Genomic DNA, 230686 nt, shown 5'->3' on the forward strand with positions numbered 1-230686 from the left:
CATAGGCGTATCGTTCCTCTTGGAAGTTCTGGCAGGCTTGATCACCCGCCACGATACGCCGCCTTCTCAAACCCCGTCACCCAGTTTCCCGCATAGCTCTTGAAGACGTGCAGGATCACGCAACGAAATGGCTCTGGACTTACAACAACGAAAGACCAAACATGGGGATCGGCGGAATGACCCCGATACAGAAACTGACAGCAGCATAGATTCTACTGATACGCCCCTCTAAAAATGGGGGGATTACCCCACAAGAAACCGGATCCGCTTCGTAAACCTTCATGCATGCCCGTCCGAACGGCTATGCTTCTATTGATTTGTCTTGATCCATAAGATACGTACCACTCGCATTTCGCTACGCTCCCAGGGCAGCTTGTAGATCGTGGCCAGCCAGTTCGAAAGTGAGGCCCATGTTGGATTCTCCGATAATCCTGTTCTGTTCCGAACGTTCGGGCAGCAATCTGATCTCCAAGATTTTCGACGCGCACCCCGAGATTTGCGCACCAGGTGCAAGCCATCTTTTCAAAGTCATGAGCGAATGCGCCTGCAAGTTTCCCGTGGGCAGCGCTGGCTTACGGGAAGCTGTCGTTGATCTGTTTTATGCGAAGATCAGTCATTGGTCGCTGGACGATTTGCCGCGAAGCGAGGTCGTCAGCATGTTTGAAGGTTTCGAGAGGGCAGATCAAATGATCGCTGCGCTCTATGATGCAGAGACCAAAATGTCTAAGAAGCGCAGTGCGTTCATCAAGGAACATTCGGCATTTCGCTATCTGCATATGCTGTTTGGACAAAGCGTGTCTCCCAGAATTCTTTTCATGGTCAGGGATCCGCGCGACATGGCATTGTCCTGGAAACAGGGCCCGGCTATGCGGGGTGGCGTTCTGCGGGCGACCGATCGTTGGGTATATGATCAGGCTGGATACCTTGAGGCCCTGCCGCCTATTATGGCGCGAATGCCCGTAGGTTTTCTGAGATATGAAGACCTGCTGATCTCACCAGAGGCCGAGTGCACAAGGGTTTGCGGTGAACTGCAAATACCGTTTGATCCGGCGATGATCGAGTTCCAGACACACAGCAAGAGTGCCAAGGCAAATGCCAAACGATCCGCAATGTGGTCGAATATCGACAAGCCACTTATCGCTGACAATTCGCAGAAGTTCCTGAAGGGGCTAAGCAATGATGAGATCGCCTATGTCGAAGCCGTTGCCGGCCCGCTCATGAAGACATTCGGCTATGAACCTGTTCGAAAAGGCCAGGCACCTTTTGGAAGTTGTGAGACGCTCGATGAGCTCAGGGCGAAGCTCGCCCAGAGTGAACCGCATGAAAAACCGGCATATCAAACTCTCCCCTCGGAAGAGCGCGCGCGCCTGGAGGCCTGGTCAAGCCTTTACAAGAGAATGTCCTCTTTAACACCCGTGCCTGTGGAAAAACTGCGCACCGCAAATCAATGAGCCCTCTCGGCGGTGAAACTCAACGTAAGGCGGTTGCGATCATGCAACCTTATCTGTTTCCTTACATTGGGTATTTTCAACTGGCTCACAGCGTTGACGAATTCTGGCTGCTCGATACGGTCAATTACGTTCAGCATGGCTGGATGAACCGAAACAAGGTGCTCGTGAACGGCAAAGACTACCTTTTTACGATACCGGTCAACAAACACCCGCGTATCTGCCCTATCTCGGAAAAAGTGTACGCGGATCAGGCGCCGAAAGCGCTCGAAAAACTCGAAAAGACGCTTCGCGCCAGCTACGCCAAGGCACCCCATCTGGACCGCGCGGTACACCTTGTGGAGACTGTGCGGGGCAGACTATCCGAGAAGGCGCATGCGGCAGATTTCACCGACACGACCGAACTTGCGCTAAGGCTGACCTTCGACGCCATCGGTTTGCATAGGCCGATTCATCGTGTGTCTTCGTTGGATATTCCGGGTGATCTGAAGGGCGAAGCGCGTATCATCGCCGCATGCCAGCAGTTGGGCGCTGCGCGATATGTGAACATGGCGGGTGGCAAGGAACTCTATGATCCAGCGGCCTTTTCGGCAAAGGGTATCGAACTTCGATTCCTTGAACCGTCACTGGTTCCCTATTTTCAAGGCCAACAAGACTTTGCCCCCGGCCTGAGCATACTCGACGCGGTTGCGTGGGTCGATCCGGCGGACATGCCAGAGCTTTATCGCCGATACAGCTTGTCATAAGCGACAAGGCGCGCCCGGCCTGCCAAGAACAGCGCCCCAAATCTCTCGCCCCGTGCGCGCGCAGGCCCTTCACAGCGGGAACATGCAGCGGTGGCCGCGGTCGTCTTCGATGTACCAGTCGGGCTCCTGTGTCTTGCACGCATCGCGCGCCCAGGGGCAGCGCGGGTGAAAATCGCAGCCCGACGGTCGGTTGACCGGGCTTGGCACCTCGCCTGAAAGCGTCACGCGCTCACCGCGCGCATCGGGGTCGGGCTCGGGGTTGGCGCAAAGCAGCGCCTTTGTATAGGGGTGGCGGGGGTGTTCGAAGATGCGCGCCGTCGGCCCTTCCTCGACGAAGCGGCCAAGATACATGATCGCCATGCGGTCGGTCACATGGCGCACAAGGTTGAGGTTATGGGTGATCACCAGGATCGCGACCCCCGTGCGCTGCTGCACCTCGTTGAGCAGGTTCAGAACCTCGCCCTGCACCGACATGTCGAGCCCCGCCGTCGGCTCATCGGCGATCAGCAGGCGGGGATCAAGCGCCAGCGCGCGCGCCACGCCGACCCGGCGCGCCTGACCGCCCGACAGCTGATGCGGGTAGCGCGCGGCGTATTCGCACGGCAGCCCGACAAGGCCCAGCAGGCGCTCGGCCTCGTCGCGATCCGCCTTCCGCCCGTGGATGCGCAAGGGCTCGGTGATCAGCGACTTGACCGTCAGGCGCGGCGAGAGCGACCCGACAGGGTCCTGCCACATCATCGACATTTCGCGCCGCAGCCTGGCCCAGTCGCGCGCCGAAGCCGACGCGACCTCCTCGCCGTCAAAGACGATACTGCCCGAAGCGGGCGCCTTGAGGCCGATCAGAGTGCGCGCGATCGTGGATTTTCCCGACCCGCTTTCGCCCACCAGGCCCAGCGTCTGCCCCGCCTCGATCGAAAAGGACACGCCGCTCACGGCCTCGAAATCATGTGTCTCGCCGCGCAGCGCGGCACGCAGCCGCCCCTGCCGGGCATAGCGCACACGCAGGTCTGTCACTTCAAGAAGGCTCATGCCGCGCCCTCCTCGGGATCGGCAAGGTGGCAACGGATTTGCTGGCCTTCGGCGGCGCCCGCGTAAAGCGGCGGATGCTCGCGCTCGCAGCGCGCCCAGCCATGCGGGCAACGGGCGCGATAGGCGCAGCCGGGGGGCGGCTGGCGCAGGTCCGGCAAGGTGCCGGGGATCGTGGGCAGGTTGCGGGTGGCCTCCTTGATGCGGGCCGGGTCGCAATCGAACAATGCCTGCGTATAGGGGTGCCGGGGCGTGTGAAAGATCGCCCGCGCGCCGCCATATTCCACCACCTCGCCCGCATACATCACCGCCACCTCGTCACATAATTCAGCCACCGTGCCCAGATGGTGCGACACGAACAGAACAGAACAGCCGAACTTGCGCTGAAGATCGCGCAGCAGGCTGACGATCTGCATTTCCAGCGTCGCATCCAGCGCCGTTGTCGGTTCGTCGGCGATCAGAAGGTCCGGCTGTGTCAGCAAGGCCATCGCGATGCAGACCCTCTGGCGCATCCCGCCCGAAAGCTGGTGCGGATAGACATCCAGCTTGGCGGGCGCATCGGGGATCTGCACCTGTTCCAGAAATTCGATGGCGCGTGCGCGCTTGGCGGCGCGGCCCGTCTTGTCGCGATACTGGATGTCCAGCATCTGCTGGCCGATTGTCGTCACCGGGTTGAGCGCCGTCATCGGGTCCTGAAAGATCATCGCGATGCGCCGGCCGCGCAGGTCGCGCCAGGCGGCAGGGCCAAGCCGGGTCAGATCCTGATCGCCCATCCGGATCGCGCCGCCAGCCACGCGGGCATTCTCGGCCAGAAGCCCGATCAGCGAATAGGCCAACGTGGACTTGCCGCAGCCGGATTCGCCCACCAGCCCCAGCACCTTGCCCCTTGGCACCTCCAGATCGATGTCGCGCAGCGCATGGACGGTGCCGCGTCCGGTGTCGAAATCCACCGACAGCCCCTCGATGGAAACCAGTGTATCGCTGGCGGCGCCGGACACATCGGATGCGGCGGCGTTGAGCGCAGTGGGAACCATCAGCGGGCCTTTCTGAGCTTGGGGTCAAAGATGTCGCGCAGGGCTTCGCCCATGAAGGTGAACCCCAAAGTCACAAGGATGATCGGGATCGATCCGCCGATGACCGGCCAGGGCGAGTTGCGGATGAAATTGTAGCCGTCATTCAGGATGACGCCCCATGATGGCGTCGGCGGGCGCACGCCCATCCCCAGAAAGCTGAGGCCGGCCTCGGTCGCGATCACCAGCGGCACATCCATCGACGCCAGGATCAGAAGCGGCCCCAGCACGTTGGGCAGGACATGAATGGCCAGCAAGCGCGGCATGCCCACACCCATGGCGCGCTCGGCCAGGATGAATTCGGCATTCTTGAGCGCCATGGTCTGGGTGCGCACGATGCGCGCATAGATCGGCACCGAGGTGATCGCCACCACCAGAACCACGGTGAACAGGCTCGGCCCGATGATCGTGACCACGGCAAGGCCGAACACGATGACGGGAAAGGAACGCAGCGCATCGAACAACAGCAACAGAACATTGTCGAGCCAGCGCGGCCCCAGCCCCGCGATCAGCCCCAGCGCCAGCCCCACGCTCAGCGCCGATGCAAGCGAGGCCATCGCCACCAGCATCGCAATACGCCCGCCCGCGATCACCCGGCTGAAGATGTCGCGCCCGATATTGTCTGTTCCCAGCCAGTGCTCGGCCGAGGGCGGCGCCATGCGCGGCCCCACCATGATCGCCACCGGATCATAAGGCGCGATCCAGGGCGCCAGCACCGCCGAACCGACGATCAGCGCGACCAGCACGAAGCCGATCACGCCCGTCCGGTTGCCCGACAGCACCCGCAATGTGCGCGCCAGTGCCGTGGGTTCGGGCAGCGGGGCCCGGGATGTGACTGTGGGTGTCGTGTCGCTCATCTTAAAGCTCCTCGCGCTGGCGCGGATCAAGAAGCGCGATCACCAGGTCCGAGATCAGCGTCGCCAGCACGATGATGCCGGTTGTCACCAGCACCGCGCCAAGGACGATCGGGTAATTGCGCTCATTGACCGCCTGGACGATCAGCGCGCCGATACCCGGGCGCGCAAAGATCACTTCGACAAAGACCGCAGCCGAAAAGAGATGCGCCACCCCAGTCCCGATCAGCGTCACCGCCGGCAGCACGGCGATCTTCAGAATATGCGAACGCGTGATGCGCCGCTCGGACAGGCCGAAGGCGCGCGCCATGCGCACATGCGGCTGACCCATGATCTCAAGCATCGAGGCGCGCACCATCCGCGCCACGTAGCCGACCCAGCTGACGCCGATAGCGAATGCGGGCAGGATCAGGTGGGTGATCGAATTCACAAACCCCTCGCCCGCCCCGATCGCGGGCAGCCAGCGCAGCCAGACCGCGAAGACCAGCACCGAATAGAGCGCCATCACGAAAGCCGGGATCGAAATGGTGCCGACCGAAACGATCCCCGACAGCGTGTCGAACCAGGTATTGCGGCGCAGTGCCGAATAGGCGCCAAGCACGATTCCCAGCGCCGCCGACCACATGATCGCGACCGTGATCAGGATCAGCGTATAGGGAAGCTGTTCAAGCACGATCCGCGACACGGCGCGGCCCGTGAAGACGTCATGGCCAAGATCGCCGCGAAAGATATTGCCGAAGAACGTTACCAGCTGCACCAGCAAAGGGCGATCCAGCCCCATCGCCTCGCGGGTCCGTTCAATCAGTTCGGGTGTCGCCCGGGGACCAAGGACCAGAACGGCCGGGTCTCCGGGCACCACATGCAGCATCAGTTTCAGGATCGAGACCGCGACCATGACGATCACGACCGACAGGACAAGCCTTTGCGCGGTGTAAAATAGCACGGGTCGCGGTCTCCTTTACGTCGCTTCGGGTTCAGGTTTCGCCGTCGAAACCGATGAACAGCGGGCGGCCATCCGGGCGCAGCGCCGGTTCCAGACCCTCGCGATACATGACCGGCGTCCCTTCATGGGTGATGAACTTGTAGGCGCCGGTCTCCTCCATCAGCTCCTGCATCTTGCGATACATCTCGGCGCGCTTGTCGCCATCGCTCTCGCTCAGCGCCCGCTGGTGCAGCTTGTCGAACGCCTCGTTCGAGAACCGCTCCCAGTTCCAGATGCCGACCTGGTCGCTGACGAACCAGCTTGTCGCGTAATAGGGGTCGGGCAGCATCGAGAAACGGTTGAGCACAAGCTGCATGTCCTTCCAGCGATCGCCCTCGCTTTCCATCCCCAGCGTCCAGAACGAGCCGGAATCCTGTACGTTGATCTGAACCTCGATACCGATCTGCGACAGCTGCGCCTGGATCACCTCGGCCATGGTCTTCCAGACCGTGGCATTCAGCGCGTCGATCGTGATCGGCTCGGCGGGCGGTCCGCCTGCGGCCTCAAGGAACGCGCGCGCCTTGTCCAGATCGCCCGCGACCGGCACCAACGGGGTCTCGCGATGGCCCGGCAAGCCCGGCGCGATCATGCCGGTGGCCGGTTCGGCCTCGCCGAAATAGGCCGCGTCGATGATCTGCTCCGCATTGATGGCGTGCTGGATCGCCTTGCGCAGGTTCTCGTCCTTAAGCACCGGATTGTCGAGATTCATCCCCAGCCAGACATAATAGAGCGAGGGGTATTCCTCGATCACGGTATCCTTCGGCTCGTTGCCGCGATACTGCGCCAGCGACGACAGCGTGATCTCGGTAAAGTCCAGATCGCCCGCCTCATAGGCGCGCTCGGCGGTCTTGGTGTCGTCCATCGGCAGGATGCGGATCTCGTCGAACCCCGGCGCCTCGCCTTTCCAGTCCGGGTTGCGGACCAGGTGGACATACTGGTTGGGTTTCCAGGCCTCAAGGATATAGGGGCCGGAAAACGCCGGTGGCTCCATCCCGAAATTTCCGCCGGATTCAGTGGCTTCCATCACCGCCTTTTTCGACACGATATGGCCGGTGCCGTAGGGCAGCGTAATGGTCCAGAGCGGCTGGAATGGCTCCTTGAGGACGATCACGCCTTCGTAGGTGTCGGTCACCTCCACATGATCCAGCGGGCCCCAGTCGCTCTTGACCGGGCTGTCATGCTCCAGCACCCGCTCGAACGAGAATTTCACGTCCTCGGCGGTCATTTCGCCGTACCCGCCGGTGAACATGAGACCCTTCTTGAGCTTGAAGCGGATATGGGTGTCGTCGACCTGCTCGATCTCTTCGGCGGCTTCCAGTTCCCAATCCCATTCGCGCCCCGGCACATAGCGCACCAGCTTGGAATAGATGCAGTTCATTACGTCGACATTATAGCCGTTCTGGTAAAAGCCCGGATCGAGCGCGTCGATATCGGCGTAGGAGCTGACGCGCAGCACCTTGCCCGATTGTGCCCAGATCCGCGAGCCAAGCGGCATGGTCGCGGCGGCAAGCCCGGTGGCCGTGGCGCCTTTCAGAAACGCCCGGCGGCCGAAGCCGGCTGGATTGGCTGTCTTGATGTCGGTCATTTGGTTTATCTCCCTGACAGGGCCGTCATGCGGCCATTATGAATTTGCAGGATGGCCCCGTTAATCGGGGCGTAGTTCATGTTGAGCGCCCGATGCCTTTGAAGCAATTTCGCATCGGGCGCGAAAAGACGCTGATTTTGCGTCATTCTGCGAATAAGGCTGGGTGATTACGCAAGATCCCTCGGGATTTCGCAATCCCAGCTTTCCTCATGGGCGATCGTGTCGCCTTCGCGCGCCACCAGCTTCGCCTTGACGATGAAATGGGTCGCCGTTGCCGTCACTTCGGTTTCCGTGCGGCTGCTCATCCGCCAGTCGCCGCGCGACATGTCCAGATCCCACACCACATGCCCCCGGAACGAGCGCCAGTCGGTGCCGCTGAAGGAGTAGGTCTCGACCCCGCAGCCGCCGGTTTCCATGCCGCTATCCTTGATGCGCAGGCGGCCTTCATCATCGGTGATGGTCACGCGCGTCTCGCCGCTGGCAAGGTTCTCGGTCACGACCCAATCGGCCTTGGCGGGTGCCAGCCGATCCATCTCGGCGGGCGCGCCGCCCTTTGGGGGGCCAAACTCACGCGGCGCGGGATCGTCCGACGGCTGGCGCAGCGGCAGCACAAGGCGGCTTGCGGCGGTATCCAGCGACAGCGTCACCGGCTCGGGCGCGGGCCAGGCGATGGGGAAATAGCTGGTCGAGACCGACAGCCGCAAGCGATGCCCCGCGCGAAATGTCTGCGCGACATGCTTGAAGGGCACGGTCGCCTTATAGACCTCGCCGGGGACCAGCGCCTCGGGGGTTTCATGACTGTCGCGATGCGTAAGGTTAAGGAGTCCGTAGCTCACGCGCGTGGCCGCGCCATCGGGTGCCACATCCACCAGCCGCGCGGCAACCTGCGCCACGGGCTGGTCCACTGAAAAGCTCAGCTCCAGGTTGGCATCGCCCGCGATCTCAAGCGGCGCCTCCAGCGGCGCGGTCTGGAACACCAGGCTTCCGGCATCGTCGCGGCGCTGATCGACCGGCTGATCGCCCGGCTTGGCGTAAGAGCACCACTTGCCCCCAGCAAGCCCGGTGCCCAGCGGCGAGCGGATCGACAGACTGCCATCCTGCGCGCCACCCTGCCCCAGCGTACCGTCAGCACCCAGTGCAAAGGGGCTGCGCGCGACATTTGGCGAGGGCCATGACGGCTCCTCGATCCAGCGCCCCTCACGATGGGCATAGTAACTTGCGGGTTCGGCGTGGTCCTGCATGTAAAGGCGCAGTTGCGGCTCGTCCATTATGCCGGTCTCGATGCCCTTCAGCCACTGATCCCACCAGCGCAGCTCTTCGGCCGCCCAGTCGATCGCCGGACCGGGCACACCGATATGGGGATATTTATGCGACCACGGGCCGACCAGCCCCTTCTTGGGGCCTTTCAGGCTTTCCATCAGCCGGAACACCGTGCGGCAATAGCCATCCGCCCAGCCCGAAACGGCATAGACCGGCACCTCGATGCGGGAGATATCCTCGCAGACCGAGCCATGTTTCCAGAACGCATCGCGGCGCTGATGCTCCAGCCATTTCCTGAGCCACAGCCCCGACCCCCGCAGCCGCTCCAGCCACATCTCGCGCCACTTGTCGCCCACCAGATCGGGATCGGGCGGCAGCGTGTTGATCGCGAACATGTTGGACGCCCAGGATATCTGGTCGATCACCATGGTACCGCCCATGTAATGCACGTCATCGGCATAGCGGTCATCGGTCGAGGCGATCGACACCACCGCCTTCAGCGCCGGGGGCTGAAGTGCGGCGATCTGCAAGCCGTTGAACCCGCCCCAGGAAATGCCGACCATGCCGACATTGCCATCGCACCAGTCCTGCGCGGCGATCCATGCGATCACGTCGCAGCCATCCTGAAGCTCCTGGGCGGTGTATTCGTCTTCCATCAGCCCTTCGGATTCACCGGTGCCGCGCAGATCGACGCGGACATAGGCATAGCCATGCGCGGCGATATGCGGCGCGCGCACCGCATCGCGGGCCAGCGTGCCGTCGCCCTTGCGATAGGGCAGGTATTCCAGGATCGCGGGCACGGGCGTGCCATCGGCGGGGCGCCAGATGCGCGCCGCCAGAACGCAGCCGTCAGGCAACGTGATCTCCACATGCCGCGCCTCGGTGACCTCGTGAAGGTTGGTGCGAACCTGATCCATGCAAGCATATCCTCTGTCAGTGGCTGGGCGCAGCCTGACACGGGGCGGGCCTGCGTCACAACTTCGCGCACCGTCGCAGGTTGACTTTCAAACTGCGTCAAGTAGCGTAAGGGCATGGTATCAGATCCCCTTCCCGACAACCTCTCCTACGCCTGCAGCCTGTTTCCCTCGATCGCGCATGTCTGTCGCCGGATCGGAATCAATCGCCAGCAATTCAACAAGTATCTCGCCGGGTCTGTGCGCCCCTCGCGCCACAACATGCGCAGGATCTGCGACTTCTTCGGCGTGACCGAGGCCGAGCTTCTGGCCGAGACGCCGCGCTTTGCCGAACTCATATCCTTGCGCCGCCGCGCCGGAACCGAACAGGATCACTCGCCCCTCGGCCCGACCCTGATGCGGCTCAACCAGTTCTCGACACCGCTCGACCGCTATTGCGGAGCGTATTTCAGATACTTCTTCTCCTACAGCAATCCCGGACGGATCATCCGCTCATTCGCGCTTCTGACGCGGCGCGACGGCTATTACCTGTGGAAGAATATCGAGCGCGAACGGACCGCGCCGGGCCGCGCCAGCGACGTGTTCAAATACGAGGGCGTGGCGTTCTATCTTGGCGAGCGCATCAATGTGGTCGAAAACGAATGCCTGCTCTCCTCTTCGATCACCCAGATGATGCTTTATCCCTCCTATGCCGCGGGGATCGATTATCTGCTGGGCATCCAGACCGGCGGGCCGCTCAAGCGCGGGCGCAAACCCGCCGCCTCGCGGGTGCTGCTCGACTATCTCGGGCAGAACATCGATTCACGCCGCGCGCTCAGGCAATGCGGCCTGTTCAACCCCGAGGATCTCGACCCTCGGATCGTCGATCTCGTGCGCAACGAGATGCCACCCGGCGCCACCGTCTTCGAGGTCGAACAGCTTTAGCGCCCCGCGCCGTCAGATCGCCCGCGCCAGCCGCAACCCGTCATAGACCGCCGCATGGATGTTACGCGATGCCACCGCGTCGCCGATGCGAAACAGCGTGAAAGCGCCATCCGGGTTGCGCGTCACTTCCTGCCTGTCTCCCGACAGAAACGCCGCCCGGTCCAGCTCACCAAGGTTGCGCGACATGGGCTTGAGGTCGAAATGAAGGTCATCCAGCGGGATCGTGCCGTTGTTCACCACCACCTGATCGACCTCGCGCGTCATCCGCGCCGTGCTGAAATCGCTGCACAGATCTGCCAGCAGACGGTTGCCCTCGCGCCGCACCCCCTGAAGCCGCCATGTCACCGTGAAGGTCACGTCGCGCCCCTGCATTTCGCGCAGGAACGGCGTCAGGGTCATCGGCATGACCTCCGAGGACAGCGCGCGGTCAGGGCTGACGATCTCAAGGCGCGCGCCGCTTCGGGCGATGGCCTCGGCCGCCTGAAGCCCGGCCCCGTCGCCCGCATTGTCAAACAGCAGCACGTTGCGCCCGGGCGCCACGTCACCCGACAGGATATCCCAGCCCGAAACCGGCAGGTCCTGCCCGTCACGCAAGGGCACGTCATGCGGCAGCCCGCCCGTGGCGACAATCACCAGATCCGCGCCCGCGCCGGTCACTGTCCCAGGCTCGGCCATGCTGTTGAAATGGAACCGCACACCCATGCGCTCGCATTCCGCCATGCGCCAGCCGATGATCGACATCATCTCGCGCCGACGCTCGGATTGTGCCATCAGCCGCACCTGCCCGCCGGGATCATTGGCGGCCTCGTGCAATTCGACAGCGTGGCCGCGCTCCGCCGCGACCCGCGCCGCCTCAAGCCCGCCCGGCCCGGTGCCGATGACCAGCACCCGGCGCTTGACCTGCGCACGTGCGATCTGATGCGGCTGGTGCAACTCCCGCCCGGTCGAGGGGTTGTGGATGCAAAGCGCCTCGGCCCCCTGAAACCGCCGGTCCAGGCAGAAATTCGCGCCCACGCAGGGGCGGATACGGTCTTCCTGCCCGGCCTTGATCCGGCGCACGATATCGGGGTCGGCCAGATGCGCGCGGGTCATGCCGATCATATCCACCATTCCGGTGGCGACAGCATGGCGCGCGGTGGCCACATCGGGCACCTTGGCGGCATGCAGCACCGGCACGCCGGTCGCCTCGCGCAGCCGCGCCGCCGCCTGAAGATGCGGCGCGTTGCGCATGCCCTGCACCGGAATCATGTCGGTCAGCCCGGCATCGGTGTCGATATGTCCGCGCGTGACGTTGAGGAAATCCACCAGCCCGCTTTCCTTCAGCCGACGCGAAATCTCGAATCCCTCGCCCTCGTCCACGCCCTCGGCGCACATCTCGTCACCGGCATAGCGCAGCCCCAGCAGGAAATCCTTGCCCACGCGCGCGCGCGCAGCCGAAAGAACCTCCATCGCCAGCCGCATCCGGTTCTCCAACGATCCGCCATAAGGCGCCTCCAGCGTGTTGGAGCGCGGCGACCAGAACTGATCCAGCAGATGCCCGGTGGCCAGGAACTCGGCCCCATCCAACCCCGCATCCCGCATCCGCTCGGCGGCCAGCGCATAATCCTCGATGATGCGGGCGATGTCCCAGTCCTCGGCCTGCTTGGCGGCGTGGCGATGCGCGACCTCGCGCTCGTGGCTCGCCGACAGGGTCGGCAGCCAGTCCCCCCTGTCCCAGCGCGAGCGCCGCCCGTGATGGGTAAGCTGGATCATCACCGCGCAGCCCTCTTCGTGGCATTCCTCAGCAAGGCGGCGCATCCAGGGGACGATCTCGTCGCGATAGGCCTGCACACCTCCGCCCGAGGGCGCGGAGTCCGGCGCGACCGAGGCCGAGCCCATCGTCATCGTCAGCCCCACGCCGCCGCGCGCGCGCGCCACATGATAGGCGCGGTAACGATCCTTGGGCAGTCCGTCATCGGCATAGCCAGGTTCATGCCCGGTGATCAGAAGGCGATTCTTCAGCTTGAGCGGACCAAGCTGGCAGGATTGCAACAGGGGATCACGACGCATCGGGCGGAAACTCCTTTCCGGGGCTGAAATCTGGACATCCGGAACCATGACGGCATCTTGTGAGGGACCGCATGCTGGGCGATCCTGACAGGGAAACGGGCGCATATGCTGTGGTATGGGGGCGCGAAACCGCAGAAAAAACCGTGGCGGATGGTCGATACTGCACAGAGAACGCGATTTTCACCTTCGGAGTCCTCGGCGCAGGGCCGTTCCCGCGGGCAACATGGATGAGCGAAAACATGGCAAAGCAAACCGGCGAATCGACGTCCGGGACAGAAGCTGCGCAAGGGGTGGATACCACCTCCGGCGACAGCTTCCGCGTCGACAAGTTCACTGCCACCGCGCACCGGATCGGTCCCACCGACCGCGCCTTGCTGCATGAGCTGACGGTCGGCGTGTTCTGGCCGCATCGCTGGCGCGACCTCGATGTGTTCATCTCCCTGGGCGAAGGCTATCTGGCCGTCGACGAGATCGGTCGTGCTATGGGTTCGGCCATGTGCTTCAAGGCGGGCGGGGATTTCGCGATGCTGGGCATGATGGTGACGGCGCCACGTCTTCAGACCATGGGCACCGGGCGCTGGCTGTTGCGCCGGGTGATGGACGATTGTCCGGGCTGCGACATGCGCCTCAGCGCCACGCGCCAGGGCTACAGGCTTTACAAGGATGCCGGGTTCATCACCCTTGGCACGATCTGGCAGCATCAGGGCGTGACGCGGCCCATTCACCTGCCCGATCCGGTCGCGGGGGTTTCGCTGCGCGCGCTCGAACCGGACGATGGCGTGGCCATCCGCCAGCTCGACACACAGGCCTACGGCGCCGAGCGCACGCGCACCATCGACTGCATGCTCGATCTGTCCGACGGTGTGGTCGCCCAGGTCGCGGGCCAGATCCGTGGCTTCGCATTGCGCCGCCGCTTTGGCCGGGGCTGGGTGATCGGCCCGCTGGTCGCCGAGGACGAAGGCACCGCCATGATGCTGGCCGCCGAGTTGATCCAGCGCAGCGAAGGCGAATTCGTCCGGCTCGACACGCCGGTGGAAGGCGAGGCCTTCGGTGCCTTTCTCGCGGCGGCGGGAATGGGCGCCTATGACACCGTGACCGAGATGTATATGGGCGAACAGCGCCGCCCGCTCAACGGCACGCGCATGTTCGCCCTTGCGGCGCATTCACTGGGCTGAAACGGCCCGCCCGCTCTGCGCGCCGCAGCGTCAGGACAGCCGGTCCTTCATCGCGAACCAAATGCCCACCAGCGGCAGGAACCAAGGCCGGCCCGAATAACCCGGCACCCTTGGCCAATCGAGTCCCTCAAGCGGGTTGCTTTCAGGTTTGCCCATGGCCATGTCGGCCAGCGCCGCGCCGATCAGCGTCGACATCTGCGCGCCATGCCCCGAATACCCCATGCCGTAGATCATCCCGTTCATCTCGCCCGCGCGCGGGAATCGGTCCTTTGTCATGCCGACCAGCCCGCCCCAGCAATAGTCGATATCGACCCCGGCCAGATGCGGGAAAATCCGTGCCATCCCGTCGCGAAGGATCGCGCCCGATTTCGCATCCGAGCGCTGGTCACAATCCGCCGAGAACCGCGCGCGCCCGCCGAAAATCACCCGCCGGTCCGGTGACAGGCGGAAATAATTGCCGATATTCATCGAGGTGACGCAGGTCCGATCCCCCGGCAGCGTCGCCGCCACCTCGTCGTCGCTCAAAACGCGCGTCGCCACGATGAACGACCCGACCGAGATGATCCGCTTTCGAAACATTTGCAGCGGGGCGCCCTTGACCGCTCCGGCATAGGCGCCGGTCGCGGCGATCACCCGCTCGGCCGCCAAGGTGCCGCGCGGGGTCACCAGACGCCACATCCCGTCCCGCTTCGTCCGCCCGGTGACCGGCGCGTCCTCCCAGATCAGCGCACCTGCGCGACGCGTGGCATCGGCCAGACCACTCACATAGCGCCCCATATGCATCATTGCCGATTTCGGTTGCAGGATCGCGCCGTGAAAGGCTTCCGCGCCGACCTCGCCGCGCAGATCCGCCTTCTGCAGCCAGCGCGCCTCGGGATCGACCTCACGCGCGATCAGCGCACAGTTCTGGCGCAGCCCCTCGACATGGCTTGGCTTTGACGCCAGCTTGAGCTTGCCCGAGCGGCGAAAATCACAGGCGATGCGCTCTTCGGCGATGGTCTCCTCGATCATGTCGATCGACCGGTCATAGGCCTTGTAAAGCGCATGGGCGCGCGTCGCCCCGAGATGCGCCTTGGCCGATGCGTAATCATGCGCAATCCCATTGTTGAGATGCCCGCCATTGCGCCCCGATCCGCCAGCCCCCACATGCTCGGCCTCCAGCAGCGCCACCGACAGCCCCTCGCGCGCCAGGCGGCGTGCCGCCGTCAGCCCGGTGAAACCGCCGCCGATCACCGCCACGTCAAAGCGCCCCTCGACCGGACCGGCCTGGCCGCCCGCGAAGCTTTCGGAAGTATCGAACCAGTAGGATGCGTAAGCCGTCATATGTCCCTGCCTCAGAGGCCCACCAGCCCCGGAAGACCCGAAATATCGGGGATTTCGCGGTAGCCGTAATAGGGGTTGGCCGGTTCATGACCGCGGTTGACCCAGGCCTTGTGCGTGATCCCCAGATCATGCGCCGTCATCAGATCATAGCGAAAGCTCGATGAAACATGCAGCACATCCTCAGGCCCACAGCCCAGACTGTCGAACATGTGCTCAAAGGCGCGCATCTGCGGCTTGTAGGCCTGCGCGTCCTCGGCGGTGAAGACATGCGCAATCGGCGCGCCGAGGCTGGCGATATTTTGCGGAATCTGACTGTTCATGGCATTGGTCAGCGCCACCAGCGGGATCTTTTCGGCGATCCGCGAAAGCCCCTCGGGCACATCCGCATGCGGTCCCCAGGTAGGCACGCGCTCATAGATATCGGTGGCGATATCGGGGTCGAAATCCACGCCATTGCGCTTGCAGGTCCGCTCAAGCGCGTTATGAACCACATCGGCGTAAGGTTTCCACGCACCCAGCACCTCATCCAGCCGATAGGCCGAGAAATCCTTGATGAACATGTCCATCGCCTCGGGCGACAGACTGTCAGCATAATGATCGCGTGCCGCCCCGGCCATGTCGTAAAAGATCATCGTGCCGTGGCAGTCGAAGGTAATGAATTTCGGGGTGAAGGTCATGGGCGTCTCCAAAGCGTCTGCGTTGCCGTCATCCTCGCGCCTTCCGGGCGGAATGGATTGCCGCGTTTCAGGTGCAAGCCGCAGAAAATGGCGTTGCGGGGCCGGGGCGCGGCAAATGGTGCCGTTCACCCTGCACCGGTAAGCAGCCCTTTCCTTGCCTGCCGGTGCATGATCGGCGAGACAGTATTTTTTGCAATCAAGGGACGCGCCGCATCGTGACACAGCCCATGACACCACAGGCAATGCTGGCCCGGCTGGTCGGCTTCGACAGCGTCGTCGGCCGCCCCAACCTCGCCCTGATGAACGAGATCGCCGATTGGCTGGACGGCAACGGCATACCCTGCCGCCTGCTGACCGGGCCAGAAGGCGACCGCGTCAATCTTTTCGCGACCATCGGCGATTCCGCCCTGCCAGGCTATATCCTCTCGGGCCATGTCGATGTGGTGCCCGCCACCGAACCCGAATGGCGGGCCGATCCATTTCTCCTGCGCGACTGCGATGACCGCCTGATCGGGCGCGGCGCCTGCGACATGAAAGGCTTAGTGGCGGCGGTGCTGACGGCCGCGCCTGACCTTGCGGCGATGTCCCTTGCCACGCCGATTCATATCGCCCTGTCCTATGACGAGGAGGCAGGCTGCAAGGGCGTGCCCCACATGATCGCCGCGCTGCCCGATCTTTGCGCGCCGCCGCTTGGTTGTATCGTCGGCGAACCCACCGGCCTTGCGCCGGTTCTGGCACACAAGGGCAAGGCGGCGCTGGAACTCTGCGCGACCGGCGTGCCAGGGCACAGTTCGCGCCCCGATCTCGGGCATAACGCGATCCACGCGCTTTTGCCCGCCCTTGTCGCCGCCACAACGCAAGCCGCCACCCTGCAAGCCAGCGGGCCGCGCGATGCACGTTTCGCGCCGCCCTGGTCCAGCCTGCAGATCGGCACCATCGAGGGTGGACAGGCGCTCAACATCATCCCCGAACATGCCACCGCCCGCATCGAGGCCCGCGCCATCGCCGGAACCGATCCCGAAAGCCTGCTGGCCCCGGTCCTCGCCGCAGCCGAGGCGCATGGCGTCGCCGCACATTGGCTCTCGAGCTACCCGCCCCTCGCGCTTGATCGCGACCATCCCCTTGTCGGCCTGACCCAGCGCATATCGGGACAAGAGGCCCTTGCCGCCGTCAGTTTCGGCACCGAGGCGGGGCTCTTCCAGCAGGCCGGAATCCCGTCGGTCATCTGCGGTCCGGGCGACATCGCACGCGCTCACCGCCCCGAGGAATACCTGACACGGAACGAACTGAGCGCCTGTTATCGCATGGTTCTGGCGCTCGGGCAGGCCTGCGCGCCATAGGCGCGGCATTTTCTGCGGCAGGTGCGGCGCGCGACAAGGAAACCTGCCGCGCCACGCGCGCTTGTGGCGCAACATGCCGGTCGGCGCACCCTAGCCTGATGGCAGGAACACGACCAACACGAGCAACCATATGAGCGACTCCCCCACCTTCACCGCACCCGGCCAGAATCTGGTGATCCGGCCTTTCACAACGGCCCATCTTCCCGGCGCGCTGTTGCTCTCGCAACAGGTGGGCTGGCCGCACCGGCTCGAGGACTGGGCGCTCAACCTCGCTCTGTCTCAAGGCGTCGTGGCGCTTGACGGCGCGCGCGTGGCGGGCACGACCCTCTGCACGCGCTTTGGCGACGTGGCCCTGCTCAACATGATCATCGTCGATGGCGCGATGCGCGGGCGCGGGCTGGGGCGGATGCTAATGGCGGCGGCGATGGAGCTTGCCGCGGGCTGTGAAATGCGCCTCATCGCCACGCCCGAGGGCCAACCGCTTTATGAAAAGCTGGGCTTTCACCCTACCGGCCAGATCCTCCAGCATCAGGGCATCTCGCAAGGCGGCGCACCCGCGCTGCCGGTGCGCGAAGGCCGCGCGCAGGATGTCACGGAACTGGCGCGCATGGACCTCGCCGCAACCGGGCTCGAACGCAGCGACATGATCGCCCGGATCGCCGGAACCGGCACGGTGCTGCGCGCCGATCACGGCTTTGCCCTGCTGCGCGCATTCGGGCGCGGTCATGTGCTTGGCCCCGTGGTCGCGTGCGATACCGCCACCGCCCGCGCGCTCATCGACGCGGGCGCGCGGCGCATGGCGGGGCGCTTCCTGCGCATCGACCTGCCCGAGGGCGCGGGCCTCTCGGATCACGTCACCCGCCTCGGCCTTGCCCATGCGGGCAGCGGCACCGCGATGATCCGCCCGCCCTGCGGCCCCGCCGCCGGCGGGGATTTCACCACTTTCGCGCTTGCCTCGCAGGCGCTTGGCTAACCGTGACGGAGACTCACATGCTTACCAATTCGCTGGTCGAACTCGATCGCCGCCACCTGGTTCATCCGGTGTCCTCATTTCAGGGCCACGAGGCGCGCGGTGTGCGCGTGCTGCGCCATGCCAAAGGCGCCACCGTGACGGATGACGAGGGGCGCGACCTCATCGACGGCTTCGCCGGGCTCTGGTGCGTCAATGCGGGCTATGGCCACGAATCCGTGGTCGAGGCCGCCGCCACGCAGATGCGCGAACTGCCCTATGCCACCGGCTATTTCGACCTTGGCGCCGAGGCCCCGATAAGGCTGGCCGCCGAACTGGCCGACCGCGCGCCGGGCGATCTCGATCATACCTATTTCTGCCTTGGCGGCTCGGACGCCGTCGACAGCACGATCCGCTTCATCCGCTATTTCTGGCACGCGCAGGGCAAACCCGAACGCGATCAGTTCATCTCGGTCGAACAGGGCTATCACGGCTCGGCCTCTGGCGGCGCGGGGCTGACAGCGCTGCCGGTGTTTCATACGGGCTTCGGCCTGCCCTATGACTGGCAGCACAAGATTCCGTCGCACTACGCCTATCGCAACCCGATCGGCAGCGACGACGCGGCGATTATCTCTGAGTCCGTCGCCGCCCTTCGCGCCAAGATCGAATACCTCGGCCCCGAACGCGTCGCGGCATTCTACGTCGAGCCGATCCAGGGCTCGGGCGGGGTGCTGGTGCCGCCCAAGGGCTGGATCAAGGCAATGCGCGATGTCTGCACCGAATACGGCGTGCTGTTCGTCGCTGACGAGGTGATCACCGGCTTCGGGCGCACCGGCCCCCTGTTCGCCTGCGAAGAGGAAGACATCGTGCCCGACCTCATGACCCTCGCCAAGGGGCTGACATCCGGCTACGTGCCGATGGGTGCCGTGATGATGCGCGACCATGTCTACCAGACCATCGCCCGGGGCGCGGGCGCAAAGGCGGTGGGGCATGGCTTCACCTATTCGGCGCATCCCGTCTCGGCCGCCGTGGCGCTCGAGGTGCTGAAACTCTATGAAGGCGGGCTTCTTGAAAATGGCCGCCGCCAGGGCGAGCGTCTGCTCAAGGGGCTGGCCGGTCTGGCCGATCACCCGCTGGTCGGGGATGTGCGCGGCCGCGGCATGCTGGCGGCAGTGGAACTGGTGACCGACAAGGCGCGCAAAACCCCCCTGCCCGCCGCTCTGGACCCGGCAACACGGCTCTTTGACCGCGCCTGGAACGAGGGGCTGATCATCCGCGCCTTCGCGCAGGGCGTGTTCGGCTATGCCCCGCCGCTCTGCTGTACCGATGACGAGATCGACCAGATCGTTGCGCGCACCCGACGGGTGCTGGACCTGACCCTCGACGATCCCGAGATCCGCGCGGCGATGGCGCAATGAAGCTGCTCTTGCTCTCCACCCCCGAGCGCGCCCGCGCCTGGCAACCGCTTTTCGACGCGGCGGGCGAAACCCTGGTCGTGGGCGAGGACGCGGTGACCGATCCCGCCGAAATCACCCATATCGCCTGCTGGATGCCGCCCGCCGATCCGGGCCGCTATCCAAACCTGCGCGCCGTGATCAGCACCGGCGCCGGGGTCGATCAGATGCCCGCCCTGCCCCCCGGCGTCGCCCTCACCCGCACGATCGCGCCGGGGATCGACGAACTGGTGCGCGACTGGGTGGTGATGGCGACGCTGATGCTCCATCGCGACATGCCGCGCTATCTTGAACAGGCCACGCAGGGCGACTGGCGCGCCCATCCGATCCGCGCCGCCGCCAGCGCGCGGGTCGGCATCATGGGCATCGGCCGCATCGGGCGCGCCGCGGCCTCGACCCTGTCCGCGCTTGGCTTCGATGTGGCAGGCTGGAGCCGCTCGGGCGAGCCCGTCGACGGCATCGCGATCCATGGCCAGTCCGACCTGCCCGCCTTCCTTGCGCGCAGCGATCTGCTGATCTGCCTACTACCGCTCACCGGGGAAACCCGCGGTATCCTGGACGACAGGCTTTTCGTCGGCCTCCCCGAAAATGCCGCCCTCATCCATGCCGGGCGCGGCGCACAGCTTGACATGAACGCACTCGGCCGGGCGCTCGATAGCGGGCGGCTGCGCGCGGCGATGCTCGATGTGACCGACCCCGAACCCCTGCCGCAGGACCATTGGGCGTGGCGCGATCCGCGGGTCATCATCACCCCGCATGTGGCCGCGCAGACCGATGCGACCGAAGGCGCGCGCCACGCTCTCGCGGTGATCGAGGCCAGCCGCACAGGCGTGCCGCTCCCAGGTTTCATTGACCGTGCACGGGGCTATTAGGCCGGATCGGGCAGCGGCATTTCCCGCCGCGCCACCCGGCAAAACGAAAGAATCTGCCGCTGCGCCAGCAGATTTCGACGCCACGCCCTTCGCCCCTTGGGCAAGGCTGGATGAAACCGGGCGACGGCCCTCCCGCGCAGCACGCGGGTCGACCAAGGAAAGCAATGTCACCATGACGACAGACACGATGACACGATGACACGATGACACGACCGCTGACCGCATTCACCCACATCAGTTTCGACGTGGTCGGCACGCTGATCGATTTCGAGGGCGCCATTACCGGCGTGCTGGACGACATCGCCCGCGAGGCCGGTGTGACGCTTGACGGCGAAGCCGCGCTGTCGGTCTATCGCGAGGCGCGCCATGATCCCGAAGCCGGGCTTTTCCCCGACGATCTGGGCCGCTGCTACGGGCGCATCGCCGCGGAATTCGGCCTGCCCGACAGTGACGCGCTGCGCGCCCGCGTGGTCGAGGCGGTGGGCGACGCAGCGCCCTTTCCCGACAGCGCCGCGGCGCTGGCGCGGCTGGCCGGGCGCTACAGGCTGATCGCCATGACCAATGCGCGCCGCTGGGCCTTCGAGCGGTTTTCGCAAAAGCTGGGGCAGCCCTTCTGGGCCGCCTTCACCACCGACGACACCGGCACGGAAAAACCGGATCCGGCGTTCTTTCACGCGGTATTCGCCCATGTCGAGGCCAATGGCGGCGCACGGGGCGCGATCCTTCATGCCGCGCAAAGCCAGCACCATGACATCGGCGTGTCGCGCAAGCTGGGCATGACCAATGCCTGGATCGAACGCCGCCACGGACAGTCCGGTTACGGCGGCACCCTCACGCCAGAATCCTTCACCGAACCCGATTACCACTTCCACTCGCTCGCGGAACTGGCCGATGCCACCGAAGATGCAGCGCAAAGCTAGCCCTTTATCCTCCCCGGCCCGAAACGGCGCAAAGAACCGGATGGGGCCATAACCAACCCGCAAACCAAAACAGCAACAGGGAACAAATCAATGACCAACAAGACACCCACCAACTGGACCCGGCGCGACGACGCCATGGTCGAAGACGCAATCCGCCGCGGGGCGACCCGCCGCGACCTTCTCAAGATGCTGATGAGCTCGGGCGTCGCGCTCGGTGCTGGCGGCAGCCTCCTCATGCAGGCCGGTCAGGCCGTCGCCGCCACCCCCAAGACGGGCGGCCACATGAAGGCGGCCGGCTGGTCGTCATCCACCGCCGACACGCTGGACCCGGCCAAGGCGACGCTCTCCACCGATTACACGCGCTGCTGCGCGCTCTATAACCGCCTGACCTTCCTCAACGAGGCCGGCGAGGTCGAGATGGAACTGGCCGAGTCGATCGAGTCGGGCGACGCCCAGACCTGGCAGGTCAAGCTGCGCCCGGGCGTCTCGTTCCACGACGGCAAGCCCTTCACCTCGGCTGACGTGGTGTTCTCGCTCAACCGCCATCTCGACCCTGCGGTCGGCTCCAAGGTGAACTCGATCGCCAAGCAGATGACCGAGGTCGCCGCAGAAGACGACATGACCGTGCGCATCGTGCTGGCCGAACCCAATGCCGACCTGCCCACGATCCTGTCGCTCCATCACTTCCTGATCGTTGCCGACGGCACCACCGATTTCTCAAAGGGCATCGGCACCGGCGCCTTCATGCTCGAGGAATTCGATCCCGGCGTGCGCTCCATCGCCGTGCGCAACCCGAACTATTTCAAGGATGAAGGCCCCTATCTCGACAGCTTCGAGTATTTCGCCATCCCCGACAACAACGCCCGTGTCAACGCGCTGCTGTCGGGTGACATTCAACTGGCCGCCGCGGTCAACGCGCGCTCGCTCCGGATGGTCGAAGGGCAATCGCAGGTCGAAACCCTGATCACCACCGCAGGAAACTATACCAACCTCAATATCCGGCTGGATCTGGACCCGGGTGCCAAGGCAGGCTTCATCGAAGGGATGCGCCACCTGGTCAACCGCGAGCAGATCCAGAAATCCGTGCTGCGCGGGCTTGCCGAGATCGGCAACGACCAGCCCGTTTCGCCGATCAACCGCTACCACAACAGCGAGCTGCAACCGCGTGACTTCGATCCCGAACGCGCCCGCGCCCTGTTCGAGAAAGCCGGGCTTCTGGGCGAGTCCGTCCCGATCGTCGCCTCCGAGGCGGCTACCGCCTCGATCGACATGGCCACCGTCGTGCAACAGGCCGGTGCCGAGATCGGCATGACCTTCGACGTGCAGCGCGTGCCGTCGGATGGCTACTGGTCGAACTACTGGCTCAAGGCGCCGGTGCATTTCGGCAATATCAACCCGCGCCCGACGCCGGACATCCTGTTCTCGCTGCTCTACAGCTCGGATGCGCCCTGGAACGAAAGCCAGTTCAAGTCCGAGAAGTTCGACTCCATGCTGGTCGAGGCCCGCGGCACGCTCGACGAGTCGCTGCGTACCGATATCTACTGGGAGATGCAGGAGATGGTCGCCAATGACGCGGGCACGCTCATCCCGACCTACATCTCGAATGTCGATGCGATGTCGACAACGCTCAAGGGGATGCGCCCCAACCCGCTGGGCGGGCAGATGGGCTATGCCTTTGCCGAATACATCTGGCTCGACGCCTGATCTTTCGCACGCGAAGCGCCCGCGCGTGGTAACATGCGCGGGCAATTTTCATTCCTGAACAGCGAGGCGCTCCATGCTCAGGTCCCCCACGACATGGTTTCTTGTCGGGCAACGGCTCGGGATCGCGTTCATTACGCTTATCATCGTTTCATTCGCCGTCTTTTTCGCAACCGAACTCCTGCCCGGCGATGTCGCGCAGATCCTCCTGGGTCAGGCCGCCACGCCCGAGGCCGTTGCCGGCCTGCGCGAGGCCATGGGGCTGGACGAGCCTGCGATTCAACGCTTCATCGGCTGGCTGACCGGGTTGGCGCAGGGCGAAATGGGGCGCTCATATGTCAACAATATCGATGTCGCCGACCTTCTGGGCGGCCGGTTGCAGAATTCCCTGCGCCTCGCCGGTATCGTCACGGTGATCTGCGTACCGGTCGCGCTCAGCCTCGGCATCCTGGCGGCGATGTTTCGCGGCTCATGGATGGACCGGGTCGTGTCGACGGCGACCATCTCGGTCATTTCGGTGCCCGAATTCATGGTCGCCACGCTTTCGGTGCTGATCTTCGCGGTCTGGCTCGACTGGCTCCCGGCGCTCAGCTACGGGGTCGATGTGGACAGCCTCGGCGCGATGCTGCGCGCCTATGCGATGCCGGTGATCACGCTCAGCTTCGTGGTCTCGGCGCAGATGATCCGCATGACCCGCGCCGCGGTGATCGAAACGATCGAGACCCCCTATGTCGAAATGGCCCTGCTCAAGGGCGCCTCGCGCACCCGCATGGTGCTGGTCCATGCGCTGCCCAATGCGCTCGGCCCGATCGCCAATGCGGTGGCGCTGTCGCTCTCTTACCTGGTCGGCGGCGTGATCATCGTCGAGACCGTGTTCAACTATCCCGGCGTCGCCAAGCTCATGGTCGATGCCGTCGCCACCCGCGACCTGCCGCTGATCCAGTCCTGCGCGATGATCTTCTGCGTCAGTTACCTGTCGCTGACCACGCTCGCGGACATGATCGCAATCCTCTCCAATCCAAGGCTGCGCCAGTGATGACGATGACCCCCCGCACCAAAAGCAAGTTCCGCCTGCCGACGCCGCACAACCTTGGCTACGCCTTCAACTGGACCGGGCGGATCGGCCTTGCGCTGATCCTGTTCTGGGCGTTGGTTGCGTTATTCGGGCGCTGGGTCACGCCTTATCCGGTGGGCGCGATCGTCGATTGGGATTATTTCGGCGGCATCAGCACCGAATACTGGATGGGCACCGATTATCTGGGGCGCGACATCTTTTCGCGCGTTCTGATGGGCGCGCGCTACACCGTCGGGATCGCCCTGGCGGCGGTGACGCTGGCCTGCACCATCGGTGTCGTCCTGGGCATGATCGCAGCGGTAATCGGCGGCTGGTTCGACACGCTGCTCTCGCGGCTTCTCGATGCGTTCAACGGCATTCCCTCGCTGCTCTTCGGCCTTGTCGTCGTGGCGGCGGTCGGCTCGTCGATCCCGGTCCTCGTGCTGACGCTCGCAGCCATATACATGCCCGGCGCCTACCGTTTCGCCCGCGCGCTCGCGGTGAACATCAACACGATGGATTTCGTCACCGTCGCCCGCGCCCGCGGCGAGGCCACCCCCTACCTCATCCGGCACGAGATCCTGCCCAACATCCTCGGGCCGGTTCTGGCCGATCTGGGCCTGCGCTTCGTCTTCATCGTGCTGGTGCTGTCGGGGCTCTCGTTCCTCGGGCTGGGCGTTCAGCCGCCCAATGCCGACTGGGGCGCACTGGTGCGCGAGAATATCGAAGGGCTCAGCCTCGGCGCGCCTGCGGTGATCTTCCCCTCCATCGCCATCGCCTCGCTGACCATCTCGGTGAACATGTTCATCGACAATCTTCCCACCAAGATCCGTGACAGGGCCGAATGATGACAGATACACCCCTCGTTTCCGTACGTGACCTGCGCATCGGCGCTATCACCGATTCAGGCCGCAAGGTCGAGATCATCCGCGGCGTCGACTTCGATATCGTCCCCGGCGAGATCCTCGCCCTGATCGGCGAATCCGGCTCCGGCAAGACCACCATCGCGCTGTCGCTGATGGGCCACACGCGGCGCGGCTGCGCCATCGAGGGCGGCACCATCCGCGTCGGCAAGCACGATGTCACGGGCATGACGGAAAAGCAGCGCGCCCGGCTGCGCGGCACCGAGGTGTCCTACGTGCCCCAATCCGCGGCGGCGGCCTTCAATCCCTCCAAGCGGATCATGGACCAGGTGGTCGAAACCACCCGCATCCATGACCTGATGCCGCGCGCCCGCGCCGAGGCCCATGCCCGCGACCTCTTTCGCGCCCTCGCCCTGCCCGACCCCGACACGATCGGCGAACGCTATCCCCACCAGGTCTCGGGCGGGCAGTTGCAGCGCCTTTCGGCCGCAATGGCGCTGATCGCCTCTCCCGAGCTGGTAATCTTCGACGAACCCACCACGGCACTTGACGTGACCACCCAGATCGAGGTGCTGCGCGCCTTTCGCCGGGTGATGCAGGAAAGCGGCATGGCCGGGGTCTATGTCAGCCACGACCTTGCCGTCGTCGCTCAGATCGCGGACCGCATCATCGTGCTGAAGGGCGGCGAAACCCAGGAACAGGGCACCACCGAGCAGATCCTCAACAACCCCCGGCATCCATATACGAAGGAACTGCTGGCCGCCTTCGACCCGGTGCCGCATGTGCCCTTGGCGGGGCGCGACGACTCCGCCGACACCCCGGTCCTCGAAGTGCGTGACCTTTGCGCAGGCTACGGCGCGGTCAAGGATGGCGAGCCTGCGGCCAAGGTGCTCGACAGTATCGAATTCCGCCTGATGCGTGGGCGCAATCTTGGCGTGATCGGCGAAAGCGGCTCGGGCAAATCGACCCTGGCACGCGCCGTTGCGGGAATCCTGCCCGCCTATCGCGGCAGCGTGCTCTTTGACGGCCAGACACTCGCACCCGATCTCGCCCAGCGCAGCAAGGAGGATCTGCGCCGCGCGCAGATCGTGTTCCAACTCGCCGATACGGCACTGAACCCGGCGCATTCCATCGCCAATATCCTCGCCCGCCCGCTGCGCTTTTACAAAGGCCTCCACGGCGCCGCCTGCGAACGCGAGGTGATCCGGCTGCTCGATCTGGTCCACCTGCCCGCCACGCTGCGCCACCGGCTGCCCTCGGAACTCTCCGGCGGGCAAAAACAGCGCGTGAACCTCGCCCGTGCGCTGGCCGCCGATCCCGAACTGATCCTGTGCGACGAGATCACCTCGGCGCTCGATACCGTCGTGGCGGCGGCGATCCTCGATCTTCTGAAGGAACTGCAAGGCGAGCTGGGCCTGAGCTACATGTTCATCAGCCACGACCTTTCGACAGTCGAGGCAATCTGCGACGATGTGCTGGTCATGTACAAGGGCAAGGTGGTCGAGGCGATGCCTGCAACACGCATGTCCCAGGACGCCACCCACCCCTATTCGCGCCTGCTCATCTCGTCGGTGCCCCAGCTTGATACCGGCTGGCTCGCGGGCCTCGAACAGGACCCCGAACTCCTCGCGGCCTTCTCGGAACGCTGAGCGGGCGCGCCCTCAGTCAAGCCCGGCAAAAAGCCGGGTGAGCGGCCATTGGCGCTTGGTGAAATTGGTCTTCATGACCACGAAGCTGAAATAGCGGTCGATCCCGATATTCCGGTCAATCAGCCCTTCCACGATCTCCTGGTAGTCGCTGATCCCTGCGGTCACGAACTTGGCAAGATAATCGTAGCCACCCGAAATCAGGTGACATTCCACGCAATTGTCGATCTTCTCCAGCGCCTCCTGGAAACGGGCGAAATCGATCTGGCGATGGTTCTTCAGCGTGAATTCCGTGAACACCGTCAGTGTCTCGCCCAGCTTGGCCACGTCGATCATCGCCGAATAGCCGGTGATGTAGCCCGATTTCTGCAACTTCTTCACCCGCGTCAGGCACGGCGACGGTGACAGATGCACCAGATCGGCCAGTTCGACATTGGTGATCCGCCCGTTGCGCTGCAACTCGGCCAGGATCCTGATGTCGATTCGATCCAGTTTCTGAAGGCTGTTCATCGGCTCTGTCCTTGCTTTCGTCGGCAACTGGCATTCTCAAGCGTGCGATCCCCGCAGCCTACATGAAACAAACGAAACGATCTGCCGCTCAGGCTCCGGCATCCGGCACAAAGCACCGGGGCCGCGCGCCTAGATTGCGAAAAACACACGGAAAGACCATGCCCGCTCCACTGCTTGAAATCGAGACCCATTCCGAAGTGCCCGCGCACGCAGACTGCGTCGTCATCGGCGGCGGCATCGTCGGAGTCTGCACCGCCTACTGGCTGGCCCGCGCCGGGCAGGATGTCGTCCTTCTGGAAAAGGGCCGGATCGGCGCCGAACAATCCAGCCGCAACTGGGGCTGGTGCCGCCAGCAGAACCGCGACGCGCGTGAATTGCCGCTTTCGACACAGAGCCTCTCGCTCTGGGAAGACATGGGCGCGGATATCGGCGCCGACCTCGGCTTTCGCCGCTGCGGGCTGCTCTATCTTTCCAACGATCCCGCCGAGATCGAAGGCTGGGCCGAATGGGGCCGCTTCGCGCGCGGCGAGGGCGTGGATACGCGCATGCTCGACACGCGCGAGGCCACCGCGCGCGGCGCCGCCACCGGCCAGAACTGGCAGGGCGGCGTCTGGTCGCCCAGCGACGGCATCGCAGACCCGTCGCGCGCCGCCCCGCTGATTGCGACAGGCATCATGGCGCATGGCGGCAGGGTCATTCAGGGCTGCGCCGCGCGCGGGCTGGAAACCGAAGGCGGCGCCGTTTCGGGGGTGATCACCGAGCGCGGCACGATCCGCACGCCGGTTGCGGTGATGGCGGGCGGCGCATGGGCCGGCAGCTTCCTTCACCGCCACGGTATCGGCTTTGCGCAGGCGGCGGTGCGCAGCACGATCCTGTCGCTCGCACCGGGGGCCGAAGACCTGCCCGCGGCGCTTCATACCGGCCCCGTTTCGGTCACGCGGCGCGGCGATGGCGGCCACACGCTGGCGGTGTCGGGGCTTGCCAATCTCGATATCACCCCCGGCGCCATCGCCGGAGCGCGGCATTTCCTGCCGATGTTCGCCTCCCGCTGGCGCGCATTGCGTCCGGGCGGTCTTCAGGCATGGCGCGCCGGGTTCGAGACCCGCAGCCACTGGGCCTTCGACCGCGAAACCCCGATGGAGCGCTGCCGCATCCTCGATCCGCGCCCCAGCAAGCGCCTGATCCACCTCACGCTTGAGCGCGCGCGCGCCCTGCTGCCCGCGCTGCGCGATCTGCCGGTGCAGGGGCAGTGGGCGGGTTATATCGACAGCACCCCCGATGGCGTGCCGGTCATCGACGCCGATATCGGCACACCCGGCCTTGTGATGGCGGCGGGGCTTTCCGGGCATGGTTTCGGCATCGGGCCCGGCGTCGGGCATCTGGTGGCCGACATGGTGCTTGGCCGCACCCCCATCACCGAGACCCGCCAATACCGGCTTGGCCGTTTCGGCAGGGGGCAATGGGGCAAGGTGGCGGATTTCTGATCTCATGCGGCGAACCGCGTGATGCTGAAATCCTCAAGCGGCGTCTCGCACCGCCCGGTCGCGATCAGTTCCGCCATGGCATCCCCGACCCCCGGCCCCAGCTGAAAACCGTGACCGCAAAAACCGAACGCATGGAACAGCCCCGGCGTCGTGCCGGATGCGCTGATCACCGGCAGGTTGTCGGCAACATAGCCCTCGCAGCCCGACCATTGCCGGATGACCGCCACATCGCGCAGCGCCGGGACCATCCGCAACACCGCCGCCACCTGCTCGGGCAGGCGCGCAGGATCGGCATGGGCGAACCCCGGCTCGCGGGCGACATGCACGCGCTCGACCGCGCCGCCAAAGACCACGTTGCCCCGCTCGACCTGACGCAGATAGGCGCCATGCGGGCGCGCCCAGACGCCGACGACAGGCAGGATGCGGTGCGCGATCGGCTCGGTCACGGCCATCTGCGGCCCCCGGCTTTCCATCGGCACGGGCTCGCCGAACTCGGCCGCGATCGCATCGCCCCAGGCGCCCGCGCAATTGAGCAGAACCTCGGCCTCGTAAACGCCTTTCCCCGTGTCCAACGCGAAACCCGCCGCGCTGTGGCGGATAGTCTGAACCGGACATTGGTCCACGATCTGCGCCCCCGCGCGCGCCGCCGCATCGGCAAAGGCGGGCGCGATCAGCCTCGGGTTCGCCGACCCGTCATTGGGCGAGAACGACGCCCCGATCGCATCCGGCCCAAGCCCCGCAAAACGCTGGCGCAGATCACCGGGGGTCAGTTCTTCCAGTGTCAGCCCAAGGGGCCGCGCCGCCTCGGCATATCCCTTCATATCCTCAAGACCGTCTTCATCAAAGATCAGCCGCAAATGCCCCGTCGCGCGGAATTCAACGTCACGTTCCAGCAGGCGTTCAGCCTCGTTCCAGATCGCCAGCGACCGCGCCGCCAGCGGCAGCTGCGACAGATGCCGCCCGCTGCGCCGGATATTGCCGAACGACGCCACGGTCGCCCCCGCCCCGATGCGGCGCCGCTCGATCAGCGTCACCCGCACCCCGCGCCGCGCCAGAAACAGCGCCGAAGCCGTCCCCATCAATCCGCCGCCCAGAACGATCACATCCATGCGCGCCCGCGCCTCCTTGGTCCAAGCCTCCGGATCATCAAACCGCGCGGCCTCGCTTGTGTCAAAGACGGGAACCGTGGCAGGCTATAAGTCTGACCTATGGGAGGATATCATGCGCGCGCGCCAACTCGAAGTCTTCACCGCCGTGATGCGGGCCGGCACCGTCACCGGGGCGGCGCGGCTTCTCAATATCTCGCAACCCGCGCTCAGCCAGATCCTGATCCATACCGAGGCGCAGCTTGGCTTTCCCCTCTTTGATCGTGAAAAAGGTCGCCTGCGCGCCACCCCCGAAGCGCAGGAACTCTACCCCGAGGCCGAACGCCTGTTTTCCGGCCTCGAAGGGCTGCGCCGCAAGACTTCGGATCTGCGGCTGGGGCGCGCCGGGCTCGTGCGGATCGCCGCCTCGCCGCCGCCGGGCATGTCGCTTCTGCCCCGCGCGCTCAAGACCTTCCGCGCCGAACATCCCGACATCGTGCTGCGCACCCATGTCGCCCCGCTGGCGGCGATGGTGGACCTCCTGCGGACCGGCGACGCCTCGATGGCGCTGGCGCTTGATGACAATCTGCCCCCCGACATCGCGGTCGAACATGTCGGCACGACCAGCTTTTGCTGCCTCCTGCCCGAGGATCACCCGCTGGCGGGCGCCGGGGCGCTGGATTTCGCAGATCTCGCGGATGAGACCGTCATCTCCTATCGCAGCCAGACCCGCCCGCATGAGGAACTGGACCTGGCCTCGCGCCGACAGGGACTCGAATTCTCGCCCCGGATCGAGATCGACAGCTCGCTTTCGGCAGCAGGCTTCGTGCGCAGCGGGCTTGGGGTAGCGCTGGTCGATTCGCTCCTGCCCTGGGGGCTTTTCCCCGGCCTCGTCGCCCGCCCGCTGGCGCATTCGCCCGACCTGCCGGTCTCGCTTCTGACCGCGCGCGACAAGAGCCTGTCGCGCGCCGAAGAGGCAATGCGCAAGCTCCTGCACACCACACCCCTGAGCGAGGCATAAGCGCCCCTTATGCTTTCCCGCGCGATCCGTCTTGGACGCCGGGTGCGCATTCTGGTCGGGTATCGGTGACTCACCGAGAAAGGACCGGAAGAGATGGATGGCAGCATGCGCGCGGCGGATTGGAAGATCGGTGTCGATATCGGCGGCACCTTCATGGATTTCTGCGCGCTTGATACGCGAAGCGGGCAGATCGCATCGCTCAAGGTGCTGACCACGCCGGACGATCCGGGCGCCGAATTGCTGACCGGCCTCGATCTTCTGGCCGCGCGCGACGGGCTCGACCCGGCCAGCGTCACCCGTTTCGTGCATGGCACCACCGTCGGGATCAACACGATCCTGCAGCGCAAGGGCGCGCGCCTTGCATTGATCACCAATGCCGGTTTCGAGGACGTGATCGAACTGGCGCGCCTGCGCATGCCCAAGATGTATTCGCTGTTCTGCCACCGCGCCGACCCGCTGATCCCGCGCGACCGTATCTTCGGCATCAACGCCCGGATGCGCGCGGATGGCAGCACACCCGTCGCCCCCGCCCTTGATGACGTGCGCGCCGCCATTGACCGTGCGCGCACCGCCGGGGCGGAAGGTATCATCGTCTCGCTTTTGCATAGCTGGCGCGACGGCACTCAGGAAGCCGCCGTCAGGGCGATGATCGAAACCGAAGCGCCCGATCTGTTCACCTTCACCTCCTCCGAAGTCTGGCCGGTGATCCGCGAATATGAACGCAGCTCAACCGCGATCCTCAACGGCTATGTGCATCCGCGCGTCGCGGGCTACCTTGCCGCCCTCGAAGATCGTCTGGCGGCGCGCAACGTGCCCGCCCATGCGCTTCTGACCAAGTCCAATGGCGGCCTCATGAGCGCGGGCGAAGGGCGGCGCGATTGCGTCTCGATGCTGCTTTCGGGCACCGCATCGGGCGTCATGGGCGCGGCGTGGCTCGCGCGTCAGGCGGGGGAAAAGCGGGTGCTGACGCTGGATATCGGCGGCACCTCAGCGGATTTCGCGCTGATCGTGGATGGTGCCGTGCAATTCGGCACCGATGAACGAATCGGGGATTTCCCGCTGCATATCCCTTCGGTCTCGGTCAGTTCCATCGCCATCGGCGGCGGCTCCATCGCCAGCGTCGACAGCATGGGCGTGCTGCGCGTCGGCCCCGAATCCGCCGGCTCCACCCCCGGCCCGGCCTGTTACGGACGCGGCGGCCTTGATCCCACCGTGACGGATGCAATGGCGGTCTGCGGCTGGCTCGGTCAGGCCGAAATGGCCTATGGCCAGCTCAGCATCGACCCCGCCCTTGCGCGCGCGTCCGTGTCCCGCCTTGCCACGCCGCTCGGGCGCGGCATCGAGGAAACCGCCCAGGCGATCATCGACATCGCCGTCTCCGAACTCTTTGTCGAGGTCGAGAAACTCTCCTCGCGCAGCGGCGTCGATCTGCGCGACTTCGCGCTGATGCCCTTCGGCGGCGGCGGCCCGATGCTGGGCGCGTTCCTGGCGCGTGAACTGGGCATGTCGCGGGTTCTGGCCCCACGCCGCCCCGGCGTCGTCTCGGCGCTTGGCGGGCTGGTGGCCGACCTGCGCGGCGATTTCCTGCGCACGATCTTCACCGAACTCGACGCGGGCGCACCGACGCGCCTTGCCGCCGCCTTCAAGGCGCTTTCGCGCGAAGGCGCCGCATGGCTCGCGGCGCAGGGCCATGACGGCCCCGCGCAGATCCGGCTGTCCGCCGATATGCGCTATGCCGGGCAAAGCTACGAGATCGACACCGCGCTCGAACCCGCATGGCTCGCGGAGCCCGCGCGCATCGCCGCCGCCTTTCATGACACCCACCGGCGGATCTATGACTTCGACGACCCCGACGGGCGCATCGAAATCATCAACCTGCGCCTTTCAGCGATCGGCGTGACACCGAAGCCAGACCTTGCCGAGGCCGCGCCCGAAGCGGGCGCCCCGGCCACGCCCGCGCGCCAAGTCCGCGTGCATCTGGACGGCGCGCGCGATCTGCCGCTCTATGAGCGCGCCGGCCTTTTGGCCGGGGCGCGCTTCGATGGCCCCGCCGTGGTCTGTCAGGAGGACACCACCCTTGCCATCCCCGACGGCGCACGGGCGCATGTCGATACGCATCTCAACATCCATCTCGATTTCGCGGAGTGACCCCATGTCCGACAAGATGACCCTCCAGGTGCTGGCCAACCACGCCCGCGCCGCGGCCGAGAACATGGCCCACACCCTGCACCGCACCGCGCATTCCGCCTTCGTCAAGGAAACCCAGGATTTCACCGTGATGCTGATGGACCGCGCGGGCGATACCTTCGCGGTGCCGATGGATCTGGGGGCGACATGGTATCCCGGCCTGACCTATGGGCGCGCCATCGACATGGTGGATGATTACCGCCCCGGCGACGTGGCCTTCACCAACGATCCCTATTCCTGCCATGTCGCCACCCACGCCCCCGATACGCATCTGTGGAAACCCGTGTTTCACGATGGCGAGATCGTCGCCTGGACCGGCGGCCACATCCATAATACCGACATGGGCGGCGCTGTGCCCGCATCACTCTCGCGCTCACTGACCGAAATCCACCAGGAAGGCATCCGCTTTCCGCCGATGAAACTGGTCAGCGAAGGGGTTTACGACACGCAAATTCTGAGGATTATGGAAACCAATGTGCGCAAGCCGGGCCTCAATATCGGCGATATCAAGGCTCTGGTCGGCGCGCTCAACACCGGCGAGCGAAAGGTACACGGGATGCTCGAACGCTTCGGCAAGCAGAATTTCCTGAGCGGCGTCGCCGCCCTCAAGGACCAGGCCGAGGCCCAGGCCCGCGAAATCCTGCGCGCCATTCCCGATGGCGAGTATCGCTTTGCCGATTACGCCGACGAGGACAGCGATTTCGCCAATCCCTGCCGTCTGCATCTGACCCTTCGCATCCGCGACGATGCCGCCGAACTGGATTTCACCGGCTCGGACCCGCAGCTCGGCTCGTCGCTCAACGTCCCCTCGGGGGGCGATCCGCGACATACGATGCTGCTGGTCGGGGTCTATTACGTGCTTTACACGCTCAACCCGCGCCTTTTGCTCAATACCGGGCTGACGCGGCCCTTCACCTGCATCGCGCCCGAGGGCACGGTGCTCAACCCCCTCGCCCCGGCGGCGGTAGGGATGCGCTCGCTCACCTGCGCGCGGCTGCGCTCGGTCATCTTCGGCGCCTTCAGCCAGGCGATCCCCGACAGGATGCCCGCCGCCCCCGCCGGCAACAATTGCATCGTCAATGTCATGACCCATGACGAACGCTCAGGGCAAAAGGTGATCGCGGCCGTGAACCCGGTCGTGGGCGGCGGCGGCGGCATGCCCCATCGCGACGGCACCAACGGCTCGGGCGCGGATGCCGCCTATCTCAGCAACACCCCGGTCGAGATCACCGAGACCGAAGTGCCGGTCGAATTCGTGCGCTACGGGCTGGCACAGGACAGCGGCGGCGCCGGGCGCTGGCGCGGCGGGCTGGCAACGGAAATGGCCTTCCGCGTCTTTGCCCCCGACACCCGCATCACCGCGCGCAACCGCGACCGCTCGCGTTTTCGCCCCTGGGGGGTGCTGGGCGGGCGCGCGGCGGGGCTGGCCGAAATGGTGGTCAATCCCGGCACACCGGGCGAGCGCCGCATGGGCAGCGCCGATACCGCCGTGCTGCAACCGGGCGACGTGCTTTCGGTGCGCTCGGCGGGCGGTGGCGGGCGCGGCGACCCTATGCTGCGCGAAACATGGCGTGTCGCGCAGGACGTGGCGCGCGGCCATGTCTCGCCCCATAGCGCCCGGCGCGACTATGGCGTCGTCATGTGCGATGGCACCGTGGACGAAACCGCAACCAAGGCCCTGCGCGCCAAGGCCCAGCCGCACAGCGATCATTTCCACTTCGGCCCCGAGCGCGACAGCTACGAGGCGCAATGGACCCTTGACGCCTATGACCGCCTGACCGGCATCCTCATGGCCCTGCCGGTGCATTGGCGCTTTTTCGTCAAGACCGAGATTTTCAGCCGGATGGACAACCGCACCGGCGCCACCGGGGTGGACGCGGCCTTTGATGAAACCTGCACGCGCTTTCCCGAAATTCCCGGACCCGCCGCGCGGGCCGAGGCGGCGCAATGAATGACCCCTCGCGCCCTACGGGCCGCCTCCAGCGGCTCGCCGAAACCGAGCGCGCGCCGCTCGATTTCCATTTCGACGGCCAGCCCCTCACCGGCCTCGAGGGCGACAGCGTGCTGACCGCCATTCTGACCTCTCGCACCGACCTGCGCGCCGCCGAATTCGGCCCCGGGCGCCGCACCGGGTTCTGCCTCATGGGCGCCTGTCAGGATTGCTGGATCTGGCAGGAGAACGGCCCCCGCCTGCGCGCCTGCTCGACCACGTTGCGCGCGGGCATGCGCCTTCTGTCCGAGCCGCCATCAACCTGGCCGGTGGCAGAATCATGACCCGCGTGCTGATCGTCGGGGCCGGTCCTGCGGGCATCCGCGCCGCGCAAACGCTGGCGGCGGCGGGGCTGCGCCCCACCGTGGTCGATGAAGCCAACCGCGCGGGCGGTCAGATCTATCGCCGCCCGCCCCAGAGCTTTATCCGACCGCCCAGCACGCTTTATGGCTCCGAGGCAGGCAAGGCGACGGCACTTCATAACCTGTTCGATGACCTGCTTGCGACGGACCAGATCGCCCACCATCCCCAAAGCAGCGTGCTTGGCCTTCATGACGGTGTCGCGCAGGTGCTGGGGCCGGGCGGGGTCAGCGCCCTGCCCTATGACCGGCTGATCATCGCCACCGGCGCCACCGACCGGCCGGCACCGGTGCCGGGCTGGGAAATGGCGGGCGTCTTCAGCCTTGGCGCGGCACAGATCGCGCTCAAGGCACAAGGCGTCGCCTTGGGGCGGCGCATCGTGCTGGCAGGCTCCGGCCCGCTCCTGACGCTGGTCGCGGCACAGCTTCTGGACGCCGGGGCCGGGGTGGCGGCGGTACTCGACACCGCACCGCTTTCGGCTCAGATTCGCGGCGGCCTCGCGATGGCTGCCGCGCGCCCCCGTGTTACCCTTCGCGGCCTCGGTCTTCGCGCGCGCCTCGGGCGGCTTTACCATGCCGGCGTGACGCTTGACGCGATCGAGGGCGACCCCGCCACCGGCCCTGCCGAGATCCGCTGGCGCGACGCGCGCGGGCGCGCGCGCGTCACACCCTGTGACAGCGTCGCACTTGGCTGGCACCTGCGGAGCGAAACCGCCCTGGCCGAGCTTGCGGGCGCGCATTTCGACTGGTCAACCATCTGGAGCCAATGGCTCCCCGTCAGCGATGACGAGGGCCGCGCGGGGCCAGGGCTTTACCTTGCGGGCGACGGGCTTTCGATCCTCGGCGCGGATGGTGCCGAAATCGCCGGGCGGCTGGCGGCGCGCGCCTGTCTTGCCGATCTCGGCCAGACAACCGATCCCGCCGCCCAGGCCCTTGACCTGCGTGCCCTGCGCCGCATGCGCCGCTTTGCGACGGGCATCGCACGCGCATTTCCATGGCCTGCCCAGATGATCCGCGCCCTGCCCGACGACACCGTGCTTTGCCGCTGCGAAGGGATCACCTGCGGCGCGCTGCGCGCCACGCTGCCGCGTTCCGGTCCCGAGGCCAACCGCGCCAAGTCCCTCTCGCGCATCGGTATGGGGCGCTGCCAGGGCCGCTATTGCCAACTTGCGGGCGCCGAAATCATGGCCGCCGCCAGCGATGCGCACCCCGCGCAGATGGGCCGCCTGCGCGCCCAGCCCCCGGTGCGCCCCGCGCCGCTCCATGCCCTTGCCGTGCGCGACGACGAGGCCAACAACGGCAGGCCCGGCTGAACCGCACCATCTTCTGCGCCGAACCCTTGGGCAGACAGTGCAAAATGCCGCCCCGCCCCCGCTTTCGGCAAATGCTGTCAGCGCCCCCGCGCCAGACTGAAGGGGCAAATACGAGGTTCCCATGACACTTGCCTTCGACCCCCACGGGCTGGTCCCGCCTTTGGGCCACCATATCGGTGGGCGCTATGTGCCTGCGCGCGACAGCATTCCCCTGACCGCCCCCTCAAGCGGCGCCTCGCTGGGCGCGATCCCCCTTGCCGACGGCGAAACGGTCGACCGCGCCGTCAATGCCGCACGCGCCGCGCGTCAAAGCTCGGGCTGGGGCCGTGCCGCCCCGCGCGACAGGCTCAGGGCGCTGCGCAAATGGGCCGACCTCATTGAACAGGAAGCCCCCACCTTGGCCCGGCTCGAAGCCGCCTGCTCCTCGCGCCCGGTGGCCGAGGTGCTCTCCGGCGACATTCCCGTCACCGCCCAGCAGATCCGCTTCTTCGCCGAATTCGCCGACAAGGAATGCGACGTGCTCGCACCCACTGATGACGACCATCTGGGGATGGTCGCCTCCGAGCCCTATGGCGTGGTCGGGGCGATCACACCCTGGAACTACCCGATCTCGATGGCGGGATGGAAATTCGGCCCCGCCCTGGCTGCCGGGAACGCCGTGGTTCTCAAACCCTCTGAAATGACCCCCTGGTCGGCGCTTTTCATGGCCGAACTTTCGGTCCGCGCGGGCCTGCCCGAAGGGCTGGTCAACGTGGTCCTCGGCGATGGCCCGGGCACCGGCGCCGCGATCACCGGCCATCCGGGGATCGACAAGGTGTCTTTCACCGGCTCGACCCGCGCGGGCGCCGCCATCATGGAGAATATCGCCCGCACCGGGATCAAGCCGATGACCCTGGAACTGGGGGGCAAAAGCCCGATGATCGTCTTCGCCGATGCCGATCTCGACCTTGCCACCCGCTGTCTTGAACGCGGCATTCTGCCCAATGCGGGGCAGTTCTGCGTTGCCGGTTCGCGCATGATCGTCGCGCGCGAGATCGCCGATGACCTCGCGGCGCGCCTGACCGCGCGCTTCCAGTCGCACATGCCCGCCCCCACCTGGGCCGAGCAGCCCGGCTTTTCGCCGATCATCTCGGAAACGCAGCTTTCGCGCATCGACAGCATCATTTCGGCGGCGCGCACACAGGGCGGCGAGATTCTATGTGGCGGCGCGCGCTTTGATCATGAGGGCAGCTTCTATCGCCCCACGCTGATCACCGGAATCAAACCCGACAACCCCGCCGTCACCCAGGAAATCTTCGGCCCCGTCGCCACCTTCCAGACCTTCGACACCGAGGACGAGGCCCTCGCCCTCGCCGCCCATCCCACCTATGGGCTGTGCTCGGGGATCTTCACCCGCGACCTTGGCCGCGCCCTGCGCCTGTCGCGCCGGATCGAGGCGGGCACCGTCTGGATCAACCGCTACGGGCGCTCGCGCGATCACATCCTTCCCACTGGCGGCTGGAAGGCCAGCGGGTTAGGCAAGGACCTGGGCCGCGAGGCCTTCAGCGCCAACCGCCGCACCAAGGCGGTGCTGGCCGCGCTCTGAGCCGCACCGCAACACAGGAAGGGACCACCATGACCAGCCACAGGATCGCCCTCATTCCCGGCGACGGGATCGGAACCGATGTCAGCGCCGCCGCGATGCAGGTGCTTCACGCCGCCGCCGCCCCGGCGGGCTTCAGCCTTGAGACCGAGACCTTCCCCTGGTCCTGCGCCTATTACCTCGAGACCGGCGCGATGATGCCCGAGGACGGGATCGAAACGCTGCGCGGATTTGATGCGATCTTTCTCGGCGCGGTCGGCTGGCCCGAAACGGTGCCCGATTCCGTGTCGCTGCATGGCCTGCTCCTGCCGATCCGCAAGGCGTTCGACCAATACGCCAATATCCGCCCGCACCGGCTCTTGCCGGGGGTCGAGGGGCCGTTGAAATCCGAAGGCTTCGATATCCTGTGCATCCGCGAGAACACCGAGGGCGAATATTCCGGCGCGGGCGGGCGCGTCCATCAGGGCCGCGACAACGAGGTGGCGCTTGAAACCTCGGTCTTCACCCGCAAGGGGGTGGAACGCATCCTGCGCTTCGGCTTCGAACAGGCGCGCGCCCGGCGCGGGCACCTGACCTCGGTCACCAAGTCCAACGCGCAGAAATACTCGATGGTGTTCTGGGATGAAATGACCCGCGCACTGGCGGGCGAATACCCCGATGTCGCCGTCAGCCACATGCATATCGACGCGATGGCGGCCCGGATGGTGATGGCCCCCGAAACGCTGGACGTGGTGGTGGCCTCGAACCTCTTTGGCGATATCCTCACCGATCTGGGCGCCGCCATTCAGGGCGGGCTCGGCTTTGCGGCGTCGGCCAATATCTGCCCTGACCGCGCCGCGCCCTCGATGTTCGAGCCGGTCCACGGCTCGGCCCCCGACATTGCCGGGCAAGACATCGCCAACCCGATCGCCGCGATCTGGTCGGGGGCGATGATGCTGCATCATCTTGGCGAAAGCGCCGCCGCCGAAGCGGTGGAAAACGCCCTTTCCGCCACCACCGCGCAAGGAATCGGCGCGCGCCCCGGCAGCCATGCGACACAGGACATCACCGACGCCGTGATCGCCGCCCTGCAAGGCTGATCCCGGCCCGGAGATCTGGCGCGAAAACTTCCCCTTCCTCGAAAGCCCCATCTGACCTATACGTTCGCATAGTCAGCGAGTCGTATGAATATTGAGGGTCCAGAGTTTTGGAGCGTGAAAAGGGGGCCTTCATGGCCCCCTTTATTCATGTTGTGCCCTTTTCTTCATGCTCCGGGAGGCGCTTGTTCTTGATGACAGGCGCAACATCGGCCACACCATTTGCATGACACTGGATACCCCTGACCCCGCGTTTCACGCCCTCTCGCAGGATGAGGCGCTCGCGCATCTGCGCAGCCATCCCGATGGTCTCTCGGGCGACGAGGCCGGCACGCGGCTTGCCAACCATGGCCCCAACCGCCTGCCCGAACCGCCCCGGCGCAGCGCCTTCCTGCGGTTTCTGTCGCATTTCCACAATGTGCTGATCTATGTGCTGATCGCTGCGGCGCTGGTCACGGCGGCGCTTCAGCATTGGGTGGATACCGGCGTGATCCTCGCGGTGGTGATCGTCAACGCGGTGATCGGCTATGTCCAGGAAGGGCGCGCCGAACAGGCCATGGCCGCGATCCGCGGGATGCTCGCGCCGCGCTCGGCCGTGCTGCGCGACGGGCGCCGGGTCAGCATCGACGCGGCCGACCTCGTCCCCGGCGACATCGTGCTCCTCGAGGCGGGCGACAAGGTGCCCGCCGATCTGCGGCTGATCCACACGCGGGGGCTCAAGGCGCAAGAGGCGATCCTGACCGGCGAATCCGTTCCCGTCGACAAGGGAACCGCGCCCGTCGCCGCAAAGGCCGCCATCGGCGATCGCAGCCCGATGCTGTTCTCGGGCACGCTGATCGCGGCGGGCACAGGGCGCGGCGTCGTCGCGGGCACCGGGGCCGATACCCAGATCGGCCATATCAGCGGCATGCTGGGCGATGTGCAGGCGCTGACCACCCCGCTCGTGGCGCAGATGGACCGCTTCGCGCGCTGGCTGACCATCTTCATCCTGATCATGGTGGGCGCACTTCTGGTCTATGGCTATTTCGTCGGCCACATGGCCTTTGGCGATCTGTTCATGGCCGTGGTCGGCCTCTCGGTCGCGGCGATCCCCGAGGGTCTGCCCGCTGTGCTGACGATCACGCTGGCCGTCGGGGTGCAGGCCATGGCCCGGCGCAACGCCATCGTGCGCCGCCTTCCCGCCATCGAGACGCTCGGCTCGGTCTCGGTGATCTGCTCGGACAAGACCGGCACCATGACCCGCAACGAGATGATGGCCGCCGCGCTCGCGGCGCCCGACGGCGTCTATTCCGTCAGGGGCGAGGGCTATGCGCCCCACGGCGCACTGCATCTTGAAGATGCCAGGGCCGACCCGGCGCAACATCCTGTGCTGGCCGAATTCGCGCGCGCTGCCGGGCTTTGCAACGACGCGGTGCTGCACGGCGGGGATGACACCGGCTGGCATGTGGAAGGCGACCCGATGGAAGGCGCTCTGCTGGCGCTGGCGGGCAAGATCACCGGCGACGGTGCTGCGCCCCTCACCGGCTGGACACGCCGCGACGCCATCCCGTTCGATGCCGCGCATCGTTACATGGCGACGCTCGATCACGACCCGGCGGCGCGCCTCTCGCGCATCCATGTAAAGGGCGCGCCCGAGGCCGTTCTGGCGCTTTGCCGCGACCAGCGCAGCGCGCAGGGCGGGCGCGAACCGCTCGACGAAGCGCGCTGGGATGCCGCGCTCCAGTCCCTCGCCGCCCAAGGCCAGCGGGTCATCGCTCTGGCCACGCGCGAGGTGGCGCCCGATTGCAGCGAACTGGATGCCGCAACGCTTCAGTCACAGCTCACCCTGATCGGGCTCGTGGGCCTGATCGACCCGCCCCGCGCCGAGTCGATCGAAGCCGTGGCCGAATGCCATTCCGCCGGAATCCGGGTCAAGATGATCACCGGCGACCATGCCGCGACCGCCCGCGCCATCGCGGAAATGATCGGCCTCAGGAACCATGACCGCGTGCTGACCGGCGCCGATGTCGATGCGATGGACGATGCCGCGCTGGCCGACGCGGCGCTGTCGGCGGATATCTTCGCGCGCACCTCGCCCGCGCACAAGCTGCGCCTCGTCACGGCGCTGCAATCGCGGGGCCTGACCGTGGCGATGACCGGCGACGGGGTGAACGACGCCCCCGCCCTCAAGCGCGCCGATGCCGGGATCGCCATGGGGCTCAAGGGCAGCGAAGCCGCCAAGGAAGCCGCCGAACTGGTGCTCGCCGACGACAATTTCGCCTCCATCGCGGCGGCCGTGCGCGAGGGACGCACGGTCTATGACAATATCAAGAAGGTGATCAGCTGGACCCTGCCCACCAATGCGGGCGAGGCGATGACCATCATCGTGGCGCTGTTCGCGGGCATGGCGCTGCCGATCACCGCCGTGCAGATCCTCTGGGTCAACCTGATCACCGCCGTGACGCTGGGTCTCGCGCTGGCCTTCGAACCCTCCGAACCCGGCACCATGCGCCGCCCGCCCCGCCCGCGCGGCGAAGCCTTGCTGACCGGCGCGCTGATCTGGCAGATCGCGCTGGTCTCGACCTTCATTCTTCTGGCGGTGTTCGGAATGTATTTCTATGCCATCGACCGGGGCTACCCCGCGCCGCTGGCGCGCACCATCGCGATGAATACGCTGGTGGTGCTTCAGATCGTCTATCTCTTCTACATCCGCAACATCCACGGCACATCGCTCACCTGGGCGGCGGCACGGGGCACGCGGGTCGTGTGGATCTGCGTCATCGCGGTCACGGCGGCGCAATTCGCCATCACCTACCTGCCGCCCCTGCAGTTCGCCTTCGGCACGCAAGGCGTGCCGCTGCGCGACGGGCTGTTGATCCTCGCCGTCGGGGTGGTCTTCTTCGCCCTGATCGAAACGGAGAAACAGATGCGGCTGGCGTTCCGAAAACCGCCACCGCGCGATCTGCCCCCGCGCTGACACAGGCTGGCGCCGGACGCACAGCGCGGCCCGCCAATGCGCCCGCCTAGACCTTCAGATCGTCCAGACGGTTTCTCAGTTCCGCTTCGGGGATCGGGGCCTTCCAGTTCAGCTTGCTGAGCGGGAAGCCCTTCTCGTATGCGCTCAAGAAGGGCTGCGCGTCGCTGTTCTCCTCGAGATACGCCTGAAGGAAAAACGCCGGCACCGCAGGCAGCGCCCCGGTCGAGCGAAACGCATGACGAAGCGCCTTGCGCTTGAGCACCATCCACTGGAACAGGTAGACCGTCATGAAATACTTGTCCGGCTTAGCACGCAATCCGCTGACATATCGGCGATAATGCTGCGCCCATTCATTGATCAGCTCGTTTTGCGGATGGGCGGCAATGAACCAGTTATCCAACCACCTGTCATGATGGGGGCCACGGAACACGAAGAACCCGGTCTGCCCGGCGATCAGCGGCAGCCACGCATCAAGCGGCCTGTGACAGAGCGTCGTCGCATCCGCCCAGACCCCACCATGACGCGCCAGTAAATGCAGCCGCAACAGGTTCGCCGTGAAGCGGCGCGGCAGCGACTCCAGAGACTCCAGACCGTCCGCATATTTCGCAACCCCGTCCCGATCCAGCACCCGCACATCCCAGCCGGGATTCCGCTCGCGCCAGGATTCGATACATCTTTGCACAAGGTAGGGCGCCTGATCCTCGCCCTGGCCCCAGTAGATCCATATGATCTTCGGAATGTCCCAGCCGCGATACCGCGCCGTGTAATCCTGCCATGCCGCTTCACCCCCGCCGCGAAGACGCGCGGTCAGTGCGCGATTGTCCCGGTCGATGTAGCGAGTGTAGACCTCCAGACCCGGCGCTCTGGGAAACTCCGTGACCGCCCAGCGCGCGATGGTGCGCGCCCTGCGCAGGACCTGTCCAATTCTCTTTCGCAATGGGTCGCTTTCCATCAATAAAACAATGCGGAAAGCATGCCGCTTTGCGCATCACCTTTCAACCGTCGTTGTCGCGAGGTTGCGCCAAACCTGTGCGCGGGCGCATCACGCGCCCGCGCTTTCAATGGCCTTCAGCCCGGATCAGGCCGCCGGTTTGCGTGACTTGCGCAACCGCATCGACCCCAGCACACCGAGCCCGCCCAGCAGGAACACCGCCGAGGCCGGCAGGGGGATCGGCGCGGTGGTCGTCGTCACGCGCAGCGTGAAACTGTCGCCCGCAAACTGATCCGAAAGGAAGATCCCGTAGTTGAAGTTGAGGTTGGCAAGGTCCTCGATGAGCGGCTCCTCTTCGAGGCTGACACCCCAAAGCTCCTCAAATTCTTCAAGCGTCGCCTTGTAGATCGGGTCGTCAAGACTGCTGACCGCTTCGCCATCCACAACCGTGCGCAGCGCCTCCCAAAGCCCCGCCTCTTCATCGAACCAGGCCATGACCAGCGCATCGGTGGTCGCATCCGCGTCGTCATCCCACAGCAACCCCGCCGGGGCCATTTCCTGAGACAGCCACGCACCGCCGAACAGCTCCGCATAGGCGCCATAGATACCCGTGCTGACAAGCATGTCCTCGTCCGACGTGTCGAGCGAAAACCCTGAGCGCGCATTGTCGAAGAACCCGTCCAGCGTGAAGTTCTTGTTGTTCTCCGCATCGCCGAACAGACCGAAGGGATATTGCGTGAACGCCTTGAGATCGTTCGGCCCCAGCCCGACATTCGCGAAAGACAACCCGTCGTTATCGGCCGATTGCTGGAACGCGTCGCCGACACCAAAACCCAGCTCGACCGAAACGTCGTGAATGACCTCACCCGTCAGGTTCACGAGACGCTGGAACACCTGATAGACCGAGCCCTCGGTGCTGTCCGAAAGGCCATTGGCGTCCGGATCGACATTGAAGACCAGATCGACCGGACCGGTATCCGTCAATTGCTGCTTGAAGCGCTTGCCGCTCTGGAACGGCCCGTCACAGGTGGTTCCGCTGGTCGCAAGGATACATCCGTCGAATGACTCGCCCTGCGCGGTATAGCCGAGCTGCTGAACTTCCAGTCCCGGCGTATCCGCTTCCGGCGCTTCGTAATAGATTTGCGCATTCGAGGTCGCCGTCGCCGGATCGCCCTGGTAGATCACGCTGGCATCGTTGTCACCGTCAGCCACGACCGGATCGCCAACATCGACATTGCTTGTATCCCAACTGGTGATCGTCGCGGCCCCCGCCAGCGACGGCAAACAGGCAACAGCGGTCATAAGCAGCGCGGATTTCAGTTTGATTCTCGTTATCATTTTTACAATCCCCCCAAGGAAATGATGTTTTAATTCAATAAATTGCCAGCAATAAAAGAACGGCAAGGCACTCGAAAAACGTGAACACATAAAAATTTTCGCATGTTTATCTGACCAGTTCCCCGATCCAAGTCAACATTCAAGTTCTGATATGTATATGCCGGCCATACCCGCGCCCGCCCGTTCAGCGAACGAAAAAGCGGCAGCCGTGGGAGGTCGGCTGCCGCTCGCGCTCAACGCCCGCCGGGAAGGGTCCGGCAGGGTCATGACATGCAGGTTCAGTCGTTCATGTCGGCATTGGCGTTGGCGTTCACACTGGCGTTCACGCTCGAGCGCAGCTCGGCCAGGCTCAGCGCGTATTCGACCGTGCCCGTCGAAGCCTGCTCGAGGCTGCGCAGGTCAACCGCGATCCGGCTCGCGGCCAGATCGGCGCTTTCGTCGACCGAGATCACCGCCTGCCTGCGCCCGTCTTCCGCCTCGCGGGTGGCATCGACCCTGCCGATCACCTGCCCGTCGGCGGACATGATCGCCGTGCCCTCATTCAGACCGCCCATCGCCTCTGCGGCGGCCCCGGTCTCAGATTTGATGGCGCCCGAGGTTTCGGAACTGTCCGATGGCGACTTGGCGCCAAGGTTGGCCGTGCCCCCCATTCCGGCGCCACCACCGACACCGGCATCGGCATCGGCATCGGCATCGGCATTGGAACTGCCACCGGCGCCGACACTGGCGCCAGCACTGACGCCGGCACCCGCATCGGCCTCGGCGCCAACGCCGCCAACCGACGCGCCCGCTTCGGCAGCATCGTTTTCACCAGCTTCAAGGGCATGAACCGACACCGCGTTCGCGGTCGTCAGAATCGTTGCAAGGGCCATTTTGCGGAAGGACATGAGGTCTCTCCTTTTTCGTCTGCTTCGCGTGTATTCCTGCAAGAGCCGCCTGATCACGGCCCTTCCATCCGCCCAACGCAAGGTGGCCGCGCCGGTTCCATGCCCCTTTCCCGGCTTTCTCCCCCCGGCAACATCCCACCTCCCAGAGACGGGCCGGTATCGGCCAAGAACATATGGTTCAGAAAGAAAAAGATACGGATGCTGCGCGATCAGGCAAAAAGCGGACATAGGAGCTCAATGAATGTCTCTCGCACCTGTCGCACAGAAAAACGCGGCACACTGAGGCGCCGCGTTGATTGGGCTTGAAAGTAGCGCTCAGGCAATGTCGATCACAACATGATCGACATTGTAGATGACGCCCTCGCGGTCACCCGGGTTGAGCTCACCGTTGTAGATGACACCCTTGCGATCACCGGGGTTCAGTTCGCCAGCGGCGATATCGAACGACCGGATGCCTTGATTGTAGATCACGCCCTCGCGGTCGCCCGGGTCGAGCTCGCCGTTGTAGATGACACCCTTGCGATCACCGGGGTTCAGTTCGCCAGCGGCGATATCGAACGACCGGGTGCCTTGATTGTAGATGACGCCCTCGCGGTCGCCCGGGTTGAGCTCGCCGTTGTAGATGACACCCTTGCGATCACCGGGGTTCAGTTCGCCACCGGCGATATCGAACGACCGGATGCCTTGATTGTAGATGACGCCCTCGCGGTCACCCGGGTTGAGCTCGCCGTTGTAGATGACACCCTTGCGATCACCGGGGTTCAGTTCGCCAGCGGCATATTGGTCGAATTCCGTTACCGACGCGGTTGCTGATTTCAGCTGCGCAGCCTGAGCTGTCGCATCCGACGAAACCGTCTGAGCCGAGGCAAGGGCGGGGATTGCAGTTGCGGCGATCAGGGCGAAGAATTTCGTTGTAAGCATTGTAATATCCTCCATTTTCATGTGGTCCACGCGGAACCGTTTGCAGTAAGGCGGCAGGAACACTCCCGCTCGTCTGACTATCAAAGTGGCGCCAAAACGCCTCTGAGGAAATGCCCTCACAAGCGAAGTGAAAACCCGCTCACGCAGACGCACAGGTCTGTGAGAACCGTGCGGCATCTGGATCACGCAGAGGCGACTGAAATTGGTTACTTTCATTAAAAAATATTACTATCAATGACTTACACTGAAACCATGTTTTGTGCGAAAGCGCACAGATAAGGTGCGGAATGGCAGATTATGCGTGAATTGAAACATTGGGCCGGTGAACCGACAGGCTCGATTCAGGGCGTGCCGCCGTAACCGATATTCGGCAAGCAGCCTGCTGATTGATGTCATCACCGCCTGATCGGGCCAGGTCGCGATGACAGAACGGATCCCCATCGCGGTGCAGGCATGATTCAGGCTGACACCTGGTGGGGAGACCAGCTTGGCACGAGGCCTGATGTCGGACGGGGAGCGGACGTTCTTTGAGCGGTTCATCCTGGCGGACCTCGCGCCGGACCGGCGCTACCCGCCCACGGCGTTGACACGGGCCGGTCGGTCCGGAAAATCGACACGCAGATCGGCATGCCCGGGAAAGAGCGCCTTTATCGCGATGGCTGCGCGACAATCTCATGATGCGCCGTTCTGCCGGGTGGCGACATACTGGCCTGCGCCACCATGGCGGAGGAATTCACGAAAATTGTGCATCAAGGCCGCCCACCAACTTCTGGGATAAGTTTCAACAGCGAGTGATTAAAGGGCGTTTACCGTTTCGCGCGTTGCTCCCGATGACGCACTGGGCCATCGGCAAAGGGACGCGCCGCCAAGGGGGATCGCGGGTTTTGTACCAAGACGCACCGGTCCGGGCCGGATCCGGTACGAAAGCGGCGTACAAAACGGACGATTTGTACCGTCCGTGAGGGTGCGCCGGGAGGCGGAATTCCGGGTTCTGACGGGACTCGTATCTCCCGCCTCTCCGGCGGCATAGATTCTCTCACCTCTGGGCAAAGGCTTGTGCAGGGAGGGAACGACATTGAAAATCAAGGAAAAAAGCAATGCTGATGCGCGGCCTGGAAGCATCCTGCGCCGCGATTTCCGCGGTCATGGGCCGCGGCTGTTCTCAGCGCGGCGCGGGCCACGGGCCAAGCGGCATATGCCGGTTCACATCCTTGTAAAGCAGATAGCGGAATGGCCCCGGCCCACCAGCATAGCAGGCCTGCGGGCAAAACGCGCGCAGCCACATGAAATCCCCGGCTTCGACCTCGATCCAATCCTGATTGAGCCGGTAAACGCCCTTGCCCTCCAGCACGTATAGCCCGTGTTCCATCACATGGGTCTCGGCAAAGGGGATCACCGCGCCGGGCGCGAAGGTGACGATGGTCACATGCATGTCATGACGCATGTCCTCGGGGTCGACAAAGCGGGTCGTGCTCCAGCGCCCTTCGGTCCCCGGCATCGGGGTGGGTTCGATCCTGGACTCGTTGGTGACCAGCGCCTCGGGCGGGGCGATCCCCTCGACAGCCTGATATGACTTGCGGATCCAGTGAAAGCGCACCGGGGCGCTGCCGGTGTTCCTGGCCCGCCAGCGCGCGCCGGGCGGGATATAGGCGAAACCGCCCGGCTGCATGTCGTGGTCGACCCCCTCGATGGTCAGGGCCAGCTTGCCCTCCAGGACGAACAGCGCCGCCTCGACCCCCGGCGCGCTGTCGGGGCGATCGCTGCCGCCACCGGGCTGAAGCTCGGCGATATATTGCGAGAATGTCTCGGCAAAGCCCGACAAGGGCCGGGCCAGCACCCAGAACCGCGCCTTCTCCCAGAACGGCAGAAAACTCGCGACGATATCGGTCATGGTGGTGCCCGGAATGACCGCGTAGGCCTCGGTAAAGACCGCGCGCCCGCTCAGAAGCTGGCTTTGCGGCGGCAGGCCGCCTTGCGGGGCATGGTAGCTTCGCTCGCTCATGGCTGGGGTCCTTCCACGGTCAGGGGGGTCTTGAACCAGTATTCCTCAAGGTTGTCGCCGGGGCCGATCCTGTCGATCACAGCAAAGCGGCCACGCGCGCCTATCGGCGCCAGCACACCGTGCCATGTGCCGCGCAGCAGGTTCACGACCTGTCCGGGACGGCTCAGGAAGGCGCGCGGCGCACCGGGGCGCCCGCCGTCGTCCAAAGCAACGCTGACCAGCATCGCCACGCCGTCCAACGGCACGAAGGCCTGACTTCCCAGAGGGTGGCGCTCCATCATCGCGATACGGCAGGGCCATCTGCGCGCCTCCGCGTCGAACAGGCTCAAACCCGCGCGCCCATCGCTGAAATCCAGCCGCGCGCGGTCGTGAAACCTGCCGCACAGGCCCTGGTTGATCAGCATGTCCGGCGCGCCGTCCGTTTCGATCACATCGCCGAAAGGCGCGAAAGCCTGCGCCGTCAGCGGCTCGGCCAGCAGCGCGCCGCTCATGGCAGCACGTCCTTCAGCCGCGCCAGCAGCGCGCGTTCGAACCCCTCGCAGGCGGCATCGACCGGCAACGTTCCCGCGCTGGCCGCGGCCAGCGCCGCGCGCGCCTCTGGTCCGGCCCGGCGCAAGGCCCGGCAAAACGCGCTGTGCAGGCCCACCGCGCTGTCATGCGCCGGGCCAAGCTCCAGCGCCCAGGCGCTCTCGGCCAGCCATGCGCCGGGGCCGAGCACCGGCGCGAAGGCCGCGACAAAGCGCTCCCTTTGCATCGCGCTCGGACGCTCGGCGCGCGCAGGCGGATGCACGCGCGCCCAATGATGCGCGATGTCGATCCGGCGCGGGCACCAGACGCCCTCGTGACGCCGCACATGCGCCAGAAACCGCTTCAGCCCGGCGATCCTGCCGGGTCGCCCGATCAGGCGGCAATGCAGGCCCACGGTCATCATCTTTGGGGCGCCCGCCTGCCCCTCGGCATAAAGCGTGTCGAACGCATCCGTCAGATAAGCCTCGAAATCGCCCCCCGTCACCCAGCCCGGCGCAGCGGCGAACCGCATGTCATTGGCCTCCAGCGTGTAGGGGATCATCAACTGGTCGCGCTGCCCGAAGGCCCGCCAGTAAGGCAGATCGTCGTCATAGCAATCCGACACATAATCAAAGCCCCCCTCCTCGGCGACCAGCCGCACGGTGTTGGCGCTGCATCGCCCTGTGTACCAGCCGCACGGGCGCGCGCCCACGACCTCCCGGTGCAGGCGCACGGCCTCGGCGATGGCGGCGCGCTCCTCGTTCTCTGGCATGTCCTTGTGCTCGATCCATTTCAGCCCGTGGCTGGCGATCTCCCAGCCCGAGTCCTGCATGGCGGCCACCTGCTCGGGGTTGCGCGCCAGCGCCGAGGCGACCCCGTAGACCGTCGGCGCGATGCCCGCCTCGGTGAACAGGCGGTGCAGCCGCCAGAACCCGGCGCGCGCGCCGTAATCATAAATCGATTCCATGTTCCAGTGGCGCTGCCCGGGCCAGGGCGCGGCACCGGGAATATCCGACAGGAACGCTTCCGAGGCCGGATCGCCGTGCAGCACGCAATTCTCGCCGCCCTCTTCATAGTTGACGACGAATTGCAGGGCGATCCTGGCGCCGCCAGGCCATTGCGGATCAGGCGGCTTGGGGCCGTGACCGCGCATGTCCCTCGGGTAGCGGTTCATCTCTGCGTCATCGCCCTGCGTCATGGCTTTGCTCCCTGTCGCGCCTGTCGTCGGGCACAGCTTTGGCCCTTTCCTTCAAGACCGCTTCAGTATATATTGTTAACAAAATAAACAAACAATTATTTTGTGTCGATCTGGGTGAAGAAACCTGTAGGTTTCAGAGGTAACCATCTTGTGGAGTGTTCCATGTCCGAAACACAGGAAAGCATGATCGTCGAACATGTGCTCGACGCGATCTCGGATCAGCGACTGCGCGCCGGGACCAAGCTGGGCGAACAGGCGCTCAGCGATCTTTTCTCCTGCAACCGCGCCCATGTGCGCCGCGCGCTGGCGACACTTTCCGCCTACCAGGTCGTCGACCTGATCCCCAATCGCGGGGCCTTCGTCTCGACCCCCTCCGAGGACGAGGCGCGCGACATTTTTCAGGCGCGCCGCGCCATCGAGGCCACGATCATCCGTAACGTGGTGCGCCGCGCAGACGATGCCGACCTTGCCGCCCTGCGCGCGCATCTGACGCATGAGGACGCGGTGCGCCAGGAAAACGACCGCCCCAAGGCGATCCGCGCCTCGCGCGCCTTTCACATGCTTCTGGCCCGGATCGGCCGGAACTCGGTGCTTGAAAAATACCTCTCGGAACTCACCATGCGCACCTCGCTGATCATCGGGCTTTACGGAACCAACAAGGCCAGTCTCTGCGCCGATGACGAACATCGACATATCGTCGACAGCATCGCGGCGCGCGACGAAGCCCGCGCCCAGGACCTGGTGGATCACCACTTGCGCCATATCGAGAACGAGATCGAATTCGGCTCCCAGTCACCGCGGATCGGGCCGCTCTCGTTCATTCTGCAACCCAGCGAGGGCTGAAAAACTGCCCCCTTGCGCACGCCGGTTCAGGTGGCGGCGGAGCGGGCCTGCCCTGTCGCGTCCGGCGCGGGTTCTTGCTCTTGCGCAAGGCGCCCGCGCGCGGCGCCGGTATAGCCGCCGGCCTTCGACGTGGACAGCCCCGCCGCGACAAGGGCCTCCGCCATCGTCACCGCGCAAGAGACCCCGTCGATCACCGGCAGCCCGAAACGGCGTGACAGCCTGTCATTGAGATCGGCCATCCCCGCGCAGCCCAGCACGATCGCATCCGCGCCATCGCGTTCCACCGCATCGCCGATCTCGGCGGCGATCAGCGCCTCGGCGCCCGCACCGTCGCTTTCAAGTTGCAGAACCGGCACATCCGTCGCCCGGATGCTGGCACAACGCCGCGACAGCCCGTAACGCTCCAGGTTGTCGCGCAGTCCCGGCAGCGAGCGCGACAGCGTGGTGACGACCGAAAAGCGGCAGGAGATCATGCTGGCGGCGTGAAAGGCCGCCTCGCCGATGCCGATCACCGGCCCGTCGAACATGCAGCGCAGCGCATCGACCCCGGTATCGTCGAAACAGGCAACGACAACCGCATCGGCATCGAGGTTGCGTTCGGCCACTTTCAGCAGGCCATGCAGGCTGTTGGCGACATCATGAAAGCCCTGGATGCTGGCCGGGCCGCTGCGGGGCTGGGTTGCGATGATCTGCGTGCCGGGGCGCGCAACGGCTTCGGCGGCCTTGCCGATCTTCGCCGTCATCGACGCCGTTGTGTTGGGGTTCACGACCAGAAGTTTCATGCCCTGCGCCTCCCTGCCGGGTTTCGTGCGTTTCGCCACAGCCCCGACGGTTCGGCGCGCAGGTCACCCAGACCTGCATCGCTTATGGCCTGTTCGGCGGCTTGCGTCGCCTCCTGCATCACCGCTTCGGGATCCAACGTCTCGACCGCCCGCGCGCGCATCACGATGCGCCCGTCGACGATCACCGTGTCCACATCCGCCGCGTTGGCGAAATGGGTCAGTGCGTGCAGCGGCATCGTCGAAGGCGTCATATGCGGCTTGCGCATGTCGACCATCACGATATCTGCCTTCTTGCCCGCCTCGAGCGATCCAAGATCATCCTCCAGCCCCAGCGCTTTCGCGGCGTCGATCGTCGCCATCTCCAGCACCTTGCCTTCCGGCAGGACCGACGGATCGGCGAAATGGCGGCGGTGATAATGCATCGCCTGGGCCATGTGCCGGAACATGTCGTAACCCCGGTCCGGCGCCGCCGCATCCGAGCCCAGCGCGACGCAGATGCCGCGCCCGATCATCTCGGGGGCAGGACAGCGGCCGAGGATCGACATGATCGCGCTCGGGTTGTGGGCGACGGCGGCTTGCGATTGTTCCAGCGCCACGATGTCGGCCTCGGTCAGGTCGACCGAATGCGACAACAGCGCGAATGGTCCCAACAGCCCCAGCGCATGGGCATAGGCGATACTGCCCTCGCGGTGGCCGTCCTGAGTGAACAGAACGCCGTGGCGCGCGCGCAGCGCGGCGACGGCGTCGCTCATGGTGCGGATATCCTGTTCGGGTGCCGGGTCTTTTCCCGGTGGGGCATAGACGGGCATCACAAGGCCGATGCCGGTGCGCCGCTCCAGGATATCGTTGTGGCGCGCGATCAAATCCTCGCTGACCTCGAGCTGACGCTCGAAACTCAGCGGTCGCGCGGCGCCGTCCGGCCCGCGATATTGCTGCGGGAAAGGCGCGCGCCCCGGTCCCACCGCCAGCATCGTGCGCAGGCCGCTTTCGCGCGTCGCCGCGCAATGCGCATCGCCAAAGGCGGGATCGTCGGTGCGGTAGATATCGGCGCCTCCGCCCAGCAGGGTGACGCAGGTCGTGACCCCGCCCATCAGCCGCTCCAGCAGCGAAAGGCGCGCTTCGGCGCGCCAGAACCCGACGTCGGTGCCGCCCGCGTAAAGTGTCTCGCAGGCGCCGAACCAGGCCTGCACGTCGCCCGCCCCCAGCGCGCGCACAAGCCCGTGTCCCGCATGCGAATGGCAGTCGATCAACCCCGGAATGACCGCCATCCCCCGCGCGTCGATCACCTCGGCGGCAGTCTCGGCCAGCGACGCCAGCTCGCTGTCGCGCCCGATGGCTTCGATGCGATCGCCCTTGACCGCGATCGCCGCATCCTCGATGACACGCCGCTCGGGGTCGAGCGTGAGCGCGGTGGCGTGGCGGATCAGAATGTCGGTCATGCAAGGTCCTTCTTGATGGAATAGGTCGGCTCGAAAATCTCTTCGACCGGCGGGTGGTCCAGCGTGCGGTCGGGATACTGGGCGACCATGGCGTCGAAACGGGCCTGCGCGCCCGCTTGCAGGGCGTGGTGGTCGACGCCGGGAATGACGCCCCCCTGCATGACGAAACGCCCGTCGATCACGACATCGCGCACGTCGCGCCCCGCGCCGTTCAGCAGCAAGGTCTGGATCGGGTCGATCACCTGCCCGATGGCCGGGTCATCCAGCCCGATCACCGTGATGTCGGCGCGCGCGCCCGGTTCCAGCCGCCCCAGGTCCCGCCGCCCAAGCGCATCCGCCCCGCCCAGTGTGGCGGCGTCGTAAAGATCGCCCGCGCGCACCGCCTGCGGATCACCCGCGGCGATGCGGGCCGTCATCAGTCCGATCTGCATGTTCAGGATCATGTCGGGCGGATGGGTATCAGTGCCCATGCCGATCCGCAGGCCGGCATCGCGATAGCGTGCGAAATCCCGCAGCATCGTGCCGCCCCGCGCCATGACCAGCGGACAATGCGCCAGCGACGCGCCGCTCTCGGCCAGGATCGCAAGGTCAGGCGCATCATGCGCGATCCCGTTCACCCCGGCGATATAGGTCAGATGCGGCAGGATCGCGCGCTCCGACAGGAACCCGATGTCACGCAGCCATTCGGGCGGTCCCTTGCCATGCATGTCCAGCACGCTCTGATACTCGAACGCCGACTGGCAGCAATGCAGGCGCACCGGCACCGCCATGTCCCGCGACAGCTCGGCACTGCGTCTGAGCAGCGCCCCGGTGCAGGTCTCGATCCGATCGGGCGCCAGCATGGTGCGCACCAGCCCCCCGGCGCGACCCTCGAAAGCGGCGCAGAAGCGTTCGGCCTGCTCCAGCCCCGCCAGCCCGCGCGCCTCGTCAAAGTGAAACGCGATCTCGCCCGGCGCGGCGACATAGGTGTTGCCACTGCGATAGGCCGGCCCCAGATAGACCCGCAGGCCCAGCGCCTCGGCGGCGTCCGCGGCGCCTGCGAACTCGTCCCATGTCTCGCCCCATTCGCGGTAGAACAGCGAGGCGATGGGCAGGGCCGTGGTGATACCGTTGCGGATCAGGCGCGTGAAGGCATAATGCTTCTGCCAGACCAGATCCTCGGGCGCATACATCTCGCGCGGGCCGGCCTGCATGTAACTTCGCGGCCAGACGCGCCCCTTCTTCCAGGCGGGCTGGTTGTCGAACCCCAGCACGGTGGTATCCAGATCGCCCAGCGCATCCAGGTCCACGAAACCCGGCCCGATCAGCGCCCTGCCGTAATCGTGACGCTCGGCCACCTCGCCCTCGAAACGATGCCCGCAAAAGATGACCGCGCCATCCTCGAACACCAACTCGCCATCGGGGATCAAGACATGGCGGCCCTGCTCATGGCCGACCACCCATGCCGCCCGCATCAGGATGCGGCCCGTCTCTCGGTGCTGTCCCATCACGGCGCCTCGCTCAGCGCCTGACCGTCGCGCGCAACGACGCGCCCCGCCTTCAGCACCAGCTTTCGCCGCGGGCGCGCGGCGACCGCATGGGTCACGCTCTCGGCCCCGACCAACACCAGATCGGCGCGGCACCCCTCCTCGATGCCGTAACCGTCAAGCCCCATCACCTGCGCGCCACCCCAGGAACAACACCACAAGGCATGTTCGACATCGCGGTCGGCCCGCAGATTGTTGCGCAACCCCAGCAGCATCGCGCGCTCAAGCATGTCGCCGTTGCCATAAGGCCCCCATGTATCGCGGATCCCGTCCGACCCGGCGCACAGCACCACACCCGCCGCGCGCAGATCCTCGGCCAAAGGCACCGGGCGCGACGGCGTCGCCACCGTGGCCACATGAATCCGCGCTTCGGCCAGCTCGTCCACCAGCGCGCGCGCCCGGTCACGGTCGGGCATGCCCAGGCAAAAGGCATGGCTGATCGTCACCTTGCCCTGCATGGCATGGGCACGGGTGCGCGCGATGATCATCTCCATGCTGAAAGCGCCCAGCTCGCCCGGCTCGTGCAGATGGATGTCGATGGGCTTGCCGTGCTTCTCGGCCAGCGCGAAAACCGCATCAAGCTGCCCCTTGGGGTCCGCATCGATACCGCAAGGGTCCAGCCCGCCGACTACATCCGCCGGGCCGCGCAAGGCCTCATCCAGCAATTCCAGCGTGCCGGGGCGCGACATCAGCCCCGATTGCGGAAAGGCGACGATCTCGATATCGACCTGACCCGACAGCGCCGCGCGCGTCGCCGCGACACCCTCGATCCCGGCAAGCCCCACCTCGGTATCCACGTCCACATGGCTGCGGATGGCGGTCGATCCATGGCCCAGCGACAACAGCGCCTGGCGCATCGACTGGCGATGTGGCTCGATATCCCATTCGCGCCGCAACCGGCGCTCGGTGTCGATCTTGTCGCGCAGCGCCGGGCCGGCCTGATGCTCGCGCCAGCCCATGCCCCACAGGGTCTTGTCCAGATGGGTATGCGCCTCCACCAGCCCCGGCAACAGGATCGCAGCGCCGCAATCCTCCTCCGGCAGCCCGTCCTCGGCGGGCAGGCCGGGGGCGATGCGCGCGATACGCCCGCCCCGGATCAGCATATCGGTGGCGCCAGCGCCGAACGGGCGCAGGTTGCGCAGCAGGATATCGTTGCTCATGCCGGCCTCTTCGTCTGGTCTTCGCCCGCAAGGGCCGCACTCGGGGTCAGCACGAATTGCCGGTCCGAGACGATGTAATTATCCGCGTGAAGCCGGGCCACCGGCTGATAGACATCCTCGCGCACATAACGCCCGGCCTCATCGAGACAGGTCTCGCGCACATGCATCTGCACCACCTCGCCCAGCACGATCGCGCGGCGCGGATAATCGATGATCTGCGACACGCGGCATTCCATCGACGCGGGCGCCTCGCGCACCCTTGGCGGCGCGATCTTCAGCGATGGCGCGTGTTTCATCCCGGTCATCGAAACCTCGTCCACGTCGTCGGGAAAATTGATCCCGCAATCGACCATCTGCTGCGCGATGGCCATGTCACACAGGTTGACCACGAACTCGCCCGACCGCCGGATATTGCGCATCGTCTCCTTTTCGACCCCGTCAGGGCGCGTCTGGATGCCCAGGATCACGATCGGCGGATCCTGCGAAAACACGTTGAAAAAGCTCATCGGCGCGGCGTTCGGCGCGCCCTCCTTGCTGGCCGTCGTGACCAGCGCGATAGGGCGCGGTGCCACGAAACTGCACAGCAGGCGGTAACGGTCCTGTGGCGGCAGGTGCTCGAAATCGAACTCCATCACGCAACCCCCCGCGCACGTGCGCCCGGACTGTGCGCCGCGCCAGCGGGGCGGCCAGATGAGCCATCGGCGCCGGTGACCGCATGGCAGGCAACCCGCGTGCCGCCCTCGCGCGCCACCAGTTCAGGCGATTGCGCGCGGCAGATATCGCTGGCCAGCGGGCAGCGCGGGTTGAAGGAACATCCCGGCGGCGGCGTGATCGGATTGGGCACCTCGCCGGTGACGGGCACGCGATCGCGCCGCGCCATGGTGATGTCGGGCACGGTGTCCATCAGCAGCCTTGTATAGGGATGCTCGGGGGCCTCGAAGATGCGCTGCGCCGGGCCTGCCTCGACCAGGCGGCCCAGATACATCACGCCGACATAATCGGACATGAAATCCACCACCGCCAGATCATGGCTGATGAACAGATAGGTCAGCCCCAGTTCGGCCTGCAAATCCCGCATCAGGTTCAGAACCTGCGACTGCACCGATACGTCCAGCGCCGATGTGGGCTCGTCGCAGACAAGGAAATCGGGTTTCGACGAAATCGCCCGCGCGATCGAGATGCGCTGGCGCTGACCGCCGGAAAACTGGTGCGGGAACTTGTCACCGTCCTGCGCCGACAGGCCGACCATCTCCAGCAGCCGGCCGACCTCACGCTGCTCCTCGGCGCGCCCCGATGTGATCGAGAAACTGCGCAGCGGTTCGGCGATGATATCGCGCACGCGCCACCTCGGGTTGAGGCTGGCGTAAGGGTCCTGAAAGATCATCTGGATACGCTGGCGATAGGCCCCCCGCGCCGAGGCGTGCAGCCCCGTAAGATCGGTGCCGTCGAACCGGATCTTTCCGCGCGTGGCCGCGTGCAGCCCGACCACCAGCTTGGCGACGGTCGATTTCCCGCAGCCCGATTCACCCACCAGGCTGAAGGTCGTGCCGCGCGGAATGTCGATATCCAGCCCGTCGACCGCCCGCAGAAAGCTCTTGCCCTTGCGCTCGATCATGCGGTTCAGCAGCGGCGGCGACAAATCGAAGGTCTTGGACAGTCCGCGCAGCGACAGAAGGGATTCGCCAGAGGCAGAGGTCGCCGGGGATGCTGAGGGGCTGGCGGATGTGGAAGATGTGGACGCAACTGTCATGCCGGTTCTCCCTGATAAAGGTGACAGGCGACGGCGCCGCCCTCGACCGGCACTGGTGCCGGTTTCGCCGCCCTGCAGGCGTCAAATGCCCGGGGACAGCGCGGATGAAACGCGCATCCCTCCGGCAGATCGGTCAGGCGCGGCATCGCGCCGTCGATCTGGGTCAGGCGCTCGGCGTTCGATCCGATGCGCGGGATCGATTGCATGAGCCCCTTGGTGTAGGGGTGATGCGGCGCGCGCACGACCTTTTCCACCGGCCCGATCTCGACCACGCGGCCCGAATACATCACCGCCACCCGGTCGGCGGTCTCGGCGATCACGCCCATGTCATGGGTCACCAGGATCACCGCCGCGCCATGCTCGCGGCACATCCGCTTGAGAAGGTCCAGGATCTGCGCCTGGATCGACACGTCAAGCGCGGTTGTCGGCTCGTCGGCGATCACCAGCGACGGTTCGGCGCACAGCGCCAGCGCGATCACCACCCGTTGGCGCATCCCCCCCGAGAACTGATGGGGATACTGGTCGATGCGCGCATCCGGCGCGGGAATGCCGACCTCGCTCAGGAACTCGATCGCGCGGCGGCGCGCGGCCTCCCGGCTCAGGTTCATGTGGGTGCGGATCGTCTGGATCAGCTGCTGCCCCACCGTCATCAGCGGGTTCAGGCTGGTCAGCGGGTCCTGGAAGATCGCCCCGATCTTGCGGCCGCGCAACCGGCGCATCGCTTCCGCGGGCAGGTTGTCGATCCGCTGGCCCTCAAAGCGGATCTCGCCGCGGTCGATCCGCCCGGGTCGCTCCAGCAGGCCGGTGATGGCGGTGCCGGTCAGCGATTTCCCGGCCCCCGATTCACCGACCATGCCCAGGATTTCACCCGGCGCCAGGTCAAAGGTGATCCCGTCCACCGCCCGCAACGGCCCGTGCCGGGTATCGAAGCAGATCGACAGATCGCGCACCGCAAGCAGCGGTGAAGTGTTTGATTGTGCGGTCATCTTGGTCGCTCCTTTTCTCGGCTTCAGCGCAGCTTCGGGTTCAGGGCGTCGCGCAGCCAGTCGCCCAGCAGGTTCACCGCCAATACCAGCGCCACCAGCGTCAGCGACGGGAAGATCACCACCCACCAGATGCCGGAGAACAGATACTCGTTGCCAATCCGGATCAGCGTGCCCAGCGACGGGTTCGTCGGCGGCATCCCGACGCCGAGGAAAGACAGCGTCGCCTCGATCAGGATCGCCATCGCCAGGTTGATCGTCGCGATCACCAGAACCGGCCCCATCACGTTGGGCAGGATATGCCGGAACAGGATGGCAAGCGGGCGTCGCCCGACCAGCTGGGCGGCAAAGACATATTCGCGCCCGCGCTCGACCATGGTGGAGCTGCGCACGGTGCGGGCATATTGCACCCAGGTCGTCACCGTGATCGCGAAGACCAGCACGATCAGCGCGGCGCTGTCATGCATCTCGCGCGGCAGCGCCCCGCGCGCGATACCGCTGACCAGCAGCGCCACCAGGATCGTCGGAAAGCTCAGCATCACGTCGGCGATCCGCATGAAGAACGCATCCACCATGCCGCCGAAATATCCGCTGACCAGACCCACGACGATGCCGATCACCATGGCCAGCGCGACACTGACGAACCCCACCGCCAGCGAAATGCGCGACCCATAGAGGATCGCCGACAAGACATCGCGGCCCTGGTTGTCGGTGCCCAACAGGAAGCGCGGATCGCCGCCCTCCATCCAGACCGGGGGCAATTCGCTGTCCCACAGGCTCAGCGTCGAGACATCGAACGGGTCATGCGGCGCGATCCAGGGCGCCAGCAGCGCCGCCATCACGATGCAGAGCGTCACGATGGCCGCCGCCACGGTCACATAGGAGGTGCGGAAACGATAGAAGATATCGCTCTTCAGGATCGCCGCAATGCGGGATTGGGGATAGACTTCAAGGGCCATGTCAGGTCTCCTTCACGCCCGCACCGACAGGCGCGGATCAATGGCGAAGTAGAGAAGATCGACGATCATGTTGATCGCCACGAATACCAGCGCGACAAGCACGAGGTAGGCGGACATCACCGGGATATCGGCGAAACTGACCGCCTGGATGAACAGCAGGCCCATCCCCGGCCACTGGAACACGGTCTCGGTGATGATCGCGAAGGCGATCATCGAACCCAGTTGCAGGCCGACGATGGTGATCACCGGCATCAGCGTGTTGCCCAGCGCATGGCCGAAATTCACCGCCCGGTTGGTCAGCCCGCGCGCCTTGGCGAAGCGCACGAAATCCGACCGCAGGACCTCCATCATCTCGGCCCTTACCAGCCGCATGATCAGCGTGACCTGAAAGAGGCCCAGCATGACCGCCGGCAGGATCAGCGACTTCAGGCCGCTCACCGTCAGGAACCCGGTGCTCCACCAGCCGATCTGCACGGTCTCGCCGCGCCCGAACGAGGGCAGCCAGTTCAGCCAGACCGAGAAGATCAGGATCAGCAGGATGCCGGTCACGAAGGTCGGCACCGAAATACCGATCAGCGAACCGACATTCAGGATGTTGCTCAGAATTCCTTTTGGATGCAACGCCGTGTAGATCCCGATCGGCACCCCCAGCAGCAGCGCAAAGACCGCCGCGGCCAGCACCAGTTCCAGCGTCGCAGGCAGCCGCTCGGCGATCATTTCCGAAACCGGGCGCTTGTTGCGGTAGGAAATGCCGAACTCGCCCTTCGCGGCACCGGTCACGAAGCGGGCGAACTGAACGGTCACCGGCTGGTCCAGACCCAGATTCTCGCGCAGGGCCTGGCGATCCTCGCCCGAAGCGTTTTCCGGCAACATGCTGTTCACCGGATCGCCGATGAAACGGAACATCGTAAAGGCGATAAGGGCGACAGCCAGCATCACCAAGACGGACTGAAGCAAACGGCGAATGACGAACGCAACCATGATGAAACCCTCCGGGTTGAACAGGTGGACGGGATAGCGAATGGGCCTGCGCGCAACCGCAGGCCCACCCTCAAAGGATCACTCGACCGTCGCGTACCAGAGGCGCGGCTTGTTGTCGGCAGTGATCGGAAGGCTCACGCCGTCGCGCACCGCCCAGGCCAGGGGCTGCTGGTGCAGCGGGATCATGGCAACCTCGTCACGCGCGATCCCGAGCGCCTCGCTCATCATCGCATCGCGCTTCTCCAGGTCAAGCTCGACCGCCACCTTCGCCGTCAGCGCGTCAAGCTCGGGGTTGGAATAGCCGCCCGGGTTCCATGCGCCCATCCGATCGCCCTTGGTGTGCAGCAGGGCCGACAGAACGCTGTAGCTGTCCAGCATCGGCAGTGTCGCCCAGCCCACCATGAAGATATCCGCGCCGCCCGCCAGAACCTTTTCGAAATGCTTCGAAGGAGTCTGGGATGTCAGCTTCGCATCCACGCCGATCCGCGACCACATCGAGGTAATCGCCTGGCAGATTTCCTCGTCGTTCACATAGCGGCTGCTCGGGCAATCGAAACCGACCTCGAAACCCTCGCCATAACCGGCTTCGCTCAGCAGCGCCTTGGCCGCTTCGGGGTCGGCGGGGGGCAGCACGTCCAGTTCCTCGCTGTAACCGGGCACCGGCGGTGCAACCAGCAGCGCGGTGTTGCGTGACATGTCGCGCATGACCTTCTTGCGGATCAGCTCCATGTCGATCGCACGCCACAGCGCCTGACGCACCCGTACGTCCTGAAGCGGGTTCTCGTCGGTCAGGTTGGAATTATGCAGCTTATCGGTGTGATTCAGGCCCAGCATGATGGTGCGCAGCGCCGGTGCGATGATCACGGACGCCCCGTCGGCACGCTCGATGCGTTCGACATCCTGAAGCGGCGCCGGCGTGATGAAATCCAGCTCTCCGGACAAGAGCGCGGCAATTCGCGTCGCGTCCGATCCGATCGGGCTGAATTCGATTCGCGTCAGGTTATGTTCGGGCTCGTCCCACCAATCCTCGTTGACGGCCAGCACGGTGCGCGCATCGGGCTGGCGGCTCTCCAGCATGAACGGCCCGGTGCCGTTGGAGTTGGCGACCGCATAGTTCTCGCGCCCGCCGCGCATGTCGGCCGGCAGCAGCGCGTCATGCTCGGCCATCCATTCCTGGTCGAGGATCAGAATATTGGTCAGGTAGTTCAGAACGATCGGGTCCGGTCCCGAAAGCACCAGATCGACCGTGTGCTCGTCCACCTTCTCGATGGATTCCATGCCGGGAATGTTGCTCTTGACCGGCGATGTCTCATGCGCCGCCCGCTCGAGCGAGGCGACCACATCATCGGCGGTAAAGGGGTTGCCGTTGTGAAAACTGACGCCCTCGCGCAGCTTGAAACGCAGGCGGGTCGGCTCGACGAATTCCCAGGACTCGGCCAGCGCGGGCTCGACTTCCAGGTCCTGGTTGTAGCGCACCAGCCCTTCATAGACATGGTTCAGAAAACCGATCGTGTTGCTCTCGGTCATCGAATGCGGGTCCATGGCGGCGATGTCGGTGGAATCGGCCATCCGCAATGTGTTCGCCCCGGCGGTGCCCGCCATAAGCGCCGCGATCGCGGTGGCGACCAATCCGGATGTAAGACGGGATGTGAAGGTCATGTGTTTCTCCGTGTTGGACATGAAAAAGGCGCGCTTCTTCGGCAGCGTCCTCAAAATCGTATCCAATTTTTGTTGACAATCAAGGGATTTTTTTGCGGAATTTTGTTAACAAACATATTCGACACTTTTCCCGGCAAAATCATCGCCTTACGCCCCGGCCCCTCTTGCGGCATGGTGCGATTGCCCTCTTCCGGACAATCGGGTAACCTGCCCATCCCGCGATATTCCCGGCCCGTGCGCCAGACCAAGAAGACCATCAAATTGGCTATCTCCATGAATGAACAGCGCCTCGATACGGCGGCGAACAACGGCTCGGGAACGGTCGCCAAAGCCTTCCAGATCATCCGATACGTCACCTCGTCGCCGCGCCATTCCGTGACCGTGTCCGAAATCGCCGAGGAACTCTCGCTGCCCCGGCCCACCGCCAACCGCCTGATCAGCAACCTGATCAAACTCGGCATGCTCAAACGCGATGGCGGCGGCACCCGTATCATCGAAGGCGACGAACTCCTTCACATCGCCGGCGACGTGCTCGAAGGCGCCGCCTCGCGCGGTCCCCGGCACGAGATCCTCCGGCAGCTTGTCATCGACACCCGCGAAACCGCCAATGTGGGGGCGGTCTCCTCGGGGCAGATCGTCTATCTGGACCGGGTCGAGGCGATCTGGCCGTTGGCCTTCCGCCTTGATGTGGGCAGCCGCGTGCCGCTGCACTGCTCGGCCATCGGCAAGGTTCTTCTCAGCAAGATGCCACAGGCCCAGCGGCGCAAATACCTTGATGCGATTCCACTGTCGCGGCGCACCGCCAACACGATCTGCGAGCGCGACGCGCTCGAGGCGGAACTCGATATCATCTGCGAAAGCGGCGTCGCCATCGACAACGAGGAATGTTTCGAGGGCGTGATCGGCATCGCGGTCCCGGTCCTGTTCAAGCAGAATCAGCACAGCATGGGCCTTGCCCTGGTCGCCCCCAGCGCCCGCCAGACCCTCGATGGTCTTCGCGATTTCCTGCCCGCCATGCGGACGGCCGCCGCAGGCCTCGCCAGGTGCTACCCGGACTGATCTTTCCCGCGCGATCCTAACTACCCGGAAACAATCGAAACTCGCCCCTGAGCGCGAGGCTTGGCCGGTCCCGCCATCGGATCGGGTCGTCTTTCCGCATGCCCACGATTGACATGTGATCGAATATTGATCCATTGTGGATCACATAATGACTTATGCAGCATTTTGGGAGGAGAGTTGCATGGTTCCGAACACCCCCTTGTGGCGGCCCCGTCAGTCGCCGGCCCGTATGGGCCGCCCGACATGAGCGGCTTCGGCAGGCTCTGGCGCAACGCCGAACGCCTGGCGATGCTCTGGCTCTATGCCTTCATCGTCCTTGTCATCGTCATCGAGGTGATCCGCCGCTTCGTCTTCGACTTCTCCTCCATCTGGGGCGAGGAGGCGGCGCGCTTCGCCTTCGTCTACTTCGTTTGGATCGGCGCTGCGGTCGGGGTGCGCAACCGCTCGCATATCCGCTTCACCATCCTGTCCGATATCCTGCCGCCGCGCGGCGCCACCGCCCTTTCGATGCTCGGCAGCCTTGCGATCATCGGCTTCGCGGTCTTCGCCTTCTACTGGTCGCTCGAACCCATCGTCACCTCGCTGCGCTTCGGCTCGGTCTCCGAGGGGCTTCGCCTGCCCCGCACCTGGTTCCTGGTGGCGGTGCCGATCGGCTTCACCCTCGTCTTCCTGCGCGCCATCGGCGTGCTGTGGGCGGATATCCGCGCCTTTCGCGCCAACCAGCCCCCGCTGTCGGGCGAGAAACTGTTCGACTGAAGGGGACCGGCATGTTGTATCAAACCGCAGAAGCCTCGCTCGACATCGGCTGGGACGTGATCTTCCCGCTGATCCTGCTGGGCGTCCTCTTCGTGCTGGCGATCCCGATCTGGGTCGCGCTCGGGATCACCGCGCTCACGATGCTCTGGCTGACAGGCGCGCTGCCGCTCTCGCTTCTGGGCGAAAGCCTGTTCGGCGGGGTGAACCATTACGCGCTGATCGCGATCCCGCTCTACCTGCTGACGGGCGATGCGCTGGTGCGCACAGGCCTGTCGAAGAAACTGCTGGATTTCGCCGAGGCCACGATGGGATCGCTGCGCTCGGGCATGGGCACCTCGACGGTGCTGGGCTGCGGGTTCTTTTCCAGCATCTCGGGCTCCGACGCGGCGGGCTGCGCCGCCGTCGGGCGCATGACCTATGCGCGCCTGGTCGAAAAGGGCTACCCCACGGGCTATGCCGCCGCGCTGGTGGCGGCGGGCGCCTGCACCGGAATCCTGATTCCGCCCTCGATCGCCTATATCATCATCGGCATGATCCTGGGCATCTCGGCCGCCAGCCTGTTCGTTGCGGCCATCCTGCCCGGCGTGCTGGTGCTGGTGTCGATCATGGTGACCAACATCATCCTCAACCGGATTCACGGCTACGAGAACAGCAGCACCCGCTTTTCCTTCAGGAACTGGCTCTGGGCGCTGTGGGAGGCGAAATTCGCGCTCTCCATTCCCTTCGTGATCCTGGGCGGAATCTATTCGGGCATCTTCACCCCGACCGAGGCCGCGGCGGTCGCCGTCGCCCTGACCCTGCTTATCGGCTTCTTCGGCGGCACGCTCACCTTCGCGGAGGTGCCGGAAATGCTGTGGAGCTCGGCCAAGGTGAACGGCATCATCGTGCCGATCATCGCCGTTGCCCTGCCACTGGCGCAGGCGCTGACACTGGTCCAGGTGCCGCAGGGATTTGCCGACCTTATCCGCTCGATCACCGAGGATCCCAACATCACGATCCTGCTCATGCTGGGTGTCTTCATTCTGGCGGGCTGCGTGATGGAGGCCACCCCCAATATCGTGATCCTCGCCCCGATCATGTTCCCGCTCGCCCAGGAAATCGGCATGAACGACATTCAGTTCTGCATCTTCCTGATCACCTCGCTTGGCGTGGGCTTCATCACCCCGCCGCTCGGGCTCAACCTCTTCGTGATCTCCTCGGTGACCGGACAGCCCATCCTGTCGGTCGCCGCGCGCGCGCTCCCCTATGTGCTGAGCATGCTGATCGTCGTGCTGCTGATCGCCTATGTGCCCGCAATATCCACATGGTGGATGTGACCCCGCCCCGGCACGCCGGGATCGGGACCACCCGCCATACCTGAAAGGAACCGCTTCATGACGCAACCCGCCAGCAAGCCTCTACCCGGCGCGGATGACACCAGAAACCTCGCGCCGCTCGCGATCGAGACCCCTTGCTGGACTCTCAGCGCCGATGACGATGACCTGCGCGCCGTTCCCGTGGCCGAACTGGCCGCGATGCTGGAACAGCTTTTCCTGATCCGCCATTTCGAGGAACGGCTGCTCGAACTCAGCAAGGAAGGACTGCTGCACGGCCCCGCCCATGCCAGCATCGGCCAGGAAGGCGCCGCCGTCGGGCTGATGTCGGCGCTCGACTCGGCGGACAAGATCAACGGCACGCACCGCATGCATCACCAGTTCCTCGCCAAAACCCTGAACCATGCCAGGGTCGCGGGCTACAACCCGCTGGAACAGGAGGTCTCGCAGCAGTCACAGGAAGTGCTATTTTCGACCTATTCGGAAATCCTCGGCCTTTCTTCGGGCTATTGCGGCGGGCGCGGCGGCTCGATGCACCTGCGCGAACCGGGCGCGGGCGTGCTCGGTTCCAATGCCATCGTCGGCGGCAACATCCCCCACGCCGTGGGCTACGCGCTGGCCGACCGGATGCGCGGCAGCGACGCGATCTCGGTCGCCTTCTTCGGCGATGGCGCGATGCAGATGGGCACCGCCTACGAGGCGATGAACCTTGCCGCGCTCTACAAGACATCCACCGTCTTCGTCGTCGAAAACAACCTGTATGCGGTCTCGACCCACCTTTCGGAACAGACCCGCGAAACCCGGCTCAGTGCGCGGGGGCTGGCGCTTGGCGTGCCCTCGATCACCTTCGACGGGATGGATGTCATCGCGGCGCGCCGGGCCATGGAAATCGCCCGCTCCCTCATGGCCGAAACGCCGGGGCCGGTGCTGCTCGAGGCGCGCACCTATCGCCACCTGCACCAGTCCGGCCCGCTCCGGGGCAGCGCCTTCGGCTATCGCGACAAGGACGAGGAAGAGTCGTGGCTCGAACGCGACCCGGTCCGCACCTTCCCGGCCCGGCTTGAACGGCTGGGCATTCTGGACGCCGCCGATACCGACCGGCTGCGGAGTCGCGCCCAGGGCGCCGTGGATTCGGTGCTCGACCGGCTGATCGAAGGCAGCGGCGACTCCCGCCGCCTTTTGCCCAGCCTCTGGCCCGACCCGGCCACCGTGGAATTCGGCATCCGGGGCGACCTCGCGGAACTGAAGGACCGCCGCCAGCAGGAAGAATCCGATCTGGCCGACACCGACAGCCGCGAGGCCCGCTTTCAGGACGTGATCTCGGAATCGATGCTTCTCAACATGGAGCGTTTCGACAATCTCTTCATCATGGGAGAAGACGTTCACCGCCTGCGCGGCGGCACCGCCGGGGCGACGCGCGGCATCGGCGAGCGCTTCCCCGACCGGCTGCTCGGCACGCCGATCTGCGAAAACGGCTTTACCGGGGTGGCGCTCGGGGCGGCGCTCAACGGGATGCGCCCGGTGGTCGAGATCATGTATCCCGATTTCGCGCTGGTCGCCGCCGACCAGCTTTTCAACCAGATCGCCAAGGTGCGGCACATGTTCGGCGGCGGCTTCCCGGTGCCGGTCGTGGTGCGCAGCCGCGTCACCCAGGGCACCGGCTACGGATCGCAGCATTCGATGGACGCCGCCGGGCTTTTCACGCTCTATCCGGGCTGGCGCGTTGTCGCCGCCTCGACGCCGCATGACTATATCGGCCTGCTCAATGCCGCCGTGGCCTGCGACGATCCGGTTCTGGTGCTGGAATATCACCAGCTGTTTTCCAGGAAAGGGCGCGTGCCGGTCAGCGACTGGGATTACATCGTGCCTTTCGGCAAGGCCCGCGTCGCGCGGCAAGGGCGCGGTGCCACGATCCTCACCTATGGGCCGATGGTGGATATCTGCTGCGATGTCGCCGACAGCACCGGGCTCGACGCCGAGGTGATCGACCTGCGCACGCTCGACCCGCTCGGGCTCGACTGGGACACGATCGAAGCCAGCCTGCGCAAGACCAATGCGCTCCTGATGGTGGAACAGACCACGCGCGGCACCTCGATCGGCTCGCGCATCGTCAACGACGCGCAGCGGCGGCTGTTCAACCTGCTGGATTACGAAATCCTGCATGTGACGGGCACCGAATCCTCGGCCGTGGTCTCGAAGGTGCTGGAAGAAGCCGCCTTCGCACGCGCCAGCGATGTCGAAGCCGCGCTGCGCCAGGTCATCGGCGATCGCAATCTTAACCGCACGGAGGTCATGAAATGAGCGTCTCGGATCTTGTGAAACGGGTTCACCACACCGCCATCTGCGTTCAGGATTTCGATGCGATGCGCGGGTTTCTGGTGGATTTCCTCGGTTTCGCCGTCGAGGGCGAGATACCCGAACGCAGCGAGGCCGAGCTCTCCATCGTGGTCGGCCTGCCTGATGTCAGCCTGCGCTGGGGGCTTTACCGCTGCGGCGATCACCGGGTCGAACTGTTCCACTATTTCAGACCGACCGGAAAGTCCCTGCCCCCCGCGCAATGCGACACCGGCTTCACCCATCTCGCCTTCGAGGTCAGTGACGTGCACGCCGCCCATGAGCGCGCCATCGCGGCGGGCTACCGGCCCAATTCGAAACCCCAGCCCATGCGCGGCGGCGTCAGCCAGGTGTTCTACCTGCAAGGCCCCGAGGGGCTGGTGGTCGAATTCATGCAGTTCCGCGCCGAGGCCCCCGCATGACCCATCCCGCCCCGATCCCCGACGTTCCCGCCCACACCGTCGCCTTCATCGGCCTCGGCACGATGGGCAGCGGCATGGCCGCGCGGCTGGTCGCGGCGGGCCATGACGTGCGCGGCCACGACATCGACCCCGACCGCCTGCAAACCTTCGCCGCCATTGGCGGCCAGCCCTGCGCCAGCGTCGCCGAAGCCTGCGCAGGCGCACAGATCATCATGACGATCCTGCCGCGCGACGAACATGTGAAAACCGTCTGCCTCGGGCCGGGCGGCATCGCCGAAAGCGCCGCCAAGGGCGCGCTGCTCCTCGAGATGAGCACCATCCTCCCCGACACCAGCATCGCCCTGCACGATGCCCTCACCGAGGCCGGACTGCGGGTGCTCGACGCCCCGGTCGGGCGCACCCCGAAGGACGCCGCGCAAGGCACGCTCCTCGTGATGGTCGGCGGCTCGCGCGCCGATTTCGACGCCGCGCAGCCGGTGATCCTGCCGATCTCGGACAAGGCCGTGCATCTTGGCCCCAAGGGCAGCGGCATCCGCATGAAGATCGTCAACAATTACATGGCGATGGTCGGCATGGTGATGACGGCCGAAACCCTCGCCATGGCGCGCCGCGCCGGGATCGACAGCATGGCGGCGACGGATGTGCTGCAAAACACCACCGCCGGGCGCGGCCAGATCAACGTCAATTTCCCCGCCAAGGTGCTCAGCGGCGACACCACGCCCGATTTCCCGCTCTCGATGGGCGAAAAGGACATCTCGCTGGGTCTGGCCCTGGCGCAACAGCTTGGCGTGCCGCTCTCGCTTGGCGCACCCGCGCGCGATCTCTTCGCGCGCGCCGGCCCGATGAAGATGGGCGATCTCGACTGCACCGCCATGCTCTTGCTGATCGAGGAACTGGCCGAAGCCGCACCCGGCCCGGACCCCGAGGAGGACAAGCCATGACCACCCCCGCCCCCGCCCGGCGCAGCCTGCTTCACCGCCTGACCGGGCTGGCGGCGGTGCTGCTCTTCGCGATCTTCATGGGCGGCATCGTGCTGGCCAAGGCGGCGATGCTGGGCGGCTTCACCGCCCCCCGGCTCCCGGCACAGACAGAATTCCTTCTGCTGCTCGCCAGCACGTTCCTGGCGATCGTCTTCCTGATCCGGGAAGAGACGCGGAAAAACCAACAATCCCGGCACGCACCAGACCGGGCATCAGAGTTTCAACCAGAGGAGGAGAGACAATGACCAACCCAGGGAACCCCATGGAAGCCCCCAGCTCCGAAGACCGGCGCAACTTCCTGAAACTCACCGGCACCGCCGGTTTCACCGTCGCCGTCGCGGCGGTGGGCGCGGGCACGCTCGGCGTTCCGGCAGCCGAGGCGCAGACCAGCGCCGAAGAGGCCGAACGCGAAGCCGCCGCCGATCATGTGATGACCATCGCCACCGCCTATCGCATTGGCACCACGCGCACCTTCCCGGTGATGCAACTGCATCTCAAGGAAAACATCCAGAACGCCTCGCGCGGCAAGGTCTATGTGCGCCTCGTCCCCAACGGGTCGCTTGGCGCGGGCGCTGAACTGGCCGAAAAGGTCCAGAACGGCACGATCCAGGCCGCTCAGCACTCGATGGCGAATTTCGCGCCCTTCGCCTCGGCGGTGGATATCATCAACCTCCCGTTCTGGTGCGGCGACAACCAGAAATTCGTCAACCTCGTGACCTCGGACATCTGGAAGTCCGAAGTCGACGCACGGGTTGCCCAAAGCGGCTTCAAGGTGCTGCTCTACCAGCCGGTCGATCCGCGCACCGTCAGCGTCCGGCGCGGGCTGCGCGACGGGCCGGTCAAGACGCCCGAGGACATTCGCGGGATCAAGTTCCGCGTGCCCGGCTCCAAGATCCTGGCCCAGACCTACAGCCTGCTGGGGGCCAACCCGACGCCGATCGCCTGGGGTGAAACCCCCTCGGCGCTGCGCCAGGGCGTGGCCGACGCGCTTGACCCCAATGTGATGGGGCTCAACCTGTTCGGCTTCAAGGACATCGTCTCGCATGTCACATTCACGCGCACGGTGCCCGATGGCGGGGTCTATTCCTGCAACGCCGAATGGTTCGACGCGCTCGACAGCGACACCCGCGAAGCCGTCGAATGGGGTGCGCGCATCACCTTCCTGCAAAACCTCTCACAGGTGCCATCCTCGCGGAACTTCGCGATGAACGAAATGGCCGCCGCCGGTGTCCAGTTCTATTCGCCCACCGACGACGAGATGGCCCAATGGGTCGATGCCGCAGGCGCGCAGCGCCCGGAATGGGACGATGTCAAGAAAGAGCTGGTCGGCTCCATCGACACGTTCGAAAAACTGCGCGAAGCGGCGGAAACCGATAGCGGACTCTACGTCCACGACGCCTGATCCCTTACCGCCCCCGGCGCAGCTTGCCGGGGGCGGCTCATCTGCCGCACGAACAGCATCACTTCACGCAAAGGTCACGCATGCCCAATCAAGTCACGATGCCGCGTCTGGACAAGGACATGGAGGAAGGCCGCATCGCAACATGGCACCGCGCCGAAGGCGACGAGATCACGAAGGGCGACGTGCTTTTCGAGATCGAGACCGACAAGGCCGCCGTCGAGGTGGAAGCCGAACATGACGGGCATCTGCATCACATCGCCCTCGCCAGCGGCGAAAGCGCCCCCGTCGAAAGCGTGGTCGCCTGGATATACGCCGCCGGTGAAAAGGTCGGGCCGCCGCCCGAAGCCCCCGCGCCCGCACCCGCACCTCCCAGCGCAGCGCCGGATGAATCCACGCCCTCCGCACAGGACCCTGCCCCACAGGACCGCGCGCCACGCGAAGCCGCGCCCCTTGCCGCCGGCCCCGCCGCCGGCCCGTCCGATGGCCGCGTTCTCGCCACACCCGTCGCCCGCGCCGAGGCCGGGGCACGTGGCCTTTCGCTCAGGGACATCACCGGCACCGGCCCCGCCGCGCGCATCCAGAAATCGGATGTGCTCGCCGCCGCCGACGCGTCGGCCCCGGCATCCGCCGCACCGCCCCTGCAACCCGAAAACCCGCCCGGCCCGCTCTCGGTGCTGTCCACGGGCGGCGGCGACCGCCTTCCCATGGTGATGATTCACGGCTTTCTCGCCGATGCATCCGGCTGGGAAAAGCTCGCCAGACCGCTTGGCCGCGATCGCGCCGTTCACCGCATCGAACTGCCCTGTCATGGCCGCTCGCCGCTGGGCCGGATCGCGGATTTCGCCGACCTCGTGCGATACCTGCGCCATGCCTTCGACAGCATCGACACCGAACGCTGCCACCTTGTCGGCCATTCCCTTGGCGCTGCGCTGGCGCTCGCGCTTGCCGATACGCGCCCGCGCCGGATCGCGTCACTGACGCTGATCGCGCCCGCGGGCCTCGGCCCCGAAATCAACGGCGACGCGATCTCGGGCATGTGCCGCGCCACCCGCGCCGACAGCCTCGGGCCCTGGATGAAACTGCTCACCGCCGATCCCGATGCGATCGGCTGGTCCTATGTTCAGGCCGCCGCGGCGGGCCGGCGCGACCCCGCGCTGCGCGCGGCGCAATCGGCGCTGGCGGATGCGCTGTTCCCCGACGGGGTTCAGGCTTTCGATATGCGCGCCGCGCTTGAGCGGCTGGACATGCCGACGCGCATCATCTGGGGGCGCGAGGACCGCATGATCCCCTGGCGTCATGCGCTTCATGCGCCGGGCCATGTGGCGCTCAACCTCTTTCGGGGTGTCGGCCACATGCCGCATTATGAAATACCCGAACGGATCGAACCTCTGCTGGCGCAACTGCCCTGAACGCGCGACGATGCCGGACGGACGACACGGAATTCAAAGGAGCCCCCCATGGAAAACAGAGTTGCCCTCATCTCCGGCGCGAGCGGCGGAATCGGTGCCAGCATCGCGCAGTTGCTCACGCAACGCGGCTGGTCGCTCTCGCTGGGCGCGCGCGACCCTGACAGCCTGGCGCAACGCTTCCCGGATGCGCATGTGGTGCGCCATGACGCCACCGCCTGCGATGAAGCGGATTGGGTGGACGCCGCCCGCGCGCGTTTCGGCCGGATCGACGCGGTGATCTGCTCAGCCGGGATCATGGTCCCCGAGGATGTGGTCGAGATCGAAGACGAAACGCTCGACCGCATGTGGGAGATCAACGTGAAATCGCCACGCCGCCTCGCGCGGGCGGCCTGGGGCGATCTTGTCGCCTGCGGCCAGGGCCGGGTGATCCTGCTGGTGTCCCTGTCGGGCAAACGCGTGCGCTCCGCCGCCAGCAGCTCCTACGGGGTGACCAAACACGCCGCCCTCGCCCTCAGCCACGGGCTGCGTCGCAAGGGCTGGGAGGATGGCGTGCGCGCAACCGCGGTATGTCCGGGGCGCGTTCGCACCAACATGACCCGCGGCGTGACCGGCATCGCCCCCGAGGACATGACCCAGCCCGAGAACGTGGCCGACATGGTCGGGCTCGCGCTCGACATGCCCAATAACGCCTCGGTGGCGGAGATGACGGTGAACTGCGACGCCGAGGACCAGTACTGACCACGGCATCGCGCGCCGGTTCGAGGGTTCTGTACCGAATACCCGGGCACGGGACGGAATCCTGTACGAAAGCGGCGTACAAAACGGACGTTTCGTACCGTCTGCGCGGGCGCAAGACCGGGCCGTTCCGGGCGCCGAGACTGGACTCATATCTCCTTCTTCTCTGGCGGTATATCTTTTCACATCTCTGGGCCTAGTCTTGAGACGGGAGGGAACGACATTGAAAATCAAGGAAAAAAAGCGATGCTGATGCGCGGCCTTGAAGCGGCCTGCGCCGCGATCTCCGCCGTGATGGGCCGCATCGGCTGGATTCTGATCCTGTTTTGCATGGCCTTCGGCGTCTCCGACGTCTTCATGCGCTACATCCTGAACGAGCCATCCATGTGGATCGGCACCTCGCTTCAGGCGGCGATGGTGCTTCTGGCCTGCACCGGCGGCGTCTATGCGTTGCAGCATGACAGCTTCGTCAAACTGGACCTGTTTTATGCGAATGCGCGCACCCGCACGAAGGCAATCCTGGACGTCATAACCGCGCCGGTCGCCTTTATTTTCCTCGCCGTGTTGATCTGGAAAGGCTATGATGCGGCAATGCTGTCGCTCAAGCTCAAGCAGGTCACACCGACGGCCGTGCCAATTCCGATCTACCCCATCAAGTTCGCAATTCCGCTGACAGGGGTTCTCGTTTTTCTTATTGTTTTCAAACAGTTTCTGCGCGATTTGCGAACTCTTACGGGCCGCGAAGCACAGCATTAGGCACCACGTGCACCGTTCCCGGGGCACGACCGGGCAGTACCAACCAAAAGACCAAAATCAATTTTCAAAGGAGGAAACAATGAAACACGACCTATTTATCCGGACGTTCCTGGCTGCGGGGGCCGTGGCCGTTTCCGGCTCACTCGCCATCGCACAGGACGGCCCCCCCGATGAAGTGACCGAATGGGTCTTCCAGCCCGCGTTCGACCAGACCGACGCAGGGTGGGACAACGGCGTGATCCCTTGGGTCGAGGCCGTCGAGGAAGCCACCGAAGGCACGGTGAAAATCCGCGTCGAGCCCGCAGGCGCGCTGGTCAGCGGCGCAGAGGCCTTCACCGCAGCAGCCGCAGGCCAGACCGATGGCTATGCCGGCTGGGCCACGGTCTATGGTGGCGACATGCCCGAAGGCATGCTGGCCTTCGGCATGCCGATGGGCGCCAACAGCCCCGAGCAGGCATGGGAAGCCATGTGGGGCGACCCCGACTATCGCATCGGCGAGATCGTCCAGGACGCCGCCCATGCGCGCAACCTGCACTGGGCGGGCTGGAGCAACCAGGGTCCCAACGCCATGTTCACCAAGTTCCCCGTGCGCAAGATGGAGGACCTCGCAGGCCACAAGATGCGCGCCGGCGGACCCCAGGCGCTGTTCCATTCCACAATGGGCGGCTCGCCCGTGTCGATGAATGCAGGTGACATCTACACCGCGATCAAGCTTGGCACGATCGAAGGCACCTACTGGGATACCGGCGGGATCGACGACATGTCGTTCCACGAGGTGATCGACTATGCCATCATGCCGGGATGGAACCCCGCGCAGCATCAGGAAATCTTCATCAATCTCGACAGTTGGAACGCCCTGACACAATGGCAGCGCGACCAGATCGACGGGATTTTCGAGGAGACCTATTTCGAGACCAGCCAGATGCATGCTGACGGCGTCGAAGAGGCGCTGCAGATTCTGAGGGATGCGGGTGGCGAAGTCATCGAGCTTTCCGACGAGGAAATCGCACGGATGCGCGAGAAGTCGATCAACGATGTCTGGCCGCAGATCGCCGAGCAGTCCGAGGGGAACGCGCGCGGCGTCGAGCTCTGGAAGAAATACCTCAAGGAAGTCGGCGCATACTGATCCGACAGGACGAAAGCTGCGCCGCGCACCCTGCGTGCGGCGCGGCCAACGTCACTGTCGGCCTGCATTGTACTGTCGGGCCGGCGGCCTCAGCCAGCACGGCGCCGGATCGCCGGAGTGGCGTGGCGCAACCTTTTCGAATGATCCCGTGAACAGCCGAACAACAAGGAAAAAAGAAACGCCATGAGCCTCGAACTCATCACCGCGCTGTATTTCATCGTTCTGTTTTCATTGCTTTTCATGGGACTGCCCGTGGCTTTCGGCCTTGGCGGGACCGCGGTGATTTTCGCGATGATTTTCGAACCTCGCGCGCTGATGTCCGTGCCAAGCGGCTTCTATTCGACACCCTGGAATTCGATCCTGGTGACGGTTCCGCTGTTCCTGTTCATGGGCGGGCTCATACGATTCTCAGGGATCGCTGAAGCTGCCTATGACGCGGTCTATAAGCTGATCGGCCATATCAACGGCGGGCTGGCGATGGGCACCGTGCAGGTCTGCACGATCTTCGCGGCCGTGACCGGCATCACCCCGCCCGCCACCACGACGATGGGCCAGATCGCGTATCCGTCGATGATGAAATACGGCTATCATCGTTCGATCGCCATCGGCTCGATTGCGGCGGGCGGGGCACTTGGTGCGTTGATCCCCCCAAGCGTGCCATTCATCTTCTACGGGCTGCTGGCCAAGGTCTCGATCGGCGATCTTTTCATGGCGGGTCTCATTCCAGGCCTGATGCTGGCCACCTTCTATGTGATCTATATCGGCGTGCGCTGCCGGATTCAGCCGCATCTGGGACCGGGCCTGCCCGAGGACATGAAGTTTACCCGGCGCGAAAAGGCGCTCGCGGTCGTCAGCATCTGGCCCTTCGCGGTGCTGATCGCGATCGTTCTGGGCGTGATCTGGGGCGGCATCGCCACCCCGGCCGAAGCAGCGGCCTTCGGGGCTGCTGGCGCCTTCTTGATCAACGCTCTCTATGGGCGCCTGAGCTGGTATGTACTCCGCGAGTCGCTGGTTTCGACGCTGAAGCTGACCGGGATGGGGCTCTGGATCCTGATCGGGGCGACCATCTATCTCAACGTGTTCAACTCGATGGGCAGTCAGGATCTTCTGACGGAGCTGGTTCTGGCGATGCCCGGCGGCAGCACCGGGATCATGCTGATGATGATGCTGATCATCCTGGTCCTTGGCATGGTGATGGACGATTGGGCGATCATCATGCTCTGCACGCCGCTGTTCATTCCGATCATCGACAGCCTGGGGATCGACAAGCTGTGGTTTGGCGCACTGTTTATCGTGAATATCCAGATCGCCTATCTGACCCCGCCCTTCGGCTTCGTGCTGTTCTGGATCAAAGGCGTGCTGCCACGTGATGTCAGCATGGGCGATGTCTACAAATCGGTCGGGCCATTCGTGCTGTTGCAGTTCCTGGGCCTGACGCTGATCTTCCTGTTTCCGCAGATAGCCACATGGTTGCCGATGGCGCTGAAATAGCGCCACCGTTCAGGCAGCCAGAAACGCGCCGGGACGGGCCTGACCGGCCCTCCTGCGCGTCGTCAGGCCTCGACGGTCTTCATGAAACGGTCGCGGATGACGACCGGATCCATCGTAATGACCGGCATCTTGGCGTTGCCGCTTTCGCATTTGCTGACGATGACGGTCATCTTGCGCGCCTCCAGCGCCTCTTGCAGCACGCGCCCGGTGTCCTCGGCGCTGCACTCGATGACGCGCTCGCAGCCACACGCCTCGGCGACCTTGGCCAACGACGTCTTGCGCCCGGCATAGGTGGGCTGATCGCCGGTCGATCCGTAAGAACCGTTGTCGATGATCAACAGGATGTAGTTATCCGCGACATTGTTGGCGATGGTCGGCAATGTCCCCAGATTGGTCAGAACCGAGCCGTCCCCGTCGATGACGATGACCGGCTTGGGCTGCACCAGCGCGAGGCCTAGACCGATTGACGACGCCAGGCCCATCGTGCCCAGCATGTAGAAATTGCTCGGCTGGTCGTCGATGGCATGCAATTCCTGGCTGGGAATGCCGATATTGCACACGACAAGCTCATCACGCAGGATCGGGGCGATTTCCTTCAGGATTTCGGAACGGATCATCTCAATAGCCTCCCCAGAAACTTGCATCGGTCAGGATCGCGACCGGCTTGTTGCACATGAATGTGTATTCAAGAATTTTCGGCAGTTCAGCAACATCCGCCTGATCGTGGAAATGATAGGCCGGGATATGCATCTGCGCCAGCAGCGCCTTGGTATGAATTGCCATTTCAACCTGACAAGCCACCGGCTCGCCCAGTTCGCCGCGGTAGGATATCAGCATCGGCAGCGGCATCCGGTAGAACTGGGTCAGCGTCGCCAGCGTGTTCAGCGTCACCCCCAGAGCCGTGTTCTGCATGATGATCGCAGGGCGTTTCCCCCCCATCCAGGCGCCCGCGCAAAGCCCCATCCCCTCGTCTTCCTTGTTCGCAGGGACATGCGCGATTTCGGGTCGCTTGTCGATCTCGTCGATCACACCGGCGAGCTGCTTGCAGGGCACAGTGGTGACGAACTCGATCCTGCTGGCAACCAGATCGTCGGTAATACGGCTATCTATGGACATTGGCGGTCTTTCACCTTTGCAATGATTGAACTTCAGACGACTGGCACCTTTACCGGGTTCGGACATATCCGGCGATCCGCTCCCGGCGCGACAAAGCGGCCGGGTCGTCTGGATGCCGGGATGCTACTTGGGTATTGATGCGTGAACAACGGGTTTCTCGCCCGCCACCGGCAACCTCACCTCAGGGATGAGGTCGCCGCGGGGCAAGTCAAGCCCTGATCGGGATTGACACTTCCACTTTCAAGGCGCGTAAATATGGCACATCACAATCCGCTGTCATGAAAGTTTTGCGCGTTCGTGGCATGTGGGATCGTCTATTCGATTCATCAGACGGGGACCATTATGAAGACGACATCGACCCAAGTGACACTTGCCACAGCGATCGCGGGCCTTCTGGCGCTGAGCCAGCCCGCGGCCGCTGAAACGCTGCGCCTGCTGACATGGGGCGGCTACGCACCCGAGAACGTTGTGACCAAATTCGAAGAGGAAACCGGCCACAGCGTCGAAGTGACCCTTTCCAACAACGAGGAAATGATCGCCAAGCTTCGCGCGACCGGCGGTGGCGGCTTTGATCTTGCCCAGCCCAGCCAGGACCGGATCGCCGGACCGCAGGCCGAGTTCGGCATTTACAAACCCATCGACCTGTCCAAGATCGACTCATCTCTTTTCGTGCCCTCGATGCTCGAGGCGACCAAGGCCAACACCACCGTCGACGGCGAAGTCTATGGTGTGCCCCATGTCTGGGGCACTTCGGGCCTTGTGCTCAACACCGCCGAGGCAGACATGGTCAAGGACTACACCGACCTTTGCGCGCCCGAAGTGGCCGGCAAGGTGTCCTATCGCCTGCGCCGCCCGACCCTGATCGGCTTTGCCTTCTCGATGGGGATGGACCCGTTCGCCGCCTATGGCGACGAGGCCGCCTATACCGAGATGATGGAAGAGGTCGAAGCCAAGCTGATCGAGTGCAAGCCCAATGTGAAGGCTTACTGGACCGGCGGCGACGAGTTGATGAACCTCCTGCGCTCGGGCGAGGTCGTCGCGGCGATGGCCTGGGACACTGGCGGCTGGAAGCTGAACGAGGACAATGCGGACGTGACCTTTGTCGCACCGACATCGGGCGCATTGGGCTGGATCGACACTTTCGTCCTGCCCGCCAAGGGCAGCGCGGATGATGCCGCCTATGACTGGATCAACTTCGTCATGCGCCCCGAGATCTCGGCGATGATCACCGATGCCGCGGGTAACTTCACCGCCTCCAAGGGCGCCGACGAATTCGCCTCGGACGCGCTGAAAGCCAAGTATCAGGCCAGTTTCCCGCCTGAAGCCGTCGACAACATCAAGTGGTATCCGCCGGTTCCCGCGGGCCTCGAGGTGATCGAGGGTGGCGTTCTCGACCGCGTCAAAGCCGCGAACTGAGACCAACGAACCCAGAGAGGCCCCCGCTCAAGCGGCGGGGGCTTCTTCATTTTTGAAGGACCGCGACGACATGACGATTGCCGATCTTGAATGCACCGACCTGACGAAGCGTTTCGGCGACACCTCCGCCGTCGCGAACGTCTCCTTCGAAGTGCCGCCGGGGTCGTTCTTTTCCATCCTCGGGCCGTCGGGCTGCGGGAAGACAACGATCATGCGGATGATCGCGGGGTTCCTTGCGCCCACCAGCGGCGATATCCGGATCAAGGGTCGCTCGGTGCTCGATGCACCGCCCAACAAGCGCCCGGTCAACATGGTGTTCCAGCATCTCGCGCTGTTCCCGATGATGAACATTTCCGAGAATATCGGCTACGGGCTGCGCCGTCAGGGCGTGCCAAAACCCGAGATCACCCGCAAGGTGGGCGAGGTCCTGGAACGGATCGGCCTGCCCGGTATCGGAGCGCGCAAGGTCGATGAGTTGTCAGGCGGCCAGAAACAGCGCGTCGCCATCGCCCGTTGCATGGTGCTGGAACCCGATGTGCTGCTGCTTGACGAACCGCTTGGCGCGCTTGACCTGAAGCTGCGCGAACATATGAAGATCGAACTGAAGGCGCTCCAAAGCGCGTTCGATACGACCTTCGTCTACATCACCCACGATCAGAGCGAAGCACTGGTCATGTCCGACAATATCGCGGTGATGAATGCCGGCCGTTTCGAGCAGATCGGCAGCGCGCGCGACCTTTACTACCGCCCTCAGACACCTTTCGTCGCCAGCTTCGTCGGTGACAGCAACCGCTGGCGCGGTCGCGTCGACTCCGTCTCGGGCGACAGCCTGCGCCTGCGTAGCGAAAGCGGGCTTGATCTGTGCGGCAACAGCCATGGCCGCGCCCTGTCGGATGGCGAAGAGGCCGATATTTTCGTGCGCCCCGAAGCGATCCGCCTTGGCCAGGGTGAGGCCGATATCGCCCATTTCGACAATCGCCTGTCGGGCGAAGTGACGAGCCTGCTGTTCAACGGCGCGGCCAGCCGCATTCTTCTTCGCCCCGACAATGGCGGCGAGGAAATCGAGGTCGCCCTGCCCCAATCGGGCGAGTTCGCGCATCTGTCGCGCGGCGACAGGGTGCATGTCGGATGGTCCAGTGAACAGGGCAACTGTTTCGCGGCGGGAGCTGCCTGATGCAGGCGGCGCATCGAGTGGGCTTCGTGCTGCTTCTGACACCGCTCCTGCTGTGGCTTTCGTTGTTGATCCTCATTCCGCATGTGGACATGTTCCTCGTGTCGCTGCGCGAACGTGTCGGAGTCGGCGAGTACGCCATCAGCCTTGCCAATTACCGCAGTTTCATCGACGAGCCGCTTTACCTCTGGACCTTCGCGCGCACCGCCGTCATGTCGGTGATGGCCACCGCGCTCACGCTGCTGATCGGCTTTCCCGTCGCTTATTACATCGCCAAAATGGCGCGCGGGCGGGTGCGCTCAGCGCTGTTCCTGCTCTGTCTCGTGCCGTTCTGGGTGTCGGAACTGGTGCGCACCTTCGGCTGGATGATCCTGTTGCGCGAAACGGGTCTGTTCTCGTCGCTGCTGCAATGGGCCGGGCTGGTCGATGGGCCGGTCGAGATGCTTTACAACGATGTCGCGATCATGGTCGGGCTGGTCTATACCTCGATGCTGTTCATGGTGGTCCCGCTGGTGACGACGCTCGACAGCCTTGACGATTCGGTGATCGAGGCGGGTTACGATCTTGGCGGTTCCGGCCCCTCGATCCTGCGCGAGATCGTCATTCCCCATGCCATGCCCGGCATCGTGTCGGGCTCGATCGTGGTGTTCATGCTGTCGCTGGGCAATTACCTCACCCCGATCATGCTGGGCGGCAAGGACAGCCTCTGGTTCACCGAGCTGATCTATTCGCAGTTCATCGTCCGCTTCAACTGGGAGCTGGGCGCGGCCTTTGGCTTCATGCTGCTGATCCTCTCGTCGGTCATTGTCTGGGGCACGCTTCGGCTGACCGGACAGACGCTTGAAAAGACCATGGGCTGAGGAGAGGCGCGATGATCCCCACGATTCCCCAAAGCCGCACGATCCGCGCCGCCTATATGGCCTATGTCGTGCTGTTCTTCCTTTACCTCGCGCTGCCCCTCACGGTGGTCGCGGTCTTCGCCTTCAATGACAGCCAGTTCCCCTCGCTGCCCTGGGAGGGGTTCACCTGGGCCTGGTTCTTCGGCGACGAAAGACCGATGATCGGCGTTTTCCACGAGCGCCCCATCCTGCGCGCCATCGGCACATCCGCCTTCGTGGGGCTGTGCGTCTCGGTGCTGGCCGTCGGGGTGGGCACCACCAATGCGTTTCTGTTCAACCGCTACGAGTTTCGCGGGCGGGGGCTGCTCTATGTTCTGATGCTGCTGCCACTGGTCATTCCGGGGATCGTGCTGGGCATCTCGATCCTGGTGTTTTCCTCCACCGTCGCCAAGGCCGCCTCGGACATGGCCAATCTGGACCTTCAGGGATTGCGCCCCGGACTGGTGCTGGTGGTGCTGGGGCAGTTCTCGTTCATCACCACGATCGCGACGCTGGTGATCGCCGCACGGCTTCAGAAATTCGACCGCACGCTGGAAGAGGCCGCGCTCAACCTTGGCGCGGGTCACCTAACGGCGGTGCGCACCATCACGATTCCGTTCCTCATGCCCGCCATTGTCGGCGCCTTCGTGGTCGCGTTCCTGATGAGCGTCGAGAATTTCAACACGACGCTGATGTTGGTGGGCTCCGACGCGCCGCTGACCATCGCCATGTTCGACCGGCTCAAGGAAGGATCGACACCACTGCTCAATGCCGTGTCGCTGCTGTTGATGCTGGGGTCGAGCCTGCTGGCACTGGTGATGATCATGTTCCAGCGCCGCTAGCGGGCACCACTCTTGCGCCTGCTTCCGGCCCGTTCCGGGACACGGGGTTGAAAGACCGTTTCTTGGCTGCCATATGGCCCTCATATCGAAACATCATGTCGGCTTAACCCATTTCAATGGGCTTGGAGGCTTTGTTTGACTGACAAAATCGTTGCTGAAAACCTTTCCAAGGTGTTCGGAGACGACCCGGATGAGGCACTCGAACTCATCCGAAGTGGCAAGACCAAGGACGAGGTTCTTGCCCAAACCGGACAAACAATCGGAGTCCACTCCGTCGATTTTTCCGTCGCCGAAGGCGAGGTCTTCGTCGTGATGGGCTTGTCCGGCTCCGGAAAATCCACCCTCGTGCGGATGCTGAACCGCCTCATTGATGCCAGTGACGGCGCCATCTATCTTGACGGCGAGGATGTCTGCACCGCCAACGCGGCGGCGCTGCGCAGGCTCAGGCTTGAAAAGATCACCATGGTCTTTCAGCACTTCGCGCTGTTCCCGCACAAGACCGTCCTCGAAAACGTGGAATACGGACTCAAGATCGCCGGGGTTGCGCCGGACGAACGGCGTGATCGCGCGCGCGCCGCGCTGGACAAGGTCGGGCTTTCGGCCTGGGGCGATAGTCGGCCCGCGGCCCTCTCGGGCGGCATGCAGCAGCGTGTCGGGCTGGCGCGCGGCCTCGCGGTCGATCCCGAGATCCTGTTGATGGACGAGCCGTTCTCTGCCCTCGATCCGCTCATTCGCAGGGACATGCAGAACGAATTGCTGGCCCTTCAGCGCGAGTTGAAGAAAACCATCGTCTTCATCACCCACGACCTTGACGAGGCGCTGACCCTGGGCGACCGGATCGCCATCATGAAGGAAGGCCGCTTCGTTCAGGTGGGCACGGCAGAAGAGATCGTCGGCAACCCCGCAGATGACTATGTGGCCGCCTTCACGCAGGATATCGACCGTGCGCGGGTGTTCGATGCGCAAAGTGTCATGGATGTCCCCGAGGCGCTCGACCTCGACCACGACGACCCCTCCACCGCACGCCGGCGGCTTGACGATCTTCGCCGCGACAGCCTGCATGTCCTGGCCAAGGGCGAACTTGCCGGGATCGTCACCCGCCGCTCGCTTGCGCAGGTCGAAGGCCGGCGCGGCGCGTCGCTCGGGGATGCGCTGCAACATGAAGCCCCGACCGCGCGGCCCGATACGCGGCTCTCCTCGCTTTACGGCGCCTGCCGCTCGGGCCTGCCGGTCGCCATAACCGACGACAGCGGCGAATTCATTGGCGTGGTCACGCCCGAAGCCGTGTTCGACCTTCTCGCACAGGATAACACCACGCCACGCGCGCCGGGCACCCCTGCGGACGAGCATTCCGCGGATGCGGCACCTGCGCTTTCGGCGTGAATGGGGGATTGACCATGTGGCAACCATCCGACAGCTTTGAAATCCCGCTCGATGCCTGGGTCGAGGCCGCCATCAAGGGCTGGCTCGTGCCCAATTTCCGCGAGGTCTTTCAGGCCATCCAGGCCCCGATCTCGCTGGTGCTCGAGGGGTTCGACAACGGCCTGCAGGCCATCCCGATGCCGGTTTTCGCCATCGTCCTCGCGCTTGTCGCCTGGAGAGTGGCCAGCCGTGGCCTGGCAATCTTTACCCTTGTCAGCCTCGCGGTGGTCGATCTGATCGGCGTCTGGTCGCAGACCATGACCACGCTGGCGATGATCCTGACCGCGGTTCTGTTCTGCGCGCTTGTGGGCGTGCCCCTCGGCATTGCGGCGGCGCGGCGCGACGGGTTCGAAAAGGGCATCCGCCCGGTGCTCGATATCATGCAGACGATCCCGCCCTTCGTTTACCTTGTGCCGATCGTGATGCTGTTCGGCGTCGGCATGACGCCGGGCATCATCGCCACGATCATCTTTGCGCTGCCGCCTATCATCCGCCTGACCAATCTTGGCATCCGTTCGGTTCCCGCCGACCTGATCGAGGCCGCCTATGCCTTCGGCTCCTCGCCAAGGCAGGTGCTCTGGGAGGTCCAGTTGCCGCTGGCGCTGCGCACGATCATGGCAGGGCTGAACCAGACCCTGATGCTGGCCCTGTCCATGACCGTGATCGCGGCCCTGATCGGCGCGGGCGGGCTTGGCCTGACCGTCTATACCGGCCTTGGGCGGCTCGATGTCGGGGCGGCCACAGAAGGCGGCCTGGGGATCGTGCTGCTGGCGATGATCCTCGACCGGATCACGCAGGCGCTCGGCAGCGATGCCACCCCGCAATCGCCGGGGCTGCTGAAGACGCTGAAATCGTTCTTTCGTAAACGGGCACCGGCAGCGGCGTCACATGGCTGACAACGACGCGTGCCCGTGACATTCATCCCATGTGGTCATGCACTGCCGGCATGACCGCTGATCCGCCCCCGGCGCGCGAAACGCCGGTGCGGCGACAACCTCAGAAGAAGGAGGACTTTCGCGATGATCAACAAGAAAGCGATCCTGAAAACGACGACCACGATGGCCGTTGCCGCCCTTGTGGCCATGCCCACCATGGCGCCCGCCCAGGACAGCATGCCCGGCGAAGGCGTCAGCATCGACATGGCGCGCGCCAGCTGGGATACCGGCTGGTGGCAGGCCGAAATCTACAGCCAGATGCTTCAGGAGCTGGGCTACGAGGTGTCGCGCATCACCACGCTCGACAACCCGCCCTTCTACCAGACCGTGGCGCAGGGCGATGTGGACCTTTGGGTCAACGGCTGGTTCCCCTTGCATAATTCTTACGAGGATGCCTTCGAGAACGGCGCCGAAAAAATCGGCTATGTCGCCAAGGGCGGCGCGCTTCAGGGCTACCTGATCGACAAGAAAACCGCCGAAGAGCATGACATTACCCATGTCTCGGACATCACGAAGGACGATATCCAGGAACTCTTCGATGCCGATGGCGACGGCAAAGCCGATCTTGTCGCCTGCCCGCCGGGCTGGGGCTGTGAAACGGTGATTTCGCACCATTTCGAAGCCTATGACTGGGGCGACGACTTCAACGCCATCAAGGCGGGGTATTCCGCATCGATGGCCGATGCGCTTGGCCGGTATCAGAACGGAGAGCCGATCTTCTTCTACACATGGACCCCGAACTGGACCGTGGGCGAACTGGTGCCGGGCGAAGACGTGGTCTGGCTTCAGATGAAGGAAACGAAACTGCCCGAGGATCAGGCGGATCTGGCCGATGCCACCACCGTCGAAAGCCTCGAAGGCTGCCGCGGCGAACAGCCCTGTGATCTGGGCTGGCCCGCCAACGATATCCGGCCTGTGGCGAATTCGGACTTCCTGGAAGAGAACCCGGCAGCCGCCGAGCTTCTGCGCCAGGCCAGAATTCCGATCAGCGCGATCTTCGATCAGAACGCCATGATGAACGATGGCGCGGACAGCCCGGAAGATCTTGAAGAGCAGGCCGCAGCCTGGATCGAGAACAACCGCGACACGGTCGACGGCTGGCTCGATGCGGCACGCGAGGCGGCCAGCATGTAACGGCGACTGCCGACCGGGATTTCAACGCGGAACCCCGGCCGGCCCGCCCATCTGCGAAAGCCTGCGCGCCCATCGGTGCGCAGGCATTCTTTTTTTTGGCCTCACTGCCTTCGGCGCGACCCGACAGCAGGAATGAATCGCTCGTCAGTGCGCGCGCACTCGCATAGAACCGGTGGGAAACATGCCGGCCAGCCGCGACGCAACCGGTCCTGACCCCACGAAACGAGGCCGTCCTTGACCACACCACCCGTCCCGCCCCGCCCCATCGCCGCCATCATCGCCACCGTCATCCACGACGGTCGGGTGCTGCTGGTGCGCAGGGGCAATCCCCCGAATGCGGGCCGCTGGGGTTTTCCGGGCGGCAAGATCGAACAGGGTGAGACGGTCAGCAATGCCGCGCTGCGCGAACTCTTCGAGGAAACCGGCATTCGGGCTGAGGCGCAGCAGGTAGTCACCGCTTTCGATGTGTTCGAGCGCGACGGCCAAGGCACGCTTGGGCGGCATTTCATCCTGATCGCAGTGCTATGCAAATGGATTTCGGGATCTCCAGTGGCTGGCGACGATGCGCTCGATGCGCGCTGGTTCACCCTCGACAAACTGAACCGCGTCGACGCGGCGCTCGCTCCCGATGTCTTGCGCGTCGCGCACGAGGCTGCGGCACTGCGCCGGACATGACCCCGGAATCGAAGATGCCCGCCAGAACCGGCGGGCATCCTTTTCTACGTGATCGCAGTGTTTACTGCACGCATTCGCGCAGCGCTTCGGCATCGGGGCCATCGGGCGTGCGCCCAAGGTTGAACGGTGCCGACGCATCGCGCCACTGGGCGTAGTCATCCAGGTATTCCACCATGCTCAGATAAACCTTCGCCGAATTCGGATTGGCGCAGGCGGTCTCGACGATCACCTCGTTGGCCATTTCCTGAACGCGGGCCAGCGTTTCGTCGTCATAGCGGTTGATCTCGACGGCTTCGTCGAATTTCGCATAGGCTTCAGTGGCGCGCTTCTCGGTGAAGGCAAGCGACCACACCAGCGTCGCATCCGCCGCGATCTGCAGTTTCTCCTGCGTTTCGGGGCTCAGCGCATCCCAGGCGGACCTGTTGATCATCACGCCGAACACCGATGCGGACTGGTGCCAACCGGGCGTCGCCCAGTATTGCGTGACCTGCTGGAAGCCACCCGACCAGTCGACATTCGGGGTCGAGAATTCGGCCCCGTCGATCACGCCGCGCTCAAGCGCCTGATAGATCTCGCCGCCCGCCATGGACACCTGATTGCCGCCGAGACGCTCAAGCAGTTTGCCCTGCTCCAGGCCCGACAGGCGCAGACGCTTGCCTTGCAGGTCGTCGAGGCTGACGATCGGCTCGTTGGTGCGGAAGCCGGATTCGTTGTTGGTCACGCCGTAAGGCAGATAGACCATGCCGTAATTGCCGTAGATCTCGTTATAAAGATCGGCACCGCCCCATTGCTGGATCCAGTTCACGTAATCGACCGCGTTGAACAGGCTGGGAGTCGTCGCCAGGGGCGAAAACGCCGCATCGCGCCCGGCCCAGTAACCGGGCCAATCGGCACCGGCCTCGATGGTGCCGGATTCGACCGCGCCAAAGACCTCGCCCGCCGGGACGATCGCGCCGCCTTCGAAGAACTCGATCGTCAGCTCACCGGCGGTCAGCTTGTTGGCCAGATCGACGAAATGCCGGTCGGTCTCGATCAGTTCCAGCGACGACGGCCAGGTCGTCGTCATTGTCCAACTCTCCTGCGCGGTTGCCTGTGCGGCCAACGCGCCTGCCGCGCTTGCCGCGAACGCAATTGCTTTAATGGTCATAATCTTCTCCCTTTCATGGTTTAGAAGTTACCTCGTATAAAGAACATCCGGCAGCCACGTGACGAGCGCCGGGAAAACCGCGACAAGCACACACATCACAACGATGAGCCCGATAAACGGGAGCACGCCGCGGACGATCGCACCTGTTCGCACCTCGCGTGGAGCAATGGCGCGCAGATAAAACAGCGCATAGCCGAATGGTGGCGTCAGGAACGATGTCTGAAGCACGACCGCCATCAGCACGACAAACCAGAGCAGGTTGACGTCCGGCATCTCCTGGATGATCGGCAGGAAGATCGGGAAGGACAGCAGCACGATCCCGGTCCAGTCGAGGAACGCGCCCAGGATGAACACGATCCCCATCATCACGGTGATCAGCATCCAGGGCTCCATGTCCATCGCGCGGATCAGTTCCTGCGTGGCGCGCAGACCGCCGGTGATGTTGAACACCCCGGTAAAGGCCGTGGCCCCCAAGACGATGAACAGGATCATCGCCGATGTCCGCCCGGTTTCCAGCATCGCCCCGTAAAAGGAGTTCAGACGGAACTTGCCGCGCAGGATCACGATCAGCAACGCCAGCGCCGCACCGATGGCCGACGCCTCGGTCGCCGTCGCAATCCCCGCCAGCAGCGAGCCGAGTATCCCGAAGATCAGAACCAGCGGCGGCAGCGCCTCCAGCAGCAGCATCCGCAACAGCGCGGCGCGGCCGATCTTCTCGTCGGGTTCGACCGCTGGGGCCAGGTCCGGGCGAAACACCGAAATCACATAGACATAAAGCGCATAGCTCAGCCCCAGAAGCACACCCGGAAGCATCGACCCCGCGAACAGCTCGCCCACCGACAGCGGCGAATAGCTGGCCATCAGGATCAGCATGATCGAGGGCGGGATCAGGATACCGAGGCAGCCCGACGCCGCGATCACCCCGGTGGTCAGGGATTGCGCATAGCCATATTGCAGCATCGGGCGCAGGGCCATCACGCCCATCACGGTGATCGAGGCCCCGATGATGCCCGTGGTCGCCGCCAGCAGGATCGAGATGAACACCACCGCCAGCGCCAACCCCCCGCGCACCCGGCTCATAAGCAGGCGCAGGGTTTCGAACATTCGGTCCGTCACGCCTGAATCCGACAGGAACCGCGCCATCAGCACGAAGAGCGGGATCGCGATCAGCGTGTAGTTGTCGAGCACATCGCCGAAAATGCGGTTGATCACGATGCCAAGCACCATCGGCTTGCCCGCGATGATCGCCGTCAGCACGGCGGTGCCGCCCAGAACAAAGGCCAGCGGATGTCCGAGGAACAGGCCCGAGATCAGCAGGCCGAACATCAGGACGGCAATGAGTTCGGGATTCATTCAGCGGCCTCCTGCCGGTCGAAGATCAGTTTGATGACCTCTGCGATCCCTTGCAGCAACAGCAGGGCCGCCGCCAGGCACATCGCCATCTTGAGCGGATAGACCGGCATCTGGATCGCGCCATATGTAACCTCGCCCTGGGCCCAGGATCGCGCCGCGAACTCCCAAGAGCGGGTCAGGAACACCCAGGCGAACGGAAAGAAAAAGATCACATAGCCCAGCAGTTCGGCCACGCGCTGCGCCCCGCGGCCCAGCTTTTCGGTAACGATGTCCACCCTGACATGGGCCTTGTGGCGCAAGGCATAACCACCCAGCATGACGAAATAGAAACCAAACATCTGCTTGGAGACATCGTAAGCCCATCGGGTCGGCTCGCTGAACACATAGCGCAGAACGACATCATAGATGATGATCACCGCGAATCCGACCGCAATGACCGAGACGATCCGTCCCACGATCTCGTTCAGCCCGCTGATCGCGCGCACTATCATGCAGATCTCCTCCCCGGGCGGTATGACGTCGCCAGAATCACCGACCCGGCTGAACCACTCACAGACGCGCAGAGACTGGCCTGATTCAACACGGAGTTCAAGCGAATCGGTGCGCAATTGCATACGGGCCGTGGCGTCAACGACCCCGCTGCGATCTCACCTTGCCGGGGCTGGCGAAGTTCGCTCAAGCTTCGTTCAGGCGTCCAGTTCGCGGCTCAATCTGCGAGTGATCGCCAGCGATCCCAGCGACAACGCGACGCACCATGCACCCATGAAAAGGCACTGTGTCGGAAAGTCGGTTCCGGCATCGATCAGGATGCCGGTCAGCCCGGGGCCGATCGCGGTGGAAACCACCATGACCGTCGTCGCCAGCGACCGGATCGCGCCCAGATGGCGGGTGCCGTAGGCGACCGGCAGCAAGACACCCCACAATGCGCCCGCCATGCCCTGCGTGACGCCGATCACGCCCAGTGCGACATGCCAGGCGATCACCTCCTGCGCGGGCCATATCAACGCGATTCCCAACCCCATGGGCAACAGCAGCGCGGGCAGCAGGTTCTGCGCCCCGAACCGGTCCGCCGCCCAGCCTGCGGCAAAGGCCGAGGCCACCGCGCTTGTTGCATAGGCCGAATACCCCGGCGCCATGGCGACCAGCGTCCAGCCCTTCACATCCGCGACATGAACCTGGTGAAAGAACACGACGGTGCCGATGAACCCCGGCGTCAGCAAGGTCGGCATCAATGCGGGCAACAGCCAGTGGCGCGCGGCGTCGCGCCGGCTCCATTGGTGCCCCATCAGGCCGGGTCGTGCGCCGCCGCCCTCTGCGCCCTCCGGCGCGCGCTCTTCGGCCAGCAGCACCCACAACAGCGGTGCGACCACCAGCACCAGCAGGCATGCGACCCCGGTCCATGTCGGCCGCCAGCCGATCCCGGCGATGGCCAGCACCGCCAGCAGCGGGATCACGATCTCACCGGCCGGATGGCCGAGGCTGGTGATCGCCACCGCCTGCCCGCGCCGCGCCTCGAACCAGCGCCCCATGGCGGTCAACGCGATATGGCTGAACATGCCCTGCCCGCAGAACCGCAACAGGAAGAGGCACAAACCCAATAACCAGATATTGCGCGCCATCGCCATGCCAAGCGCCGCCAGCGCGAAAGCCACCGCAATCGCCGGGGCCAGCCGTGACAGCCGCACGGTATCCACAATGGATCCGCGCGAGAACAACAGCGCCGCCGATGTCAGGGTTGCGACCGTGTAAAGACCGCCCCAGCTACCGTCGCTCAGCCCGTATTCGGTCTTGATTGCCCCCGCGAACAAAGAAATGAACCACGTCTGCCCAAAGGCCGAGGCGAAAGTCAGCAACACTCCGCTGGCCAGCCAGCGCAGGTTCTCGCGCAGGAAAGTCAGCATCTCGGTTCAGTCTTGTTTTCCTTGACCGGACCCTGTGTCATCGCATGATCAGAACCGGCACCCGGCAGGATCGCAGCATCTCGGTCGTGGTCGAACCGATCATCAGGCTGCGCACGCGCGAATGCCCGTAGGCCCCCATCACCAGCAAGCCGTGCTCGCCCTCCAGGGCGATCTCACCCAGAACGGCTTCCGGATCGCCGCTGCGGATCTCGATCTCGACATCGCTGCCACCCGCCTTCAGCGTTGCATGCGCCCCTTCAAGCGCCTTTCGGATATCGGGCGTGTCCTTGCCCGCGAAGACCAGCGTCACCTTCAGCCCCACAAAAAGCGGGCTACGCGAGATATAATCCACCGCCTTGAGCGAGGAGGCCCCGCCATCGAAGGCGACCAGAACCTTTTCGACGGGCCTGAACGCGCGGTTGGCGATGAAAACCGGCTTGTGGCTGGCGCGCACGATCCGTTCCAGGTTGGAGCCGAGATGCTCCATCGCCAGCGCCGCCGCCTCGCCGCGCTTGCCGATCAGGATCATCTCGCCGCTTTCTTCCTTGGCGGTGACGGTCTCGACCAGATCGCCCTGGCGCAGTCGGGTTTCGACCTCGATATCGCCATCGCCTTCGACAATCGCCCTTGCGTCGTCAAGGATCGCGCGCCCATGCTCATGCGCCAGCTTGGCGCGTGCCTCATCCAGTTCGGAAAGCTGCGCCAGAAGGGCGGTGCGCGCGCCCAGCCGGATCGCGCCGCTCAGGTCCTGGCCCTCGACCCCCTCGCGGCGGCCCATGACGTGATAGATCTTCACCTTCCAGTCATTCTTCCCGGCGATCCAGGCTGCGTGGTGGCAGACGCTTTCGGAATAGGCCGAGCCGTCGACAAGCGCGATCAGTGTATTCGTACTCATGAATCCGTTCCCCTTCAGTGGCCCAGCAGGCGATCCATCGCCCCCGGCTTGTCATGAATGGCCAGCCGGTCGACAATCGTCTCCGAGGCCTCATTCATGCCGATGATCTCCACATCGGCCCCCTCGCGACGGAACTTGAGCACGGCCATGTCCACCGCTGCAACCGATGAAATATCCCAGATATGGGCGCGGCTGACATCAATCGTCACTTTCTCGGGCGCTTCCTTGAAGTCGAATGCCTTCATGAAATCCTCGACCGAGGCAAAGAACAGCTGCCCCTCGATGTGATAGGTGCGGTGCATCCCGTCCGCCGTGATCTCCGTGCGGACCCGGAACAGTTGCGATATCTTCCAGGCGAAGAAGATGCCCGACAACAGCACGCCCACCAGCACACCGATCGCAAGGTTATGGGTATAGACCACGAAGAATACCGTCGCCAGCATCACGATCGAGGATGATCGCGGATGATCGCGCAGCGCCTTGATCGAAGACCAGGAGAACGTGCCGATCGAGACCATGATCATGATCGCCACCAGCGCAGCCATCGGAATCATTGCAACGATGTCCCCGATCACCACCACCATCGCCAGAAGATAGACGCCGGCGGCGAAGCTGGACAGCCGCCCGCGCCCACCGGATTTCACGTTGATGATCGACTGCCCGATCATGGCGCAGCCCGCCATCCCGCCGATGAATCCGGTCGCGGTATTGGCCAGCCCCTGGCCCACGCATTCCTGGTTGCGGTCGCTGCTGGTGTCGGTCAGGTCATCAACGATCTGCTGGGTCATCAGACTTTCCAACAGGCCCACCACGGCCACGGCGATGGAATAGGGCAGAATGATCCGAAGCGTCTCGAATGTGAGCGGAATGTCCGGGATCAGGAAGATCGGCAAGGTGTCGGGCAACTGGCCCATATCGCCCACCGTGCGGACATCCCAGCCCATGGCGACCGTCAGCAGCGTCAACACGATGATCGTGACCAGCGGCGACGGGATCGCCGTGGTGATGCGCGGAAAAAGATAGATGATCGCCAGCCCGCCCGCGACCAGCGCGTAGGTCAGCATCGGCACTTTCGACGGATCGAGCTCGGGCAGCTGCGCCATGAATATCAGGATCGCCAGAGCGTTGACAAAGCCGGTCATCACCGATTTTGACACGAACCGCATCACGTAGCCCAATCGCAGGAACCCCGCGCCGATCTGCAAAAGCCCCGCCAGAACGGTCGCGGCCAGCAGGTATTCCAGCCCGTGATCGCGCACCAGCGTGACCATCAGCACCGCCGTCGCCGCCGTCGCCGCCGAGATCATCCCCGGCCGCCCGCCGGTGATTGCGGTGATCACCGCGATCGAAAAGCTGGCATAAAGCCCCACCTTGGGATCGACGCCCGCAATAATAGAAAAGGCGATCGCCTCGGGAATGAGCGCCAATGCGACGACAAGGCCGGACAGCAGGTCGCCACGGATATTGCCGGTCCATTGGCGGCGGTATTGGGTAAGTGACATCATGAAAGTCTGGTATCCTCGGGCCGCGCGGCGATACGTGCGGTCTTGGTTTCCGTGTGGTCTGGTGCGGGTTTTGGTTGTCCGGCGGATCGGCGGCCGGAAGAGCCAGCCGGGGATCACACCCGGCTCCTTGCGTGTCGCGACGGGCTATAGTCGCTTCGCCCGCGATTGCCAAGCTGCGAAACTCATGTTTCGCCGCCCCTGCCCGGATCACTGCACCGGGCGCTCTTGCGGCCTGCTAGTCACGCGCTTCAGGAGCGGGGCGCATCGTCGCCACCAGCTCGGCCACCGTCACCCCGAACTTGCGCATCTGCGAGCGGTTCATGATCGCACCGTCGCGCGTCAGGTAAAGCCAGTCGGTCACGTCCAGAACATGCGCGCCGGCCTCCTTTGGCAGCACGATCCTGTAGCGCATCATCACCGTCGATCCCGATATCCGCCCCTGCGCCACGCCACGGATATCGTCGGCCGTCGCTGTAAAGCGTCCGCCCTTTCCCAGGGTGATGTGCCAGGCGCGCGCCTGCTGACTGCCGTTGGAATAGGTGAAATCCTCGCTCAGGACTCCGGCGTCCCCATCCCATTTGCCTGACATGCGCGCCACGAAACTGTTTGTCATCCGCCCGTCGGGCCCAAAGATCACCCCTTCCGACAGGATCTCGCCCGAAAGATGTTCTTGCAGCGAAAAGGCGGGCGCGCCCTCCGCATAGTCGCCCGGTTTCTGGCTGCGAAAGCTGAAGAAACGCGCCCGCACAAGAAGCGCGCCAAGGATCAGCGCCAGAACGGCGGCCAGCGCGCTCATGCCGGCTGCGCCTCTGCGGGCAGGCGGAACACCAGCACCAGCGCAGCAAGTTTCAGAATGCAGGGCAGCACGGCGTAAGAAAAGTTCAGCATACTCAAAGCACCTTCATCGTTGATTTCTCCGGGGGTGAATCCACTCCCCTCCAGCAGCGGCAGCACCGCGAAAGCCGCAAGCGCCAGCCCCAGCTTGCCCGCAAAGGACCATATCCCGAACGCCATCGAGGCCTTCAGCCCTGCACGCGTCAGCGCAACCGAGAACATCGCTGGCAGGATCACCATATCCGCTCCCAGTGCCGCCCCCGAGGCAAGGCAGATCAACACGAAACCGATCAGATTGCCCGGTGCCAGAAAGGCCGCGCCGACAAAGCCCAGGATCGCCAGCGGCATCGCCACCAGCAGCGTCGGGCGCGACCCGATCCGCTGGCTCATCCGCGCCCAAAGCGGCACACTCAGGCCCGCGCTCAGGAAGAACACGATCAGAAGAGGCCCCGCCATGCCTTCAAGCTGCAGGCGGTCCTCGACAAAGAACAGGAACAGCGTCGAGGTGATCGCCACCGGCAGGCTGTTGACCAGCGCCAGCGCCAGCAGCCTGAGCGCCCCGGCCTCGCCCAGCCCCTCCAGCGACAGGCGGTCGCCCAGCACCGCAGGGCGGCGCCATGCCGGCCGCGTGACCAGTGCCACCACCACCGCCAGCGCACCAAGGAACAGGCCAAAGGCCGGATAACCCCGCGCTCCCGCGCCAAGCCCCATGAGGATCGCGGGCGCAATCGCCGCGACCACCACGCCCGCCAGCATCCCCGCTTCGCGATAGGCGGCGAGCGTCATCAGTTCCTGCGCCGTGCCCTCTCGCGCCAGCGTGGCGCTGCGCCCATAAAGCAGGATCATGCCCAGGCTGTAGGCCGAAAACAGCAGCACCAGGATCGCGATCAGCCGCGCGACCACATGCGGCCCGGCCTCAAGCGCGAACAACAGCGGAAACCCCACCGCCAATCCGCCCGCCGCCAACATCGCGAACAGGCCCTGCGCACGCGGCCAGCGGTCGATCGCCCAGCCGATCAGCGGATCCTGCACCAGATCGATCAGCCGGATCACCAGCAGCACGCTGCCGATGACCCCAAGCCCGATCCCCAGATTGACCGAGGCAAAACGCGGCAGGTGGATGTAAAGCGGAATGCCGGCCGCCGCCAGCATCATCGCGTAAAGGCTGACACGCGGATAGCGCATCACTCGCCCTTCAATGCGCGGGTGAAACTTCTCGAGCGACTGTTCTCGCCCAGGAATATCCGCATGAATCCTTCCTTGATGCCGGGATGTGCCACCGTGCAGACCCGCTGGTCATTGCGCCAGAACGCGATTCTGTCGGGGCCATCCGACACCGCCGCATAGCGGTCGCCCTCCTGCACGTCCCGGAAACATTGCGCCAGCTGGTCGCGCACCGGCAGCGGCGCGCCGGTGCGGCGCAATTCGCGCATCGTGCCCTCGATCAGGTCATAGGCGGTCAGGTTGCGCCGGTATTCAAGTTCCAGCCCGAAATCCTCGCTCCAGTCCAGCGGCGCGCCGTCCTGCGTGTAAAGCCGCGCCTCGTAAAGCGGAAAGCCGATAAAGCGATAGATGGCCGCCCCACGCAATTCCGCATCCGCCAGCACCGACTTGACGATCGACGCCTGGGCCATGGCCGGGCAAACCAGCAACGCCGTGATCAGCATCGCCTTACGCATGGGCCAGCTCCACCTGAACCACATCGGTATGACCCACCGCGAAGGAGGCCGCGCAGATCTCGAGATAATATTTCCAGTTGCGAAAGAACGCCTCGCCATGGCCCATTTCGGCGATCCGCCGCTTTTGCGCGCTCAGACTCCGCGACCAGCTCCGGCAGGTGCGTGCGTAATCCTGACCAAAGGCGAAACTGTCGCGCAGCTCCAGCCCGGCATCGGCGGCCTGACGCGCAATCACCTTGTCCGACAACAGCATGCCGCCGGGAAACACGTAACGGCGGATGTAATCCGACGACGCGGCGTAGCGTTCATGGAACGCGTCGCTCACGGTGATCGCCTGCAACACCACCCGGCCACCCTCGGCCAGGTTCTTTTTGAGCATCGAAAAATAGCTCGGCCAGTAGCGCGCGCCGACCGCCTCGATCATCTCGATCGAGACGATATTGTCATATTGCCCCGCCACGTCGCGGTAATCGCGCAGCTGTATATCGGCGCGCCCGTCAAGTCGGCACTGGGCATAGGCATGCTGGTTGCGCGAGATCGTGACCCCGGTGACATCGCGCCCCTCGCCCACGGCCTGCTCGGCGAAACCGCCCCAGCCGCAGCCGATCTCCAGAACCCGCTCGCCCGCCCCGAGCCGCGACAGCACGCGGGCATTCTTGCGGGTCTGCGCGCGGGCCAGATCGTGATCCTCTTCGCCCGTGTCGAACAGCCCCGCCGAATAGGTCATCCCTTCATCCAGCCACAGCCGGTAGAATTCGTTGCCCACATCGTAATGGGCGCGGATGTTCCTTTGCGCCCCGCGCCTTGAATTGGCGCGCAGCACCCCGTCCACCAGACGGAATTTCGCCCGGTTCAGCAGGCTGGGGTGGTCATAGGCACCCAGATGATCGCGGTTGCGCATCGCCAGTTGCGTCAGCCCCTCGACCGAAGGCGTGTCCCACAGCCCCGCAACATAGGCTTCGCCCAGCCCGACCTGACCATGCGCCGCCATGGCCGAAACCGCCGCCCAGTCATGGATGACCATCTCTGCCTCGGGGCCGGAACTGCCGAAGTGATGGCGCTCGCCCTCGGGCGTGCGCAGGGTCAGCCGCCCGTCACGCAGGCGCTCGCATGTCGACAGGAACTCCGCTCTCAGGGCCTTGTTCGTGAAACGCACTCTCGCTTCCTTTCGTGTGATCCTGTGCATTGATCCCGCGCACGATCCGCATCGCGCTGGCGATGCCGTCCTCGTGGAAACCATGCCGGTTATAGGCGCCCGCAAACCATGTGCGGTTGCGCCCCTGCATCTCGCGGATGCGCCGCTGCGCACGCAACGCCGCCTTGTCGAACACCGGGTGGGCGAAAGTGACCTCGTCATAAATCGACTCTGCCGGGATTTCGCGCGACGGGTTCAGCGTGACGAAAAGCGGGTCGCTTTCCGGGATACCCTGCAAGCGGTTCATCCAGTAGGTGACTCCGATCGCGCCGCCTTGCGAGCGATAGACCCAGCTTGACCAGCAGGCGCGCCGCCTCGGCATCTGACCGGGGTCGCAATGCAGCACGGCGTGGTTGTCCTGATAGCGGATGTCGCCCAGCGCCGCGGCCTCGTCCTCGCTGGCATCACCGCCAAGGATCGCCAGCGCCTGATCCGAATGACAGGCCAGGACCACCTCGTCGAACGGGGTCTCCCCGGCGCCCGGCGCCATCACCCTCACGCCGGCAGGCCCGCGCGTGGTGCGCGCCACCGGCGCATCAAGATGGATATCGCAGCCCCGCGCTTCCAACGCGGCCTGAAGACGCTTCACGTATTCGATGCTTCCGCCCTTCACCGTCCACCACTGATGCTGCCCCGATCCCGCCAAAAGCGCGTGGTTGCGAAAGAACTGCACCAATGAGCGCGCGGGAAAGCGGTCCACCTCTTCCGTCGGGGTCGACCAGATCGCGCCGCACATCGGCAAGAGGTAATTGTCGCGGAACCAGCCCCCAAGGCCCAGCTCGTCCACCAGTTCGCCGATGGTCTTGTCGTCATCCATCGCGGCCGCCTCGGCCCGTTTGCCAAAGCGCAGGATGTCGGCGATCATGCGATAGAATTGCGGGCGCATGAGGTTGCTTTTCTGCGCGGTCATCGAACTCAGATTGCTCAGGCTGTATTCCAGCCGGCCATTATCGATGCTCGCACCAAAGCTCATCTCGCTCTTGATCACGGGCACATCGAGCTCCCGGAAAAGGCCGGTCAGAAAGGGATATGTCGCATAGTTGAACACGATGAAGCCGGTATCGACCGGCTGATCGCCATTCTTGCCCGCCATCACCGTGCGCGCGTGTCCGCCCAGACGCGGGGCCGACTCGAAAATCGTGACATCGTGATCCGAAGAAAGGTAATAGGCGGCCGAAAGGCCCGAAATGCCGCCCCCGATGATGGCGATCTTCTTCCGGGGAAACTGCGCTTGGTCGAACATCCGGGCCTCGTCTATTCCTGTAAATCTCCACCTGTTACGAGGGCCGATAACGCATGGATCAAAAAATCCCGCCACGACAAGGGGGTTGCACGGTTTCAAAGCGCGCCGCGACGCGAGCGCCCGCGGGTGATCCGCAGGAGCACGGGGCACGTATCACTCCCATGAAGATCGAACATATCCAGGGCCAGACCTACCATGCGCGCCGCGGCGAAGTGGTGAACGCGTTCCGCTACGGCGTCGATTACGTCATGCTCGACCCCGAGGCGGACCGATTGCCGGGGCTGATCTCGCGCAACCGTTTCAACCTCTGGTCGCTGCGCGACAGGCATCACGGCGGGCCGCGCGGGGCCGGGCGCGGGGCGGCGTGGTTTCGCGAGGTGCTTTCCGGACATGGGCTCGATCCCGACACGGTCGATATCCGCCTGCTCACACAGCCCGGCTTCCTCTGGTTCCATTTCAACCCGGTCAGCTTCTGGATCGCTCTGCGCGATGGCGCGCCCTGCGCCTTCGTGGCCGAGGTCAACAACACGTTCGGGGACCGCCATTGCTATTTCTGCGCCCATCCCGATTTCCGCCCGATCAAGGCGTCCGAAACGATCACGGCGCAAAAGCTCATGCATGTCTCGCCGTTTCAGCAGGTCTCGGGGCGCTACCGTTTCAATTTCAGCTTCTCCGAGCATGCCATCGCGATCCGTATCGCCTATGAGAACGGCGATCAGGGCGTGTTGGCGACCCTGACCGGCAAGCGCGCGCGCGCCACCAACCGTTCGCTGCTCTGGGCGGCGCTGCGCCGTCCGACGGGGGCGTTGCGGGTTCTGGCGCTGATCCACTGGCAGGCCTTGATCCTTTACTTCAAGCGCGCGCCCTTCCTGCGCCCGCCCCCTGCCCCAGACACATTGCTGTCCGACAGCCAGACCTTCCGCGAGCCCACCAAATGAGCGCCATCGCGGGAAAGACATACTGGCTGATCGGCGCCAGCGAGGGGCTGGGGCGCGAACTGGCCGCATTGCTCGATGGCGCCGGGGCGCGGCTGGTGCTCTCGGCGCGCAATGCCGGCCGCCTCGAAAGCCTCGCCGCCACGCTCGGCGATGCGCGGGTCCTGCCGCTTGACGTGACCGATCTCCAGGCCGTGCGCGATGCCGCCGCCGACATCGGGCCGGTTGACGGGCTGATCTACAACGCCGGCGCTTACGAGCCGATGCCCGCCACAAAATGGGACGGCGACGCCGCGCTGACGGTATGTGATGTGAACTTCACCGGTGCCATGCGCGTGCTGGGCGAAATCGTCCCCCGCTTCGTCGCCGCCGACGCGGGCGACATCACCCTTGTCGGTTCGCTAGCGGGCTATCGCGGCCTGCCCGCGGCCATCGGTTATGGTGCCAGCAAGGCGGCGCTGATAAGCCTTGCCGAAACCATGCGCCATGACCTGAGGGGCAGCGGCGTGACCGTGCGCATCGTCAATCCCGGCTTCATCAAGACCCGGCTGACCAACAAGAACGACTTTCACATGCCGATGCTGATGGAACCGAAAGACGCCGCGAAACGGGTTTTCGCCGCCATGCAGCGCCGCCGTTTCCGCACCGATTTCCCGGCGCCCTTCTCATGGTTCATCCGCGCACTGGTCTATCTGCCCGACCTCGTGATCTATCGCGGCCGCTGACCGCGCGCCGCGCGCGTCAGATCCGGAAGATCGGTTGCAGCAGGCGCGGCATGAAGGCGCGGAACCGCAGCGGCGCATCCGTCGCAGCAAGACAGATGCAGGCGTCACCCGGATCGGCAATGGGCGTGTGCTCCAAATCCTCGTCGGCGATCTCAAGGTCACCCACGCCGAACCGTCCGGTCTCGTCGCTGAAACTGCCCTGCAGGACCAGCGTCAGTTCCAGCCCGTTATGGCTGTGATCGGGCACCGCCTGTCCGGGCGGGATATGAAGCAGCCGGACCGAGCCGTCCTTGCCCGCATGCAAAATGTCCTGACGCACACCCATGCCCAGCGTCTTCCAGCGCGGCGCGCGCCCCTTCAGCGCGCTCATTACCGGGCCGGGCAGCGCACCCTTGCGCTCATGGACGGGCTCGGGCGTGTAGGGTTCGTCAAGACGCGACAGGATATCGGCCTTCAACCCGTCCGAGACAGCCACCGTTTCAGCCGACTCCAGCAACGCACCACCGATGCCCTGATGCGCCTCGAGCGCGGCGCGGCATTCGATGCACAACGACACATGGCTCGCGATCACCATGGCGAACGGATAGGGCAGACTGCCCGCCGCATAGGCCGCCAGCATGGCGTCGGGGATATGATGCGAAATGGGTTTCATGGCTTGAGCTCCCTCAACTCGTGTCTCAAGCGTTCCAGTCCAAGCCGAATACGTGACTTGATCGTGCCCAGCGGCAAACCCGTCTGCTCGCTGATTTCCTGATGTGTCAAATCGCCCATATAGGCCTTCTCGATGATCTCGCGCTGGTCGTCCTTGAGTTGCCCCAGCGCCTCTTTCAAGCGTCGCGCTTCCTGTTCAAGCGCCAATATCTGGCTCGCATCCGCCTCGCTGCCCGGTTCCTCGTGCAGTTCCTCGGGCACGGGGCGGCGCTCACGGCGCAGGATGTCGATCTGCCGGTTGCGGGCGATCTGGTAGATCCACGCCGAAACCTGTGCCCGGTGCGGGTCGAACATCGCGGCCTTGCGCCAGACTGTCAGCATCACGTCCTGCACGATCTCTTCCGACTGATGGGCAGACACGCCCGAACGCATGATGAATGCCTTGAGGCGCGGCGCGAAGAAATCGAACAGCGCCGCAAAGGCTTCGCTGTCCCGGTCGTCGCGAACTGCCAACATCCAGACGGTCTGCTGTGATAGTTCCGTTTTCTCTTGCGACACCTTTTTCCCTTCTTCACTGGGCATCACGGGCACAATCGGCCCGGCGCGCGAAGTATCAAGGTCAAGCATCAGCATAAACCCAATACGCAGGCGCATGTAAGTTGGATCATTTCCGCGCGCCGTTTTTTCCGCGCCTCGGGAAACGCTTCGCACAATCACCGCGCGCATGCACGCCCCGCGGTCTACTGCGTTGCCGAAGCGGGCAGGAAAATCCGGAAATCACTGCCCTTTCCGGGCGTCGAACGCGCGCTGATCGTGCCCCCGGCGCGGCTCACCAGCGTCTGGCTGATCGACAGGCCCAGCCCGGTGCCCTCGGCCTGCTTGGTGGTGAAGAACGGATCGAAAATCCGCCTGAGCACCTCGGGTGCGATGCCCTGCCCGGTATCCTCCACATGGATCACCACGCCGCCGTCCTTGTCGCCGGCGCGAATCGTCAGGGTGCCGCCGCCGGGCATGGCGTGCACGGCGTTCAGAATGAGGTTCACCAACACCTGTTGCAGCTCGGTGCGGGCGATCAATACGTCGCCGGTGCTGTCCAGATGCGTGACCACGGCGACATGCGCCGCCTCGATCTGGTGACGCGTCAGCACCAGACAGTCGCGCACCACATCGGCGGGGGAAATCACGTTGGCCGCGCCCGAATATTCCTCGGGCTTGGCGAATTGCAGCAACTTCGACACGATGGCGCTGATCCGGTAGACCTGATCGTCGATCAGGCGGAACTCGGTATCCACCTTCTCGGCCTCGTCCTGCGCCAGCAGGCTGCGCGCCACTTCCAGATTACCCTGGATCACGGCAATGGGGTTGTTGATCTCATGCGCGACGCCGGCGGTGATCTCGCCCACGGCGGCCAGCTTTTCGGACATGATCAGCCGCTCGGTGGTCTTTTCCAGCTTGCGGTTGGCGGCGCGCAGATCGCGGGTGCGCTCCTCGACCTTGCGTTCAAGGCTCCCGGCCCATTCGCGCAACTGGCGGTCACGCTCCTGCACCTGATCCAGCAACACATCAAGATGCCCGGCCACCTGCGCGATCTCGCCACTGTCCTCGGCCGGCGCGTTGCGCGCATTGAGATCGCCCGCCTCCACCCGCGCAATGGTCTGGGTCATCTTCTCCAGCGGCAAAAAGATGCGCCCCGCCCAGCGCAGGAAGATCGGCACCGACAAGAGCGCAATTAGCACGAACAACAAGGTGATCGTGACCACCGAATTGGTCTTGGCCGCCTGGAACGGCGCCTCCAGGAAACCCACATAGAGCATCCCCACCCTTTGCCCCTTGCTGTCCACGATGGGCTCATAGGCCGAGATATACCAGTCATTGACCACGAAGGCCCGGTCCAGCCATGTCTCGCCCATGTCCAGAACCCGCGCCCGCACCGCCGCCGACACCCGCGTGCCCAGCGCGCGCACGTCTTCGAACAGGCGCACATTGGTCGAGATCCGCACATCCTCCAGAAACAGCGTCGCCGTGCCCTGGCTGCCCTCGGGCAGGCTCTGTTCGCGATAGACCAGCGCGTTCATCGTATCGATGAAATCAAGGTTGCGGTTCAGCAGCATCCCCCCGACCAGCGCGCCCTGGCCGCCATGGCCGGGCCGCTGCACGGGGGCGGCGGAATGGATCACCATGCCCCGGTCCTCGACGCTGCGATCCGTGGGCACCGCCGCGCGGGTCGCCACCAGCCGGATCGCGGCGCGCCCGGACAGACCCGGCGACAATGTCTCAAGCTCGGCGCCGGTCATGATGTCCACATCGCTGCGCCACGCGCCTTTCAGCGCGCTTTCCAGCACCGGCCAATCGCCGGGGGCGAAGCCCTCGGGCGCATCCGTGCCATCGGTCAGGTAAAGAAAATCCAGCCCCAGCTTTTCGCGCTCTGCGGCCAGCAATGTCGCCAACGCCTCGGGGTCATTCATCGCCCGGTTCAATGCGACCGAACCCGCCAGCGCCTCCAGCCGCTCGCCCGAGTGTTCCAGCAAACGTTGCAGATATTGATTGGCGATCGTCAGGTCGCCATTGACCTTGGTGATCAGGATATCGTCGACCTTGCCCGCCCAGCGCAGCATCGAACTGCCCAGCAACAGCGGCAACAGCACCAGCATCGGCAAGAGAGCGATCACCAGCAGCCTGACCCTGACCGAGCTCAGAACCTGCCTCAGAATCGCCAAGCAACACCCCTTTCGGGCCGTATGGGCGCGCCACCACGGCTCATGGCCTTTTCCCGCCCCCCGCTATTCCTGTCCCTTTGTCCACGTCTTGCGCCACCTGCTGCCCCGCCTGTCCATAATGGCGAAAGAAACGCCACGTTCCACCGGTTTCTGCCCGCCTTGCCTCCCGGCAAGGCGTGTCGCCAGAACCACAGCGCGCATGCGGCGCATCAGATCGCTTTTCTCCGGGGCGCGACTCGGTCTAGAAGGTCTCACTTCGGTCCGGGTGGCTTGCCGCCCGGTGAAAAGGGAACAACGGTGCGGCATCGCCTGATGCCAATGCCGTGACTGCCCCCGCAACTGTAGGCGGAGAGCAAAGCCGGAACATGCCACTGCTGCGCACGGCGCGGTGGGAAGGCACGGCCAAGCAATGACCCGCAAGTCAGGAGACCTGCCGAGGTGATCACCCTGTCCGGACGCGGGGCGCGTCATGGACAACGGAACCTTCCGTCAGTGGTGGCATCTATCGCCGTCTGCGGGGAAGGTCCGTCCTTCCTCATGACATCACGACTTGACCTGGCCCCAGTGGCCAACGGAGGGACATGAGAATGCACCGTTCGATTTTTGTCGGCCTGCTGGCAGGCACAGCCCTGACCACCCAAGCCGCCTTCGCGCAGGACTCCATCGCGCTCGACCCGATCATCGTGTCGGGCGGGCTCACACCCGTGACCACGGCGCAATATGGCCGCGCTGCCAGCGTCGTTACCGCCGACGAGATTCAGTCGCGCTCGATCCGCCATGTCTCGGACGCGCTGCGCCTCGTGCCCGGCGTCGCGGTGTCGCGCACGGGGTCGTTTGGCGGCACCACCGCCATCCGCCTGCGCGGCCACGAGGCCAATCACACACTGGTCCTGATCGACGGCGTCAAGGTCGCCTCGCCGGATTCGGGCGCCTATGATTTCAGCGGGCTGCTGGCTACCGATATCGACCGCATCGAGGTAATTCGCGGCCCGCAATCGGCGCTTTACGGCTCTCAGGCGATGGGCGGGGTGATCTCGATCACCACCAAACGCGCCCAAGACCCCGGACTCAGCGGGCGCGTGGGCGCCGAAGTTGGCTCGGACGGCACCCACCAGCTTGATCTGGCCCTGCGCGCCAGGGGATCGCGCGGCGATATCAGCTTTTCGGCCGCGCGGCGCCATTCGGGCGGCTTTGACGTGTCGGGCACGCCGGGCGGCGAGGAAGACAGCGCCCTCAACCGCAGTTACACGCTCAACGGGCGGTATTTCCTGACCGATGAAATCACCATCGGGGGCAGCCTGCGCCATGTCGATCGCGTCACCGACAACGACAATTTCAACTTCGCCGCGCCGACCACCGACTTGCTTGTGACCGATTCCGCCGCCGCCAGCACCGCGCAGGAAACCTATGGCGCGCTTTATGTCGATGCGACCGCATGGGGCGGGCGCATGTCGAACCGGCTCACCTATTCCTTCGCCGATATCGACCGGCAGGGCCTTGACGGCACCGCCACCAAGGACGCCGACAACACCGGCACGCGGCGCAAGATCGCCTATCAGGGCACGCTGGCCCTTGACGCTGCCACGCTCGCCAGCGCCGGCCACACCCTGACCTTCGCCGCCGAATTCGAGCGCCTCACCTACCGCGAGAACGACCCGACCATCGTGTTCGGCGTCGGCCAGCTTGCGAAACGCGCGCGCGAACAGGCGGCCTATGTGGCGGAATATCAGGGCGATTTCGGGAATGGCTTCGCGCTTCAGGCCAGCTTTCGGCATGACGACAACGACGCCTTCGAGGATTTCACCACCTACGCGCTTGGCGTCTCCTACACGCTGCCCAACAACAGCACCCGCCTGCATGCCTCATATGGCACCGGCGTGCAGAACCCCACCCTGATCGAGCAGTTCGGCTTCTTCTCCGATTTCGCCGGCAACCCCGACCTCAAGCCCGAACAGAGCGAAGGCTGGGATATCGGCATCGAACAGCAATTCCTGAACGGGCGCGGCGTGTTCGACATCACCTATTTCGACGAGACCCTCGAGGATGAGATCGGCTCGGAGTTCGACATGGGCCTGGGCAAGACCGTGCCGGTCAACAACACCGGGCGCAGCGACCGGCGCGGGATCGAGGCTGCGGCGCGCTACGATGTAAGCGAGCGCCTCGGCCTCTCGCTGGCCTATACCTGGCTTGACGCGACCGAACCCGTGCCCGTGGCCACCGGCGGCACCCGCAACGCCATCGAGCTGCGCCGCCCCGAGCATGAACTCTCGCTCGGCGTGGATTACACGCTGCCCAATGACCGCACCCGCCTGCGGCTCGACGTGCAGCGCGTGGCCGGGCTTTACGATTCGAACTTCAAGACCGCCAGCTTCCTCAGCGGCAACCCCGATGACGATTTCGACCGCGTCCGCCTCAGCGACTACACGCTTGTGAATCTCGGCTTCAGCCATGACATAACCGACAAAGTGCAGTTGACCGGACGCATCGCGAACCTTCTCAATGAAAGCTATGAGGAACTCGAAGGCTATGCCACGCCGGGCCGGACCATGTATGTTGGCCTCTCATCGCGCTTCTGATCCGCGCCGCGGCAGCGGGCGGCGCGGCGCCGCCGCCCGCCTTGCGCCCGCTGCTTTGGCCGCGCTGGCCGCGCTGGCGCCGGCCGCCCGGGCCGATCCGCCGGGCCGTGTCGTGTCGATGAATCTCTGCACCGATCAGCTTGCCATGCTGATCGCGGACGAGGGCCAGCTTCATTCCGTCAGCCATGTGGCACTTGATCCGCGCGCGTCGGCCATGGCCGACGAGGCCGCGCGCCACACCATCAATCATGGCCGCGCCGAGGAAGTCTACCTCATGCAGCCCGACCTTGTGGTGACAAGCACCCTCTCGGCGCGCCACAGCACCGCGATGCTCAGGCGGCTGGGCATTCCCGTCATCACCCTCGCGCCCGCCAATTCGCTCAAAGACGTGCATGACCGCATCCTCGAGATGGGCGCGGCACTGGGCCAGACGGATCGCGCCCGCGCCATCGCCGCCGCCTTTGACGAAGACCTCGCGCGCCTGCGCGCCACCGCCGCCGCACGCCCCTCGGCGGTGCTTTACTATGCCAATGGCTACACGCTGGGCGATCAGACCCTGGCGGGGCAGATCCTTCTGGCGGCCGGGTTCTCCAACGCCGCCAGCGCGGCGGGCTACAAGAGCGGCACGCGCATGCCGCTCGAAGTGCTGGCGATGACCGTTCCCGATACCGTCATCACCTCTTCGCGCTATCCCGGCGCCTCGCGCGCCGAGGACATCATGGATCACCCCGTGGTGCAGACGCTGCGCCGGACGACCACCGCCGCCACCATCGCCGATCACGACTGGCTTTGCGGCACGCCCCATGTGCTGCGCGCCATCGAAAAGCTGGTCCACACCCGCCGCGCCCTGCAGGGGGACGGGCCATGAGCCGCCTTGCCATCGGCCTTTGCCTTCTGGTGATCGCGCTCTTCGCCGCCTCGCTGCTGATCGGCCCGGCCGGAACCGCGCCGGGCGAAAGCCTTTCGGCGCTCATCGCCGGGGATGGCGGGCCGCTCACGCTGGTGATGCGTGAAATCCGCCTGCCCCGCGCCATCCTGGCGCTGATGATCGGCGCAAGCCTCGGGCTGGCGGGGGCGGCGATGCAGGGCTACCTGCGCAACCCGCTGGCCGAACCGGGGCTGATCGGGGTGTCCGGCTCGGCGGCGCTCGGTGCCGTGCTGTCGCTTCAGACCGGACTTGCCGCCGCCTTCGCGCTGGCGCTGCCGCTCTCGGCGCTTCTGGGGGCACTGATCGGCATGGGGCTCGTGATGGCGCTCGCGGGGCCGCGCGGCGGCTCGCTCACGCTGATCCTTGCCGGGATCGCGGTATCGGCGCTGGCGGCGGCGCTCACATCGCTGGTGCTGAATCTCTCGCCCAATCCCTTCGCCGCCAGCGAGATCGTGTTCTGGATGATGGGCTCGCTGGCCGACCGGTCGCTCACCCATGTGATGCTGGCGCTGCCGCTGATGGCGCTTGGCGGGGTGCTGCTCGCACTGGTCGGGCGCGGGCTCGACGCGCTGACCCTGGGCGAAGACGCCGCCGGGGCGATGGGCATCGACTTGCGCCGCCTGCGCCTGACCATCGTCACCGGCACCGCCTGCGTCGTGGGGGCGGGCACGGCTGTTGCCGGGGCGATCGGCTTTGTCGGTCTTGTGGTGCCGCATGTGCTGCGCCCGCTGGTGGGCGCACGCCCCTCGCGCCTGCTCTGGGCCTCGGCGCTTGGCGGCGCGGCGATGCTGCTCGCCGCCGATATCGCGGTGCGCGTCATCCTTCCGGCGCGCGACCTCAAGCTCGGGGTGGTCACCGCTCTTGTCGGCGCGCCGCTCTTTCTGCACCTTATCCTGAAACTGCGGACCGCGCGGATATGAGCCTCCTCACCCTCTCCAACCTCTCCGTCACGCTGCGCACGCGCGCGGTGATCCGCGACGTGTCGCTCGATATCGGCGCGGGGGAATTCGTCGGGCTGATCGGCCCCAACGGCGCGGGCAAGACGACGCTGATGCGCGCGGCCCTTGGCCTCTTGCCCTTCAGCGGGGAAAGCTCGCTCACCGCCCTGCCCCAGCATGACCGCGCCCGCCTTGCCGCCTGGATGCCCCAATCGCGCGAGATCGCCTGGCCGATCAGCGTCGAAAACCTGGTGCTGCTGGGGCGCATCCCGCATCTTGGCGCATTCGGCGACCCCTCGCCCGAGGACCGCGCGCGGGTGGATGCCGCGCTCGACTGGATGGGACTTGACGAGATGCGCCACCGCGCCGCCTCTCGCCTGTCGGGGGGCGAACAGGCGCGCGCCCTGATCGCGCGCGCATTGGCGCAGGACACGCCGCTTCTCATGGCCGACGAGCCCATCGCCGGGCTTGACCCCGCGCACCAGATTTCCACCATGCGCACTTTCGCGCAACTGGCCGGGGCCGGGAAATCCGCGCTCGTGTCGCTGCATGATCTCGGCATGGCCGCGCGCCACTGCACCCGGCTCGTGATGCTGTCCGAAGGCCGCCTCGTCGCCGATGGCCCGCCCGCCGAGGTGCTCACCCGCCAGAGGCTGGCCGATGTGTTCGCCATCACCGCATGGTATCAAGAGACCGACCAGGGCACGGTTTACCAGCCGCTCGAGGTGATCCGTTGACCACCCCCCGCATCACCCTTGACCGCCCCTGGCTGGAATTCGACCTTGGCCAGACGATGCAGGTGCTCAGCTGGGCGCTTGACCGCCCCGGCCTTGTGCGGGCGCGCCGCATCCTGTGGCGCGAAGTGCGCAATGCCGATCTGCCGCAGGATCTCGATGTGGGGGCATGGCTTTCGGATCAACTGGCGGCGCGCGGCGCGCAGGACGCCGTGACCTTCCTCACCTCGCGCGATATCCGCGCCCATGACAGCGCCAGCGCCCGCGCCGGAACCGTCTGCGCACAGGCCGTGGCAACAGTTGGCCTCTCCAATGCCGAACGGGTCGGCCACCGGGTTGATCGCACCGGCCACGATTGGGGCACGATCAATATCGCGCTGCATGTGGATTGCGCCCTCAGCGAAGCCGCGCTTCTGGAACTTCTTTCCATCGCCGTGCAGGCCCGCACCGCCGCGGTGATGGATGTGAACCTGCCGCTTGCGCCGGGGCGCGCCACCGGCACCGGGACCGATTGCATCGCCGTCGCCGCACATGCCGGGGCGGGGCAATATGCCGGGCTTCACACCGACCCCGGCGAGGCCGCGGGCCGCGCCGTCTATGACGCGGTGCTTGCGGGCGCGCGCTGCTGGATGGAGACCGTCCGGCGCAGCGACGACACGGCCCTGCGCGCCTGAATGCGCGCCTCACCCCACCCGGATCAGGTGATTGTCCCAGGCCCTGTCATATGATTGCGCCGGGCGCATGCCGTCGCCCTTGATGCGCAGCACCCCGCCCATGCCGTCCGTCACCAGCAACCCACCGCTTGCCGCCGGGGCCACGCCGCAGACATCCGCACGTTTCAGGCTGGCGCTGAATTGCCCGTCCATGCCAAAGACATGCACCCGCCCGCCGCGCGGCGAGGTGATCGCGACCTGCCCGCCGCTCATCGCCACCGACCCCGCATAGCCCTTCATCGCCATCTGCTCGGCCATCCCGGCCGCGCATAGCACCGGCGCTTCCCCGCGCCGATGCAGGCCAAGCAAGGGCGCGCTTTCGGGCAAGTCCCCCTGCCATTGCATCGCGAAACCGACCACCCCGTCGGCTTCGGCCAGATGCCGGATCGACGCCAGATGCAGATCAGGGTCCAGTTCGACCTGTTCCTCGATGCCCCCGCGCAGCGTCAGGTAACTGAGGTTCGGGCGCATCGTCTCCAGATTGAGCTTTTCGCGTCCCCGGTCCGGATGGGTGCGGATGCCGCCATTGGCCACCACCAGCATATCGCCATCCAGCCGCAATATGTCATGCGGCCCGACGCCCCCCGACGGGATCTCGCCGATCCGCGCATAGCCCGCGTCGCGCGCCCAGAGGCCCAGCCATCCCTGGCCGGTCTCGATATCGTTTTCCGGCGTGACCAGCACCGCGCCATCCTCGACAAAGGCGCCATGCCCATAGAAATGCCGCCCCTCGGGGCTGTGAAGGCGATGCGTCTCGCGCCCGGCCACGCAATCTATGACCAGCGCGAATCGCCCCGGCCTGCGGGCGAAACCCACCGCCTCGGGGGCGCTCGGATGCGCGGTGGCTGCATGGCCCCGTTCCGGCAGCGGGATGCGGAAAATATCCGCGCCATTCTCGCTCAGGCCATAGAGCGCATAAGCCCCATCCGCCTCGCGCGCCGCCGCAAGGTAAGCCGGGCTGCCCGCATCCGCCCAGCCCAGCCGCGGCATCGCGGCGGAAAACAACATGCTCGACAGGAAGCTGCGCCGGTCCATGCCCTAATCCCCGTCCTGCGAATTGAATCCTGCCGACACACCCAGCGCCGCGCCGATCTCCTGCGCGACCGCGTCCTCGATCCTGCGGATCTCCTGCGCCAGCACCTCGACCTTCAGCCGCCCCTGCGGCGTGGCGACACCGGCCAGAACCGGATCGTCCAGCGCCCCGGCCGTTTCCAGCGCCTGCGCAAACGCCGCCTCGCTGCCCTCGATCGGCCCATCCGCCAGCCCCCGCGCCAGATCGCGCAGCGCCTTGAGCGACAGCACCACATTGCGCAGCGAGCGCCCCGAGCGGCGCGCCTCGGCACGGTTCGGGCGCGGGCGATCGAAACTGCCCATCACCCGCCCAAGCCTCTGATCGCGGTTGAACTCCAGCCCCGACATCAGCGCCGTGTAAAGCGCCTGGCTCGCCTCGCCGGGCTTGAGGAACACATCATTGCCCGGCGCACCCGCACGGCGCAGCAACGCCGCGAAATCCGGCCATTCATCCGCCATCTCGCGCCCCATGCGCGCCAGATCGACGGCAATCGCCCCCACCAGCCGGCATTCGTAATCCCCGGCGCCATAACCCGCGAATTCTGGCTCGTATATCAGCCGCTCGAGCGCCAACAGCCCGCGCCCCGCGACCGACACGCTGGCAAACCCTTCGCCGGTGTCCACCACCGGGTCCTCATCCGCGACCAGGCGCGCCACCGTGCGCCCGACCATCCCGCGCGTATCGGGCCAGAAGGCAATCGCCAGCGCCCGCCCCCCCTGTTCCAGCGGCCCCAGATGCAGATGGCTCACCCCCATCCAGGCATCATAAGCGGCGTGATAGGCGGGCTTCAGCGCCCCGGCGCGGCAATCCTCACCGGCCTTGGCCGCCAATGCCGCGCTGCTCCGGGCGAACGTCCCGAACCCCGGCAGCACATGGCTCGACAGCGCCTCGTCCACACCCGCCTTCGCCCCGGCGGGCAGACCGAAGGCGAGCGCCAGCACGACAACCAGCCAATGTATCTCGCGACAGTCCCGCATCACAAACTCTCCAGGAACCGGATCAGCGCCGCACGCGCGCCGGCGGGCATTTCAACCACCCGGTCGCGCGCCGCCTCAGCCTCGCCACCATGCCACAGGATCGCCTCCAGCAGCGAGCGCGCCCGCCCGTCATGCAAGAACCGCGTATGGCCGTTCACCTGTTCGGTCAGCCCGATCCCCCAAAGCGGCGGCGTGCGCCATTCCTGCCCATTGGCCACGCCTTCGGGCCGCCCGTCCGCCAGCCCCGGCCCCATGTCATGCAACAGGAAATCCGAATAGGGCCAGATCAGCTGAAAACTCTGCTCGTCCTGACCCTCAAGACGATGGGTGACGTATTTCGGGCTGTGGCAGGCAATGCAGCCGGTTTCGTAAAACACCTGCTTGCCGCGCAGCACCTCCGCGTCATCCACATCGCGCCTTGCGGGGACGGCAAGGTTCTGGCTGTAAAAGGTCACAAGGTCCAACCCCTCGCGGTCGATCTCGAACACCCTCTCGTCGCCATCGCCATGCGGCCCCGCGATGCAATCCTCCTGCGCCGGGGTGCAATCACCCGCCGCACCGGGAAAGAGCGGGTTGGAAATGCCGATATCCCCGGCAAAGGCGCTGGCGGACTGCTCCTCGACGGTGGGGTTGCCCGCCTTCCAGCCGAACCGCCCCAGCATCGGGCGCTCATGCACCCTTGACCACACGATCTGCGCGCGCCCCGAGATGCCGTCGCCATCAAGGTCATCGGGATCGGCACGGGCCAGGATATCCGCCGCCGGGATCGCCTCGATCAGGCCCAGCCCGATCATCTGCGGCGCAACACGGGGCGAGATCATGAGATCATCCGAAAGCGGCCCGTATCCGGGATCAGCGATGCGATAGCGCGGCGCGTGCAGCGTGGCGCTCTCGCCATCCGACAAGGCGATGTCCACCTCTTCATACGTGATCCGCATCTGCCCTTCGGCGGCATGGCCGGTGACCGCAAGATCCTGCAACTGCCCGCCATAGACCGGGTCAGGGCGGGTGCGCGGCGTGTCGATGCCTTGCGCCGCCAGATAGGTTTCGATCTCGCTCATCGCCGCATCGCCATGGGCGGGCACCGAAAGGCGCAGGAACATCGACACGCGGCTGTCATCATCGCCTTGCGGCGGATGCCCGCGCCCGTCCTTCAAATGGCAGCGCTGACAGGAACGCGCATTATAGACCGGCCCCAATCCGTCGGATGCCCTGGTCGACGCGGGCGACGATACCCAGACCTTCTTGAACAGCCCGTTGCCCAGCTTGAAATCCATCTCATGCGCGAACGAGATATTGCCCGAAGGTTGCGAAAACGCATCCGCGTCCTTGCGTGCGCGCACCGTCGCCGCGCCTGCCGGGTTGGTTTCAAAGGTTTCGGGCGCATCGAACTCTGTCGCCGGGGCCGTCACGGCCCTGACGCGTGCGGCCTCGGCCTCGCTGCGCGGCACCACATCCAGATGCACATCCTCCAGCGCCTCTGCCCTCGCGCCGATCGGCGCGGCGCTCAAGACACTCACGCCAAGGGCGATGCAGGCACTGCGGGACAGGCGCGCGAATCCGGCTCCGGCATGGGGGCGTGTCATGGCACGCAGGCTTGCGGGGTTGGTCTTGGGTCTGATGAGGTGAGGCATGAAATCGACATCTTTAACCGGACATGAACAAGGGCGCCGCAGTGTCGCGCCCGCGAAGCGGATCGCGGCCCTGGACGGGCACGCGATCCGGGGTCTTCAGGCGCGTTACTGGAACACCGCGTCGGGATTATCGAGGCTGTCGGACCCCTCGAATCCGATCTGCGCCACGCCCAGCGCCGTCACCGCGCGCTCGATCGAACGGGTTTGCTTCACCAGCGCATCGACCGCATCCATGATCAGCGCCTCGCCTTCCGCATTGCCGCGCGCCAGCATCTGATCATAGCTGAAGCCAGCCTCGGCCGCCGCCTTGATCTGACCCAGTTCAATCATCGTCGCGTCAAGATCGGCGCGCAGCACGGCATCCACCGAGTCATCCGATTGGGCCACCAGCGAGGACAGGCTTTCGCCCGACACGACGCTGCCGTCGATCCGCACATATTCGCCCATATAGACGTTGCGCACGCCCAGCCCGTCATAGAAATGGCTGTTATGGGTGTTGTCCGAAAAGCAATCATGCTCTTCCTCGGGATCGTTCAGCATCACCCCCAGCTTCATGCGCTCACCGGCCTGTTCGCCATAAGACAGGCTGCCCATCCCGGTCAGCATGGCGACGATCCCGGCATCCTCGTCCGCCGTCACCGCCGCGCGCGCTGCGCCGCCATCGGCCCATTGCGCCGTCATCCATTCAAGGTCCGAAATCAGCAGCTCGGTCGCCGCCGTCAGATACGTGCCGCGCCGGTCGCAATTGCCGCCGGTGCAGGCATCGCCGCTGGCGTAATCCGACCAGGGCCGCTCGCCCGCGCCCGGCCCGGTGCCGTTAAGGTCCTGCCCCCATAGCAGGAACTCGATAGCGTGATAGCCCGTCGCGACATTGGCCTCGACCGCGTCCGCCTCATGCAGCCTGTCGGCCAGCAATTCCGGGGTGATCTCTCTGGCGTCGATCTCTTCGCCCGACAGGGTGAATGTCGGCGTGGCGATGACGTTCAGCGCCGCAAGCTGGTTCTCGTCCGTCGCCCCGCCATAGGCGCTGTCGACGTAATCGATCAGCCCCTCATCAAGCGGCCAGGCATTCACCTTGCCTTCCCAGTCATCGACGATCGGATTGCCGAAGCGGTAAACCTCGGTCTGCTGATAGGGCACGCGGGCCTCGATCCAGACGGCGCGCGCCGCGTTCAGGGTCTCGGGCGAGGGATCGGCCAGCAGCGCCTCGATCGCCGCCTGCAATTCGCGCGCCTTCAACAGGCTGTCCTCATAGCCCGCATGGGCGATATCGGCATAGGTCTCCAGCACCTCGGCCTTGCCCGCCAGGGCAGGCGCGCCAAAACTCAGCACCAGTGCCATCGCTGTCAGGGATGTCTTCATGATTTTCGGTCCTTTTCGTTTCCGCAACGCGCGCCCGGGGCCGCAGCTGATGGTCTGCCCACCCCGGCGCATGAGAATTCCACCTGCCGGACAGCAGGCCCCATTTTGTTGACAGAAACAGTCGGGATCGTCAATTCTGATTATTTAAGTCGGATTAAATTGATCCCCATCACCCACAACAAGAACCCCCGCAGGCATCGCGGCCTGCGGGGCATTTTCAATATATTGCAACGCTTTACGTGGTCCTTCTCAGGTCGGGGCACATCCGTGCCGGGGGTTATCCCGGCGCGGACCCGAACGCATCCAGCCCCGCCTGCGCCACCTCGCGGTCCTGCATCGGTGTGCCGGAACTCACGCCGATACCGCCCACGACCTCGCCATCCACGATCACCGGCAAGCCGCCCCCCACCACCATCAGCCGCCCGCCAATGGCCGAGCCGATTCCGTAGGCCGGCGCGCCCGGCTGGCTGGCCTCGCCATATTCATGCGTCGCCTTCTTGGCGCCCGAGGCAGTATAGCTCTTGTCGATGGCAATGGTGATCGACGTGACCTTGCCCCCGTCCATCCGCTCGAAGGCGACAAGGTTGCCGCTTTCGTCGGTGATGGCGATGCACATGGGCACGCCGATTTCCGTGGCCTTCTCGCGCGCGCCCTTCAGCAGGCGGCGCGCATCCTCCAAATCCAGTCGTTTGATCGTCAGCATCTCTCACTCTCCTTCTTGTGCCTTGGCGACCCGGCGCGCCGCGTGCAACAGCGGTTCGGTATAGCCCGAGGGCTGTTCCGCCCCCTTGAAAATCAGGTCATGCGCCGCCTTGAACGCAGGCCCGTCGAACCCCGGCGCCATCGCCCGATAGGCCGGATCGCCCGCATTCTGCGCATCGACCCTGGGCGCCATGCGCCGCAACGACGCCTCGATCTCCTCGGCGCTGCAAATCCCGTGCAGCAGCCAGTTGGCCAGGTATTGCGATGAAATCCGCAAGGTCGCGCGGTCCTCCATCAAGGCCACGTCATTGATATCGGGCACCTTCGAGCACCCGATCCCCTGATCGACCCAGCGCACCACATAGCCCAGGATCGACTGGCAGGAATTGTCCAGCTCACGCTGCACTTCCTCGGGCGAAAGGTTGCGCCCCACCATCAGGGGCGGCGTCAGCAAGGCCGCGCGCGACGCGGGCTCGCGGTCTTTCAGCTTCGCCTGCACGGCGGCCACATCGACCTCGTGGTAATGGGTGGCATGCAAGGTCGCGGCGGTGGGCGAGGGCACCCAGGCGGTATTCGCGCCCGCCTTCGGATGGCCGATCTTTGCCTCCAGCATCGCCGCCATGTCGTCGGGGCGCGCCCACATGCCCTTGCCGATCTGCCCCTTGCCGGCCATGCCCGCGGCCAGCCCGGCATCCACGTTGCCCGCCTCATAGGCGGCAAGCCATCCGGCTTGCTGCATCTCGCCCTTGGGCACGACAGGCCCGGCCTGCATCGCGGTGTGAATCTCGTCGCCGGTGCGATCCAGGAACCCGGTGTTGATGAACACACAGCGATCCTTCACCGCCTCGATACAGGCCAGCAGGTTCGCCGATGTGCGCCGCTCCTCGTCCATCACGCCCAGCTTCACGGTATTGCGCTCAAGTCCCAGGATATCCTCGACCCGTGCATAAAGCGTGTCGGCAAACGCCACCTCTTCGGGGCCATGCATCTTGGGCTTGACCACATAGACGGACCCCGCGCGCGAATTCCCCTCGCCCTCGCGCGCCAGATCATGCATCGCCGCCGCCACCGTCACGGCGGCATCGAGCATCCCCTCGGGGGTCTCCTGCCCCTCCATCAGCACCGCATCGGTGGTCATCAGATGGCCGACATTGCGCACCAGCATCACCGCGCGCCCCGGATGGGTGACGCTGTTGCCCTGCGGATCAAGATAGGTCACGTCCGGCGCAAGACGGCGCGTCATGGTCTTGCCGCCCTTCTCGAAGCGCTCCTCCAGATCGCCCCGCATCAGCCCCAGCCAGTTGGCATAGGCCAGGCACTTGTCCTCGGCATCCACCGCCGCGACCGAATCCTCGCAATCCTGGATCGCCGTCAGCGCGCTTTCGAGCCGCAGATCGGCGATCCCCGCCGGATCGTCCCGCCCGATGGGGGACCCGCGGTCGATCACCACCTCGATCAACAACCCGTTCGCGCGCAGGAAAACATTGCCCGCCTCGGTATAGCCGGCGAACTGGCCGGGATCGCCAAGCGCGCACACCTGCCCCTTTACCGCGACCTTCAGCGCGCCACTCTCCACATCGAGCGCGGTGACATCCGCCCAGGACCCGGTCGCAAGCGGCACCACCCGGTCCAGATGGGCGCGCGCCCAGGCGATCACCTTGGCGCCGCGCGCCGCATCATAGCCCTCGCCCTCGGGCGTCCCTTCGATCGCGTCGGTGCCGTAAAGCGCGTCGTAAAGCGAGCCCCAACGCGCATTGGCGGCATTGAGCGCGAAACGCGCATTCATCACCGGCACCACCAATTGCGGCCCCGCCACGCTGGCGATCTCGGGATCGACATTGCGCGTCGTCACCTCGAAAGGCGCAGGCTCGGGCAGCAGGTAGCCGATCTCCTTGAGGAAGGCCCGATAAGCCTCGCCATCGAAAGGCTGGCCACGCTGCGCGATATGCCACTCATTGATCCGGCGCTGCAATTCGGCGCGCTTTTCCAGCAGCGCGGCGTTTTGCGGCGCCAGATCGCGCAGCATCGCGCCATAACCCGACCAGAACCGATCGGCGCTGACGCCCAGCAGAATCTCGTCCTCCAGAAGACGCGCCAGCGGCGCGGCTACCGACAACCCGTGACGTTCGACATATTCGGTCATGTTCATCCTCCGTTTCTGGCGCAAGGGCTAGCGCAGCGGGGCCGAAGCTGTAACAAATGGAAAAATGTTTTCCACGGTATGGAAAGGTATACCGAAATGAGCCCGGACAAGGCCGAAGGCGTGCAATCCGTCGCCCGCGCGCTGCGCCTGCTGCGCTGCCTGAGCCAGCATGATGACGGGCTCAGGGTCAGCGACCTTGCGCGGCTCAGCGGGCTGGCTGTCTCCACGACGCACCGCCTTTTGACCACGCTCGAATTGCAGGGTTTCGCGCAGTTCGATTCCGCCAGCGCGCTCTGGCATGTGGGGCGCGAGGCCTTTGCCGTCGGCGCGGCCTTCGGGCGGCGTCAGAATTTCGTGGTTCCCGCCCTGCCCTTCCTGCGCCGGCTGCGCGACACCACGCGCGAGACCGCCAATCTGGGGATTCTCGACAATGACGAACTGGTCACCATCAGCCAGGTCGAAAGCCGCGAAATCATGCGCGCCATCTCGCCCCCCGGCGGGCGGGTGCCCGCCTTTTGCTCGGGCATGGGCAAGGCGATCCTTGCGACCTGGAAAGATGCCGATATCGCCGCTTTCGTGGCGCGCACCGGGCTGCATCCGATGACCGCGCACTCGCATCGCGATGTCGACAGCGCGATGCAGGACATCGCCCGCATCCGCCGGCAAGGCTATGCGCTCGATGACGAGGAACACGTGACCGGGCTGCGCTGCCTTGCGGCGGTGGTCTGGTCACCGCAGGGCGAAGCCGCCTGCGCCATCTCGATCTCGGGCCTGGCCGCGCGGCTTCCCGATGACAAGCTCGACCGGACCGGCCGGATTGTCGCCCGCGCGGCGCAGGATCTCACCGAAACACTGGGCGGCGTGCCCCCGTCGCAGCCCTGACGCCATGATCGGCCAGCGCTTGCATGCGCGCTGTTCGGCGCTGGCGGAACCCGAAGGCAGATCACGCGCGCAACAAAGACACGGCGCTTGCGTGCCGGACCTGATCGGGTGCATCCATCACAAAGCCACGACGTCAACGGAGGCACGAAAATGGACCATGTCACCGGCGGATGCCTTTGCGCCGATGTCCGCTTCACGGCCTCGGGACAACCCGACCGGGTCGGGATCTGCCATTGTCTCGATTGCCGCAAACATCATGGTGCCCTGTTTTATGCGGCCGCGATATTCCCTGAAGACTCGGTGAGCATCAAGGGCGAGACCCGGGCTTATCAGGGGCGGCATTTCTGCCCGCGCTGCGGGTCGTCGGTCTTCGCGCAAAGCGCGGACGAGATCGAACTGCATCTCGGCGCCCTCGATGCGTCCGGCCTGTTGACGCCCAGCTATGAAAGCTGGACCCTCCGGCGCGAATCCTGGCTGCCAGCCTTTCCGCTCGCCCGCCGCTACGAACAGAACCGCGACACCGATGACAGCATCGCGCCCTAGCCCCGCGCTGGCAGAGCTGGCGTGCCGCGTCTGGTGCCAATTCAGGTCCGGCCCGCAGCCACCGGCAAGGCCCGCCGCTCCCGGCACGACCCGCCGCCGTCCGGTCCGGGCCGCAGCCGTCCCGCGCGGCCCTCAGCCACCGGCAAGACCCGCAGCCGCCCGGTCGGACCCGCAGCCGTCCGGTCCGGGCCGTAACAATCCGGTCCGACCCTCAGCCACCCGGTATGGCCCATAGGCGTCGGGTCCGACCCATCGGCCTCCCGGTTCAACCCTCAACCACCGGGCACGGCCCTCAGCCACCCGGCGCCCCCCGGTCGGCAGCCGGTCCGGCCCATAACCACCCGGTCCGACCCTTGACCGCCCGGGTCCGGCCCTCGGCCACCCGACACGGCCCGCAGCCACCCGGCACGACCTGCAACCATCTGGTCCGACCCTCGGCCACCCGCTCCGGCGCGACCGTCAACCGCCCGGTATATCCGGCGCGGTGAGCGCCCGTCGTCATCCGGCGCCCGCCTCCCGATTCCGATCCGCGACCGGCGGCGCGGATCAGCCCGGCACGACCTGCAACCATCTGGTCCGATCCATCGGCAGCCGACACGGCCCGCAGCCACCCGGCACGACCTGCAACCATCTGCTCCGACCCTCGGCCACCCGCTCCGGCGCGACCGTCAACCGCCCGGTATATCCGGCGCGGCAAGCGCCAGTCGTTATCCGGCGCCCGCCTCCCGATTCCGATCCGCGACCGGCGGCGCGGATCAGCCCGGCAAGCGCCAACAGCCCTCTGACCCCATCGCCCTCCGGTGTCTCACGCGATCGGCCCTCTGACGCTCTGGGCCTCTCGTGCCTCACGCGATCGGCCATTGCGCGAAGACCCTCCCTTGCCATGCGCCAACAGCCCTCTGACCCTATTGCCCTCCGGTGTCTCACGCGATCGGCCATCTGACGCCCTTGCCCTCTCGTGCCTCGCGCGATCAGGTGATCAGGTGATCGGGTGATCGGGTGATCAGTTAAGCGACGCGATCATGTCGCCACCAACCCCTTCCTCTGACGCAACCGGCAGGCCGTGCATCTGGTGCGTCCGTCGCGCCGCAACCGGACAAGATTGGCCACCCCTTCCGCGCAACAGGAACACAAGCCGCCATGCCGCACATGATCGGACAAGACAGGCGCAAACGGCGGCGCGCGGGCCATGGCCATCCGCCTGCACGCTGGCCACAGACACACGCTGGCGCGTCCCGCTCGTGATCAGGATGTCGTCATATCATCGCCTTTCTCCTGATCGCTATTTGCAAATCGGTATCTCCTGGCATGAGTGTCGCGGTCATTCGATCACGCAAAGCTTGCGATTTCGTTAGCGGCGCGTCCCGCCCGGCAGCGGGACGGGTTTGTACCAAACGCAATCCGGGACCCGGAACTTTGGTACAGAACCCGTGTACAATTCGTCCGTTTTGTACGCAGTGCCCTTGCGCCCGCGCGGTCATATTCATCGTGATCGGTAGCGCACAGTCACTGTTCGGTCCGCGCAGTTGCCATTCCGCCCCGGCTTCTGTTTAACTGGCTTGTATTTTCAGCGTTTCGCGCGCATCTACCGCGCGCATGCCCGTCTCCCGAAAGGCATCCCATGACAGTGTTCGCGCGTCTCCCCTTTGGAGCTCTTTCCCTTTGTTTCCTTGCCCTGACCGGACCGGTTTTCGCCCAGCAAGGCGACGGCCAGCCCACCCCCGTCACGGTCGTCACTCTCGAACCCGGGACCGTGACCCTGACCGCGACCCTGCCGGGGCGCGTCGCGGCATCCGCCCTTGCCGAGGTGCGCCCGCAGGTCAATGGCATCATCACCGAGCGGCTTTTTCAGGAGGGCGCGCATGTCGATGTGAACGATCCGCTTTTCCGCATTGATTCAGCAACTTACGAGGCAGCGCTGCAGCAGTCCCGCGCCAGCGTCGCGCAGGCCGAAGCGCAGCTTCGCGCCGCCGAACGCGATGCCGGACGGCTTGAGGAATTGCAGGCCCGCAATGTCGCCAGCCAGCAGGCGCTCGATGATGCAAAGGCGGCGCGCGACTCGGCCGCGGCCGCGCTGGAACTGGCGCGCGCACAGATGAACGCGGCTCAGATCGAATTGTCCCGCACCACGATCCGTGCCCGGCTCTCGGGGCGGATCGGCCTTTCGCAGACCAGCCAGGGTGAACTTGTGACCGCCAGCCAGGCCCAGCCGCTCGCGGTCATCCGCGCCATAGACCCGGTCTATGTGGACGTCACCCAATCCGCGGCCGACCTTCTGCGCTGGCGGCGCGGCGAAACCGAGCGCGCCCTCGCCGACGCCGACCGCACCGTCCGCCTGACCCTCGCGGATGGTTCGGTCTATGAACACACCGGCCGCCTTCAGGCGGCGGAACCCAATGTCGATCCGCAGACCGGCGTGGTCACCCTGCGCATGCAGTTCGAGAATCCCCAGACGCTCTTGCTGCCCGGTATGTACGTCCAGGTCGAGATGCCCGTGGACGTGGCCGAAAACGTGTTCCTCGTGCCCCAGGAGGGCGTCGTTCGAGACCGGCGCGGGCGGCCGACCGCATGGGTGGTGAATGCCGACGGCGTCATCGAGGAGCGCCCGCTCTCGATCCTTCAGGACCGCGAGAGCGACTGGGTCGTAGATGACGGATTGAGCGCTGGCGACCGGGTTGTCGTCGCGGGATTTCAGAAAACCGCGCCCGGCGCCACCTTCGCCCCGGAAGAACGCGGCACCAGCAACACCACCGCCGACGCAGCGTCGGAATAACGGGCGGGAACGGGGACAAATATCATGGCACGTTTCTTCATCGACCGTCCGGTCTTTGCCTGGGTGATCTCGATCCTCATCATGGGGATCGGGGTTCTGGCGATCCGGATGCTGCCCGTGGCGCAGTATCCGCAGATCGCGCCGCCCTCCGTTTCGATCAACGCCAGCTATCCGGGGGCCTCGGCCGATACCGTGGCCAACACGGTGACCCAGGTTATCGAACAGCAGATGACCGGGCTTGACGGGTTGCGCTATTTCTCCTCCAGTTCGACAGCGGCAGGCCAGGTGGAGATCAGCCTTACATTCGAGACCGGCACCGATGCCGACATCGCTCAGGTGCAGGTCCAGAACAAGCTGAGCCAGGCCACGCCCCTCCTGCCCGAGATCGTTCAGCGCCAGGGGATCACCGTCGAGAAATCCTCGGCCGGTTTCCTGATGGTGGTCGCCCTCACCTCGACCGATGGCAGCCTCGAACAGGTGGATCTTGCTGATTACATGGTCACCAATCTCGTTGACGAGCTGAGCCGCATTCGCGGCGTCGGATCGGTCAATGTGTTCGGCGGGCAATATGCCATGCGCATCTGGCTCGATCCGGCCAAGCTTGCGGCTTTCGAACTCGCGCCCTCGGATGTCGTGGCGGCGGTCTCGGCGCAGAATGCGCAGATTTCGGCGGGCGCTTTCGGTGCGCGCCCGGCGGTGGAAGGGCAGCAGCTCAACGCCACCATCACCGCGCAATCGCTGCTCAGCACGCCCGAGGACTTTCGCCAGATCGTCCTGCGCGCCGAAACCGATGGCGGGCTGGTGCTGCTGGATGATGTCGCCCGTGTCGAGATCGGTGCCGAGAACTACGCCACCATCGCGCGCTTCAACGGCAGGCCGGCATCGGGCATGGCCATCAGCCTCGCGCCCGGCGCAAACGCGCTCGGTACCGCCGAGGCGGTCAAGGCCCGCATGAAGGAGTTCGCCCGCTTCTTCCCCGAAGGCGTGGAATACGTGATCCCCTATGACACCACGCCCTTCATCGAGATATCGATCAAGGAAGTGGTCAAGACCTTGTTCGAGGCGATCGGCCTTGTGTTCCTGGTGATGTTCCTGTTCCTGCAAAACCTGCGGGCCACGCTGATCCCAACCCTCGCCGTGCCGGTGGTCCTGCTGGGCACATTCGGGGTTCTGGCGGCGGCCGGGTTCACCATCAACACGCTGACCATGCTGGCCATGGTGCTGGCGATCGGTCTGCTGGTCGATGACGCGATCGTCGTGGTCGAGAATGTCGAACGGATCATGGAGGAAGAGGGCCTGCCTCCGCGCGAGGCCACGCATAAATCCATGGGCCAGATCACCGGCGCGCTGATCGGTATCGCCATGGTGCTGTCGGCTGTGTTCGTGCCGATGGCCTTCTTTCCGGGCTCGACTGGTGTGATCTACCAGCAATTCGCGATCACCATCGTTTCGGCCATGGCCCTGTCGGTGGTGGTGGCGATCACCCTGACACCGGCGCTTTGCGCGTCGCTGCTGAAATCCAAGGGACATGCGGCTCAGCGCGGGCCCTTCGCCTGGTTCAACAAGGGCTTTTCCGGCCTTACCTCGGGCTATACCGGCACCGTGCGCTGGACGGTGCGGCGGCCCTTGCGAGTGGGACTCGTCTATCTTGCGCTGGCCGCGGCAATGGCGCTCTTGTTCATGCGCACGCCGACGGGTTTCCTGCCCGAGGAGGATCAGGGCATCCTTTTCACCCTGATCCAGACCCCGACCGGGGCCACCGCCGAGCGCACGCTCGACGTGGTGAAGCAGGTCGAGGACTATTACCTTGATCAGGAAGAAGATGTCGTGGATTCGATGTTCGGCGTGGTCGGTTTCAGCTTTGCGGGCAGCGGGCAGAACATGGGCCTCGCCTTCGTGCAGCTCAAGGACTGGGATCAGCGCCCCAGCCCGCAGCAAAGCGTTCAGGCCCTGGCCGGGCGGGCCTTTGGCGCTTTCAGCCAGATCCGCGACGCGCAGGTTTTCCCGGTGGTGCCGCCCTCGGTGATCGAACTGGGCAACGTGTCGGGCTTCGACTTCTACCTTCAGGCCCGCGAAGGGCAGACCCACGAGGAACTGGTCAACGCGCGCAACCAGCTGCTTGGCATGGCCGCGCAAAGCCCGGTGGTCACCTCCGTACGCCCCAGCGGGCTTGAGGATGCGGCGCGGTTCAACCTGGATATCGACTGGCGCATGGCCGGGGCGATGGGGCTGACGCCGACCGATGTGGGGCAGTTGCTTCAGATCGCCTGGGCGGGCACCTATGTGAACGACTTCATCGACCAGGGCCGTATCAAGCGGGTTTATGTGCAAGGCGAGTCCAATGCCCGCGCGACACCCAAGGACATCGAGAAATGGCGCGTGCGCAATGTCAGCGGCGGTCTTGTTCCTTTCTCGAATTTCGCCAAAGGCAACTGGGACTATGGCGCGCAGGGGCTTTACCGCTATAACGGCGTGCCCTCGATCCAGATTCAGGGTTCGCCCGCACAGGGCGTGACCACGGGCGAGGCGATGGCCGAGATGGAGCGTCTTGTCGCGCAGCTCGGGCCGGGATTTGACGTGGCCTGGACCGGCCTTTCGCTCGAGGAACGGGAATCGGGCAGCCAGGCGCCTCTGCTCTATGCGCTCTCACTGGCGGCGGTTTTCCTGTCGCTGGCCGCGCTTTATGAAAGCTGGTCGATCCCCTTCGCGGTGATGCTGGCCATGCCCATCGGCGTGCTGGGCGCGCTGACCGGCGCCTGGCTGGGCGGGTTCGAGAACGGCGTGTTCTTCCAGGTCGGCCTGCTGACCGTGATCGGCCTCACCGGCAAGAACGCGATCCTGATCGTGGAATTCGCGCGCGAGCGCCACGAGGCGGGCGAACGGGTGATCGACGCCGTCGCCACCGCCGCGCGCCAGCGTTTCCGCCCGATCATCATGACGTCGATGGCCTTCTCGCTGGGGGTTCTGCCGCTGGTGCTCAGTTCGGGCGCCGGGTCGGGCGGGCGCAACGCCATCGGTTCGGGCGTGCTCGCCGGCACGATCTCGGCCACGGTTCTGGGCGTGGTCTTCGTGCCGCTGTTCTTCATGATCGTCACCCGGATCTTCCGCCGGGCAGGCGCGGGCTGACGGACGCGGAAATAAAAAGAGGGGGCGTCGGAACGCCCCCTCTTTTCCATCTTTCCAAAGCGCCTGTTCAGCACCGTGCGGCGCGGTCAGACCACCAGCACAGGAATCCGGGACAGTCCCGTCACCTTGTGCGAAACGCTGCCAAGCAGGTAATCCTCCACCGACCCCATACCTCGGCTGCCGATCACCACCAGGTCCATCCCATGTTCCTGTGCGAACTTGACGATGGTGCGCGATGTCGGCCCCGATTTGACGAAGGCGCGGGTTTCGGTCAGCCCCGCCTCATGGGCGACGCTCTTGCCACGCTCGGCGACCTCCTTTGCGTGGTTGCGCATGATGTCGTCCATATTGCCCGGATCGTCGGGGCGCACCATCGACAGCGATGCCTCGAGCATCGAGTGATGCCGATAGACCGTCAGGATCGTGACATTGCCGCCACCGCATTCGCGCGACATGTCTATGGCCATATTCAACGCCTTCTCGGCATTGGGCGAGCCGTCGAAGGGCACAAGTATTGATTTGAACATCTTGGGTCTCCTGACTACTTCTCAAAGGCAAGGTCACGCAGGAACAGCGCGATTTGCGGGAAGAAGATCAGCGCGACCGCCACCGACAGCAGGATGACGATGAAGGGTGGCGTGCCACGGATGACCTCGAAATAGGGTCGTTTGAACACCGCAATGGCCGTGAAGATATCGCAGCCGAATGGTGGCGTGGCCGAACCAATGGCCACCTGCAGGGTGACGATCGTGCCCACAAGAACAGGGTCGAGCCCCACCGAATTCACCACGGGCGCGAAGATCGGCACCATGACCAGGATCACCACGATCGGATCGACGAACATGCAGCCGACGAAGAACGCGATCGAGATCACGAACAGCACCCCGATCTGTCCCATCTCGTCGACGCCGATTCCGCCAAGGATCTGCTGCGGGATCTGCGCGAAGGAAATGACCCAGGAAAACGCCGCGCCAACCCCGACGAGGATAAACACCACCGCCGTGATCAGCCCGGTCGACTTGGCCGTATCATAGACCCCTTTGAGGTCAAGCTCCCTGAACACCACGACCTCCAGGATCAGTGCATAAAGCACGCAGGCGGCCGCGGCCTCGGTCGGGCTGAAGATGCCGCCATAGATGCCGCCGATGATGATCGCCGGGAACCCCAGCGGCCAAAGCGCCTTGCGCGCGGCGCTCAGGCGCTCGGGCCAGCTTGTCTTGGGCTCGGTGGGCACTTTGTGACGCACCGCATAAATCCACGAATAGAACGAGAACAGGAACAGGATCAGCAGCCCCGGCCCGATCCCTGCGATGAACAGCTCGGCGATCGAGGTGTTCGAGACAACGCCATAGATGATCATCCCGATCGAGGGCGGAATGAGAAATGCGATGTCCGATGAATTTACGATCAGCGCCAAGATGAAACTGTCCTTGTAGCCCGCCTTCTGCATCCGTGGGCGCAGGGGTGAACCAATGGCGACCACGGTCGCCTGGGTCGACCCAGAGACCGCGCCAAACATCGTGCAGGCCGCCGCGGTGGACACCGCCAGCCCGCCTTTCAGGTGCCCGACAAAGGCCATCACCAGGTCGATCAACCGGTTGGCCGATTGTCCGCGCGTCATGATGTCTGCGGCGAAGATGAACATCGGCACAGCGATCAGCGAGGCGGGCCGGATGCCCGCCATGATCTGTTGAATCATCGTCTCAAGCTGGCTCATCCCGCCAAACAGCGAAAAGAAGCCCACGAAGGCCCCCACGATCAGCGGGATCATCATTGGAAAACCCAGCAGGAGGAGAACAATCATTATCGAGAAAATCGTCAGTGCCATCTCTCAGACCTCCATCTCGTCGTCGTCATATCCTTCGAGCACGGCGGTCGAGAGATAGGTATCTTTCTCAATGATGTTCTTGATGGCGGTCAGCGCATATTGCATCCCCGTCATGAAGAACCCGAAGGGCACCCAGACCAGCGTGATCCACACCGGGATCTGAAGCGACGGCAGCACGCGGCCCCGTCCGGCCTGAGTCAGAAGATAATTGAACGAGTAGTAGCACAGCCCGAACATGAAGACGGCCGTCACCACCGCGATGATGATCATCATGATCTTGCGCCCTTTCCCGGGCAGCGCATCATAGATCGCCGACATGCGGATATGACGCCCCTGGCGCGCGGCATAGCTGATGCCGGCAAAGGTGATCATGATGATCAGAATCCGGTTCAGCTCTTCTGAAAAGAAGAGGCTGTTCTGAAAGATGAAGCGGCCCACCACGTTGGCGATCGTGTTCGCGGCCATCAGCAGCACGCCGACCGCCAGCACGATGGCTTCGATCTTGCTGATCAGATTGTCGGCCGTGCCCAGAACACCGGGAAGGGTGGATTTATATTCCTTGAGGGATGCGTCATCCGTCGAGGTGGTGTCGGTTTGCGACTGCGTCTGAGACTCGTTCATCTCTGTCCAGGCCCCGCGATGATGTTGAATGTACTGTCCATAAGGAAAACCGGCGGCCGCATCCTTTAATGCGACCGCCGGTCTGCGCTTTTAGTTTTCGACGGCTTCAAGATCCGCCTTGAGCTGGCTGAGGATCTCGGCACCGGATTCGCCGGTCATCTCGAGGAAGGTCTCTTCGACCTCTTCAGCCGCGGCGACGAAGGGCGCGCGCTCTTCCTCGCTCAGGACATTGACCTCCATCTCCGGCTTGGCTGCCTTGATCTTCTCGATGCTCGCTTCATGAAGGCCGCTCTGATAGCCGATGATGTGGTCGAACGCGGCGTCGATCGCCGCCTGCACCATCTCTTGTTCCTCGGCCGGAAGGCCCTCGAAGAACTGCTGGTTCGCCATCACGGCGGTGGTGAAGTTGTTGTGGCCCGCACAGGTGATGACATCCGTCACCTCGTACATCTTCGTCGACTCGATGAAGAACATCGGGTTTTCCTGACCCTGGATGATGCCGGTCTGCAGCGCGCCGTACACCTCGCCCCAAGGCAGCGGCGTGGGCGTCGCGCCAAACGCCTTGTAGCTTTCCACAAGAAGCGGGTTGGTCATCACGCGGAACTTTACCTCGTTGAGGTCGTCCGGCCCCGACACGGGCTCCTGCGTGGTCATGCAGACCTCGCCTTCGGGGAACATCACCAGAAGCTCCAGACCCTGCTCTGCGTAAAGCTCGGGGAACATCTCGTTGATCGCCTTGGAGTTGCGGAAGAACTCGCTCAGCTTTTCGGTGTCCTGCGGCAGCAGGTAAGGGACGAAGAACACCTGCGCTTCGGGGATCAGCGAACCGGTAAAGCCCGGGCTCTGGTCGACGAATTGCAGGATTCCGGCCTGAGCCTGCTCCATGATGTCGGCAGATTCACCCAAGGTGCCATAAGGGAAAAGCTGGACTTCATGGTCGGAATTCGCTTCGATCTCTTCCTTGAACTTCTGGGCGAAAACGCCCTGCACCTCGTCGATAGCCTCCTCGAACGCGTAGCGCCAGGTTTCGGCCTTTGCCATGCTGCCCGTGATGGCCATGACACCGACGGCGGCCGCAGCTGCGAACGTGTTGGTCATGAATTTCGCCATTACTTTGCTCCCTGTTTCATACAATTGCGTCAAAAGCGTGTGCCGCATTGTATTGCATGTCAAACCAATAATTGACGCATGACAATTATAAGTATTCGAGAGGAAAGGCGATATCGCGGGTTGCGCGAAGCAGCATCGAAACCCGTTCAAGCGCCGTTCTGAACTGGCTTTCGTCGCGTATGCCGCCCACTGAAATCCGCACCGCGTCAAGCGCCGGGGCCTGGGATGTCATGAACGGCGTTGCGGGCGCCAGCGCGACCCCGAGCCGGCGTGCATTGCCCACAATATCATCGGTCGAGCGCCCCTCGGGCAGGGTCAGCCAGTAATGGAGCCCGCCGGGATGGCCCTGCAATCTCTGATCGCCCAGAATCTCGGCGACGATTCGCCCCCGCGCCGCCAGCACGCCGCGCTGCCACTCGGCCAGGGCGGCGGCAGTACCGTCACGCACCCAGCGGGTGGCGATCTCGCCGACCAGCGGCGTCGCCGCCCAGGAGAACACCAGCAACCGGCTCAGCAAGGCCGATTGCATCTGAACCGGCGCCGCCATGTAACCGGCGCGCAGCCCCGAGACCGTCGATTTGGTGAAAGTCGTGAGGTAGATCGAGCGGTCCGGCGCCAGCGCCGCGAAAGGCTCTGGCGCATCCTCGAGGATCTGCGCATAAGCGTCGTTCTCGATGATCACAAGATCACGCCTGCGCGCCACGCCGACGATCGCGCGCCGCCGCGCCTCGCCCATCAGGCCGGCGCGCGGCGTCGCCAGGTTGGGCAAGGTCACGATGGCGCGCGCATCATGGCTTCGGCAGACCCGCTCAAGCGCATCCGGGCACATTCCCTCTTCATCGCCAGCCACCCCCACCAGCGTCAGCCCCAGATACCGGCACAGCGAAATGACCAGATGATGGGTAACATCGTCGGCCAGCACCACGTCGCCCGGCGTGGTCACCGCCGACAGCGACGCCGCCATGCCATGCGTCACACCATTGGTCAGCAGTACCCGATCCGCGCTGGTGCGCAGCCGGCAGCGCGCCAGCCAGTCCACCGCCGCCGCGCGATGCGCGGGCTGCCCTATATTCGGGCGACAGGACAGGATCGTCGCCGGATCGGCATTATCCGCCATCTCGCGCAGCGTGCGGCGCATGGCCTGATCGTGATGCGCATCGTAGAGCGGGCGCGAGATGGCCAAGTCCAGCACATCCTCTCGCTGGGATTTCAGCGCATAGGGCGGCTGGTCCAGCCCCGAAGGGTCGACCACGAAGCTGCCCCGCCCCACATGCCCCTGGATAAGGTTGTGCTGGCGCAGCCGTTCATAGGCCTTGCTGACGGTGTGGACACTCAACCCCAGCTCGTTCGAGACCGCCCGATGCGTGGGTAACCGGTCTCCGGGGCGCAAACGGCCCTCGCGTATCTGCCGCTCGATGGCTGCGGAAAGGCTGGCATAGAGCGGCTCGGAAAGGGTCTCCCGGTCTGGGAATTCGAACGTCATCCTGATCTCGCTCAAACAGTGGTCTTCGGACTCTGGATCGCGCAATGCGCGCAGAGCACAGTTTTCCGGCACTATGACAGATGCCGGCAGAAGACGCGACCGGGCATCACGCCCGGCCTGCGAATGCGCTTGTGGGTCCGTCTGCGGATCGCCATGATCTGGTCCTCGCGCCGGCTTTGCGATAGGGGCCACCCATGAAATTCACGCTTTGCGATCTGCGGTCGCTCAATGACCTTCCCGCCGATACGGTAATCGACGCCCGCTCGCCCTCGGAATATGCCGAGGATCACCTGCCAGGCGCGATCAACCTGCCCTCGCTCAGCGATGCCGAACGCGCCGAGGTCGGCACCATCTACGTGCAGGACGACCGCTTCAAGGCGCGCAAGATCGGTGCGGCATATGTGGCGCGCAATGTGGCGGCTTATCTTCAGAACGAACTGGCCGACAGGCCCGGCGGCTGGCGCCCGCTGGTCTATTGCTGGCGCGGAGGCCAGCGCTCGGGCGCCTTCGCGACGATCCTGCAACAGATCGGCTGGCGGGTGCGCGTGCTGGAGGGCGGGTATCGCGCCTATCGCCGATTGGTGGTGCAGCTGCTTTACGATGACACGCTTGGAATTCGCCCGGTGCTGCTCGATGGCAATACCGGCACCGCAAAGACCCGGCTTCTGGCGCTTCTGGCTGCGCGCGGCTGGCAGGTGATCGACCTTGAGGGGCTGGCCAATCACCGTGGTTCCGCGCTTGGCGGGGTCGCTGGCGGACAACCCGGCCAGAAGCTGTTCGAAGGGCGGCTCGCGCAAGTGCTATCGGGGATCGATCCGGCGCGCCCGGTGGTCATCGAAGCGGAGTCGAACAAGGTTGGCCAACGCATCGTGCCGCCTGCACTCTGGGCCGCGATGCGCGCCGCCCCGAGCGTCGAGATCGCCGCCCCCCTGACCGTGCGCGCCCGCTATCTGGCCCGCGCCTATGCCGACATCACCGCCGCCCCGGAGCACCTCGCCCGCCAGCTCGACCTGCTGCGCCCCATTCGCGGCAATGCACAGGTGGATCGCTGGCAGAGCATGGCGGCGGCCGGGGAATTCGACGCGCTGGCCGAGGCGCTGATCCTTGAGCATTACGACCCGGCCTATGCCAAGGCCCGCAGCCGCAAGACGCAAGGACCCGAGCAGCGTGTATGCATCGCGACGCTTGATGATAAAGGATTGCTTCGCGCCCTGCCCGATCTCGAGCAGGCGCTGACGCGCGCCGCGGGCAACTAAAGCAGGGTTATCCGCGCGGGGCCGTCGGTGACCCGCCCGATCATCCGGGCCGCCGCGCCTGCATCATGAAGCGCGCCGAGGCAGTCTTCGGCCTGATCCTCGGGCACCGCGGCCAGAAGCCCCCCCGCCGTCTGTGGATCGAACAGCCAAACCGGCGCCTCGCCCTGGCAATCAATCTCGGGCAACGCAAAGGCCGCGTTCGCCCCGTCCAGTGACGAGCGCACGCCGCGGGCGAACAGCGCCCCCGCGCCGGGCAGCAGCGGCACCGCGTCCGGTTCGATCTCGGCACCCTGACCGCTGGCGCGGCAGATCGCCAGAAGATGCCCCGCAAGACCAAAGCCCGTGACATCCGTCATCGCCCGCGCCGCGCGCAGCGCATGTGCATCGGCGGCAAGGGCGCGCGTCATCGATTCCAGTGCGCCGCGCACCACGTCGCCATCAGCCTCTGCCCGCATGGCCGCCGCCATGATGACGCCGGTGCCAAGCGGCTTGGTCAGGATCAGCCGGTCGCCCGCGCGCGCGCCGTCCAGCCCGATCGCGCCATCTTGGTTCAGACCAGTCACGGTGAAACCGATGGTCAACTCGCTGCCCTGCGTGCTGTGCCCGCCGATGATCGCTGCACCGGCCTTGGTCATGACGCTGCCCGCGCCATCCATGATATCGCGCAGCGTGCGGCGCTGAAGCGGCTCGCTCATGCGCGGCAAGACGATATTGACCAGCGCCGCCTGTGGTTCGGCCCCCATGGCCCAGACATCGCCAAGCGCATGGATCGCGGTGATCCGCGCCATCTGCCAGGGGTCATCGATGAAGGCGCGCAGGTGATCGGTGCTCAGAACCTGGGTCTGCCCGCCGATGCGCAACACCCCGGCATCGTCCCCCGGTCGGCTCAGGACGTCGGCGCGCTCCAGCGGTGCCAGGTCCTCGACCAGCCCCATCAATGCCCCCGGCCCCACCTTGGCGCCACAACCGCCGCAGATCACCGGATGGGCCGACATCTCGGCGCGCACACCTTCGGCCATTTTGCGCGGCAGGCGCGGGGCGGGCATCGCGGGCAGTTTGTGGAACTTCTGCATGAAGCGCCGGTCGATCCGGTCCTTCCAATGCCACAGTCCCGGAATCTTTATGCCGATCCCGCCCTTGTCGGCCACCGCCGCCTTGCGCCCAAGCGATACCAGTTTGAGAAAATCCCCTTGTGGGCGAAAGACGCGGCGACGCCCGCCGGTGAGATCGGCGCGCAGGTTGTGAAACAGCACCGGCGCGGCGCGCACCGCATAGACCCCGGCCTTGGGGCGCGGCGCATGTGAAAGATGCGCGCAATCGCCCGCCGCATGAATCGCCGGATCGTCCATGACTCGCAGACCTTCGTCCACCTTGATGAACCCGTTCTCGAGCGGCAGCCCGGTCGCCTCGAGCCAGCCCCAGGGCCGCGCCCCCGCGACACCCACAACCAGCGCAGCGGGACGCGTCTCGCCGCCGGCCATGTCCACGCCGTCTGCGGTGATGCGCGCAACCCGGGCATTCTCGACCAAGGAGATGCCTGCCCGCTCCATTTCCCGCAACAACCTGCGGCGGGTCCCGGACGCGGTCCCCTGAAGAGCGGTGCTGACCTCAAGCACATCGATCTGCGGAGGCTGTCCGGTGACGCCGGTTAACCGGTGATGCATCGCCAGCGCCAGTTCCACTGCCCCGACGCCACCGCCGATCACCGCCACACGGGGCGGCTTTGCGCCCTGCCCGACCGCGCTGACGAACGCCGCCCAGGTTTGGGCGAAAGGTCCCAGGGGCTTGGCTGCGATGGCGAATTCATCAAAACCCTCGAGCTCGCTTGGGGCCGAGGTAATGCCGATATCTATCGAAAGGTGATCATAAGCGACGGGCGGACGCCCTTCCAGCCTGACCAGACGCGCCGCCCGGTCCAGCCCGATGGCGCGATCAATGATCAGGCGCGCCCCGGCGACTTGCGCCAGCCGGACGATGTCGATCTCAAGATCGCGACGCGCATAGTGCCCGGCCACATGACCCGGCAGCATCCCAGTGTAGGGGGCCATGACATTGGGTTCGATCAGGGTCAGGCGCGCGCCCGGCAGCGGGTTCATCGCCCATCGGCGCAAGACCAGGGCATGGGCGTGGCCCCCTCCCAGAAGAACCAGATCGCGCGTCAGCGGAAGTTGACTGTTCATGATGCATCCATAGCCGTTGCGAGGGGCCGCAACCATACGCAATCCGCAATCCGGCATGGATGACATGAGACCTGGCGTCGCGGCGGGATCCCTGGTTCAGGTGCCGCCGTTGCCCTTGCTGATCTTGTTGAGGTGACGGGGGTATACCTCTTCCTCGACCAGCAGTTCGTTGAGCAATGACTTGTAGCTCTGGGTGCTGCCCGCGCCTTCGGCGCGATCGCTGCGTTCGTTGCGATGCTCTTGGAAATCGACAAGCGTCGTGTCGCGCGGCCTCTCGGGTACCGGCGCGCCGCTCGTCTCATCGGCGCTGCGCGCGGCGTTGAACAGCACCCGCAATGCGCCCGATTTCGTCACCCAACGCAACGGATGCTGCTTGCCGACCGCCAGTTCCAGCGACACATCGACCGGAAGCTGCGCCAGCGCCAGTTGAAGCCGCCGGTTGAGCGGCTGTTCGATATCGTCGCGGCTCAGCACGCTGCGCCCGTTCTGGATGCACAGAAACACGCCCGCGCCGCGATATGAAATGAAACAGCTGTCGCGCTTCATTGTGTCCGAAATCACGCCTGCCACCGCCTGGATGATCTTCTGGAACTGCTCATCAGAACATATCCTGTGTGCCTTGTCGGCATTCAGGATCCGGATTGCGCAGATCGTCGACAGGAACATCCCGAAGCGCGGCAATTGCATGATGTAGTTCTCGAAAGCCGTATAGCCCAGAACCCGGTCGACGTTGTGAATGTCGATCACATCCGGGAACGCGGTCCCGTCCGGCGCATCGGGCACCTCGGCCGGGGCCTCCGTCAGCGCTTCATCAACCGAGCGGTCCGCCTTGGCGGCCGCCGACGCGCTTTCGGCCTGTTCCTGCGCGAAGCGCTGGCTGCTCTTGATGCGCGCGCTCAGCTCGCCCAGTTCAAAAGGCTTGGTGATGTAGTCGTTTGCCCCCGCCGCGAAGGCCCGATCAAGGTGATCGAGCTGCGCCATGGCGGTCAGCATGATGATCGAGGTTTCGCTGTAATGCGCAATCGCGCGGATACGCTTGCACAGTTCAATCCCGTCGATCTGGGGCATCTGGATGTCGAGAATGAAGCAGTCGAACGGCTCTGAGGTCCGCTCCAGCAGTTCGAGCGCGGCAATGCCTCCCGCGCAGGCCGAAACATCATGCCCGCACGAGGCGCTCAGATACTGTTTGAGCAGCGCCAGAATGCTTTCGTCATCATCAACCAGCAGAATCCTCATTCCGTCGGCCTCCAGTCTGATCCGAAGTTGGCTGCCTACAGAACTCACGGCAGCGCCCCAGCAGAATGGCAGATGAGGGCGCGCCTACACACGTATTAACCATTAATAAATGAAATCGACCAAATTATGGCGTGGCGCGCCCTTACGCACATCTTCAGGTGAAATGGCAGCGGCTCGAACAGCCCGCCGCCCGATAGCGCCTGAAACACACTACAATTCAACTCCTGGTTGTTTTGCGTGCATAAAGAACAATCTTTAGTGCGCACAGGCCCGACCAAAGCGTCGTCAGAGGTCATCGGCGGCCCTCGCTCTTGGACAGGCACAGACCTCGGCCTTGCCGCGTCCACGCCCGCATCGCACGCATGACCCAAGTTCTACCGCAATTTGCGCAAAGAAATTCCAGATTTGGGTGACAGCTTCCATTTCGGTCGGTGCGTTTGCGAGTTTCCTTATTTCTCTCCTCAAGAACACACAGGGCAGACGATGAAAATTCTCACCGTGGATGACGACGACTCGTTCATAGACCTGATTGAGCGGTCCCTCACCGTCAGCGACAACCATGAGATCGTCACGGCGCAGTCCGGCACTGAGGCGATGAACATCCTCACCCACGAAGACGCTGCCTTTGATTGCCTGCTGTTCGACATTCAGATGCCTGAAGTGGACGGAATCACCCTTTGTCGCAATGTGCGCAACACCGCGCGGTTTTCGACGACGCCGATCATCATGCTGACCGCGATGTCGCAAAAGCACTACCTCGAGAACGCCTTCGCCGCCGGCGCGTCAGATTATCTGAACAAGCCCTTCGATTTTCAGGAACTGCGCGAGAAACTTCGGACATGGCAGCGAACCGACCTGGCCTTTCACAAGCCCGACGTTCACTTCGATGGCTATCAGCGGGTCGAGGCCCGCTCGGTCAAGGCCTCGGATGCAGATCTCGCCCGGCAACTTGAAAAGCAGGGCCTAAAGCGGCTGGTCGAATATCTCGCCTTCGAGAATTTCTGCGTCAAGCGCGCCCAGAACGACCGCCGCCGCTTCAGCGTCAGCGCGTTGAAGATGTCGAATTTCGAGCAGTTGCAGGATAGCCTCGCCGCCGACCAGTTCACCGAGTCGCTCTTTGCCTTCGCCAAGGTGCTCTCGGCCAGTCTCGACGGGATGGACGCAATGTTCTCCTATCGCGGACGCGGCATTTTCCTGATGGCCTATCCCACTGGCAACGCCCTTCTCAACGTCAAGCTCCGGGCGGCCATGCGCCGCGCGGTGAGGCAGGTCGAGGCGCGCGAGGCGGTCGCGCAGTCGCGCATCCGCTATGTATTGGGCACCCCGGTCAAGGTCGCACCCCGCCTGTCGGCCGACGCCCTTTTCGCCCTTCATGCGGCAGTGAAAAGCGTCGAGACCAGGAATATCGAACATTCGCTCGACAACGTGCCCACCAATCTTCTGGGCAGTCTCTACCTCAAGGACGAACTTTCTCACCTTGAGGCGCGCAGCTATCGCGCGCTGTTCAACGACGAGCTGCGTGACCGCGATGTCAGCTGGCCGCCCCGCAAGATGCTGACCCGGAAGGCCTGAGCCCCCGCGCCGACGCCCGTCCTTTGCACGAAGCGCGCGGGCGACTCCGCCTCGAATCGACATTCATGTCATAGTGCCACGCCAAACCGGCGTGGCAGGGCAGACGCGCGCAAGCGGCATGTTTTTCCTTTGAATCCTGACAGATGCCGCCTGACGTTCAGTCAACGGAGCGCGCAACTCGCGCAATTGTTGAACAATTTCAAAAAATTCACGCGAATTGTCGCCGCAATGCGAAAAAGGGCTGGCATAATTGCACCACCATGTCTCATAATGGCCACTAAAAAGACATATTTGGGCGCAGGCCATGAAGAATTTCAGAGTTCCATCAGACACAACCTCTGCGGCAACGGTGTTTCCCGAATTGCCATCCGACAGCAAGGCGCTTCGCGATGCTGCCAGCAGCCGTGAAAAGAAACGATCCCTGATCCGTGCCAGCCGGCAGGTCGAGCGGCCTGAGCATGTGCGCGCCACCAGCCTCTCGTTCCAGAACATGCATCAGTACGGGGAACTACTGGTCAATTACCTCAAGGCCAGAAAACGCGTCTTCATCGATCAGCTCGACTGGCAGATCTACGAAGCCGACGGCATGGAGTTCGACCAGTACGACACGCCTCAATGCCGCTGGATCATCGTTCATGAATTTGGCGAGATCCTGGCGGGCATCCGGCTGACGCCGACCACGGCGCGCTGCGGCACCTACAGCTACATGCTGCGCGACGCGCAGCGCGGTATCCTGGAAAACATGCCGCGCGACGTGCTGTTCATGGATGCGCCGGTCGATCCCCGGGTCTGGGAAGCCGCCCGCGTGTTCATCACCGAGAACGTGCCCGCCCAGCGTCGCATGGAGATCCAGCAGGTGCTGGTGAACCAGCTGATCGCCACTGCCCGCGAGCTTGGCGCCTCGCATGTCATCGGGATCGTGCCCGCGATTTGGTCGCGCTGGCTGCGCCGCCTCGACCTGCGCGCCGTGCCCATCGGGCCGCGTTTCCGCACTGACGGCACCTACAGCCAGGCCATCCTGTTCAATGTCGTTCAGGCCATGAACTGACCCGCGTCACGCGGTTCATTCACCCGGCATGACTGCCACCGAGCGCGCGCTCTCGTTGTCGGCAGCCGTGTCGTCATACGCCTCGAAGCCGGGTTCATCCTCCGTGTCCGGGACATGCAGGTCGAACTCCAGGAAGAAGGTCGTGCCCTCGCCCACGCGGCTCTTGTAGTGGATCGTGCCGTTATGGCGCTCGATGATCCGCTTGCTGATATTCATGCCCAGCCCGGTGCCACCGACCTTGCGCTGGTCCGATGAATCCACCTGGCTGAACCGCCCGAAAACCTGCGACTCGCAATTCTCGGGAATACCGGCGCCGGTATCCTCGACGCTGACCCGCACACGATGATCCTGTCTCTCTACTGCCACCGTGATCACGTCGCCCGCCTCCGAGAACTTCAAAGCGTTGGACAGAAGATTCCCCAGCACCTGCTGAATCCGCGCCTCGTCCCCGTTGATCAGTGTATCCTCGTCGGGAAAGACCGTACGCACCTTGATCTCTTCGGCATTGGCCTGCGCCATGATCGCGTCCACGCTTTCCGCCACCACCCTTGAGATATCGAGGCTCTGGAAACGGAACACCATCTCGCCGCTTTCGATCTTCTGCAGGTCCAGCGTCTCGTTGATCAATTCCGCCAGACGGCGGCTGTTCTTGACCGCGATATCCAGGATCGGCTTCAGATCGTCGGGCACCTTGGTGACACAGCCCGAATCCATCAGGTCCAGCGAGAACTTGATCGATGTCAGCGGCGTGCGCAGCTCATGGCTCATGGTGGACAGGAACTGCGACTTGATCTCATAGGCCCGCTTGGCGCGGTCATGCTCCAGCTTGATCTTGTGCAGTTGCTTGAGCCCCTTGCGATAAAGCTTGAGGAACATGAACGAGCAATCGACGATGAAATAGAGAACGAAGATCACTGTGAAGAATTCGAGCCAGAGATAGGAATCGATCGTCGGTTTCTCGCGTACGATATCCATCACCGGGATGGTCAGAAAGGTGATCCCGTAGATCCCCAGCCTCAGAACCAGCGAGGGCACGATCTGGTGGTTGTTCATCGCCGCGAACAGTGCCGCCGCAAAAAGGAAGAACAGCGGCATGAAATGATCGCCCGGCGCCTGCTGGATTGCGATCAGCAGAACGAAGACCGAGATCATGATCGCACTCAGCGCCGTGTTGACCATCACCCAGATCATGAAGCCGCGGGCGGCGGCGGGATCGTTACCTTTCCATGCCCGCACCCGGCGGGTCAGCATGAGGTCAAGCACCTCGGTAAACAGCAATCCCGCATAGCACATCAACGCCATCGCGGCGTCGAAATAGAAGGCCGACAACAGCATCGCCGCCAGGAAACTGGCCTGACGCTGCCAGATCAGCTTCTTGGTGATCTCGACATAGTCGCGCAGCTGGCGTTCCCTGGTGTCGCCCGCCAGGTTCTTTTCAAGCTTTGAGTGAATGTCATGCGCCATGGCGTCGAAATACCGATCGGAAACTGATGTCTGTCAGGCTAGCGCGACATCGCGAAATTATTGGGTCGCGATTGCGGAGAATTTGCGGCCCTTCCGCCGCCGGATCCTGCGTTCCGTCAGGCACCCCGGGCGCTGTCGGTCTGCCCATACATCTCGCGCCAGACCTGCATCGCCTGCGCCAGATCGGCCTCGCGCAGCGCGACAAGCAGACAATCGTCGCCATCGGCGGCAATCAGCAAGCGGCGTGCCTCGGGAAGTGACAGGATCGTGCAGCACGGCGCCTTGCTCCCGACCTGGCAACGGGATGCGCGATCTTCCGCCAGACCGGTCATGCAGGCCACCAGATCCTCGGGGCCTCCCTTGCGCATATCACCTCCGCCCGGGCACATCACCCAGGCCAGCGCCGAAGCGCGCAGGGCGCGAAACAGGCCCTCCAGCCGGCCTTCCGTGTCCAGCGCCAGCAGGGCCGCCGCAAGCTGGCGCGCTGAACAACTTGCCGCGCCGCCCCGGTTCGTGCCTGTTGCCAGCCCAAGGCAGCGCAACGACAATTCCTGGCCCCGGCCCACAAGCCGCTTGAGGCGTTCCGCATGAATCTGCGCAGCGGTGTCCGAATCCGGGGGCTGGGGCACATCCGCCTGCGCCACACCCGCCAGTTCAAGCGCCGCAAGGCGTCGATTCGACATTGTCAGCCGCCCCTGCTCCTGCCCCTGTGCCATGAGCGCCAAGGAGCGCGGCAAGACCGCATCGTCGATCTCGCGCGTCAACAGCCGCATCAGTGACGCGGAATCCGTCGCGGTCTCGTCGCGCTCCGCCCGCAGCTCCGCAGCGTCCGCCGACAACCGCACCAGTTTTTGGCGCAAGCGCCCGGCGGCGTCGCAATCCTGCATCCGTCTGGCAGGCATCATGCGTCCCATCAGCCTCCCCTTGCCGCGACACGCAACAACTCACGCGCCGAAGCGATCATCGCCGGGACCGCCTCGGGGCTGTCGCCAAGCGCGCAGATCACATCCTCGCCATTGCTTTGCGAACGCACAAAGACCCGCAGATCGCACGGCGTCATCACCAGCGTATCCTCGGCCCGCGCCTCAGCGCCCGCCATATCCTGCGCCAGCCTGTCAGCAGCGGCAAAGCTGGCCACCGCCTGCGCGAAAATCTCGTCAAGCTGTTCGCGCGGGCAATGGGCCGCGGAACTGGTGCGCAGCGCCAGCGCGGTCTGAAGATCGCCAAAGGACACCAGTGAACATCCCGGGATGTCGCTTCGCATTGCATCGAGGCGTGCCGAAAGGCTCATGCCTGCGCTCCTGACAGGTATCCGTTGAGCGGCTCAGACACGATCCGACGCCTTTCGCCGCGCGGGCCTTTCCGTGCGCCGCGGATGATCCGCCGGGGCCTGAACGCGCTTGGGCATCACGCGCGGGCCGTCATCTTCCACGCTGTCATCATCCGCCGAACCGCTTGCGTCATCCGCTCGACCGGGGCGCGCCATCGGGACGATCTCGGCTCCCGCTGATCCCTTGGCGCCGCCAGCCTCCTCGCTGTTCGGCAGGCCGCGATCACGGCCTGTCTCGACGCTCAGCAACAGCTCGACCAGATGCTCGACAAAATCCGCCGCGCCGCTTTCCTGCCAGAGCGCCACATCCTCATCCGCCGCGATCGCGCCGGTCAGCGATATGGGATAGACCGCCTCGAAGAGGCCCTCTGTTTCCTTGGCGATGCGCGACATCACCCGCCCGCGATCGCGCCCCTTTCGCAGCTTGTCGATCTGCGTGACCAGCATCAGGTTGCGCCCGCTGGTGGAGCCCGCGATTCCATCCCAGACCGCAGCCTCGGATTGCCGCCAGGCCTGCGTGGCATGGGTGCACCACACGACGCTGTCCACCTCGTCGATCAGCGACAACCAGACATCGGATGACATGTTCGGGTCGGAAATGCCGGGCATGTCGATCAGGTCGCAAATCTCCAGCGTGTCGGCGATCATCTGCATGCGGATGACCTTGGTGTCCTCCAGCGACACAAGCGCAAGATCGTCGAGCGTCAAAGCGCGCTCCGCACCGTCATGGGACACCGCCACCACCGAATCCGGGCCGTAGCTGATCCAGATCGGCGGCAATCTGGTGGCCGTCACCCGCACCGGCAGGGCCTCACCCCCCAGCAGCATGTTCGTGAGGGTGCTCTTCCCGGCGCTGAATTCCCCCATCAAGGCAAGCCGGGGTTTGCGGGTGGTCACGTCCGGTTCCACTGTTGCGGTTGTCAACGTCGTCTCCCTTTTCATGCTGCGTGCCGCTCCAGGGTCGCAAGCGCGCTTTTCAGCGCCTCGCGCCGGCCCTGTTCATCGCCTGAATCAAACAGCGCCCCGACATCGCTCCGCCCCTGCGCTCCCGCGCCGAGTTCCTTCAGGATATCCTGCTGCTGATCGAAGAATGCGCCGAGTCCGCCCAGGATATCAGCGCGGATGTCACGGGTCTGGACATCCGTCATCTGGATCATGAAATCCTCGGTCTCGCCGATGATCAACTGACGGAACTGCTTGGCGAAGGCCTTGTAGCCGCGTGTGCGCCGCCACCAGGAGGCCCACCAGCTATCGTTGAAATCAAGCGCGATGGTCTGCGCCAGCGCCACCGGCGCGGGATGCTCGGGCACATCGGGCACGCCCAGCCGGATCCCCTCGACCGCCGGTCCGAAACCGCGATAAAGCACGCCCGCCGCCGCGGTCACGGCCTCTTCGTAACGCGCCTCTGCGGCCTTGCGCAGGCGGCGGCCCAGAACAGACCAGGCCGAGCGCAGCAGGATGCGCAGCCCGGCGGGGTCGTATTCCCACATCACGTCCGATCCGCGCCGCTCCAGATGTTCGAGCAGCGAATGCGTGGCGCGATCGACAAAGGTTTCATGCGCACGCGACGCACGGGCGCGATATTCTTCGAGGATCGCATCGAGATCGCTTTCCAGCGCCGCCAGCGCCTCCTGCGCGGTCCGATCCATTTGCGCGCGCAATTCATCCGCGCCGATCCCGTCGGAAAAGGTCTCGCCTTGCACCTCCACCGAGGCGGCAGCCTCTTGCGATGTGGCCAGCGTGATCGCCGGGCGGGCGATACCGGCAAGGCAGGGCGTGCCCAGATTGGTGACGATCCGCCCGCTCAGCGCCTGCCACAATGCCGGAAGGCCCGACATTTCCCAGACGATATTCGCTGGAGACTCGTTGTTCTCCGACAGCTTGAGCGAAGCTTGCGTCCAGGCGATCAGCGCCCTTGAACTGGCGCTGTCCAAGTCTTCCAGTTCACCGCTCAGCACGGTATTTGCCCAGGCCGCGCTGCCGAAGATGATCTCGGCCCCGGCCGGGCCGTCATGGTCCCTGAGGGTCTGGCGGATGCTCTCTTCGATCTCGGGGATCTGTGCCACCGGGTCCGGCAGTTCGTCGATCCGGTTGACGAAAATCACCATGTCGCGCGACTGCAGGTTGGAGATCATGCGGATCAGCGCCATGTCCACCGATGTCAGCGCCTGCCCCGCCGACAGGACCACCACGCAGATCCGGCTGTCGCGCACCGCCTTGATGGTCACCATCTCGCGCATCATGAAGGTATCGTTGACGCCCGGCGTGTCGCGCAGGCACATGCGGAACGGGACCGCCTGGCAGTTCAGGAACAGATCGGCCGAACGCGTGATATCGGCGAAACGCCCCTGATCCTCGACGCCGTCATCCGCGCCGCCCGCATCGAAATCATCGCCAAGGCAAATGTAACGCTCCAGAAGGTTCTTGTCGAAAAAGCCGTAATCGTGCTCCTGCCCCATCAACAGCTCGAAATTGCGCCCCAGGCGCGCGCGTGCCTTGTCGCGCATCGCGTCGATCTGGTGTCGGATTTTCTCCAGCTCGCCCTCGGCGCCCGCGCGCCCGGCCAACTCGCCGATCCGGCCGCCCTTGACGGTCAGCCTGTCCCATTCCTCTTCGGTCATGAAGCGAAACCGCGCGCCGGTCTCGGCGCGCCGGCTGGCCGGGGCCAGATGCAGCGAGGTCACGACCGACGTCCAGGGATTCACATCGGAAGGCAACAGATCCGACCAGCCCGCCATCGCATTGATCAGGGATGTCTTGCCCGATTTCACCTGCCCCAACAGCGTGACGCAGGGCTCGAACGCCTGAAGCTGCGCTTTCAACCTGGCAACGGATCGCGCCGCGTCCGGTCCCGTCAGATCGGCCAGCCGGTCCAGCGCATCCTCGATGCGCGCGGCCTCCTGCGCGAATTGCGCAAGAGTCTCCATTCCGGATTTGAGATTCGTCGGGCGCGCCTGCGCCCGGATCTCGGTGGCGGGGTCGATCTGTGCTTTGATATTCATGGCTCGTCCGACTGCATTTGACAAACGGCTGTTGCGGTTGGGATATTAGGGGTCTGGAAACGGGGTTCACTCACACGACTCACCCTTGGAATGTGGGACCTGAATGTGGTGACAATTGGGCTGGCCTTGGGTTTGGATCCACTCATGATTGTGCCCTCCCGGCGGTTCTCCCAACCATTTCCTTGCGCAACTGCAAAAGAAGCGTGACCGCATCCAGCGCCGCCTCCTCGCCGCGCTCGAGCTGGAACAGCAGCAACATTTCCTCGCCATCCTGCAAATCCACGCGCAGGCTGGCGGCGTCGGGGTCGTCCTGCGGTGCCGCCTCCATGATCCCGGTCAATGCAGCCACGGCATCGACGCATTGATCCAGCAGCGCATCGCTGTCCATGTCCTCGCTGCCGTCCAGCAGTTCCAGCATGCTGCCCGCATGCTTTTGCAACAGCGTCGCGGCCTCATCGAGCACCGCACCGGTGCCAGTGGGTTGCGACGGTTCGGATGCGTTTGCGGCTTGCGCGGGTTCCTTCGGCTGCGCCGGTGCGGGCGCGGACACCGCACACGCACGCCCGTTCCCGCTGCGCGCCGCCAACCTGTCCAGCAGAAGCTGCGCCTGGTCCACATCGCTCGAGCGTCCCAGTTCCACCTGATGGGCGATGCATTGCGACAAGGCCCTGCCGCCGCTCGACGCCCACAGATCGCCATCCACCCCGTCGCCCGCGGTCAGCGCGCTCAGCCCCTGCATTGTCGCCACCGGGTAAAGCCCGAGGAACTCTTCGGCGACGATCGGGTCCAGCGCCGCGATGGTCTGCCCCAGAACGCCACGCATCATCTGCCGGTCCGCCATCGTCACCACAAGCAGGCTGTGGTCCTTGATCGGGTCGGGCACCGCGCTCCAGAGGCGCTGTTCGGCAGCGGTGAACCCATCGGTGCACCACAGGATGATATCGGCCTGCGCGACGATCTCCTGAAGGCGCGTGATCTGCGCGTCGGGATGGGCCGGCAGACCGATCTCGATCAGGCTCCTTCGGGCCAGTTCCGGGTCGGGCAGTTCCTGGCGCACCCGTCGCACGTCCTGCGGCCAGACAGCATCGCGCGCCAGGCCCGCGATCTGGCTGACCGACCCGTCGCGCTGCTCGAACAGGGTGCGCGCATCACTGCCATGGGCGATCTCGCTCACCTCCGCGCCGTTCTTCGCACCCAGCACATTCTTTCCCGCCAGCATGTTCAGCAGCGCCGTCTTGCCGCTGCCGGGCAGGCCGGTCACGACCACCTGCACCGGCTTGCGCAGATGCGACAACAACCGCGCACCCCAGCGATGATAGGGGGCCGGAACGTCGGATGTCTCCAGCACAGTTTCCAGCCGCGCCACCACCGGGTTCATGTCTTCGGCAATGCTCAATTCGTTCTCCCCGTGCCTCTGCCCTAGCCAGCGCTTCGCTTCACCTTGGCCAGGATCGTGACCGAGCCGTTTCGCCCCTTGATCTTTCGGCGCAGCACAGGGTCTTTGGCAGGCTGGGCCGCTTCGCCCTGCTTCTGCACCTTGACGACGCAGAACGACACGTTGTCCTGCCATGGGTCATCAAGCCGCCCGATATCCTGCAAAAGCCCGTCCGCGATGCGCTCTGCCGACTGGTTCCCGGCAAAGCGCAGCAGCGCCTCGATCCGGGCCTCGCCAAGAATCTGCAACCCGTCGCTGGCGGCGATCACGATATCGCCATGCATCAGCTGCACCGGCGTCGCGCGGCAGTCGATCTGCGGTATGTCGCGCCCGGCCAGAACCGAGGTCAGGCAATCCTGATCGGGGTGACTGAGCGCCTCGTCGCGCGCCATGATGCCGCTGTTCACCAGGAAATCGATCTGCGAGACCAGCGCATGGTTCGCGTTCAACCGGCTCATCGTGCCGTTGCGAAACAGGTAAAGCGGCGAATCCCCCACCGAGACCCAGTAAAGCCGATCATCCATCAGCACCGGCGCCAGCAATGTGGCGCCCATGCCCTCATGTTCGTTCGAGCGGCTGGAATAAAGGCCGATGCATTCGTTCGCGCTCAGCACCGCGTCGCCCAGAACCTCTCCGATCCGGCGCTCCAGCAACTCGGGATCGCCCGATTGCATCTTAAGCTCGCTGAACACCTCGGTCACCGCGATCTTGCTGGCGATATCGCCCGCCGCGTGCCCGCCCATACCATCGGCCAGCACCACGAAGCCGAACCCGTTGCCGGCGGGAAAATCCGATACGATCGCATCCTCCTGACGCGCACGCCGCCCCTGGTCGATGACCATCGCGGCATCGTAAAGAAATTCAGGCACGGGCGGCATGGGCATGGCCGGTGTCCTCGCCCTCTTCCCAGCTGAATTCGGATCCGCAAAGCGGCGCGAAGCGCAGCGTGGTTTCGCCGATCACGATCACGTCTCCGGCCTGCATCTCTTCGGTACTCAACACCGGGCGGCCATTGCGGCGCACCAGATTTGCCTTGCCGCCGTGACCGATGAAAAAGGTCTTCTGTTCGGGGTCATAGGCGATCGCGGCATGGTTCTCGCGCGAAATGCTGTTATCACCGAAATCAAGCCGCACCTGCTGTCCTGCGCCGCGCCCGATCTGGGCCACCCCGGCTTGCAGCGCGAACGCCTCGCCCCGTCCCGGTCCCTTCACAACCACCAGCCAGCCGACGGGGAATCGCGTGTCGGGCGCCTCGGGGCTTTCGCGCTCCGCCGCCATCGGGTCGAACCCCGGCGTCTGCCCGCCATTGAACCCCAGGAGCCGTGTCTTGACCCGCCCGGCACGCCCCGCCGCACGGCCAAGCGCCGGAGCGGTTACATCCACCGGTGCCGTGGGTGCGGGCTCGGTTTGCGGATCGCGCGCGGTCTCTTCGGCCGGCGGTGCCGCAGGCGCCTCTGGCGCAAGCGTCGCCCCGGCTGAAGGGGCCTGGTTTTCCTGTTGCGGTGCCTCGGCCTCTGGCGCGGCGGCGGTCCCGGGCTCAAAAAACGCATCCTCATTGGCGCATGCCGCCTCGGCGGGCGAAGGAGCTTCACCATGCGTCACTGCCGGTTCGCGCGCGATGTCCGGGGTCGCGTCGCAGCGTGGCTGCGCTGCCTCGTCCGGTTGCACTACCGGCTCGGGCTCGGGCGCGGCAGACGGCGCGGGATATTCCGGGCCGGGGGCCTCGGCCTCGCGGGCAGCCATAGCGTTCAGGACGGCGCTGATATCGTCATCAGCGTCGTCGTCAGCAGCCAGCGTCTCCAATCGCGGCGCGCCGGAATCTTCCTCGGCCACGGTGTCCTGCCAGAGGTTTTCGACCTCGTCCGCGGTCCATGTCTCGTCCAGCGCCTCATTGGCGGGATCCGCCACGGCATCGTCTGCGGCTTCCTTCGCCATCGCCCCGGACAACGTCATGCGAATCGAGTCCCCCGTCAGATCCACGGCCTCGGTTTCCTCCTCAAAACCGGCCCTGCGGCCCTCGCTCCGGGCACCAATCTGGGCGCCATCATGTCCGGGATCGAAGAAACCGGCATATCCCGCCAGCGCCTCGGCCTGCGGGTCCGCCTCGTCCTCTTCCAATGCCGCATCGCGGGTCAGGACGCGGCTGGCCGGGTCCAGCTTCAGTGGCGCGGGATGCGCGGCCTCTGGCCCAACCGGCGCGGCTGCGGCCTCTTGATCATGCTCGGAGGGCATCGCGCCGCCTTCCGAATGCTGGCGCTTCTCGCCGATGATGTCGCGTATGAATTTCATCTCCGATCCTTTCAGTTACGGATCATTTCTTCGTCACCGGACCTGCGCCGTCCCTTCCAGAGAGCGCTCACAAGCCGGGACAGAACCGATTTCGGGCGTGTCTCGTCATAGCCTGCCGCCAAGGTCTGACGCGGCGCCCGTTTCTGTTTTGCAGCGACGCCGCCTGTGCTGGCGGATGTCTCGCCTGTCTGCTCATCCGCCTCGCCCGCGCCCTGCCGCGTCAGGCGGTCCTGTTCCCTCAGCCATGCATCGACATCGTCGACAGGCTGTCCGAAAATGTCGAATAGCTGGTCGGGGCGCGCATCCTTTTCCGGCTGCTTGGCCGGAACCGGATCGGCCTGACCGCCATGGCGCACATGCATGGCGCGCAGCGCGCGGTCATGCGGACCGGGCGACAGGTGGCTGTTGGTATCGCGCACCAGCGACGAGATCGCCCTGAACAGCGCCGGATCAAGTTCCTTGACCCTCTCCGCGGGTACCTGTCCGGTTTCCTCCTGCACGGCATCGACCGGCAGCAATTCCTCGCAGTCCAACAGCTCGATCCACTCCGCGACCGACTGGATGCGGTCCCGCGGCGCCACCGAAAGTGCGCGGTCGATCGTCACCAGCATGTTGTGGCGCAGGTTCCAGGGACCAAGCGCCAGCGGCTGATAAGGGTCGGCGCAATCGGACGCCATCGCCGCCAGACGTTTCTGGCTGTCGGGCGGGGCCGATCCGGTGATCAGGTGATAGAATGTCGCCGCCACCGAATAGAGATCGCTCGACGGGGTCTGCGCCATGTCCTTGAGGTAGAATTCATGCGGCGAATAGCCGTCCTTGACCGAAAAAACCGCCGAAAGCGTGCGCGACTTCTGGCAATAGCCCTCGCGCGCGGCCCCGAAATCGATCAGCGTCAGGCTGTCATCCTCGCCCAGCAGCAGGTTGTCGGGCGAAATGTCGCGATGCAGCATGTCGAACCCATGCACATAGCCCAGCGCGTCCAGCGTATCGCGCAGCGCCTTTTCCAGCACCTCACGGGTCAGGCGCGACGAATCCTCCTGACGAATCGTCAGCAGATCCAGCCCCTCGACTAGGTCCATCGCCATATAGGCGGTGTTGTTCTCCTCGAACACCTGATGAACCCGCACGATGCCGGGATGATCCAGCCGCGCGAGGCGGCGCGCCTCCATGATGAAGTTGCGGATCACGCTTTCATATTGCGCCTGCTGGCTATCGTTGCGTGGCCGGACCTCTCGGCCGCGGCGCAGGCAGAAGGCGCTGGGATAGCATTCCTTGATCACGACGCGCCGGTCCAGACTGTCGCGCGCCAGATAGGTCAGCCCGAAGCCGCCCCCGACCAGTTGCTGTTCGATTTCATATTGACCGTGCAGCAGCTTCACGCCGCCGGGCAGTTCATCGGTCAGGCTGTCGTCTTGGCAGATCGCATTGTGTTGCACAGCGAGGTATTTCCATCCGTGAGCAGAGAAGCGTCAAGAAAACCACGGTCACACTCGTAAACAGGTCAAGATTGCAGGCGAATTATGATCAGAACGTGGCCATTATCCGCCAAAGACTCGGCATTCCCGCCGCTTGCCCCGTCATGATGCCGCACCATCGCGGCCATGTGCCTGTTTTGGCTCTGCCTTTATGGTAAGCTTTGCTTACTTCAAGCATAAGAACTTATTCCTTTTCGTTAGGTAAATTCATCATTATAACGTCCTGAGCAGCAGTTCATGAGCGGGAGGCATGTCGCGTGACGACCAAGGCGGAGGTTCTTGAAGTATCGGTCTGGCGTGGGTCAGCCGAAGGCGGCGCGCTCGAAACCTTCGAGGTGCCCGCCCGCGAAAGCCAGACGGTACTGGACGTGGTCAGCTGGATTCAGCAGTTCTCCGATCCGACCCTGACCTATCGCTATGCCTGCCGTGTCGGCATGTGCGGCAGCTGCGCCATGATGGTCAACGGCACCCCGCGCTGGACCTGCCGCACCCATGTCCAGAAGGTCACGCAGGACAACACCCTGCGCATCGAACCTCTGCGCAACCTGCCGGTGATCAAGGACCTCGCCGCCGACATGGACCCGTTCTTCGACAAATGGGTCGAGGCCGAGGCCGTGCATCACCCCACCGGCACCCGCCATGACCCGATCGCGCATGTGGATGCGGGCTCAGGCGCGCGGCAAACGGCGGATGCGGGGATCGAATGCATCAACTGCGCGGTCTGCTATGCGGCCTGCGACACCGTTGCCGGCAATGCCGATTACCTCGGCCCCGCCGCGCTGCAACGCGCATGGACGCTGCTCAATGACACGCGGGATGGCGGCGTCGACGCAATCCTCGATGCGGTCTCGGGCAGTGGTGGCTGCCATAACTGCCACTCCATGGGCAGTTGCACGCAATATTGTCCCAACGAGCTCGATCCGATGTCAGCCATTGCCGGGCTCAAGCGTGAGACCGTGCGGCGCGTTTTCCGGAGGCGGCGCGATGCTTGATTTCAGACTCTACATGGCGCAGCGCCTGACGGCGCTGATCATGGCGCCGCTGGTGCTGGGCCATATCGCGGTGATGATCTATGCCATCCAGGGCGGCCTCACCAGCGCCGAGATCCTCGGGCGCACCCAAGGATCGGTCTTCTGGTTCCTGTTTTACGGGCTGTTCGTGCTGGCGGTCTGCGTCCATGCGGCGATCGGCATCCGCGTGATCGCCCATGAATGGGCGGGTCTCAAGGGCGCGGCGCTGTCGGCTTTGACATGGGCCACGGGCCTCGGACTTCTGGCAATGGGAGCACGCGCCGTCTGGGCCGTGACCGTGCCATGATCCGTCCCGCGCGCACCCATCCGCTCTGGCTGGCCTATCTGCTTCACCGCATTTCGGGGCTGGCGCTGGCGCTGTTCCTGCCGCTGCATTTCTGGGTGCTCTCCAAGGCCCTGACCGCGCCCGATGAACTTGATGCGATGCTGGCCTTCACCGATAATCCGGGGGTTAAACTGGCCGAATTCGGCTTGGTTTTCCTGCTGGCGGTGCATTTCTTCGGCGGCTTGCGGCTTCTGGCGCTGGAATGGCTGCCCTGGTCGCATGGCCAGAAATCCGCTGCCGCCGCCGCATTGGCGCTGGCCTTCTTCGTTTCCGGCACATTCTTTCTGAAGGCGATCTGACCCATGCGCCACGATATCGACCGACATGATACCGACATCCTGATCCTCGGCACCGGGGGGGGCAGGCCTCTTCGCCGCGCTCCATGCCCAGCAATCCGCGCCCGAGGGCACCCGCATCACCATCGCGGTGAAGGGGCTGATCGGCAAATGCGGCTGCACCCGCATGGTGCAGGGCGGCTATAACGTGGCGATGGGCGGCGGCGACACCGTCGAGCGCCATTTCATGGATACCGTCAAGGGCGGCAAATGGCTGCCCGATCAGGACATGGCCTGGCGGCTTTGCGAACAGGCGGTGGTGCGCATCCGCGAACTCGAGAACGAGGTCGGCTGCTTCTTTGACCGCAATTCCGACGGCACCCTGCACCAGAAGGCCTTTGCCGGGCAGACCGCCGATCGCACCGTCCACAAGGGCGACCTGACCGGGATCGAGATCATCAACCGCCTGATGGAACAGGTGCTGGCGCGCCCGGTCGAGAAACTGCAGGAACACCGCGCCATCGGGCTCATCCCGACAGCCGATGGCGGCGCGCTTGCGGGTGTCTTGATGATCGACATGCGCAGCGGGCGTTTCCGCCTCGTGCGCGCCAAAACGGTGCTGATGGCCACCGGCGGCGGCCCGACCATGTACAAGTATCACACCCCCTCGGGCGACAAGACGATGGACGGGCTGGCGATGGCCCTGCGCGTCGGCCTGCCGCTGCGGGATATGGAAATGGTGCAGTTCCATCCCACCGGACTTCTGGCCGGGGATCACACGCGGATGACCGGCACCGTTCTGGAAGAGGGCTTGCGCGGTGCCGGGGGGCATCTTCTGAACGGGGCGGGCAACCGCTTCATGTTCGATTATGACGGCAAGGGCGAACGCGCGACCCGCGACGTGGTCAGCCGCTGCATCTATGAAGAGATGCGCAAGAACAACACCTCCGAAAATGGCGGAGTCTATATCTCGATGGGGCATCTGGGCGCGGATGTCGTGGCCGAGAAGTTCAAGGGCATGGTCAAGCGCTGCGCCGATTGCGGTTTCGATCTTGCCGGCGGGCGCGTCGAGGTGGTGCCCACCGCGCATTACTTCATGGGCGGCGTGGTGGTCGATGTCGACACCCGCACGGCGCTCGAAGGGCTTTACGTGGCGGGCGAGGACGCGGGCGGCGCGCATGGCTCGAACCGCCTTGGCGGCAATGGCGTGGCCAATTCCACCGTCTATGGCGGCATCGCGGGCGACGTGATGGGAAGCGACATCCGCACCATGGGCGCGCTGCGCGACCCCGACGAAGCGGTGCTCGCGGCCGAAATCGACCGCGCCACGCGGCCCTTCTCGAAACCGGCGGGCCTGGTGCAGCCCCTGCGCCAGAAACTGCAAGAGGCCATGTGGGAGGATGTCGGCGTGATGCGCACCGAATCCAAACTGCGCCGCGGCATCGACGAGGTCGACGCGATTCGCGCCGAGTTGATGGAGACCGGGGTGTCTGCCGACAACCTTGCCTTCAACCTCACCTGGCATGACTGGCTGAATTTGGCCTCGCTTTGTGATATATCAGAAGTCATCGCCCGCGCGGCCCTGTGGCGCGAAAACTCGCGCGGCGCTCATTACCGCGAGGATTTCCCGGACGAAGGCGATCTGGAGAATTCCTACTTCACCGTGGCCCGGCGTGACGGCGACAGCGACTCCGAGAACGGCGTCAGCGTCACGCGCGCGCCCGTTCAATTCACCATCGTTCGCCCCGGCGAAACCATCCTGCCCGAGGGCGAACCCGAAACACTGGTAGCAGCCCAATGATACCCATCGACCAGATCCAGACAACGGCCGAAACCCTGATGGACAAGGCCGCCATCGAGATCCCGCAAGATTACCTCGACGGGCTCAAGGCCGCCGCCGAGACCGAGGATGGGGATCTCTCGTCCTTCGTGCTTCAGGCGATGCTGGAAAACTACGACGCCGCCAAGGAAGACCGCCGCGCCATGTGCGGCGATACCGGCGTGCCGCGCTGGTATGTGAAGATGGGCAACGAGGCCCATGTCGAAGGCGGCATGCTGGCGCTGGAAACAGCCCTGCGCCGCGCCACCGCACGCGCCACCAACGGCGTGCCGCTGCGCCCCAACCGGGTGCATCCGCTCTGGCGCACCGATCACAACAACAATGTCGGCATCGGTGCCCCCGAGATCGAATACGGGTTCGAGCCCGAAGGCGACTGGATCGACCTCATCACCGTCCACAAGGGCGGGCTTTTCGGGACCGATTACCGGATGCTGTTCCCCTCGGACGGGATCGAGGGTATCAAGCGGTTCTACCTCGATACGCTCGTGTCCTTCGGCAAGCGCGGCCTGGCCTGCCAGCCTGCGATCATCGGCATCGGGCTCGGGGGCTCCAAGGATACCTGCATGGTTCTGGGCAAGCGCGCCTCGACGCTGCGCACCGTGGGCAGCCGCAACAGCGACCCGAAAATCGCCGAGCTTGAGGACGAGTTCAAGGAACTGGGCAACTCGATCGGCATGGGCGCGATGGGTTTTGTCGGCAAGAACATGGTGATCGACTGCAATATCGAGGTCGGCTACTGCCATACCGGCGGCATGCAGATGAGCGTTCACGCCTTCTGCCTGAGCTCCCGGCGCGCGGTGGCGCGGCTCTTCCCCGACGGGCGCGTCGAATACCGCACCGACCCCGACTGGTTCACCCCCTATCAGCGCCGCGAAACCGTGGAATGGCCGCCCGCCGCCTCCCAGGCCGCGCAATGACCGAAAACGCGCCCGGCACCAATGATATCGACGCGCTGACACGGGCCGGTATCATCCATGACGACACCACAGGAGGGCCACAGAATGAAACCGCGTGAGATCCGTCTCAGCACCACGCCCACCGACGAGGAGATCGCCCAGCTTCGCCTTGGCGATATCGTCTATCTCGACGGGCTGATGTATACCGCCCGCGAGGGCGTCTACATGCGCGCCCTGGAACAGCAGGCAAATATTCCCATGGAACTGCCCGCTGAAAGTGCGGCGAATTTTCACTGCTCGCCCGCCGCGGTGATCCGCGAGGATGGCAGCTTCGACATGGGCGCCGTCACCGCGACCGCCTCTTTCCGCTTCGCCAAATGGCTGCCCGAATGGATCGCCAAGACCGGCGCCAAGCTGATCATCGGCAAGGGCGGCATGTCATCGAAGGACTACAAGGAATATTTCGTGCCCAACGGCGCCGTTTACCTGTCGACCGTCGGCTACGGCACCGGCGCGCTTCTGGGGCGCGGGGTCGAGAATGTCGAGGCCGTCCACTGGAATGAGGAACTGGGCCTCGCGCAGGCCATGTGGGTCATCAAGTGCAACAAGATGGGTCCGTTCATCGTGGCCTCGGACATGGAAGGCAACTGCCTGTTCGAGCGCGAGAATGCGCGCATCGCCGAGAACCTGTCGCGGGTCTATGAAGGCACCAGACCGGCGGTGCTCAAACGCTTTGGCGAAACCGATGACCGCAACGACGAACTGATCGGCTGAACAGCTGGCGCTCAGCTATGTGCGCTTTCCAGTGACAATGTGCGGTAACGCGCGATCTCTTCGGGCAGTGTCTCGATCCCCAGACCGGGCCGCGTCGCGATGGTGAAATCACCGTTTGCGGCGGGACCGCCCGGAAAGAAGGCGTCGCGCAGCGGGTTGTCATTGGCGTCAAGCTCCAGCATCCCCGGCCCGCCCGCCGCCGCCAGCAGATGCGCCGAGGCCGCAAGGCCGACCCCCCCGCCAAGGAAATGCGGGCAATAATTCAGCCCCGCCTCCAGCGCTTCACGCGCCACGCCGAGGCATCCGCTCACGCCGCCCCATTTCGCCACATCCGGCTGCAGCACCGCCACCGCGCGCCCCTGCACGACGCTGGTGAAATCGGAATGCCCCACGATGTTCTCGCCCGCCGCCAGCGGGATCCTCGAGGCCTGCGCCAATGCGAGCCAGTCCTGCGCCGGGGCATCCGCGCCGATGGGTTCTTCCAGCCAGGAAAGGCCCAGATCGCCCGCCGCCTCGGTGAATTCCAGCGCCTCGCTCAGCGTCCAGGCCTGGTTGGCATCCGCCATCAGCCGCTCGCCCGCGCGCAGATCGGCGCAAAGCATGCGCAGATCCGCCAGGTCGCGCGCCGCGTCGAACCCGATCTTGACCTTGAAGGCGCGAATACCTGCCGCCCGTGCCGCCGCGATACTGTCATCAGCCGCAGACACATGCAGCCCGCTGGCATAGACCGGCACCGCCTCTGCCGCGCCACCCGGCGCCAGCATGGCCGCCAGCGGCACGCCCGCGCGCCGGGCAAGCAGATCGTGCGCGGCGGTGTCCAGCCCGGCGATCACCTGCCGGAACGGCCCCCATTCACCGCATTGCAGCGCGCGCACATGGGTTTGCCGCGTCAGTTCGGCCCAAAGCTCACCGGGCGCGCCGACACCGCGCCCCAGCACCAGGTCCGCCATATCCTCGATCAGCAGTCTCGCGCGGTGCTCGGCCCCTGCCGAGGGCCAGTTGGCGAAAATCTCGCCCCAGCCGAACGCACCGTCGCTGTCCTCCAGCCGCACGAACACCGCAGGGCGGTCGCGCATCACCCCGAATGACGTGGCCACCGGCCGCGTTACCGGCGCACGAAACACGTCGACGTTGATCCGTTCGATCATCATAGCAATTCCCTCATCATCAGAATGAACCCCGACAGGAAACACATGCCGATCAGCAGCCGCCGGAACAGATCGTCGGGCAGGCGGCGAAACACCGCGATACCGATCTGCGCGGCAAGCAGCGTCACCGGGATCGTCACGGCCAGGTAAATCAGCGTCTGCGACGTGTAGGCGCCCTGCAACCACAGCATCCCGGCGGTGATCGCCAGCACCGCAACCGTGAACGGCTGCAACACCGCGCGGGTGGCGTCCTTGGTCCAGGGGCGCATCGAACACCACATGGTCGGCAAGGCCCCCGACAACGCCGCCGCCCCGCCCAGGATACCGCCCAGGAACCCGACACCCGAATCGGCCAGCGGCGTGGGCCGCTCAAAGCGCGGCAGCGACCGGCGCAGCCCGAAGAAGCCGCCGTAAAGCAGCAGGAACCCCGCAATGACCAGCTTCAGCGTACCCGCATCAATGACCGACAACGCCATAACGCCCAGCGGAATGCCCAACAGCCCCGGCAGCAGGAACCTCATCAGGCGGCGCGGCTGGTCCCAGATCGCGCCACGCACGACCCAGAGCCCCTGCAACCCGCTCAGCACAGACAGAACGACCACCACGGCCACGGCCTGCGGCGGCGGCATCACGTTGAGAAAGAACCCCAGCGCGAACAGCGCCGTGCCAAAGCCCGCCAGACCGTTGATGAAGCCTCCGGCGGCGCCCCCGGCAAGCACAAGGACGATCTCCTCGGTGGTCATGCCTGCGCGCTCCCGCTTTCGCTTTTCGCCCTCGCGTTGCCCCTGACGCCCGGTTTGAACTCGCCGATCCGCACACCCTCCAGCAATGCCTCCTCCATGCCCTCCATCACCCGGCTGCGCGGGTTGTCGCGCCGATAGATCAACCCCAGATGCCGCGTTGGGGCGCCCTCTCCCAGCGACAGCCGCCTGAGGGGCAGCGGGTTGCAGGTCCGCACGCAGCTTTCCGGCACGATCGACACGCCCAGATTGGCAAGCACCATGCTGGAAATCGCTTCCAACCCTTCCAATTCCATGGATTCATGCACCCGGATTCGTTCCTTTTGCAGCCAGGACTCGATCTGGTGTCCGACCACAGCGTCGCGGTTGAAACGGATGAAGGGGCGCGTCGACAACAGCGCGCGCGCATCGTCGCTCTCGGTGTCTTCGGACACCAGCAGGCGCAACGGCTCCTCGGCGATCTCGCGATATTGCAGATCGGGCGACACCACCATCGGGCGCGACACCAGCGCCGCGTCGATCGCGCCGCGCTCGACCTGCGCGACCAGATGCGCCGTCAGGCCCGGGAACAGCCGCACATGCAGCTTGGGATATCCCGCCTTGAGCAGCGAAATCGCCAAAGGAGCCAGTCCGATCAGCGTGGTTGGCACCGCTCCCAGCATGACCTCGCCCTCAAGGCTTTCGCCGCTGATGACCGAGGGCACGATATTATCATAGGCGCGCACCACCTCGCGGGCGCGCGCCACGATGGCGCGCCCGGTCGGGGTCAGTTCCGGGGTGCGCTTCGAGCGGTCGAACAGCGTGACCTGCCAATCGTCTTCCAGCGCGCGCATCTGCTGGCTCACAGCCGCATGAGTGACATGCACCGCATCCGCCGCGGCGCTGAAGGTCTTGTTCTCGTCGACCGCGATCAGAGTGCGAAGCATTCGAATTGACATGGATGCGCGCGCCCTTGTCGTTTACCATCATGAAGTGTTAGCTATGCTAACGTTTCTTGTAATATATTATTTCTTCTATTAAGCTCACCTTAAAGATATACGAAGTCAAGGACTATGGAAATTCATGTTACCATATGTTCAGGTCATAGGAATCCAGGGAGGAGCAACATGACACTCAAGACCATTTTCACGATGGGCGCATTCGCGGCCGGGCTCACGGCCACCGCGGCTTTGGCGGAATATCCCGAACGCCCCATCAACATGATCATCCCCTACGGCGCGGGCGGTGCGACGGACATTTCCGCGCGCACAATCGCCGAGCCGCTGGGCACGGCGGTCGGCAAGCCGCTGGTGATGGCGAATGTCACCGGCGCGGGCGGCGCGACCGGCTCGGTCGCGGTGCAAAACGCCAACCCCGACGGCTACACGATGCTGTTTGCCCGCGTCGGCTCGCACTCGGTGGGCCCCGCGATGAAAGCCACGCTGCCCTACACGCTTGACGATTTCCGCTTCGTCACCGTCTACGAGATCAACCCGGTCGCCTGCGCCGTGAACCCCTCCTCGGGCATCGAATCGATGGAGGATCTGATCGAAAAGGTCAAAGAGGGCGGCGTCAGCTACAGTTCCTCCGGTGTCGGCTCGCTGCTGCACCTGGCCGGGGCGATGGTGCTGCGCGATTTCGGCATCGAGGATCCGCTCGAGGCGGCAGCGCATATCCCGCTCAAGGGCGGCGGCGCTGCGGCGACGGCTGTCCTGAATGGCACCGCGACCTTCATCTGCACCAACTCATCGGCGCTCGCCAGCTTCGTGGCGAACGAACAGCTCACCCCGATTCTCGTCACCACCGCCGAACCGGTCCCCGGTTTCGACGCGCCCACATCGGCCGATGTCGGCAAACCCCAGCTCGAACAGCTTGTTGGCTGGACAGGCATCGCCGGCCCGGCAGACCTGCCCGATGACGTGGCAGAAAAATGGGGCGCGTGGATGGAGACAGCCACCAAGGACGAGGAGTTCCTCGAAAAGATGACCTCGCGCGGCTCGGTGATCGAACTGATGAGTCCCGAAGAGGCCGACGACTTCATCGAAACCCAGTACAACACCTTCCGCAAGCTGGTGGATGAACTGGGGATGCGCGTCGAGGGTTGACGCCCCGACACGACCAAAGCCAAGTTTACGCCGGGCCGTCAGCGGTCCGGCGTCATCTCGCCAGGGAGGAGCGGCGTGACCAACAGGAGCGTTCAACTGCAATTGGGAATCGGGGCCTGCATCGCGTCCCTGTTCCTGATTTTCGTGGCTATACCGGGCTGGGTGGCATCGCCCACCAACGTGCGCAACATCATCTTGTCGCCACTGTTCTGGCCCTATGTGCTGGCCGGGTTGACCGGGCTCGCGGGACTTGGCCTGCTGGCCGTCGGATGGTTCAGCGATGAAGACGGCGTCCCGCTGAACGATGTCACCGAGAACCCCCGTGCGGCATGGCTGCGTCTTGTGGGGCTGGCGGCCATCATGATCGTGATCATGCTTCTTCTGCCCCGGGTCGGCATGGTCTGGACCAGCATGCTGGCCTTCGTCGCCACCGCCTTCACGGTGCGCACCCGCCATCCCGTTGCTGCCGTGATCTGCGCCATCGTGATCCCGCTCGTCCTTTATGCCTTTTTCGCCCATGTCGCCGGCGTGGCGATCCCGCAGGGCAATTTCGTGAGACTGCCATGAGCTTTTTCGACAGCCTTCTTGCCGGCCTGACACTTGTGGGCAATATCGAAGCCTTCCTGGCGCTTGGCGTCGGGGTGGCGATCGGCGTGGTCGGCGGCGCCATCCCGGGCATGTCCGCCACCATGGCCGTGGCGCTGACCCTGCCCTTCACCTTCGCCATGCAGCCGATCACCGGCATCCTTCTGTTGCTGGGGGTCTACAAGGGCGGCATCTTCGGCGGCTCCATCCCCGCGATCCTGATCAAGACACCGGGCACCCCGGCCTCTTCGGCGACGATCCTCGACGGCTATCCGATGGCCGAACGGGGCGAGGCGGGGCGCGCGCTGGGCATGGCGCTCTGGGCGTCCTGCACGGCCGATCTCATCTCGAATCTGGCGCTGATCGTGTTCGCGGGCTGGCTCGCGTCCTTCGCGCTCAATTTCGGCCCGCCCGAATTCTTCACCCTGATCCTGTTCTCACTGACCATCATCGCGGGCGTCTCAGGCGACAGCCTGCTGCGCGGCGCGCTTTCGGCGGTGCTGGGCCTTATGCTTGCAACGGTCGGCCTCGATCTGGTCTATGGCACCAACCGCTTCACCTTCGGCAGCCCGGACATGATGGGCGGACTCAATTTCATCGCCGTCCTGATCGGCCTTTTCGCCATCCCCGAGATCCTGGCGATGGCCTGGAACCCGACCGCCCATCTGGGCAAAACCCGCTCGCTTGGCAACAAATGGGTCACGTTCGCCGATTACCGCAAAAGCTTCCGCTCGATCGTGCGCGGCAGCATGATCGGCGTGTTTCTCGGCTCGATCCCCGGCATCGGCGCGGCGCCCGCAGCCTTCCTCAGCTATTCCGAGGCGCGGCGCAAATCGAAGAACAAGGCCAATTTCGGCAAGGGCGAGATCGAAGGCGTCGCCGCCTCGGAAGCCGGCAATAACGGCGTCGCCGGGGCCACGCTGATCCCGCTGCTGGCGCTCGGTGTGCCGGGCGATGTGATCACCGCCATCATCATCGGCGCCTTCATGATCCACGGGCTGCAACCGGGGCCGATGATGTTCGTCCTCAATGTGGATATCATTTACGGGCTGTTCATCGGCCTGATCGTCAGCTCGTTCTTCCTGTTCTTCATCGGCACCGCCGCGATCCGGGGTTTCAAATACGTCGCCGACATTCCCAAGCGGCTGCTGATCCCCTCGGTCCTGGTGCTGTGCATCTATGGCGTCTTCGCCGTGAACAACAACATCTTCGACGTGGGTGTCATGTTCGCCATGGGCTGGGTCGGCTTTTTCATGATGCGCTATCACATCCCCGCCGCGCCCTTCCTGATCGCCTTCATCCTCGGCCCGCTGCTCGAGGACAATTTCCGCCAATCCATGCTGATGTCCGGCAATGACTGGATGGTGCTGTTCCGCGGCCCGATCACATGGTTCTTCTGGACCGTGACCATCATCACCGTCGCGGCGATCATCCGTGCGGGCTACCGCGCGGCCAGGAGCATCGGCGCAAACCGCTTGAAAGGCTGACATGACACAGACACGCGGCGCAGACATCCTCGTCCGGGCACTGGCCGAGGCCGGAACCGACACGATCTTCGCACTTTCGGGCAATCAGATCATGCCGGTCTTCGATGCCTGCATCGACGCCGGGCTGCGGATCGTCCATACCCGCCACGAGGCCGCCGCCGTCTTCATGGCCGAAGCTCATGCCCAGCTGACCGGCCAGATCGGCGTGGCGCTGGTCACTGCCGGTGGCGGGCTGGCCAATACCGGCGGCGCGCTGTTCTCGGCGTCGGAATCCGAAACCCCGGTGCTGCTTCTTTCGGGCGACAGCCCGGTGGCGCAGGACCGGCGCGGCGCCTTCCAGGAGATGGACCAGCTGGGCGTGACATCGGCGCTCACCCGCCTGTCCCTTCGCGCGACGCGCGGCGATGCGCTGGCCGACAACCTGGCGCGCGCGCTCGATGCCGCCACTGCCGGGCGGCCCGGCCCTGTCCACATGGCGCTGCCCTTCGACGTGCTGAACGATCCGGTTCCAGGCGACGGCACCGCCACCGCCGCGCGCCTCCCGGAGGCGGCCGCCGCCCCGGACGATATCGCCAAGGTCGCCGCCGCCCTCGCCAAGGCCAAGCGCCCGCTTGTCATCCTCGGCCCCGCGCTCAACGCCACCCGTGCCCCCGGCCTCGCGGCGCGCCTGCGCGCGCGGACCGGCGCGCCGGTCGTCGCCATGGAAAGCCCGCGCGGCCTCAAGGACCCCGCTTTGGGGCATATCAGTGAACTGGTGCCTGACAGCGACCTGATCGTCACCCTCGGCAAGCGGATCGACTTCACCCTCGGCTTCGGCGCGGGCGAGATGGGGTGGATCTGCGTGCAGAGCGATCCCGACGAGATCGCCCGTGCCGGTCGCAACCTCGAAGAGCGGCTGCACCTCGCGGTGGAGACCTGCCCGCGCGCCTTTGCCGAGGCGCTTGCCGCCCATGACAACGCCTCGCCTGCGCGCGCCCAATGGTGCCGCAGCGTCGATGACCTCATCGAAGAGCGCCTCTCCGGCCCGCCCGAGGACGGTGACGGGTACATCACATCCGCCGGCCTGTGCATGGCAGTGCAGGCCGCGCTTGCGGCCCGCTCGCCCGCCGAAACGGTGGCGATCTGCGATGGCGGCGAGTTCGGCCAATGGGCGCAAGCCATCCTGCGCCCCGACGCGCGCGTCATCAACGGCCCCTCGGGCGCCATCGGCGGTGGCCTGCCCTATGCGCTGGGCGCCCGCGCCGCACGGCCCCAGGCCACGATCGTCGCCATGATGGGTGACGGCACCGTGGGCTTTCACCTGCCGGAATTCGAAACCGCCATGCGTGAATCCCTGCCCTTCGTGGTGGTGATCGGCAATGACCGGCGCTGGAACGCCGAACATCAGATCCAGCTACGCAATTACGGCGCCGAGCGGCTGATCGGCTGTGATCTGAGCGGCGCGCGCTACGATCTGGCCGCCGCCGGGCTGGGCGCGCATGGAGAATACGTCACCCTGCCCGAGGATCTGGCCCCGGCGCTTGAACGCGCCTTCGCCTCGGGCAAACCCGCCTGCGTCAATGTCGAGATCACCGGCCTGCCCGCGCCATCCGGTCATTAGTTTTCTGCACCTGACGTCAGGTTCCAACATGAGGGATGGGCGAGGGGCAGCTTTGCGTATGCGAGGGAAATTCACCCCCCGGCCCGAATAGCACCGAAGGTGCCGGGCTATCGCCAGACCGCCCCTCCGGGCTGGCGATAGCCCGCGGCATGCTGAACGACCGCGAAGGGCTGATTGTGTTGAAAACCTCGGTAACCTGAAATTCGCCTCAAAATCTTGGAACAGCGCTCCCTCATTTCACCTTTCGGTAAACTGTGTTTGCCCGACGCAGCTTTTACGGAAGGATGTTCTGCAGATTTGCTTCGTCTTCGCAGCACACCGACTTTTTCAATACAATCGGCTCGAAGCTACTGTTGGGTATCTTGCGTGAGGTGCAGAACACTGGATCACGCGCCGCTCAGGCGAAGATCTGCGCGGCGTGTTCCTCCAGGTAGATGCGCAGCCAGGGCGTGAAGCGCCCCGGCTCGTCACGGGTCCGCGCCGCCAATCCGGCAAGGTCCACCCACTCGGTTTCCATGACCTCGTCAGGGTTCGGCGCAAGCGCGACGCGCTCGGGCACACGCGCCACGAAGATATCGACCAGCTCATGTTCGATCATCCCGCTGCCCACATCGGCGCGGTATTCCACCTGCGCGCGGTGATCCAGCTCCAGCCCTGTGATGCCCAGTTCCTCGTCCAGGCGGCGCATCGCGCAAACCTGCGCCGCCTCGCCCCAATGGGGATGCGTGCAGCAGGTATTCGCCCATAGACCCGGCGTATGATACTTGCCCAGCGCGCGGCGCTGGATCAACAGGTCGGACCCATGCAGGACAAAGACCGATACCGCCTTGTGGCGCAGCCCCCGGCGATGGGTCTCGAGCTTGCCCACCGGCATCAGCGCGCCGTCGACCCAGGCCGGGATCGCGTCGCATTCCTGCGGTTCGGGTGGGGCTGTGGTATTCGCGCTCATCACGTTCTCTCGGCTTTGGTCGCGCGCTTATAGCGGGCCATGCGCGCCGGGGCCAGCACCCGCCACGGGCTGGACGCGCGCCACGCTGCATCGTAAGTTCAGCATGACGCATTGTTTACCTCATAGAATCAAGGACTGCTGAATTTGGCCATCAAACTCGAAATGCTGCGCTGTTTTCGCACCGTCGCCGAACAGGGCAGCCTTGCCGACGCGGCCGAGGTGCTGGGCCGCACCCCGTCGGCCGTGTCGATGATGCTGCGCCAGTTCGAGGACCATATCGGCGCGCCGCTCTTTGAAAGCGCGCGCAAGTCGCGCCTCACGCCACTGGGCGAGCTGATCTTTTCCGAGGCCCGCCGCGAACTGGCCCATTTCGACCGCACCATCGCCGCCATCGAGGGCATCTCTCGCGCCGAGGCAGGGCATGTCCGGCTGGCGGTCACGCCGTCAGTCGGGCAGGTCATCATGCCCCCCATCCTGCGCGCCTACATGGCCGCCCATCCCGGCGTGCATATCGACATGCGCGATGCCGACTCCGCCTCGGTGCAGGACGAACTGAGCGCCGGGCGCGCCGATATCGGGCTTGCCACGCTGGGGCCACTGCCCGGATTCGAACGCAGCCTGATCTTTACCGACCGTTTCGGCGTGGTCTGCCCCGCCGGTCACCCACTGGTCGCGAACTGGGCGCACCTCACCTGGGCCGACATGGACGGGGCCGATTTCATCACCAACGGACTCTGCCAGCATATCACCGACGAAAGCGTCGCCCCGATTCTCGAGGCCGCGCGCCTGCATGTGGCCAATACCGCCTCGCTTCTCAGCATGGTGCGCGCGGGGGCCGGGGTGACGCTCCTGCCCGAACTCGCCTTGCAGCAAAGCGAAGGCGGGCTTGTCTTTCTGCCCCTCCTCGACAGCAGCGCGCGGCGCGAGGTCTGGATGCTGACGCCGCCTGACGATCTCATGACCCCCGCCGTCAAGGCGCTGGCCCGCGCCATAAAGGGCGCAGATCTGCCTGGCCCCTCCGCACTGCCCCTGCCTTGAATTCAGGTAGACTGAATTTACTTTCAATTCTTTGCGTTTGCCTGAAATCCCATGACGTGCCCTTCTGTCGCGCATCAAGATGAATGCACGACTCAGGACAAGGGCGGACCATGACCGAGACGAAACTCAATCACATCGCGGGCGAATGGATCGCCGGCGGCAGCGAGATCGAAAACCGCAACCCCTCGGATCTGGGCGACTTTGTCGGCCGTTTCACGCAGGCCACGCCCGAGCAGCTCGACACTGCGCTCGACGCCGCCAGCGCCGCACAGGCCGAATGGGCCGCCTGCGGGCTCGAGCGCAAACAGGCGGTGCTGATGGCGATCGGCACCGAGATGATGGCCCGCGCCGAGGAACTGGGCACGCTTCTGAGCCGCGAAGAGGGCAAACCCCTTGCCGAAGGCAAGGGCGAGGTTTACCGCGCCGGACAGTTCTTCACCTATTACGCCCATGAAGTCCTGCGCCAGCTGGGCGAAAACGCCGACAGCGTGCGCCCCGGCATCGAAGTGGACATCCGACGCGACCCCGTCGGCACCGTCGCCGTGATCAGCCCATGGAACTTTCCCACCGCCACCGCCAGCTGGAAAATCGCCCCCGCGCTGGCCTTCGGCAACGCGGTGATCTGGAAACCCGCCAACCTCACGCCCGCATCGGCCCATGCCCTGACCGAGATCATCACCCGTCAGGACATCCCCAGGGGTCTCTTTCAACTGGTCATGGGCGCCGGGCGCGACGTAGGGCAGCGCCTCGTGGAAAGCCCCAAGGTCGATGCGATCTCCTTCACCGGCTCGGTGCCCGTGGGCAAGGGCATCGCCGCCGCCGCGATCCGGAACCTGACCCGCGTGCAGATGGAGATGGGCTCCAAGAACGCGCTGGCGGTGATGGATGACGCCGATCTCGATCTTGCCGTGACGCTGGCGCTTGGCGGCGCCTTCGGGGGCAGCGGGCAGAAATGCACCGCCTCCTCGCGCCTGATCGTGCATGACGCCATCCACGACGCCTTCGTCGACAAGCTGGTGGCGGGCGCAGAGGCGATGAAGGTCGGCCACGCGCTCGCCGAAGGCACCCAGATGGGTCCGGTGGTCAGCGAACAGCAACTGGCCGAGAACCTCGCCTATGTCGAGCTGGGCAAATCCGAAGGCGCCGAACTGGCCTGCGGCGGCGCGCGCCTCACGCTGGAGACCGAGGGCTATTTCATGTCGCCGGGCGTGTTCCTCAACACCACCAACCAGATGCGCATCAACCGCGAGGAAATGTTCGCGCCCCTCGCCTGCGTGATCAGGGTCGGCTCCTATGACGAAGCCCTCGCCACGGTCAACGACACCGATTTCGGGCTGGTCTCGGGCATCGTCACCCGCAACCTGGCCCGCGCCACCGATTTCCGTCGCAAGGCGCAGACCGGCGTCGTCACCGTCAACCTGCCCACCGCGGGCACCGATTACCACGTCCCATTCGGCGGGCGCGGCCTCAGCTCCTATGGCCCGCGCGAACAAGGCACCTATGCGCGCGAATTCTACACCAGCGTCAAGACATCCTACATCGCCGCCGGAACCCCGGAGTAAATCGCATGACCTGCCGTATAGACTGCCTGCAATATGCCAACTGGTCCGAAAAGATCTTCCGCCAGATGCGCGAGGGCGCCGTGGACGCGGTGCATGTCACCATCGCCTATCACGAGACCTTCCGCGAAACCGTTCTCAATATCGAACGCTGGAACCGCTGGTTCGAACAATACCCCGATCTGATCTTTCACGGCGAATGGGCGGGCGATATCGACAAGGCCCGCGCCACCGGGCGCACCGCGATCTTCTTTGGCGCGCAGAACCCCTCGCCCATCGAGGACGATATCGGCCTCGTCGAGGTGCTGCACAAGCTGGGCCTGCGCTTCATGCAGCTCAGCTACAACAACCAGTCGCTGCTGGCGACGGGCTGCTACGAGGCCGAAGACCCCGGCATCACCCGCATGGGCCGCCAGGTCATCAAGGAAATGAACCGCGTCGGGCTGGTGGTGGACATGAGCCATTCCGCCGACCGCTCCACCATCGAGGCCGCCGAGATCTCCGAGCGCCCCATCACCATCACCCATGCCAACCTGCATTCATGGCAGCCCGCCCTGCGCAACAAGCGCGACGACGTGGTGCGCGCCGTGGTCGAGAACGGCGGGATGATGGGGTTTTCGCTCTATCCCCACCACCTGCGCGGCAAATCCGACTGCACGGTGGATGATTTCTGCACCATGGTCGCCACCGCCGCCGAACGCTTCAGCGCCGAGCATTTCGGCATCGGCAGCGATCTTTGCCAGGACCAGCCCGACAGCATCGTCGAATGGATGCGCGTGGGCCGCTGGAGCAAGGAAATCGACTATGGCGAAGGCTCGGCCAGCGCGCCCGGCTTCCCGCCCCAGCCCGAATGGTTCCGCGACAACCGCGACTTCGGGAACATCGAAAGCGGGTTGCGCAAGGTGGGCTTCAGCGACTCCGAGGTCGCGGGCCTCATGGGCGGCAACTGGCGCCGCTTCTTCGAAAAGAACTTCATCCCGGCAAAACCAACGCCGGACTCGTAAGGGCCAACGCGCCCACCACGGTCATTCGCAGGGAGGAAAGAATGTCCGAAATCACCCCAACCGACGCCAGCCGCCAAAACGGCCTGCACCATATCAACAAGCCGCTTTTCGCCGTGACCGGCGGCTTCATCGCGCTGTTCTGCCTGATCGCGCTTTATGACCTCGACGTGCTCTCGTCGATGGTCGATTCCAGTTTCGCCTTTTCGGCCAGGTATTTCGGCCTCTACTGGCAGTTGCTGCTGCTGGGCACCTTCCTGATGGGGCTCGTGCTGGTGGTGCTGCCGGGCAGCAAGGCCATCATGGGCGGGCGCGACACGCCCGAATTCCCGCTTTTCCAGTGGGGCGCGATGATCATGTGCACATTGCTGGCCGGGGGCGGCGTGTTCTGGGCCGCGGGCGAGCCGATGGCGCATTTTCTCTATAACCCGCCCTATTTCGGCGGCGACGGCCCAACCCAAGAGGCGGTCAATCCCGCGCTCGCGCAAAGCTTCATGCATTGGGGCTTCCTTGCCTGGGCGATCCTTGGGGCGCTGACCACGGTGATGCTGATGCATTACCACTATGAAAAGGGCCTGCCGCTCTCGCCGCGCACGCTGCTTTACCCGGTCTTCGGCGATCGCGCGATCAATGGCCCCATCGGCCTCATCGCCGATGCCTCCTGCATCATCGCCGTGGTGGCGGGCACCGTGGGGCCGATCGGCTTTCTCGGGCTTCAGGTCAGCTACGGGCTGGGCGCGCTTTTTGGCATTCCCGATGCGTTCGGCACGCAGATGGTGGTGATCCTCGCACTGGTGTCGCTTTACACGATCTCGGCGATGACCGGCCTGTCCAAGGGCATCCAGATCCTCAGCCGTTTCAATGTCATCCTGGCCGGGCTGTTGCTGCTGTTCATGCTGGTCGCCGGGCCGACCATGTTCATCATCAAGGGCTTCTTCGGCGGTTTCACCACCTATCTGGGCGATTTCTTCGGCATGGCGCTTTATCGCGGCGAAGCGAGGCTCTTCGGCGATCCGGGCTGGCTTGGCTGGTGGACGGTGTTCTTCTGGGGCTGGTTCCTCGGCTACGGGCCGCTGATGGCGATGTTCATCGCGCGCGTGTCGCGCGGGCGCTCGATCCGCTCGATCATCATCATGCTCTCGATCGTAGCACCCATCGTCACCGCCTTCTGGTTCACCATCGTCGGCGGCACCGGCATCGCCCAGGAGCTGTCCAATCCCGGCTCGGTCTCGACCGCATTCGAGGGCTTCAACCTGCCCGCCGCCCTGCTGGCCATCACCCAGCAATTGCCGATGGGCTTCCTCGTGTCGGTCCTGTTCCTGATCCTGACGACGGTCTTCGTCGCCACCACCGGGGATTCGATGACCTATGTGATCTCGGTCGCCATGTCGAACGAGGACAAACCCGCCCTGCCCGTGCGCCTGTTCTGGGGCGCGGCGATGGGCGTGATGGCGCTGATCCTGATCTACACGGGCTCGGGCGGCGTGGGCAAACTGCAAAGCTTCATCGTCGTGACCGCCGTGCCGGTCTCGCTGGTGCTGCTGCCCTCGCTCTGGGATGCGCTGCGCATCACCCTCGCCAAGGGCCGCGAGGCCGGAAACTGACATGGAAAAACAGGGCGGCCCTTTCGCGGGCCGCCCTATATGCTTCAAAATGGGATCACAAAAAAGGGGAGGAAACCGCATGGAACAACATCAGGGCATGACGGTGCCGCCCCGCGATCCCGATCACGTGATGCGCCTCTCGCGGCTCGGATCGTTCCATCAATCCCGGCTCAGCTTCATGCGCATCCTTCTGCGCCGCATGGAATCCGAAGCCTGGCGCTTTGAACGCCCCGTCTTCGACATCGACGCGGCGGGCACCGGGCGCGCGGTCTATACCGCCCACGGCCCCGATCACAGCTATTCGCTGGTGGCCTTCGCCAATGACCTGCCCGCTGATCAACGCTCCGACCGGGTGATCGCCACCGCCTGGGACGCCACATTCACGCTGTTCGACGGTGTGCCGACCGATGCGGATCTCGACCGCCTGGAGCAGAATGTCCCCAAACAGGAAGCCGGGCGCATCACCGAAAGCGAACTGTCGCTCAGCCGCGCCAACCGCTCGGTGCGGCTCTGGGATCATGTGGTGGAACGTCTCGCCGCGGGGCGGCAACCCGACCGCGCCACCGTCGAAGAGGTGGGCTATCTCATGCGCACCACCGCCGTTTACGGCTCGGGCAAATTCGGCGCGGCGGATCGTGAGATGACCGCCGGGCGCCCCGAATTCCAGCCCCCTTTCCAGATCGAGATGCTTTCGGTCTACCTCACCCGCGCCTTCGTCATGGACCTTGTCGAACACATGGCTTTGATGCGCGCGCCTGACACCGCCACGGCGCTTGATCCCGACCTGCGCCGCCGCTTCGGCATCGGCAATTCCACCGGCCTCGGGATGGCGCCTTTTCTCGTCACGCACCCGGCCCTTCTCAACAACTGGATCGGCGCGCGCGAAGAGGCGCTGTCGCGCATCCGCTCGCTGCCCTCCGCCAGCACCACCGAGGCCGCAAGCCTGCGCAGCTTCGCGCGCCGCGCCGCCGCGCATGTTGCCGAATGGCATTCCGATCACCCCGCGCAGATCGCCAAGCTCGATGCGCTCGGCGCGGACATGCGGGCGCTACTGGCGCATCTCGACCGCGCCGATCTCTGCACCGACCACCCCTGGAACAGGCTCTGGCTCTGGGGCGAAACCGTGCTGTCGCTCGAGGGGCAGGAACTGCTGGCCTCGCTTCTCCTTGAACCCTACCCGCATCTCGTCGACGGGTTGGCCACCTGCATGGCGGCGGATGAAGCCGCCACATGGCGCATCGACGGGGCGATGTCGGTCGCGCGCCTGCGCGACCTGGTCGAGCGGATCTACGGCTGGGCGCTCGCCACCGACTGGAGCGAACCCGCCGCGCAGGCGCGGGTCTGGTATGTCTCCGAGGAAAAGCTGGAGCCGCGCCTGGGCGAACGCGCCGACGAGCCGCTCGAACCCTATGAACAGCCGCTCTGTCCGGGGCGCGACGCGGCGCGGATGCACGCCGACCTGGCCGCCACGCGCGAAACCACCGTCGCCGGGTTCCTCATGCGTCATCCCGAACACCGCCACGTCCTGCGTCGCGCCCAGATCGCCGCGCGCCTGCCCTATGCCGAGATCCGCGACAACACCATCGACGCATCGCTGCTGCCCATAGACATGCTGCGCATGAAGCTCAGCTTTTTCGGGGCCAGCCATTTCGACCCCCGCTCCGATCGCTGGGTGCGCATCAACATGTATCAACACGCCCCCTTCCCGCATGAACTGGGCCTGCGCTCGGGCGATGACTGGGCCTATCCCTTCCTCAGCGGGGCGGCCTCATGACCTGGTCGCTCAACGAAATCGAGACGCTTTCGCGCAAGGCGGCGCGCGGCGCGGGGCTCAGCTGGGGCCTCGCCGAAGAGGCCGGCAAGGCCGCCCGCTGGCTGGCCGCCGCAGGTCTGCCGGGGCCGCAGGTTCTGGCCGATCTGCTGACGCGCAATGACGGGCGCGATTACGAAACGCTTTGCCCCCACGAGGAACACGAAGGCACCTGGATCGCGCGCGGCGGCACGCTCTGCCCGCTGATTTCCGGCGCGGCACTCTCGGATCACGCCGAACGGCTGGCGCGGGGCGACGCGCTCACCCTGGGGCGCACGGCCTCGCCGATGCTGCTGCTGCCCTATCTTGACGCCGCCGCGCATCTCTCCGGGCGCGACATCACCGTCAGCTGGGATGGCGTCACCGTGACCTGCGGCCCGGCCGCGCGGCCCGATCCCGGCGCCGAGACGGCGCTTGGCGTCGCCATCGCGGAGTGCGTCACGATCCAGAGCGCCACCCCATCGGACACCGCGACGCCCCGCCCGGCACAAAGCCGCGCCGACATCCCCCGCGAAACGGCGGCCCGGCTCGACGCGTTCGCGCGCCGCACCTATGCACCCGAAACCCCCGAAAGCCGCCTCTCGGGCGCGGGCGCGGGGCTGACCGACAACGACTGACCCCCGGTCCCGAAATCGTGACCCCAAAAAATCCCTGATCATGTTAACCTGTATCCCGCGCGGGTCTCCCGCCGCTACCCGAGTCCCGCCCAGATCGCGCGGCGCGCATATCGCGCCCGAATGAGCAGAATTGGAGGGCAACATGGTCAAGACAATCGGAAATCCATTCACCTGGGCCGCGCAGGGCGTCTCGCATATGGGACATGCCGCGCGCGACGCCACCGCCGCCCTTGGCAGCGAAGTCACCGAACCGCCCGAAATCAACGCGATCACGCCGCGCGACCTCGGGATCGCCCTGCGCAAGGGGTATCGCGATTTCATCCGCTTTCGCAGCGACGTGATGTTCGTGGTGCTGCTCTACCCGATCATCGGCCTCTGCCTTGCGGCGCTGGCCTATCAGGGGGCGCTCTTGCCGATGCTGTTCCCGCTTGGCGCAGGCTTCCTGCTGCTTGGCCCCATCGCCGCCATCGGCCTTTACGAGATGAGCCGCCAGGGTGAGGAACGCGACGATGTCGGCTGGGGCGCGGCGCTTTCTGTGCTCAGGGCGCATAATATCGGCCCCGTCCTGGTGATGACCTTCTATCTTCTGGCGCTGTTCGCGCTCTGGATGGCTGCGGCGATGCAGATTCACGCCTGGACCCTCGGCCCCGACGCGCCCGCCAGCGTGACAGCCTTCGCCGCACAGGTCTTCACCACGCAGGCGGGCTGGACGATGATCGCGCTCGGCATGGGGGTGGGCTTTGTCTTTGCCGCCATCGTGCTGGTGATCAGCCTCACGGCCCTGCCGATGCTGATCGACCGGCATGTGGGCCTGCCCGTGGCCGTGACCACCTCGGTCAGGGTGGCGCGCAGGAACCCGTTCACCGTGGCGGGCTGGGGCCTCGTGGTCGCGCTGGGGATGCTGCTGGGAACGCTGCCGTTCTTCCTGGGGCTGATCGTGGTGTTACCGATCCTTGGCCACGCCACCTGGCATATCTACCGCGCCGCCGTGCCGCGCAGCTGACTCTGGCCGCAGGCCGGACAAGGGCGCGCGCCGGATCAGACCGGCGCGCCTTCGCCTTGTCATGCCGTCAGAACTGCCAAAGCGCGGGCACGAAGCGATGGATATCGCCGTCGCGCTGCACATGGCCGACGCCGGGGAATGGGAAATGATAGCCCAGAATCGCGATCCGGTCCTCGGCGGCCATGTCCAGTAGGCGCTTGCGCGTCGCCACCGTCTGCTCACCTTCATTGTCGAAGTTGTTGTACCACTCGGGATGCGCGAAGTTCGTATAGGCGTGGGTCATCGCATCGCCCAGCGCGATCAGCGATTGGTCCCCGCTATCCACCCGCAGGCTCATATGTCCCGGCGTGTGGCCCGGCGTGTCGAACATGGTCAGTCCCGGCACAACCTCGTGCCCGTCCTGCACCAGGGTCCATTCCGCACCATCCACCCCGATCGAGTTGACAGCCCCCAGCACGAATTGCTGATCCTCGGCGGGCACGCGATCGACCAGACCGTCCTGCATCCAGTAATCATGCTCGGCCTCGCCCATCAGGTATTGCGCGTCCGGGATGATCGCCTCGTCGAACCCGTCGCGGATGCCCCAGATATGATCGGGATGCGCATGGGTGATGACCACATGGGTGATCCCGTAAGGGTCGATGCCCGCCGCCTCCAGGTTGTCCATCAGCTTGCCGGTGTTTTCCATGAACCGGTTGCCCGAGCCGACATCGACCAGCACCTTTGCATCGCCGATTTCGACGAACAGGTGATTGGTGTGCGAATAGCCCAGATCGGGCGACAGGAAATGGCGCTTGAGGAACGCCTGCACCTCCTCGGGGTCGGCATTCACGCCCAGACCGTCCGTGGGCAGGCGGAAATACCCGTCCGAGACGATGGTGATGCGCGCATCCCCCACCGAAAAGCGGAAATGCGCCGGGTTGGCGCCCTCCGGCGCGCCCAGCTCGGCGCGCACGGCGGCGGGCATCGCGAATGCGGGCGCTGCCGCGGCCATTTTCAGAAGATCGCGGCGCGTGGGTTTGAGCAACGTCATGAAAAACCTCCCTTGATTCCGGCCCAAGGATAATGCCCGCTCGTATTTACGCAATGGATTTCGTGAATATGAATCCAGCGCCCCGCCGCGCGCGCCCTCAAAGGCGAAACCGCCCCTGAAACGCCACACTCGCTCCCATTGCCTGCCGCATAGCCCTGTCACGAACGGCCCCGACGCCACGCCAGCGGGAGAGCCCGATGCATGACGCCACAGCCTGTCCCTCGCGCCCCGCAACCGCATCGCGGGGCTGCACGCGCAACACGATCCTGCTCGGATTGGTGCTGTTGCAGCTTGCGCTTGCGCTGACGATCTCGTCCATCGCCGGCGCATCCTTCAACGATTCGACCGTCAGGATGCTGCTGCTTCTGGCCACCACGCTGGTGCCGCTCTTCATGATCGTGCTGATGATCGCGCATTTCCTGCACCTGGCGATCCTGCGACGCCCAAGGCGCCCGCTGCGAACCTTTATCAACGATATCCGCACAGTCGTCCTCGATCCGCGTCGCCTTGGCGCGGGGCTTGCCTCGCTGCTGCTGGTGGCGGTCTTCTCGAGCGCCTTTACCGATGCCAAGGCGAATATCGCGCAGATACAGCCATTCGCATGGGATCCCTGGCTCGCCGGGATCGACAGGGCACTCCATTTCGGCCACGATCCCTGGGTTCTGCTGCAACCGCTCTTCGGCTCGCCGCTGGCGACGACAGTCCTGAACGCCAACTACCATTTCTGGCTGTTCCTGCTGTATTTCATGATCTTCATGGCCGCTTTCGATCGCCACGAACGCGCCCGGAGCGCCCGCTTCATCTTTGCGCTGCTGCTGAGCTTTGCGCTTGGCGGCAACATTCTGGCGATCCTGCTCTCCTCGGCAGGGCCGGTCTATTTTCAGGCTTTCGGCTTTGGCACGGATTTCGCGCCGCTGATGCAGGGGCTGCGCGCCTCCGATCAGGTCAGCCCGGTCTGGGCGCTCGACGTGCAGCGCACGCTGCTGGAGGGCTTTCACGACGAGTCTGTGATCAGGGGGATCTCGGCGATGCCCTCGATGCATGTGGCCAGCTCAGCGATCATGACGCTTTATGCATTTTCATGGCGGCGCTGGGCGGGATGGCTGATGGTGCTGTTCAGCGCGCTGATCATGTTCGGCTCGGTGCATCTGGCATGGCACTACGCCGTTGACGCCTATCTGGCCATCCCCCTGGCGCTGCTCTGCTGGTGGCTCGCCGGGCGGCTCTGTCGCCTTCTGGCCGACCCCGCCTGACCGCCGCACCGGAACTTGCCCCGAAAACGGCCCAATCGCGCCGGGACGCTGTCATGATCCTCGGGCAAAAGGCGCGCAGTAAGGTTCTGTTCGGTGAACAAGGTCGGGTCATGGAATTTCAGGTCAATATCGCCACGCCGTGGCACAGTCTTCCGGGCCGCGCGGTCTGGCTCAACCGCTTCCTGCTCGTGCTGGCCGCGCTGCATCTTGGTGCGGCGCTGATCGTATCCCGGGCGCTCGGGCAGCCGTTTCATTCCTCGACCGTGGCGATCCTGCTGACGCTGTTCAGCACGATGGTGCCGGCATTCGTGCTGGTCCTCGCGTTCGGGCGTCTGGGCTGGATCGCCATCATGCAGCGCCCGGCCCGTCCGCTGCGCCGCTTCTTTCAGGACATCAAGGCCACGCTGCTTGACGCCGAACGCCTGCTGGGCGGCGCGGTGGCGCTGGTCACCATCGGCTTCATCGTCAGCACCGCCACCTTCCTCAAGGACATGATCCCCCTGATCGTGCCCTTTTCATGGGATCCCACCTTTGCCGCGCTCGACCGGGCGCTGCATGGGGGTCAGGATGCATGGCGTCTGCTCGCGCCGCTCCTGGGGTATCCGCTGGCGACCACGGTCATCAACGGCGCCTATCACATCTGGATCATGCTTCTGTATTTCCTGGTGTTCATTGCCTGTTTCGGCCGCGCCGAGGCCACCGGCCACCGCGCCTTCCTGCTGTCCATGGCAATGGCCTGGGTCTTTGCGGCGAACCTGCTGGCGACGGTGTTTTCCTCGGTCGGGCCGGTCTATTACGCCGCCTTCGGCTTTGGCGACACCTTCGAGCCGCAGATGCAGATGCTGCGCGACCTGCATGAGGTCAGCCCCGTCTGGGCGCTTGGCGTGCAGGACATGCTGCTTGACGGTTATCTCAACGGCGGGCCGGTGCGCGGCATTTCGGCCATGCCCTCGATGCATGTGACCACCGCCGTGCTGATGGCCTTCTACGGCTTCAGCCTGTCGCGCTGGATCGGCTGGGCGCTCAGCGTCTTTGCCGCGATGATCGTGGTCGGATCGGTGCATCTGGCCTGGCATTACGCCGTGGACAGCTACCTTGCGATCATCCTGGCGGCGCTGTTCTGGACGATCTCGCGCCGGCTTCTGTCACGCGATCCGATCTGACTGACGCACGCAAAGCCCGGTCAGAGCGTTTCCTGCAACCGCGCCACGTAGCGCGCCAGCGTGTCGATCTCCAGATTCACGAGGTCGCCCACCACCGCATCACCCCAGGTGGTCGCGTCCTTGGTATGCGGGATCAGGTTGATCCCGAAATCGCAGCCCTCGACCTCGTTGACCGTCAGCGACGTGCCGTTCAGCGCCACCGAACCCTTGGGCGCGACGAACCGCGCCAGCGCCTCGGGCGCCCGCAAGGTGAAGCGCGTGCTGTCGCCCTCGTCGCGGATCGCCACGATCTTTGCCAGCCCGTCGACATGGCCCGACACGATATGCCCGCCCAGCTCGTCGCCGACCCTGAGCGCGCGCTCCAGGTTCACCCGATGTCCCTCGGCCCAGCCATCGAGATTGGTTTTCGACACGGTCTCTGCGCTGATATCCACGTCGAACCAGTCGCCGCCCTTGTCCACCACCGTCAGGCACACGCCGTCACAGGCGATGGATGCGCCGATATCGACGCCGCCCATGTCATAGCCGCTCGCGATCCGCGCCCGCAGATCGCCGCGCTTCTCAAGCGCGCGCACCCGCCCGACATCCGTGATGATCCCCGTGAACATGGCTGGCCTCCACACTTCATGCCCTTCGCACCTAGCCCCGCGCGCGCCCCATGACAAGGCGTCACACGCCACCCCGTTGCCCCGGAAAGGACTTATTTTCAGCGCCGGACTGCGCTAAAGGTAACGGACGGGTAACAGGTGCGCGTTTAGGGTTTTGGCATCATGGCAGGCAGTGACCGGACATTTCTGTTTCTCCAGGGGCCGCATGGCCCCTTCTTTCACAAGCTCGCGGCCATGCTGCGCCGCACCGGCGCGCAGGTCTGGCGGGTCGGCTTCAACAGCGGCGACAGGGCATTCTGGGGCGATCGCGCCAGCTATATCCCCTATCTCGGCACCATTGATGACTGGGCGCGGACGTTGCGCGCGCTTCTCAGCGAAAAATCCGTCACCGACCTCGTGCTTTACGGCGATACCCGCCCGGTCCATGCCGAGGCCGTCGCCATCGCGCGCGCCGCGGGCCTGCGCATCCATGTCTTCGAGGAAGGCTATCTGCGCCCCTACTGGGTCACCTATGAACGGGACGGCTCGAACGGCCATTCGCGCCTGATGTCGCTCGATGTCGATGATATGCGCGCCGCACTCGAACGCTGCGACATGGACGCCCCGCCGCTGCCCCCGGCCAGCTGGGGCGACACCCGCCAGCATGTGTTCTACGGCGCGCTCTATCATGGCTTCGTGCTGTTCCTGAACCGCCGCTACCGGAATTTCCGCCCGCATCGCGCACTCTCTGTCAGCCAGGAATTCAGCCTTTATCTGCGCCGCCTGCTGCTCATGCCCTTTCAGGCGATCGAGCGGCGCATCGCCACGCTGCGCGTCACGCAAGGCGGCTTTCCCTATCACCTGGCGCTCCTGCAGCTCGAACATGATTCCGCCTTTCAGGCCCATTCGCCCTTTTCCACCATGGGCGAATTCCTCGAAACCGTGATCGCCGGTTTCGCCAGCGGCGCGCCGCGCCACCACCACCTCGTGATCAAGGCCCACCCGCTCGAGGACGGGCGCGCGCCGATCCGCCGCGATGTCCGCCGCCTGGCCCGTGCGCATGATATCGCGCACCGGGTCCATTTCGTGCGCGGCGGCAAGCTTGCGGGCCTGCTCGACGAGGCCCGCAGCGCCGTCACCGTCAATTCCACCGCCGCTCAGCAGGCGCTCTGGCGCGGCATTCCTCTCAAGACCTTCGGCGCCGCCGTCTATGACAAACCCGAATTCGTCTCCTCGAAATCGCTGACCGAATTCTTCGCCGGGGCCGAACGCCCCGACCGGCGCGCCTATGCCGACTACCGCCGTTTCCTGCTGGAAACCAGCCAGGTATCGGGGGGGTTCTACTCCTCTCGCGGGCGGCGCCAATTGCTGCGCCAGACCGTCGACATGATGCTCGCCGCCGAAGACCCCTATGACGCGCTGCGCTCGGGCACCGCGGCTCCACGGCAACAGTTGCGCGCCGTGACCTGAGCCGGATCGCTCAAGACTCTGGATTTAACGCCGCATTTCCGGTAGCTTGCCCAAAAATACAAAAAACAAGCAGGCAGAAAAAGGTCGAGGAGACCGAGCAGTGAAACCCAGAACCAGTCGCCGGGCGCAATCCGTCGCCCTTTTAATGAGTGTCGTAATGGTCTCAGCCTGCGCACTCCCTCGTGTCGGCCCCAACAAGAACGAAATCTATGCCGGATCGGTGCAACGCCAGGGTGATGCCTTCATCGTCACGGTGAATGACCGCGTGACCCGCGCCACGGCCGTGCAACCCGCGCTTGGCTTTTCCGAAGCCTTCCGCAATGCCGGACAGCTGGGTTCGGACACGATCCGCCCCGGCGACGTGCTGGGCCTGACCGTCTGGGAGAACGTCGATGACGGGCTGCTCGCCGGTCAGACCACCAACCAGACCATCCTCGAAGAGGTCCAGGTCGATGGCTCGGGCTTCATCTTCGTGCCCTATGCCGGCCGGGTCCGGGCCGCCGGCAACACGCCCGATGCGATCCGCCGGATCATCACCTCCAAGCTCGATGAACAAACCCCCGATCCCCAGGTCGAAGTGCGCCGCGTCGCCGGGGACGGCTCCACCGTCTCGCTCGTCGGCGCGATCGGCGCGCAGGGTGTCTACCCGATCGAGCGCCCGACCCGCACGCTCTCGGCGATGCTGGCCGCGGCGGGCGGCATCTCCATCGAGCCGGAAATCGCCCAGATCACCGTCATCCGGGGCGGCGAGCGCAGTCAGGTGTGGTTCCAGGACCTCTACAGGGATCCCAGCTTCGACATCGCGCTGCGGGCCGGTGACCGGGTTCTCGTCGAAGAGGATACCCGCTCCTTCACCGCGCTTGGCGCCACCGGCGCCCAGGCCCGCGTGCCCTTCGAATCCCAAAGCCTCTCGGCTGTCGAGGCCCTCGCTCAGGTCGGCGGCCTGACGCCCAGCGCGGCCGATCCGACCGGCGTCTTCGTCATGCGCAACGAACCGGCCGAAATCGCCAATCAGGTTCTTGGCCGCGATGACCTCATCGGCGCACAGCGCCTTGTCTATGTGCTGGACCTCACCAAGCCGAACGGCATGTTCATGGCGCGTGACTTCGTGATCCGCGACGATGACACGCTCTACGTCACCGAAGCGCCCTTCGCGCAATGGAGCAAGGTCATCTCGGCCCTGACCGGCACGCTCGGCGCGGTCGGTTCGGTGGCCTCCACGGCCAGCGCATTCAGCAGCGAGTGATGCGGGCGCCCGCCGCGCCCGACCCCGCCGCGCCGGAAATGGCGCGGCGGGTTCTCTATTTCAACGCCGGCTTCCTGCGCCAGCGCCGCCTGCGCCGCATCATGGCGCTGGCGGGCTATCCGCTCAGCCTTGGCCGCCCCCGCGCGCAGGACCTGATCGCCGTCTGGGGCCAAAGCCCCTATGCGCGGCGCGGCGCGGCACTGGCCGCCCGGAGCGGCGCGCAGCTCCTGCGGGTCGAGGACGCCTTTCTGCGCTCGCTTCATCCGGGGCGCTCGGGCGAGCCGCCGCTCGGCCTTCTGATCGACCGGACCGGCGTGCATTTCGACGCGCGCAGCCCGTCCGATCTCGAAACCCTGCTGGCCACCCACCCGCTCGATCAGACCCCGCTTCTCGATCGCGCCCGCGAAGCCGCCGCCCGCCTGCCCGAATCCGACCTCAGCAAATACAACGCCTTCGATCCCGCCGCGCCCTGCCCCGATCCCGGCTACGTGCTGGTGATCGACCAGACACGCGGCGACGCCTCGCTCACCGCCTGCGGCGCGGATGCCAACAGTTTCCGCGAGATGCTGACCTTCGCACAACAGGAAAACCCCGGCGCGCGCATCCTGATCAAGACCCATCCCGAAACGCTGGCTGGCCACCGTTCGGGGCATTTCTCCAGCGCCGATGAAACCGCGCGCATCAGCCTTTTCGCCGACCCGGTCAGCCCCTGGCACCTCCTCTCGGGCGCCACCGCCGTCTATACCGTCAGTTCGCAACTCGGTTTCGAGGCGATCTTCGCAGGCCACCGCCCGCATGTCTTCGGCCAGCCCTTCTATGCCGGCTGGAACCTCACCGAGGATCGCCACCCCGCCGCCCTCGCGCGCCGCGGCCGCGCCCTGACCCGCGCACAGCTCTTCGCGGGCGCGATGATCCTCTATCCCACATGGTATGATCCCGAACGCGACCGCCTCTGCCCGCTTGAGGATGCAATCGGCGCGCTCGAAGCCCGCGCCCGCGCCTGGCGCGAGGACCGCCACGGCTGGGCCGCCGCCGGCATGCGCCTCTGGAAGCGCCGCGCGCTGCAAGGGTTCTTCCATGCGCCGGGCGGCGGCATGCGCTTTTGCAAGACCGTGCCCGACGCCACGCGGCGCGCCGCCGCCACGGGGCGGCGCGCCATGGCCTGGGCCTCCGCCACCGCCCCCGACGACGACATCCTGCGCGTCGAAGACGGCTTCTTGCGCTCGCGCGGACTTGGCGCGCGGCTCGTGCCGCCGCTCTCGCTGGTCTGCGACGATCTCGGGATCTATTACGATCCCACGCGCGAAAGCCGGCTTGAACGCCTGATCGCCGCCCGCGCCAGCCTGCGTCCCGGTCAGGATGCCCGCGCAGGGGCGCTGATCCGTGCGCTTTGCGATGCGGGCCTCAGCAAATACAATCTCGGCGGCGCCCTGTCTGCCCTGCCCGCCCTGCCCGGCACCGGCCACCGCATTCTCGTCCCCGGTCAGGTCGAGGACGACGCCTCGATCCGCCTCGGCGCAGGCGACCCCGCGACCAATCTCGGCCTCCTCGAACATGCGCGCGCCGCCAATCCCGATGCGCTCATCCTCTACAAACCCCATCCCGATGTCGAAGCGGGCCTGCGCCCCGGCGCCGTCGCGCCCGATGCGCTCAGCGGGCTCGCCGATCATGTGCTCACCGGTTACGACCCGGCCGCCCTCCTCGAACATGTCCACGAGGTCTGGACGATGACCTCGCTTCTCGGCTTCGAAGCGCTCCTGCGCGGCCTCCCCGTGACCACCACCGGCGCGCCCTTCTATGCGGGCTGGGGCCTCACCCGCGATCTCGGGCGCATCCCGGCGCGGCGCGGCGCGCGCCCCTCGCTTCACGGCCTCGCGCATGCCGCCCTGATCGACTACCCGCGCTATCGCGACCCGCTCACCGGCCAGCCCTGCGCCGTTGAAACCATCGTCGCCCGCCTCGCCGCACCCGGGGGTCTGCCCTCGCCCGGCCCCGCCAACCGCATGCTCTCGAAACTCCAGGGCCTCCTCGCCAGCCAATCCTGGCTCTGGCGGTGATCCCCCTTCATCTGGCCGCAAATACCTCGGGGGGTCCGGGGGGCTGGCCCCCCGGGGTCAGATGATCGCGTGACGCATCCTTGCCGACACCCATTCGCTCAAGACCACCGTCGCCAGGATCAGCAACAGGATCACCGACACCTGGCTCCAGGCCAGCACATTCAGCGACGCCTGCAACTTCAGCCCGATACCGCCCGCCCCCACCAGCCCCAGGATGGTGCTCTCGCGGATATTGATATCCCAGCGGAACACCGCGATCCCCCAGAAGGCCGGCATGATCTGCGGCACGATCCCGTAACTCACGACCTGCGCGCCGCTCGCGCCGGTCGCCGTGACCGCCTCGATCTGGCGCGCATCACTCTCCTCGATCGCCTCGTAAAGCAGCTTGCCCACGAACCCGATCGAGCGCAGCGCGATCGCCACGATCCCCGCCAGCAGCCCCGGCCCGATGATCGCCACCAGCAAGAGCGCCCAGATCAGCGAATTGATGGACCGCGAGGTCACGATGATGAACAGCGCGGCCGGGCGCAGCACATGCGCCGACGGCGTCGTATTGCGCGCCGCCAGAAACGCAACCGGCACGGCCATGATCACGCCCCCGATCGTTCCCAGCGTGGCGATGTTGATCGTATCCCAGAGCGGCGCCCAGAGCTCGGCCATGTATGACCAGCGCGGCGGCACCATCCGGTTGCCGATATCGGCCGCCTGGCGCGGCGCATCGGCCACGAAGAACCAGATCGTGTCGCGGGTCATCACCTGCCAGCACCAGGCAAACAGCGCCACCAGCGCCAGCCACCCGCCCCACAGCATCAGACGCGCGCGCCCGCTCCTGAAGCTCCAGACCTGGCTGTAATGGGTGATCCCGTTCATTGCAGGAACGTCCTCAGATAGCTCGACCCGTATTCGGCGACCATCACGATGACGATGATGATCAGCAGAACCGCCCCCGCACTGTCGTATTCATAGCGGTCGATCGCGGTGTTCAGCGTCGCGCCGATTCCGCCCGCGCCGACGATCCCGATCACCGCGCTTTCGCGGAAATTGATGTCCAGCCGGTACAGCGACAGGCCGATCAGCCGCGGCATCACCTGCGGCTGCACGGCATAGTTCACCAATTGCCACCAGGACGCGCCGATCGCGCGGATCGCTTCGGCCTGGGCCTCGTCGATCTCCTCTATGTCGTCTGCCAGCAGCTTCGATATGAAGCCGATGGTCGCGAAACTCAGCGTCAGGAAGCCCGCGAGCGGGCCAAAGCCGAACATCGCGACGAAAAAGATCGCGATGATGATCTCCTGCAAGGCCCGGCTGACGGCGATGATCCCCCGGCAGAGGTAATAGATCCCGCGCGGCGCCAGGTTGCGCGCCGCCCCGATCCCGATCGGCACCGAGATCGCCACCCCCACCACCGTCGACGTGAGCGTCATGGTCAGGCTTTCCACCAGCCCCTGGCTGATATCGCGCCAGCGGCTGGTGAAATCGGGTTGCAGGAACCCCATCGCGAAACGCTGCCCGCGCTCCAGCCCGTCATGGACCCGCGCCCAGTTCACCTCGACCGAGCCGATGGCAAGCACAAGATAGACTAGGATCGCGATCTGGAGCGCGATGCGCCAGCGCCGGTCACGCACGATCTGCGGCGGGCGGCGCCAGCGCCTCGGGTAAGTGGCCGCGCCGCTCATCGCGCCAGCGCCTCCAGCCTTGCCTTGGCATCCGCCTCGGCCTCGGCCTGCTCGCCGTCGCCCTGGCGCATGGCGTTCCAGTCCTCCGCGCCATAGATCTCGGTCAGCGCGCTTTCGGTCAAGGCTTCAGGGGGGCCGTCGAACACCACGCGCCCGGCCCGCAGCCCGACGATGCGCTGCATGAATTGCTGCGCCAGCGGCACGTCATGAATGTTGACGATCGCCGGCAGGTTGCGCTCGGCGCAGATCTCGGTCAGCAGCCGCATGATCTGGCGGCTGGTCTTGGGGTCAAGGCTGGCGGTGGGTTCGTCCACCAGCAGAAGTTCCGGCTCCTGCGCCAGTGCGCGGGCGATCCCGACCCGCTGGCGCTGCCCGCCCGACAGCGCATCGGCGCGCTTGTCGGCATGGTCGATCAGCCCCACCCGGTCCAGCAGGCGATAGGCGCGCGCGATATCGGCGGGCGTGTACCGGCGCAGGAAACTGCGCCAGAACGGAACATACCCCAACCGTCCCGACAACACGTTTTCCATCACCGTCAGCCGCTCGACCAGCGCATATTCCTGAAAGATCATGCCGATCCGGCGGCGCTGACGGCGCAGATCCCCCTTGCCCAGCGCCACCAGGTCCACCGCCCCCAGCATGACCTTGCCCGCGCTCGGCTCGACCAGCCGGTTGATGCAGCGGATCAGGGTCGACTTGCCCGCGCCCGACGGCCCGATCAGCCCCATGATCTGCCCTTCCGGCACATCGAGGCTCACCTCGCTCAGCGCGGTTTCGCCGGTCCTGTAGGTTTTCGTCAGCCGTTCAAGATGCAACATGCGCCAGGTTCTCTCTCGGGGTCTTCCACATGCCATGCGGGCGGCCCGGATCGGGGCCGCCCGCCAGCAATGCCGTCGCGTCCGGCTCAGTTGCAGTCGTAAACCACGCCGTTGGCCTCGTCGATCGTGCGGATCACCGACCAGTCATCCTTGAAGGTGATCTCGATGAACTGATCCTCGCCATTGCGGCCGAACTCCTCGGCCAGCGCCGTGCCTTCCCAGTCATAGCTGAAAAAGGCATCGCGGATCTTTCCCTGCAAGTCGGGCGCCAGGTTGTGGGCCGTGCCATAGCCCGTGGTCGGGAAGGTCTGCGACTGGTAGATCGTGACCAGCTGATCCTCGGATACGACCTCGCGGTCGATCATCCGGCCCTTGACCGAATTGGCAATCGAGGCGGCGATGTAATCCTTGTTGGCGACACCCAGGATCGAATTGTCATGCGCCCCCGAGAAGGCCGCCTCGAAATCCTCGCCCGCGCTCATGCCGAACTCCGCCTTCAGGATCGCCGACGGCGCCTTGAACCCCGAATTCGACGTTTCCGAGGTAAAGGCCAGCGTCTGGCCCTTCAGGTCCCCGACCTTCCCGATCCCGGACCCGGGATAGGTGACGATCTCCATCTCGTAACCGAAGGAACCATCCTCGGCCGCCATCATCGCAAAGGGGCGGAACCCCGCACAGGCCACGGCCAGCGGGTTCGACCCGGTGTTGAACCCCGCCACATGCAGGCGCCCGGCGCGCATCGCCTCGATCTGCGCGGCGTTGGACTGGACCGGGAAGAACTGCACCTTCTTGCCCGTCACTTCGGACATATGCGCAAGGAAACCGGCCCAGACCTCGGCGTAAACCGCCGGATCCTCGACCGGCGTATAGGCGAAGATCAGCGTCTCGGGGTCGACCCATTGCGCGGAGTCCTCGGGAATGTCGGCGATCAGATCCCCGTCATTATCGGTGTAACGCTCGCTCAGCTCGAATTCGGCCTGCGCGGGCAGCGCCAGCGCCAGTGCGGCGAAGGTGGTCAATGCGGCTGTGGTCTTCATGGGATCCCCTTTCTCGGATTCGGTCTCCCGCCGGGGATATCCGCGCAATGTAACAATTTCCCGAAAACCGCCACGCCGCTCACGCGCGCCCGCTTCATCTGGCCGGAAAATACCTCGGGGGAGTCGCCGCTTGCGGCGACGGGGGCAGCGCCCCCTGACCGGCCTCAGCCGCGCCGCCAGCGGCTCAGGGTGTCGCCCCCCACCGCGCGCGTTTCAGCCAATGCGAAGCGCTCCGCCCCCGCCAGCCGCTCAAGGCCCAGCGCGCCGATCCCCGGCAGGCCTTCGGCGCCGATGGCGATCCCGGCGCGGAACACCACCAGCTCATCGACCAGCCCCGCCCCCAGCAGCGACGCCGCCAGCCCCCCGCCGCCCTCGCAAAAGACCCGCGTGATGCCCTTTTCGCCCAAGGCCCGCAGCACCGAGCCCATATCCAGCTGCCGCCCCGTCAGATCGCAGGCGATGCGCGTCGCGCCCACCCCGTCCCAGGCCTCGGCCAGCGCCGCATCCGGGTCCGGGCCGTGACACAGCCACAAGGGCACCTCGCGCGCGCTCTGCGCCAGTTGCGACATCAGGGGCAGGTCCAGCCGGCGCGACACCACCACCCGCACCGGCTGGCCGGTGATGCCAAGCCCGCGCACCGTCAGCATCGGGTCATCCGCCCTTGCCGTGCCCGCGCCCACCATCACCGCGTCATGGCGCGCGCGCATCGCATGGACCATGCGGCGCGCCTCGGGGCCGGTGATCCACTGGCTGTCGCCCGATGCGGTGGCGATGCGCCCGTCAAGCGACATGGCCAGTTTCAATGTCAGATGCGGCAGCCCGGTCCCGGCCCGGCTGAGGAACCCGCCCAGATCGCGCCGCGCCGCCTCGGCACAGATGCCCGTCTCCACCTCGATCCCGGCCTCGCGAAGCCGCGCGAACCCTTGTCCCGCGACGCGCGGATCGCTGTCGGCGATGGGGGCCACGACCCTGGCCACACCAGCGGCGATCAGCGCATCGGCGCAGGGCGGCGTCTTGCCGTGATGGGCACAGGGTTCCAAACTTACATAGACGGTCGCGCCGCGCGCCTGTCCTGCGGCATGCGCCAGCGCGCGGACCTCGGCATGCGGGCGCCCGCCCGGCGCCGTCCATCCGCGCCCGACGATCCGGCCATCCTTCACGATCACGCAGCCCACCGCCGGGTTCGGCCAGCAGCGGCCCTGCCCGCGCCGGCCCAGCGCCAGCGCCAGCGCCATGTAGCGGGCGTCCTCCCCGCGCATGGCGCTACTCGTCTTTTTGCTTGGCTTCGGCGATCGCCTCGTCGGGGCGCAATTCGCTGACGAACTTGTCGAAATCATCCGCCGCCTGGAAATTCTTGTAGACGCTGGCAAAGCGCACATAGGCCACGGTATCGATCCGCGCCAGGCTCTCCATGACGATCTCGCCCACCACTTTGGAGGGGATATCCGTCTCGCCCATGCTTTCCAGCCGCCGCACGATCCCCGAGATCATCTGCTCGATGCGCTCGGGATCGACCGGGCGCTTCTGCAAGGCGATCCGGATCGACCGTTCCAGTTTGTCGCGGTCGAAATCCTCGCGCCGCCCATTGGTCTTGACCACCACAAGGTCGCGCAGCTGCACCCGCTCATAGGTGGTGAACCGCCCGCCGCATGCGGGGCAGAACCGCCGCCGACGGATCGAAACATGATCCTCCGCAGGGCGTGAATCCTTGACCTGTGTATCTATATTTCCGCAAAACGGGCAGCGCATCGGCCGTTCCCCTTTTCTGGTCTGCCTCTCGATGGTGGGTCTCAGGCCCACTTATCCACAACCACTATAGGGGAGCCGCAATGCTTTGGGTAGGGGTGAAATGCCGCCCCAACATGAATGACCTATGCGCCCCTTTGATGCCGTTCCCACGATGATTACATGGGCGGTATCAACGCCACGACACCCGAATTCCAACGCCGAAAGGACAGTCCCCATGAGCGACAAGACGCTATTCATCACCGGTGCCTCCAGCGGCATCGGCGCGGCCACCGCCCGCGCCGCCGCCGATGCGGGCTGGAACGTGGCGCTGTTCGCGCGCAACGGCGAAAAGCTCTCGGCGATCGCCGACGAAATCGGCAATGACCGCGCCCTCGTCCTGCCCGGCGATGTCACGCAATATGACGAGGTCGCCGCCGCCATCGAACGCGCCGCCACGCATTTTCAGGGGCTTCAGGCGGTCTTCGCCAATGCGGGCATGGGGCTCGACACGCCCGGCGCCGAACATGGCGACCCAAAGGAATGGCGCGCCATGATGGAGGTGAACGTCATGGGCCTTCTGTGGACGACCCGCGCCGCCATGGCCGCCTTGCGCGCCAGCCAGGGGCATCTGGTGATGACCGGCTCGGTCGCCGGCAAGATCCACCTGCCCGGTTCGGTCTATGGCGCCTCGAAATGGTTCGTCCACGGTTTCGCCGGCAACATGTCCCGGGAGATGCGCGAATGGGGCGGGCGCTGCACGGTGATCGCGCCGGGCATGGTGGATACCCCGTTCTTCGCCGAGCCCAAACCCGACAAGCTGCAACCCGAGGACGTGGCCGCCAGCGTGGTCCATGCCCTCGATCAACCACGCCGCGCCGACCTGCGCGAACTGGTGCTGATGCCCGGCTACTGACGCGGGCTACGTTCCCGACAGATGCGCCGCCACCGCGCGCCGGTGGGGCGTATCGCGATGCTCGAACAGGTAAATGCCCTGCCATGTGCCCAAAAGCGGATGACCCCCATGCACCGGGACCGACAGGCTGACCGGCAGCATCGCCGCCTTGATATGGGCGGGCATGTCGTCGGGGCCCTCCTGGATGTGGCGCATCCAGGACATCGCCGGGTCATTGCCCGGCGGCACCAGCCGCCCGAACCATTCGCGCAGATCGCGGGTGACGTCCGGGTCGGCATTTTCCTGGATCAGCAGACTGGCCGATGTGTGGCGGATGAACAGCGTCAGCAGCCCCGCATCCACCCCCGATCCGGCCACCCATGCGGTGACCTGACGGGTGAATTCATAAAGCCCCTGCCCCTCGGTCGCGATGGTGAAACTGGTCTGCATGGCTCGGCACTCCCGCCATTTGTTGCGCCTGGCGTTCCGGCACTGGCCCGCCGCCTCCTGCGCCGCACAAGTGTAACACAGCGACGCGCGCGCGGCCCAATCCTTTCCATCGCGTGACGGCACGGCGCGCCGCGTTCACCCCCTCTTCACCGCGCGCCCGGTTCACATTCGCGCAACCATGCCCCGTGCCCGCCAGGCGCGCGGCGTCAAAGGTCAACAGGGCGCACGGTGATGCATCCCGACCTTCTCCAGCGCCCCGAGCGGCCCTTTCAGGCCGCTTCGGGCGGTGTGTACAAACCTGCGCGCGTCCTGCCCGATATCGGTACAAAACCGGTGTACAAAACGGACGTTTCGTACAAAAAAAGCCGCGTCTCCGCGGCTTCTTTTTCTCTCGTCCGGTGCCCTTGGGCGGGGCTACTGATCCAGGAAGGACCGCAGCTTGCGCGACCGGCTCGGATGCTTGAGCTTGCGCAGCGCCTTGGCCTCGATCTGGCGGATGCGTTCGCGCGTCACGCTGAACTGCTGGCCCACCTCTTCAAGCGTGTGGTCGGTGTTCATGCCGATCCCGAAGCGCATCCGCAGCACCCGTTCCTCGCGTGGGGTCAGCGATGACAAGACCCGCGTCGTGGTTTCCTTGAGGTTGTCCTGAATGGCGGAATCCAGCGGCAGGACGACGTTCTTGTCCTCGATGAAATCGCCAAGCTGGCTGTCCTCCTCGTCGCCGATGGGCGTCTCGAGGCTGATCGGTTCCTTGGCGATCTTCATCACCTTGCGGACCTTTTCCAGCGGCATCTGCAGCTTTTCGGCCAGTTCCTCCGGGGTGGGTTCGCGGCCGATCTCGTGCAGCATCTGGCGCCCGGTGCGCACCAGCTTGTTGATCGTCTCGATCATGTGGACCGGGATGCGGATGGTGCGGGCCTGATCGGCGATCGAGCGGGTGATCGCCTGACGGATCCACCATGTCGCATAGGTAGAGAACTTGTAGCCCCGGCGATACTCGAACTTGTCCACGGCCTTCATCAGGCCGATATTGCCTTCCTGAATGAGATCAAGGAATTGCAGGCCGCGGTTCGTGTATTTCTTGGCGATGGAAATGACCAGCCGCAGGTTGGCTTCGACCATTTCCTTCTTGGCCAGACGGGCCTCTTTCTCGCCCTTCTGGACCTGGCTCACGATGCGGCGGAATTCGCTGATATCAAGGCCGACATACTGGCCCACCTGCGCCATGTCGGCGCGCAGTTCAGCAACCTTTTCCGGGTGGCGCTCCATGAACATCTGCCAGCCCCGGCCCGATTTGGCGGCCATGTCGTCCAGCCAGTTGGGGTCCAGTTCGCGGCCGCGATACTCGTCGATGAATTCGCGGCGGTTGATGCGGGCCTGGTCGGCCAGCTTCACCATCGCGCTGTCGATCTGCATGATCCGCCGGTTGATGCCGTAAAGCTGGTCGATCAGCGCCTCGATCCGGTTGTTGTGCAGGTGCAGCGAGTTCACCAGCTCGACAATCTCCGAGCGCAGCTTCTGATAGGTCGCCTCCTGCTTTTTCGAAAACGAGCCGTCCTCGTTGAGCGTGGCCGAGATACGGCTATCCTGCATTTCGCTCAGCATCTCGTAATCGTCGGCGATCCGGTCCAGCGTCTCCAGAACCCGCGGCTTCAGCGCGGCCTCCATGGCGGCCAGGCTCATGTTGGCCTGTTCTTCCTCCTCCTCGTCGTCGTCGTCATCCGAGGCGATGGGATTGCCGTCCGCATCCAGTTCGGGCTGGTCGTTCTCTTTCTTTTCCGCCGGCGCAGCGGCGACATTGGCGGCCTCGACCACCGGTTCGGCGCCCTCTTCGTCAAGCTGGTTGCCGAAGGTGGTCTCCAGGTCGATCACATCGCGCAGCAGGATGTCCTCGCCCAGAAGTTCGTCGCGCCAGATGGTGATGGCCTGAAAGGTCAGCGGGCTTTCGCACAGGCCCGCGATCATGGTGTTGCGCCCGGCCTCGATCCGCTTGGCGATGGCGATCTCGCCTTCGCGGCTCAGCAACTCGACGCTGCCCATCTCGCGCAGATACATGCGCACCGGATCGTCGGTGCGGTCCAGCTTCTCGTCCTTGCCCGAGCCGAGCGCCAGTTCGCCCTTCTTGCCGATCTCGGCAACGGCGGTGGTTCTGTGCTCCTCGTCCTCGGCGTCTTCCTCCTCGATGATGTTGATGCCCATCTCGCTGAGCATCGACATCACATCCTCGATCTGCTCGGACGAAACCTGATCGGGCGGCAACACCTTGTTGAGCTGATCGTAGGTAATGAACCCCTTCTCGCGCGCCTCGGCGATCATCTTCTTGACCGCAGTCTGGCTCATATCGAGCGACATCTCGGTGTCCTGCTCGTCCGGCTTTTGGTCGTCGTTATCCTTGGCGGCCATGAAGGTCTCCTGAACAATGGGCAGTCCGGGTGATTCGTTCAGTACGAATCAATAGCGCGATCTGCTGATTCGCACACCCTTTACCCTGTTTTCTTTACCTATTCCTCACCAAACGACAATCAACGCGTCGGTTTGGAAAAGGTGATGCGATCAAGCAGCGCATCCAGGCGCTCACGCTCGTCGCGACTGATTCGGGCGCCGTTATCGGCTAGGTCGTATTCCGTGTGGTCCTCGCTCTGACTGCGCAAGGTGCGCTGGCGTTGTTCTGCGGCCTGCCCGAGGCGCCACGTGACGGCCTCGTCGGCCACCCCGGCAAGATCCTCGGCCGCCTCACTTACTTCGGCATCAAGCCCGCGCTCGGCCTCCAGCTTCGCCAGTTCCTCGGCGATGGTCATGCGCGCCATGTCGGTGTCTCCGGGCCGGCGCACTGCGGGCGCCAGCGCGACATGGGGCAATCCGAGCAGCTTTTCAAGGGCCTCACCACCGAATGTCTCGTCGATGCGCTTGCGCAAATCCTGCGCCCCTTCGGGCGCGTGCCTCAGGATCAGCGCGCGCAGACGCTCGTGGTCGGGATCAGTGCAGATCATCGTTTCAAGCGCGCTTTCCACATCGTCGAACACCTCCGGCGTGCAGATCACCGAGGCCAGCACCACCGCCTCGCGCAGGCGATGCGGCGCGCCATCACCGGCGGCGGCCAGAAGCGAGGAACGCGTGCCCGGTCGCGCGGGCTCCGGGGCCGGCTGCCAGCGCCCGGTGCTGCCGATCCGGCCACCCTGACGGCGCGACCCGCCCGGCGCGCGGCGCGGGCTGAACAGCTCCCACCGCAGATCCTTGATCGCCTGTCCGTAATGGCTGCGGATCGACGGATCACGGATCAGTTTGATCTTCTCGCGCAGCGCCTTGTCCAGTGCGGCGCGCCGCTCGGGGCTGTCGAAATCGCGCCCCTCGGTCTCTCGCCGCCACAAGAGCTGCACCATCGGCACTGCCGCGTCCAGCACCTCCCGCAGCGCGCCCGCGCCCTTGGCGCGCAACAGGTCGTCCGGGTCCTGCCCCTCGGGCATCAGCGCGAAACGCAGCGACTTGCCCGCCTCGATCAGCGGCAGCGCAAGGTCGATGGCGCGATAGGCCGCGCCCAGACCGGCCCGGTCGCCGTCCAGCGCGATGATGGGCTCGTCGGATATCCGCCACAGCATCTGCAACTGATGCTCGGTGATTGCCGTGCCAAGCGGCGCAACGGCGGCGTCCAACCCCGCCAGCGCCAACGCGATCACGTCCATGTAGCCCTCGGCCACGATCAGCGGCTTGCCCTTGCCCGCAGCCTCGCGCGCAGGGCCGTGGTGATAGAGCGTGCGTGACTTGTCAAAAAGCTCGGTGTCGGGGGAGTTATAGTATTTCGCGTCGTCATTTGGATCCATCGCCCGCCCGCCAAAGGCGATGCAGCGCCCGCGCGGGTCGCGGATCGGGAACATGATGCGGTTGCGAAAGACGTCATATGGCCGCCCGCCCGGCTTGCGGCTGGGGCGGGCCAGCCCGCACTCCATGATCAACTCGTCGGCAATGCCCTTGCCCTTGAGGTGATCCCACAGCGCCTGCCAGGCCGCGGGGGCGAAACCCAGCTCGAAACGCGCCTGTGCTGCCTCGTCCAGACCGCGCCCCGCAAGGTATTCGCGCGCGGCGGCGCCGCCCGCGGTCCTGAGCTGAAGGCCGAAGAACTGCACCGCCGCTTCCATCACCTCAGCCAGCTGACTGCGCCGGTCGGCCTTCTGCTGCGCCTGCGGGTCGCGCTCGGGGATCTGCATCCCCGCCTCCTGTGCCAGAATGCGCACGGCCTCCATGAAATCGACGTTCTCGGTCTCCTTCACGAAGCTGATCGCGTCGCCCTTGGCATGGCAGCCAAAGCAGTAATAGAATCCCTTGCGGTCATCGACATGGAAACTGGCGGTCTTTTCCTGATGGAAGGGGCACGGCGCCCACATGTCGCCCTTGCCCTGATTGGACTTGCGGTTGTCCCACATGACCTTTCGGCCCGCCACCTGGGCAAGCGAGGTCCGTGTTCGCAATTCATCGAGGAAGCCGGGCGGTAGACTCATGCTTGGGAATATGGGCGATCCTTGGCGCGTGGGCAAGATCACCCGAGGCGCTGTCGCACTAGCCGCTGTAATCCAGACATTGTTTCTCGAAGGCGGCTTGCAGTCCGGGGGAAAGCTGCTCTTCGGGCAGCGTGTAGATCCAGTCGACAAGTGGCGGTACACCGGGCGCGTATTTCGCCGCCACGGCCCCTTCTCCGCTGGTCAGCCCGCGCTTGGCCTGACTGGCATTCTGGCCAAGCTGGCGGGCGGTCACGCTGCGCTCAACGACATCAGCCAGCGCGGCGCAGCGGTCGGCCTTTTCGGCCTCGGTCTCTGTCTGGGCGAGGGCGGCGCCGCCCGTCAGGGCAAGCCCGCAGCACAGGGTCACAAATCGCAACATGAATCCCCCTTTTCCGGTGATCTTACGCCAACCTGTCAGGCCCCGGCACGAATGGCAACGGACCGGGGCCGGTTCTCAGGTTTCCAGATACGCGCTCAAAGCCCGAGCGCGCGATAACTGGAGGCGACCTTGTCGATCGATACGAGGTAAGCCGCGGTGCGCAGGTCGGTCACGTCATCGCGCCCGTGCCAGACCTCACGCATGGACTGGTAGGCCGTGCGCATCGTATCATCCAGACCCGAGCGCACCAGTTCCAGCTCGCCCGCCCCGCGCAGATATTGCTGCTTGAAATTGGGCGAGATGACCCAGGCATCGCCCAGATGCTTGTCCAGCCGCTCCAGTTCGTCCACGATCAGCTGGTGGCGCGCCTCTTCCTGACGGCGGCCCATGCGGCCAAAGCGGATATGGCTCAGGTTCTTGACCCACTCGAAATAGGACACCGTGACACCGCCTGCGTTGGCATACATGTCGGGGATGATCACCGTGCCCTTGCGGCGCAGGATGTCATCGGCTCCCGCCGTCACCGGGCCGTTCGCCGCCTCGATGATCAGCGCCGCCTTGATGCGGTCGGCGTTGTTCATGTTGATCACGCCCTCCAGCGCCGCCGGGATCAGGATGTCGCACTCCTCCTCCAGCACCGCGCCGCCCTCGGCGCTGTGGGTCGCGTCGGGATAACCGGACACGCCGCCATGCTTCATGATCCAGGCGCGCACGGCCTCAACGTCAAGGCCGTTCTCGCTGAACAGGGCACCGTCATGCTCGATGATGCCGGTGATGATCGCGCCATCCTCTTCGCTCAGGAACTTGGCGGCGTGATAGCCCACATTGCCAAGGCCCTGCACGATCACGCGCTTGCCATCCAGCGTGCCGGTCATTTTCGCGGCCTGCTTGTCATCGGGGTGGCGGAAAAATTCGCGCAGCGCATATTGCACGCCGCGCCCCGTCGCCTCGACGCGCCCGGCGATGCCCCCGGCATTGAGCGGCTTGCCCGTCACGCAGGCGCGCGCATTTATGTCGGTGGTGTTCATCCGCCGGTACTGGTCGGCGATCCAAGCCATCTCGCGCTCGCCGGTGCCCATGTCGGGCGCGGGCACGTTCTGGCTGGGGTGGATCAGGTCGCGCTTGGCCAGTTCATAGGCGAAGCGGCGGGTGATCCGTTCCAACTCGTGTTCGTCCCATTCGCGCGGATCAACGCAAAGGCCACCCTTCGAGCCGCCGAACGGCGCCTCGACGAGCGCGCATTTATAGGTCATCAGCGCCGCCAGCGCCTCGACCTCGTCCTGGTTGACGGCCATGGAGTAGCGGATACCGCCCTTCACAGGCTCCATATGTTCGGAATGGACGCTGCGATAACCCACGAATGTATGGATCTTGTCCCGCAGCCGCACACCAAAGCGCACCGTGTAGGTCGCGTTGCACACGCGGATCTTCTCCTCCAGCCCCGGTGGCAGATCCATGAGGGCGACGGCCCGGTTGAACATGAGATCCACACTTTCGCGGAACGTCGGTTCTGTGATTTCTTTCATCGCGCGTCTCCCTTGTCACACCAGCACAATTGCGGCACTCCCCCAACTACGCCCTCAGGCTTTAAGCATCGTGAATGCCTGCGACAATTTTGTCCACCCGTGGCATGCGGAGGGACTCGCGGTCAGGGCGTCGGTGCTTTCGCCGGGCGATTGCCGCCACGCCGGAAACAACTGCGCAGAACACAGAGAAACCGTTTCGAAACACCACCTTATTGCCGCCTGAACCACCTTGTGGCGTCCTAATTTAGCCATAAAAGTCGTGAAGAACTTACCCTTTGACCATTCCGGGACCGGGACCGTCCTCACACAGACGATACGTCGAATTTGCGAGGTGATGTATGATTGGCTTTAAGAAGACGCGGGGCGTCCGTCATTGTTTGACGTCGGGCAAGCCGCGAATTTCCAAGATAGAATTGATGTGCGCGCTTTGGCGCTTCCGCAAGGACGAGGACGGGGCCGTCGTCGCCCTTGCGATCATTATTTTCGTCATCATGCTGGTGTCCGCCGGGCTCGGGATCGACACGATGCGCCACGAGATGTCGCGCACCCATATCCAGTCGACGCTCGACAGCGCCGTGCTCGCGGGGGCCGGTGCCCCCGTCGGTGCCAGCGACGCAGAGATCAAGGCAATCGTCGAAAATTACTTCGAAGCCGCCGGTCTGCAACAATATCTGCATCCCATCGACCCCGATAAGGATATCGACGCCGGGCTCAACAGCAAGCGCGTCACGGCCTCGGCGTCGATGAAGATGGATACGCTCCTGATGAGGCTGTCCGGCATCGACACCCTGGACGCCGCCGCATCCTCAACCGCCGCGATCGCATCCCCCAAGATGGAAATCGTTCTGGCGCTCGACGTGTCCGGCTCGATGGCCGGCACCCGCATGACCAAGATGAAGGAAGCGGCCAAGGAATTCGTCGACGACGTGCTCAGCAAGTCGGATGACGGGACCACCACCATCTCGATCGTGCCCTACAGCTGGAACGTGACCCCCTCGGACGAGATGTTTGAGGCGCTGTCGGTCGATGAACGGCATCAGTATTCGACCTGCCTCGACTTCACCGACGACGAATTCACCTACGCGGCGATCGACCCGAACATCTCCTATGCGCAGACGATCTACACGTCGCTATACGGCGACTTCGGCGAGGTCGGCTCCGGCAATGTCGAATACGGCTCCACGAGCGCCTATAACCGCACCTGCTTTACCGACGACTATTTCCGCATCCTGCCTTATGCCACGACCTACAGCGCGCTTGAGACCAAGCTCGATTCGCTCAAGGCTGCTGGCAGTACTTCGGCCGATATGGGAATGAAATGGGCATCCGCCATGCTCGATCCGGCCTTCCGCCCGGTCGTGACCAGCCTTCAGGCCAACAACGTCGTCAATCCCGACATCACGGACCTGCCCGCGCTTTACACGACCGGCCAGGTGCTCAAGATCATCATCCTGATGGGTGACGGCGCGAATGACTGGTCCTATCACCTGTCGGATCCAAACAACTTGATCGACCCGAACGTGCCCGTAAGCCATTCGATACCCGATTATCGCGGCCCGGACTCCAATGTCTACGAGGTCACCTATGAAGCGGAAGAGTTCGAGCAGGCAAAGCTGGTGAACTCGAGCGGCAGCGTCATCGACTACTCCAACAACCAATCCAATTGTGGCAATGACGTTTACGAGGGCTTCTGGATCTGGAGAACGTATGTCGGCACATGGGAATGTGATTACACGACCGAGGAGCGCGAGGGCCACTACATCTACACGCCCAACAAATATCGCGACTACTACGATCCGGCCCGGAACCAGTATTTCCACAGCCGCAACGACGCGTTCCCCAACCTGATCGACGAAACCCGCCTGAGCTGGGAGCAGGCCTGGGGCCTGATGTCGCCGGATTATTACAGCTATGTCAGCGGCGACGGCATTCCCGACGCTCAATTCTCCAGCTCCGGCTCGGCCAGCATCAGCCGCGCCGACAAGAACGACCGCATGGACGATATCTGCGGTGCGGCCGACAATGCGGGGATCGTCGTTTTCACCATCGCCTATGACATGGGTGACCAGGTCAGCGCCGCGGACAAGCTGGCGGCCTGCGCGTCAAGCGACGGCAATCATTACGACGCGACCACGGTGAACATCAAACAGGCATTCGGCGCCATCGCCGCAAACGTCCAGAAATTGAGATTAACCCAGTGACCCGGTATCTCGCAAACAGGCTCTCGCGCTTCGGGCGCGATGACAGGGGCAACGCCACGGTGGAGTTCGTCATCATCTTCCCGGTCTTCATGATGCTCCTGCTGTTCTCGATCGAACTCAGCGTCATCACGCTGCGCCATGCCATGCTGGAACGCGGCCTCGACCTCACCGTGCGCCAGATCCGGCTGGGCTATGCCACGCCGCCTAACCACCCGACGATCAAGGGCATGGTCTGCGACTTCTCAAAGCTGGGCGGCAACTGCAACGATAACCTGCGCCTGGAAATGAAGCCCGTGGACATCCGCGCCTATACCGGGCTCGATCAAACCGCCGACTGCACCGACGCCGCCGAGCCCACCAAGCCGGTGCGCCAGTTCGCGCCGGGCCAGCGCAACCAGCTCATGCTGCTGCGCGCCTGCCTGAAATACGATCCGATGATGCCCCGGGCCGCACTTGGCAGCGTCCTGAAAAAGGACAGCAGCGGGCAGGCTGCGGTCGTCTCCATGTCCGCCTTCGTGCAGGAGCCCTGAATCCGATGCTGATCGCCAGGATGAAATCCTTTCTCGCCCGCTTTCGCGACTGTGCCAGCGGCACCGTGACCGTCGAGACGGTCGTCATCGTCCCGATCCTGTTCTGGACGTTGTCGGCGACCTTCGAATTCTTCGAGATGTATCGCTATAAAAGCGTGCGCGAAAAGGCGAGCTATACCATCGTCGACATGATCTCGCGCGAACAGACCAGCGTCTCCGCCAGCTATATCGACAACACCAAGACGCTGTTCGACGATTTCACCAATGACTTCGGCGAAAACCAGATGCGCGTCTCGATCATCACCTACAATTCCGAAGATGACGAATATGCGATCGTCTGGTCCGAAGTGCGCGGCGACGGCCCGCTTGACGAACTGACCGACGCCAGCGTCAAGACCCGCCACGACATCCTGCCCATCATGGGCAATGGCGAACACCTGATCCAGATCGAATCCTATTCGGAATACGAAGCCCATCTCAGCGTCGGATTCAGCGATTCCATCCCGATGCAGACCCGCGTCTTCACCAGCCCGCGCTTTGCCGAACAGGTCAAGTGCCCCGATTGCTGACCGCCGGTCGCCGCCCCTGCGGCCGCATCAGCGCGCGTTCTGCTGCATCAGCTCGGCCAGGATCTCAGCCATGGCGCGCGATTGCGCGCCCGGTGTCACCCCCCCGACCCCGATACGGCGCGCCATGCGCCACCACAGGCCCGGCTCCCAGCGGCGCACGCCGCTGGTGCCTTCCTTCAGGCGCAGGGTAAAACCGTTCGACGGCTTGAAGGCGAACACCCCGCGTTCCAGCGCCTCGATATCGCCGACGCGTGCCAGAACCTCGCCGGTGCTGCTCCGCAGCGCCTCACGCGTCAGTTCCAGATGCGCCACAGTGGCCTGACGCATCCGGTTGCTCAGCCACAGCGCCGCCATCCCCAGGACCAACAGGAACGCCGTCCACCCGAAATGGCCCGGCGGCTCGAACAGGGCGACATAGACCGCGATCGCGCCCAGGGTCAGAACCGTCCCGACCCCCAGCACCCGCCGTCCGGGTGATGCCTTGAGCACCATCAATACCTCGTCCGCCATCGCCACCTCCCGTTTCGCAGAAGAGGGCTTAACGCGAATGCGCCCCGGATGCGAGAGCCATTCGCGCGGCGCAACCGGCCTGCGACCTCGCGCACAGGCCCGGTTCGCACCCACACAAGCGCACCCATTGCACCCCGCGCCCGATGCCATACGTCTCGGACGGCAGAAGGAGACACGCCATGTCCATCAGACCCGTCCTCGAAACCCGCGCCGCCCAGCCCACGATGGAAGGGGCCGGTGTCCACCTGCACCGCGCCTTCGGCTTTCACAAACCATCCGAGCTGGACCCGTTCCTGCTGTTCGACGATTTTCGCAACGAAGACCCGGCGCATTATGCCCAAGGATTCCCCTGGCACCCGCATCGCGGCATCGAGACCATCACCTATGTCCTTTCGGGCAGCGTCGAACATGGCGACAGCCTCGGCAATCGCGGCGCGCTCGGGGCGGGCGACGTGCAATGGATGACCGCCGGGTCCGGCATCATGCACCAGGAAATGCCGAAAGGGAACGCACAGGGTCAGATGCATGGCTTCCAGCTCTGGGCCAATCTGCCCTCATCGCTCAAGATGACCGCGCCGCGCTACCAGGACGTGAAGGCCCCCGACATCCCCGAGGTGATCGACGACGACGGCACGGTCGTGCGCGTGGTGGTCGGCAGTTTCTGGGGGCGGCGCGGCCCGGTCGACGGCATTGCCGCCGATCCGCAATACCTCGATATCTCGGTGCCGCCGGGCGTGAAAAAGACCCTTCCCGTCGATACCTACCGGCGTGCCTTCGCCTATGTGTTCGAGGGCGCTGGCGCCTTTGCCGATGCCAGCCAGCCACAGGGCGTGCTTCTGGAAAAAGAGGTCATGGGCCAGGAGGTCAATATCCGCGACATGTCCGGCGACCGCACCCTGATCCGCTTTGGCACCGGCGACGAGGTGACGGTGCAGGCCGGCGAGAACGGCATCCGCTTCCTGCTGGTCTCGGGCGCGCCCATAGCCGAGCCCGTCGCCTGGCACGGCCCGATCGTCATGAATACCGGCGAAGAGCTGCAACAGGCGATGCGCGAACTGCGCAACGGCACCTTCATCAAGCCCGCGCATTGAACAGGTCAGCGGATGCGCCCCGCGCTGCGTGGCGGCCTTCAGGGCGATGCTCGTCGTTACGCCACCGGCATGGCGACGTCCCGCCGCGTTGTTTCGATTTCCACCACCGCCTTACCGTTCTTCTGGTGTCGCCGCGCCAGTTGCTGGCCCTTGCGTGCGCTCGAAAACTGGCGAATGGGGCGGGGCGGCTCGGACATGTATCTGAGCTCCGGGAACAGCTCCAGGATTTCGGCGCGCGATTGCGGACATAACGAGCGCATCGCCATCGGGCCGGTATAAAGGCTCTCGGTCAGGGCGCCGTTTGCAAAGATGATCTCGTGCCGGTCGAACAGCAGGTGGAAATACTCCACCTCCCCTGCTTCCTCGACAATCTCGACCCCGTCCAGCGCCAGCAGGTGCTTGGCTGCAACCAGAACCTCGCCAGCCGCGAACATCCGCTTAACGAAGGTCGAACGCACCAGCATCCTGTGCTGCTGCGGCACCATCAGATCCTTGGTCGGCAGGCTCTCGCCCAGGGATCCGGCGCGGATGCGGATCGGGCGCATATGCGGCGCGGCGCGTATCTCGGCACGGCTCAGGCAGCGCCTGCCGATCCACCGGATCGGCTGACAGCCGTGATCGAGCGTTACCACCGGATCCCCGGGGCCAAGGTCCTCGACCGCGACCGGCCCGCGATCGGTATCGATAAGGGAGCCGCGCGCAAAGCAGATGAGGCTGGAATACGCGACGGTCGGGTCGGAATCCGGCGTACTCCCAAGAAGCGACGGCGCGTCATAGCTGACATAGTATGTGACAGTCGGATCGATTGGCCGCTCCGAGGCAAAGCCCACCACCGTATTGCCAATGAGCAGGTCCGTCGCCGTGACAGCATATATTCGAAACGATTCTCCTGTCGCCGGATCGGTCAGCGTATAGGCATATTCAGGTTCGATCCCGCCATCGAGATTGAACAGGCTGGTCGAGGAGGTCGAGGTTTGTGCTCCGATCAGACCGACATCGCCATCCTCGAACGTGGCGTCATCGTCGTCGACGGTGATGACCTCGCCGTTCAGATTGCCGAATGTGACAGTCGCGCCGTCAGCATCATTATCCCCGGTCGAACTGTTCGGAAAGAAGCTCGACTCCGGCGTGGACAGGACATTCGTCTCGGAATATTGCGTGACACTGTTGGTATTGTAGAGAAGCAGATCATAGCTTGGCATCGAAACACACTCCAACTCAGGCAACACATGCCACTTGTCCACTGGGCATGGCCCGCGCCACAAGCATGCCCAACCGTCTTGCGCGCTCCCGCCGAGCAGCGCCATGATACTAAGCCATGCCTAACAAACGGTTAGGCGGCCACTCGTTTTAGCCCGGCAATCGGGCAAGAGTTTGTTGGCTTTGTGCACTTCCCGGTACAAGTCAGGGTTGCGCTTTCGTCATGCGCCGCCCGCTCCGGCAATCCTCGCCGCCGCGGTCCACGGCACCGACGCGATACCGACCTGATGCCGACGCGACGCCGAAGCGATTTGTCTTTTGAAGACAGTCTGCTAACCGTGATTCGGCAGCTCTGGCGCCGATACGGCCTTGCGCACCATGTCCCAGTGCAGCTGCTCGATCTGGGGCAGACTCAGCCGCCCGCCTTCCCGGAACCAGGTATTGACCCCGTTCAGCATGGCGATCACGGCCATTGCCGCGATCTTGGGCTCGGCCACCTCGAACGCCCCAAGCTCCACGCCACGGCGCAGGATCGCCTCAAGCTGATCTTCATAGAGCCGTCTAAGCCCCTCGATTTCCTTGAAGTTTTCGGGTGAAAGGTTCCGCAGCTCCATGTAGGAAATAAACACCTCGTCGGGGCGATCATGGTGGAAACGGATGTGGAAACGGGTAAAATTCTCCAGCGCCGCCAGCGGCTCCACCGGGCCGGGCGCCGTCTCGCGGGCGGCCAGCAGGTCATCCATATGGCCTTTCATCAGGTCGAACAGCAGGCTTTGCTTGTCAGGCGTGTAATTATAAAGCGCTCCCGCCTGAACCCCGACTTCACCCGCTATTTGTCTCATGGAAACAGCGGCATAGCCATGGGACGCAAACAATCGCAACGCCGCCTTCCGCACCCGCGGGCCGGTGATGTCCGAATGCGATCCCTGTGTCCTGGCCATGGCATCAGGGTTATCTGAACGCCTGTTCAAATCAAAGCCCCCGCTTGCCCTCGGCGGTGAAACAGTGGCATGAGGGAAACAACCGCCCCGTCCCGAGATCGCCCATGCGCCTCTTTGCCCTTGCCCCGTTGACCCTGATCGCCCTGTCCGCCACCGGCTGCACCCGGTTTCCCGAGCTCGACGAGACGATCGACGACGAGATGCGCGCCGCGCCCTACATGGATCTCGTGCCCAGCGAATCCCTTCAGGCCCGCGCCGCCGAGCCCACTGTCACCGAGCAGGATGAAACCGATGTCGAAGACCGCGCCGAAACCCTGCGCGATCGCGCTGCCCAACTGAGCGGATCGGTCATCGACAACGAGACGCGCGACCGCATGGCCCGCGGCATCCAGTCACCGGACCCCCAAGCCTCCGACGCTCAGTAATCCCCGCCGTCCCCACGAAAAACCCGCGTTGCAAGGCGCCTGCGAACCCGTTACATCGCGTTTTCATAGCCCTATTCCCGTGACGATTGGAGACCGACATGACCGAACCCCTGCGCCTTGGCATCGCCGGACTGGGCACCGTCGGCACCGGTGTCGTCAAGATCGTCCGCCAGAAAGCCAGCCTTCTGGCAGCCCGCGCAGGTCGCCCAGTGGTGATCAGCGCCGTCTCGGCGCGCACCCGCGACAAGGATCGCGGCGTGTCCCTTGACGCCTACGCCTGGGAGGACGACCCCGTTGCACTGGCCCGTCGCGATGACGTGGACGTATTCGTCGAATTGATGGGCGGCAGCGACGGCCCGGCCAAGGCCGCGACCGAAGCCGCCATCGCCGCGGGCAAGGATGTCGTCACCGCCAACAAGGCAATGCTGGCGTTGCATGGCCAAGCCCTTGCAATCGCTGCGGAATCCGCAGGTCACGTGCTGCGCTTCGAGGCCGCCGTCGCGGGCGGCATCCCGGTCGTCAAGGCTCTGACCGAAGGGCTTGCGGGCAACGACATCACCCGCGTGATGGGCGTGATGAATGGCACCTGCAACTATATCCTGACCCGGATGCAGGCCACCGGCCAGGGCTATAACACCCTGTTCGAGGAAGCCGACAAGCTGGGCTATCTCGAAGCCGATCCCAATCTCGATGTCGGCGGGATCGACGCCGGGCACAAGCTGGCGCTCTTGTCCTCCATCGCTTTTGGCACGCAGGTCGATTTCGCCGCCATCGAACTCGAGGGGATCGAGCGCGTCACGCTGGCCGATATCCGCCATGCAGACGACATGGGCTATCGCATCAAGCTTCTCGGCGTCGCCCAGATGACCGGGCGGGGGCTCGAGCAGCGCATGTCGCCCTGCCTCGTGCCCGCCGACAGCCCGCTGGGGCAGCTTGAAGGGGGCACCAATATGGTCGTCCTGGAAGGCGACATGGTCGAGCAGATCGTGATGCGCGGCCCCGGCGCGGGCGAAGGCCCCACCGCCAGCGCGGTGATGAGCGACGTGATGGATATCGCGCGCGGCTGCCGGGTATCAACCTTCGGCCAGCCCGCCGCCGGCCTGCAACCGCCCAAACCGGCCCGCGTCGCAACGCCCGCGCCCTATTACCTGCGCATCCTGCTCGAGGACAAGCCCGGCGCGCTGGCCAAGGTTGCGGCCGTGCTGGGCGAGGCGGGCATCTCGATCAACCGCATGCGCCAGTATCGCCATGACGACACCACCGCCCCGGTGCTGATCGTGACCCACAAGACCACCCGCAGCGCGCTGGACAGCGCGCTCGATGCGATGTCGCGCCTCGACGTCATTTCGGACGAACCCGTCGCCCTGCGCATCGAAACCTTATGAGACACCCTGCCCCGCCCCGCAACACTTGTGCCATAGCCGCCCTGCCGCTAATGCTTTCGGGGTTTTGAAGAAACAAGGAACCGCCATGACCGCCGCCGATTTCAACGACCGCATGCTTTCACTGGGCCTTGCCCGCGTGTCCGAGGCCGCCGCCCTGGCCTGCGCCGACCTGATCGGTCGCGGCGACGAGAAAGCCGCCGACCAGGCGGCAGTGAACGCCATGCGCGAGCAACTCGACATGCTCGACATCAAGGGCGTCGTGGTGATCGGCGAGGGTGAGCGCGACGAGGCACCGATGCTCTATATCGGCGAAGAGGTCGGCACCGGAAACGGCCCCGGAGTCGATATCGCGCTCGATCCCCTGGAAGGCACGACCCTGACCGCCAAGGCGATGCCCAATGCGCTGACCGTGATCGCCATGGCGCCGCGCGGCACGCTGCTGCATGCGCCGGATGTGTACATGGACAAGCTCGCCATCGGGCCGGGCTATGACAAGGACGTGGTCTCGCTCGACATGTCGCCGCGCGAACGCGTCGAGGCGCTGGCCGCAGCCAAGGGCTGCAAGCCCTCGGAAATCACCGTCTGCATTCTTGAACGGCCCCGCCACCAGGAAATGATCGACGGCGTGCGCTCGACCGGCGCCTCGATCTACATGATCACCGATGGCGACGTGGCTGGCGTCATGCATTGCGCCGAAGCCGAGATGACCGGCATCGACATGTATATGGGCGCAGGCGGCGCGCCCGAGGGTGTTCTGGCCGCCAGTGCGCTCAAATGCATGGGCGGGCAGATGTGGGGCCGCCTGCTGTTTCGCAACGACGACGAAAAGGGCCGCGCCGCAAAGGCCGGAATCACCGATCTCGACCGCGTCTATGCCCGCGACGAGATGGTGACATCCGATGTCATCCTCGCCGCAACCGGTGTGACCAACGGTTCGGTCGTCTCGGGGATCAAACGCCGTCCCGGCTATGTCGAGACCGAAACCGTGCTGATGCGGTCCAAGACCGGTTCGCTGCGCCGGATGATCTACCGCAACCCGATCCGCTGACGTTGCGGGCCGGGGGTGGATGCCTATCTCGGAATTGAAAGCTCCCTGACCGGGCGGCGATGGATCGGCCCCGGCACGGAAATCGACCGCATGGCCGAGGCAATGACCCAGGCCACCGCCCTGCCCCGCCCGCTGTGCCAGACGCTCGCGCGCCTTGGCGTCGGCACCGATGAGGCCGAAGCCTACCTGGTCCCGGCGCTGCGGGACCTCTTGCCCGATCCGCGCAGCCTCAAGGACATGGAAGCCGCCGCCAAGCGGTTCCTTCAGGCGGTGCGCGACGGGCAGCGGGTCGCGATCTTTGCCGATTATGACGTGGATGGCGGCGCCTCGGCGGCGCTGCTGCTGGACTGGCTGCACCGGATGGGCCAAAGCGCCACGCTTTACGTCCCCGACCGGATCGACGAGGGTTACGGCCCCAACGTGCCCGCCATGTCCGAACTTGCCGCGCATCACGACCTGATCGTCTGCGTCGATTGCGGCACGGTCAGCCATGACGCCATCGCCGCCGCCAAGGGCGCCGATGTGGTGATCCTCGACCACCACCTGGGCGGCGAGACCCTGCCCGATGCGCTGGCCGTGGTGAACCCCAACCGGCAGGACGAATCCGGCGATCTTGCGCATCTGTGCGCCGCGGCGGTCGTGTTTCTGATGCTGGTCGAGGCGGGCCGCCAACTGCGCGAGGCCGGGCAAAAGGGCCCCGACCTCATGGCGATGCTGGATCTTGTGGCGCTGGCCACCGTGGCCGACGTCGCGCCGCTCAAGGGGGTGAACCGCGCCTTCGTGCGCCAGGGGCTGCGGGTGATGGCGCATCGCGCCCGCCCGGGGCTTGTGGCGCTCTGCGATGTGGGACGGCTTGATAGCGCGCCCGCCGCCTATCACCTTGGATTTGTCCTAGGGCCGCGCATCAACGCGGGCGGGCGCATCGGCAAGGCCGATCTTGGCGCGCGCCTGCTGGCCACGCGCGACCCCGCCGAGGCCCGCGCCATGGCCGAGCGGCTGGATCAGCTCAACTCCGAGCGTCGCGAAGTCGAAGCCCAGGTGCGCGCCGCCGCCCTGGAACAGGCCGAAGCGCGCGGCTTCGATGCGCCGCTGGTCTGGGCGGCGGGCGAGGGCTGGCATCCCGGCGTCGTCGGCATCGTCGCCTCTCGCCTCAAGGAACTGACCAACCGGCCCGCCATCGTGATCGGCCTCGACGGCGACGAGGGCAAGGGCTCGGGGCGGTCGGTCTCGGGGGTGGACCTTGGCGCCTCGATCCAGCGCCTCGCCGCCGAGGGCCTGCTGATCAAGGGCGGCGGGCACCGCATGGCTGCCGGGCTGAGCGTGGCACGCGACCGCATCGACGCGGCGATGGCGCGCCTGTCCGAACTGCTGGCCCGTCAGGGCGCGGGCATGGCCGGGCCTGCCGATCTGCGCCTTGACGGGCTGTTGATGCCCGGCGCCGCGACCGTGGAACTGGTCGAACAGATCGAATCCGCCGGTCCTTTCGGCGCAGGCGCGCCGGGTCCGCGCTATGTGTTCCCCGACATGAGCATCGGCTTTGCCAAACGGGTGGGCGAGTCGCACCTGAAACTGCGCTTTGGCGACGGTTTGTCAGGGCAACTCGACGCCATCGCCTTCGGCGCCTTCGACGGGCCCTTGGGCCAGGCACTCGAACAGCATGGCGGCGCGCGCTTCCACCTTGCTGGGCGGCTCGACATCAACCACTGGGGTGGCCGCCAGACCGTGCAATTGCGCCTCGAAGACGCCGCGCCTGCGCGGAAAGCGTGATCCTTGCCCGCCACCGCGCGCGCCCTGGCGCATATCGCACTCGACCGCGTGCATTTTTTGCAAAATGCCTCTTGCGTCGGCCTCTGCTTTTTTCTAGGTAACGCCTCACGCCACGGCATGGCCCGTTCGTCTATCGGTTAGGACGCCAGGTTTTCAACCTGGAAAGAGGGGTTCGATTCCCCTACGGGCTGCCATTTTGCCCCAGCACCACCCAAAAACCACCCGGACAAGGCCGCTTGCAGGCCTTGGCGCTGTTCTCCTGTCCCTCTCGCAACCGTTCAGCCGCCTTCAGAATGTTGTCCTTGCGACATTCGCGTTGCAGTCATGCCGGACAGGTGAGATTGAAAGCGCTGTGATGACAGCACATTCATCCCGGAGGACAACGCGTGACAGTCTCGATCGGCATCGGCCCCAATATCCGCAAATCCGCCTATTTCGACGCCACTGTGCGCGATGGCGTCCGGTGTTTCTCGGTCTATAACCACATGTATATCCCGGCCCATTTCGGCGACCCCGAGGCCGAATATGACCGGTTGCTGAACGGCGTCGCCATGTGGGACGTCGGCGCGCAGCGTCAGGTCGAACTGACCGGCCCCGATGCGGGGCGGCTGGCGCAATACCTGACGCCGCGCAACCTTGCCAAGACCCGCGTCGGCCAGGGCCGCTATGTCCCGCTTTGCGATCACGATGGCTGGCTGATCAACGACCCAGTCCTTCTGAAACTGGCCGGGGATCGCTACTGGCTATCGGTCGCCGACAGCGACATCCACCTCTGGGCCGCGGCCATCGGCCGTGAAAAGGGCTGGGACGTCGCTGTCAGCGAACCCGATGTCTCGCCGATGGCGATACAGGGGCCGAAGGCGGTCGATGTGGCCGCCGCGCTGTTTGGCGACACGGCGCGCGATCTGCGCCATTTCGGCTTCGTCTCCACTACGCTTGACGGCATGCCGCTGGTGCTTGCGCGCTCGGGCTGGTCCAGGCAGGACGGATATGAACTCTATCTCATGGACCGTTCCTGCGGCACGCGGCTCTGGGACAGGGTGAAGGCGGCGGGCGCGCCTTTCGGCATCGGCCCCGGCGCACCCAACGATGTCGAACGGCTGGAAAGCGGGCTCATTTCCTATGGCGCCGACATGCGCTGGCAGGACCACCGCGCCAACCCGTTCGAGATGGGCTTTGGCGCGCTGATCGACCTTGCGGCAGGTCACGATTTCGTCGGTCGCGCCGCGCTGGAACGGCTGGCGGCCAGGCCCGTTGCCCGGCGCCGCACCGGGCTGATCGTCGACGGCGATCCGCCCCTGCCCGGCCATCCGGTAAGGCTGACATGCGATGGCGAGGATGCAGGTTTCGTCAGCGAACTGGCCTGTTCGAAACGGCTTGGCGCGACCATCGCGGTCGGATTGATCGGGGTGGAGTTTGCCGACGCGTCCGGCGCTCTGGCGGTCATGATCGACGGCGTCGCATACCCTGCGCGCCTGCATGATCTGCCCTTCGTGAACTGACCGGCAGGCCGCTGCGCGCTCAGATCACGCCGGTCATCACCAATGCGACGAAACCGCCGCTGACCAACAGCATCAACCCCACCGCCAGCGACCCGAGGTCCTTGGCGTCTTTCGCCATCAGCGACCATTCCGGCGACACCCGGTCAACCAGGATTTCCAGCGCGGTGTTGATCGCCTCGATCGCCAGCACCAGCGCGACAAGGGACACCAGCACCGCCCAATGCCATATCTCGGCCCCCCGCCAAAGGAACCCAAGCGCCGCCCCGCCAGCCGCCAGCAGTTCCAGACGGGCGGCGGTTTCGCGGCTCAGGCGGTGCAACCCGGCCAGCGAATACTGCGCCGCGTCGACGACATGAAGCAGACCGCGCCGCGCGGGAACGACCTTCGGCTCGGGATCTCCCGGGGTGACTTTCTTCACGTGTCTCGGCCCTCGCTGCGGCAGGTTTCGGTCAGGTCAATATCTGAATCCCGCGCGGCGGTCCGCATGTCAAGAAGGCCGGGCATCGCGTGGCGCAGTCTGGTCAGCGCCTCGCGCGTCAATGCCACCCTGCCGATGATCGACGGAATGCACGCGCCGTCAGCCCGCATCCCATCCGCTTTGCCGATAGCGATCCCGCTCAGGGCCGAGAGCCGGTCTCATCCCCTTTGGCGTCCCGTTTTGTCCTTGCCGGCATGTCCGGCGGGTTCGCCGGGTCATAAAGCACGTGGCGTGCGCGCCCGCGATGCTTGGCCGCGTAAAGCGCCGCGTCGGCCTGTGCCAGCATCGTGTCGATATCGGGCGCGTCGCGGTCCCGGCTCAGCACTGCACCGATACTGGCCGAGATGCGGCAGGCCTCGCCTTGATGGATGATGGGCGCTTCCAGCCGGGCGATCAGGCGGCGGGCGAATTCATCCACCTCGGCGCGGCGTGTCATCCCGGTCAGGATCAGCACGAATTCATCCCCGCCAAAGCGCAGCACGGTGTCATCGCTGCGGGTTTCCTCAAGCATCGCCTGCGCGGCGGCGCGCAGCACATGATCCCCCGCCGCATGGCCCAGACTGTAATTGACCGCCTTGAAGAAATCCAGATCGAGGCTCAACAGCGCGAAATCGCGCTCGCCCGCGATCAACCGCGTGGCGACGCGCTCCAGCAAGCGGCGGTTGCCCAAGCCTGTGAGCGTATCGGTGAATGCCTTTTGCTCGGCCTCGGTCTTGCCGCCCTGCAAGCGCATGTTCGCCTTGTGCAGGGCATCCATCGTCATCGTCTTGGCCTCGATCAGATAGAGCATCTCGATCGCGAGATCCGTCGCCGCGAAATCGGCGCGGGTGAGGTCGAAGGCGCGCACCGCCTCCGGCAGCGCAATGGCGAAAGACAGGTTCACCAACGCGCCCCCTGCCGGACCGACCGGCGAGTCCGGCCCGAGCGCCACCAGAACACCCTTCAGCGCCAGCCCCGGCGGCTGGCGCATGCGCAGCCGCAAGGGCAGGCCCGAGGCCGCGCGCAATGCTTCCATCGAATGTCCCTTGACCGGGCGGCGCATCTCGAAGAGTTCCAGAAAGCGGCGGCCGCGCAGATCGCCCTCCGGGTGGATGCGCTGCAATGTCGGCCCGGCATGGACGATATGACCATGCGCGCCAAGGCGCGCGTGCATCGGGCAGAGCGTGTCGAAAAGCGTGCTCACCGGCCCGACTCCGCCCCGAGCGCGAAATCGCGCCCCTCGCTGTGATCCTGCACCAGAAGCTCCACCTCGATCAACTCGCGGCCCGCATTCTGGCCCTTGTAATCCAGCGTGGCCAGGGTGCCGTAATCATCCGCCATGGCCCGCAACAGCCCCAGGAACGCGGCACCGAACCCCTCGGACTCGGGACTGACGGGCGTCACCGCAAGCGTGAACACGCCCCCCCGGCAGGCGACCACCTCGAGGCGCGGCAGTTCCAGCCCCGGCAGCGCCAGATGCGCGCGGTCGGGCAGATCGTCCAGCGAATGCATGAATTCCTCGAAACTGTCACCCCCGAAGCGCAGCAGGCGGCGCACGGAGGCATTATGTGGATGGGTCACGAGATAAGTGCCGATATCCTCCTCGATGGCGCGCAATGGCCGCTTCAGGACATTCTCCACCACCGCCAGCAGGTGCTGGGTGACGCTGGCGTCACACGCCTGCATCGAATCGAACGCGCCGATATCGGGGTCCAGCAAGCGCGCGACCTGCGACCATATCTCGATCCCATATGTATCGCGCACGAACCGCTCGACCGAGCGATTGACAAGCCCATGCATCACGGCCTCCACTCTCCAACCGCGCCCAGCATGCGAAAACACCCGTTAATTCCGCCTCAACAGTTTCAATTGTCGCGATTTTTCCCACAGACCCAGCCACCGCTTGCCCTGTCGCGGCTGGCTTGATACACGGGGGTATCCGTTGGGGTGCCTTGGGACAACCAAGGCTGAGAGGTCCGTGACCAACCCATCGAACCTGATCCGGTCAGTACCGGCGGAGGGAACGGAGCACAGATATCGCATCGCGCGCCCCGCTCTTCCCTCGCCCCGGACCCGGAATGAGAAAGGAAGAGAGAGAGTGCCCATGACCCGCCTTATCGCCCTTGCCGCCAGCATGTTGCTTGCCGGCCCCTCCCTGGCCCAGGACAGGATGACGCTTGTCCTCGACTGGTTCATCAACCCCAATCACGGCCCGATCATCGTGGCGCAGGAACAGGGCTACTTTGCCGACGAGAACCTCGCGGTCGAAGTGATCGCCCCCGCCGATCCCGCCGCCCCGCCCAAGATGGTTGCCGCGGGCAAGGCCGATCTTGCCATTTCGTATCAGCCGCAACTGCACCTCCAGGTCGCCGAAGGCCTGCCGCTCAAACGGGTCGGCACGCTGGTCGCAAGCCCACTCAACTGCCTTCTGGTGCTCGAGGACGGCCCCGTCGGGTCCGTCTCCGATCTCAAGGGCCGCAAGGTGGGCTTCTCGGTCGCCGGTGTCGAAGAGGCGCTGCTCGGCGCGCTACTTTCCGAAGCCGGGCTGACGCTTGAGGATATCGACCTCATCAACGTCAACTGGTCGCTCTCGCCCTCGCTCATGTCGGGGCAGGTCGATGCGGTGCTCGGGGCCTATCGCAATTTCGAACTGAACCAGATGACGATCGAAGGCGTCGAAGGCCGCTGCATGTTCCTTGAGGAAATGGGCGTGCCGTCCTATGACGAGCTGATCTACGTCGCCAATCCCGAGACCGCCGACATGGCGGTGATCCAGCGCTTCATGCGGGCCACCGAGCGCGCCACGCAGTTCATCGTGAACCACCCGCAGGAAAGCTGGGAGATCTTCTCGGCCACCTCGGCGGACCTTCAGGACCAGTTGAATGAAATGGCCTGGGCCGACACGATCCCGCGCTTCGCGCTGCGCCCCTCGGCGCTGGATCATGGCCGCTACCGCGCCTTCAGCGCCTTCCTTCAGGAGGCCGGGCTGATCGACGCGGCCCAGCCGGTCGGCACTCTGGCCATCGACCCGGCGGCGCAATGACCCGGTATGGCGAAACCTTCACGGCATGGCGCGCGGCGGCGGGCGATCACTGGCCCGCCTATACGCGCCATGCCTTCGTCGAAGGGCTGCGCGACGGCAGCCTGCCGCGCGCGGTCTTCCTGGACTACCTGGTGCAGGATTACATTTTCCTGATCCATTTCTCGCGCGCCTGGGCGCTGGCGGTGACCAAGGCCGACACGGTGGATGAAATGCGCCTCGCGTCGGGTACGGTGAACGCGCTCATCAATGACGAGATGGCGCTCCATATCCGCATCTGCGCCGACGCGGGAATCAGCGAGGCCGCGCTATCGCAAGCCGAGGAAAAGACCCAGAATATCGCCTATACGCGCTATGTTCTGGATGCCGGTCATTCGGGCGATTTTCTCGACCTGCTCGCGGCGCTGGCGCCTTGCGTGCTGGGTTACGGCGAGATCGGCGCGCGGCTTTCGCGCGAGGCCACGTCCGACATCTATGCCGACTGGATCGCCACCTATGCGGGCAAGGATTACCAGCAGGTCTGCCGCGATGTGGGCGGATTGATCGATGCGGCCATCGCCCGCCGCCTCGGCCCGGCGCCGCAGGACAGCCCCCGCTGGGCGCATCTGGCGGATCGCTTCGCCACCGCGACCCGGCTCGAGGTCGGGTTCTGGGACATGGGGTTCGAGGGGTGAACGCCCCGGCGCTGCATATTTCGGGCGCGGCCCGGATCGGCGCGGTGCCGGTTTTCGGGCCGCTGTCCCTCAGGGCCGCGGCGGGCCAGTGGACCTGCCTTCTGGGACCGTCGGGCGTGGGCAAGACGACGCTCTTGCGGCTGATCACCGGCGTTGACGAGGTGACAAGCTTTGACGGCACCATCGCCGCCAGCGACGGCCTGGCGCTTGAGGGGCGCATCGCCCTGATGGCGCAGACCGATCTTCTGATGCCCTGGCTTGACGTGATGGACAACACGCTGCTTGGCGCGCGCCTGCGCGGCGAAAGCCCTGATCGCGCCCGCGCCCGTGATGTGCTGCACCGCGTCGGGCTCTCAGATCATGTGCATAAACGCCCCCATGCCCTGTCGGGCGGGCAGCGCCAGCGCGTCGCGCTCGCGCGCACGCTGATGGAGGACCGCGCCTTCGTGCTGCTCGATGAACCCTTCTCGGCGCTCGATGCGCGCACCCGCTCGCAGATGCAGGACCTTGCCTGCGAACTCCTGCGCGGGCGCACCGTGCTGATGGTCACCCATGACCCGGCCGAAGCCGCACGGCTGGGCGATGCGATCCTGATCATGGAACCCGACGGTCTCACTCCCGTGCCGCCCCCGCCCGGCCCCGCACCGCGCCCCGAAAACGACCCCGACACATTGCGCGCGCAAGCCGATCTGCTGATCCGCCTGCGCGACAGCCCGACATGACGAAGGAGCCACCCATGCGCCCGACGCAACACCTGAAATCGCTGGCCTTTCAGGACTGGCAGGCGGCCACGCGCCATCCCTTCACCACGGCGCTGGCCGATGGCAAGCTCGGCGAGGATAAGATGCTGGCCTATCTGCGCCAGGATCATCTTTTCATCGACGGTTTCGTGCGGCTGCTGGCCTCGGCCATCGCCCACGCCCCCTCGCTGCCCGACGCGATCCCGGCGGCGCAGTTCCTCGGCCTCATCTGCGGCCCCGAGAACACCTATTTCCTGCGCGCGATCAAGGCGCTTGGCGGCGATCCCGAGACCCCGGCCAAAGCGGCGCCCGTCACGGCGGAATTTCAGGAGCTGATGGCCCGCGCCGCCGCATCGGGGCGCTATGAACAGATGCTGGCGGTGCTGGTCGTGGCGGAATGGAGCTATCTTGAATGGGCATCGCCTTTCCAAGATCGCGCAGACAGGCTGCCGTTCTGGTTCGGCGAATGGATCGGGCTGCATACGGGCGCAGGATTCGAAGGCGTGGTGGCGTATCTGCGCGATCAGCTTGACAGTGCATGGCGGGGGCTCGACGATGACGCGCGCCGCGCGGTCGAAGCCACCTTCACCCATGCCGTCACCCTTGAGCGGCGCTTCTTTGACGCCGCGCAGGACGGGTTCGGCGGATCATGAAGGGCTGGCCCTCGATCCTTGCCTCGGCATGTCTGGGAATCGTGCTCTGGCAGGCGGTGGTGATTCTGGCCGCACCGCCGCGCTATATTCTGCCGCCGCCGCTCGATGTGGCGCAAACGCTCTGGTCGGCGCGCGAACAGATCGCGCATCACTCGGTCTATACGATCGGCGAGATTCTGATCGGGCTTTGCCTCGGCGCGGTGCTCGGGGCGGTCTCGGCGATCGGGCTTGCGGCGTCTCCGCTGGCGCAGGCGCTGCTGCGCCCGATGATGGTGTTCAGCCAGGCGATCCCGGTTTTCGTTCTCGCGCCGATCCTGACGCTGTGGCTGGGCTATGGGATCTGGCCCAAGGTGATGATGGCGCTGCTCATCATCTATTTCCCGGTCACCTCGGCCTTCTTCGATGCGCTGATGCGCACGCCGGGCGCATGGCTCGACCTTGCCCGCGTCATGGGCGCGCGCCCGGTGCGGGTGATGTGGCATATCCGCATTCCTGCCGCATTGCCGGGCCTGGCCTCGGGGCTGCGGCTGGCGGCGGTCTATGCGCCCATCGGAGTGATCATCAGCGAATGGGTCGGCGCGTCGCGCGGGCTTGGCTATCTCATCCTGCTGGCGCTTGGCCGGGTGAAGGTGGATCTCATGTTCGCCACCACCATCGCGCTGGCGGTGTTCACCCTGCTGCTTTACGCCGCCATCGACCAGTTCTGCCGCCGCTGGCTGGATGCGCCAGGCGACTGAAAAGGGACAGGCGGGGGCGCTGCCCCCGTCGCCGCAAGCGGCGACTCCCCCCGAGGTATTTTCGGGCCAGATGAAGCCCGGTGCCGGGGCGCGCGCGAAGACCGACACGATACCGACATCATACCGACGCGATGCCGAAGTGGTGCGGCCTCAGAAATCGGTCGGCGCGCCGCCTTCGGATTTGCGCCGCTCGACAAAGGCGGCCAGCTCCTCGCGCAGGCTTTCCTCCATCGGCGGTGCTTCATAGCTGCCCAGGATGTCCTGGCCGATCTGATGGGCGCGCTGCGCTGTCCAGACACCGCCCCCCGCCTCCCAGGCCTCGTAGTTGCGCCAGTCGCTCAGGAAGGGCTGGTAGAAGGCGGTGGTGTAGCGGTCCTGGGTGTGCTGGATGCCGAAGAAATGCCCCTGATCGCCCACCTCGCGCACCGCGTCAAAGGCGATCTCGTCGGGGCCGGTCGCTGTCAGGAAGGGGTTCATATATCTTTGAATATGCTGTATTATTTCGCAATCCATGATGAATTTCTCGGGGCTGGCGATCAGCCCGCCCTCCAGCCAGCCAGCGGCGTGATAGATCATGTTGGCACCCGACTGCACCCCTGACCAGAGGCTGTTGGAGGTCTCCCACATGGCCTGCCCGTCCGGCACATTGGCCGCACAGACGCCACTGGCGCGCATCGGCAGGCCATAAAAGCGGGCCAGTTGCCCGGTCATCTGCGTGGCGCGCATGTATTCCGGCGTGCCAAAGGCGGGCGCGCCCGATTTCATGTCGACATTCGAGGTGAAGGTCCCGATCGCGCAGGCCGCGCCGGGTCGGATCAGCTGCGCCAGCACCACCGCGCAAAGCCCCTCGGCCAGGCTCTGCGCCACCGCCCCCGCCATCGTCACCGGCGCCATCGCCCCGGCCAGCGTGAAGGGGGTGACCACCAGCCCCTGGTTGCGCCGCGCCACGCGCATCCAGCCGTCCAGCATCGGGTAATCATGCTTGAGCGGGGAGGTCGAATTGATGTTGGTATACATATGCGGCGCGGCTTCGAACGCCTCATGGCTGAGCCCGCCCGCGATGCGCACCATCTCCATCACGTCCTCGACCCGCTCGGGCCCGAGGCAATACGCATGGGCGACCTTGTCGGTCAGCGTCAGCTTGTCATAGAGCACATCCAGATGCCGCACGCTGGCGTGAATGTCCTGTGGCTCGACCGGGTAGCCGCCGATGAAGTGGATACAGTTGAAATACTGGCTGAGCTTCAGCAGCGTGCGGCACATCTCGCGATTGCCAGGCACCTTGCGGCCAAGCGACATGTCCCAGTAATTGGGCGGCGACGAGACATTTCCGAACACCATGTTCCGCCCGCCTATGGTGATGCGCCTGTCGGGATTACGCGGCGTGATCGTCCATTGGCGCGGCGCCTTGGCAATCATCTCCATCACGAAGTCGCGCCCCATCCGGACGGTCTCGCCCTCGATGTCGCAGCCCCCCGAAGCGCGCAGGATCTCGAGCGCCTCGGGATTGAGAAACGCGATGCCGATCTCTTCGAGGATTCGCATCGCGCCATCATGAATTGCCGCGATTCCGTCCGCGTCGAGTGGTTCGACCGGCCGGTCGGTATTGACCGGCGGGTTCCAGGGCATCTGCTCGATCACGGCGACGCCACGGCGCTGTGCATTGCCGGCGCGCCCGCCGCTGCGTTTTCTGCGTTTCGCCGGCTCTGTCATGTCGGGCCTCCGCTGCTGCTGCCCCCATGAGAGCACTGGCCATCCGGCAGCGTTTGCCACTTTGCGACTGATCCTGTCGTTTTTGGAAAACTCGGGACGTCAGCGCGCGCGGCGCGCCCGGCTTGCGCGTTGCCCGGTCCAGAGGATGTAGAGCGCAAGGCTGCCGACCACCAGCGTGCCGCCCAGAATCATCATCGGCGTCGGCGCCTCGCCGGTGCCCAGCCACACCCAGGCCGGCCCCAGCACGGTTTCGAGCAACAAGAGCAGGCTGACATTGGAAGCATGGGTGAATCGCGATGCCAGCGACAGCGTGAAGAACGACACCGGCAGGATCACCAGCCCCGTCACCGCGATCGCCCAGACGGTGCCCCCCGTCATCGCGGCGGGGCCTGCGATGCTCAGCCCGCTCAGCCCCGCCAGAACAGCGCCGGTGCCGATTACCAGAAGGATGGGCAGTTGCGGGCGGCGACGGATCACCACGAAATTGAGCGCCAGCGCGATCGCCGTCCCCAACCCGAACAACGCTCCCAGCAACGAAGCCGGGTTCAGGCCGACCTCGCCCTTGTCGCCACTCAGCACCGCGATCCCGATCCCTGTCATCACCGCCACAATGGTGATCCAGGTCGCCACGCGCGTGGGTTCCCCCAGGATCAGCCAGGCCAGCACCGCCGAGAATACCGGTACCGTGGCCAGTCCGAACAGCACCACAGCAACCGGCGCCAGCGAGATACCAAGCGCGAACAGGCAGGCATTGGCGAACTGACAGGCCACGATGGTCAGTCCGAACCCCGAGACCAGCACCCGCAGATCGCCGCGCCGGTCGCGGCTCAGGATGGCCCAGGCGGTCAGCATCGCGCTTCCCATCAAGAGGCCGCGCCATGCGATCATCTCGAAACCGCCCATACCCGACCAGCGCATGAACATCGTGTCCGGGGTCAGGACCAGCGTGCCGAAGGCGGCCAGCAGAATGCCGAAAAGCGGATGGCGCGTCATGCGGTCATCCAGGCGGGCAGATGCCCGACATCCGGAAGGACCGCATCGGCAAACGGCGAGAGTTCATCGGCAAGGCTGGTGCCGGTCAGAACGCCCACCGTCTGCATCCCAGCAGCGCGCCCCGCGCGCAGATCATGGGTGCTGTCGCCCACCATCACGACCCTTTCCGGGGCAAGCTCGACTTGTCGCGCAAAGGCCAGCAGAGGGCCGGGGTCGGGTTTGGCACCATGGCCGGAATCGAAACCTGCGATGAAGGTGAAACAGGTCTCGATGCCCGCATGCGCCAGATGGCGGCGCGCTCCGTATTCCGTGTCGTTTGTCATCACGCCAAGCGCCAGCCCATCGGCCATGAATTCAGCCAGAAGCTCGGTCAACGGCACCGCAGGAGCGGGCGGCGCTTCGGCGGCGCTCAGCATCAGGAAATGCTCGATCTCGTCAACGCCGCGCCCCGGCAAGGCGCGGGCGACGCATTCGGCGCCTTCGCGGTTCGTGCCCGCGATCATCGGGCTCTCGGGCCGGAACCGGCCGGCCGCGAGGTCAAAACCGATCTCACTGGCGATCCGGGCCATGGTCGCCGCCTCGCCGCCGGAAAGATCGCGGATGATATCGGCCGCCCAATCGCTCCAGGTGGCGTGGAAATCGAAAAGCGTGCCATCCTTGTCGAACAGGATCGCGTCAACCTTTCTTGCCAGGTCCTTGCGTATTGCGGTCATGTCCAGTTCACCTGCTCACCCCCCGGAAGTGCGGCGCGGGCGCGCATCGGCAGATCCGTGGCCAGACCCTGCGCCTCGCAACAGGCCAGCACCCAGGCATCGTCCATCAGGATGAAATCCAGAACCGAGCCAAGGAAATCAGGGTCATGGACAGCATCGCGCAGGGCCTCTTGCGAGGCCCCGGTGGTGCCCATGAACACGCCGAGCAGCTCGTCGTTACCCATCAGCCAGACCAGGCATTTCAGCGCGATCGTTTCGGCGGACTCTTGCGTCAAAGTCAAAATGATTAATTCCCGGAAAGGTTTTCTTAACCTCTCACAGGGATAGTCATGCTCGAAGAAAGAGCAAGTCCGAAAGGCGGCAGTGCATGTCAGGCAAGGTTCTCATCGTCGACGGATTGGCGACCAACAGGATCGTGATGAAGGTCAAGCTGTCCGCAGCCTATTACGATGTGATTCAGGCCGGCACGGCGGCCGAGGCCCTGGCGCTGGCGGTCCAGGAATCGCCTGACCTCGTGATCTGCGCCCCGGTTCTGGCCGACATGACAGGCCCCGAATTCGTACGCCGGCTCAAGACGCGTCAGGGCAGCGATGCGCCCCCGGTACTGCTGTTCCTGTGCGATCACGCGCCCGGGTTGCGGCTTGATGCGCTGCATGCGGGGGCCGACGAGGTACTGGTCAAGCCGGTCGGGGATCCCGCCCTGCTGGCCCGCCTGCGCAGCCTTCTGCGCCAACACCAGGTGGCGCGCGATCTGCGGATGCATGCGGGCGCCGTTTCGGCGCTCGGGCTGTCCGAGGCGGCGCGGGGTTTCGACCGCCCAGGCCGTATCGGCCTGATCGTGCCTGACAAAGGCGGCCCGGCAGACCTTGCGCGGCGGCTTGCGCAATGCAGCGGCCACAAGGTGACGCCGCTCGATCCCGAAACCGCGCTTGCCGCGCCGCGGTCAGACGTTGCACCCGAGCTATACGTGCTTAAGGTCTGTGCGCGCAGCCGCGATGCGGCGACCGATCTGATCGCCAACCTGAACGCCAAGCCCCATAGCCGCTCAAGCCCCATCATCGTGCTGTTGGCGGCGGACGCGCAGGGGCAGATGGCCAACCTTCTGGACATGGGCGTCGCGGATGTGATCGCCGAATCAAGCAACCCCGATGAGCTGGTCCTGCGGATCGGGCGGCATCTGGGCTTTGCGCGCCGCGCCAAGGCGATGCGCGACCAGCTGCAATCCGGGCTGAGGGCGGCGGTGGTCGATCCGCTGACCGGACTTTATAACCGCCGCTACGCCCTGCCTTTCCTCAATCGCCTGATAGACTCCGCCTCAAAGGAGGGACATGGCTTTGCCGTGATGGTGGCGGATCTTGATCACTTCAAGCTGATCAATGACCGACACGGCCACGGGGCGGGCGACGCCGTCCTGCGCAACGTGGCGCGGTTGCTGAAATCGAACCTGGGTCAGGACGACATGATCGCCCGGATCGGCGGCGAGGAATTCATGATCGTGATGCCGGAAACCACCCGGGGCGAGGCCCGTCGCGTCGCGCGTCAGCTCTGCGCGGCAGTGCGCGACACGCCGGTGCCGATCGCCTCGAGCGAGGCCCCCGTCCACGTCACGGTCAGTATCGGGGTCACCATCGGCCATCCGGGGGGCAACGCGACCGATCTGCTCGACGAGGCAGACCGCGCGCTCTATGGCTCCAAGTCGGGCGGGCGCAACACCGTCACCTTCTGTCGCCACCCCGCCGCCTGACGCACTGCCAGACCGCATCGGCGCAGCCGGTCAATCGCTTCTGGCGCGCCTTGCGTGATGGTGCCAACCCGCTTCAAGCCGGTCGGCATAGGCTCGTCGCGCCGCGGGGTCCATCGCCGACAACCGGTCAAGCAGCAGGCCCTGACCCAGTTCGACACGTTCGCTGATCATGCTGCGTATCCCCGCCAGATGCGCTTCGATCGCGCTGCGATCGAAGCGCTCGGCGCGCAGATCCTCGATCAGCGACTCGAAGGCCGCGCTCTGTGCCGCGCGGCCGGGCCGCCCTTCGCGATAAGCCTGGCGCATCTGCTGTGCAATCGCCTTACGGTCGGGTTCGGCCAAGGCGTGGGTCATCGGTCCCGCCGCTCCGGAGATATGCGGCATATGCCCCATATGGCGCCAGCCCGCCGAAAACAGCGCGCCCACGACCACGCCCGCCACCAGCAGGTTGAGTGCCAGCGACACGACAAGCGCCACGCGCATCCAACGTCGCGGCGCGCTTTTATTCCCTGTCTCATCCTGCGCCATCACATGGCTCCTTCCGTCATGCTGGCCAGATCAAATGTCTGCCATGGGTCCAGGTCGACCACATAGGCGGGGTCTGCCGGATCAAGATAGGCGTCAATTCCGCTTGCCGGGCTGAACCCGATCCATATGCCCGCGACCGTCGCCGTCGCGAGGCCCGCCAGCGCAGGCCAGCCCCCAAGGCCACGAAGCACTTGCTGCCACAACCCGGCCTGACGCGCAGGTTCCGCACCCGGTGACATGGCCATTGCGGCCTGAGCCGCCTGCGCTTGCGTGGCATCGGCCAAGACCCGCGCCAGCAACGCGCCGGATGGCTGCGCGCCATGACTTCGGCCTGCCTCGAAATACCCGCGCAGCGCGGCGATGTCGTCGTCAATCCTGCTCATCCACAAACCCCAATTCCGCGCGCTGTCCGGCCAGTTCCGCCGCCAGCGCCCTGCGTCCGCGCGCCAAAAGGCTTTCCACCGCCTCGACGCTGATGTCCATGATCCCGGCAATTTCGGGATTGCCCATATCCTCGAGGTGGCGCAGCACCACCGCCTGTCGCTGGCGCTCGGGCAATCCGCCAAGCGCACGTTGCAGCGCCTCCGCCCGCGCCGCGCCCTGTAGCGCCGCAGCCGGGCCGCGCGACGTGTCGATCGGCTCGGGTGCGGCCTCCAGTGGCAACGAGTGCCCCTTGCGCAGCCGGTCCGTACACAGGTTCGCCACCACCCGGTAAAGCCAGGTCGTGACCTTCGCTTCGCCCTGACGCCACTCGGGCGCGACCTTCCACAGGCGCAGCATCGCCTCCTGAGCGACATCCTCGGCCTCGGCAGGGCTGCCCAACAGGCGCTGCGCATGCGCCAGCACACGCGGCGTCAGCCGCAGCGTCAGCGCGCGTGCGGCCGCCCGGTCGCCATTGGCAAACAGCACCAGCAAGGCGTCGTCCGATATGTCGTTCATCGCATCCAGCGGCATGTTCCCTGTCCCGGGGGCTCAGGATGCACCGCCTCGGGCGGCGCGGCAATGGCCCTTCAGGCGGGCCATTCCAAGGCCCGCCCCGCGTTGATGCCGGTTCAGTCTTGCGGCGCCGATTTCGCACCGGATTTCCCGCCATGCATGCCGCCGGATTTCCCGCCCGGACCACGACCTGCGCCATCGCCGTAGTAATGGTGATGGGTATGATAGTGAACCTCGCTGGCGCCCTGACCATAACCTTTGGCCCCGTGGCGCCCGCCGTCTGCGGCACAATCCATACTGCCGGCGCCATGCATCTTGCCCGAGCCATGCATCTTGCCCGCGCCGTCCATCTTGCCCGAACCGTGATAGCCTGCGCCGTTGCGCGACTGGCCCATGCGGTCACCGCGCCGTTCACCGATGGCCTCGAACTCCTCGGCGGAAACCTTGCCGTCGCCATCACTGTCGAACCGGGCGAACATGCGGTCCATGCCACCGGCGCGCATCTCTTCGGCGCTCAGCATTCCGTCGCCATCCGTGTCGCGGCTTTCGATCATCGCCTGCGCGCGGCTCGTCATGCGCTCGGTCATCATCGCGCGCATGTGGGTGGCCATTTCATCGGCCGTCAACTTGCCATCGCCATCAGCGTCTGCAGCGCCGAAACGCGCCTCTGCGCGGGCGGTCATTTCCTCGGGGGTGATCATGCCGTCGCCGTCGACATCAAGCTCCTCGAAATCGAACATCGGCCCATGGCCGTGCCCCATGCCGCCGCCCTGCCCCTGCTGGGCGACAAGCGCCCCCGAGGTTGCGATGACAAGGGCGGCGGCGGCCCCGGTGATGTAATATGCGGGTTTCATGTCATTAGCTCCTTCGCTCGAATGCTGTTCGCGAAACCGGCCTTGCTGGCCGTTTCAGAGAGTCATACGGGCGGGCCTTGCAATTCCGTCGCGCAGGCTGCACATTTTCTGATCACGCCTGCGTGATAACAGCGGGCGGATTTGCGACATCACGACGCAAGGGCGGGACAACACCTTCATATCCGGCGCCGATTGCCCCATTTTGCAAGGCTTGAACGTCAGGAAACGCGATGACACAAACCGATACCACAATGGCCGAGCGCGAACTCTGGCCGGCCCTGCGCAAGGGATTCCGGCGCAAATGCCCCAATTGCGGCAGCGGGCCAATGCTCAAAAGCTATCTGGGCGTGCGCGACACATGCACCGTGTGCCGCGAAGACCTCAGCCATCACCGGGCGGATGACGGCCCGGCCTACCTGACAATCCTGATCGTCGGCCACCTGATGGCGCCGCTGCTGCACCTGGCCTTCGTCACCTGGCGCCCCGAGCCTCTGGTGCTGTTCACGATTTTCGCGGTTGGATGTGTGACGCTCTCGCTATACCTTCTGCCGCGACTGAAGGGGATGATCGTGGCGTTTCAATGGGCGCGCCACATGCATGGGTTCGGGGAACCGGGCTGACCCTTTCTGAACCGGAAGGGCCAAGATGAACACGATCGACAAATCCGCCCTGCGTGACGCCGCCACGGTGATCGCCTTGCGCGACCGCGAGAGCGACCCGCATGTACTGATGGGCCAGCGCGGCGCGACGGCGGCCTTCATGCCCAGCAAGTTCGTCTTTCCCGGCGGCGCGGTCGATGCCGCAGACGCCGAGGTGCCGCTGGCGCGCCCGCTGCCCGCGCTCTGCGCCGAACGCCTGGCCGAGGATGCGCCGGGCGACCTGGCCAATGCGCTGGCGGCGGCGGCGATCCGTGAACTCTGGGAGGAAACCGGCCTGATGCTGGGGCAACCCGGCAACTGGCCCGGCACCGCGCCCGATGACTGGGCGCAATTTGCCGCGCGCGGCCTGCTGCCGTCGGCCGAGGCGCTGCAATTCGTGTTTCGCGCCATCACCCCGCCAGGGCGTCCGCGCCGCTTCGATGCACGTTTCTTTCTGGTGGATGCCGGGGCGATTCAGGGCGATCTGGATGATTTCTCCGCCGCCTGCGAGGAACTTTCGCACCTGCAATGGATACCGCTGGCGCGGGCGCGCGAATTCGATCTGCCCTTTATCACCGAAGTCGTCCTGGCCGAGATCGCCGCGCGCGTGCATGATCCCGCGCCGCCCGCCTCGGTGCCATTCTTTCGCAACGATGACGAGGAAAGCCTGTTCTTGCGCCTTCAGGGCCTCAGCCCGCTGACGGAACGCCCCTAGGTCAGCACGACCAGCGCCAGGATCGAACCGGTCAGGAGCGCGATGCCCAGCCCCTCGCGCCCGGTCAGGCGTTCACGGAACACCAGCACCGAAACCGCCAGCGAAAAGATCACCTCGATCTGCCCGACCGCAAAGACCAGCGCGGCATTCTGCAAGGTGAAAGCGGTGAACCAGCACAGGCTGCCGCCCATGCTGCTCAACCCGATCCACAGCGCCACGCGGCGCGCGCGCCACACCGCCGCCAGTTGCCCGGTCTCACGCCATGCCAGCCAGATCGCCATGCCGATCACCTGGCTTGTGGTGACCGCCGCCAGCGCGACGCCCGCGCGCAACAGCGCATCCTCGCTGCCGATCGACAGGGTCGCGCCGCGATAGCATACCGCCGAGACCGCAAAGAACGCCCCCGAGGCCAGCCCCAGCCCCGCCGCCCGGTTCGCCACCCGCCGCAGGCTCAGCCCCGGCAGCCCGGCATTGTCCGACAGCACCAGCACGCCGAGAAGGCCCAGCACGATGGCGCCCAGGGCCAGCAGCCCGACCCGGTCGCCCAGAATGACCAGCCCCACCAATGCGGTCAGGATGACTTCGGTTTTCTTGAAGGTGATCCCCACGGCAAAGTTGCGCGCAGCAAACAGCGCCACCACGCACCATGTCGCCAGCACCTGCGTCAGTCCCCCGGTCAGCGCATAGGCCCAGAACCCCGGCGCCATGACCGGCAGCGCCGTGTCGGTCGCGGTCAGATAGGCCGCCACCCCCGCCACCACCAGCGGCGCGGAATAGGCAAAGCGCGCGAAGGTCGCGCCCCCGGCGGACAGCGCGCCAAGGCTGAGCTGCTTTTGCAACATGAACCGCAGAGTCTGAAACGCCGCCGCGGCCACGGAAAGGATGATCCACGGCTCCATGCGCGGCGGTATGCCCCGGATTTAACGCCTGGGCCAGAGCGGATGCGGCACCGGGTCCTTGGCACGCAGGAAATGACGCCGGAATATCTCGCCATAGGAGCGATAAAGATAGCCCTCGTTGCGCCCCAGGTAATGCGCCCTGTGCGCAGCGTATAGTGCGGGCAATCTGTACCAAGGCACCTTGGGATTCATGTGATGCACCACATGCAGGTTGTTGTTGAGAAAGATCAGAGCCAGCGGCCCGCGGTCCTCGATGATGACCGTGCGCCCGCGCGCCTTGTCATGGGCGCGATGCTCCAGGAAGGTGCGGATCTTCAGGATCGACAGCGCCGCGTAGACCGACAGAAGATAGGCCCAGACCGGCATCTGCGCCACGGCAACCAGCCACCAGAGCACCAGCAGCACCGCTGGCACATGCCACAGCCAGGCCGACAGGACCCCCGGCGCACCGGCCCGCATGGCGCGCAGGTCATCGCGCATGAACGCGACCTGCCCCACCAGCGGCCCCAGCAGCAACCGCCCCGCCAGCGTGTTGTTCAGCGCCAGCACCCGACGCAGCCACCCGGGCAGCCGCGCCCAGACCGCCGGATCGAGGTAATTGCTTTCCGGATCGTCATAGGGATCGGTCAGATGCTCGTCGCGGTGATGCGCCAGATGGGTGTCGCGGAACCGCCGATAGGGCACGACAAGGTTCAGTGCCGGAAAAACAAGCGCCTCGTTGAGCCGCGCATCGCGCATCGGGTGGCCATGCAACGCCTCGTGACTCAGCGAGGAATGGAGCGCCACGCATAGCGCAGTCATCACCATGCCCAGCGGCAACCACAGCGCCGCCGCCCATGTCGTGCCAAGCGCCCAGCCGCCATAACAGGCGACCAGCAGCAGCAATGTCGGCCATTCGGCGCGCGCCCGCGCCCTCAGCGCCTCAGCCATGCCTGCGCCCCCAGCCGATATGCGCCCAGATGCGTTCATATATGAAATACATGGCCAGCCCGAGCATCGTGTTGATCGCCGCCATGGCGCCGCCCACCGCCGCCGATCCGGTCATCAACAACCCGACAATGGCCATGACCGTCAGCCCGATCACATTCCAGACAATCGCCTTCACCAGCGTGCGCTGCCGCGTTTCCATGAATCCTCCGATGTTGTGCTTGGCATCATCGTTACGCTCTGACGCGGTGGCGGGGCATTCCAAAAACAGTTAACATTTTCCTGCATTGGTGATATTAATCACCATATGTCGCAAAAAACGGACAAACGCCTGCGCGCCGACCTGTTTCGCATCCGCCTTGCCGAGGCCCTGCGCGAGCGCGGCACCAATCAAAGCGCGCTGGCCCGCGCCGTGGGTGTCGACCGCTCGACCATTTCACAGCTTCTCAAGGGGTCCGGCGCACGGCTGCCGAATGCGCAGGTGGTGGGCGAATGCGCCCGCGCGCTCGGGGTGTCGGCCGACTGGCTGCTGGGGCTGACCGACAGGCCCGAAACCGCCGCCGACATCCTTGCCAACACCATGTCGCTGACCGAAGCGCCCCGCGCCCTGGTCGACGAACAGATATTCCAGTGGCACAAGGAAGCTGCAGGCTACAAGATCCGCCACGTTCCGGCGGGAATGTCTGACATGCTCAAGACCCGCGAGATGGTCGAATGGGAATATGCGCCGCATCTTGGCCGCAGCACGAAACAGGTGATCGGCGCCTCCGAGGACCGGATGGAATGGATGCGCGGCGCACAATCCGATTATGAGATCGCGATGCCGATCTTCGAGGTCCACAGCCTGGTGCGCGGCGATGGCTATTACGCCGGGCTGCCCCGCGACATCCGCGAAACGCAGGTGGATCGCCTGATCGAGACGACCGAGCTACTCTACCCCCGGCTGCGGGTCTACCTGTTCGACGCGCGGCGGCTCTACTCGGCGCCGGTCACCATATTCGGCCCCCTTCTGGCGGTGATCTATATCGGCCAGAACTACTTGGCGTTTCGCGATACCGAGCGTGTTCAGGCCCTGACCCAGCACTTCGACCATCTTGTGCGCGAGGCGCATGTCTCGGCGCGCGAGCTGCCCGGCCACTTGCGGACCCTGCGCCAGGAGCTACTGGCATAGATGCGCGCCACGCTGGCCCGCCGGCCCTGCGCACCGCACGAAGTCTTCGCAAAACCCGCCCTTCATGCCGGTTTCCACCGTGTCGACATATCAAGGCCATACCACCACCATAGTTTCGGTGCAGGTGCAAAACATGGGCTGATCAATCTGGAACGGGGCAACGGGAGACACCCGATGATCGACTATTTCCTGATCCTTGCTTTGGGTCTGCTCGTGTTCTGCCGGCCGCTGGCGAACATGGCGCGGCGATCACGCCATATTGCAAGGTTCATTCCGGGCGAACGCCCGCCCGGTGCGAAAGATCCCCGCTGACCGGATGCGGCTTTGCCCCGGCATCCATCCATGCCGAACCATCGAAGCCAAGTGCCGGCAATACTACGCATAAATACCTAAATCCTGGCTTCACTAAATTTAGGGTTGATCTCAACTGCCACTGTATTAACGTAGACGCACAACCAAGGGTCGCAAACGGCCCACAGGCAGACAGAAGGCAGGCATATGATGACTCTACTCCTGCGTTGAGTTGAGTACGATTACCCAGTCCTGAGATAGTTCGTCTCATTTTCGAGACGCGTAGCGTCACCGGCCGCGTTATCGCCGGGTCTCCGTTCCACATGTTGATGATGATCTGGTTGGGTGCGCCTTGAAACCTACCGGAGGGCAACTTGCTCTTTTACATCGCCAGTTTCCTGAGCATCGTGTCCGGGCTGATCCTTTTCGGCCTCGGGATATACGGATTGCTGGGCACCGATTACACCAAGCTGCATGTCATCACCGAATTGCTGAAACCGATGGGGTTCAGCCCGGTGATCGACCAGCTTTATCTCGGCTTCCTCGCCGCCCTTGGCTTCTGGCTGACGCTGGGCGCCTATATCCGCATTCCGGCGGCGATGGCGCTCGGCATGGTCATCGGCAAGCTCTAGCTGGTCGGGGATATCCTGAAGATCGATTCCCTTCTGTCGGTCGCGCTGGTGCTGATCTTTTACGCGGGACTCTTGCGCATCATCACCAACACCTCGCATGACAAGCATGACCGCATCTCGCCCTACGTGTTCAAGTTCTGGTAGAAGTGCACAGGCACGGCCCCGGTGACGCGCGGGTTCAGAACGGCATCGGATGCGCCCGGTGCGCGGCGTCGATATCCTCCAGCACCTCCGAGGACAGTTCCATATCCCCCGCATCCAGCGCATGATCGAGCTGCTCAAGACTGGTCGCCCCGAAGATCGCCGAACACATGAAGGGGCGCGAAAGACACCATGCCAGCGCCATCTGCACCGGCTCCAGCCCGTGCTTTCGCGCAACCTCCAGATAGGCATCGACCGCCCCGAAGGCGCGCTCGGTGATCCGGCCCCCAAGGGTTTCGTTGAGGCAGCGGCGCGACCCCTCCGGCACCGCCCCGCCCTGGTATTTGCCGCTCAAAAGACCCGCCGCCAGCGGCGAAAAGGCCAAGAGCCCGACATCCTCGTTGACACAGAGTTCCGCCATGTCGGTATCGAACAGGCGGCACATCAGCGAATATTCGTTCTGCACCGATGCCACCCGCGGCCAGCCCCGCGCCTCGGCCAGGCGCAGCCATTGCGCCGTGCCCCATGCGCTTTCGTTGGACAGGCCGAAATGGCGGATATTGCCCTTGTCCACCTGCTTTTGCAGCGCCTCCAGCGTGTCTTCCATATGGGCGATGGTCGCGTCGCGGTCCTGCGACGAGGGATCGAAGTGCCAGTTCTTGCGGAACATGTAGCTGCCCCGGTTGGGCCAGTGGAACTGATAAAGGTCGATGTGGTCCGTTCTGAGCCGCCTGAGCGACCCTTCCACGGTCTCGGGGATGGTGGCGGAACTGATCGGCGCGCCCTCGCGCGCGTTCATGAACCCCTCGCCGGAATGCTTGGTCGCAAGGATCACGTCACCGCGCCGCCCGCTTTTGGCGAACCAGTCGCCGATGATCTCCTCGCTGCGCCCGGTGGTTTCCTTGAGCGTCGGGTTGACCGGGTACATTTCCGCCGTGTCGATGAAGTTCACGCCGCGCTCCAGCGCCCGGTCGATCTGCGCATGTCCCTCGGGCGCACTGTTCTGCGACCCCCAGCTCATCGAGCCAAGACATAGCGCACTGACCTCAAGGCCGCTGCGGCCAAGCGGGTTCATCCTCATGTCTGTCCCTTCCCGTGGTTTTTCAGGTTTGCGCCGAACTTAACGTTTTGGCGCGCAAGGTCACCCCCGGATTTGCCCCCGTCGCAAGCGCCGGGAAAATGCGTGAACATGCAAAAAACGACATGGCTTTGTCGATTACCTGCTGGCACCTGCGCGCCAAGCTGACACTCTGGTCGGGTCATGCGCATCCTCATTTCATTCGCCGCCCTTTTCCTCTCGGTCATCCTGCTGCAGCTCTCGACGGGCGGCGTTGCGCCCCTCGATGCCATTTCCGGACTGGCGCTCGATTTCTCGACGGCGCAGATCGGATTTCTGGGGTCTGCGCATTTCGTGGGCTTCTTCATCGGCTGCTGGTGGTCGCCGCGCCTGATGGGCAATGTCGGCCATTCGCGCGCCTTCGCCGCCTTCACGGCCATGGGCGCGATCGGGCTCTTGCTGCACATGATGGTGGTCGATCCCTATGCCTGGGCGCTCCTGCGCGTGGCCTCGGGCATCTGCGTTGCGGGCTGCTACACGATCATCGAGGCCTGGCTGCAGGCCGAAGTCACCAACGAGACGCGCGGCCGCTCGATGGCCGCTTACCGGATGGCCGACATGGGGGCCGCGCTGCTGGCGCAGATGATGATCTCGGTGCTCGAACCGGCCTCATACGTGTCCTACAACCTGCTGGCGCTGCTGTGTTGCGCGTCGCTTCTGCCGCTGGCGATGACGCGCATCCGCGAACCCGTAACCCCCGACGCCCCGCGCCTGCGCCCCGGCCTTGCCATCGAATGCTCGCCGCTGGCGGCGATGGGTGTGGTGGTCGCGGCGCTGTCCAGCGCCACCTTCCGCATGATCGGGCCGGTCTATGGCCAGCAGGTGGGATTGGCGATCGACCAGATCGCGTGGTTTCTGGCCGCCTTCGTGCTGGGTGGCGCGCTGGCGCAATACCCGGTGGGCTGGCTCGCGGACCGCTATGACCGCCGCTGGGTGCTGCTGGCGCTGTCGCTTGCCACGATCGTCAGTTGCATCGTCACCGCCATAACGCATGAGCTGACCACCAACGGCGTCTTCCTGACCGCGTTCTTCTTCGGGCTGACCAGCTTTCCGATCTTCTCGGTCTCGGTGGCCCATGCGCATGACTTTGCCAGATCCTCGCAGAGGGTCGAGCTGTCGGCGGCGCTGATGTTCTTCTATGCCATCGGGGCCATCGCCGCGCCGGTCCTCGCCTCCGCGCTGATCGCCCGCTACGGGCCGCAGGCGATGTTCGCGATGATCGCCGTGGGCCATCTGGCGCTGATCGTGTTCGGATTGGCGCGGATGCGGGCGCGTCCCACCGCGGGCGCGCGCACCTCCTATATCTGGGCGCCGCGCACCTCTTTCGTGATCGGCCGCCTGACCGGGCGCAGCCGCGAGCGCGATCAGCGCCGCACCGAATGATCCGCCGGGGCGCCTCCGGCCTCCGCCGCCTCGGCTGCATCCTCGGCCTGTTCGACATACCATTCCTGCGCCGCCTCCACGGCCACCGGCGAGGAGGTCGGCAAAACGCCCAGGTAACTGCCGGTCTCGTCCACCGGGACGGCGGCGCGGCGCGTCATCCGCCAGCTGGCATATAGCGTGATCGCCACGAAGATGACCGCCGAGAACAGCCAGAACCCCTCGGGGCCGACCAGCTCCATCACCTGCCCCATGATGATCGGGCCGGCAATCGCCCCGACGCCATAGGCAAAGATCAACCCGCCCGACGCCGCCGCCATGTCCTCGACCTCGAGCGTGTCGTTGGTATAGGCGATGAACAGCGCGTAAAGCGGGTTGGCCACGCCGCCCATGATGAAGGCCAGCACCAGCAGCGTCTCGAACTGGATGCCCGCAAACAGGCCGATCACGGTCGACACCGCGCCGATCGCCCCCATCCCCAGGATCAGTAACCGGCGATCCATCCGGTCCGAGAGCCACCCCACCGGAAACTGCCACACCATCGACCCGGCAAAGATCGCCGCCACGAAACCGGTGATCTGCGCGACGCTCAACCCGGCCGCGGCCCCGTAAACCGAGGCCATGCCGAACTGCGCCGCGAAGACCCCGCCCAGAAGCAGGATGCCGACACTGGCCAGCGGCGAGTGATCGTAAAGCTGGCGCAGGCTCATCGGCTTGGTGGATTCAAAGGCCGGGGTGGGCGTCACCGACAACAGGATCGGCGCAAAACTCAGCGACACCAGGATCGACGGGATCACGAACAGGAAATACCCCGCCGCCTCGCCAAGGTTCATCATGCCCTGCGCCGCGATCAGCCCGGCCATCTGCGCCACCATGTAAAGCGACAGCACCTTGCCGCGCGTCTGGTTGGTCGCGGCATTGTTGAGCCAGCTTTCGGCCGTCACATAGACGCCCGACAGGCAAAAGCCGATGACCACCCGGATCACCGTCCAGCTGATCGGATCGGTCAGCACCGGAAAGGCGATCAGCCCGGCGGACAGGAACGACCCGAGCGCCGCAAAGACCCGCACATGCCCCACGCGCCGGATCAGTCCGGGCGCCAGCCGGCTGCCCACCAGGAAGCCCAGGAAATAGCCCGAGGTGATGATCGACAGCTCCAGCGTGCCGAAACCTTCGATCGCGCCGCGCACACCCATGAGCGTCGCCTGCATGCCGTTGCCGATCATGATCAGCGTCATGCCCAGCAACAAGGCCCATACCGAGGCGATCACCTGAAACATTCGCACTTGCCTTGTCCTTGGGCGCAGCCGCTGCGCGCTTGAGGCACTGCTGCGGACGCTTCGTTGCCTGCGGGCCTAGCAGCGGCCACGCCCCTCGTCCAACCCGATTGCGACGCGAATGTCGGATTTTTGCCGCCCCCGCCGCGCGCTGGCTCTGGCCCTTCGCGCCTGTGCGCATTACACGGGGTGCAATACTGACGCATCCGCAGAACGCAGGACGGACTCGATGGCAAGGCACCTGATCACATCGGCACTTCCCTATATCAACGGGATCAAGCACCTGGGCACGCTGATCGGCTCTCAGCTTCCCGCTGACCTATATGCGCGCTACCAGCGCGGGCGCGGTCACGAGGTGCTGTTCCTCTGTGCCACCGACGAACACGGGACCCCCGCGGAACTGGCCGCCGCCAAGACCGGCGAACCCGTGGCCGACTACTGCGCGCGCATGCACAAGGTGCAGGCGGATCTGGCGCGCGGTTTCCGGCTCAGCTTCGACCATTTCGGCCGCTCCTCCAGCCCCCAGAACCGCCGCCTGACACAGCATCTTGCCGGCAAACTCTATGAGTCCGGCCTGATCGAGGAAGTGACCGAGAAACAGGTCTATTCCAAGGCCGATGGCCGCTTCCTGCCGGATCGCTACATCGAAGGCACCTGCCCCAATTGCGGCTATGACAAGGCCCGTGGTGACCAGTGCGAGAACTGCACCAAGCAGCTCGACCCGACCGACCTGATCGACCCGCGCAGCGCCATATCCGGCTCCACCGACCTCGAGGTGCGCGAGACCAAGCACCTGTTCCTGCGCCAGAGCAAAATGCGCGACCAGTTGAACGCCTGGATCGACTCCAAGGAGGACTGGCCGATCCTCACGACCTCGATCGCGCGCAAATGGCTCAATGACAATGACGGGCTTCAGGATCGCGGCATCACCCGCGACCTGGATTGGGGCATCCCCGTCAAACGCGGCGATGCGGACTGGCCCGGCATGGAAGGCAAGGTGTTCTATGTCTGGTTCGACGCCCCCATCGAATACATCGCGTGCGCCGCCGAATGGGCCGAGGCCCACAGCCTTGACGACAGCGCCTGGGAACGTTGGTGGCGCACCGGAAAAGGCGCCGCGGATGTGCGCTATACGCAGTTCATGGGCAAGGACAACGTGCCCTTCCACACGCTCAGCTTCCCCGCCACGCTGATCGGCTCGGGCGAGGACTGGAAGCTCGTCGATTTCATCAAGTCGTTCAATTACCTGAACTATGATGGCGGCCAGTTCAGCACCTCGCAGGGGCGCGGCGTTTTCATGGATCGCGCGCTTGAAATCCTGCCTCCCGATTACTGGCGCTGGTGGCTGCTCAGCCACGCGCCCGAAAGCTCGGATTCCGAATTCACCTGGGACAATTTCCAGCAATCGGTGAACAAGGACCTTGCCGACGTGCTGGGCAATTTCGTCTCGCGCGTGACCAAGTTCTGCCGCTCCAAATTCGGCGAGGCGGTGCCCGATGGCGGCGAGATGCGCGCCCGCGAACGCGCTCTGATCGACGATATCAGCGACCGGGTGCGCGCCTATGAGGCCCATATGGAGGCCATGGAGGTGCGCAAGGCCGCCCAGGCGCTGCGCGCGATCTGGGTCGAGGGCAACGAATACCTGCAAGAGGCCGCGCCCTGGGCCACCTACAAGGAAGACCCCGAACAGGCCGCCGCCCAGATCCGCCTGGCGCTCAACCTGATCCGGCTCTACGCGGTGCTCTCTTCGCCCTTCATCCCGGATGCCTCGGCGGCGATGCTCAAGGCCATGCAGACCAGCGACGATTCCTGGCCCGACGACGTGGCGCAGGCGCTCGCCCATCTTCCCGCAGGGCATGGCTTCATGGTGCCCGAGGTCCTCTTCACCAAGATCACCGACGATCAGCGCGACGAATGGCAGGCACAGTTTTCCGGCGTTCAGGACTGACGCCGAGGCTGCCGCACCGGCTCTGGTACCCGCGGCCGGACTCGAACCGGCACGGCCTTTCGGCCTGGAGATTTTAAGTCTCCTGTGTCTACCATTCCACCACGCGGGCCAGTTGAGCGGACAATATCCGTTCCGGCCCCCGTGTAAACCCGTCTGAACGCGCCTTAAAGCGCGTCTTCCTGCGCCTCCAGCGCGGGCAGAAGGTGGCGCTCGCTCAGCCAGGGATTGAGATCCAGCGCCCCGCGCAGCGCCAGCACCGCCTCGGGCACACGCTCCAGCGCCAGCAGCGTCAGGGCCTGCCCGCTCAGCGCCCCCACATGGTGCGGCGACAGGTCGATGGCGCGCTCCAGATCCGGCAATGCGGCCTCGTAATCCTCACGGATGAAATTGATGAAAGCGCGTTGGTTGTAGCCTTCGGCATAATCCGGGCAATAGGCGACCAGCGCATCGAACGCCTTGATCGCGCCCGCGAAATCATAGGCCTCGCGCCGCGTCATGCCCTCGTTCAGAAGCTCCTGGGCGTAAGCGTCGGGCGCATCCGTCCACAAGGCCCACATCCGGTTGGACACCGCCTGACCGCTGCGTTCATCGGGGGCATCCCGGATCTCGCCGATCAGGCGCGTCAGCGCCTCCGAATGATCAGGCGGCGGCGGGCAGTCCCCGGCCCGCGCCGTGCCGGGCAGCGCCGCGCCGACCGCAACAAGGCCGCACAGCAACAGGAAGACAGGCAGAACTTTCATCTTTTCAACAAAGCACCGCGATGCCGCCCGGTCAAATAACATCCGAGAGAGCATTCTCCTTCACCGCCTGCATCGCGACATAGGTCGATGTGTTGGCGACATGCGGCAGCGTCGATATCTTCTCGGCCAGGACCCGGCGGTAATCGGCCATGTCCTGGGTGCGCACCTTCAGCAGGTAGTCGAAATTCCCCGCGATCAGATGCACCTGTTCGATCTCGGCGATGCGTGTCACCGCGGCGTTGAACTCGGCCAATGCCGCCTCGCGCGTGTCACGCAGCCGCACCTCGACGAAACTGACATGGTCCAGACCCAGCCGGATCGGATCGAACAGCGCCCTGTAGCCGGTGATCACCCCGTCCTTCTCAAGGCGGCGCAGCCGGGCCTGCGTCGGGGACTTCGAAAGGCCGATCTCGCGCGCGAGGTCGGTGATGCTGATCCGGCCATCCCCGGCAAGAACCCTGAGAATCGCCCTGTCGAAGCGGTCCAGCTCTGGATAGTCATTATTCATCGGTGGCCCCGTGATTTTGCAGCGCAATGAATTGCGAATTTTGCGGATTCAGGAAAAATGACTTACCTCGCGGTGATATGATGGGTCAATCCACCTTGAGGTAATCCCATGCCATATGACAGCGATATCCGCCGCATTATCGACCTTGCCACCTATGCCGATGAAGCCGCCACCATCGAGCGGCTGACCGAACTGGCCGCGCTGTCCGAATCCGACCGCGCCCGCATCGTGACGCGCGGTGCCGCCCTGGTGCGCGAAATCCGCGGCCAATCCAGCCCCGGCCTGATGGAAGTGTTCCTGGCCGAATATGGCCTTTCGACGGATGAGGGCAT

The 230686-nt window shown here is 65.0% G+C and carries 209 protein-coding genes, 2 tRNA genes, 2 pseudogenes, 2 riboswitches and 1 other annotated feature (1 of these 216 cut by a window edge); of the genes and pseudogenes, 106 read left to right on the forward strand and 107 right to left on the reverse strand.

The genetic code is table 11. The annotated features are described in order from the left end of the window. Positions 1-98: 98 nt before the first annotated feature. The 3 genes and pseudogenes from N5A93_RS19620 to N5A93_RS05010 form a co-directional block, all read left to right on the forward strand. A pseudogene (locus N5A93_RS19620) lies at positions 99-209 on the forward strand (hypothetical protein); the annotation flags it as partial. Between the two features lie 201 nt (positions 210-410). Continuing rightward, positions 411-1451, forward strand: a complete 1041-nt coding sequence (locus N5A93_RS05005) for a sulfotransferase (protein ID WP_268953978.1) — start codon at positions 411-413, stop codon at positions 1449-1451. A gap of 41 nt (positions 1452-1492) precedes the next feature. Beyond that, on the forward strand, positions 1493-2194 hold the full coding sequence (locus tag N5A93_RS05010; RefSeq protein WP_268953979.1) for a WbqC family protein: 702 nt from the start codon (positions 1493-1495) through the stop codon (positions 2192-2194). 69 nt (positions 2195-2263) lie between these two features. On the opposite strand, the gene N5A93_RS05015 is transcribed toward N5A93_RS05010, so the two are convergent. The 6 genes from N5A93_RS05015 to N5A93_RS05040 all read right to left on the reverse strand — a co-directional run bounded on the left by N5A93_RS05015 (position 2264) and on the right by N5A93_RS05040 (position 9888). Then, entirely contained in the window at positions 2264-3223 is a 960-nt protein-coding gene (locus N5A93_RS05015) for an ABC transporter ATP-binding protein (RefSeq protein WP_268953980.1), read from the reverse strand. Further along, on the reverse strand, positions 3220-4254 hold the full coding sequence (locus tag N5A93_RS05020; protein WP_268953981.1) for an ABC transporter ATP-binding protein: 1035 nt from the start codon (positions 4252-4254) through the stop codon (positions 3220-3222). Before N5A93_RS05020 ends, N5A93_RS05015 begins: the two co-directional genes overlap by 4 nt. Continuing rightward, a complete protein-coding gene (locus N5A93_RS05025; RefSeq protein WP_268953982.1) occupies positions 4254-5147 on the reverse strand; it encodes an ABC transporter permease in 894 nt (297 codons plus the stop codon). The genes N5A93_RS05020 and N5A93_RS05025 overlap by 1 nt, the downstream gene beginning before the upstream one ends. 1 nt (position 5148) lies before the next feature. Then, positions 5149-6087, reverse strand: a complete 939-nt coding sequence (locus tag N5A93_RS05030) for an ABC transporter permease (protein WP_268953983.1) — start codon at positions 6085-6087, stop codon at positions 5149-5151. A 31-nt stretch (positions 6088-6118) separates the two neighbouring features. Next, entirely contained in the window at positions 6119-7711 is a 1593-nt protein-coding gene (locus N5A93_RS05035; protein WP_268953984.1) for an ABC transporter substrate-binding protein, read from the reverse strand. Positions 7712-7878: 167 nt separating this feature from the next. Then, positions 7879-9888, reverse strand: coding sequence for a CocE/NonD family hydrolase (locus N5A93_RS05040; RefSeq protein WP_268953985.1), 2010 nt, complete (start codon positions 9886-9888; stop codon positions 7879-7881). A gap of 114 nt (positions 9889-10002) precedes the next feature. Between N5A93_RS05040 and N5A93_RS05045 the strand changes: the two genes are divergently transcribed. Then, positions 10003-10809, forward strand: a complete 807-nt coding sequence (locus N5A93_RS05045; protein WP_268953986.1) for a helix-turn-helix domain-containing protein — start codon at positions 10003-10005, stop codon at positions 10807-10809. Positions 10810-10821: 12 nt separating this feature from the next. On the opposite strand, the gene N5A93_RS05050 is transcribed toward N5A93_RS05045, so the two are convergent. Further along, positions 10822-12858, reverse strand: a complete 2037-nt coding sequence (locus tag N5A93_RS05050; protein ID WP_268953987.1) for an NADH:flavin oxidoreductase — start codon at positions 12856-12858, stop codon at positions 10822-10824. Between the two features lie 239 nt (positions 12859-13097). Here N5A93_RS05050 and N5A93_RS05055 point away from each other — a divergent pair, with 239 nt between their 5' ends. Beyond that, a complete protein-coding gene (locus N5A93_RS05055; RefSeq protein WP_268953988.1) occupies positions 13098-14033 on the forward strand; it encodes a GNAT family N-acetyltransferase in 936 nt (311 codons plus the stop codon). A 30-nt stretch (positions 14034-14063) separates the two neighbouring features. Here the strand turns inward: N5A93_RS05055 and N5A93_RS05060 are convergent, their stop codons facing one another. Further along, a complete protein-coding gene (locus N5A93_RS05060) occupies positions 14064-15356 on the reverse strand; it encodes an NAD(P)/FAD-dependent oxidoreductase (protein ID WP_268953989.1) in 1293 nt (430 codons plus the stop codon). Positions 15357-15367: 11 nt separating this feature from the next. Continuing rightward, positions 15368-16033, reverse strand: a complete 666-nt coding sequence (locus N5A93_RS05065) for a haloacid dehalogenase type II (RefSeq protein ID WP_268953990.1) — start codon at positions 16031-16033, stop codon at positions 15368-15370. A 227-nt stretch (positions 16034-16260) separates the two neighbouring features. On the opposite strand from N5A93_RS05065, the gene argE reads away from it, so the two are divergent. The 9 genes from argE to N5A93_RS05110 all read left to right on the forward strand — a co-directional run bounded on the left by argE (position 16261) and on the right by N5A93_RS05110 (position 26835). After that, a complete protein-coding gene (gene argE / locus N5A93_RS05070; protein WP_268953991.1) occupies positions 16261-17373 on the forward strand; it encodes an acetylornithine deacetylase in 1113 nt (370 codons plus the stop codon). A 130-nt stretch (positions 17374-17503) separates the two neighbouring features. Then, entirely contained in the window at positions 17504-18346 is an 843-nt protein-coding gene (locus N5A93_RS05075) for a GNAT family N-acetyltransferase (RefSeq protein WP_268953992.1), read from the forward strand. Between the two features lie 17 nt (positions 18347-18363). Beyond that, the gene (locus N5A93_RS05080) at positions 18364-19740 is read left to right on the forward strand and encodes an aspartate aminotransferase family protein (protein ID WP_268953993.1); all 1377 of its coding nucleotides are present in this window, start codon (positions 18364-18366) and stop codon (positions 19738-19740) included. Beyond that, complete coding sequence (locus tag N5A93_RS05085) at positions 19737-20648, forward strand: 2-hydroxyacid dehydrogenase (protein ID WP_268953994.1); 912 nt, start codon at positions 19737-19739, stop codon at positions 20646-20648. Before N5A93_RS05080 ends, N5A93_RS05085 begins: the two co-directional genes overlap by 4 nt. Positions 20649-20851: 203 nt before the next feature. Continuing rightward, complete coding sequence (locus N5A93_RS05090; RefSeq protein ID WP_268953995.1) at positions 20852-21568, forward strand: HAD-IA family hydrolase; 717 nt, start codon at positions 20852-20854, stop codon at positions 21566-21568. A gap of 90 nt (positions 21569-21658) precedes the next feature. Next, positions 21659-23272 carry an ABC transporter substrate-binding protein gene (locus N5A93_RS05095; protein ID WP_268953996.1) on the forward strand — a complete coding sequence of 538 codons (1614 nt, stop codon included), beginning with the start codon at positions 21659-21661 and terminating at the stop codon, positions 23270-23272. A 73-nt stretch (positions 23273-23345) separates the two neighbouring features. Then, positions 23346-24305, forward strand: coding sequence for an ABC transporter permease (locus tag N5A93_RS05100; RefSeq protein ID WP_268953997.1), 960 nt, complete (start codon positions 23346-23348; stop codon positions 24303-24305). Further along, on the forward strand, positions 24305-25171 hold the full coding sequence (locus N5A93_RS05105) for an ABC transporter permease (protein ID WP_268953998.1): 867 nt from the start codon (positions 24305-24307) through the stop codon (positions 25169-25171). Before N5A93_RS05100 ends, N5A93_RS05105 begins: the two co-directional genes overlap by 1 nt. Next, complete coding sequence (locus N5A93_RS05110; protein WP_268953999.1) at positions 25171-26835, forward strand: ABC transporter ATP-binding protein; 1665 nt, start codon at positions 25171-25173, stop codon at positions 26833-26835. The genes N5A93_RS05105 and N5A93_RS05110 overlap by 1 nt, the downstream gene beginning before the upstream one ends. Positions 26836-26847: 12 nt before the next feature. On the opposite strand, the gene N5A93_RS05115 is transcribed toward N5A93_RS05110, so the two are convergent. Then, on the reverse strand, positions 26848-27342 hold the full coding sequence (locus N5A93_RS05115) for an Lrp/AsnC family transcriptional regulator (protein ID WP_268954000.1): 495 nt from the start codon (positions 27340-27342) through the stop codon (positions 26848-26850). Between the two features lie 158 nt (positions 27343-27500). Between N5A93_RS05115 and N5A93_RS05120 the strand changes: the two genes are divergently transcribed. Beyond that, positions 27501-28826 (forward strand): NAD(P)/FAD-dependent oxidoreductase, encoded by a 1326-nt coding sequence (locus tag N5A93_RS05120; protein WP_268954001.1) that lies wholly within the window; start codon positions 27501-27503, stop codon positions 28824-28826. A 2-nt stretch (positions 28827-28828) separates the two neighbouring features. On the opposite strand, the gene N5A93_RS05125 is transcribed toward N5A93_RS05120, so the two are convergent. Then, on the reverse strand, positions 28829-29935 hold the full coding sequence (locus tag N5A93_RS05125; RefSeq protein WP_268954002.1) for an NAD(P)/FAD-dependent oxidoreductase: 1107 nt from the start codon (positions 29933-29935) through the stop codon (positions 28829-28831). A gap of 112 nt (positions 29936-30047) precedes the next feature. Between N5A93_RS05125 and N5A93_RS05130 the strand changes: the two genes are divergently transcribed. The 8 genes from N5A93_RS05130 to N5A93_RS05165 all read left to right on the forward strand — a co-directional run bounded on the left by N5A93_RS05130 (position 30048) and on the right by N5A93_RS05165 (position 42395). Further along, entirely contained in the window at positions 30048-30932 is an 885-nt protein-coding gene (locus N5A93_RS05130) for a LysR family transcriptional regulator (protein WP_268954003.1), read from the forward strand. 93 nt (positions 30933-31025) lie between these two features. Further along, positions 31026-33080: a hydantoinase/oxoprolinase family protein gene (locus N5A93_RS05135; RefSeq protein ID WP_268954004.1), complete on the forward strand. Its 2055-nt coding sequence runs from the start codon at positions 31026-31028 to the stop codon at positions 33078-33080. Positions 33081-33084: 4 nt separating this feature from the next. Beyond that, a complete protein-coding gene (locus N5A93_RS05140) occupies positions 33085-35070 on the forward strand; it encodes a hydantoinase B/oxoprolinase family protein (RefSeq protein WP_268954005.1) in 1986 nt (661 codons plus the stop codon). Then, a complete protein-coding gene (locus N5A93_RS05145; RefSeq protein ID WP_268954006.1) occupies positions 35067-35393 on the forward strand; it encodes a (2Fe-2S)-binding protein in 327 nt (108 codons plus the stop codon). The genes N5A93_RS05140 and N5A93_RS05145 overlap by 4 nt, the downstream gene beginning before the upstream one ends. Beyond that, positions 35390-36781, forward strand: a complete 1392-nt coding sequence (locus N5A93_RS05150) for an NAD(P)/FAD-dependent oxidoreductase (RefSeq protein ID WP_268954007.1) — start codon at positions 35390-35392, stop codon at positions 36779-36781. Before N5A93_RS05145 ends, N5A93_RS05150 begins: the two co-directional genes overlap by 4 nt. 121 nt (positions 36782-36902) lie before the next feature. Beyond that, positions 36903-38366 carry an aldehyde dehydrogenase family protein gene (locus N5A93_RS05155; protein WP_268954008.1) on the forward strand — a complete coding sequence of 488 codons (1464 nt, stop codon included), beginning with the start codon at positions 36903-36905 and terminating at the stop codon, positions 38364-38366. 29 nt (positions 38367-38395) lie between these two features. Beyond that, the gene (locus N5A93_RS05160; RefSeq protein WP_268954009.1) at positions 38396-39442 is read left to right on the forward strand and encodes a tartrate dehydrogenase; all 1047 of its coding nucleotides are present in this window, start codon (positions 38396-38398) and stop codon (positions 39440-39442) included. Between the two features lie 223 nt (positions 39443-39665). Beyond that, positions 39666-42395, forward strand: coding sequence for a cation-transporting P-type ATPase (locus N5A93_RS05165; protein ID WP_268954010.1), 2730 nt, complete (start codon positions 39666-39668; stop codon positions 42393-42395). A gap of 46 nt (positions 42396-42441) precedes the next feature. Here the strand turns inward: N5A93_RS05165 and N5A93_RS05170 are convergent, their stop codons facing one another. The 7 genes from N5A93_RS05170 to puuE form a co-directional block, all read right to left on the reverse strand. Next, positions 42442-43332 (reverse strand): capsular polysaccharide synthesis protein, encoded by an 891-nt coding sequence (locus tag N5A93_RS05170; RefSeq protein WP_268954011.1) that lies wholly within the window; start codon positions 43330-43332, stop codon positions 42442-42444. Positions 43333-43473: 141 nt separating this feature from the next. After that, the gene (locus N5A93_RS05175; RefSeq protein ID WP_268954012.1) at positions 43474-44664 is read right to left on the reverse strand and encodes a choice-of-anchor F family protein; all 1191 of its coding nucleotides are present in this window, start codon (positions 44662-44664) and stop codon (positions 43474-43476) included. Positions 44665-44942: 278 nt separating this feature from the next. Beyond that, complete coding sequence (locus N5A93_RS05180; protein WP_268954013.1) at positions 44943-45551, reverse strand: hypothetical protein; 609 nt, start codon at positions 45549-45551, stop codon at positions 44943-44945. Positions 45552-45866: 315 nt separating this feature from the next. Next, positions 45867-46493 (reverse strand): hypothetical protein, encoded by a 627-nt coding sequence (locus tag N5A93_RS05185; RefSeq protein ID WP_268954014.1) that lies wholly within the window; start codon positions 46491-46493, stop codon positions 45867-45869. A 1141-nt stretch (positions 46494-47634) separates the two neighbouring features. Then, on the reverse strand, positions 47635-48474 hold the full coding sequence (locus N5A93_RS05190) for a bifunctional allantoicase/(S)-ureidoglycine aminohydrolase (RefSeq protein ID WP_268954015.1): 840 nt from the start codon (positions 48472-48474) through the stop codon (positions 47635-47637). Continuing rightward, complete coding sequence (locus N5A93_RS05195) at positions 48471-48965, reverse strand: ureidoglycolate lyase (protein ID WP_268954016.1); 495 nt, start codon at positions 48963-48965, stop codon at positions 48471-48473. Before N5A93_RS05195 ends, N5A93_RS05190 begins: the two co-directional genes overlap by 4 nt. Continuing rightward, complete coding sequence (puuE, locus tag N5A93_RS05200) at positions 48962-50155, reverse strand: allantoinase PuuE (protein ID WP_268954275.1); 1194 nt, start codon at positions 50153-50155, stop codon at positions 48962-48964. The genes N5A93_RS05195 and puuE overlap by 4 nt, the downstream gene beginning before the upstream one ends. A gap of 186 nt (positions 50156-50341) precedes the next feature. Here puuE and N5A93_RS05205 point away from each other — a divergent pair, with 186 nt between their 5' ends. Continuing rightward, complete coding sequence (locus N5A93_RS05205; RefSeq protein WP_268954017.1) at positions 50342-51022, forward strand: GntR family transcriptional regulator; 681 nt, start codon at positions 50342-50344, stop codon at positions 51020-51022. A 26-nt stretch (positions 51023-51048) separates the two neighbouring features. On the opposite strand, the gene N5A93_RS05210 is transcribed toward N5A93_RS05205, so the two are convergent. From N5A93_RS05210 to N5A93_RS05260, 11 genes are all read right to left on the reverse strand, one after another. Next, positions 51049-51804: an aspartate/glutamate racemase family protein gene (locus N5A93_RS05210; protein ID WP_268954018.1), complete on the reverse strand. Its 756-nt coding sequence runs from the start codon at positions 51802-51804 to the stop codon at positions 51049-51051. Then, positions 51801-53243: an amidohydrolase family protein gene (locus N5A93_RS05215; protein ID WP_268954019.1), complete on the reverse strand. Its 1443-nt coding sequence runs from the start codon at positions 53241-53243 to the stop codon at positions 51801-51803. Before N5A93_RS05215 ends, N5A93_RS05210 begins: the two co-directional genes overlap by 4 nt. Beyond that, the gene (locus N5A93_RS05220; RefSeq protein WP_268954020.1) at positions 53240-54730 is read right to left on the reverse strand and encodes an amidohydrolase family protein; all 1491 of its coding nucleotides are present in this window, start codon (positions 54728-54730) and stop codon (positions 53240-53242) included. The genes N5A93_RS05215 and N5A93_RS05220 overlap by 4 nt, the downstream gene beginning before the upstream one ends. After that, entirely contained in the window at positions 54730-55929 is a 1200-nt protein-coding gene (locus tag N5A93_RS05225) for an amidohydrolase family protein (RefSeq protein WP_268954021.1), read from the reverse strand. The genes N5A93_RS05220 and N5A93_RS05225 overlap by 1 nt, the downstream gene beginning before the upstream one ends. After that, positions 55926-56561 carry a flavin reductase family protein gene (locus tag N5A93_RS05230; protein WP_268954022.1) on the reverse strand — a complete coding sequence of 212 codons (636 nt, stop codon included), beginning with the start codon at positions 56559-56561 and terminating at the stop codon, positions 55926-55928. The genes N5A93_RS05225 and N5A93_RS05230 overlap by 4 nt, the downstream gene beginning before the upstream one ends. After that, positions 56561-57679 (reverse strand): ABC transporter ATP-binding protein, encoded by a 1119-nt coding sequence (locus N5A93_RS05235; RefSeq protein ID WP_268954023.1) that lies wholly within the window; start codon positions 57677-57679, stop codon positions 56561-56563. Before N5A93_RS05235 ends, N5A93_RS05230 begins: the two co-directional genes overlap by 1 nt. Next, on the reverse strand, positions 57676-58665 hold the full coding sequence (locus tag N5A93_RS05240) for an ABC transporter ATP-binding protein (RefSeq protein ID WP_268954024.1): 990 nt from the start codon (positions 58663-58665) through the stop codon (positions 57676-57678). Before N5A93_RS05240 ends, N5A93_RS05235 begins: the two co-directional genes overlap by 4 nt. Before the next feature lie 23 nt (positions 58666-58688). Next, a complete protein-coding gene (locus tag N5A93_RS05245; protein ID WP_268954025.1) occupies positions 58689-59621 on the reverse strand; it encodes an ABC transporter permease in 933 nt (310 codons plus the stop codon). A gap of 12 nt (positions 59622-59633) precedes the next feature. Next, positions 59634-60602: an ABC transporter permease gene (locus N5A93_RS05250; protein WP_268954026.1), complete on the reverse strand. Its 969-nt coding sequence runs from the start codon at positions 60600-60602 to the stop codon at positions 59634-59636. 78 nt (positions 60603-60680) lie between these two features. Continuing rightward, positions 60681-62261, reverse strand: a complete 1581-nt coding sequence (locus N5A93_RS05255; protein WP_268954027.1) for an ABC transporter substrate-binding protein — start codon at positions 62259-62261, stop codon at positions 60681-60683. Between the two features lie 50 nt (positions 62262-62311). After that, complete coding sequence (locus N5A93_RS05260; RefSeq protein ID WP_268954028.1) at positions 62312-62536, reverse strand: hypothetical protein; 225 nt, start codon at positions 62534-62536, stop codon at positions 62312-62314. Between N5A93_RS05260 and N5A93_RS05265 the strand changes: the two genes are divergently transcribed. The 13 genes from N5A93_RS05265 to N5A93_RS05325 all read left to right on the forward strand — a co-directional run bounded on the left by N5A93_RS05265 (position 62535) and on the right by N5A93_RS05325 (position 76044). Beyond that, a complete protein-coding gene (locus tag N5A93_RS05265; RefSeq protein WP_268954029.1) occupies positions 62535-63320 on the forward strand; it encodes an IclR family transcriptional regulator in 786 nt (261 codons plus the stop codon). The genes N5A93_RS05260 and N5A93_RS05265 overlap by 2 nt on opposite strands. A 243-nt stretch (positions 63321-63563) precedes the next feature. Continuing rightward, positions 63564-64076: a TRAP transporter small permease gene (locus tag N5A93_RS05270; protein WP_268954030.1), complete on the forward strand. Its 513-nt coding sequence runs from the start codon at positions 63564-63566 to the stop codon at positions 64074-64076. 11 nt (positions 64077-64087) lie between these two features. After that, entirely contained in the window at positions 64088-65392 is a 1305-nt protein-coding gene (locus tag N5A93_RS05275) for a TRAP transporter large permease (protein ID WP_268954031.1), read from the forward strand. Between the two features lie 57 nt (positions 65393-65449). Then, the gene (locus tag N5A93_RS05280; protein ID WP_268954032.1) at positions 65450-67690 is read left to right on the forward strand and encodes an alpha-ketoacid dehydrogenase subunit alpha/beta; all 2241 of its coding nucleotides are present in this window, start codon (positions 65450-65452) and stop codon (positions 67688-67690) included. Next, on the forward strand, positions 67687-68145 hold the full coding sequence (locus N5A93_RS05285) for a VOC family protein (RefSeq protein ID WP_268954033.1): 459 nt from the start codon (positions 67687-67689) through the stop codon (positions 68143-68145). Before N5A93_RS05280 ends, N5A93_RS05285 begins: the two co-directional genes overlap by 4 nt. Next, positions 68142-69086, forward strand: coding sequence for an NAD(P)-dependent oxidoreductase (locus N5A93_RS05290; protein ID WP_268954034.1), 945 nt, complete (start codon positions 68142-68144; stop codon positions 69084-69086). The genes N5A93_RS05285 and N5A93_RS05290 overlap by 4 nt, the downstream gene beginning before the upstream one ends. Continuing rightward, a complete protein-coding gene (locus N5A93_RS05295) occupies positions 69083-69370 on the forward strand; it encodes a hypothetical protein (RefSeq protein WP_268954035.1) in 288 nt (95 codons plus the stop codon). Before N5A93_RS05290 ends, N5A93_RS05295 begins: the two co-directional genes overlap by 4 nt. Continuing rightward, complete coding sequence (locus tag N5A93_RS05300) at positions 69367-70527, forward strand: TRAP transporter substrate-binding protein (protein WP_268954036.1); 1161 nt, start codon at positions 69367-69369, stop codon at positions 70525-70527. Before N5A93_RS05295 ends, N5A93_RS05300 begins: the two co-directional genes overlap by 4 nt. A gap of 80 nt (positions 70528-70607) precedes the next feature. Beyond that, positions 70608-71936 carry an acetoin dehydrogenase dihydrolipoyllysine-residue acetyltransferase subunit gene (locus N5A93_RS05305; RefSeq protein ID WP_268954037.1) on the forward strand — a complete coding sequence of 443 codons (1329 nt, stop codon included), beginning with the start codon at positions 70608-70610 and terminating at the stop codon, positions 71934-71936. A gap of 48 nt (positions 71937-71984) precedes the next feature. After that, a complete protein-coding gene (locus tag N5A93_RS05310) occupies positions 71985-72674 on the forward strand; it encodes an SDR family NAD(P)-dependent oxidoreductase (RefSeq protein ID WP_268954038.1) in 690 nt (229 codons plus the stop codon). A gap of 291 nt (positions 72675-72965) precedes the next feature. After that, a complete protein-coding gene (locus tag N5A93_RS05315) occupies positions 72966-73427 on the forward strand; it encodes a TRAP transporter small permease subunit (protein ID WP_268954039.1) in 462 nt (153 codons plus the stop codon). A gap of 79 nt (positions 73428-73506) precedes the next feature. Next, positions 73507-74553 (forward strand): TRAP transporter substrate-binding protein, encoded by a 1047-nt coding sequence (locus tag N5A93_RS05320; protein ID WP_268954040.1) that lies wholly within the window; start codon positions 73507-73509, stop codon positions 74551-74553. A 183-nt stretch (positions 74554-74736) separates the two neighbouring features. Beyond that, positions 74737-76044, forward strand: coding sequence for a TRAP transporter large permease (locus N5A93_RS05325; RefSeq protein ID WP_268954041.1), 1308 nt, complete (start codon positions 74737-74739; stop codon positions 76042-76044). Positions 76045-76106: 62 nt separating this feature from the next. On the opposite strand, the gene comE is transcribed toward N5A93_RS05325, so the two are convergent. Both comE and comD read right to left on the reverse strand, forming a co-directional pair. After that, on the reverse strand, positions 76107-76661 hold the full coding sequence (gene comE / locus N5A93_RS05330; RefSeq protein WP_268954042.1) for a sulfopyruvate decarboxylase subunit beta: 555 nt from the start codon (positions 76659-76661) through the stop codon (positions 76107-76109). A gap of 1 nt (position 76662) precedes the next feature. Next, the gene (comD, locus tag N5A93_RS05335) at positions 76663-77160 is read right to left on the reverse strand and encodes a sulfopyruvate decarboxylase subunit alpha (RefSeq protein ID WP_268954043.1); all 498 of its coding nucleotides are present in this window, start codon (positions 77158-77160) and stop codon (positions 76663-76665) included. A gap of 342 nt (positions 77161-77502) precedes the next feature. On the opposite strand from comD, the gene N5A93_RS05340 reads away from it, so the two are divergent. From N5A93_RS05340 to N5A93_RS05375, 8 genes are all read left to right on the forward strand, one after another. Further along, positions 77503-78576, forward strand: coding sequence for an extracellular solute-binding protein (locus N5A93_RS05340; protein ID WP_268954044.1), 1074 nt, complete (start codon positions 77503-77505; stop codon positions 78574-78576). 70 nt (positions 78577-78646) lie between these two features. Next, positions 78647-79750 (forward strand): ABC transporter ATP-binding protein, encoded by a 1104-nt coding sequence (locus N5A93_RS05345; protein WP_268954045.1) that lies wholly within the window; start codon positions 78647-78649, stop codon positions 79748-79750. Continuing rightward, positions 79750-80607, forward strand: coding sequence for an ABC transporter permease (locus N5A93_RS05350; RefSeq protein ID WP_268954046.1), 858 nt, complete (start codon positions 79750-79752; stop codon positions 80605-80607). The genes N5A93_RS05345 and N5A93_RS05350 overlap by 1 nt, the downstream gene beginning before the upstream one ends. Positions 80608-80618: 11 nt before the next feature. Continuing rightward, on the forward strand, positions 80619-81467 hold the full coding sequence (locus tag N5A93_RS05355; protein ID WP_268954047.1) for an ABC transporter permease: 849 nt from the start codon (positions 80619-80621) through the stop codon (positions 81465-81467). 135 nt (positions 81468-81602) lie between these two features. Further along, on the forward strand, positions 81603-82850 hold the full coding sequence (locus tag N5A93_RS05360) for a quaternary amine ABC transporter ATP-binding protein (protein ID WP_268954048.1): 1248 nt from the start codon (positions 81603-81605) through the stop codon (positions 82848-82850). Positions 82851-82864: 14 nt separating this feature from the next. Next, positions 82865-83785: an ABC transporter permease gene (locus tag N5A93_RS05365; protein WP_268954049.1), complete on the forward strand. Its 921-nt coding sequence runs from the start codon at positions 82865-82867 to the stop codon at positions 83783-83785. Between the two features lie 123 nt (positions 83786-83908). After that, positions 83909-84958 carry a glycine betaine/L-proline ABC transporter substrate-binding protein ProX gene (gene proX / locus N5A93_RS05370; protein WP_268954050.1) on the forward strand — a complete coding sequence of 350 codons (1050 nt, stop codon included), beginning with the start codon at positions 83909-83911 and terminating at the stop codon, positions 84956-84958. A gap of 234 nt (positions 84959-85192) precedes the next feature. Further along, positions 85193-85633: an NUDIX hydrolase gene (locus N5A93_RS05375; RefSeq protein WP_268954051.1), complete on the forward strand. Its 441-nt coding sequence runs from the start codon at positions 85193-85195 to the stop codon at positions 85631-85633. A 61-nt stretch (positions 85634-85694) separates the two neighbouring features. Here N5A93_RS05375 and dctP read toward each other — a convergent pair whose 3' ends face one another. The 11 genes from dctP to N5A93_RS05430 form a co-directional block, all read right to left on the reverse strand. Continuing rightward, positions 85695-86780: a TRAP transporter substrate-binding protein DctP gene (gene dctP / locus N5A93_RS05380; RefSeq protein ID WP_268954052.1), complete on the reverse strand. Its 1086-nt coding sequence runs from the start codon at positions 86778-86780 to the stop codon at positions 85695-85697. A 27-nt stretch (positions 86781-86807) separates the two neighbouring features. Then, positions 86808-88133, reverse strand: a complete 1326-nt coding sequence (locus N5A93_RS05385) for a TRAP transporter large permease (protein ID WP_268954053.1) — start codon at positions 88131-88133, stop codon at positions 86808-86810. Next, positions 88130-88624 carry a TRAP transporter small permease subunit gene (locus N5A93_RS05390; protein ID WP_268954054.1) on the reverse strand — a complete coding sequence of 165 codons (495 nt, stop codon included), beginning with the start codon at positions 88622-88624 and terminating at the stop codon, positions 88130-88132. Before N5A93_RS05390 ends, N5A93_RS05385 begins: the two co-directional genes overlap by 4 nt. 195 nt (positions 88625-88819) lie before the next feature. Next, a complete protein-coding gene (locus tag N5A93_RS05395) occupies positions 88820-90034 on the reverse strand; it encodes an MFS transporter (protein WP_268954055.1) in 1215 nt (404 codons plus the stop codon). A 37-nt stretch (positions 90035-90071) separates the two neighbouring features. Next, the gene (locus tag N5A93_RS05400) at positions 90072-90929 is read right to left on the reverse strand and encodes a universal stress protein (protein WP_268954056.1); all 858 of its coding nucleotides are present in this window, start codon (positions 90927-90929) and stop codon (positions 90072-90074) included. A gap of 14 nt (positions 90930-90943) precedes the next feature. Next, positions 90944-92434, reverse strand: coding sequence for a SulP family inorganic anion transporter (locus N5A93_RS05405; protein ID WP_268954057.1), 1491 nt, complete (start codon positions 92432-92434; stop codon positions 90944-90946). A gap of 72 nt (positions 92435-92506) precedes the next feature. Continuing rightward, positions 92507-92564: a sequence feature (sul1 is cis-regulatory element that is thought to sense ions involved in sulfur or methionine metabolism; They are found in Alphaproteobacteria), on the reverse strand. A gap of 105 nt (positions 92565-92669) precedes the next feature. Then, the gene (locus N5A93_RS05410; RefSeq protein ID WP_268954058.1) at positions 92670-93230 is read right to left on the reverse strand and encodes a DUF3833 family protein; all 561 of its coding nucleotides are present in this window, start codon (positions 93228-93230) and stop codon (positions 92670-92672) included. Then, a complete protein-coding gene (locus N5A93_RS05415; RefSeq protein WP_268954059.1) occupies positions 93227-94453 on the reverse strand; it encodes an MFS transporter in 1227 nt (408 codons plus the stop codon). The genes N5A93_RS05410 and N5A93_RS05415 overlap by 4 nt, the downstream gene beginning before the upstream one ends. Continuing rightward, positions 94453-94947 carry a chalcone isomerase family protein gene (locus N5A93_RS05420; protein WP_268954060.1) on the reverse strand — a complete coding sequence of 165 codons (495 nt, stop codon included), beginning with the start codon at positions 94945-94947 and terminating at the stop codon, positions 94453-94455. The genes N5A93_RS05415 and N5A93_RS05420 overlap by 1 nt, the downstream gene beginning before the upstream one ends. Beyond that, positions 94940-96103, reverse strand: coding sequence for an SAM-dependent methyltransferase (locus tag N5A93_RS05425; protein WP_268954061.1), 1164 nt, complete (start codon positions 96101-96103; stop codon positions 94940-94942). The genes N5A93_RS05420 and N5A93_RS05425 overlap by 8 nt, the downstream gene beginning before the upstream one ends. Beyond that, on the reverse strand, positions 96042-97385 hold the full coding sequence (locus N5A93_RS05430) for an NAD(P)/FAD-dependent oxidoreductase (protein ID WP_268954062.1): 1344 nt from the start codon (positions 97383-97385) through the stop codon (positions 96042-96044). The genes N5A93_RS05425 and N5A93_RS05430 overlap by 62 nt, the downstream gene beginning before the upstream one ends. 161 nt (positions 97386-97546) lie before the next feature. On the opposite strand from N5A93_RS05430, the gene N5A93_RS05435 reads away from it, so the two are divergent. After that, a complete protein-coding gene (locus N5A93_RS05435; RefSeq protein WP_268954063.1) occupies positions 97547-98323 on the forward strand; it encodes a DUF1365 domain-containing protein in 777 nt (258 codons plus the stop codon). Then, complete coding sequence (locus N5A93_RS05440) at positions 98320-99045, forward strand: SDR family NAD(P)-dependent oxidoreductase (protein WP_268954064.1); 726 nt, start codon at positions 98320-98322, stop codon at positions 99043-99045. Before N5A93_RS05435 ends, N5A93_RS05440 begins: the two co-directional genes overlap by 4 nt. Before the next feature lie 16 nt (positions 99046-99061). Here N5A93_RS05440 and N5A93_RS05445 read toward each other — a convergent pair whose 3' ends face one another. From N5A93_RS05445 to N5A93_RS05455, 3 genes are all read right to left on the reverse strand, one after another. Next, positions 99062-99697, reverse strand: a complete 636-nt coding sequence (locus N5A93_RS05445; protein ID WP_268954065.1) for a ChrR family anti-sigma-E factor — start codon at positions 99695-99697, stop codon at positions 99062-99064. Continuing rightward, positions 99694-100329, reverse strand: a complete 636-nt coding sequence (locus N5A93_RS05450; RefSeq protein WP_440590572.1) for a sigma-70 family RNA polymerase sigma factor — start codon at positions 100327-100329, stop codon at positions 99694-99696. Before N5A93_RS05450 ends, N5A93_RS05445 begins: the two co-directional genes overlap by 4 nt. Positions 100330-100436: 107 nt before the next feature. After that, complete coding sequence (locus N5A93_RS05455) at positions 100437-102347, reverse strand: sensor histidine kinase (protein WP_268954277.1); 1911 nt, start codon at positions 102345-102347, stop codon at positions 100437-100439. Between the two features lie 306 nt (positions 102348-102653). Beyond that, positions 102654-102865: riboswitch (cobalamin riboswitch) on the forward strand. 135 nt (positions 102866-103000) lie between these two features. Between N5A93_RS05455 and N5A93_RS05460 the strand changes: the two genes are divergently transcribed. The 5 genes from N5A93_RS05460 to N5A93_RS05480 are packed head-to-tail and all read left to right on the forward strand — an operon-like array spanning position 103001 to position 108263. Then, positions 103001-104989: a TonB-dependent receptor plug domain-containing protein gene (locus N5A93_RS05460; RefSeq protein ID WP_268954066.1), complete on the forward strand. Its 1989-nt coding sequence runs from the start codon at positions 103001-103003 to the stop codon at positions 104987-104989. Next, positions 104967-105857 (forward strand): ABC transporter substrate-binding protein, encoded by an 891-nt coding sequence (locus N5A93_RS05465; protein ID WP_268954067.1) that lies wholly within the window; start codon positions 104967-104969, stop codon positions 105855-105857. Before N5A93_RS05460 ends, N5A93_RS05465 begins: the two co-directional genes overlap by 23 nt. Continuing rightward, positions 105854-106837, forward strand: coding sequence for a FecCD family ABC transporter permease (locus N5A93_RS05470; protein ID WP_268954068.1), 984 nt, complete (start codon positions 105854-105856; stop codon positions 106835-106837). The genes N5A93_RS05465 and N5A93_RS05470 overlap by 4 nt, the downstream gene beginning before the upstream one ends. Further along, positions 106834-107592 (forward strand): ABC transporter ATP-binding protein, encoded by a 759-nt coding sequence (locus N5A93_RS05475; protein ID WP_268954069.1) that lies wholly within the window; start codon positions 106834-106836, stop codon positions 107590-107592. Before N5A93_RS05470 ends, N5A93_RS05475 begins: the two co-directional genes overlap by 4 nt. After that, a complete protein-coding gene (locus N5A93_RS05480) occupies positions 107589-108263 on the forward strand; it encodes an adenosylcobinamide amidohydrolase (RefSeq protein WP_502263977.1) in 675 nt (224 codons plus the stop codon). The genes N5A93_RS05475 and N5A93_RS05480 overlap by 4 nt, the downstream gene beginning before the upstream one ends. 9 nt (positions 108264-108272) lie before the next feature. Here the strand turns inward: N5A93_RS05480 and N5A93_RS05485 are convergent, their stop codons facing one another. From N5A93_RS05485 to N5A93_RS05510, 6 genes are all read right to left on the reverse strand, one after another. Then, positions 108273-109337, reverse strand: a complete 1065-nt coding sequence (locus N5A93_RS05485) for a DUF1513 domain-containing protein (protein ID WP_268954070.1) — start codon at positions 109335-109337, stop codon at positions 108273-108275. Between the two features lie 3 nt (positions 109338-109340). Next, the gene (locus tag N5A93_RS05490; protein ID WP_268954071.1) at positions 109341-110351 is read right to left on the reverse strand and encodes an imelysin family protein; all 1011 of its coding nucleotides are present in this window, start codon (positions 110349-110351) and stop codon (positions 109341-109343) included. Further along, positions 110351-111871 (reverse strand): di-heme oxidoreductase family protein, encoded by a 1521-nt coding sequence (locus tag N5A93_RS05495; protein ID WP_372920790.1) that lies wholly within the window; start codon positions 111869-111871, stop codon positions 110351-110353. The genes N5A93_RS05490 and N5A93_RS05495 overlap by 1 nt, the downstream gene beginning before the upstream one ends. 219 nt (positions 111872-112090) lie before the next feature. After that, entirely contained in the window at positions 112091-113347 is a 1257-nt protein-coding gene (locus tag N5A93_RS05500; RefSeq protein ID WP_268954073.1) for an imelysin family protein, read from the reverse strand. Positions 113348-113624: 277 nt separating this feature from the next. After that, positions 113625-114050, reverse strand: coding sequence for a GlcG/HbpS family heme-binding protein (locus N5A93_RS05505; RefSeq protein ID WP_268954074.1), 426 nt, complete (start codon positions 114048-114050; stop codon positions 113625-113627). A gap of 3 nt (positions 114051-114053) precedes the next feature. Beyond that, positions 114054-116192, reverse strand: coding sequence for a malate synthase G (locus N5A93_RS05510; RefSeq protein ID WP_268954075.1), 2139 nt, complete (start codon positions 116190-116192; stop codon positions 114054-114056). A 78-nt stretch (positions 116193-116270) separates the two neighbouring features. Between N5A93_RS05510 and N5A93_RS05515 the strand changes: the two genes are divergently transcribed. From N5A93_RS05515 to N5A93_RS05530, 4 genes are all read left to right on the forward strand, one after another. Beyond that, on the forward strand, positions 116271-117074 hold the full coding sequence (locus N5A93_RS05515; RefSeq protein ID WP_268954076.1) for an IclR family transcriptional regulator: 804 nt from the start codon (positions 116271-116273) through the stop codon (positions 117072-117074). Positions 117075-117224: 150 nt separating this feature from the next. Beyond that, complete coding sequence (locus N5A93_RS05520; protein ID WP_268954077.1) at positions 117225-117617, forward strand: GFA family protein; 393 nt, start codon at positions 117225-117227, stop codon at positions 117615-117617. Positions 117618-119238: 1621 nt separating this feature from the next. Then, a complete protein-coding gene (locus N5A93_RS05525) occupies positions 119239-120390 on the forward strand; it encodes an efflux RND transporter periplasmic adaptor subunit (RefSeq protein ID WP_268954078.1) in 1152 nt (383 codons plus the stop codon). Positions 120391-120414: 24 nt separating this feature from the next. Continuing rightward, the gene (locus N5A93_RS05530) at positions 120415-123516 is read left to right on the forward strand and encodes an efflux RND transporter permease subunit (protein WP_268954079.1); all 3102 of its coding nucleotides are present in this window, start codon (positions 120415-120417) and stop codon (positions 123514-123516) included. Between the two features lie 86 nt (positions 123517-123602). Here N5A93_RS05530 and N5A93_RS05535 read toward each other — a convergent pair whose 3' ends face one another. The 5 genes from N5A93_RS05535 to ehuR all read right to left on the reverse strand — a co-directional run bounded on the left by N5A93_RS05535 (position 123603) and on the right by ehuR (position 128558). After that, positions 123603-124043 (reverse strand): universal stress protein, encoded by a 441-nt coding sequence (locus N5A93_RS05535; protein ID WP_268954080.1) that lies wholly within the window; start codon positions 124041-124043, stop codon positions 123603-123605. Between the two features lie 14 nt (positions 124044-124057). Next, on the reverse strand, positions 124058-125344 hold the full coding sequence (locus tag N5A93_RS05540; protein WP_268954081.1) for a TRAP transporter large permease: 1287 nt from the start codon (positions 125342-125344) through the stop codon (positions 124058-124060). A 3-nt stretch (positions 125345-125347) separates the two neighbouring features. Further along, positions 125348-125965 carry a TRAP transporter small permease gene (locus tag N5A93_RS05545; protein WP_268954082.1) on the reverse strand — a complete coding sequence of 206 codons (618 nt, stop codon included), beginning with the start codon at positions 125963-125965 and terminating at the stop codon, positions 125348-125350. Positions 125966-126055: 90 nt separating this feature from the next. Then, positions 126056-127075: a TRAP transporter substrate-binding protein gene (locus tag N5A93_RS05550; protein WP_268954083.1), complete on the reverse strand. Its 1020-nt coding sequence runs from the start codon at positions 127073-127075 to the stop codon at positions 126056-126058. 85 nt (positions 127076-127160) lie between these two features. Next, the gene (ehuR, locus tag N5A93_RS05555; RefSeq protein WP_268954084.1) at positions 127161-128558 is read right to left on the reverse strand and encodes a MocR-like ectoine utilization transcription factor EhuR; all 1398 of its coding nucleotides are present in this window, start codon (positions 128556-128558) and stop codon (positions 127161-127163) included. A 194-nt stretch (positions 128559-128752) separates the two neighbouring features. Here ehuR and mnmH point away from each other — a divergent pair, with 194 nt between their 5' ends. Then, entirely contained in the window at positions 128753-129814 is a 1062-nt protein-coding gene (gene mnmH / locus N5A93_RS05560; protein WP_268954085.1) for a tRNA 2-selenouridine(34) synthase MnmH, read from the forward strand. Here the strand turns inward: mnmH and selD are convergent. Both selD and N5A93_RS05570 read right to left on the reverse strand, forming a co-directional pair. After that, a complete protein-coding gene (gene selD, locus N5A93_RS05565; protein ID WP_268954086.1) occupies positions 129811-131994 on the reverse strand; it encodes a selenide, water dikinase SelD in 2184 nt (727 codons plus the stop codon). The two genes, mnmH and selD, sit on opposite strands and share 4 nt — an antisense overlap. 96 nt (positions 131995-132090) lie before the next feature. Continuing rightward, positions 132091-133230, reverse strand: coding sequence for a response regulator transcription factor (locus N5A93_RS05570; RefSeq protein WP_268954087.1), 1140 nt, complete (start codon positions 133228-133230; stop codon positions 132091-132093). Between the two features lie 483 nt (positions 133231-133713). Here N5A93_RS05570 and N5A93_RS05575 point away from each other — a divergent pair, with 483 nt between their 5' ends. After that, positions 133714-134802, forward strand: a complete 1089-nt coding sequence (locus N5A93_RS05575; protein ID WP_268954088.1) for a response regulator — start codon at positions 133714-133716, stop codon at positions 134800-134802. A 63-nt stretch (positions 134803-134865) separates the two neighbouring features. On the opposite strand, the gene N5A93_RS05580 is transcribed toward N5A93_RS05575, so the two are convergent. Continuing rightward, positions 134866-135294 carry a hypothetical protein gene (locus tag N5A93_RS05580; RefSeq protein WP_268954089.1) on the reverse strand — a complete coding sequence of 143 codons (429 nt, stop codon included), beginning with the start codon at positions 135292-135294 and terminating at the stop codon, positions 134866-134868. Between N5A93_RS05580 and N5A93_RS05585 the strand changes: the two genes are divergently transcribed. Beyond that, entirely contained in the window at positions 135293-135850 is a 558-nt protein-coding gene (locus N5A93_RS05585; RefSeq protein ID WP_268954090.1) for an acyl-homoserine-lactone synthase, read from the forward strand. The genes N5A93_RS05580 and N5A93_RS05585 overlap by 2 nt on opposite strands. Before the next feature lie 15 nt (positions 135851-135865). On the opposite strand, the gene N5A93_RS05590 is transcribed toward N5A93_RS05585, so the two are convergent. From N5A93_RS05590 to N5A93_RS05630, 9 genes are all read right to left on the reverse strand, one after another. Then, positions 135866-137314, reverse strand: a complete 1449-nt coding sequence (locus N5A93_RS05590; protein WP_268954091.1) for a sensor histidine kinase — start codon at positions 137312-137314, stop codon at positions 135866-135868. Between the two features lie 116 nt (positions 137315-137430). Next, positions 137431-138228 (reverse strand): hypothetical protein, encoded by a 798-nt coding sequence (locus N5A93_RS05595; RefSeq protein ID WP_268954092.1) that lies wholly within the window; start codon positions 138226-138228, stop codon positions 137431-137433. After that, positions 138228-138605: a hypothetical protein gene (locus N5A93_RS05600; RefSeq protein WP_268954093.1), complete on the reverse strand. Its 378-nt coding sequence runs from the start codon at positions 138603-138605 to the stop codon at positions 138228-138230. The genes N5A93_RS05595 and N5A93_RS05600 overlap by 1 nt, the downstream gene beginning before the upstream one ends. Positions 138606-138638: 33 nt before the next feature. Beyond that, positions 138639-139568: a dynamin family protein gene (locus N5A93_RS05605; protein WP_268954094.1), complete on the reverse strand. Its 930-nt coding sequence runs from the start codon at positions 139566-139568 to the stop codon at positions 138639-138641. 14 nt (positions 139569-139582) lie between these two features. After that, on the reverse strand, positions 139583-141646 hold the full coding sequence (locus N5A93_RS05610) for a dynamin family protein (RefSeq protein WP_268954095.1): 2064 nt from the start codon (positions 141644-141646) through the stop codon (positions 139583-139585). Between the two features lie 142 nt (positions 141647-141788). After that, positions 141789-143042, reverse strand: a complete 1254-nt coding sequence (locus N5A93_RS05615; RefSeq protein ID WP_268954096.1) for a tRNA modification GTPase — start codon at positions 143040-143042, stop codon at positions 141789-141791. Positions 143043-143065: 23 nt separating this feature from the next. Continuing rightward, a complete protein-coding gene (locus tag N5A93_RS05620) occupies positions 143066-143965 on the reverse strand; it encodes a PP2C family protein-serine/threonine phosphatase (protein ID WP_268954097.1) in 900 nt (299 codons plus the stop codon). Beyond that, positions 143943-145370, reverse strand: coding sequence for an FHA domain-containing protein (locus N5A93_RS05625; protein WP_268954098.1), 1428 nt, complete (start codon positions 145368-145370; stop codon positions 143943-143945). The genes N5A93_RS05620 and N5A93_RS05625 overlap by 23 nt, the downstream gene beginning before the upstream one ends. A gap of 11 nt (positions 145371-145381) precedes the next feature. Next, entirely contained in the window at positions 145382-146806 is a 1425-nt protein-coding gene (locus tag N5A93_RS05630) for a serine/threonine protein kinase (RefSeq protein WP_268954099.1), read from the reverse strand. A 296-nt stretch (positions 146807-147102) separates the two neighbouring features. Between N5A93_RS05630 and N5A93_RS05635 the strand changes: the two genes are divergently transcribed. The 6 genes and pseudogenes from N5A93_RS05635 (at position 147103) to N5A93_RS05660 (ending at position 151986) form a co-directional block, all read left to right on the forward strand. Beyond that, a complete protein-coding gene (locus N5A93_RS05635) occupies positions 147103-147837 on the forward strand; it encodes a succinate dehydrogenase/fumarate reductase iron-sulfur subunit (RefSeq protein WP_268954100.1) in 735 nt (244 codons plus the stop codon). Beyond that, positions 147830-148162 carry a succinate dehydrogenase gene (locus N5A93_RS05640; protein ID WP_268954101.1) on the forward strand — a complete coding sequence of 111 codons (333 nt, stop codon included), beginning with the start codon at positions 147830-147832 and terminating at the stop codon, positions 148160-148162. Before N5A93_RS05635 ends, N5A93_RS05640 begins: the two co-directional genes overlap by 8 nt. Beyond that, positions 148159-148500, forward strand: a complete 342-nt coding sequence (gene sdhC / locus N5A93_RS05645) for a succinate dehydrogenase, cytochrome b556 subunit (RefSeq protein ID WP_268954102.1) — start codon at positions 148159-148161, stop codon at positions 148498-148500. The genes N5A93_RS05640 and sdhC overlap by 4 nt, the downstream gene beginning before the upstream one ends. Before the next feature lie 3 nt (positions 148501-148503). Then, positions 148504-150277: pseudogene (locus N5A93_RS05650) on the forward strand (L-aspartate oxidase). Next, entirely contained in the window at positions 150274-151233 is a 960-nt protein-coding gene (locus N5A93_RS05655) for a fumarate hydratase (RefSeq protein ID WP_268954103.1), read from the forward strand. Before N5A93_RS05650 ends, N5A93_RS05655 begins: the two are co-directional and overlap by 4 nt. 84 nt (positions 151234-151317) lie before the next feature. Next, entirely contained in the window at positions 151318-151986 is a 669-nt protein-coding gene (locus N5A93_RS05660; RefSeq protein WP_268954104.1) for a fumarate hydratase C-terminal domain-containing protein, read from the forward strand. Positions 151987-151997: 11 nt separating this feature from the next. Here the strand turns inward: N5A93_RS05660 and N5A93_RS05665 are convergent, their stop codons facing one another. The 3 genes from N5A93_RS05665 to N5A93_RS05675 are packed head-to-tail and all read right to left on the reverse strand — an operon-like array spanning position 151998 to position 154812. Beyond that, positions 151998-153134 carry a mandelate racemase/muconate lactonizing enzyme family protein gene (locus N5A93_RS05665; RefSeq protein ID WP_268954105.1) on the reverse strand — a complete coding sequence of 379 codons (1137 nt, stop codon included), beginning with the start codon at positions 153132-153134 and terminating at the stop codon, positions 151998-152000. Beyond that, positions 153134-153877: a sulfite exporter TauE/SafE family protein gene (locus N5A93_RS05670; protein ID WP_268954106.1), complete on the reverse strand. Its 744-nt coding sequence runs from the start codon at positions 153875-153877 to the stop codon at positions 153134-153136. The genes N5A93_RS05665 and N5A93_RS05670 overlap by 1 nt, the downstream gene beginning before the upstream one ends. Next, positions 153874-154812, reverse strand: a complete 939-nt coding sequence (locus tag N5A93_RS05675; protein ID WP_268954107.1) for a LysR family transcriptional regulator — start codon at positions 154810-154812, stop codon at positions 153874-153876. The genes N5A93_RS05670 and N5A93_RS05675 overlap by 4 nt, the downstream gene beginning before the upstream one ends. 168 nt (positions 154813-154980) lie before the next feature. Here N5A93_RS05675 and N5A93_RS05680 point away from each other — a divergent pair, with 168 nt between their 5' ends. The 4 genes from N5A93_RS05680 (at position 154981) to N5A93_RS05695 (ending at position 159630) form a co-directional block, all read left to right on the forward strand. Beyond that, the gene (locus tag N5A93_RS05680; protein WP_268954108.1) at positions 154981-155958 is read left to right on the forward strand and encodes a Bug family tripartite tricarboxylate transporter substrate binding protein; all 978 of its coding nucleotides are present in this window, start codon (positions 154981-154983) and stop codon (positions 155956-155958) included. Positions 155959-156033: 75 nt separating this feature from the next. Beyond that, positions 156034-156525, forward strand: a complete 492-nt coding sequence (locus tag N5A93_RS05685) for a tripartite tricarboxylate transporter TctB family protein (protein WP_268954109.1) — start codon at positions 156034-156036, stop codon at positions 156523-156525. Beyond that, positions 156522-158030, forward strand: coding sequence for a tripartite tricarboxylate transporter permease (locus N5A93_RS05690; protein ID WP_268954110.1), 1509 nt, complete (start codon positions 156522-156524; stop codon positions 158028-158030). Before N5A93_RS05685 ends, N5A93_RS05690 begins: the two co-directional genes overlap by 4 nt. A 1-nt stretch (position 158031) precedes the next feature. Then, positions 158032-159630: a thiamine pyrophosphate-binding protein gene (locus N5A93_RS05695; protein ID WP_268954111.1), complete on the forward strand. Its 1599-nt coding sequence runs from the start codon at positions 158032-158034 to the stop codon at positions 159628-159630. Positions 159631-160027: 397 nt separating this feature from the next. On the opposite strand, the gene idi is transcribed toward N5A93_RS05695, so the two are convergent. Further along, positions 160028-160579: an isopentenyl-diphosphate Delta-isomerase gene (idi, locus tag N5A93_RS05700; RefSeq protein ID WP_268954112.1), complete on the reverse strand. Its 552-nt coding sequence runs from the start codon at positions 160577-160579 to the stop codon at positions 160028-160030. Positions 160580-160723: 144 nt separating this feature from the next. Here idi and N5A93_RS05705 point away from each other — a divergent pair, with 144 nt between their 5' ends. The 7 genes from N5A93_RS05705 to N5A93_RS05735 all read left to right on the forward strand — a co-directional run bounded on the left by N5A93_RS05705 (position 160724) and on the right by N5A93_RS05735 (position 169211). Further along, positions 160724-161617, forward strand: a complete 894-nt coding sequence (locus tag N5A93_RS05705; protein WP_268954113.1) for a LysR family transcriptional regulator — start codon at positions 160724-160726, stop codon at positions 161615-161617. A gap of 110 nt (positions 161618-161727) precedes the next feature. Then, on the forward strand, positions 161728-163179 hold the full coding sequence (locus tag N5A93_RS05710; protein ID WP_268954114.1) for an aldehyde dehydrogenase family protein: 1452 nt from the start codon (positions 161728-161730) through the stop codon (positions 163177-163179). Positions 163180-163184: 5 nt separating this feature from the next. Then, positions 163185-164180 (forward strand): membrane dipeptidase, encoded by a 996-nt coding sequence (locus N5A93_RS05715; RefSeq protein ID WP_268954115.1) that lies wholly within the window; start codon positions 163185-163187, stop codon positions 164178-164180. 41 nt (positions 164181-164221) lie between these two features. Then, positions 164222-165781 (forward strand): BCCT family transporter, encoded by a 1560-nt coding sequence (locus N5A93_RS05720; protein ID WP_268954116.1) that lies wholly within the window; start codon positions 164222-164224, stop codon positions 165779-165781. 79 nt (positions 165782-165860) lie between these two features. Beyond that, positions 165861-167555, forward strand: a complete 1695-nt coding sequence (locus tag N5A93_RS05725; RefSeq protein WP_268954117.1) for a hypothetical protein — start codon at positions 165861-165863, stop codon at positions 167553-167555. Next, positions 167552-168208, forward strand: coding sequence for a DUF3726 domain-containing protein (locus tag N5A93_RS05730; protein WP_268954118.1), 657 nt, complete (start codon positions 167552-167554; stop codon positions 168206-168208). The genes N5A93_RS05725 and N5A93_RS05730 overlap by 4 nt, the downstream gene beginning before the upstream one ends. Before the next feature lie 142 nt (positions 168209-168350). Then, entirely contained in the window at positions 168351-169211 is an 861-nt protein-coding gene (locus N5A93_RS05735; protein WP_268954119.1) for a DUF2189 domain-containing protein, read from the forward strand. Between the two features lie 67 nt (positions 169212-169278). Here N5A93_RS05735 and N5A93_RS05740 read toward each other — a convergent pair whose 3' ends face one another. Beyond that, positions 169279-170244: an MBL fold metallo-hydrolase gene (locus N5A93_RS05740; RefSeq protein WP_268954120.1), complete on the reverse strand. Its 966-nt coding sequence runs from the start codon at positions 170242-170244 to the stop codon at positions 169279-169281. A 197-nt stretch (positions 170245-170441) separates the two neighbouring features. Between N5A93_RS05740 and N5A93_RS05745 the strand changes: the two genes are divergently transcribed. Together N5A93_RS05745 and N5A93_RS05750 are read left to right on the forward strand one after the other, a co-directional pair. Beyond that, positions 170442-171497, forward strand: a complete 1056-nt coding sequence (locus tag N5A93_RS05745) for a phosphatase PAP2 family protein (protein WP_268954121.1) — start codon at positions 170442-170444, stop codon at positions 171495-171497. Positions 171498-171550: 53 nt separating this feature from the next. Then, positions 171551-172660 (forward strand): phosphatase PAP2 family protein, encoded by a 1110-nt coding sequence (locus tag N5A93_RS05750; RefSeq protein ID WP_268954122.1) that lies wholly within the window; start codon positions 171551-171553, stop codon positions 172658-172660. 20 nt (positions 172661-172680) lie between these two features. On the opposite strand, the gene N5A93_RS05755 is transcribed toward N5A93_RS05750, so the two are convergent. Continuing rightward, positions 172681-173268: a riboflavin synthase gene (locus tag N5A93_RS05755; RefSeq protein ID WP_268954123.1), complete on the reverse strand. Its 588-nt coding sequence runs from the start codon at positions 173266-173268 to the stop codon at positions 172681-172683. Between the two features lie 162 nt (positions 173269-173430). On the opposite strand from N5A93_RS05755, the gene N5A93_RS05760 reads away from it, so the two are divergent. The 3 genes from N5A93_RS05760 to N5A93_RS05770 all read left to right on the forward strand — a co-directional run bounded on the left by N5A93_RS05760 (position 173431) and on the right by N5A93_RS05770 (position 178020). Next, positions 173431-174717 (forward strand): capsule polysaccharide biogenesis protein, encoded by a 1287-nt coding sequence (locus tag N5A93_RS05760; protein ID WP_268954124.1) that lies wholly within the window; start codon positions 173431-173433, stop codon positions 174715-174717. Between the two features lie 157 nt (positions 174718-174874). Next, on the forward strand, positions 174875-175963 hold the full coding sequence (locus N5A93_RS05765) for a polysaccharide biosynthesis/export family protein (RefSeq protein ID WP_268954125.1): 1089 nt from the start codon (positions 174875-174877) through the stop codon (positions 175961-175963). Next, positions 175963-178020, forward strand: coding sequence for a capsule polysaccharide biogenesis protein (locus N5A93_RS05770; RefSeq protein ID WP_268954126.1), 2058 nt, complete (start codon positions 175963-175965; stop codon positions 178018-178020). Before N5A93_RS05765 ends, N5A93_RS05770 begins: the two co-directional genes overlap by 1 nt. Positions 178021-178077: 57 nt before the next feature. Here the strand turns inward: N5A93_RS05770 and phnE (N5A93_RS05775) are convergent, their stop codons facing one another. From phnE (N5A93_RS05775) to nrdR, 6 genes are all read right to left on the reverse strand, one after another. Beyond that, entirely contained in the window at positions 178078-178890 is an 813-nt protein-coding gene (gene phnE, locus N5A93_RS05775) for a phosphonate ABC transporter, permease protein PhnE (RefSeq protein WP_268954127.1), read from the reverse strand. Further along, positions 178887-179696 (reverse strand): phosphonate ABC transporter, permease protein PhnE, encoded by an 810-nt coding sequence (gene phnE, locus N5A93_RS05780; RefSeq protein WP_268954128.1) that lies wholly within the window; start codon positions 179694-179696, stop codon positions 178887-178889. The genes phnE (N5A93_RS05775) and phnE (N5A93_RS05780) overlap by 4 nt, the downstream gene beginning before the upstream one ends. Then, complete coding sequence (gene phnC / locus N5A93_RS05785) at positions 179693-180514, reverse strand: phosphonate ABC transporter ATP-binding protein (RefSeq protein WP_268954129.1); 822 nt, start codon at positions 180512-180514, stop codon at positions 179693-179695. The genes phnE (N5A93_RS05780) and phnC overlap by 4 nt, the downstream gene beginning before the upstream one ends. Before the next feature lie 86 nt (positions 180515-180600). Continuing rightward, a complete protein-coding gene (gene phnD, locus N5A93_RS05790; RefSeq protein WP_268954130.1) occupies positions 180601-181551 on the reverse strand; it encodes a phosphate/phosphite/phosphonate ABC transporter substrate-binding protein in 951 nt (316 codons plus the stop codon). Positions 181552-181715: 164 nt separating this feature from the next. Then, complete coding sequence (gene ribD, locus N5A93_RS05795; RefSeq protein ID WP_268954131.1) at positions 181716-182810, reverse strand: bifunctional diaminohydroxyphosphoribosylaminopyrimidine deaminase/5-amino-6-(5-phosphoribosylamino)uracil reductase RibD; 1095 nt, start codon at positions 182808-182810, stop codon at positions 181716-181718. A gap of 4 nt (positions 182811-182814) precedes the next feature. Further along, the gene (nrdR, locus tag N5A93_RS05800) at positions 182815-183300 is read right to left on the reverse strand and encodes a transcriptional regulator NrdR (RefSeq protein WP_268954132.1); all 486 of its coding nucleotides are present in this window, start codon (positions 183298-183300) and stop codon (positions 182815-182817) included. Between the two features lie 214 nt (positions 183301-183514). Between nrdR and N5A93_RS05805 the strand changes: the two genes are divergently transcribed. Beyond that, entirely contained in the window at positions 183515-184192 is a 678-nt protein-coding gene (locus N5A93_RS05805; protein ID WP_268954133.1) for an SDR family oxidoreductase, read from the forward strand. A gap of 6 nt (positions 184193-184198) precedes the next feature. On the opposite strand, the gene N5A93_RS05810 is transcribed toward N5A93_RS05805, so the two are convergent. From N5A93_RS05810 to N5A93_RS05830, 5 genes are all read right to left on the reverse strand, one after another. Beyond that, positions 184199-184621: a secondary thiamine-phosphate synthase enzyme YjbQ gene (locus tag N5A93_RS05810; RefSeq protein WP_268954134.1), complete on the reverse strand. Its 423-nt coding sequence runs from the start codon at positions 184619-184621 to the stop codon at positions 184199-184201. A gap of 414 nt (positions 184622-185035) precedes the next feature. After that, positions 185036-187024: an RNA polymerase sigma factor RpoD gene (rpoD, locus tag N5A93_RS05815; protein ID WP_268954135.1), complete on the reverse strand. Its 1989-nt coding sequence runs from the start codon at positions 187022-187024 to the stop codon at positions 185036-185038. A gap of 119 nt (positions 187025-187143) precedes the next feature. Then, positions 187144-189114 (reverse strand): DNA primase, encoded by a 1971-nt coding sequence (gene dnaG / locus N5A93_RS05820; RefSeq protein ID WP_268954136.1) that lies wholly within the window; start codon positions 189112-189114, stop codon positions 187144-187146. 58 nt (positions 189115-189172) lie between these two features. Next, the gene (locus N5A93_RS05825) at positions 189173-189493 is read right to left on the reverse strand and encodes a hypothetical protein (RefSeq protein WP_268954137.1); all 321 of its coding nucleotides are present in this window, start codon (positions 189491-189493) and stop codon (positions 189173-189175) included. A 95-nt stretch (positions 189494-189588) separates the two neighbouring features. After that, positions 189589-191019: a Glu/Leu/Phe/Val family dehydrogenase gene (locus N5A93_RS05830; protein WP_268954138.1), complete on the reverse strand. Its 1431-nt coding sequence runs from the start codon at positions 191017-191019 to the stop codon at positions 189589-189591. Between the two features lie 416 nt (positions 191020-191435). On the opposite strand from N5A93_RS05830, the gene N5A93_RS05835 reads away from it, so the two are divergent. The 3 genes from N5A93_RS05835 to N5A93_RS05845 are packed head-to-tail and all read left to right on the forward strand — an operon-like array spanning position 191436 to position 194319. Beyond that, positions 191436-193220, forward strand: a complete 1785-nt coding sequence (locus N5A93_RS05835; RefSeq protein WP_268954139.1) for a TadE/TadG family type IV pilus assembly protein — start codon at positions 191436-191438, stop codon at positions 193218-193220. After that, positions 193217-193750: a TadE/TadG family type IV pilus assembly protein gene (locus N5A93_RS05840; RefSeq protein WP_268954140.1), complete on the forward strand. Its 534-nt coding sequence runs from the start codon at positions 193217-193219 to the stop codon at positions 193748-193750. The genes N5A93_RS05835 and N5A93_RS05840 overlap by 4 nt, the downstream gene beginning before the upstream one ends. Positions 193751-193755: 5 nt before the next feature. Next, positions 193756-194319 carry a TadE/TadG family type IV pilus assembly protein gene (locus tag N5A93_RS05845; protein ID WP_268954141.1) on the forward strand — a complete coding sequence of 188 codons (564 nt, stop codon included), beginning with the start codon at positions 193756-193758 and terminating at the stop codon, positions 194317-194319. 27 nt (positions 194320-194346) lie between these two features. Here N5A93_RS05845 and N5A93_RS05850 read toward each other — a convergent pair whose 3' ends face one another. Beyond that, on the reverse strand, positions 194347-194829 hold the full coding sequence (locus tag N5A93_RS05850) for a hypothetical protein (RefSeq protein ID WP_268954142.1): 483 nt from the start codon (positions 194827-194829) through the stop codon (positions 194347-194349). 179 nt (positions 194830-195008) lie between these two features. Here N5A93_RS05850 and N5A93_RS05855 point away from each other — a divergent pair, with 179 nt between their 5' ends. Then, positions 195009-195920, forward strand: coding sequence for a pirin family protein (locus N5A93_RS05855; RefSeq protein ID WP_268954143.1), 912 nt, complete (start codon positions 195009-195011; stop codon positions 195918-195920). Positions 195921-195976: 56 nt separating this feature from the next. Here the strand turns inward: N5A93_RS05855 and N5A93_RS05860 are convergent, their stop codons facing one another. Both N5A93_RS05860 and N5A93_RS05865 read right to left on the reverse strand, forming a co-directional pair. Beyond that, complete coding sequence (locus tag N5A93_RS05860) at positions 195977-197122, reverse strand: Hint domain-containing protein (RefSeq protein WP_268954144.1); 1146 nt, start codon at positions 197120-197122, stop codon at positions 195977-195979. A gap of 330 nt (positions 197123-197452) precedes the next feature. Beyond that, positions 197453-198061: a TetR/AcrR family transcriptional regulator gene (locus tag N5A93_RS05865; RefSeq protein WP_268954145.1), complete on the reverse strand. Its 609-nt coding sequence runs from the start codon at positions 198059-198061 to the stop codon at positions 197453-197455. Between the two features lie 104 nt (positions 198062-198165). Here N5A93_RS05865 and N5A93_RS05870 point away from each other — a divergent pair, with 104 nt between their 5' ends. From N5A93_RS05870 to N5A93_RS05895, 6 genes are all read left to right on the forward strand, one after another. Then, positions 198166-198486, forward strand: a complete 321-nt coding sequence (locus tag N5A93_RS05870; protein WP_268954146.1) for a hypothetical protein — start codon at positions 198166-198168, stop codon at positions 198484-198486. Positions 198487-198584: 98 nt separating this feature from the next. Then, positions 198585-199871 (forward strand): homoserine dehydrogenase, encoded by a 1287-nt coding sequence (locus N5A93_RS05875; RefSeq protein ID WP_268954147.1) that lies wholly within the window; start codon positions 198585-198587, stop codon positions 199869-199871. An 85-nt stretch (positions 199872-199956) separates the two neighbouring features. Further along, the gene (glpX, locus tag N5A93_RS05880) at positions 199957-200919 is read left to right on the forward strand and encodes a class II fructose-bisphosphatase (protein WP_268954148.1); all 963 of its coding nucleotides are present in this window, start codon (positions 199957-199959) and stop codon (positions 200917-200919) included. 15 nt (positions 200920-200934) lie between these two features. Then, positions 200935-202686, forward strand: coding sequence for a single-stranded-DNA-specific exonuclease RecJ (gene recJ / locus N5A93_RS05885; RefSeq protein WP_268954149.1), 1752 nt, complete (start codon positions 200935-200937; stop codon positions 202684-202686). A gap of 119 nt (positions 202687-202805) precedes the next feature. Next, positions 202806-202880, forward strand: a tRNA-Glu gene (locus N5A93_RS05890). Positions 202881-203072: 192 nt separating this feature from the next. Then, positions 203073-204188 (forward strand): glycine cleavage T C-terminal barrel domain-containing protein, encoded by a 1116-nt coding sequence (locus N5A93_RS05895; protein ID WP_268954150.1) that lies wholly within the window; start codon positions 203073-203075, stop codon positions 204186-204188. Positions 204189-204207: 19 nt separating this feature from the next. Here N5A93_RS05895 and N5A93_RS05900 read toward each other — a convergent pair whose 3' ends face one another. From N5A93_RS05900 to N5A93_RS05910, 3 genes are all read right to left on the reverse strand, one after another. Then, positions 204208-204606, reverse strand: coding sequence for a diacylglycerol kinase (locus tag N5A93_RS05900; protein ID WP_268954151.1), 399 nt, complete (start codon positions 204604-204606; stop codon positions 204208-204210). 199 nt (positions 204607-204805) lie between these two features. Next, positions 204806-205849, reverse strand: a complete 1044-nt coding sequence (locus N5A93_RS05905) for a diguanylate cyclase domain-containing protein (protein WP_268954152.1) — start codon at positions 205847-205849, stop codon at positions 204806-204808. Then, entirely contained in the window at positions 205846-206445 is a 600-nt protein-coding gene (locus tag N5A93_RS05910) for a heme NO-binding domain-containing protein (protein WP_268954153.1), read from the reverse strand. The genes N5A93_RS05905 and N5A93_RS05910 overlap by 4 nt, the downstream gene beginning before the upstream one ends. 133 nt (positions 206446-206578) lie before the next feature. Further along, positions 206579-206685: riboswitch (TPP riboswitch) on the forward strand. A 64-nt stretch (positions 206686-206749) separates the two neighbouring features. Here N5A93_RS05910 and N5A93_RS05915 point away from each other — a divergent pair. Genes N5A93_RS05915 through N5A93_RS05935 form a run of 5 tightly spaced genes read left to right on the forward strand, consistent with a single transcriptional unit; the run spans position 206750 to position 210489 of the window. Next, on the forward strand, positions 206750-207688 hold the full coding sequence (locus N5A93_RS05915; protein WP_268954154.1) for an ABC transporter substrate-binding protein: 939 nt from the start codon (positions 206750-206752) through the stop codon (positions 207686-207688). Beyond that, entirely contained in the window at positions 207685-208359 is a 675-nt protein-coding gene (locus N5A93_RS05920; protein ID WP_268954155.1) for a TenA family protein, read from the forward strand. The genes N5A93_RS05915 and N5A93_RS05920 overlap by 4 nt, the downstream gene beginning before the upstream one ends. Beyond that, positions 208356-209081 (forward strand): ABC transporter ATP-binding protein, encoded by a 726-nt coding sequence (locus tag N5A93_RS05925; protein WP_268954156.1) that lies wholly within the window; start codon positions 208356-208358, stop codon positions 209079-209081. Before N5A93_RS05920 ends, N5A93_RS05925 begins: the two co-directional genes overlap by 4 nt. Before the next feature lie 14 nt (positions 209082-209095). Next, positions 209096-209752 (forward strand): TenA family protein, encoded by a 657-nt coding sequence (locus N5A93_RS05930; RefSeq protein ID WP_268954157.1) that lies wholly within the window; start codon positions 209096-209098, stop codon positions 209750-209752. Then, positions 209749-210489, forward strand: coding sequence for an ABC transporter permease (locus N5A93_RS05935; protein ID WP_268954158.1), 741 nt, complete (start codon positions 209749-209751; stop codon positions 210487-210489). The genes N5A93_RS05930 and N5A93_RS05935 overlap by 4 nt, the downstream gene beginning before the upstream one ends. Positions 210490-210639: 150 nt before the next feature. On the opposite strand, the gene N5A93_RS05940 is transcribed toward N5A93_RS05935, so the two are convergent. The 4 genes from N5A93_RS05940 to N5A93_RS05955 all read right to left on the reverse strand — a co-directional run bounded on the left by N5A93_RS05940 (position 210640) and on the right by N5A93_RS05955 (position 214189). Beyond that, positions 210640-212202 (reverse strand): trimethylamine methyltransferase family protein, encoded by a 1563-nt coding sequence (locus N5A93_RS05940; protein WP_268954159.1) that lies wholly within the window; start codon positions 212200-212202, stop codon positions 210640-210642. A gap of 99 nt (positions 212203-212301) precedes the next feature. Then, entirely contained in the window at positions 212302-213195 is an 894-nt protein-coding gene (locus N5A93_RS05945; protein ID WP_268954160.1) for a DMT family transporter, read from the reverse strand. Then, positions 213192-213908: an HAD family hydrolase gene (locus tag N5A93_RS05950; RefSeq protein WP_268954161.1), complete on the reverse strand. Its 717-nt coding sequence runs from the start codon at positions 213906-213908 to the stop codon at positions 213192-213194. Before N5A93_RS05950 ends, N5A93_RS05945 begins: the two co-directional genes overlap by 4 nt. Then, the gene (locus N5A93_RS05955; protein WP_268954162.1) at positions 213905-214189 is read right to left on the reverse strand and encodes a DUF3572 domain-containing protein; all 285 of its coding nucleotides are present in this window, start codon (positions 214187-214189) and stop codon (positions 213905-213907) included. The genes N5A93_RS05950 and N5A93_RS05955 overlap by 4 nt, the downstream gene beginning before the upstream one ends. 86 nt (positions 214190-214275) lie before the next feature. On the opposite strand from N5A93_RS05955, the gene N5A93_RS05960 reads away from it, so the two are divergent. Continuing rightward, positions 214276-215652, forward strand: a complete 1377-nt coding sequence (locus tag N5A93_RS05960; RefSeq protein WP_268954163.1) for a diguanylate cyclase — start codon at positions 214276-214278, stop codon at positions 215650-215652. A 30-nt stretch (positions 215653-215682) separates the two neighbouring features. On the opposite strand, the gene N5A93_RS05965 is transcribed toward N5A93_RS05960, so the two are convergent. The 4 genes from N5A93_RS05965 to N5A93_RS05980 all read right to left on the reverse strand — a co-directional run bounded on the left by N5A93_RS05965 (position 215683) and on the right by N5A93_RS05980 (position 217970). Beyond that, complete coding sequence (locus N5A93_RS05965) at positions 215683-216180, reverse strand: periplasmic heavy metal sensor (RefSeq protein ID WP_268954164.1); 498 nt, start codon at positions 216178-216180, stop codon at positions 215683-215685. Further along, a complete protein-coding gene (locus N5A93_RS05970) occupies positions 216180-216563 on the reverse strand; it encodes a hypothetical protein (RefSeq protein ID WP_268954165.1) in 384 nt (127 codons plus the stop codon). Before N5A93_RS05970 ends, N5A93_RS05965 begins: the two co-directional genes overlap by 1 nt. Next, a complete protein-coding gene (locus N5A93_RS05975) occupies positions 216550-217134 on the reverse strand; it encodes an RNA polymerase sigma factor (RefSeq protein WP_268954166.1) in 585 nt (194 codons plus the stop codon). Before N5A93_RS05975 ends, N5A93_RS05970 begins: the two co-directional genes overlap by 14 nt. Before the next feature lie 98 nt (positions 217135-217232). Beyond that, positions 217233-217970: an EF-hand domain-containing protein gene (locus tag N5A93_RS05980; RefSeq protein ID WP_268954167.1), complete on the reverse strand. Its 738-nt coding sequence runs from the start codon at positions 217968-217970 to the stop codon at positions 217233-217235. 230 nt (positions 217971-218200) lie between these two features. Between N5A93_RS05980 and N5A93_RS05985 the strand changes: the two genes are divergently transcribed. Together N5A93_RS05985 and N5A93_RS05990 are read left to right on the forward strand one after the other, a co-directional pair. Next, on the forward strand, positions 218201-218590 hold the full coding sequence (locus N5A93_RS05985) for a DUF983 domain-containing protein (protein ID WP_268954168.1): 390 nt from the start codon (positions 218201-218203) through the stop codon (positions 218588-218590). Between the two features lie 25 nt (positions 218591-218615). Further along, the gene (locus tag N5A93_RS05990; protein WP_268954169.1) at positions 218616-219323 is read left to right on the forward strand and encodes an NUDIX hydrolase; all 708 of its coding nucleotides are present in this window, start codon (positions 218616-218618) and stop codon (positions 219321-219323) included. On the opposite strand, the gene N5A93_RS05995 is transcribed toward N5A93_RS05990, so the two are convergent. Genes N5A93_RS05995 through N5A93_RS06005 form a run of 3 tightly spaced genes read right to left on the reverse strand, consistent with a single transcriptional unit; the run spans position 219320 to position 221351 of the window. Next, entirely contained in the window at positions 219320-220222 is a 903-nt protein-coding gene (locus N5A93_RS05995) for a DMT family transporter (RefSeq protein WP_268954170.1), read from the reverse strand. The two genes, N5A93_RS05990 and N5A93_RS05995, sit on opposite strands and share 4 nt — an antisense overlap. 21 nt (positions 220223-220243) lie before the next feature. Continuing rightward, positions 220244-221152, reverse strand: coding sequence for a fatty acid desaturase (locus N5A93_RS06000; protein ID WP_268954171.1), 909 nt, complete (start codon positions 221150-221152; stop codon positions 220244-220246). Further along, positions 221145-221351, reverse strand: coding sequence for a DUF2061 domain-containing protein (locus N5A93_RS06005; protein WP_268954172.1), 207 nt, complete (start codon positions 221349-221351; stop codon positions 221145-221147). The genes N5A93_RS06000 and N5A93_RS06005 overlap by 8 nt, the downstream gene beginning before the upstream one ends. A gap of 105 nt (positions 221352-221456) precedes the next feature. Between N5A93_RS06005 and N5A93_RS06010 the strand changes: the two genes are divergently transcribed. The 3 genes from N5A93_RS06010 (at position 221457) to N5A93_RS06020 (ending at position 223243) form a co-directional block, all read left to right on the forward strand. Beyond that, the gene (locus N5A93_RS06010; protein ID WP_268954173.1) at positions 221457-222320 is read left to right on the forward strand and encodes a helix-turn-helix domain-containing protein; all 864 of its coding nucleotides are present in this window, start codon (positions 221457-221459) and stop codon (positions 222318-222320) included. Between the two features lie 174 nt (positions 222321-222494). Continuing rightward, entirely contained in the window at positions 222495-222632 is a 138-nt protein-coding gene (locus N5A93_RS06015; protein WP_268954174.1) for a hypothetical protein, read from the forward strand. Between the two features lie 353 nt (positions 222633-222985). After that, positions 222986-223243 (forward strand): hypothetical protein, encoded by a 258-nt coding sequence (locus tag N5A93_RS06020; protein WP_268954175.1) that lies wholly within the window; start codon positions 222986-222988, stop codon positions 223241-223243. A 178-nt stretch (positions 223244-223421) separates the two neighbouring features. Here N5A93_RS06020 and N5A93_RS06025 read toward each other — a convergent pair whose 3' ends face one another. After that, a complete protein-coding gene (locus tag N5A93_RS06025; RefSeq protein ID WP_268954176.1) occupies positions 223422-224465 on the reverse strand; it encodes an aldo/keto reductase in 1044 nt (347 codons plus the stop codon). 180 nt (positions 224466-224645) lie between these two features. Here N5A93_RS06025 and N5A93_RS06030 point away from each other — a divergent pair, with 180 nt between their 5' ends. Then, positions 224646-225884, forward strand: a complete 1239-nt coding sequence (locus N5A93_RS06030) for an MFS transporter (RefSeq protein WP_268954177.1) — start codon at positions 224646-224648, stop codon at positions 225882-225884. On the opposite strand, the gene N5A93_RS06035 is transcribed toward N5A93_RS06030, so the two are convergent. After that, positions 225866-227161: an MFS transporter gene (locus N5A93_RS06035; protein WP_268954178.1), complete on the reverse strand. Its 1296-nt coding sequence runs from the start codon at positions 227159-227161 to the stop codon at positions 225866-225868. The genes N5A93_RS06030 and N5A93_RS06035 overlap by 19 nt on opposite strands. Positions 227162-227387: 226 nt before the next feature. Between N5A93_RS06035 and metG the strand changes: the two genes are divergently transcribed. Continuing rightward, positions 227388-229106 (forward strand): methionine--tRNA ligase, encoded by a 1719-nt coding sequence (gene metG, locus N5A93_RS06040; protein ID WP_268954179.1) that lies wholly within the window; start codon positions 227388-227390, stop codon positions 229104-229106. Positions 229107-229129: 23 nt separating this feature from the next. On the opposite strand, the gene N5A93_RS06045 is transcribed toward metG, so the two are convergent. The 3 genes from N5A93_RS06045 to N5A93_RS06055 form a co-directional block, all read right to left on the reverse strand. Further along, positions 229130-229215: transfer RNA gene (locus tag N5A93_RS06045), tRNA-Leu, on the reverse strand. A 55-nt stretch (positions 229216-229270) separates the two neighbouring features. Next, positions 229271-229846, reverse strand: a complete 576-nt coding sequence (locus N5A93_RS06050) for a tetratricopeptide repeat protein (RefSeq protein WP_268954180.1) — start codon at positions 229844-229846, stop codon at positions 229271-229273. A 31-nt stretch (positions 229847-229877) separates the two neighbouring features. Next, complete coding sequence (locus N5A93_RS06055; RefSeq protein WP_268954181.1) at positions 229878-230354, reverse strand: Lrp/AsnC family transcriptional regulator; 477 nt, start codon at positions 230352-230354, stop codon at positions 229878-229880. Positions 230355-230462: 108 nt separating this feature from the next. Between N5A93_RS06055 and putA the strand changes: the two genes are divergently transcribed. After that, positions 230463-230686, forward strand: the beginning of a protein-coding gene (gene putA / locus N5A93_RS06060) for a bifunctional proline dehydrogenase/L-glutamate gamma-semialdehyde dehydrogenase PutA (RefSeq protein WP_268954182.1). It continues 3214 nt past the right edge of the window; 224 of the gene's 3438 nt are visible here — the first part of the coding sequence; the start codon lies at positions 230463-230465; its stop codon lies beyond the right edge, outside the window.

It is taken from the genome of Roseovarius salincola (assembly GCF_026891095.1).
GTDB lineage: Bacteria > Pseudomonadota > Alphaproteobacteria > Rhodobacterales > Rhodobacteraceae > Roseovarius > Roseovarius salincola.

Excerpts from the sequence above, each read along its gene's own strand:
- N5A93_RS05530 (WP_268954079.1), top strand. The coding sequence starts at position 120,415 with ATGGCACGTTTCTTCATCGACCGTCCGGTCTTTGCCTGGGTGATCTCG.
- N5A93_RS05980 (WP_268954167.1), bottom strand. The coding sequence starts at position 217,970 with ATGAAACCCGCATATTACATCACCGGGGCCGCCGCCGCCCTTGTCATC.
- N5A93_RS05450 (WP_440590572.1), bottom strand. The coding sequence starts at position 100,329 with ATGCTGATGCTTGACCTTGATACTTCGCGCGCCGGGCCGATTGTGCCC.
- N5A93_RS05710 (WP_268954114.1), top strand. The coding sequence starts at position 161,728 with ATGACCGAGACGAAACTCAATCACATCGCGGGCGAATGGATCGCCGGC.
- N5A93_RS05225 (WP_268954021.1), bottom strand. The coding sequence starts at position 55,929 with ATGAGCAACGATATCCTGCTGCGCAACCTGCGCCCGTTCGGCGCTGGC.
- N5A93_RS05305 (WP_268954037.1), top strand. The coding sequence starts at position 70,608 with ATGCCCAATCAAGTCACGATGCCGCGTCTGGACAAGGACATGGAGGAA.
- N5A93_RS05130 (WP_268954003.1), top strand. The coding sequence starts at position 30,048 with ATGCGCGCGCGCCAACTCGAAGTCTTCACCGCCGTGATGCGGGCCGGC.
- N5A93_RS05660 (WP_268954104.1), top strand. The coding sequence starts at position 151,318 with ATGAAACCGCGTGAGATCCGTCTCAGCACCACGCCCACCGACGAGGAG.
- N5A93_RS05575 (WP_268954088.1), top strand. The coding sequence starts at position 133,714 with ATGAAAATTCTCACCGTGGATGACGACGACTCGTTCATAGACCTGATT.
- comE (WP_268954042.1), bottom strand. The coding sequence starts at position 76,661 with ATGATCCGTTCCGAAATCCTGAAGGAAATCGCCCCGATCCTGCGTGAT.
- N5A93_RS05470 (WP_268954068.1), top strand. The coding sequence starts at position 105,854 with ATGAGCCGCCTTGCCATCGGCCTTTGCCTTCTGGTGATCGCGCTCTTC.
- N5A93_RS05730 (WP_268954118.1), top strand. The coding sequence starts at position 167,552 with ATGACCTGGTCGCTCAACGAAATCGAGACGCTTTCGCGCAAGGCGGCG.
- N5A93_RS05850 (WP_268954142.1), bottom strand. The coding sequence starts at position 194,829 with ATGGCGGACGAGGTATTGATGGTGCTCAAGGCATCACCCGGACGGCGG.
- sdhC (WP_268954102.1), top strand. The coding sequence starts at position 148,159 with ATGATCCGTCCCGCGCGCACCCATCCGCTCTGGCTGGCCTATCTGCTT.
- N5A93_RS05765 (WP_268954125.1), top strand. The coding sequence starts at position 174,875 with ATGGTCTCAGCCTGCGCACTCCCTCGTGTCGGCCCCAACAAGAACGAA.
- N5A93_RS05540 (WP_268954081.1), bottom strand. The coding sequence starts at position 125,344 with ATGGCACTGACGATTTTCTCGATAATGATTGTTCTCCTCCTGCTGGGT.
- N5A93_RS05310 (WP_268954038.1), top strand. The coding sequence starts at position 71,985 with ATGGAAAACAGAGTTGCCCTCATCTCCGGCGCGAGCGGCGGAATCGGT.
- comD (WP_268954043.1), bottom strand. The coding sequence starts at position 77,160 with ATGTCCATAGATAGCCGTATTACCGACGATCTGGTTGCCAGCAGGATC.
- N5A93_RS05460 (WP_268954066.1), top strand. The coding sequence starts at position 103,001 with ATGCACCGTTCGATTTTTGTCGGCCTGCTGGCAGGCACAGCCCTGACC.
- N5A93_RS05145 (WP_268954006.1), top strand. The coding sequence starts at position 35,067 with ATGAATGACCCCTCGCGCCCTACGGGCCGCCTCCAGCGGCTCGCCGAA.
- N5A93_RS05150 (WP_268954007.1), top strand. The coding sequence starts at position 35,390 with ATGACCCGCGTGCTGATCGTCGGGGCCGGTCCTGCGGGCATCCGCGCC.
- N5A93_RS05535 (WP_268954080.1), bottom strand. The coding sequence starts at position 124,043 with ATGTTCAAATCAATACTTGTGCCCTTCGACGGCTCGCCCAATGCCGAG.
- N5A93_RS06015 (WP_268954174.1), top strand. The coding sequence starts at position 222,495 with ATGATCGACTATTTCCTGATCCTTGCTTTGGGTCTGCTCGTGTTCTGC.
- N5A93_RS05625 (WP_268954098.1), bottom strand. The coding sequence starts at position 145,370 with ATGAAATTCATACGCGACATCATCGGCGAGAAGCGCCAGCATTCGGAA.
- N5A93_RS05255 (WP_268954027.1), bottom strand. The coding sequence starts at position 62,261 with ATGACCTTCACATCCCGTCTTACATCCGGATTGGTCGCCACCGCGATC.
- N5A93_RS05990 (WP_268954169.1), top strand. The coding sequence starts at position 218,616 with ATGAACACGATCGACAAATCCGCCCTGCGTGACGCCGCCACGGTGATC.
- N5A93_RS05520 (WP_268954077.1), top strand. The coding sequence starts at position 117,225 with ATGGACCATGTCACCGGCGGATGCCTTTGCGCCGATGTCCGCTTCACG.
- N5A93_RS05865 (WP_268954145.1), bottom strand. The coding sequence starts at position 198,061 with ATGGCCAGGACACAGGGATCGCATTCGGACATCACCGGCCCGCGGGTG.
- N5A93_RS05395 (WP_268954055.1), bottom strand. The coding sequence starts at position 90,034 with ATGCTGACTTTCCTGCGCGAGAACCTGCGCTGGCTGGCCAGCGGAGTG.
- N5A93_RS05595 (WP_268954092.1), bottom strand. The coding sequence starts at position 138,228 with ATGGGACGCATGATGCCTGCCAGACGGATGCAGGATTGCGACGCCGCC.
- N5A93_RS05545 (WP_268954082.1), bottom strand. The coding sequence starts at position 125,965 with ATGAACGAGTCTCAGACGCAGTCGCAAACCGACACCACCTCGACGGAT.
- N5A93_RS05140 (WP_268954005.1), top strand. The coding sequence starts at position 33,085 with ATGTCCGACAAGATGACCCTCCAGGTGCTGGCCAACCACGCCCGCGCC.
- N5A93_RS05410 (WP_268954058.1), bottom strand. The coding sequence starts at position 93,230 with ATGAGCGCGCTGGCCGCCGTTCTGGCGCTGATCCTTGGCGCGCTTCTT.
- N5A93_RS05930 (WP_268954157.1), top strand. The coding sequence starts at position 209,096 with ATGCGCCCGACGCAACACCTGAAATCGCTGGCCTTTCAGGACTGGCAG.
- N5A93_RS05250 (WP_268954026.1), bottom strand. The coding sequence starts at position 60,602 with ATGGTTGCGTTCGTCATTCGCCGTTTGCTTCAGTCCGTCTTGGTGATG.
- N5A93_RS05040 (WP_268953985.1), bottom strand. The coding sequence starts at position 9,888 with ATGGATCAGGTTCGCACCAACCTTCACGAGGTCACCGAGGCGCGGCAT.
- N5A93_RS05340 (WP_268954044.1), top strand. The coding sequence starts at position 77,503 with ATGAAGACGACATCGACCCAAGTGACACTTGCCACAGCGATCGCGGGC.
- N5A93_RS05195 (WP_268954016.1), bottom strand. The coding sequence starts at position 48,965 with ATGAGCGGCGCGCTGCTGGCCGAGCCGCTGACGGCGCAGGCTTTCGCG.
- N5A93_RS05185 (WP_268954014.1), bottom strand. The coding sequence starts at position 46,493 with ATGAAAATGGAGGATATTACAATGCTTACAACGAAATTCTTCGCCCTG.
- proX (WP_268954050.1), top strand. The coding sequence starts at position 83,909 with ATGATCAACAAGAAAGCGATCCTGAAAACGACGACCACGATGGCCGTT.
- ribD (WP_268954131.1), bottom strand. The coding sequence starts at position 182,810 with ATGCGCGGGGAGGACGCCCGCTACATGGCGCTGGCGCTGGCGCTGGGC.
- N5A93_RS05715 (WP_268954115.1), top strand. The coding sequence starts at position 163,185 with ATGACCTGCCGTATAGACTGCCTGCAATATGCCAACTGGTCCGAAAAG.
- N5A93_RS05385 (WP_268954053.1), bottom strand. The coding sequence starts at position 88,133 with ATGAATCCCGAACTCATTGCCGTCCTGATGTTCGGCCTGCTGATCTCG.
- N5A93_RS05080 (WP_268953993.1), top strand. The coding sequence starts at position 18,364 with ATGCTTACCAATTCGCTGGTCGAACTCGATCGCCGCCACCTGGTTCAT.
- N5A93_RS05390 (WP_268954054.1), bottom strand. The coding sequence starts at position 88,624 with ATGATAGTGCGCGCGATCAGCGGGCTGAACGAGATCGTGGGACGGATC.
- N5A93_RS05975 (WP_268954166.1), bottom strand. The coding sequence starts at position 217,134 with ATGCCGCTGGATGCGATGAACGACATATCGGACGACGCCTTGCTGGTG.
- N5A93_RS05010 (WP_268953979.1), top strand. The coding sequence starts at position 1,493 with ATGCAACCTTATCTGTTTCCTTACATTGGGTATTTTCAACTGGCTCAC.
- argE (WP_268953991.1), top strand. The coding sequence starts at position 16,261 with ATGACACCACAGGCAATGCTGGCCCGGCTGGTCGGCTTCGACAGCGTC.
- N5A93_RS06005 (WP_268954172.1), bottom strand. The coding sequence starts at position 221,351 with ATGGAAACGCGGCAGCGCACGCTGGTGAAGGCGATTGTCTGGAATGTG.
- N5A93_RS05440 (WP_268954064.1), top strand. The coding sequence starts at position 98,320 with ATGAGCGCCATCGCGGGAAAGACATACTGGCTGATCGGCGCCAGCGAG.
- N5A93_RS05045 (WP_268953986.1), top strand. The coding sequence starts at position 10,003 with ATGGTATCAGATCCCCTTCCCGACAACCTCTCCTACGCCTGCAGCCTG.
- N5A93_RS05110 (WP_268953999.1), top strand. The coding sequence starts at position 25,171 with ATGACAGATACACCCCTCGTTTCCGTACGTGACCTGCGCATCGGCGCT.
- N5A93_RS05665 (WP_268954105.1), bottom strand. The coding sequence starts at position 153,134 with ATGATCGAACGGATCAACGTCGACGTGTTTCGTGCGCCGGTAACGCGG.
- N5A93_RS05940 (WP_268954159.1), bottom strand. The coding sequence starts at position 212,202 with ATGACAGAGCCGGCGAAACGCAGAAAACGCAGCGGCGGGCGCGCCGGC.
- N5A93_RS05155 (WP_268954008.1), top strand. The coding sequence starts at position 36,903 with ATGACACTTGCCTTCGACCCCCACGGGCTGGTCCCGCCTTTGGGCCAC.
- N5A93_RS05770 (WP_268954126.1), top strand. The coding sequence starts at position 175,963 with ATGCGGGCGCCCGCCGCGCCCGACCCCGCCGCGCCGGAAATGGCGCGG.
- N5A93_RS05855 (WP_268954143.1), top strand. The coding sequence starts at position 195,009 with ATGTCCATCAGACCCGTCCTCGAAACCCGCGCCGCCCAGCCCACGATG.
- N5A93_RS05455 (WP_268954277.1), bottom strand. The coding sequence starts at position 102,347 with ATGCTGGTGCTGTTGCCGCTGTTGCTGGGCAGTTCGATGCTGCGCTGG.
- rpoD (WP_268954135.1), bottom strand. The coding sequence starts at position 187,024 with ATGGCCGCCAAGGATAACGACGACCAAAAGCCGGACGAGCAGGACACC.
- N5A93_RS05190 (WP_268954015.1), bottom strand. The coding sequence starts at position 48,474 with ATGAGCGAGCGAAGCTACCATGCCCCGCAAGGCGGCCTGCCGCCGCAA.
- N5A93_RS05350 (WP_268954046.1), top strand. The coding sequence starts at position 79,750 with ATGCAGGCGGCGCATCGAGTGGGCTTCGTGCTGCTTCTGACACCGCTC.
- N5A93_RS05870 (WP_268954146.1), top strand. The coding sequence starts at position 198,166 with ATGCGCCTCTTTGCCCTTGCCCCGTTGACCCTGATCGCCCTGTCCGCC.
- N5A93_RS05445 (WP_268954065.1), bottom strand. The coding sequence starts at position 99,697 with ATGAAACCCATTTCGCATCATATCCCCGACGCCATGCTGGCGGCCTAT.
- N5A93_RS05845 (WP_268954141.1), top strand. The coding sequence starts at position 193,756 with ATGCTGATCGCCAGGATGAAATCCTTTCTCGCCCGCTTTCGCGACTGT.
- N5A93_RS05160 (WP_268954009.1), top strand. The coding sequence starts at position 38,396 with ATGACCAGCCACAGGATCGCCCTCATTCCCGGCGACGGGATCGGAACC.
- N5A93_RS06000 (WP_268954171.1), bottom strand. The coding sequence starts at position 221,152 with ATGGCTGAGGCGCTGAGGGCGCGGGCGCGCGCCGAATGGCCGACATTG.
- N5A93_RS05230 (WP_268954022.1), bottom strand. The coding sequence starts at position 56,561 with ATGGAGTTCGATTTCGAGCACCTGCCGCCACAGGACCGTTACCGCCTG.
- N5A93_RS06055 (WP_268954181.1), bottom strand. The coding sequence starts at position 230,354 with ATGAATAATGACTATCCAGAGCTGGACCGCTTCGACAGGGCGATTCTC.
- N5A93_RS05915 (WP_268954154.1), top strand. The coding sequence starts at position 206,750 with ATGACCCGCCTTATCGCCCTTGCCGCCAGCATGTTGCTTGCCGGCCCC.
- N5A93_RS05970 (WP_268954165.1), bottom strand. The coding sequence starts at position 216,563 with ATGAGCAGGATTGACGACGACATCGCCGCGCTGCGCGGGTATTTCGAG.
- N5A93_RS05620 (WP_268954097.1), bottom strand. The coding sequence starts at position 143,965 with ATGCCCATGCCGCCCGTGCCTGAATTTCTTTACGATGCCGCGATGGTC.
- ehuR (WP_268954084.1), bottom strand. The coding sequence starts at position 128,558 with ATGACGTTCGAATTCCCAGACCGGGAGACCCTTTCCGAGCCGCTCTAT.
- N5A93_RS05295 (WP_268954035.1), top strand. The coding sequence starts at position 69,083 with ATGACCACCCCCGCCCCCGCCCGGCGCAGCCTGCTTCACCGCCTGACC.
- N5A93_RS05415 (WP_268954059.1), bottom strand. The coding sequence starts at position 94,453 with ATGCGCTATCCGCGTGTCAGCCTTTACGCGATGATGCTGGCGGCGGCC.
- N5A93_RS05120 (WP_268954001.1), top strand. The coding sequence starts at position 27,501 with ATGCCCGCTCCACTGCTTGAAATCGAGACCCATTCCGAAGTGCCCGCG.
- N5A93_RS05205 (WP_268954017.1), top strand. The coding sequence starts at position 50,342 with ATGTCCGAAACACAGGAAAGCATGATCGTCGAACATGTGCTCGACGCG.
- N5A93_RS05355 (WP_268954047.1), top strand. The coding sequence starts at position 80,619 with ATGATCCCCACGATTCCCCAAAGCCGCACGATCCGCGCCGCCTATATG.
- N5A93_RS05085 (WP_268953994.1), top strand. The coding sequence starts at position 19,737 with ATGAAGCTGCTCTTGCTCTCCACCCCCGAGCGCGCCCGCGCCTGGCAA.
- N5A93_RS05600 (WP_268954093.1), bottom strand. The coding sequence starts at position 138,605 with ATGAGCCTTTCGGCACGCCTCGATGCAATGCGAAGCGACATCCCGGGA.
- N5A93_RS05910 (WP_268954153.1), bottom strand. The coding sequence starts at position 206,445 with ATGCATGGGCTTGTCAATCGCTCGGTCGAGCGGTTCGTGCGCGATACA.
- N5A93_RS05835 (WP_268954139.1), top strand. The coding sequence starts at position 191,436 with ATGTGCGCGCTTTGGCGCTTCCGCAAGGACGAGGACGGGGCCGTCGTC.
- N5A93_RS05405 (WP_268954057.1), bottom strand. The coding sequence starts at position 92,434 with ATGATGTCACTTACCCAATACCGCCGCCAATGGACCGGCAATATCCGT.
- N5A93_RS05675 (WP_268954107.1), bottom strand. The coding sequence starts at position 154,812 with ATGTCAATTCGAATGCTTCGCACTCTGATCGCGGTCGACGAGAACAAG.
- N5A93_RS05420 (WP_268954060.1), bottom strand. The coding sequence starts at position 94,947 with ATGCGTAAGGCGATGCTGATCACGGCGTTGCTGGTTTGCCCGGCCATG.
- selD (WP_268954086.1), bottom strand. The coding sequence starts at position 131,994 with ATGAACAGTCAACTTCCGCTGACGCGCGATCTGGTTCTTCTGGGAGGG.
- N5A93_RS05165 (WP_268954010.1), top strand. The coding sequence starts at position 39,666 with ATGACACTGGATACCCCTGACCCCGCGTTTCACGCCCTCTCGCAGGAT.
- N5A93_RS05180 (WP_268954013.1), bottom strand. The coding sequence starts at position 45,551 with ATGTCCTTCCGCAAAATGGCCCTTGCAACGATTCTGACGACCGCGAAC.
- N5A93_RS05215 (WP_268954019.1), bottom strand. The coding sequence starts at position 53,243 with ATGACCGACATTCTGATCCGCCACGCCACCGCGCTCACGCTCGACCCC.
- N5A93_RS05300 (WP_268954036.1), top strand. The coding sequence starts at position 69,367 with ATGACCAACCCAGGGAACCCCATGGAAGCCCCCAGCTCCGAAGACCGG.
- N5A93_RS05610 (WP_268954095.1), bottom strand. The coding sequence starts at position 141,646 with ATGAATATCAAAGCACAGATCGACCCCGCCACCGAGATCCGGGCGCAG.
- N5A93_RS06010 (WP_268954173.1), top strand. The coding sequence starts at position 221,457 with ATGTCGCAAAAAACGGACAAACGCCTGCGCGCCGACCTGTTTCGCATC.
- phnD (WP_268954130.1), bottom strand. The coding sequence starts at position 181,551 with ATGAAGACCACAGCCGCATTGACCACCTTCGCCGCACTGGCGCTGGCG.
- N5A93_RS05640 (WP_268954101.1), top strand. The coding sequence starts at position 147,830 with ATGCTTGATTTCAGACTCTACATGGCGCAGCGCCTGACGGCGCTGATC.
- N5A93_RS05275 (WP_268954031.1), top strand. The coding sequence starts at position 64,088 with ATGTTGTATCAAACCGCAGAAGCCTCGCTCGACATCGGCTGGGACGTG.
- N5A93_RS05750 (WP_268954122.1), top strand. The coding sequence starts at position 171,551 with ATGATCCTCGGGCAAAAGGCGCGCAGTAAGGTTCTGTTCGGTGAACAA.
- N5A93_RS05670 (WP_268954106.1), bottom strand. The coding sequence starts at position 153,877 with ATGACCACCGAGGAGATCGTCCTTGTGCTTGCCGGGGGCGCCGCCGGA.
- N5A93_RS05005 (WP_268953978.1), top strand. The coding sequence starts at position 411 with ATGTTGGATTCTCCGATAATCCTGTTCTGTTCCGAACGTTCGGGCAGC.
- N5A93_RS05125 (WP_268954002.1), bottom strand. The coding sequence starts at position 29,935 with ATGGATGTGATCGTTCTGGGCGGCGGATTGATGGGGACGGCTTCGGCG.
- glpX (WP_268954148.1), top strand. The coding sequence starts at position 199,957 with ATGACCGCCGCCGATTTCAACGACCGCATGCTTTCACTGGGCCTTGCC.
- nrdR (WP_268954132.1), bottom strand. The coding sequence starts at position 183,300 with ATGCGCTGCCCGTTTTGCGGAAATATAGATACACAGGTCAAGGATTCA.
- N5A93_RS05400 (WP_268954056.1), bottom strand. The coding sequence starts at position 90,929 with ATGAGTACGAATACACTGATCGCGCTTGTCGACGGCTCGGCCTATTCC.
- N5A93_RS05210 (WP_268954018.1), bottom strand. The coding sequence starts at position 51,804 with ATGAAACTTCTGGTCGTGAACCCCAACACAACGGCGTCGATGACGGCG.
- N5A93_RS05760 (WP_268954124.1), top strand. The coding sequence starts at position 173,431 with ATGGCAGGCAGTGACCGGACATTTCTGTTTCTCCAGGGGCCGCATGGC.
- N5A93_RS05860 (WP_268954144.1), bottom strand. The coding sequence starts at position 197,122 with ATGCCAAGCTATGATCTGCTTCTCTACAATACCAACAGTGTCACGCAA.
- N5A93_RS05325 (WP_268954041.1), top strand. The coding sequence starts at position 74,737 with ATGAGCCTCGAACTCATCACCGCGCTGTATTTCATCGTTCTGTTTTCA.
- N5A93_RS05025 (WP_268953982.1), bottom strand. The coding sequence starts at position 5,147 with ATGAGCGACACGACACCCACAGTCACATCCCGGGCCCCGCTGCCCGAA.
- N5A93_RS05950 (WP_268954161.1), bottom strand. The coding sequence starts at position 213,908 with ATGACCGCAATACGCAAGGACCTGGCAAGAAAGGTTGACGCGATCCTG.
- N5A93_RS05680 (WP_268954108.1), top strand. The coding sequence starts at position 154,981 with ATGACACTCAAGACCATTTTCACGATGGGCGCATTCGCGGCCGGGCTC.
- N5A93_RS05585 (WP_268954090.1), top strand. The coding sequence starts at position 135,293 with ATGCATCAGTACGGGGAACTACTGGTCAATTACCTCAAGGCCAGAAAA.
- N5A93_RS05270 (WP_268954030.1), top strand. The coding sequence starts at position 63,564 with ATGAGCGGCTTCGGCAGGCTCTGGCGCAACGCCGAACGCCTGGCGATG.
- N5A93_RS05035 (WP_268953984.1), bottom strand. The coding sequence starts at position 7,711 with ATGACCGACATCAAGACAGCCAATCCAGCCGGCTTCGGCCGCCGGGCG.
- N5A93_RS05580 (WP_268954089.1), bottom strand. The coding sequence starts at position 135,294 with ATGTTCTGGAACGAGAGGCTGGTGGCGCGCACATGCTCAGGCCGCTCG.
- dctP (WP_268954052.1), bottom strand. The coding sequence starts at position 86,780 with ATGACCATTAAAGCAATTGCGTTCGCGGCAAGCGCGGCAGGCGCGTTG.
- N5A93_RS05015 (WP_268953980.1), bottom strand. The coding sequence starts at position 3,223 with ATGAGCCTTCTTGAAGTGACAGACCTGCGTGTGCGCTATGCCCGGCAG.
- phnE (WP_268954127.1), bottom strand. The coding sequence starts at position 178,890 with ATGAACGGGATCACCCATTACAGCCAGGTCTGGAGCTTCAGGAGCGGG.
- N5A93_RS05570 (WP_268954087.1), bottom strand. The coding sequence starts at position 133,230 with ATGAGGATTCTGCTGGTTGATGATGACGAAAGCATTCTGGCGCTGCTC.
- N5A93_RS05960 (WP_268954163.1), top strand. The coding sequence starts at position 214,276 with ATGTCAGGCAAGGTTCTCATCGTCGACGGATTGGCGACCAACAGGATC.
- N5A93_RS05550 (WP_268954083.1), bottom strand. The coding sequence starts at position 127,075 with ATGGCGAAATTCATGACCAACACGTTCGCAGCTGCGGCCGCCGTCGGT.
- N5A93_RS05945 (WP_268954160.1), bottom strand. The coding sequence starts at position 213,195 with ATGACGCGCCATCCGCTTTTCGGCATTCTGCTGGCCGCCTTCGGCACG.
- N5A93_RS05515 (WP_268954076.1), top strand. The coding sequence starts at position 116,271 with ATGGAAAGGTATACCGAAATGAGCCCGGACAAGGCCGAAGGCGTGCAA.
- N5A93_RS06025 (WP_268954176.1), bottom strand. The coding sequence starts at position 224,465 with ATGAGGATGAACCCGCTTGGCCGCAGCGGCCTTGAGGTCAGTGCGCTA.
- N5A93_RS05920 (WP_268954155.1), top strand. The coding sequence starts at position 207,685 with ATGACCCGGTATGGCGAAACCTTCACGGCATGGCGCGCGGCGGCGGGC.
- N5A93_RS05725 (WP_268954117.1), top strand. The coding sequence starts at position 165,861 with ATGGAACAACATCAGGGCATGACGGTGCCGCCCCGCGATCCCGATCAC.
- N5A93_RS05830 (WP_268954138.1), bottom strand. The coding sequence starts at position 191,019 with ATGAAAGAAATCACAGAACCGACGTTCCGCGAAAGTGTGGATCTCATG.
- dnaG (WP_268954136.1), bottom strand. The coding sequence starts at position 189,114 with ATGAGTCTACCGCCCGGCTTCCTCGATGAATTGCGAACACGGACCTCG.
- N5A93_RS05690 (WP_268954110.1), top strand. The coding sequence starts at position 156,522 with ATGAGCTTTTTCGACAGCCTTCTTGCCGGCCTGACACTTGTGGGCAAT.
- N5A93_RS05260 (WP_268954028.1), bottom strand. The coding sequence starts at position 62,536 with ATGGAGATAGCCAATTTGATGGTCTTCTTGGTCTGGCGCACGGGCCGG.
- metG (WP_268954179.1), top strand. The coding sequence starts at position 227,388 with ATGGCAAGGCACCTGATCACATCGGCACTTCCCTATATCAACGGGATC.
- N5A93_RS05500 (WP_268954073.1), bottom strand. The coding sequence starts at position 113,347 with ATGAAGACATCCCTGACAGCGATGGCACTGGTGCTGAGTTTTGGCGCG.
- N5A93_RS05265 (WP_268954029.1), top strand. The coding sequence starts at position 62,535 with ATGAATGAACAGCGCCTCGATACGGCGGCGAACAACGGCTCGGGAACG.
- N5A93_RS06050 (WP_268954180.1), bottom strand. The coding sequence starts at position 229,846 with ATGAAAGTTCTGCCTGTCTTCCTGTTGCTGTGCGGCCTTGTTGCGGTC.
- N5A93_RS05075 (WP_268953992.1), top strand. The coding sequence starts at position 17,504 with ATGAGCGACTCCCCCACCTTCACCGCACCCGGCCAGAATCTGGTGATC.
- N5A93_RS05475 (WP_268954069.1), top strand. The coding sequence starts at position 106,834 with ATGAGCCTCCTCACCCTCTCCAACCTCTCCGTCACGCTGCGCACGCGC.
- N5A93_RS05745 (WP_268954121.1), top strand. The coding sequence starts at position 170,442 with ATGCATGACGCCACAGCCTGTCCCTCGCGCCCCGCAACCGCATCGCGG.
- N5A93_RS05320 (WP_268954040.1), top strand. The coding sequence starts at position 73,507 with ATGAAACACGACCTATTTATCCGGACGTTCCTGGCTGCGGGGGCCGTG.
- N5A93_RS05090 (WP_268953995.1), top strand. The coding sequence starts at position 20,852 with ATGACACGACCGCTGACCGCATTCACCCACATCAGTTTCGACGTGGTC.
- N5A93_RS05965 (WP_268954164.1), bottom strand. The coding sequence starts at position 216,180 with ATGGCGCAGGATGAGACAGGGAATAAAAGCGCGCCGCGACGTTGGATG.
- N5A93_RS05695 (WP_268954111.1), top strand. The coding sequence starts at position 158,032 with ATGACACAGACACGCGGCGCAGACATCCTCGTCCGGGCACTGGCCGAG.
- N5A93_RS05755 (WP_268954123.1), bottom strand. The coding sequence starts at position 173,268 with ATGTTCACGGGGATCATCACGGATGTCGGGCGGGTGCGCGCGCTTGAG.
- N5A93_RS05105 (WP_268953998.1), top strand. The coding sequence starts at position 24,305 with ATGACGATGACCCCCCGCACCAAAAGCAAGTTCCGCCTGCCGACGCCG.
- N5A93_RS05430 (WP_268954062.1), bottom strand. The coding sequence starts at position 97,385 with ATGTTCGACCAAGCGCAGTTTCCCCGGAAGAAGATCGCCATCATCGGG.
- N5A93_RS05100 (WP_268953997.1), top strand. The coding sequence starts at position 23,346 with ATGCTCAGGTCCCCCACGACATGGTTTCTTGTCGGGCAACGGCTCGGG.
- N5A93_RS05095 (WP_268953996.1), top strand. The coding sequence starts at position 21,659 with ATGACCAACAAGACACCCACCAACTGGACCCGGCGCGACGACGCCATG.
- N5A93_RS05065 (WP_268953990.1), bottom strand. The coding sequence starts at position 16,033 with ATGACCTTCACCCCGAAATTCATTACCTTCGACTGCCACGGCACGATG.
- N5A93_RS05240 (WP_268954024.1), bottom strand. The coding sequence starts at position 58,665 with ATGACCGCACAATCAAACACTTCACCGCTGCTTGCGGTGCGCGATCTG.
- puuE (WP_268954275.1), bottom strand. The coding sequence starts at position 50,155 with ATGAACCGCTACCCGAGGGACATGCGCGGTCACGGCCCCAAGCCGCCT.
- N5A93_RS05810 (WP_268954134.1), bottom strand. The coding sequence starts at position 184,621 with ATGCAGACCAGTTTCACCATCGCGACCGAGGGGCAGGGGCTTTATGAA.
- N5A93_RS05060 (WP_268953989.1), bottom strand. The coding sequence starts at position 15,356 with ATGACGGCTTACGCATCCTACTGGTTCGATACTTCCGAAAGCTTCGCG.
- N5A93_RS05935 (WP_268954158.1), top strand. The coding sequence starts at position 209,749 with ATGAAGGGCTGGCCCTCGATCCTTGCCTCGGCATGTCTGGGAATCGTG.
- idi (WP_268954112.1), bottom strand. The coding sequence starts at position 160,579 with ATGAGCGCGAATACCACAGCCCCACCCGAACCGCAGGAATGCGACGCG.
- N5A93_RS05345 (WP_268954045.1), top strand. The coding sequence starts at position 78,647 with ATGACGATTGCCGATCTTGAATGCACCGACCTGACGAAGCGTTTCGGC.
- N5A93_RS05510 (WP_268954075.1), bottom strand. The coding sequence starts at position 116,192 with ATGACCGAATATGTCGAACGTCACGGGTTGTCGGTAGCCGCGCCGCTG.
- N5A93_RS06030 (WP_268954177.1), top strand. The coding sequence starts at position 224,646 with ATGCGCATCCTCATTTCATTCGCCGCCCTTTTCCTCTCGGTCATCCTG.
- N5A93_RS05175 (WP_268954012.1), bottom strand. The coding sequence starts at position 44,664 with ATGATAACGAGAATCAAACTGAAATCCGCGCTGCTTATGACCGCTGTT.
- N5A93_RS05525 (WP_268954078.1), top strand. The coding sequence starts at position 119,239 with ATGACAGTGTTCGCGCGTCTCCCCTTTGGAGCTCTTTCCCTTTGTTTC.
- phnE (WP_268954128.1), bottom strand. The coding sequence starts at position 179,696 with ATGAGCGGCGCGGCCACTTACCCGAGGCGCTGGCGCCGCCCGCCGCAG.
- N5A93_RS05590 (WP_268954091.1), bottom strand. The coding sequence starts at position 137,314 with ATGGCGCATGACATTCACTCAAAGCTTGAAAAGAACCTGGCGGGCGAC.
- N5A93_RS05280 (WP_268954032.1), top strand. The coding sequence starts at position 65,450 with ATGACGCAACCCGCCAGCAAGCCTCTACCCGGCGCGGATGACACCAGA.
- N5A93_RS05490 (WP_268954071.1), bottom strand. The coding sequence starts at position 110,351 with ATGCGGGACTGTCGCGAGATACATTGGCTGGTTGTCGTGCTGGCGCTC.
- N5A93_RS05485 (WP_268954070.1), bottom strand. The coding sequence starts at position 109,337 with ATGGACCGGCGCAGCTTCCTGTCGAGCATGTTGTTTTCCGCCGCGATG.
- N5A93_RS05315 (WP_268954039.1), top strand. The coding sequence starts at position 72,966 with ATGGGCCGCATCGGCTGGATTCTGATCCTGTTTTGCATGGCCTTCGGC.
- N5A93_RS05220 (WP_268954020.1), bottom strand. The coding sequence starts at position 54,730 with ATGGGACAGCACCGAGAGACGGGCCGCATCCTGATGCGGGCGGCATGG.
- N5A93_RS05505 (WP_268954074.1), bottom strand. The coding sequence starts at position 114,050 with ATGCTGACGATCAAACGACTGGATTTGGAGGATGCGCGCCGCCTGCTG.
- N5A93_RS05050 (WP_268953987.1), bottom strand. The coding sequence starts at position 12,858 with ATGCGTCGTGATCCCCTGTTGCAATCCTGCCAGCTTGGTCCGCTCAAG.
- N5A93_RS05435 (WP_268954063.1), top strand. The coding sequence starts at position 97,547 with ATGAAGATCGAACATATCCAGGGCCAGACCTACCATGCGCGCCGCGGC.
- N5A93_RS05720 (WP_268954116.1), top strand. The coding sequence starts at position 164,222 with ATGTCCGAAATCACCCCAACCGACGCCAGCCGCCAAAACGGCCTGCAC.
- N5A93_RS05655 (WP_268954103.1), top strand. The coding sequence starts at position 150,274 with ATGATACCCATCGACCAGATCCAGACAACGGCCGAAACCCTGATGGAC.
- N5A93_RS05235 (WP_268954023.1), bottom strand. The coding sequence starts at position 57,679 with ATGACAGTTGCGTCCACATCTTCCACATCCGCCAGCCCCTCAGCATCC.
- N5A93_RS05365 (WP_268954049.1), top strand. The coding sequence starts at position 82,865 with ATGTGGCAACCATCCGACAGCTTTGAAATCCCGCTCGATGCCTGGGTC.
- N5A93_RS06035 (WP_268954178.1), bottom strand. The coding sequence starts at position 227,161 with ATGTTTCAGGTGATCGCCTCGGTATGGGCCTTGTTGCTGGGCATGACG.
- mnmH (WP_268954085.1), top strand. The coding sequence starts at position 128,753 with ATGAAATTCACGCTTTGCGATCTGCGGTCGCTCAATGACCTTCCCGCC.
- N5A93_RS05055 (WP_268953988.1), top strand. The coding sequence starts at position 13,098 with ATGGCAAAGCAAACCGGCGAATCGACGTCCGGGACAGAAGCTGCGCAA.
- N5A93_RS05115 (WP_268954000.1), bottom strand. The coding sequence starts at position 27,342 with ATGAACAGCCTTCAGAAACTGGATCGAATCGACATCAGGATCCTGGCC.
- phnC (WP_268954129.1), bottom strand. The coding sequence starts at position 180,514 with ATGTTGCATCTTGAACGGCTGACGAAAACCTACAGGACCGGCGAAACC.
- N5A93_RS05135 (WP_268954004.1), top strand. The coding sequence starts at position 31,026 with ATGGATGGCAGCATGCGCGCGGCGGATTGGAAGATCGGTGTCGATATC.
- N5A93_RS05020 (WP_268953981.1), bottom strand. The coding sequence starts at position 4,254 with ATGGTTCCCACTGCGCTCAACGCCGCCGCATCCGATGTGTCCGGCGCC.
- N5A93_RS05995 (WP_268954170.1), bottom strand. The coding sequence starts at position 220,222 with ATGGAGCCGTGGATCATCCTTTCCGTGGCCGCGGCGGCGTTTCAGACT.
- N5A93_RS05290 (WP_268954034.1), top strand. The coding sequence starts at position 68,142 with ATGACCCATCCCGCCCCGATCCCCGACGTTCCCGCCCACACCGTCGCC.
- N5A93_RS05875 (WP_268954147.1), top strand. The coding sequence starts at position 198,585 with ATGACCGAACCCCTGCGCCTTGGCATCGCCGGACTGGGCACCGTCGGC.
- N5A93_RS05245 (WP_268954025.1), bottom strand. The coding sequence starts at position 59,621 with ATGGCCCTTGAAGTCTATCCCCAATCCCGCATTGCGGCGATCCTGAAG.
- N5A93_RS05825 (WP_268954137.1), bottom strand. The coding sequence starts at position 189,493 with ATGTTGCGATTTGTGACCCTGTGCTGCGGGCTTGCCCTGACGGGCGGC.
- N5A93_RS05735 (WP_268954119.1), top strand. The coding sequence starts at position 168,351 with ATGGTCAAGACAATCGGAAATCCATTCACCTGGGCCGCGCAGGGCGTC.
- N5A93_RS05985 (WP_268954168.1), top strand. The coding sequence starts at position 218,201 with ATGACACAAACCGATACCACAATGGCCGAGCGCGAACTCTGGCCGGCC.
- N5A93_RS05285 (WP_268954033.1), top strand. The coding sequence starts at position 67,687 with ATGAGCGTCTCGGATCTTGTGAAACGGGTTCACCACACCGCCATCTGC.
- N5A93_RS05740 (WP_268954120.1), bottom strand. The coding sequence starts at position 170,244 with ATGACGTTGCTCAAACCCACGCGCCGCGATCTTCTGAAAATGGCCGCG.
- N5A93_RS05805 (WP_268954133.1), top strand. The coding sequence starts at position 183,515 with ATGAGCGACAAGACGCTATTCATCACCGGTGCCTCCAGCGGCATCGGC.